Source organism: Paenibacillus sp. FSL R10-2199, from assembly GCF_038000235.1.
GTDB classification, from domain to species: domain Bacteria; phylum Bacillota; class Bacilli; order Paenibacillales; family Paenibacillaceae; genus Paenibacillus_AQ; species Paenibacillus_AQ phytohabitans.
In genome coordinates this window covers 1,441,070-1,671,755 of the sequence record NZ_JBBOBO010000001.1, presented here as the reverse complement: position 1 = coordinate 1,671,755, position 230,686 = coordinate 1,441,070, and the positions used below count along the sequence as shown (strand labels likewise).

Sequence of the window (230,686 nt, the reverse complement as noted above, 5' to 3'; positions counted from 1 at the left end):
CCGTCCGTACGTAGCTACTCAGCCATGCTCCTGGCGGAACAACTGATGCACCAGCGGTACGTCCATCCCGGTCCTCTCGTACTAAGGACAGCTCCTCTCAAATTTCCTGCGCCCACGACAGATAGGGACCGAACTGTCTCACGACGTTCTGAACCCAGCTCGCGTACCGCTTTAATGGGCGAACAGCCCAACCCTTGGGACCTACTTCAGCCCCAGGATGCGATGAGCCGACATCGAGGTGCCAAACCTCCCCGTCGATGTGGACTCTTGGGGGAGATAAGCCTGTTATCCCCAGGGTAGCTTTTATCCGTTGAGCGATGGCCCTTCCATGCGGTACCACCGGATCACTAAGTCCGACTTTCGTCCCTGCTCGACTTGTAGGTCTCGCAGTCAAGCTCCCTTATGCCTTTGCACTCTGCGAATGATTTCCAACCATTCTGAGGGAACCTTTGAACGCCTCCGTTACTCTTTAGGAGGCGACCGCCCCAGTCAAACTGCCCGCCTGACACGGTCCCCGTACCCGATTAGGGCACTAGGTTAGAACCTAGATACGATCAGGGTGGTATCCCAACGGCGCCTCCGCAGAAGCTTGCGCTCCTGCCTCAACGGCTCCCACCTATCCTGTACAGATCGTACCCAAATTCAATATCAAGCTGCAGTAAAGCTCCATGGGGTCTTTCCGTCTTGTCGCGGGTAACCTGCATCTTCACAGGTATTAAAATTTCACCGGATCTCTCGTTGAGACAGCGCCCAAGTCGTTACGCCATTCGTGCGGGTCAGAATTTACCTGACAAGGAATTTCGCTACCTTAGGACCGTTATAGTTACGGCCGCCGTTTACTGGGGCTTCGGTTCACAGCTTCGGGTTTAACCCCTAACCACTCCCCTTAACCTTCCAGCACCGGGCAGGCGTCAGCCCGTATACTTCGCCTTGCGGCTTCGCACAGACCTGTGTTTTTGCTAAACAGTCGCTTGGGCCTTTTCACTGCGGCCCCCTCGGGCTATTCACCCTACCGAGGCACCTCTTCTCCCGAAGTTACGAGGTCATTTTGCCGAGTTCCTTAACGAGAGTTCTTCCGCGCGCCTTAGAATTCTCTTCTCGCCTACCTGTGTCGGTTTGCGGTACGGGCACCTTCTCCTGGCTAGAGGCTTTTCTTGGCAGTGTGAGATCATGACCTTCGCTACTACAATTTTCGCTCCCCATCACAGCCCAGCCTTAGTGATGTGCGGATTTGCCTACACATCAGCCTCACTGCTTAGACGGACATATCCATCAGTCCGCGTCACTACCCTCCTGCGTCACCCCATCGCTCATAGCGGATTACGGTGGTACAGTAATTTCAAACTGTTGTCCTTCGACTACGCCTTTCGGCCTCGCCTTAGGTCCCGACTTACCCTGAGCGGACGAGCCTTCCTCAGGAAACCTTGGGCTTTCGGCGGATCAGATTCTCACTGATCTTTTCGTTACTCATACCGGCATTCTCACTTGTATGCTGTCCAGCGCTCCTTACGGTACACCTTCAACCTGCATACAACGCTCCCCTACCCCAGATGCAAAGCATCTAGCCATAGCTTCGGTGGTGTGTTTAGCCCCGTTACATTTTCGGCGCAGAGTCACTCGACCAGTGAGCTATTACGCACTCTTTCAATGGTGGCTGCTTCTAAGCCAACATCCTGGTTGTCTGTGCAACTCCACATCCTTTCCCACTTAACACACACTTGGGGACCTTAGCTGATGGTCTGGGCTGTTTCCCTTTTGACAATGGATCTTAGCACTCACTGTCTGACTCCCGGCAAGAAGTTAATGGCATTCGGAGTTTGACTGAGCTTGGTAACCCTTGCGGGCCCCGCACCCAATCAGTGCTCTACCTCCACCACTCCATTCACCGAGGCTAGCCCTAAAGCTATTTCGGGGAGAACCAGCTATCTCCGAGTTCGATTGGAATTTCTCCGCTACCCCCACCTCATCCCCGCATTTTTCAACATGCGTGGGTTCGGGCCTCCAGTGCGTGTTACCGCACCTTCACCCTGGACAGGGGTAGATCACACGGTTTCGGGTCTACGTCCACATACTTAGTCGCCCTATTCAGACTCGCTTTCGCTGCGGCTCCGGCTTCTCACCTTAACCTTGCATGTTAAACGTAACTCGCCGGTTCATTCTACAAAAGGCACGCCATCACCCATAGATCGGGCTCTGACTTTTTGTAAGCACACGGTTTCAGGTTCTATTTCACTCCCCTTCCGGGGTGCTTTTCACCTTTCCCTCACGGTACTGTTTCACTATCGGTCGCCAGGTAGTATTTAGCCTTAGCAGATGGTCCTGCTGGATTCATACGGGGTTTCACGTGCCCCGCACTACTCGGGATCCGTCTCGGAGAGAACACAGTTTAGGCTACAGGGCTTTTACCTCTATCGCGGGCCTTTCCAGACCTCTTCGCCTACCATATTCCTTTGTAACTCCATGTGAGACGTCCCACAACCCCAAGAGGCAAGCCCCTTGGTTTAGGCTGTTCCGCGTTCGCTCGCCGCTACTGACGGAATCACTATTGTTTTCTCTTCCTCAGGGTACTTAGATGTTTCAGTTCCCCTGGTCTGCCTCTGCGTATCCTATGTATTCAGATACGAGTAACTGCGAATTACCACAGCTGGGTTTCCCCATTCGGACACCCCCGGATCAAAGCTTGCTTACAGCTCCCCGAGGCAGTTTCGTTGTTCGCCACGTCCTTCGTCGGCTCCTGGCGCCTAGGCATCCTCCGTGTGCTCTTATTAGCTTAACCAATGCGTTTTCCGTTAGGAAAATCGCTGTAGCAACTAATAACTATTTCAACTTGCTTACACAAGTTTCAGCTAAAAGATGTTCTAAAACGCAAATTCGTTTCGGTATCCAGTTTTCAAGGATCAAGGTGCTGTAATCACGGGACAAACACGGTTGTGTTGTTCGAAATTACAGACGATATTAAAGTTTCTAGACATAACAAATTGATGAAGTTTGTTGGTGGAGCCAAGCGGGATCGAACCGCTGACCTCCTGCTTGCAAGGCAGGCGCTCTCCCAGCTGAGCTATGGCCCCGCAAATTCCATCAAAACCGAACAAATGGATACGCGTTAAGTATCTTTTGGAAGTAATACTTCCGATTTGAATGTTTCCGTTGCAGGAAACGATTCTCCATAGAAAGGAGGTGATCCAGCCGCACCTTCCGATACGGCTACCTTGTTACGACTTCACCCCAATCATCTACCCCACCTTCGGCGGCTGGCTCCCTTGCGGGTTACCCCACCGACTTCGGGTGTTGTAAACTCTCGTGGTGTGACGGGCGGTGTGTACAAGACCCGGGAACGTATTCACCGCGGCATGCTGATCCGCGATTACTAGCAATTCCGACTTCATGCAGGCGAGTTGCAGCCTGCAATCCGAACTGAGACCGGCTTTGCTGGGATTGGCTCCACCTCGCGGTTTCGCTTCCCGTTGTACCGGCCATTGTAGTACGTGTGTAGCCCAGGTCATAAGGGGCATGATGATTTGACGTCATCCCCACCTTCCTCCGGTTTGTCACCGGCAGTCACTCTAGAGTGCCCAGCTTCACCTGCTGGCAACTAAAGTCAAGGGTTGCGCTCGTTGCGGGACTTAACCCAACATCTCACGACACGAGCTGACGACAACCATGCACCACCTGTCTCCGATGCTCCGAAGAGGGGCACTATCTCTAATGCTTTCATCGGGATGTCAAGACCTGGTAAGGTTCTTCGCGTTGCTTCGAATTAAACCACATACTCCACTGCTTGTGCGGGTCCCCGTCAATTCCTTTGAGTTTCAGTCTTGCGACCGTACTCCCCAGGCGGAGTGCTTACTGTGTTAACTTCGGCACCAAGGGTATCGAAACCCCTAACACCTAGCACTCATCGTTTACGGCGTGGACTACCAGGGTATCTAATCCTGTTTGCTCCCCACGCTTTCGCGCCTCAGCGTCAGTTACAGCCCAGAAAGTCGCCTTCGCCACTGGTGTTCCTCCACATATCTACGCATTTCACCGCTACACGTGGAATTCCACTTTCCTCTTCTGTACTCAAGTCACCCAGTTTCCAGTGCGACCCCAGGTTGAGCCCAAGGTTTAAACACCAGACTTAAATGACCGCCTGCGCGCGCTTTACGCCCAATAATTCCGGACAACGCTTGCCCCCTACGTATTACCGCGGCTGCTGGCACGTAGTTAGCCGGGGCTTTCTTCTCAGGTACCGTCACTCCGGTAGCAGTTACTCTACCGGACGTTCTTCCCTGGCAACAGAGCTTTACGATCCGAAAACCTTCATCACTCACGCGGCATTGCTCCGTCAGGCTTTCGCCCATTGCGGAAGATTCCCTACTGCTGCCTCCCGTAGGAGTCTGGGCCGTGTCTCAGTCCCAGTGTGGCCGTTCACCCTCTCAGGTCGGCTACGCATCGTCGCCTTGGTGAGCCGTTACCCCACCAACTAGCTAATGCGCCGCAGGCCCATCCCCAAGTGGCAGATTGCTCCGCCTTTCATTCTCTCTTCAGGAGAGGAAAGAAATTATCCGGTATTAGCTACCGTTTCCGGTAGTTATCCCAGTCTTGAGGGCAGGTTGCCTACGTGTTACTCACCCGTCCGCCGCTAAGTTAATCCAGAGCAAGCTCCTTCATAACTCCGCTCGACTTGCATGTATTAGGCATGCCGCCAGCGTTCGTCCTGAGCCAGGATCAAACTCTCCAAATTGTATTTAGAAAGAGCGATTGCTCATTTTGAAACTGACGATTCATTAAATGAATCTTGTAAAAATTAACGCGTTCCATTTGTTCAGTTTTCAAAGAACTTGCTCCCGGCATTTCAACATTATGTATCTTGCACAGGAATTAGATCATATCATGTTTCTATATTTCATGTCAACTTATTTTCCCTTCGCCGCTTGTTTCAGCGTCGATGTCTCATAAGCACAAGAGATAATATATCATGCCGCCCAGATGTTTGCAAGCCTTTTTTATAAATAAAACCAGGAACGCATAATTACGCTCTATACCGCACAAATTGATTCCCATAATACATCGCTTATGGCTACAATAGGATTTATCTTCATCTTATAGATGCTCTTGCTAATTCCCGTCTCTGAAAGGAGTCCAAATGTCCAACAAGTCAATACCCGCTGCTCCTGCCACCGCTATTGAGGAATCCCGCAATTTGCAGCAGGCAACTATTTACCGGATTTTACTCGCAGTCAGTTTTGTTCATCTGTTCAATGATTCCATCCAGGCGCTTATTCCGGCGATGTTTCCTGTACTGAAGGATAACATGCTGCTCTCTTATGCCCAGATTGGCTGGATTGCATTCGCGCTTAACCTCACCTCCTCGGTGATTCAGCCCATTATCGGCTTTGCCGCTGACCGCAAACCCCGCCCAATTCTGCTTCCTCTGGGGATGTGCTGCACTTTTGCCGGCGTCTTCTTACTCGCTTTTGCCGGGAACTACGTACTTGTCATCGTATCCGTGATGCTCGTGGGCTTTGGTTCAGCCGCCTTTCATCCGGAAGGCATGCGTGTAGCCCATATGGCCGCCGGTCAACGGAAGGGGCTGTCGCAATCTATTTTCCAGGTGGGCGGCAACGCCGGTCAGTCCTTGGGTCCGCTTCTGATGAAATGGGTATTCATCCCCTTCGGGCAGATGGGGGCCCTCGGGTTCACCGTAATCGCCGCTGCCGGGATCGCCGTCCAGACTTATGTGGCCCGCTGGTACCGGGAAATGCTCGATGCCGGGTATACTTTTCGCAAAAAATCAGTGTCCCGCTCCATTGACCCCGCCCGCAGCAAACGTATTCTGATTACAACGGTCATTCTGGTCTTCATTGTGTTCGTGCGATCCTGGTACGGCGCCTCCATCGGCGGCTATTATGCCTTCTACTTAATGGACAAATACGGAATGACACTTGATGATGCCCAGATCTATATTTTCATGTACCTCGCGGCTGGTGCAGTCGGGACGTTCTTCGGGGGTCCGCTCGCCGACCGTTTCGGCCGCCGTAATCTCATCCTGGTCTCGATGATCGGGACGGTGCCGTTTGCGCTGGCTCTGCCTTTTGTGAATCAGTTCTGGGCGGCAGTGCTGCTGATCATCTCCGGGTTCATCCTATTATCCAGTTTCTCCGTAACTGTGATCTACGCGCAGATGCTGTATCCCGGCAATATCGGTACGGTCTCAGGTCTGATTACCGGACTTGCCTTCGGTCTTGGCGGTATAGGATCTGTCGTAATCGGACATTTAATTGATACGATCGGAATTGCGACGGTGTTCGTGGCATGCGGATTTCTCCCCCTGCTTGGTCTGCTTGCACTGCTTCTGCCCGGTGACAGGAAGCTTGAGGAATGGGCGTCAGAATAAGCAAATCTATTCAAAGCTTTTTGAGAGAACCCTTGAGAATAAAGCAGCCGCCAGCCCGCTTCCGGCAGTCATATAGTTGTCAGGGTCGGAGCGGTCAAAGCCCATCCATACCGCCGCTGTCCATCTAGGGGTATAACCGACGAACCATAAATCCCGGTTGGCCTTGCCGGGGACTCCCGGCAGATCCAGCTGTGTGGTTCCTGTCTTGCCGGCCACTGTAACGTTCATACGCGCCCGTCTGCCCGTTCCTTCACTCACCGCCTGACGGAGCATCCCGGTCATATCCGCTGCGGTGCGCGCCGAAATGACCTGCTGCGGCGCAGAGACATGCGCGTACACCTCCCGGCCCTGCGCATCCCTGATGCTGCGCACCAGATATGCCTTGTTAAGAATGCCTCCGTTCGCAAAGACGGTGTAAGCCTGGGCCATCGTAAGCGGAGAGACGCCGCTGCGCAGACCTCCAAGGGCAATAGCCAGATGATTGTCCTCTGCCGCGAGTTTCACCCCCAGCCTGGCGGCAAAGCTGCGGGCATAGCTGACCCCCACCTGCTGCAGCAACCATACCGCAGGGGCATTGATGGACTGCTGCAGGGCTACCCTCATGCTCACCTGCCCACGATATACTCCGTTCAGATTGGCGGGACTGTAGCTGCCATAGGCTGTTTTGACGTCAGGCAGGAGACTGTCCGGCGTATATTTGCCGCTCTCCAGCGCCGGCCCATAATCTATAATGGGCTTGAGCGCGGAGCCTGGCTGCCGGGAAGGGATTACAGCTCTGTTCAGATCGCCTGTACTCGGGTTTCGCCCGCCTAACAGCGCGGCCACTTCACCAGTCCGCTGGTCGATGATGACCATGGCTGCTTCGGCTCTCTGGTCTTTTCCATCCGGAGGGAACGCATCCTCCTGAGAGAATATGTGTTCCATGGCCCGCTGCGCCCCGATATTCATTCCCGTCACGAGAGTGTACCCGCCTGTGCGCAGCTCCTTTTGGGATAACCCGGTCTGCTGCATCGCTTCCTGAAGTGCCGCATCCATATAGGACGCCCCGACAACCTCAGTCTTAGCCCTAACTGGAGGCTGATAGGTGCTGTTCATTGCCGCCGTCATCTGATCCGTTGTTATCAGCTTGTGCTGCTGCATAATCCTCAGGACAAGATTCCGTCTGCTTGCTGACCGTTCAAGGTTGTCTGCCGGATTGTAAATGGACGGGCCTTTAGGAATAGCTGCCAGCGTCGCGATCTGCCCAATCCCCAGTTGCTTCAGGTCAGATATGCCAAAATAACGCTCCGCTGCAGACTTTACCCCATATTGCCCTTGCCCCATATAAATTTGGTTGAGATACAGCTGCAGAATCTCATCCTTCGATAACCGCCTCTCCAGCGCCAGCGCTATCGAAGCCTCATTCAGCTTGCGCAGCAGATTCTGCCCCCGGTTCAGATACAATCCCCGTGCCAACTGCTGGGTGATGCTGCTTCCGCCTTCGGATACCCCCATCCGTACCGTATTGTTCACCAATGCGCGGGCTATTCCCTGGTAGTCCAGACCCTCATGGCTGTAAAAACGGCGGTCCTCGACAGCAATAAAAGTATCTATGAGCAGCTGCGGCATCTCTCCAAGTCCGGCATTGGTCCGATAGCCTGTTTCAGGCAGCGGTATTCTCCGCAACACAGTTCCGTCTGAGGCCATAATGACGCTCGATTCCGGTAAAATCAGTTTCTCCGGATAACGGTCCAGCATCAGTCCCCCATACTGAAAAATATAGATAAGTCCCGCCAGCATTGGTATGGTTAGGATGAACGCCAGATCAAAACCGGCATAGCAAATACGCAGCAGTTGCTTCCGTCCTGTTCTCATACCTGCCGTATCCATCTCTCCATAGTCTTCTCCAGTCCCTGCGCCTCGAGCCTGGCAATCTCCAGCTGCTGCAGAACCGCACCCGGTATGCTACAGCCCGCCTCCCCTGACTCCGCTTCTGCCTGTCCCAGCATGCGGATCAGCGTCCGTGTCCGCAGAATAAGCGCCATGGACTCCTGCGGGTCCGGCGCCGGTATTTGCATAGCGGAGGCCGCCGCCGGCCGCAACCCGGCCTGATGAATCCGGCGCAGACTGGCGGCCAGCCGGCTGAATTCCCCGCCGGATTGCACCTCAAGGTCCGCAAGCTCACAGGAGCCGCGGGCCGCCAGCTGTTCTGCGGCTCGCAGCAGCGCCGTGGTATCGTTGGCTGCTTTTTGCGAACGGAGCAGGAACAGCCCTGCACATACAGCGGTGAACATCATGACAGCCGCCGGTCTTGCGCCGATATGATTCATTATCCAATGCGTGAAACGGACAAACAGCGCCGCCGAATCAGGCGTATACCGGGAGTAGAGCATAGCAAACAGCCCCCGCATAGCCAGTAGCAGCCCTGCACTAAGCAGGGCGCTACCGCAGAACATGTAGAGGTAAAGTGAGCGTATCGTGTGTATTTTTGACATCAGCCAATTCCTCCTGCCTTCCCGGGTTTCATCCCCATAGCACAAGGATATCGGCTAAATCTTAAGAATTACCGCTGCCACTTCTTAAGAAACGCTGAAGATTGTTAAGAAGTCACCGGAAACCGGGTAATAAAGTCCGTCCGGGAACTGCTGCTGCGGGCCGTGATCTCTCCATGATGCCGTTCCACAACCCCCTTGGCAATCGCCAGCCCCAACCCCGATCCCCCGGTGACCTGCGATCTGGAGCGCTCCGCCCGGTAGAACCGTTCAAAAATATGCGGGAGATCCCCTTCCGCGATCATCTCGCCGAAATTACTGATCCGCACGAGCGCATCGTCTCCTTCACGGCTCAGCCCGATCTCCAGCCGCTTCCCGTCCTTGCCGTACCGGATCGCATTGGCAATCAGATTCTCGTAAGCGCGCACCAGTTCATAAGGAGCCGCTTCAATCCACAGCGATTCGGTATCATCGTACAATTCATAAGTCATGCCTGCACGGGCCAGAGCCGGAACGGATTCTTCCGCAAGCTGGCGCATAAAGGCCTTGAGATCGAGCCGTTCCAGCACAAGCGGCAGTCTGCTGCTGTTAACCCGTGTGTATTCAAACAGGTCGTCAATCAGTTTGCGCAGCACTAATGCTTTCTGATAGGCAATCCCTACGTAGTAGCGTATCTCCGTCTCTTCCCGGCAGCGGTCCTGCTCAATATACTCCAAGAAGCCAAGCACCGATGTCAGCGGGGTGCGAAGATCATGCGATACGCCGGTAATCAGCTCGTTTTTGGACTCAACAGCCTTGCGCTCTTCCAGCAGCGAACGCTGCAGCCGCTCAGACATAATGTTGATGTTCTCCGCAAGCACCCCCAGCTCGTCCGCCGTACGAACCTCGATCCGGTGCGATTCATCAAGCTTCGTAATCTGCTGGATACCTCTGGTGATCTCTTCGAGGTAGGAGACGATTTTACGCGTGTAGATGAAGAAGAAGATCAGGAAGCTGGCGATCCCGACAGCAGTCATCAGCGGCGCCGAACCGATATGGTTGATAATCCATTTCAGAATACGAGAGTACGGTGCGGAGGGCTCCGCCGGATTCAGATAGATCATGGAATTGACCAGCCGATAGCCACCCAAAAGCAGCACTGCCCCCGACATAATACTCAGTACAAAGGCCCAGATGAACTTCCAGCGGATGGTACTGATATATTTGGTATTCACTACGTTTCACCTCAGCTTTCAGGACGGATGATCCAGCTTGTAGCCAATGCCCCACACGGTCTGCACATAACGGGGCTGCTTGGCGTCCAGCTCGATTTTGTCACGGATATTGCGGACATGCACCATCACGGTGTTGCCCCCATCCAGAAAAGGCTCATTCCACACCTTCAGGTAAATCTGCTCCATACTGAGCACCTGTCCCTGATGCCGCGCCAGCAGTTCCAGGATAGAAAACTCGCGGGGCGTCAGCTTTACCTTGCGGTTGTCCACGCTCACCTCATGCCGAAGCGTATCTATCAGCAAATCTTCAAAGACCAGTTCATGCTCATTCGTTCTGGCAGGAGCGTCCCGATTCAATTTATGGTAACGGCGCAGCTGCGATTTGACCCGCGCCACAAGCTCCAGCGGATTAAACGGCTTGCCTACATAATCGTCGGCACCGATGCTGAGTCCAAGAATTTTGTCCATATCCGCATTCTTGGCGGAGAGCATAATAATCGGCATGTTCCGTTCCTCACGGATCTTCATGCAGGCGGCAATCCCGTCCATGCGGGGCATCATCACATCGAGTATAATGAGATCCACCTCCTCTTTGCCAAGGCACTCCAGCGCCTCCATTCCGTCAAAAGCCTTAAGCAGCCGGTATCCCTCATTACTAAGATAGATATCCAGCAGCTCCACAATCTCCACTTCATCATCCACCAGCAGAATCGTTTCTTGGTTCACGGGTACTTGATCCTTTCCAGAGCTCTTTCCATTAGTCTATAAGATAAAGTTCAGGAAAGGCAACCACTCTGTCCAGCCTGGCTGGGGAACATTATTCAACAGGCTTTTTTTGCGGTACAATTAGTTTAAACTTGAATTATCTATTGTCAGGCTGGAAGCTCCGAAGGAGGTAGGCAATTGAAGAATATACTTACGAAAATCCGCAAAGGGTATGGTAAAAAGCTAGTATCCATTCACATGTGGAATGCCTGGCTGGTCTTGTTCCTCGCGCTCAGCGGCCTGATGCTGGTGGGCGGTTTCTGGAGGGAGATGCTGGGCGAAGGCAGAGTGTGGCTGAAATGGGGCCATATTGTGTTTGGACTGGCGCTGCTGATCCCTGTCGTCTATTATCTGCTGCTGGCTGCGAAGCATTGGAAGCGATTGAAGGGCAAAACGGGTCAAAAGGCTAATGTCATCTTCGTGCTCACTCTTCTGATCGGCTGGCTGGTCTCCGGAGTTGTCCTGTGGCAATTCAGACTTGCCGGGCCCAGAGCGGCTAACAGTGCGCTGTTCGTTCATGATCTGCTGACCTGGGTAGGACTCCCGGTGATCATCTACCATTCCGTTACCCGGGTTAAATGGCTGAAGGAGCCTAAGAAGCGCTCTATCATAGCGGAGACGTTACCTGTAGAGAGTAATACTGAACCTACTGTACGGCCACGACCCGCAGCTTCGTCAGAAGCTCAACCTATGTACACACGCCGAGGTTTCATCAAAGTAGCTGTAGGAGCAGGTCTCGCCGTAACGCTCGGCCCAACCTTTGTACGCTGGATCGGCAAATCCCTGCAGCTTCCGGGTACAGCCGATTATGCGGCCTCCAATGCCAATGCCCTGATTCCCGATCCGGTTCCGCTGGCGGAATCAGCCCCTCCCATCGGCGGGGGAGCCGAAGGCAGCTTTCGTGTATACACCGTCACTGACATTCCCGCCTTCGATAACTCCAACTGGTCTTTTACAATCGACGGTCTGGTGGACAAAAAGTTCACCTGGAGCTGGGAAGAATTCGTCAAGCTGCAGCGCGAGGTGCAGGTCAGTGATTTTCACTGTGTAACCGGCTGGTCGGTCTATAAAAACACATGGGAGGGTCTTCCACTCTATAAGCTGCTGGATATGGCCGGTGTGCAGGATGAAGCTGTCACGGTCAAGCTCTACTCGGGAGACGGTGTCTACACGGACTCTCTAACGCTGGCTCAAGCGCGGATGGAGGATATCATGGTGGCTGTAATGCATGACGGCAAACCTATCCCTAATCAGCTCGGAGGGCCTGTACGCCTGGTTACTCCGCAAATGTATGCCTACAAGTCAGTTAAATGGCTGAACCGCATCGAATTGATCGCAGGTGATCATGTCGGCTATTGGGAACAGCGCGGGTATGACATTGATGCCTGGCTGCCTAACGCCAAGCGGGTATAACTTCTCCATTCTACTCTATATATGCTGTAACTTAAGGCTACTCTTAATCTCTCGCTTCCCTTGTTCAGGGACGGGAGATTTTTATTTTATAGAAACAGCCTCATCTTTACATTAAATGTATATTTGAGTAACACTCTCTTAATGAATGCTCTCTAGTATAAGGGAGTAAACCAAAGATTATAGGAGGGTAAATATGAAATCAGCTAAAAAGTATGGAGTGAAGACCGCTTTTGCCGCAACTGCAGCCGCTGCGCTGCTCGTCTCAGGTGTAGTCACCACAGGATCTTCAAGCAATCAGGCCGACGCGGCAACCTCCAAAACCAAAAATGTAATTCTATTCGTCGGCGACGGCATGGGGACTGCTCAGCGTAATGCCATCCGGTTAGCCACTGTAGGTGAAAAAGGCAACCTTGCTATGGACTCGATGCCATACGTCGGCCTGATTCATACAAGCTCCACGGTTCCGGTAACGGACTCTGCGGCATCCGCAACAGCCTACGCAAGCGGTGTGAAGACTTATAACGGGGCCATCGGCATGGATGCCGACAAGAAATCGGTTGCGACTCTTATGGAATATGCCAAAAAAGCGGGTAAGTCCACCGGAGTGGTGACGACGAGCCAGGTTACTGACGCTACAGGAGCTGCTTTTGGCGCACATGTGGAAGACCGTTCCAAGCAGAGCGATATCGCACTCCAGCTGCTGACCAAGAGCAAGGTAGATGTGCTACTCGGCGGAGGGGAGGATTTCTGGTATCCGGCCGGACAGCCCGGCAAATTCCCGGACGAGCCTGCTGAAGATCCTTCCGAGAAGAGCAAGGGAACCCAGGGGAATCTGGTAGAAAAAGCGAAACAGCTGGGCTACAGCTATGTCTCCACTAAGACTGATCTGCAGAAGGCTAAGGGCAGCAAGCTGCTGGGGCTTTTCGCCAATGAAGAAATGTTCCAGCAGAATGAAGAAGGCAAAGGGGATATCTATAAGCCTGTAGTCTCCCTGGCTGAGATGACGAAGAAAGCGATCGATACGCTGGACGCCAACTCCAAAGGATTCTTCCTGATGGTTGAAGAAGAAGGCACGGACGAGTTCGCCCACAAAAACAACGCCAAAATGACGATCAAATCCGGCCAGGAGCTGGACAAATCCGTTCAGGTGGCTAAAGACTATGCGAAGAAAAACCCTGATACCCTGGTACTTGTACTGGCTGACCATGAAACGGGCGGATTCTCGATTGAAGCGGTGGATGCAGAGGATGAGAGCGGAGATGCTATTTCTCAGGAAGATGGCCCTTTCGCTATTGCCAACTCCAAGCTTAACTTTGTAGTCGACTGGACGACTTCGGGACATACTGCTGTTGATATTCCGGTTACGGCTATGGGCAAGAACGCTCAGCTATTCACTGGCGTCTATGAGAACACTCTTATATTTGATAAGCTTCTGCAGTCGATGGGGCTGAACGCGGCGAAATAATGCAGGCATAGTCTATATTTGAGATAAAAAAAGTCCCGGTGTCGTTCGCTAAGTGCGAGGACACCGGGATTTTGTGCATGCTTAGCTTTCCAGAAGCCGAATCAGTTCGTCTTCATCTTCAATGACCTGAATGCCGAGTTGCTGCGCTTTGGCCAGCTTACTGCCTGCCTTCTCACCGGCAATGACCAGATCGGTCTTCTTGGAGACACTGCCGGACACCTTAGCTCCGAGAGCCTCCAGACGCTCAGCCGCTTCCTCGCGGGTCATTTTCTGCAGGGAACCGGTCAGGACAACGGTTTTGCCGCTAAAGAAAGTATTGGTACTGACTACACGCGGAGCTTCGGGTGCCTTAGCCTCTACACCCAGTGCCAGCATGCGGTTAATGCTTACAACCACGAACGGGTCGGCAAAATAATTCACGATGCTCTCAGCCACAATCCCGCCGATATCCGGCAGACCGGCCAGCTCCTCCGCCGTAGCGGACATTACAGCGTCCAGACTGCGGTAGTGGTCAGCCAGCATTCGGGTGGTTGCTTTTCCGGTATTCGGGATACCGAGGGCATATAAGAAGGAGGCGAGGTCCCGCCCTTTGCTCTCTTCCAGTGCTTGGAGCAGATTATCCGCCTTCTTCTCCCCGAAACGGTCCAGCTTCACGAGCTGCTCGAAGGTCAATTCATAGAGATCGGCCGGCTCACGTACACTAAGCTCTTCATGCAGCTGAGCAGCCGTCTTCTCACTGAATGTCTCAATGTCCATGGCATCTCTAGAGGCAAAATGCGTAATCCGGCTGACAATCTGCGGCTTGCAGTCCAGCTTGTTATTACAGAACAGATGTGCACCGCGCATCTCCAGCGGGAAGCCGCAGGCCGGACAATTCTCAGGGAAAATAATCTCCCCGCCGTCACTCTCTTCGGTCACCTTTCCCAGAATCTCCGGGATTACATCATTGGAGCGGCGGATGAACACCCGTGTGCCCAGTGCAAACTTCAGATTCTTCCGTTCAATGTCGCCCACGTTGTTAAGTGTGCAATTCTGCACCGTAACACCGGCCAGCTCCACAGCCTCTACGCGCGCCAGCGGAGTTACTTTGCCTGTACGGCCTACGTTCCAGCTGACCGACTCCAGAATCGTCGTGGTTTCTTCCGCCTCGAATTTATAGGCAACCGCCCAGCGGGGAAACTTATCCGTATAGCCCAGCGCTTCGCGGATCCGGAAATCTGTCACCTTGATGACTGCCCCGTCAATCAGATAATCGAGGCCGGAACGGCTCTCTTCGATCTCAGCCAGCTGCTCGGTAACGTCATCGAAATTACTGAAGTAATTGAGATACGGGTTGACCTTGAACCGGTTGCTGCGCAGGAAATCCATCATTTCCTGATGATCGGCAAACTGTACGCCCTCCGAGTACCCCACATTATAAAAGAAGGCATTCAGTCTGCGGTCTGCAGTCATCTTAGGATTCAGGTTGCGCAGCGCACCGGCTGCACCGTTGCGCGCATTCTTGAGCGGCTCCGCCGCACGTGTATTATAGTCAGCCAGTACAGACAGGTTCATGATCCCCTCGCCCTGCACTTCGATCAGGCCTTCCTTGAACGGGATGTTCAAAGGAACGGATTTGATCGTCTTCACCTGGGCAAGGATACCTTCGCCTGTTACGCCGTTGCCCCGTGTTGCTGCCTGGACAAGTACGCCGTCACGGTAGGTCAGGTTCAGCGTTAAGCCGTCAAACTTCAGCTCCACCGCATAACACGGGTCAGGCAGAGGATTCTCCGGATTCTTGGTGTTGTAGTCATTCACCAGCTTCAGCACACGGGCGTTCCAGGTGCGCAGCTGTTCAATATTCTGCGCCTTGTCGAGACTCCACAGTGGTGCCAGATGGCGGTGTGGCGTGAAGCCCTTCAGCAGTTCCCCGCCCACCCGCTGGGTTGGAGAATGCGGCAGTACAATTCCGCTCTCCGCTTCCAGCGCCACCAGCTTGTCATAGAGCGCATCATATTCCTTGTCGCTGATCTGCGGCGCATCCATTGTATAGTAATGATAGTTATATTGATTCAGCTCGGCTACGAGCTCTTCCATCGTGAACATAATATCCATCCGGCACATCCCTCCGTCAAATAGGTTTCCTACGGTTAGCGTGATCCAAAAACACAATCGTTAATCGCAGCTTGCTTTATTCAACTTTGGTGATCGGTGCAAAGCCGGCCAGCAGCCGCTTCACGCCCACCGGCGCCGGGAAGGCAATCTGCAGCTCCGTATCGTTGCCGCTGCCCTTCACGGCCACAACGGTGCCTATGCCCCATTTGCCGTGGGAGACCTTGTCGCCCGCCTTGAAGCCGGCGGACGCTGCGGCCCCTGCTCCCGGAGCGCTCTGCGCGCCTCCGGTCGTCACCACAACGCGGCCCGCGCCAGGCACCGCGCTCGCCGAGCTGCCGCTGCCGAAGCTGGCGGCCCCGCCGCCTGCCGGCGCGTTCCCGGCAGCAGCGGTGCGGCTGCCAAAGTTCCCGCGGCTGCCTCCGCCTCCGCCGAAGCCGCGGCCGCCATATGCACCGCCAACCTCCGCGCCTCCGCGCCGGAAGCGGTCTGATTCCTTCACGGTGTCTTCCTTCAGCTCCTCCGGAATCTCCTCCAGGAAGCGGGACGGCGCATTCGCGGTCGTCCGCCCGAACAGCGTGCGCATCCGTGCACAGCTGAGGAACAGCTGCTTCTCCGCACGGGTAATGCCCACATACGCCAGCCGGCGTTCCTCTTCCAGTTCGTCATTGTCCTGGAAGGCACGGCTGTGCGGGAACACTCCCTCTTCCATCCCGATGATGAAGACGGTCGGGAACTCCAGCCCCTTCGCGCTGTGCATTGTCATCAGCACGACAGCATCGCTGCGCTCTTCTTCGTCATTCACGCTGTCAATGTCAGCGATCAGCGCCAGATCCGTCAGGAAGGAGACCAGCGACTTATCCTCGTTGTTCTTCTCGAATTCCATCGTTACGGACAGGAATTCATCGATATTTTCCAGCCGGGAACGGGATTCAAGAGTATTCTCATTCTGCAGCTCCAGTCGGTACTGGGACAGTTCAAGAATCTTCTCTGTCAGCTCGGTCACCGAGAGGAATTCCACCATGCGGTGCAGGGCTTCGATCATATCATAGAACTCCACCAGCGTATTACGCGTCCGGCCGGCAAAGCCCAAATCATCCACCGTCTGCAGCGCCCGGAAGATTGATACTCCCTGGGAAGCCGCGGCTGCAGCCAATTTACCGACAGTCGTATCCCCGAGGCCACGCTTGGGAACATTGATAATCCGCGTCAGGCTGATATCATCATCAGGATTGGAGAGCAGGCGCAGATACGCCAGCAGATCCTTGATTTCTTTGCGGTCATAGAACTTGATCCCGCCGACAATCTGGTAAGGAATATCCGACTTGATCAGAATTTCTTCTATTACACGGGACTGGGCGTTCGTACGGTACAGAATCGCATGGTTCTGGTACGCCTGGCCCTGCTTCACATTCTTGCTGATCTCTCCGGTGACGAAGTATCCCTCATCATGCTCGGAGTCACCGCGGAACACCTTGATCTTCGCGCCTTCGTCCGAATCGGTCCACAGCTTCTTCGGCTTGCGTCCGGTATTGAGTGCGATAACACCATTGGCTGCGTTCAGAATATTGGAGGTTGAACGGTAATTCTGCTCCAGCAGAATGGTTTTGGCTTCCGGATAGTCTTCTTCGAAATTAAGGATGTTCGAAATATCCGCCCCGCGCCAGCGGTAGATCGACTGGTCACTGTCCCCGACTACGCAGATCCGGTGATGACCCTCGGCCAGCATCTTGCAGAGCATATACTGCGCCCGGTTCGTATCCTGATACTCATCGACATGAATATATTTGAACTTCTTCTGGTAGAAATCCAATACCTCAGGAACTTCCTTGAACAATTGGATCGTCTTCATGATGAGGTCATCAAAATCCAGCGAGTTATTACTTCTCAGCCGTTGCTGGTACTTGGTATACACTTTGGCCACAAGGCCTTCGAAATAATCGCCGATCTTCTGCTCATACTGCGCCGGTGTAATCAGCTCATTCTTGTTCGTACTGATCACAGCCTGAATGGCCTTCGGCTCGAATTTCTTGGTATCAATGTCCAGATCCTTCATACAATTGCGGATAACGGATAACTGGTCCGTCGAATCCAGAATGGAGAAGTTCGAAGTGAAGCCGATTCGCTCAATATCCTTCCGCAGGATCCGCACACACATCGAGTGGAAGGTGGATACCCAAATATCCCGGCCCTCCGTCCCTACCAGCTTGGAGACACGATCCTGCATCTCGCGGGCGGCCTTGTTCGTAAAAGTAATCGCCAGAATCGCCCAAGGCGGTGCCTTGCGGTTCGCAATCAGCCAGGCGATCCGGTGGGTAAGCACGCGGGTCTTACCGCTGCCCGCTCCGGCCATGATCAATAAAGGCCCTTCGGTAGCTTCTACAGCCTGACGCTGCGGGGGGTTCAGCCGGCTTACGGCGTCTTGTATGTTAACAAGTTGCATGTGTGACATGCTCCTTTCTGAATATAAGCTTGAAATTTATAAGTTCTCCCGGTCCAGCTGCTGCGTATTTCTCACTGCCTGAACGGTCAGCAGCGCCTGCTCCACATCATAATAAATAATATTGCCGACCACTACTGTATCACATAGCGCAGCTGCCTGCATGGCTTCTTCCTCACCTGTAATACCGCCTCCATAAAAAAGCTGGCTGTGCTCGACCATTGCCCTGACCTCACGCACAGTCTCCATATCTCCGAACCTTCCGCTGTACTCCAGATAAACGACAGGCAGATTCATCAGCTTGTCCGCAATCTGCGCATAAGCCGCTGCCCCGTCTGCGCTAAGCGAGTGGTCTGCCCCTGTAAGCCGCGCTACGGATGAATCGCCATTGAGCACAATATAGCCCTCTGTCAGCAGCAATTCCCATGGAATCAGACTGCCGAACCGTTCAATTGCCCGGCGGTGATGGCCAAGAATCCATGAAGTATCGGCAGTGTTGAGCACCATGGGAATCATATACAGATCAAATCCGGGCACAGCGGCTTCGAGATCCGACACCTCCAGGGCACAAGGCAGATCATACTGCCGGATTCTCGAGAGAAGACTCACCGTATTCTCATAAGTCACTCCAGTGGAGCCGCCTACCAGTATCGCATCGGTTCCCGAGAGACAGACAGCCGCAAGTTCCCTATCAGCAAGCTCCCGGTCCGGGTCCAGCTTGAACACATGCCGCCACGGCTTGATCATTTGCCGCATTCCATTCATTATCGTCCATCCTCAATGTTCATCTAAGTAAATACTCTATTTCCCAGTATTTCAAAACAACAAATATACTCCTGCACATGCAAAAGCCGTATCTCTAGTCTAAGTCAGTACGAAGGCGGGTGTCAATTTAAAGCGAACAAAAATGCGAACATTTTTTCGCATTTTTAGAGTATAAGCTTTTTGATGTACAGAAGCCTGCACGTTCAACTACTAGCGGACACCCTTGACCCTGCTTAAGTCGTCCTCAGAGACAAAATCGGTATAGAATCCGTCCACTCCCATCCGGGACAGCTCCGAAATTTCCTTCTCGTCATTCACTGTATGCACATAGACTCTTGCCCCGGCATTCTTCAGCTTCCGCACGAAACTCTTGGTAGCTCTTACCGTCGGCATGGTGATATCCACTCCGGTTTGACTGGCGAAATCAATGACCACTTCATCACTATCCTGCGTCTGATATAGCGTAAAGATCACTTCAGGAAAAGCGTACACCCGGTTCACCACATCCAGCATATCCCGGCTGTAAATCTGCGGAACAATCCGCTGCAGCAGGGCAGGGTCCCTCTTCTCGGCCGCTTCCACAATCAGCTGAAATTGTTTCGTTACAAGTTCCGGTTCGAGCTCTTTCGTGTCCGTTACAATGTAGGCATCCGGGTAGATCACCATCAAGTCCATGATCTTATCAATATCCAGCGGGGAGTAGAGTTCAAGAATCGGGCTGCTCATGACATCCGCATAGTTGAGTACGATCCCTTGCTTCGCGGCAGGAAGAACACCCTGCTGGCCCAGAAGCTTGCTCATATTAGCGGTCCATTCATGGCGGGCAACCAGCTTGTCATCACTTGTCAGCAGCAGATCCGCCTCAAAAACCCGGGTTCCCTGCTCATAGTTAGCGATAAAAGCATCCAGTGTATTCGTATACGTATAGTTATGAATCCCTCCCATAGCGTGAGCTACAATTCTATGGGCTGCAAAGCCGGTAGCCGGCTGTTTCTCTTTTCCCCCAAGAGTGAGTACAAGCAGGAGTGCAATAGCTCCGATCATAATGACGGTGGCGATAATCTTTTTTCTATCCATGATGGCAGGTTCCTTTGCAAGTGTTAGAGTAGTTGGCCTGAAAACAAGAAGAAACGGCTGTGTCGTCCTCAGAGGGGCAGCAACCGTTTCTATGAAATAATATAGGATGAGGCCGGTCTATTAATAAGCGTTCTTGAAGCCGTTGCGGATGGTTTTGGCGATGATCCGGATGTCGAACAATAGCGACCAGTTCTCGATATAGAAAATGTCATGTTTGATCCGGTCCTCAATCGATGTGTCCCCGCGCAGACCGTTGCTCTGAGCCCAGCCTGTAATCCCCGGACGCACATGGTGCTTCACCATATACTTCGGAATCTCACCGCGGAACTGCTCTACAAAGTACGGGCGCTCCGGACGCGGACCGACCACACTCATCTGGCCAAACAGCACATTGAAAAATTGCGGCAGCTCATCCAGACTGGTCCGGCGGATAAATGTCCCAAAACGTGTGCGGCGCGGATCTTCACGCGTACTCCAGCCCGTATCCACTTCACCGTCTGTCTGCATCTTCATCGAACGGAACTTGTACATCATGAAGTTACGGCGGTTAAGTCCTACACGCTCCTGCTTGAAAATAATAGGTCCGGGCGAGGTTAGGCGCACACCCAGCGCTACAATCAGCATTACAGGAGACAGCATAATAATGGCGAACAGGGAAAACACCAGATCAAACGCCCGCTTCGCCATTTTGTTGCCGGCCATATCCAGCGGAATGTCGCGTACGTTAATCATCGGCATCCCGGCGAAGTTATCGAAGTAAGGACGGGCTGGCAGGTAGTCGAAGAAGTCAGGGATAATCAGTGTCCGTACACCCGCCTTCTCGCAGGTAGCGATAATGGTCGGATATTTCGAATGGGCATCCAGCGGAAGCGCCAGAATGACCTCATCGACCGGCAGCATCTCCAGCATGCCTTCCAGCTGATCCACGGTGCCGAGAATCGGCTTATACCGTTGTTCCTCAAGACCATCCCATTCATGAAAATCATCCAGGAAGCCGATGGCCTCGTACCCCAGCTCAGGATACTGCTCCAGATTATTGTAGAATCTCTTACCCAGCGTACCTGCGCCGAGAATCAGTACAAACTGGCGGTTGAAGCCTTTTTCACGCAGCGATTTCAGCATCTTCTTCAGCACATAACGGTACAGCATAATGGAAAGAATATTGAAGCCCATATATATAGCGAGATATTGACGGGAGACGTCAATCTCCTTCAGGAAGAACATCAGGCCGAGCAGAATGAAGATACCCATGGCGTGAACCTGAAAGATTTTGATGAATTCGTCAATGAACCGTTTCTTGCGCTTCGGCAAATACAATTGAAGCACAATTCCGATCAGAATAGCGATGGCTCCGTAGATAATACTCCAGTAAGCATAAGACTCTACAGGAAGAGTCCTGTAGGATTCCAGCAAACCGCTTTTGAACTTCAGCCACCAGGCAGCCAGAAAGGCCACTTGAATGACCAGGAAATCGGCAACCATATATAACTGTGTTAGAAACTTTTGATTACGGCGGATCATAATCTCACCTCAGCATTCGATTCATTGCGTAAACCGGCTTCCCCGGAGACTGTCAGACTCTGTGCTGGTGTTGGAACCTTGCGTGGAGCAATCAGCGCATTGCGCAGCAGCGAAAGCGTGAACTTGACGCCGACTCCCGCATATACCGCTCCGTTTATCATACTGTTGTACCGCCTGCTATAATGCTTCTTATGGAATAAAATCATCGCCCGGTGAAATTCGTACACGATCTTAAACGGTCTGCGGCGCGCACTGCCACCTTTGAGATGCACGATCGATGTCTGCGGATAGTAATAAATCCCCCAGTCGGCCGCTTTGATCCGGTAACACCAGTCCAGATCCTCTCCATACATAAAAAACGTCTCATCCAGTCCGCCCACCTGCTCGATGGTCTCCCGCCGCAGCAGCATGAACGCTCCCACCAGACAATCTACCGGGTAGGAGTCGTCGGGGTCCAGATAACCCAGCTGATAGCCGTTGAACCTTGGACGGTCCGGAAACAGCTTACTGAAGCCAAAAGCATAATAGAAGGAAGCGGATGGCGTCGGGAATCCTCTTTTGCAGGCCTTATCCAGCGAACCATCCGGCAAAATCACCTTACAGCCAGAAGCCCCCAGATCCGGACGGGTGTCCATAAAAGCAACCATTGTCTCCAGCGTATCCTTACGCACCACCGTATCGGAATTGAGCAGCAGCACATAGCGCCCGGAGGCCGCTTCCATCCCCTGATTATTACCCTTGGCAAACCCTACATTCTCCGAATTGGCAATCAGCAGCACATCCGGGAATTCCTTGCTTATCGTCTCTACCGAGTGATCATGGGAGTTATTATCTATTAAAATAATTTCATAGGAGTAGCGGGTCTCGGAATCATATACCGACCTCAGACAGTCCATCGTCAGGCGGCATGTGTTGTAATTTAGAATGATTATACTAACATCTACATTCACTGCTATACTCTCCTGACAAATATAGTAATCTATCGACAATTATTATAACACAAAAACCTCCTTGATAGGCGCAGCCTGTTCAGGGAGGTTTTTACAAGCGTGAGGATAATGTGGGAGGAACAGTGCTATAAGATTGAACTTGTATTTTATCTATTATCGGATTGCCGTGACTCCAAAGAATGTTTGGCCCTCCGGCCGCTGTTGTCTGCAGATTTCTTGATTTTTAACGCTGTTCGCGGTGGAAATCCGCAGACAAAGGCGGACGCTATCGCTCCTACAGTTCCAAAATTCTCCTCCGCCACTTTTCCCTGTCCATTTATTTTTAAGTTCAATCTAAATAGCTGACGAAAATCCGGGGAATAGAAGAATCTTTTTCACAATCGGTTGAGTTCTCTCTCGTTTCGCTTCATAATCCCTGACGCTTAGCCTTCTCCTGAATATAACGGCGCTTGCGTTTCAGAGCTGTCCACTGCGAGAAGAAAGATGACCAGGCTCCCATTAACTTAGGTTCCTTCAATAACGAGTAGCCATGTGCGGCGATCTCGTAAGGCAAGGAATATAACAGGGTAAGCAACATCCTGCGGGAGGACTCGTTCTTGTAGATCATTTTATAGCGGTTGATATAAGAAATCCGCTTGATGAACATCGCCTTGCCGCTCCGCCCGGATGTCTTCCAGCCCCGTTCGTGGTAACCTATCGCTTCCGCATCATAGTAGGCCTGCCACCCAAACAACCCGGCGCGCCAGGCTACATCCACATCTTCCTTATAGGCAAAAAAGTCCGCATCAAAAAACTCGCCTTCGATACAAATATCCTCAATCATCCGCCGGGAGTACATCGCTGCTGCACCGGATACGCCGAATACCACACCAGACTCGTTCCACAGATCAGCGGACTCTCCCGCTCCACGGTCAAACGCCCGGCGTGCTCTATTCATCCGCAGTCCCGTGCTGTCCACAAGCGAGTGATCCGCCTTCAGCAGCAGTTTACCTGTGGCACTGCCGATCCGGGGATTGGCTTCAAAGCAGGCGACTAGTCTGGATATATAATCCGGAGCCAATGTAAGATCGGGATTCAGCACCAGTACATAATCTGTATTAGTACCGGCAATAGCCTGGTTGTGTGCAGGGGCAAAGCCGGTGTTATGTTCATTTTCAAGAAGGACAAGTGCAGATGTCCGGGTACTGCTACCTGCAGAATCGGCTACTCCTTGGGCAGTTGTAGCTCCTTGGGCCGAGTTCGAGTTTAGCCCGTGGTAGAACGCTCTGACTTTATCCGCCGAACCATCCGTTGAAGCGTTGTCCACTATGACAATTTTTTTGACCGGATAATCCTGAGATAATACAGCCGACAAGCATTCAATGATGTCATCCGCGCTGTTATAGGTAACGATATGTACACTGACTGTTTTAGGGTTCATAGGTGACCTCGAATTCCTGGTTCTTTATTGGGAAATCTATACCTATTATAGCGAAAAGAAGGTTGACAGGCTATGTTAAGCACATTAGAAGGTAATGTTAGTTACATAGTTATTGTGGTTCAACCCTATTGCTATATTGTCACAGACAGCAAAAAACTCCTTACCGCATAAGCGATCAGGAGTTTCATTAGTTGCTATATAAGACTCACTTTTAATTTGAACTTGAAGCTTAGTCGTCACTGCGGTGAACATTTGGACTTCCGGCCGCTGTTGTCCCATATTTCTTGATCCGCTATTCGCGGTAGAAATCCGGTGACAAAGGCGGTCGCTACCGCTCCTACAGTTCCAAATTTGTCCTCCGCTTCTTTCGCTTTTTGTTTATTTTTTTAGTGCGTCTTATATAGTTAGTTATTTATGCAAATCCCGCGCCAATGGTTACTTCAGCTCCAGCAAAAAGTCTCTCAGACCTTCCCGCCATGGGCGGATGTCCTGGAACCCGTTGGTACGGATGGCCAGATGCTCCATCACCGAGTTGCGCGGACGCGGCGCTGGACGTGGAAACTGTTCGGTAGCACACGGCTCAAGCTTCGCTGTGAACTTCAGCCCCAGAATATCTTCTGCTTCCGCAAAGATGGCCTGGGTGAATTCATACCATGTACAAGACTCTGTGTTCGAGGCATGGTACACTCCATACTTTTCAGTCTGGATAAGCTCAAGCAAGAATCTTGCCAGGTCCACCGTATAGGTAGGCGAGCCCTTCTGGTCATCTACAACCTGCAGCAACGGCTTTTCCTGCCCTAGCTTCAGCATGGTTTTCACAAAGTTATTGCCGTATTTGCCATAAACCCAAGAGGTACGTACGATAAAGAATTTAGACGATAAAGACTGGACCAGGATCTCTCCAGCCCGTTTAGACTTACCGTAGATACTCTTAGGATCTGTATTATCATATTCATGGTAAGGCTGAACCCCCATGCCATCGAACACATAATCCGTGCTGATATAGACCAGCTTGGCGCCCGCCTTTTCTGCAGCAAGAGCCACATTCCGGCTTCCGGTAGCATTAATCAGGTACGCTGCGTCAACATCGGTCTCTGCCGCATCAACCGCGGTATGGGCCGCACAATGAATAACAGCATCAGGAGCAAAAGCACCGATAACCTCCTGGCACTGGTCCAGATCAGTAATATCCATCTCCTGACGGTCACAGCCCAGAACCTCATAATCCTGACCTTGAAGTAAGAGCATAAGATCTTGCCCCAGCTGTCCTCCCGAACCTGTAACGAACACTTTCATTTTCGCCATTACAGTGAATCCCCCAGACGGCTGCCGTACTGGAGTGCGGCATACTTCTGGTATTCTCCGGACTGAATGCGGGTCCACCATTCTTTGTTATTCAGATACCACTGAATGGTTTCCTTAATGCCCGTTTCGAACGTATGCTTTGGCTTCCACCCCAGCTCGTTCGTGATCTTGGTCGGATCTATACCGTAACGGCGGTCATGTCCAGGACGGTCCTGAACATAAGAAATCAGCGAATCCGGTTTGCCCAGCTCCTGTAACACGGTATTCACGATATGCACATTCGTCCGCTCATTATTGCCACCGATGTTGTACACTTCACCGTTAACACCCTCATGAATTACCAGATCGATTGCGCTGCAGTGATCCTCAACATACAGCCAGTCACGGATATTCATTCCGTCACCATATACAGGCAGCGCCTGATCAGCCAGCGCACGGGAGATCATCAGCGGAATCAGCTTCTCCGGGAATTGATAAGGCCCGTAGTTATTGGAGCAGCGGGTAATATTAACCGGCAATCCGAATGTTTCGTGATAAGCTCGAACCAGCAAATCCCCGCCCGCTTTGCTCGCGGAATAAGGACTGTTCGGTGTCAGCGGTGTTTCTTCAGTGAACAGACCCGTAGCGCCAAGCGATCCATAGACCTCATCCGTGGATACTTGCACGAATTTAGTTATACTGTATTTCTTAGCTGCATCCAGCAGCACTTGAGTACCCAGCACATTCGTCTTCACGAACACTTCCGGCTCCAGAATACTCCGGTCCACGTGAGACTCTGCGGCAAAGTTAACCACGACATCCACACCGTCGCCGATCAGCGCATCCATCGCCGCTACATCGGTAATGTCCGCTTTGACAAATGTATAGTTCGGATGATTCTCGATTGATTTTAAGTTCTCAAGATTCCCTGCGTAAGTCAACGCATCTACGTTGACGATCTTGTAATCAGGATGTTGCTGCAGCATGTATATTACGAAGTTGCTGCCGATGAAGCCGGCTCCGCCGGTAATGAGGAGTTTCATTTGTAGCCCACCTTTTACTTGAGAAATGATTTATGCTATCGACTCCAAGGAGGAAGCAATTCTGTACATTGAGTATTAATCAAAATTCAACTCTGCATCCTTTAATAACGGATGATGCTGATCTTTGTCAGACAACACTGGCTTCGCTGTCGGCCAGTCAATCCCAAGTGCCGGATCACTCCATAGTATGCCGCGGTCATTCTCAGGGGAATAATATTCGTCCACTTTATACAAGACTTGGGTGTTTGGCACGAGCGTGCAGAAGCCATGAGCAAACCCCTTAGGCACCAGCAGCTGCCGCTTATTATATTCACTGAGAATAACTCCGACCCAATGTCCGAATGTGGGGGAGTTGCGGCGGATATCTAGGATCACATCATAAATCGCCCCTGTGAGTACACGAATCAACTTGGTCTGCGCCTTGGGATTCAATTGGTAGTGAAGTCCCCGGAGTACGCCAACCTCTGCCGAGAGGGATTGATTGTCTTGGATGAAGTTAAAGTTCACCCCTGTCTTATGCATTATTTCTTCGTTATAGCTCTCCATAAAAAAACCCCGTTTGTCGCCATGGACCACGGGTTCGAGTAGGCTTGCGCCTTGAAGTTTTAAAGGAGTGACATTCATAATGGAGCTCCTCCTCATATCTATAGTTTCAGCTTACCGAACTCTTCCTCAAAAACAATATTCTGCGCCAATTCATTCGCTCTGGCCAGCGATGCGTGTGTACCCGCATCAGTCCACCAACCATTTAGAACATCGTAGGTGAGTTCATTCCTTAGAATATATGCATTGTTTACATCCGTTATTTCAAGCTCTCCACGTTTAGAAGGGGTGAGCGTCTTGATAATTTGAAAAACCTTACTGTCAAACATATATATGCCGGTTACCGCAAAGCTGCTCTTTGGAATTTGAGGTTTCTCCTCAATAGAAATAATTTTGTCATCTTGCAATTCTGGCACACCGAAGCGTTGGGGATCAGAAACCTTTTGGATTAATATTTTGGCCCCATTCCCTCGCGTCCGGAAGTTCTGGATATACGGAGTAATATCCTCCTCAAATACATTGTCCCCAAGAATGACAACACATTGATCCTGACCGACGAACTGATCAGCCAACCCAAGAGCTTGTGCTATGCCGCCAGCCTCGTCTTGGACCTTGTAGGTAAATGTGACGTGCATTGTGCTTCCGCTTCCTAATAAGTTGACTACATCTCCCATATGCTCTTTTCCTGTAACAATAAGGATATCCTTTATCCCGGCCTGCTTGAGCTTATATATGGCATGAAAGATCATTGGGTATTTTCCTACAGGGAGCAAATGCTTATTGGTTACTTTGGTCAGAGGATAAAGGCGAGAGCCTGTTCCTCCGGCTAGAATAATACCTTTCATATGATCCACTCCGTTTAATTTCACATAAATTTTTTGATTGCAACAACACAGACTGAAAACAAGAGCACAGTCACTAAAATATGTTTGTCATTCAATAAAACTTCTTCCGGCTTTCCACCAGCATTCTTCATATGAATTAAATAGTAGTAACGGAATATACCGTAGAGTACAAAAGGAATCGAGAACATCATTGCTGGTTCCTCTGAAGCAGCATACATGGAATAGAACATAATCAAGACAGCAGTTATTATATTCATAAGCTGATCTAAAAGTTCCACACTATAAAAATTTAAAACCTTCCGTTGATTAGCAGGATCATCCTTAAAGAGTAATAATTCATGTCTTCTTTTTCCTAAAGCTAAAAACAATGAAAGTCCTAAGGTACATAAGATAAACCAAGATGTAAGAACCCCATCTACCGCAAGTGCTCCTGTCACTGCTCTCAGAACAAAACCAGCAGCAATAATCATAACATCAATTAAAACTACGTGTTTTAAATAAAGACTATAGGAGAGGTTCATAACAAAATAAACTAGCACGGCTAAAAAGACATAGTTATTAACATAAATCGCCAGTCCAGCCGCAATGATAAACGTAAAAACCGCCAACACGATTGCTGAGGGGATATTAATAGCTCCTGAAGCAATAGGCCTGCGTCTTTTATCTGGATGACGACGGTCCTTTTCTACGTCTACAAGATCATTGATAATATAAATTGTACTTGCCATAAACGAGAATGAAAGAAACCCTATGAAAGCATCAATTAATGTAGTAGGATTTAGTATCGCTCCAGAGAAAATAGCAGATGCGAATACCAGTAGATTTTTGGTCCATTGTTTAATTCGCATCTCAAGTAATATATTCAAAATAAAAGTTGCAACATTCCGTTCCTTTTTCAAAACAATATGATTCAAAATACACACTCCCACTATAGAAGAAATATTAAATAACCCAATATAATTCCTAATAATAAACCACCTAATACTTCAGTTCTGGTATGTCCAATCCTCTCCCTATGCTTTTCCACGGGATTTTGAATTAAAACATTAATTGTTCTCGCATGATTTCCAACATACCTTCTTAGTCCTGTCGCATCAAATATAACTATCATAATCACAGCAATACCTAGTCCAAAAACCGGTGAGTCAAACCCTTCCTTTAAACCTATTAACCAGGTGATTGTAGTAACTACTGTAGTATGGTTACTAGGAAACCCACCATTTCCAATATAGCCATGAGCAGCTTTTCCAAACCTGAATCTATTTATTAAATATTTCAATGAACCTGCAACAAGCCAGGCGACAAAAGGAACAAAGCAATAATACATATTTCCGTTTCTCCCATTCCCTTATAAGTATAAGTTATATCTCTTTGAAACACTTGCTATACTTAAAAGCTGCGCTGGATACTCCAAACAAATTATCAATGCTAGCCTTGTCTTTTATATACGCATCTCGGTTCTGGAGCACCTTAATAATAGCATCAGCAAGCTTCTTCTCGTCTTTAGGTGTGGCCGTTTCTCCCATTTTTGTTTTTCTCGTTATCTCTCTTACTCCCGGAAGGTCTGAAGCCACAACAGGTACTCCAGCTAACATTGCTTCTACTTGTACCATTCCAAAGGCTTCAAGCGAATTAGTGCTGGGTAATACAAACAAATCAAGGGAGTAATAAAAATCAATAAGCTCTTCAGTCGTTAACTTACCTAAAAACTCAACATAAGTCTCATCCCAGCCTATTCCAGACTTTAATTCTTCATAAATGCTACCGCCAGCTATATTTTTATAATCACCTGCGATTAGGAACCGTACATTCGGTATCGCCTTCTTCACATGAGGAGCTGCCTTAAGCAAAACATCTATACCTTTTTCCTCGACAATCCTGCCACAAAAACCAATTATACTTTTATCCCCAGTCGCTCCAAGGCGAGTTGTATTAAACTCTTTATAAAACGATGAGGTGGGATGGATTTCTACCCACTTATCTTTAAAATCAGGCAATACTCTCGAACTATGTGCATAATCATATGAACTAACAACAATTCTTCTCGCTCGTTTAAAACTCGCTCGTGAAGATTTATCCATCAGATTAACAATGACAGAATTAAAAAGAGATTTGGGCAAATTCACATCACATTGATAAGTTAAAATTAACTTTTGTTTGCTTGTGAGGTAACTGAAAATCGAAGCTTCTGCCATAGGCAAATGTAAATTCACAATATCAGATTTTTTTTGAAGTTTATAGAACTTCCTGAAAAAATCGGGGCTAATATAACCTTTGCTTATTTTAAAAAGTAAGTCTGCCCGTTCAACTTTAACACCATTTATAACTTCAGAATTAGAAAGATGCTTCTCGTGCTTTGCTGTAAGTACAGTGACATCATGATCCTTAGCCAACTCCTCGGCTAGAGATTTAGCACATTCAGAAAGACCACTTATATAGGGGTAGTAGTAATTTAGTACGATCAAGATTTTTAATTTCATTGTTTACCTCTTCTTTGTATTAAACACAAAAAATTTATTAACACCATAAGTCGCTATAATAAGAAGAACACTCAGAGCAATTCTTGATATATTTACATTGTAATGTAATACGGACACTAATAGATAGAACAAAATATTGTCTATAAGTAATGCGATTAATCTCACCGCTAAGAATTTTAGGAGTTGGCTGCTCTCCTTATTATTTGAGGATTGGTTATTAAATACAAACTTCTTATTGAGAATATAATTCACAAAAACAGCAAATATATAGCTAAGTATATTAGCAATAATATAGTATAGCCCCAAATTGTTCAGTAAAAAGAACGCCAAAAGGTTAATACCAGTTGAAATAGCTCCCCAAAAACTATATTTCACAAACTCCAATACACTTTTCATTTTCTCCGTCTGCTTTTCATTCAACAATATAACACACCAACTAACCTTTAGTAATTGGATAAAATCAATCAGTATAATGATGATAATTCATGTGATGATAATTCATAGCAATATTCACTCAAACTAAATTGAGCCACTAATTAATTATTTCGACATTTTGCATTGCTATTCCCAGCGCTCTTGTATCTTGACCTACTTGTACTGCTCCTTCTTTAACTATAAATTTTATTTTGTTTACGACATTTAATTCTATATCAAATGCAGCTGTGGACATTTCCTTATGGTCTTCCACTCTTATCGTTTCAGTAAGCCTATCATTAACATAAATCAAAAGAGTTCGTTCTGTTATATTAGGAGGTAAGACCGGTGTAAACTGAATGGATAGTGAAGTTGAGTTTTGAGATTTCACAGTAATTTCAAATTCGGATTCAGTCCATCTTGAAGGAACTCCATTCCAATTTTCTAAACCGTGCCAACCTTCCGTCAATGAAACATTAAAATTCTTATATAGATTCATCTTCTCATTGTGCCAAATTAAAGAACTACTATAATTTAGAATATCTCCTCTTCCTTTTAGTGTGTAATTCGATCTTAATTCTTCCGGTATCGATGATGGAGCAAAATAAGAATTGGAGTTTTTAAATGATATTTTTGTATCTTTTAATAAAAAAGAAAGTATGTGTTCTTCGTCCTTAGTCACATTTTCTATGGAAAGTATCTCATTTTTAGGTATCAAATTATTAATTTCCTTAATCTCGTTATATTCATTTGTAACTAATAATCCTTTAGTGAGAATAACCTTCTCTAATTTACTTATCTGCAATAAGTTTATGATTAATAAAAACCCCACTAAAATAATCCTTGTATTTTTTAATATTGAATATTTAGTTATTAGGAAGTTAAGTCCTATCGAGAACAATATTATTGCAAAGGGTTGTGAAAACATTAATGTTTTATAATAGCCATAAGGGAACTTGTTTATAAAGTTTAAATATAAAAATAATGAAATTATAAAAATAGAATATACTAACAAATATAGTTTTACTTTATTCCCCATTTTCAGCAAGCCCAACGCCACAAAAACCAAGAAAATCATTGCAAGTACAACATGCATTCCTGATGGAAGGCTATAATCAAGGGACTTAAATCCAAAAACCATTAGTACTTGATTAATGAAAGGGATGTATTCAACAATCCCAGTAGAATTTTGAGTAGACGTATATGCGAAATAGTTATATTTCACAGCCAAAAATGTACTCACAGGATTTAATAGTGCTACTAGAGGTATGATCCAAGCCAAAATTTTGACATAGGACTTCATATTCCTAAAATCTCTAAAACCAGATATCCCTAGAAATATTATCGCAGGTATAAATAGATAAAGCGAGTATTCACTATACACTGCTATAAGACCTGAGATGCTTAAGCAAGTTGGTAGAATTAAAGTTTTACTTTTCTCATTAATGATTCGATAAATAAACCCTGCAGATAACACATAAAATGCATTCCCTCCAATTTGAGGCATATATTGAGTAGTAAACATCCAAAACAACAATGTATTAATAGTGACTAATATAACGGCAGTAAATACAATTTCGTTTGAAAAACGGAAGCTATACTTACAAGTGTAATAAACTGAAAGAGAAAATAGAAAAACAAAAAAACAGGATATCACATTAAATGTGTGTATAGCATCGGTATTAAAAAACGTCATTCCTAGGGTATTAAAATAGTCTGCCCCGACTCTTGAAAACCTTGAAAAGTGAATTTCTGCGATTGAAAAAAATGGATGGAAACTATCCGATACTGAAAAAGAAAAGTAACTTTTCTCTATCAACCATTCTGGTATTGACAAATAAAAAATCAAATCATTATTTATACTTGCAAAAGAAGTAGGTAACCCTGCATATAAACTCGGGAGGAAATACACCAAAAAAACTCCCCCTACAAATATGCTAAAACTTATTTGTTGAACTTTATTATATTTTTTCACAAAACCATGTTTTTGAACTAAAATTCTATAAATCCAGATAAAACAAATTATAATACCCCCAAAGATTAAAAATGGGTTAAAAAGTTTCGCCCCCACAAAAATTCCTGCAAATTGAGAAAGGGCTACTAAAATGGCAAAGCCAAAGAAAGGATACAATAAATGCATCCCTTCAATTTTAGCATTATAAGTTTTAGCATAAACACCATACAGCCCCCCATATGCAGAGGCGATAAGTACATAAAATAAAAAGAACATAATTATATATAACATTAATTTTCCCCTTTGATTTTAATTCCCAAAATCACTACAAATCTATAAATTCTTTGTATAGAGAAGCAGTAATATTAAAATCGCACTTTTCTTCTATATATTTTCTTGCATTAAGATTCATTTCCTTACGTACAGTTGGATTGTTACACAGCTCTATTAAATATGCTAATAATAATTCTTCTTCATATTCATCAACGTCAACCTTCCAAACACAGTCATCAGGATATTCAGCATATGAGCCAACATTGGACACTATACATGGAATTCCGTAGCCTAGTGCTCTCATTAAAGTACCTGAAGTCTCACCCATTGTTGGCCAACGTAAATTTATACATATATCACTTTCTTTGATATGATTTTTAAAAGTGTATATATCAGGAGAATCGATAAAGGTAACACTCTTTTTTAATTTCAAATTATCAATGAGTTTTGTCAGATCCTTCAGGTAATTCTCTTCTGCGTGGCCAATAATGTAAAGCTTCACTTTCGGATTTGTTTCTAGAAGTCTGGATATTACTCTAATTATAATGTCCACTCTCTTATTTGGAATAACATTTCCGAACACTCCAATAATTAATTCGCTTTTTCCATTCAATACTTCATGTTCTTTAGCAGGCTCAATAGTGAATCCATGAGGTATTACTTCAATCGGACCTGTAAAATTATTATTCAAAGTTATCGATTTTTTGATCCAATTGCTATGAGCTATAACGCCTAAACTCAAATCAACAATCCTATTACTTAATGGGAATTGTTGGCTTTCGGGTATGATACCAGCCTCAAGTAATAACTTTGCAGCCTCTTCACCTTGCTTCCCGCTATTATAGATCAATTCGAATGCAAGCTTCTCTTTACTACCCTTCAGATATGTCGTGTAAACGAAATATCCAAATAAGTTAAAATCATGTAAAACTATATAGCCAGGGTATTTCTCTAATGTATCTATAATCCACTCGTGGTATTCGTTATTTCCAATATGATACAATTTTTTCTCGAAATAATCCAAATACCCGTTGTGATTATTTATATCCACAATTTCAAATGTATCTATTATAAAATTGTTATTGGGTTGATACTGATTTACAAATATAGTAATTTCATAATGTTCTTTTAAATTCATAAGCAATTCTTCGCTGTAATCTGATATTCCGGATGTTTGAGGATTAAGGGGGCTAAAGTAAGCTAGCTTAGGTTTATTATGTGTATATAACTGAGAAGCTTCCTTCCCTTTCAAAATCAAGTCTAAGAATTTCTCCAAACTCTTCGAAACAACAATCTCCCATGAAAAGTTACAAGATTGTTTATACCCTTGATTAATTAATCTATCCCGAAGACCCTTGTCTGAGATCACACGAGTTATCGCTTGTTCAATTTCTTGTTCACTGTTAGGGTCCACAAGTTCGGCAGAAGTACCAACAATCTCAGGCAAGGATGAACAATTACTAGTAATTACTGGAGCGCCACATCTCATCGCTTCTAATACAGGTAGCCCAAAACCTTCATATAGTGAGGGAAACACAAAAACTTCACACTCTTGGTAGAGTGCTGTTAAGGCATCCTCAGACACGAAACCTAAAATGATCAAACGCCCTTCTTCTATGCCTTTGCTTTTAGCATAGTCTTCAAGCTCCTTTTTTTCTTGAGGCTGTTTTATCCCTCCTATGATAAGCGTTATATCTTCATTAGTATGAGATATTTTGGAAAAGGCACTTATCAGTCCTTTATTATTTTTGCGAGGATCATACCCGGTTAAAGAATATATAAATGCTCCTTCTATATGCAGTTCTTTGCTCAAGAGCTCTTTTTGATCAGAACTTGACTTAGGAATAAATAAACTTTCATTAGTAGATGCATATATTACATCTATTTTATTAGGTTCAATACTAAGAAATTTAGTAATGTCCTGTTTTGAAGCTTCAGATATTGTCAATATCATATCTGCTTCTTTTAATTTTTGCGATCTTTTCTTGTACAAGCTTTGTATGTGTTTCGGCCATTTAGCATAGTACTCCTGTTCCATTACAATAGGTATCAAATCATAAACTAAATAACTCTTTTTCACTTTATCATTTTTTAAATCAGGAATTTCCACATCAAACATGTAGGGACTAGTAAAATGCACAATATCTACTTGTTTCTCTTCTATAAACTCTTCCAAATCTTGTTCATACCAATATCTTTCTTCATTTATTCTCATGTCAAAATCGACAAATTTTGATATAAAACTAAACTGCCATTTATCCAAGTTTCTTTTCATTAAATATATTCGATGATTTCCACTAATATTAACAAAGCTTTTCAACCAGTGATAAGTGTATATCCCAATACCTCTTTTTTTTTCATCTGTAAATAGAGTTTGTATATCAATAAGTATTCTCAAGCTAGGAACTCCTCCTTACTAAATCCTTTTTGATTTAAAAACTCGATAATTCTTTTTGCTGTCATTTCCCATGTATATTCTTTCTCCACGTAGTCTTTCCCACTCTGTCCCATTTGCATAGCCTTCTCTTTTGAATTAACATAAACACTAAGCACCTTTTGGAAAGAGCCATAGTCTTTATAATAAAGACCACCGTTACTTCTATCGCAATGCCCTTTCGTCACAGCACAATTCTCATGAACAATGACAGGAGCTCCACAAAGCCAACTTTCCATAATGACAATTGAAAAGCTCTCCATTAATGAAGGCTGTATCAATGCTATACTCCCAGCAATAGCACTGAATTTTTCCTCATCATTAAGCTCCCCCATGTGTATAATACCTGGCGATCCTTTAATTGTTTCAATAATTTGTTCTTCACCCTTACCTACTATTAGAAGCTTTACATTTTTGTCACTTTCTTCATAATATTTATTAAACAATTCAATCATTTGAGGTACATTTTTCCCGCCCACAAGTCTACCTACATATATAAAGTACTCTTCATTAAGATTGTATTTCTTACGAAAGCCCATATTATCTGGAGTATAATTAACTTCAACTCCACCTCCAGATATAACTGAGTCATCAACATTAATATTATGTAGCTTCTGAGTGAGTAACTGTTCTTCAATAGTATTAAAAAGAATTCCCCTTACTCTGTTAAACATCTGTCCTATTGATTCTAAATATGCCATATCCTCATCATGAAGACATGGAATTAAGAAGCTTTGATCAGGGGCCATTTTACTGCCCCAGTATGAAGTTCCGAATATATAAGGAATGAACAGAAAAATGTAACCGTCCTTATTGTCCGCAATAAACTCATACATAGCATCACTGTTTACTGTTTCATGGAATAATTGCATTTCTTCGGTATATTTTATCTCCTCTTTATTAAGCAACTTGCCAAGTATCTCTTCGTATTTTTTTTTATTTCTTTTTCTTAATGGGAATCTGCGAACGGATATACCGTTGATTTTATAAATACCAGGTTCGTAAAAATCTTTATCCCAATCCCAAAATGAGTCTTTTCCACAAGTAGTCAGTATTTCAACATTGCATCCTTTTTCACGCAGACTATTTGCAATACCGCCTGCAAACCGTTCTGCGCCACCGGAGATGCTATCAGTAAACCATGGTGTTACTAACGCTATCTTCATTCTAAATCCCCTTGCAATATTATTTTTCCAAAATCAATGAATAATTATAGTATTGTTTTGTATCTTCATCATTTAATGCTATCTCTTCACTTAAATATGAATTAACTACTTTAAAACCAGCCATTTCAGATAAATGTTTGAGTGCCTCTGGAAATAGTGGCTTTTCATGAGTAGGATCAAGATAATATAGATTATTCATTACATAACTAGAAGTAGTATTAGGAGTCTCAATAATTAAGATCCCCCCCTCTTTCAATTTCCGATAACATAATTTTAGGAATGTAATCTTTTGAGGTACAGATAAATGTTCAATAACATGAGCAAAAAAAACAGCGTCAATATTTGAATCACTTTGCTCTAAAAGATATTCGCTACCCTCATAAACGTATGCCTCTAATCCTTTTGATCTACATTCTTCAATGAGTTGTGGATCAGTATCTATGCCAACACCCTTTAAATTTTCATCTTTCAATAATTTTAAGAAAAAACCTTTACCACAGCCAATATCTATTATTTTATCATTCGGCTTAAAATACCGAATATATTGGGAGAATATTCTCTTCACATCTTTTTCATCACCAGAGAACCTTTTAGCAAAATCAGAATATTTAAAATCTGTGATTGTGTATTTTTGGTTATATGAATTTAAAAATTGGTGGAATTCAAGTGCTAGATTATTTTGTTCCATATTTAGACTATTTTGATCCATCTTTAATTGATCATTATACTTTTCTAACGCGGATACATTTTGTACTAACTGAGCAATTAGCTTGTTTTGTTCTGTAATAATTTCAATTGAATTATTCAATCCAAACCATAAATCATTATTTAAGTACTTTTGTTGATTTGAAACTGTATCAATATACCATTTAGAAAAGAATCTATTACCAAACCTTCTAATCGGTGTTATAAATCTATCCAAAATTTTATATCGTGAAACCAGTCGAGGTTCCATAAAAGCAACAGGCATATTTGGGGTTATACGGTGAACTAATTTATTGATTTTAGTATTTAATTTCTGCAAATCTTCACGCAAATCACTATCTACAAGAAGGAGAACATGTTCTTCCTGAAAAGTATCACGGTTTTTCAATTCAATTTCTTGCTTTCTAACCCCAGAACGAATCTGATGCATTATGCTGCCGGGATTAATTTTATTATCATTCATTGCATACTCCTTCTCCCTCTACGTGTTTTGTTGCCACTCATGAGAAATTTTAGCGATACCCACATCCTTGGATAGACTAGTGATTTTGAACGAAAACTTTTTGTCGTGAAAATCATACTGATTTCCATGCTCGTCATGTACCGCTGCTGTAACAAGATAAGTTCCAGAACATAAGTTTATAGAAGGAATTCTAAACTGAATTAAACCTTCTTCATTAGGATAAATATCATTCACTTTAAAATAATCGATAAATGTATTTGTTCCATAGCAATGAGTATGGTCAACTGTGTGAATAGCCAATCCAAATATAGGATTCTCCACTTTCTTCTTACCTCTATATTTAATTTTTACAATCATTTGTTCATCTGACAAAAAGCTAAATTTATTTTGTTCATTATAGTCAGTAAAATACACGCTCGTAATTTCTACTGACCTATTTCCCCATCTTTCTGGATCTGAAGGCTCTTCTAATTCAACATTCTCCGTATCACTTGCGGATATATTAGCCTCTTTATTTAGTTCTGAACTAATTACAGATTCATCAATTAATCTTCTGTTCTCTTCCTCTGAAAGATATGCTAAATACTGGTCGATAACTTTTTTAGGTTTTCCATCACTCATAACAATTCCTTTATTAATCCAAACTACTCGGTCACATAATTTCTCCATAGCTCCTAAATCATGAGATACAAAAACAATTGTAGTTCCCTTTGATTTCATTCGTAAAAGTTGGTCCATACACTTCTGTTGAAACGATGCATCTCCTACAGCTAATACTTCATCTATTAACAGTACATCTGGTTCAACCATAATGGCTACTGAAAAGGCTAGTCTCATATACATACCCGAAGAATAGTTCCTAACCGGATTGTCAATATATTCCTTTAACTCTGAAAATGAAATTATTTCATCTAATTTCGCTTTAATTTCTTTTTTAGTAAGTCCTAGTATTGCGGCGTTCATAAAAATATTCTCTCTGCCCGTGAAATCAGGATGAAAACCTGCCCCAAGTTCAAGCAAACTTGACACTTTCCCTTTAACATCAATTTCACCAGCATCAGGATATAATATTCCTGTCAAAAGCTTTAGAAGAGTACTTTTTCCAGAACCATTCCTCCCCATGAAACCAACTGTTTGCCCCTGTTCAATTTCAAGTGAAACATTTTCTAAGGCAAAAAACTGTTGGAAATTATTTTTTCTGCGATTAACTATTCTATCCTTAAGAGTCGCTGATCTTTCAGTAAATATTTTAAAAGATTTTGTTACATTTTTAATGGAGATTGCATCCATTATTGCCCCCTCCTTAGATCTCTTCTGCAAAATTCCTACTCAACTTAGAAAAAATAGCGTAACATAGTATCAACAATAATACAGATATAACAGCAATATAGCCGAGCCCCACTAAATCTGGAGTTTTATTATAGAAAAAGACATCATGAAAACTCTCCATTATTGTCGTCATCGGATTAAGGTTAAATACAGATTGTAGACCTGCAGGAATCATATCAGCTGTAAAAACAATTGGTGTTAAATAAAACCAAGCCATGATAACAACCCCAATAATATGCTCCAAATCACGGAAATAAACATTCAAACAAGAGACTAGGGTAGTTAATGCAAGCGTAAAGATTGAGTATACTGTCAAGATTACCGGAACAAGTAATAAAGACCATCCCATTTCGATACGTGATATAATCAGAACCGGGAATAGAACTATTAGACTCAATAAGAAATTTATTATTCCACCTATAACTACAGCTAAAGGCAGTATTTCTTTAGGAAAGTAAATTTTTTTTACGAGACCAGCGTTTCTGATGACGGATGACGCTCCAGATGTCAGTGATTGACTTAATAGATTCCAAGTAATAATTCCTATGAATAAATATGATGTATAATTATCTAAAGAAATCCTAACTACGTATTTAAAAATCATTGAATAAACTGCCAGCATTAATAAGGGGTTAAGAAGCGTCCAAAAAAAGCCTAAAAATGATCCTTTGTATCGCGTTCTCAAATCCGTTAAAACCATGCTTTCAAGCATTTGTCTATATTTGAATATTTCTTTAATCTTTCTCAACATTTTCCAATCCCCTTAAATCAAATTCCTCCAGTAATCTAGAATATCCTGCAGTGATTTTTCAATTGAATATTCTTTTTCCCAGCCGATTGCTTCCTTTATTTTGGAGGAGTCACCAATATAAATAGGAAACTCTGATGGTCTCATTTTGTTATTATCTTGTTGTATTTCAATGTTCTTATGAGTACTTAATGATAACAAGTGATCTAATATAAATTTTATGGATAGAGGCTCTCCAGATGAAATATTATATATTTCTCCTACCTTGCCGTGTTGAGCTAACATAATATATGCTTTAACTATATCGCGCACATCAGTAAAGTCTCGTTGCGCCTCCAAGTTACCCACGAAAATCACAGGTTCTAATATGTTTTTCTCGATTCTAGAAATTTGTTGTGCAAAATCAGACGTAACAAAACCTAACTCCTGACCTGGACCAATATGATTAAATGGTCGAGCGTATATAAGCTTCAATCCATATACTCTTACGTATTGTTGAAATAACAGTGACGTCGAGGCTTTTGATACACCATATGGGCTTATTGGCCTTAAATTTTCCGTCTCTATAATAGCAATATCACTCTTATCGATAGTTCCGTACTCTTCAGAAGATCCAACCATAATCACTCTAGTTGTTTCCGCCATCTTACTTTTGCGCAACGCCTCTAATAAACGTAATGTTATGAGAATATTCACTTCAAACGTCTCCACTTTGTTATCCCAGGAGAATTTCACAGAACTTTGCCCTGCCAAATGGTATATTTCATCAGGCTTGATTTTATTTATTATTCCTATAATTTCTTCTTCATTATTATAATCGATTGGGATAACATTGCCTTCTAATGCTGAATGAATTGTAAGGGAACAACTTTTTCTAGTTGTCCCCCATACCTCATATCCCTGTTGTTTTAGCGTTCTCTCCAAATTACTTCCTACGAATCCAGTAATACCCGTAATCAAAGCTCGCATATCAAACACCTTTTTTCGTATTGCTATGATAGCATTTTGACACCTTCTCCAGATCACTATCCACCATCATCTTGACCAGTTGTTCAAATCCAACTTCAAGTTCCCAGCCAAGCTCTTCTTTTGCTTTGGTGCAGTCACCAAGCAGTAAATCCACTTCAGCAGGTCTAACGAACTTCTGATCGATAACTACATAATCTCTCCAGTTTAAACCAACGTGACTAAATGCAATCTCAACAAGTTCTTCGATCGTATGGGTTTCTCCAGTAGAAATAACGAAATCATCAGCTTTATCCTGTTGCAGCATCAACCACATAGCTTTTACATAATCACCTGCAAAACCCCAGTCTCTCTTAGCATCCAGGTTTCCCATACGAAGTTCAGTTTGGAGACCGAGCTTAATTCTGGCAACAGCATCCGTTACTTTGCGGGTTACGAATTCAATACCGCGGCGTGGAGATTCATGATTAAACAAGATACCTGAGCAAGCGTACATATTGTAGCTTTCTCTATAGTTAACAGTAATCCAGTGGCCATACACCTTAGCAACTCCATAAGGACTGCGTGGATAGAATGGAGTAGTTTCTTTCTGCGGAGTCTCTACTACCTTACCGAACATTTCACTACTCGATGCTTGGTAGAATCTCGCTTCCGGCTTAGTCAAACGAACAGCTTCAAGCATATTGGTGACACCAATCCCCGTGGCTTGTCCAGTTGCTACAGGTTGAATCCACGAAGTTGCTACGAATGATTGCGCAGCCAGGTTGTATACTTCATCTGGATCAGAAATGCGTACAGCATTGATCAATGAGCCTAGATCCAGCAGATCCCCATCAATAAATTCTATATCATTTTTCAAGTGTTCGATGTTATCCATAATTGGCATGCTCGTTCTACGGCGTAAACCAAATACCTTATATCCTTTGGACAGCAAAAGCTCCGCCAAATAAGATCCATCTTGCCCTGTTATACCCGTGATTAGTGCGCGTTTAGTCATTTTTCATTATTCCCCTTTTTGGTTATATAAAAATTAATTCTTAATCCTACAAATATTGTTCAAGCTTCTGCATCCGAAGTTCTTTAAGCAAAAGCTTCACTTCCTGAGCTTTGTCCTTCGTACAAATAAGAGTAACATCCTCAGTATCAACAATAATCAAATTCTCAATCCCTAAGGTAGCAATCAGTTTGCCATTACTTTCAATAATACAATGTTTAGTATCAAGGTTTAATATGTTACCCTTTATCACATTTCCATTTTCATCCAAATCGCTTATTCGTTCCAGCGCCGTCCAACTACCCACATCATCCCATCCAAAAACACAAGGGATAACATATATGTTGTTGACCTTTTCCATAATACCATAGTCAATTGATTGATCAGGCATCTTCAAAAATTCAGAGCGGATAATCGCATCACGATCTTTTGAACCAAGAACAGTTTTCATCGTTTCCAAGATATCATGCATCTCAGGCATGAGTTCTTGTATGTAACCTCTAATCGTTTCAATCTTCCAGACAAAGATTCCGCTGTTCCAGTAGAAATTACCTGATTCCAGGTAAGACTGGGCTGTAGCCAAATCAGGCTTCTCAACGAATTTATTTACTTTATGAACGAATAGTTCATTAATTTGCTGTGACTGATTGCTGCTCTCAATATAACCATACCCAGTCTCTGGATAAGTTGGCTGTATTCCAAGAGTTACCAGATTACTGTTATCCTGTGCTACCTCAACTGCGGTTTGCAATATTTTAACGAATCCTTCTTCGTTCTCAATGATGTGATCGGATGGGATAACAATCATTGTACTATCAGGAAAGCGATCTTCTATAATAATAGAAGCTAATCCAATACAAGGTGCTGTATTTCTACCCACCGGTTCAATGATGATATTCTCATGAGGTAAGTGTGGAATTTGAGCTTTGATCAATTCAGCATACAATTCATTGGTAACAATGAAAATTTGACTGATATCGATCAGCAACTCGAGCCGGGCTATGGATTGCTGAATCATTGATTTATTGCCCGATATGTTTAAAAATTGTTTGGGAAGATTTGTCCGGCTTTTAGGCCAAAAACGTTCCCCTTTACCGCCTGCCATAATCACACATGTAATTGTCATTTCATCCTCCAAATTTCCACAAAGAAATGTATTCCAATCTTCGTTTAATCATTTCACCTATTGCTGCTGGTGAGTAGTTTTGTTTTATATGTTCTTCAGCTTTAGACGAGATCTCTTTATAAAAGTTCTTATCGTCACAAAGTCTACGCATATAACGGCTTGCATGTTCAACACTAGGATCAGCCCAAGTCTGATACGCTTTATAAGGACCGTGATCATGGTTAAGTCGTATGAGTGAATAATCAACCAAACATGAGTTGTTATGATTCATAAAATCGGTATTAGATGACCAGTTTGTACCGATAACGGGCTTACCTAAAAACATCGCCTCTGCGAGGCCAAGTCCAAATCCTTCACTTCTATGCAGAGATACATAGCTATCCGTTACTGAGATCAGAGCATTTGTATCATTCCTGGATAGGGTTTTGTCTACTAAATAAATATTCTTGTAGACTCCAATCAATTGATGTAATTCTTCAAGCTCTTTTGAGCCTTGCTCCGCACTGTTCACTTTGATAACAAGACCAACAGACATATCATCAGACTCAAATGCAAGTTGAAAGGCTTTAATGGATGCTTGTGGATTCTTCCTCTCTTGATAGCTCTTTAAATCATACATTGAGAGAAATAGAAAAGCATGCTCTGGTAAACCAAAATAGCTTCTATCACGCTTATCAGCAATACTCACTTCGATGCTGTGAGGGATTTTCACAACTGGCACGGGACTTTTCATCGCGATAGAATCAACAACAAAGGTTGAAGGAGCCCATATCTCATCCACTAAATTAAAGCTTTCCTTCCACTCATCCGGAAAATCCGGAAGCTCCCAGTGCCAAAATCCTATATTGTATCGGTCCTTAAAAATAGAATTCCCGTAATGAGCGTATATTTCGATCATTTGTTCGGCATTAATATGAAATACATTGAGATTAAACTCGGGTTCTTCCGTTTCTTTGTGCATCCAAGTCGTATCACTCATCCTAGCCGAATTAGTGCCTGTAAAATTTATCATGCCGAAGGGTATTCCAGCAGCATTTATACTTTTAGCGGCAATTCTGCAAGATTCTCCAATACCCATTTCTGCCCTCGAATAACCCACTAGATTAACACCTGTTACATTCCCCTTAATGGAACTTGTATCACCATTTTTATCAATTGGAAAAGCAGTTTTAAGTAGTTTCCGTTTGATACTTTGTCTCTTTTCGAAGGGGAATATCTTAACTGCAATTGGTTTTAATTTAACAGCAAGCTGATAAAGCCTTTTATACAGTAATGATTTGATACTACTCATATCTAACATTCAACCCTATATTGAATTCCATTAACAAAGCCCCCATAATATGTCTAGGTGAAACATTCATATAACTATATCGCAAAAAACAACACAAAAATCCGAGCAAAGTAGCTCTGCTATAATTCTATATGCTAAAATATTGTCGTACCTACAGGAAAAGGAGATCATAACGTGTCGAAACCAGTATACGGTAAAAATGCTGTACAGTCGAGAAATGTTGAAAAGATATCCAGTTACATATGGGCTTTGGTTATTGGTTTCATTGTGTTTTTGGTTTGGACCCCGTTTCAAGTGGGATTGTTTAATGGGCAGCAGATCGACTTCGAGAAGCCGATTTATGTGTCATCGCTGCTGAGCAGCCTCTTGCTGCTGGTATGGGTAGGCTTGTACTTCACAAAGTTCAAGCTGGAAGGACAGCGTGACTTGTTGGCTGTAGCCTCGCTCCTGCTTCCCGCTACGTATGCGTTGTCGCTTATTGGCGCTGTTTCGCATTATATGGCGATGAACCTGCTGTTTATACAGAGCATGTATGTCGCAATATTCATTATAGCGTTATATCTGCTCCAGCAAAAGCAACTAAATGTTGTCATTCAGAATGCCATTCTGGCGATTGCCTATTTCATCGTGGGCTTTGGCCTGCTGAACTGGCTTGGAAGCTGGAAATTCGCTGGAGGCCTTATAGGCTGGTTCTCCAACACAGTACGCAGTGGTAAATACTTGGATGCCGTGATGACAGACTCGAACGGCCTGCGTCTGACTTCTATTTTCCAGTATGCCAACACTTACGCTGCTTTCCTGATGGCTTTCTTGTTTGTTGCAGTGTTTGCACTCGTCCGCTCTAAAAAGTGGTACGGTACATTGACTCACAGCTTCATGCTTGTACCGATTATTGTATCTCTGCTGCTGACCTTATCCCGTGGCGGGCTCGTAATGCTGCCTGTAGTGTTTATTCTTCTGCTGTTGTTCCTGAAGCCTGCTCAGCAGATTCTGTGGATTATTCATCTTGCGATTTCCGGTATCGCTGCTCTGCTGGTTACCAGTCCGTTAACTACACTTGGAACTGAGCTGAACACTACCTTCACTTCATCAGCTGCATTAAATGCCTGGGCGTACCTGCTTGTTGCCTCAGCGGCTGTTGCCGCTCTGGGCTGGGCAATTCAGCGTTTCGCCGCTCCGTGGCTGCAAGAGAAGCTGGGAAGCTGGGAAACACGTAAATTAACAGGGCTGTGGATTCCACTCGGTTCAATCGTTCTTGTAGCTATTGTTGCTTTCCTGCTTATCGGGACAAGCGTACGTAGTATATTACCTGATAATATTGAAACACGGCTGGAGAACATTAACTTTAAACAACATAGTGTACTGGAACGCATCACTTTTTATAAGGATGCTATGAAGGTTGTGAAGGATTATCCGATAATCGGATCCGGCGGCGGCGGCTGGGCTTCCTTATATGAGCATTATCAGAACAACCCTTATGTAAGCCGTCAGGTTCACAATTTCTTCCTTCAGTATTTGATTGAGGTCGGAATCGTCGGATTTATCGTGTTTATGGGCTTTATCGGATATATTTTCTATAAATACATCCGTGCTTACCTGAAACGGGACAAGGACGAGTTCAATAATGGATTCTTCTTCTACATTATTGCTCTGTCCATTCTTGTTCACAGTCTGCTGGACTTTAACATGAGTTACGCGTTCATGGGGATTCTGGTATTCATTGGTTTGGCAGGTATGGGAGCAGGTATGGACAACAAGCCTCTACGCCAGAGCTGGAACAAGGCTGGACTGCGCTTCGGGTACTTTGCTGTGCTGGCCATCGGTTCTGTGTTCCTGCTCTTCCTGTCCATCAGCTATATCGGGTCCAGCAATGCTGCACTCAAAGGTAAAAATCTAGTTAGCGTGAGTCAATCATACGAAGAGATTAAGACTCCGCTGGTTGAGGCGCTGAAGAGCCGTCCGTTCCAGCCGGAAGCAGCAATCTACCTTGCATCCCTTGACCTGACGGTCTTTAAACAAACACAAGATGAGCAGTATCTGGCTGAAGCTTATAATGTTCTGAGCCGCGCACTCAAGGATGAGCCTTACAATAAAGATCTACTGAAACAATTGATCAGTTACTACGATCTCAAAGGACAAAATGATCTGGGCTTCAATGTCTACCGCGACAACGCAGATAAATTCAATTGGGATATCGATTGGTATGAAGCATTGATTCGCCGTGCACAGGCTTTTGCAGCTGCTGCCGATGTGCAAAAAGACGAAGCTAAGAAACAGGAGTACCTGACTGCCGGTCTTGAAGCGTACCAGCATGTGGTTGACGGGGTAGAGCACCTGAAGACTTTGCCGCCTGAACAGCTGCAGGGCCGCCCGTTCTCAATCACGCCAACAATTGCATTGAATGCCGGAAAGCTGCAATTGCTATCAGGACAAGCTGAGCAAGCTGCTGCTACCTTGAAGCTTGGTTTTGCAGACAATTATGCAGATATCGTCAGTAGCACAACACTATGGGACACTAACTGGTATAGCTCTCTGATTGCCCGTGCCTTCGAACTGGCACAACAATCCTTCACTCAGCAGGATGAGGCTAACAAGATGATTCATCTCAATATTGGACTGGATGCCTACAATCAAGTGGCATCTGATCTGCAAGGCCAGCCTCTTCCTTCGTCAATCAACTTGAATGCAGGAAAACTTCAGTATATGGCAGGTCAGGTACAGGCAGCTGCGGCGACTTTAAAACTTGCCTTGAGCGATGACTACAGCGATGCAGCCAACCGCGATGCAGCCCGCTGGTATTTAGCGGCACTGAAAAAGGCTGGAGCGGCACAGGATCAACCTGTGTACGATAAGCTCATTGCAGCTGATCCTGCAGAGGCCGCAGAGATTGATACTATTGTAAATACACAATACTGAACCGAATAACTGAACACATATAGAAAAGCGGCCCCTGTCAGAGTACAGTGGGCCGCTTTTTACATTTTAATAATGAATAGGCAAGGGTACATAGTAGCTGATTGTTAGCCTCAAGATGAACTTTTATCTGCTAATGAGTCTTTCCTCATTCTCGATTACTTCTTTAAGATACTGCAACAGCCCTTCTTTAAGCTCCTCATGCTGAAGCGCATAATGGATGCTTGTCTGAATGAAGCCCATCTTCTCACCGACATCATGACGTTTGCCTTCAAAATCATAAGCAATGATCCGCTCCACTTCACTTAAACGGGAGATAGCATCGGTAAGCTGGATTTCTCCGCCTACGCCCACCTGCTGTTCACCAAGCATGTCGAAGATACGCGGAGTCAGGATATACCGTCCCAGGATCGCCAGGTTGGATGGTGCATCTTCACGCTTCGGCTTTTCGACTAGCCGGTTGGCCTTATAGACACGTTCTGCCAGTTCAGATCCATCGACCACCCCGTAGCGGGAAACCTCTTCCCAAGGCACGGGCTGAACGCCTACGATAGAGGACTTGTACTGCTCGTACACTTCAATCATCTGTTTAAGACAAGGTTTATTTGATTCTACGATGTCATCTCCCAAAAGCACCGCAAACGGCTCATTACCGATGAACTTCCGTGCGCACCAGATGGCATGTCCAAGGCCGCGCGGTTCTTTTTGACGAATGTAGTGGATATCGGCCATTTCCGAGGATTTACGCACCGATTCCAGCAGCTCCCACTTCTGCTTCTCAGCCAGGTTAAACTCCAGTTCGAATGAGTTATCAAAATGGTCCTCAATTGCACGCTTGCCCTTCCCGGTCACAATAATGATATCTTCTATTCCGGAAGCCACTGCTTCTTCAACAATGTATTGGATAGTTGGTTTGTCTACAATCGGCAGCATTTCTTTGGGCATTGCCTTAGTTGCGGGTAGGAAGCGGGTACCTAGACCAGCTGCGGGAATAATAGCTTTACGGATCTTCATCACATAGCTCCTTCTGGCTTCATGTTTTATCACTAATTCCTTATGGAAAAATGGCATATTTGATTCAATTATAGCAGTTATGGGCTATATTGGGCAGATCGATTATGATGCTTAGAATGTATATGTAATGCTGTTTATGATAGAAGAGGCACTTTCAAATGAAAGTCTAAAAAAAGAGGCCAGCCTGTTCCGAAGATTATCCATTAATACTTCGGTAAGACTGGCCTTGTATACAGTTTTCAATCCTTACTTCGCATTAACCAACTGCCCGCGTGTAACCCCAAGCTGGTTGGTGGCCTTCAGGCTTTTCCAAACCTGCGTTCCGGAGATTTCTCCGCGCAGTGCGCGGCTGTACAGGCTGATAACCTCAGCTACCTGCTCCGGTGTTTCCTCCAGGAACTCTACGCGGAAAGAAGATACGCCAAGCTCACGGAAGTGATTCAGGTATTCTGCACCTGACTGTTCAACGGCGTTATAGACGGTGTTGCGGCAGCCTTCGTCTACACGGACAGGATGGGACATGCCGATCCGGTCCTGCAGCGAAGCACGCTGCTCCTCGCAAGGACGGCCACAGTTAGTGTAGTCAGTACCTTCACTCATGAAGGTGCAGTATACGCAGTGCTCCGTGTGGAACATCGGCAGATGCTGGTGAATAACAACCTCCATCCGCGAGGTGTCACTGTGTCCCAGAAGATCAACCATCTGCTGGATGTTCAGGTCATACGACGGTGTCACCACGTCAAGGCCGGCATTCAGGAACAGATCAACCGCTCTGTGGTTGGCGATGTTCAGCGAGAAATCGCCGATCAGCCGCGGATGCACAGCATCCGGATGCTCCATCCGGTGGCGCAGGTAATAATACAGCGCGCCGGTATTGCGCACCAGCACAGCATCCGGCTGCAGCCGCAGGATGTTGGCATGATAGCCGTTCTCGTTCGGCATATGGATGCGCGGTGTGGCCAGCGTGATGCTGGCCCCTGCAGCCCGCACAGCGTCTACTGCCGCCGGGAACTGCTTGATGAACTCGAAATCGGCGTAAATGCTCGTCACGCCGGCTTCGAGCGCAGCCTGCACCTGCGGCAGGCTGCGGCACAGCGCGGTGAGCTCTGCTTCACCGCGCGCCTCTGCGGCGCCCCTGCGGGAAGCGCCGCCGTAGACCTCTACCTCCCGTTTCACATACACGGGAGGCTTCGGGCGCTCGCCTGCAAGCAGGTCCACCGCCTGGCGGCGGATGCTGTTCAGCTCGCGCATAGGCACAATCACGTCGCCTTGCAGATGCGACTCCAGCGCTTCAAGCTGGAATACGGTTCCGCCCAGGCGGCCAAATTGTTCTTCCAGCAGCGCGGTATCCATCGGACGCTTCTGCGCTGTCTCCAGCGCGAGCTCCGAATCCACACGGACGGTTACCTTCTTCTGAATGTCCGTCCACCAGGTCGTCAGCTTCTCCCCCGCGCAGCCTTGCACTCTCACGTGAACCGGGAAGACCCGGTAAGGCTTCTCAGTCTCATACGACTGGCGCAGCGCCTTGTCGAGCGCCGGATCATTCGTCTTCCAGATGCGGTCGCCAACATGCAGACGGCGCAGATCCACGTCATTACGGCCGGGTACGATGTCGATAATCCAGCCTTCACCGGCTTCGCCCTCCAGCTTGACGCCTTTGCGGCGCAGATCGTAGACGCGGCCGCCCTCCTCCTTCTTGGTCGGATCTCCGGCATCGAACACGATTCCGTCTCCGCGCTTAAGCGGAGCATGAATACGGCAGACTACACCGTCGCGCAGAATCTGTTCGACGGTTCCCATGAACACCCCCCGGCTTTTCGGGAAGGTGCCATCAACTAATTTCTTATTGTTAGTACCGTCCAGGAAACCATGAGTGAAGCCGCGCGAGAAGCTCTGCTGCAGCTCACGCATGTCCTCCTTCGAGGTCGGTGTCCAGTTACCGTCAAAATACTTATCAATCGCTTTGCGGTATTTACTAACCACATTCGCAACGTATTCGGGAGTCTTGAGCCGGCCTTCAATTTTGAAAGAGGTCACTCCAGCTTCAATCAGTTCGGGCATCAGATCAATAGCGGCAAGATCTTTCGGGGACAGCAGGTAGGTTACATCACCCATCGGCTTCACTTCTCCGTCTACCACCAGGTCATACGGCAGGCGGCAGGCCTGAGCACATTCTCCGCGGTTCGCAGAGCGTCCGCCCCACATTTCGGAAGTCAGACATTGTCCGGAATAGGATACACATAGTGCACCATGCACGAAGACTTCCATCGGCAGGCGGGCTTGTTCGCCAATCGTGCGGATCTGCTTCAGATTATTTTCACGGCCAAGGACTACACGTTCCAGCCCCCAAGGCTTCGTGAACTCCACCGCTTCCGGTGAAGTAATCGTCATTTGCGTAGAACCGTGAATCGGGAAATCCGGAGAGATCTCACGAATCATCTGGACCAGACCCAAGTCCTGTACTATAACCGCATCCACACCGGCATCCACGCAGGCATCGATCAGTTCCTTTGCATCCGGCAGCTCATTCTCAAACACCAGTATATTAAAGGTCAGAAACCCCTTCACTCCATAGCTGTGCAGAAAGGCCATAATCTCCGGCAGCTCGTCCATACGGAAGTTGTTGGCTCTGGCCCGTGCATTGAATTTCTCTACGCCAAAAAAGACAGCATCCGCCCCGTTCGCCACTGCTGCACGCATGCAGTCCCAGTCTCCCGCCGGAGCCAGCAGTTCTACGTCTTCTCTGCGTATTTGTTGCTCTTTCATTTATATCCTCCTAAAACGCCTGTTCGGCGGGTCATTTACAGCTTTTTAACTTATTAATTGTATCAAATATCACACCTCTGCGCCATCAAAATGGCAAGAATTATATGAATAATAGGAGGACAGAAGCATCATGCTGCATTTTTTTGTCTTTTACATCGCAAATCACCAGTGTACGGAATATCGTCCGGCTGTAGTAAATCATATCTCATCCAGTATTCATACACCTTCTCAAACTCTTTCCCTTACATAAAAAAGAACGCCCCACTGCCTACCGGCAACTGAGACGTTCTTAGTCATAGCTAATTTTACGCTAACATTAAACTATGAGGACTCCCCCCACCCAAACGACCCCAGCACCCTCTCCAGCACCGCCTGCTGGCTGGCTGTTGCATTGGCATCATTCAGCGTAACAGTGATCGTGAACACCACATCATTCTTGCTGAAGATAATATTCCGAGTGCTCACAGGTATGCGGCCCTTGGTCTGATGTACGGTGAGAATTGTGGCAGGCACTCCTGCAAAGGTGGTTTCCTCCACACTTTTCACCTGCGGCCCTTTCGGGTCTTTTTTGGTGTTCTGATAATAGCTCTGCAGCTGGCTGACGGCATATTCCATGGTAACATCCGGACTGGCATAAATCTGGAACCGTCCGCCGGTGAAGCGGTATTCCACGGTCTGGCTCTCAAAAAGATCCTGATATGGCGTCCACAGGCGCGGAATATCAATACTGTAACCGTAAGCTTTGGAGCTCTTAGGGATCGACTTTGTGCTGAGCAGCGCGTAATCATCGGTTTCCAGACGGCCAAAGTTCTCCTTGATCTGCGCAAAATCAATATCGATGGAGTTAAGCACATCTGTGAACCGCGCCTTGTCGCCATCCTGTCCTGGCGCTGTCTGGTATTCAAAATAATAGCGGTAGCCGTTCTTCAGCAGCAGAATCTGATATTCCGTACTCCAGCTGTTGTCTGGATTGAGTCCGATTTCATGGATCAATACCGGCTCACCGGAGACTTTGCCTGCGATGCCGTTCTTCAGCGTATAAGCTTCGGCCACGTAGGTGTCACGTAGCTGCGACTCCAGTTCCCGGCTCCAGCTCTCGAGCGTTGATCCCGCAGGGGCAGAGCTCACTTTTACACGCAGATAGCTTCCCTGTTTGCTCTCATAATATAAATGCTGGTCATCCACACTCCAGTCTGCCGGCACCAGCAGTGAGATTCCGTAGTCTTCGTTATATCCTTCGCGCAGGCCGTTTGTGACTGTGGAGAGATCACGGATGCTTTTGTCGGAAGAATTATAGGAAGGTTGGAAGGAGTCCAGCAGCACGGCATACTGATCCAGATCCTTATAGTTCACCGCGTTATCGTCCGTCAGATAAATTTCATACAGCCTGCCGCTGGCATAATATTGCCTGCCCTCCCACAGCGCTCCACTGGAATCCTTGCTGACTATCCGGGCGTAAGGAACCTTGGCTTCAGGCACGACCTCCCGGTCCAGTACAGTCTCTCCGCCCTCCTCCGATGACCGCACCAGATTCTCCAGCAGCCCTTCCGGATCAAGCGGTACCTCCTGCGGTGAAGCATGGACCTCCAGATAATAATTATTCTCTGCACTCATAAAAGTCGCTACATTCTCATTCCCCCCGCTGTCACCCACAACAAGTCCGGACGGATAATTCATACTCCATTCAAAATAACTGTTGCCGATCCGGGTTTTGCCGACATCACTGTCGATGCCGCTCTCCGGTTCTGCTGCCGCCTCCTTCTCCGAAGGAGTAAGTGTAACCAGCAATCCCCCGCCATCTGCCGCAGTAATCCGTGCACCGAGCACTCCTGTCACGAACCGCAGGGGCACCATCAGCACACCGGAAACCATACGCGGCGGCGCAGCAAGCTTAATTTTGACGCCATCCTTCCAGGCAGTGGTACTGCCTATCGTCATCGCTCCGGTATGCGGACCGTACATCACCTTCACTACATCGTTACCTTCAAGAGAGACTGTGCTGCCGAATGCTTTTTTGAAAATCCCCAGCGGCACCATGACCGCCCCGCTCTCCGTAAAGGGCTTCTGAATCACTATCGGTTCCCCGTTAACCTTTGCAGATGCGCTGCCTACTTTGAGGCTTAGCTTTAGAATCGGAGTTTCTGCCGCATAGGCATTCATGCCCGGAAATACAGCAAGCAACAATAGCACTACCAGCATGACAGACAGTCCGCGGGGTATAGATTTCCTCCCCAATCGCCGCGTTCCTGCTTCTGCAAGTCTTCTACTCTTCCGCCTGATCATCGCCATCCACCTCCGCCTCTTCCGTATTCACCAATGGATCACCTTGCCCCAGAACAAGGCTTCTGGCGACGATATCGCCGTCACTTTGCATGAGCAGCTTGACCACTGCTCCCGGCTTGTATTGCTTGAACCATTCGTTAATGTCCACAAGGGACGCGACCCGGTGGCCGTCTATCGCATACAGTGCATCTCCGTCGGCAATCCCCGCCTTCCGTGCTTCTGCAGTGACCACCTTCGTAACCGTTAAAGGCTCCTGGGTAGGCAGCCCGACAATGACGGGCCAGCTCTCCTCCAGCTCAACTCCGAGACTCGGACGGCGGACTTCACCGTATTTGAGCAGCTGATTCATAATATACTGCACCGTATCTGCCGGAATGGAGAAGCCCATATTTTCCACGCCTACTGCCGCAAATTTCAAGCTGTTGACCCCAAGCACCTCACCTTTCATGCTGACCAGCGGCCCTCCGCTGTTGCCAGGGTTAATCGCCGTGTCGCTCTGAATCAGCCGGTAAGCCGCATCCACCGAACGGTTGAGGCCGCTAATCACTCCTACGGTAGCCGAATTTCTGAGGGAGAACGAAATAGGTGTGCCAATCGCTATGACCTTCTCTCCAACTTGTATGCCTGCCGGGCTAGCGGCGAACTTTGCCGGCTTCAGGGATTTGGCTGCAATCTTGATCAGAGCGAGGTCACTCACCTCATCCAAATATGTATCCGTAATGTTATAGCTCTTGCCGTCTGAGGTAATCACTACTGCATTCTGCAGCCCCTCCATGACGTGGGCATTGGTAATAATCCACCCGTCTGCTTTGACGATAATTCCGGACCCGTGTGTCAGATTGTAGCGGTCATCCGGGCCTCCAGATTCACCACTGGCTTTGCCGATAATGCCCACGACCGATGGCGACACCGCGCGGATGATTTGCGGAACCGGATCCACTGCGGGTTTAGCCGCTTGCTCCTGGTTAACGGGTTTGACTCCGCCTATTTGTCCAGCCGTTATAGAGCCTGTCCCTCCGTACACTGCGCCAAATGCAGACAGCGGACTACCTGTGAATCCCGACAATATCAACCCGCACAACAGCACAATGCCACTCCGGGTAACTGCATTCTTTCCCGCGTTCATCGCCTTCCCCCTTTCTCCTGTACAGCTGATTCCTTTATCATTTTAAAAAAAGACGCCTTTAGGCTCGCCGGGTGGCGGATAAAGGTGTCTTTGAAAGACCTTGCTTCTGAAGTTAGTTGTGCCTGAACTTAGCTGAACCAATTCATAATCATTGCATAGTCAGAGACTGCAAAAACCAGCAGGCTCACCACTCCGAAGCCGATTGCAAATTTGTTCTTCTGCGGAGCTTTCAATAGCCGGACCACACCGATAAATATCAGGATCGTGAATAGAATCATAAATACATCGAAGGTATGAAATGTAGACGGTTCTTGCGCGGCAGCTTCTGCAAGCAGCATGGCAATCCCTCCCTGAAAGTGTTGTCAAGCAAGTTCAACTAATCCATATCACCTTCTATGTTATCGCTACCATTTCAGTGACGCAATAGAAATTGTCTAAAAATTATGTATTTGTCATAAAAAATATTTCCGAAGCCGGAAATCAGCTAAAATACAGAGATATTTATCATTGACCATTCGTTGTGGTATGTGATTTTCAAGGAGCTGATTCCTATTGCAACCGCAACAGCCTCTGCTAATCATTCAACGCAAAACCCTCTCTTTGAATCTTACTGCGGACATGCTGTAGTTATGCCAGTTCTGCTTCTCTGCCGCCCGCTTAATTTTTGTCTGCGCACATGAAATCGCCTGCCACAACCCTCACTGTAAAACTCCTGACGACGATGTTATGATCAGTCATGCAGAACTGGAGGTGCCCGCCGGCTTGAAATACATCGAATTCGGAATAGGAAACAGATGGCTGGTACGAACTGAGACCGAGAAGCCTGATGGTACAGAGACCGAAGCACGGGGAATTATCGGGCCTGTTAAATGCCGTTCCCTGTATATAAGAGTCTGGATCAGAAGAACGGTATGGATTCTGGATTCACAGGACGGCTTCAAGAAAGCCACCAAAGCGCGCAATCACTTCAAAGTGATCTTTGGTATCCGGAGTGAGTTGTAGTAAAAAAACAGCCCATGCCCACCTCGCAGTGGACCATGGGCTATTTAAGTTTGCAGCTTCCTCCGGTTACACCGTATCAGAGGTCTGAAGTTCAAGCGCCTGAGTACGTTCGGTGTCGCGGATGAGGACCGGCTTCAGATACCGGCCTGTGTAGGATTCCTCGACAGTAATCAGCTTCTCCGGTGTTCCGGTCGCAAGCACCGTTCCTCCGCCGCTGCCGCCTTCCGGCCCCATATCAATAATATAGTCAGCAGTCTTGATTACATCGAGGTTATGCTCAATGACCAGGACCGATTCACCGGAATCCACCAGACGGTGCAGCACCTCAAGCAGACGGCCAATGTCATCTACATGCAGGCCGGTCGTCGGCTCATCCAGAATGTACAGCGTCTTGCCGGTACTGCGGCGGTACAGCTCGGAAGCCAGCTTCACGCGCTGCGCTTCACCACCGGACAAGGTTGTCCCCGGCTGGCCGATGTTGATATAGCCCAGACCCACATCAAGCAGCGTCTGCATTTTGCGGTGGATACGCGGGATATTCTTGAAGAATTCCGTTGCATCCTCGACGGTCATCTCCAATACATCGGAGATACTCTTGCCTTTATATTTCACTTCCAGCGTTTCGCGGTTATACCGTTTGCCCTTGCAGACTTCACAAGGCACATACACATCCGGCAGGAAGTGCATCTCAATCTTGATAATCCCGTCTCCCCGGCAAGCCTCACAGCGGCCGCCCTTCACATTGAAGCTAAAGCGCCCCTTCTGGAAGCCGCGTACCTTAGCCTCATTGGTCTTGGAGAACAAATCGCGGATATCATCGAACACACCTGTATACGTGGCCGGATTGGAACGTGGTGTACGCCCGATCGGTGACTGGTCAATCTCAATTACTTTATCCAGATTCTCCAGACCGCGGATTTCTTTATGCACACCGGGACGGACCTTGACAGCCTTGTTAAGCTGGCGTGCCAGGCTCTTATAGAGAATTTCGTTAATAAGTGAAGATTTGCCGGAACCGGATACTCCGGTGACCGCTGTAAAGACACCAAGCGGAATCTTCACATTTACATTCTTCAGATTATTCTCTTTAGCCCCGCGAATCTCTATCCAGCGCTCATTATCGGTAGGCCGGCGCGTCGAGGTGACAGGGATGAATTTGCGTCCGCTTAAGTATTCACCTGTCAGGGAGTTCGGATCGTCCATAATCTCCTGAGGTGTACCTTGAGCAATTACCTGTCCGCCATGTATTCCGGCACCGGGGCCAATGTCGATAATATAGTCGGCAGCCATCATGGTATCCTCATCATGCTCAACGACGATCAGAGTATTGCCCAGGTCGCGCATATGAGCCAGCGTAGCAATCAGCCGGTCATTATCACGCTGATGAAGCCCGATGCTCGGCTCATCCAGAATATACAGGACGCCCATCAGACTGGAGCCAATCTGTGTAGCCAGCCTGATCCGCTGCGCTTCACCACCGGATAACGAGCCCGCTGCGCGGCTAAGCGTCAGATAGTTCAGCCCTACATTTACAAGGAATCCTAAGCGGCTGCTGATTTCCTTAAGAATCAGGTTAGCGATGGCCGTTTCTTTCTCACTGAGCTTGAGATTCTCGAAGAAATCCAGACAATCTCCAATCGAAAGATCCGTTACATCGGCAACATTCTGCTGATTAATCGTCACGGCCAGAATCTCTTTCTTCAGTCTTTTGCCTTTGCAGACATGGCATGGCTTGGCGCTCATGAAGCCTTCGATAAACTCACGGATGCCTTCGGAGGCAGTATCGCGGTAACGGCGCTCCAGATTCGGGATGATCCCTTCAAAAGCAACAAGTGCATCCTTGCGCTGGCCAAAGTCGTTCTCATAACGGAAGCGGATCTTCTCGCTGCCCGTTCCGTGCAGCAGCTTGGTCATATGCTCCGGCGACAGGCTACTGACAGGAACATTCTGCGGAATATTGAAATGCTCACATACCGACTTCAGGAACTGCGGATAGTAGTTCGACGTACTGCCTGTCCAGGCTAAGAATGCACCTTCTTCGATGGACTTCTCCGCATCCGGGATCAGCAGATCCGGATCGACTACCATCTTCACACCAAGCCCGTCACATTCCGTGCAGGCACCAAATGGGCTGTTGAACGAGAACATACGCGGAGCAAGCTCTTCTATACTGAACCCGCAGATTGGGCAGGCGAAGCTTGCGCTGAATAAAAGCTCTTCCTGGCCCATCACATCGACCAGAATCTGACCGCCCGACAGCTTCAGTGCAGTCTCCAATGAATCGGTAAGACGAGTCTCAATATCATCCTTAATGACAATCCGGTCGACAACGACTTCAATCGTATGCTTCTTATTCTTCTCCAGTACAATATCTTCCGTAACTTCGCGAAGCTCACCGTCAACACGCACACGAACGAAACCTTGCTTGGAGATATCCGTGAACAAGCCCTTATGTTCACCCTTACGGCCGGAAATCACAGGTGCCAGAATCTGCAGGCGGGTCTTCTCCGGGTATTGCATAATCCGGTCAACCATCTGTTCCACCGTCTGTGATGTAATCTCTATACCATGATCCGGACAATGGGGATGCCCAACCCGGGCAAACAGCAGCCGCAGATAGTCATAAATCTCTGTAACCGTACCTACGGTCGAACGCGGGTTACGGCTTGTAGTTTTCTGGTCAATCGATATGGCCGGGGATAGCCCGTCAATGGAATCCACATCCGGCTTCTCCATCTGACCCAGGAACTGGCGGGCATAGGCAGACAGCGATTCAACGTAACGGCGCTGGCCCTCGGCATAAATTGTGTCGAATGCCAAAGATGATTTACCCGAGCCGCTCAGTCCCGTCAGCACAACGAAGCGGTCACGCGGAATCGTTACGTCGATGTTCTTGAGATTATGGGCCCTTGCGCCCTTGATTATTATACTTTCGTTCGCCAACGGTACCTCTCCTTTATAAAAACCTATTAAAATGGAAAAACATTTAGCAAAATATTTTCGATCCCTCCCAAACCCTCCCTTCCAAGGGAGGGCCCCAAGGGTTGCACCCTCTGGACACCCGCAAGCTCGGCGGAAAGAGTTAGGACTGGGATGGAATTGGCTACTGGGGCAATGGGAGCGCTAGTCCCTACGGGACCGCTATACTATAGGCGCAGGATACGGCTCGCTGCATGCTACAGCGGGCCGACAACCGCTGTCCCTACGGGATGCGCGGACTGCGGCTGTTCCTACGGAATGCGCTAAGAGCTTAACTACAAGCTGTCCCTACGGGATACGCGAACTGCGGCTGTTCCTACGGAATGCGCTAAGGGCGTAACTGCAGCTGTCCCTACGGGATACGCGCGAACTGCGGCTGTTCCTACGGAATGCGCTAAGTGCTTAACTACAAGCTGTCCCTACGGGATGCGCGAACTGCGGCTGTTCCTACGGAATGCGCTAAGGGCTTAACTACAAGTTGGCCCTACGGGATGCGCAAACTACGGCTGTTCCTACGGAATGCGCTAAGGGCGTAACTGCAGCTGTCACTGCGGGATGCGCGAAGGGCAATCTATCTTCAAAAAGAACGGCCAGTGAAGCGCCGTTCCGTGATCATTAAGTGTAAGTGCTGGCGGGGCCAGCTTACTCGGCCCGCAGTTCAAGCAACGCATCGCGCAGCTCTGCGGCGCGTTCGAATTGCAGGTTCTTGGCCGCGTCCTTCATCTCGGCCTCCAGACGCTGCATCAGGCTCTGCTTCTCTTTCTTGTTCAGCTTGCCGCCGGCGCCGGTGAGATAATCGGCCTTGGACTCGGCCACCTTGGTGGCCTCGATGATGTCACGCACTTTCTTGTTGATTGTCGTTGGCGTGATGCCGTGCTTCTCATTATGGGCAATCTGAATTTCACGGCGGCGCTGGGTTTCGCTCATCGCCTTCTCCATGGAATCCGTAATGCGGTCGCCGTACAGAATGACACGTCCATCAGAGTTACGGGCCGCCCGGCCGATGGTCTGAATGAGTGAACGCTCGGAGCGGAGGAAGCCTTCCTTGTCAGCATCTAGGATGGCGACAAGGGAGACCTCCGGCAGGTCAAGACCTTCTCTTAGTAAGTTAATACCCACCAGTACATGGAACGTACCGAGCCGGAGATCACGCAGGATGGCCATTCGCTCCAACGTCTTGATATCGGAGTGCATATACCGCACCTTAATCCCGATTTCCTTGAAGTAATCGGTCAGATCCTCGGACATCTTCTTCGTAAGTGTTGTAACGAGTACACGCTCATCACGCTCTACACGGTCACGGATTTCGCTGATCAGATCATCGATCTGTCCCTCTGTAGGGCGTACTTGGATGATCGGGTCCAGCAGGCCGGTAGGACGGATAATCTGCTGCACCATAGTATCGCAGTGCTCCATTTCGTATGGTCCCGGTGTAGCAGACACATATACAATCTGGTTCACTTTCTCTTCGAATTCCTCGAACTGCAGCGGCCGGTTATCCAGCGCGGACGGGAGTCGGAAGCCATGCTCCACCAATACTGTCTTACGCGCACGGTCACCATTATACATAGCCCGGATCTGCGGCAGCGTTGCATGGGACTCATCAATAACAATCAGCATATCATCCGGGAAGTAATCCATTAAGGTATATGGAGTCGCTCCCGGCTCACGGAAGGTAAGCGGGCCGGAATAGTTCTCGATACCGGAGCAGAAGCCCACTTCCTTCATCATCTCAATATCGTACCGCGTCCGCTGCTCCAGCCGCTGGGCTTCCAGCAGCTTGCCCGCATCACGAAGCACGGCCAGCCGTTCCTCAAGCTCCCGCTCAATGTTGATAATAGCTACACGCATCGTTTCTTCCTGGGTGACAAAGTGCGAAGCCGGGAAGATCGCTATATGATCGCGCTCACCAATCAGCTCTCCTGTGAGAACATCAATCTCGGTAATGCGCTCTATCTCATCTCCGAACAGCTCCACACGGATCGCATGCTCCCCCTGTGAAGCCGGGAAGATCTCGACCACATCGCCGCGTACCCGGAACGTCCCGCGTACGAAGTTAATGTCATTGCGCTGGTACTGGATCTCCACGAGCCTGCTCAGAATCTGATTGCGCGGCTTATCCATCCCTACCCGCAGTGTCAAAAGCATACTTCCGTATTCCTGCGGCGAACCGAGGCCGTAAATACAGGACACACTCGCAACAATAATAACGTCACGCCGTTCGAACAGCGAACTGGTGGCGGAGTGCCGGAGCTTGTCAATTTCTTCATTTATGCTGGAATCTTTCTCTATGAAGGTATCGGAGGAAGGAATGTACGCCTCAGGCTGGTAGTAATCGTAGTAACTGACGAAGTAGTCAACGGAATTGTTCGGGAAAAATTCTTTGAACTCACTCGCCAGCTGCGCCGCAAGCGTCTTGTTGTGCGCAATGACCAGCGTCGGGCGGTTCAGTTTGGAAATCACTTGTGCGATGGTAAAGGTCTTGCCTGTACCTGTCGCTCCCAGCAGCGTCTGGTGCTTCTTGCCCTGCCGGATGCCGTCCAATAATTCTTCTATGGCATGAGGCTGATCGCCCTGGGGTGTATACTCGGACTCCAGTTCAAATGTCTTTGTACTGACGACAATATCACTCATTTGCCCGTCTCCCCTCTATCGTCTAAAATATATGAATATATTATAATTGTAGCCCTAATAGTTGCCTATCCATACCGTACTGAAAAATATGGAAGATAGGAATACACGTTCCCGTTTATTATACAGCGTTGCCCAGATTGATGCAAACCATAATATATAGAAATTTAAGGAGCTTGAACTTATGGATATCACTTCAATTATCGGCCTGCTGGCAGGCATTGCCGCAATGATCGGCGGCTTTCTCTGGGAAGGCGGAAGCTTATCCGGCCTGCTGCAGCTGAACGCCGCGCTGATCGTATTCGGCGGCACCCTTGCCGCTGTACTCATCAGTTTTCCGGCCTCCAGATTACGCAGCGTCCCGGCGGCTCTGCGCCTGGCATTCGGCAGACATCCCGACACCACCCAGGAGAAGGCCGAAGAGCTGATCTCCATGGCTGCAATCACTCGGCGCGGGGGTGTGCTTGCGCTGGAGAAGAGAGCGGAGGAGCATCCGGATACCTTTACCCGCGAAGGGCTGTTTCTTATTGTCGACGGCACCGATCCTGATCAGGTCCGGCAAATTCTTGAACTGGAGATGGACGCCAAGGAACTGAAGTATGAAGGCTATGCCAAAATCTTCGAAGCCGCCGGCGGCTATGCTCCGACTATGGGCATCATCGGCACCGTAATGGGATTAATACGGGTACTGAGCAATCTGACGGATCCCTCTAATCTGGGGGCCTCGATCGCTGTAGCTTTTACAGCAACGCTCTATGGCGTAGCCAGTGCTAATCTTATATTTTTACCCATCGCCTCCAAAATCAAATCCCGCAGCCAAAGCGAACTGGGCAGCATGGAGATGCTGCTTGTCGGTATCCTGTCCCTGCAGAATGGGGATCATCCGCATCTGGTCCGCAAAAAACTGACCGCCTTTATTCCCGATGCCTCACCTAGACGCAGCAGCAATAATAACCCGGGAGACCCGCTATGAGACAAAGAAACCGCCGCCAGGGACGTAGTAGAGGTAAGGAGAACCGGGACCGCTGGATGATTACCTATGCGGATCTGATTACGCTTCTGCTCATTTTTTTCATCATCCTGTACGCCATGAGCAGTCTGGATACGCAAAAATACACGATCGTTACCGGTTCATTATCTGATACCTTTAAGAGCGGCAGTCCTGTGCTTGAAGGCGGAAATGGAGTGCTGGATGGTAATCAGGGGAACACGGGAGCCGCAGTCTCGAATGAACAGGAAGCAGGCGGAAGCACTGGTGGCGGTCTTTCTTCCGGGGGCAATGTGAAGGAGAGTGGTTCGAACGGAACCGGGACGGGCACAGATACATCCGGGCAAAACGGGGAAACTGCAGAACACCAGCCTTCGGCGCGTGAGCTCGCTTTTCGTGAGCAGGAGGCCAAACTGGCCGCGCTTATGGGTGTAATCACCAAATACGTGGAAGATAACAACCTTGGGGAGCAGATCTTTGTAGCGGATAAACCGCAGGGCATTGCCATCACGCTTAGCGACCGGTTCCTGTTCGATGCCGGCAAAGCCGAGCTGAAATCACCTGCCTTCCCGGCACTGCGCCAGCTCTCCGGCCTGTTCCGCGGAATCGGTGCCACGATCAGCATCGAAGGCCATACCGACAATGTCCCGGTAACCGCCGCTTCAGATTACACGGATAACTGGGAGCTATCCGGCGCCCGCGCACTCTCTGTGCTGCGCTTCTTCCTGGATAACGAGGGGCTTAGCCCCGATACTTTCCAATATGCCGGTTACGCGGATACCAGACCTGCTTACGATAACACTACCGTTGAAGGACGGCAGAAGAACCGCCGGGTCGAACTTATTGTCCTGCGGCAGCTTCAAGAGGAAGAATAACACGTATCTGCAAGCGAATCAGCTCAGAGATCTGCAGATGAGAAGGCACGGCAACCATTTGCTAGTATAAGGAGATTGAACGCTATGCAGACTACAAACGGAACGACACCGGACGCCACCCGTTTTCTCTATTTTCTGCGGCAGCTGGTTTCGCTGATCATGATTGTTTTTGCCCAGGGAATAATTACCTTCTTCATTGGTTTATTATCTGTATTTATGATGTTCTTCTCCTCCGATTACTTCTGGGGGGACCTGGCCCATGTGTATCCTCCCGATAAACTGATGTATATAGGCATTGACTTCCTTATTGCCGGCGCAGCCTTTGCCCTGCCCTGGCTCGGGGTCTGGTGGATGCTGTACGGTTTGTCCGAGGATGGACGCATCCGCTGTTTCCCTCTTCTTTTACTCTTCGCTTATCTGACATTTGTGATCCTCTTTCTGCAGATCAATCCGGTCTATAACCCGGAAGCCATGATCCCTTCCTCCGCCGGGGAATCCACATTTCTGGTCTGTATGGGCATGTCTGCCGTGGTGCTTTTCCCGTTTTATTCGGCCGGTGTGTATTACTTCGTGCTCAAACCCAATACCCGTCCCAGAAAAAGATACCGGTTCCTATTGCTGTGCCTTATCTTTGCCGTTACGGGTCTGGCTCTGCTGCCCGCCCTTTGGCACTTGGCTCCCCGCATTTATCCGGGGCTGCTTAGCTTTCCGGAGTGATACAGAAACGCAAAAAGACAGACCTCTCACATTAGTGACATCTAATGTAATAAGAGAAGCCTGCCGTGTTCATCTTTTCGTAAATCCAGTTCAGTCATCTATTCTAATAATCCGGGTACATAAACGGTTGAAACTATTCCCCAACCAATTCCTTATAAGCAGCCGCATCCAGCAGGCCGGAAGCTGCCTCGGCAAACTCACCGTCAAGCTCCAGCTCAAAAATCCAACCGCCGCCGTATGGCTGATCATTGATCAGCTCCGGACTGGATTCGAGTGCGTCGTTGATCTTGGTTACCTTGCCGGATACCGGCGAGTACAGCTCCGACACCGTCTTAACAGACTCGATGCTGCCTACGCTGTCGCCCGCGGAAATGGCTGCGCCGACTTCCGGAAACTCAACAAACACGATGTCGCCCAATAAATGCTGCGCATGATCCGTAATTCCCACACGTACTACGCGTCCTTCACCCTGCTGTGCCCATTCATGCTCTTCGCTGTATAGCAGGTTGTCCAACACTTCACTCATTTCCAAGCCGCCTCTTTTCCACATTTGGAGTTCTAAATTTAGTTATAGCCTAAGTTATGACCTTGCCTAATGTCAATATAACTGACAGGAAAATTAAATTTGTCATCTTTTTGACGTTTTTTGATTGACAGCGTGCTTGTAAACCCGGTTTAATGGAGTCAGTAGAAAAACATATGGTTTGCGAATGATGGCATAGGGAGAGACTGACCCTCAGGGGCAGCGCCGAAGGAGTAAGCCCGGGATGGGTGAATCTCTCAGGCAAAAGGACCTTTGCCGGACGCATCTCTGGAGAGCATCCACAGCCTGGACAACAGGAAACGGATCACCAACGGGGAAACCTGCGGGCATGATAGCAGGGTAACTCTCAGGTACAAAGGACAGAGCGAACGTCTATTGATGCATGTTTGATGTGCATTGATGGACTTTCGCCTGTCCTTTTTTGCATGTAAACAGACTAAGGGGTGACACGATGGAGTCTTTGAGAAGAACGCCTTTTTATGATCTCTATGCCGCTTATGCGGAGTCCAGATGCATTGATTTCGGCGGCTGGGAGCTGCCGGTGCAGTTTACTGGCATCGTTAAGGAACATGAAGCGGTCCGCCAGCAGGCCGGACTGTTCGATGTATCGCATATGGGTGAATTCATGGTTGACGGCAGCGGCGCTGAAGCCTTCCTGCAGCAGTTGACCACAAATGACGTCAGCCGCCTTGCAGACGGCGCGGCGCAGTATACCCTGATGCTCTATCCGAGCGGCGGCGTAGTAGATGATCTGCTCGTCTACCGCCTGGGCCATGAGCGCTATATGCTCGTCGTGAACGCCTCCAATATCGACAAGGACTTCCAGTGGCTGCAGGAACATCTCACCGCTGAATTCAGCGGTGTCAGCCTGAAGAACGTCTCCGATGAGACGCTGCTGCTCGCTCTGCAGGGTCCGCTGGCTGAGACGATTCTGGCCGAAGTTACCTCTGCCCCGCTCGCAGAGCTGAAGCCCTTCCACTTCATCGAACACGCCGAGGTCTGCGGCGTATCTGTACTGCTCTCCCGCACCGGCTATACCGGGGAGGACGGCTTTGAGCTGTACGCCCCGGTCCACACAGCGGCTGCACTCTGGAATGGTCTGCTGGCCGCAGGCGCGCCGCATGGCCTGACCCCTGCCGGACTCGGCGCACGCGACACACTCCGCTTCGAAGCCAAGCTGCCGCTGTACGGCCAGGAGCTCTCGGCGGATATTACGCCGCTCGAAGCGGGTGTCCAGTTCTTCGTGAAGCTGGACAAAGCGGATTTCATCGGCCGTGATGCCTTGCTGAAGCAGAAGGAAGCCGGTCTCCCGCGCCGCCTTGTGGGACTTGAAATGATCGACCGCGGGATTCCCCGCTCCCATTATCCTGTATATGCCGACGGTGTGAAGATCGGTGAAGTCACAACCGGTACTCAATCCCCAACGCTGAAGCGGAATCTCGGACTTGCCCTGCTGGATGCTGCCTATACTGAGATCGGCACAGAGGTGTATGTGGAGATCCGCGGCAAGCAACTGAAGGCTGCCGTGATCAAAGCCCCGTTCTACAAAAAGAGCCAAGGAGTGAAGCCGTAATGAAGCACCGCTATCTGCCTATGACGGAGCAAGACCGCGCAGAAATGATGGAGACTGTCGGGATTCAGTCCATCGATGAGCTATTCGCTGATATCCCTCAATCTGTCCGCTACCAGGGAACGATGCCGATGTCCGGCCCGCTGGACGAATATGCGCTGCTGCGCCATATGAAGGGTCTGGCTGACAAGAATGCCGACTTTGATACCCATGCCAGCTTCCTTGGCGCCGGCCTCTATGACCACCACATTCCTGTTGTCATTAACCATATTATTTCCCGTTCGGAATTCTATACTGCCTATACCCCTTATCAGCCGGAAATCAGCCAGGGCGAGCTTCAGGCAATCTTCGAATTCCAGTCCTATATCTGTGAGCTGACCGGTATGAAGGTCGCCAATGCCAGTATGTATGACGGCGCAACGGCCTTCTCCGAAGCAGCCGTGCTGGCCACAGGCGCCACGAAACGCAAAAAGCTGATTGTCTCCCGTACGGTTCATCCGGAAGCCCGCCAGGTGCTGCGTACTTCGGCCAATGCCTGGGGCCTGCAAATCGTGGAAATCGATTATAAGGACGGGGTTACCGATCTTGCCAAGCTGGCTGAGGCCATTGATGCCGATACTGCCGCCGTTCTGGTCCAGTCGCCCAACTTCTTCGGCGGCATCGAGGATCTGCGCCAGATTGAGCCGTTGATCCACGCCGTCAAGGGATTGCTCGTGGTCAGCGCGAATCCCATTGCACTCGGCGTGCTGGAAACGCCCGGCAAGCTGGGCGCCGACATCGTAGTCGGCGATGCACAGCCGCTGGGTATCGCTGCATCGCTCGGAGGACCAACCTGCGGATTCTTCGCGGTTGCCGAACCGCTGATGCGCCGCATGCCGGGCCGGATCGTCGGCCAGACCGTTGACCGTAACGGCAAGCGCGGCTTCGTCTTGACCCTGCAGGCGCGTGAGCAGCATATCCGCCGCGAGAAAGCGACGTCGAATATCTGCTCTAACCAAGCGCTGCTGGCGTTATGCGCATCCGTCTACTTGTCCGTGATGGGCAAGGAGGGCATGCGCGAGGTTGGTGAGCTGAACATCCGCAAGAGCCATTACGCCGCCGGACGGCTGGCTGAAATCACCGGTGCAGAGCGCGTCTTCACCGCCCCGTTCTTCAATGAATTTGTCCTGAAGCTCCCGGAAGGCAGCAGTGTCAGTGAAGTGAACTCCAGGCTGCTGAAGGCAGGTTATCTGGGCGGCTATGATCTGGGCCGTGAGTATCCGGAGCTTGCCGGACATATGCTGGTTGCCGTGACTGAGAAAAGAAGCAAGACCGAAATTGACGAATTCGCCACTGCACTGGAGGGCTGTATATGAAACCGGAACAAACCCTGATCTTTGAATTAAGCCGCCCCGGCCGCTCGGCTTACTCTTTGCCTCTATGTGATGTGCCGCAGGAAGAGAGCATCAGCTCACTGATTCCTGAGGGCTTGCTCCGCAGCGAGCCGGTAGTGCTGCCGGAAGTCTCCGAAGTGGATGTTATCCGCCACTATACTGCCCTGTCCCGGCGTAACTTCGGGGTCGATAACGGCTTCTATCCGCTCGGCTCCTGTACGATGAAATATAATCCGAAGATCAATGAGGATGTGGCCCGCTTCCCCGGCCTTGCCAAGATCCATCCGTACCAGCCGGAAGAGAGTATCCAGGGTGCACTTGAGCTGATGTATACGCTGCAAAAGGATCTCGCCGGACTGACCGGCATGGATGCCGTCTCCCTGCAGCCTGCCGCCGGTGCCCATGGCGAATGGACCGGCCTGATGATGATCCGCGCCTACCATGAGAGCCGCGGCGAGGTCCGCTCCAAGGTCATCGTGCCGGATTCCTCGCACGGCACCAACCCGGCCAGCGCCGCAGCCGCCGGACTCGACACCGTCACCATTCCTTCCAATGATAAGGGAATGGTCGACCTCGAAGCGCTGAAGGCCGCGGTCGGCAGCGACACCGCCGCGCTGATGCTCACGAACCCGAGTACTCTCGGACTGTTCGAGACGCAGATCGTCGAGATCGCCGCGATTGTCCATGAAGCCGGCGGATTGCTCTATTATGACGGAGCGAACTCCAACGCCATCATGGGCATCACCCGCCCGGGCGATATGGGCTTCGATGTGGTCCATCTCAACCTGCACAAGACGATGAGTACGCCGCACGGCGGCGGCGGTCCGGGAGCCGGACCGGTCGGCGTGAAGGCGAAGCTGATTCCGTTCCTGCCCCAGCCGTCGGTGGTGCAGAACGAAGACGGCAGCTTCTCGCTTGACTCCGGCGGGCCGCAATCTATTGGCCGCGTCAAAGCCTTTTATGGCAACTTCGGTATTCTGGTCCGCGCTTACGCCTATATCCGCACCTACGGCCCGGACGGACTGCGCGAGGTGTCCGAGAACGCTGTGCTGAATGCCAATTACATGATGCACCGTCTGGCACCTTATTTCGAAATTCCATTCCCGGGTGTCTGCAAGCATGAATTCGTCATGTCCGGCAGAAACCTCAAGCAGTACGGCGTACGTACCCTGGATGTGGCCAAACGGCTGCTCGACTTCGGCTACCATCCGCCGACTGTCTACTTCCCGCTGACCGTAGAGGAATGTATGATGATCGAGCCGACTGAAACCGAAAGCAAGGAAACGCTTGACGGCTTCATTGAGACGATGATTCAGATCGTTAAGGAAGCGCAGGAGACACCGGAGATCGTAATTAATGCACCGCATACCACGGAGATCAGCCGTCTGGATGAGACCCAGGCCGCGCGGAAGCCGGTACTGAACTGCTCCTGCGGCTAAACGCGACTGGCGGCAACGCGCAGGCGAAATGACTTCACCGCAAATAAATAGCCGGGCAAGCGATACGCTAGTATCACTGCCCGGCTATTCTTATGTATATATAGCGTTGCGCGCCTTCTAGGGCGTTAGCCGTTTGACGAACTGGAAGCGGTCATTCACCCGCATTTTACTGTAAATACTCTTCAGCATATTCCGAACCGTGCCTTCACTGATGCCCAGATCACTCCCGATGTGCAGCGCGCTTTTCTCAAGTAACCATAGCCGTGCTACATCCTGCTCCCGCGCTGTCAGCTTATATTCCTGTAAAGTGGCTTCCAGGCGGTATTGCTGCATCTCCGGGTTCTTCTCCATCCACTTCTCCATAATATTCTCGGCAATCTGCTGAACGAACGGAATGGCGAATTCAATCGGTTCTCCTCTATTAAAAGAAATGTCCACATATCCGAAGACGGTATCCTCATTCTGCAGCGGAGCACACACACAGTTCCAGTTCTGGAAGGCCTGGTCGGAATGTTCCGTCCCCCTCACTACCCCGATGCATTTCATCTCCATGGCCAAGGATACGGCATTCATCCCCGAGCGCTGCCTGCATAAGCTAACCCCCGGACGCAGCTCCGCCTGTTCCATCTCATCCCGGGTGACCGGAGAAGAACAGACCAGCTCCAGAATGGTACCCGCCTTGTCCGTCAGGAATACAACATAAGGAATAGAGAGCAGCTGGCTTAATTTATTCATTTCACTGCGGATGGAAGATATCATGGCTCTATGATAGATATGCTCTTTCGATTCTTCTGGAAAAGAAACCCCGGACTGCCCGCTATGTAATTCGATTTGCTCTGCGTCAAGCGGCCGGAAGGCTTCAAGCTGCTGTGCTTCCAAATCTCCAGGCACGCTCCATGCTCTCGATTGTTCAAAGATTCTCACGACGATCCTCCTCCATTTTTACCATTTCCTATATAACCGATTTTAAAAGAAAGTATTATAACATACAATCACGGAATAAAAAACATTCAGCATTGGACCTGTAAATGAACCTGCAAGCGCTGTAAAATAGAAAAATCTGCAGTCAAAAATCACAAGTGAAAACGGCTATGTTGTCTTGAAATAAGGATAAGGACCGTACCGTTTGAGCAAGGAGGTTCTACATGCTTCGCATCGGCTATATCTCGGCAGTCCTGAATCTGGCAACCGCTATGGTATCATTCATGCGCTTCGGCAGTAATTATGCACTGGCGATCATGATAAGCCATACACTAATGATCTTCCTGGGTTACAGGCTGCTCCGCTCCAAAAGCAATCTGGCCCTAATCCCGCTGCTCACGGTCAGCTGCTCCTTCCTGATGTACAACGTGGTCTATGTTCTATTGAAGCAGATCAACCTTGTAGACCTGTACGCTGTAGACTGGAGACTGGAAGTTCAGCTGTTGCTGCCACTATTAATAGGGTTACTCCTCAAAGCCATTCTCGAACGAAGCGGCAAATCCCGGTTAGTCTAGTTAACCAGGGTAGCCGCTTTTTTGCAGCATCATTCGCCATAATAATCTAAATAAATATATTCATTCGATGGATTATGATAGTTTTCGACATTGCCGCAGTGATATATTTATTCATACGTCTTTTACATAGATTGGGATTCAGAAATTTATATGCTGCGAACAAGCGAACGCGCTTTCAAAGTAACTTTCAGGAGGGTTAGCCTTGAGTATTATTGAAGCCAGAGGGCTGAGCAAGTCATTTATGCAGGCAGTGAAGGAGCCGGGCCTGGGGGGAGCGGTTAAGCACCTCTTCCTCCCCCGGCATATTGAGAAGGTGGCGGTTAAGCCGCTGGATTTGAGTGTAGAAGCAGGCGAGACGGTGGCCTACGTGGGCCCGAACGGTGCAGGCAAATCCACCACCATCAAGATGCTGACCGGAATCCTCATGCCCTCAGCCGGCACTGTTTCTGTAAACGGTATCAATCCGTACAAAAAAAGAATGGACAATGCCGCCCAGATTGGTGCCGTGTTCGGCCAGCGTACCCAGCTGTGGTGGGATATCCCGATTGTGGAGTCTTTCTCGCTGCTGAAGGATATTTATCAGATTCCTGGCGCCGTCTACAAGACGAATATGGAGCTGTTCACTGAAATGCTGGGAATGAGCGAGTTCATCCATCTCTCTGCCCGGAAGCTCTCCCTGGGTCAGCGGATGCGCGCCGATCTGGCCGCAGCCCTGCTGCATAACCCGCCGATTCTGTATCTGGATGAGCCGACCATTGGCCTCGACGTATCCGTGAAGCAAAAAATCCGCGAGTTCATCAAACAGATCAACCAGGAGCAGAACACTACGGTGATGCTGACCACCCATGATCTGGGGGATATTGAGGATCTGTGCAAACGGCTGATTATCATCGACCATGGGGCGATTATTTATGACGGCAGCCTGAGCGAGGTCAAGGCCCGTTTTGCCAAAAACCGTGTCATCTTCTTTCAGGTCGGATCACCGATGCCGGAGTTATACGCGCAGCTCGCGCAGACACCGGGAATGAAGCTTGCGCAGCAGAGCGCGCAGGAATTTTCGGTCTCTTTTGACCGGTACGAATATACCGCCAGTGAAGTGGTGGGCCGGGTGATGAGATATGGCGAAGTTGTCGACTTCCGGATGGAAGATACTAATATTGAGCAGGTCATCAAGGCCGTCTATGACGGCAAGCTGGATCTGACCGGAACCGGGGAATAAGGAGGCTTACACACGATGATGACTGCTGCCCAGTTTAAAATGTACAGAAGTATCGCGAACCGCTCCCTGCAACGGGTTTTGGCTTACCGGATTTCTTACATCATTACCTTTCTGGCGAACTCTATCAATCTGCTGGCCATCTACTTTCTGTGGCAGGGCATTTACAGCGGGCGTGAGGTGGTAGGCGGCTACACCTGGGACCAGATGAAAACCTATCTGCTGGTTACCTTCCTGGCCAACTCTGTGTTGTCCTGGTATTCGGAATCGGCTATTTCCGGCAAAATCCTTGACGGCAGCGTCGCCGTAGACCTGCTTAAGCCGATTGATTTCCAGACCGCAAGATTCGCGGAAACCTTGGGCTCGAGCCTGCTTGAAGGCGGCATGAGTACGGTCCTGCTGATCCTGTTCGCCACCTTCCTGACCGGAGTCACCTTTCCGGGTTCGCTCTCTGTCTATATCTTGTTCGCAGTCAGTCTGCTCGGTGCAATCGTGGTGAAATTCGGCGTTGTCTATCTGGCGGCACTTTTATGCTTCTGGTCCACCGGATCGATGGGCATCGTCTGGACACGGATTGCTCTGACCAATCTCCTGTCCGGAGCTTTGGTGCCCCTGGCCTTCTTCCCGGACTGGCTGGAAAAGCTGGCGCTCCTGCTGCCCTTCCAGGCCATCATCCACACGCCGTCGATGATTTTTCTGCAGCAGGCAGATACCGGGGAGAGTCTGCGGCTGATCGGTATTCAACTTTTCTGGGGGGCAGCACTCTGGATTGCCGGCAGGGCAATGTGGAACTGGGCGGTACGCCAGGTGACCATCCATGGAGGCTAAGGCAGGAGGAGGCCGCAGAATGAAAATGTCCCAAATGCTCTACCTCTACAAACGGCTGTATGTGCAGCAGCTTAAAGCGATTTTGGAATATAATAAGGACTTCTATATTTTGATGTGCTCTGCCGCCTTGACACAGATTCTGGGGTTTGTCTTCCTCTGGGTGATCTATGACCGGATTCCGGAAATTAACGGCTGGAAGTTCTGGGAAGTTACGTTTATGTACGCCATGATCTTTCTGACGGAGGGCATCGGCTCTTTGTTCTTCGAAGGCACCTGGCGCCTCGGGCGGCTGGTCAACATGGGCGAGCTGGACCGTTATTTGCTGCGGCCGGTGCCCGTTGTCCTTCAAGTGTTCTGCACCGGGATCGGCATCAACGGACTCGGTAATCTGCTGATTGGCGGAGTGATCGTCTGGCAGTCGCTCGTGCATAGCCCGGTTCACTGGACGCTGGGCAAAGCCGCCATCCTGATCCTGCTGTTTCTGACTGCGGTTATCATCCGGGTATCGGTCAACCTCGCGGGGAATTCCGCCGCCTTCTGGATCCGCAATGCGGGCAATGCCTTTCCGCTGATGGTGCATAACCTGTCCGATCTGGCCAAATATCCGATTACCCTGTTTCCGCAGGCGATCCGCATCTTTATTTCTACTGTGCTGCCCTATGCGTTCATCAGCTTTTATCCGGCAACCTATATTTTCGGCAAAAGCGGATGGTCCGGCTGGTGGCTGCTCGCCCCTGTTGCGGCAATAGGAAGCGCGGCTGCGGCTTATGGTATCTTCCGGTATGGATTGTCTAAGTATGAGAGTACGGGGAATTGATGGCGAAATAACAGCAACAACCTTTAACAAGTTGGAGTAGGATATACGTGAGCACTCGGGTGGACGCTCAGCAATCGGAACGTTGCTCCAATCGCTGTTGTGTCCAGATTTTTTTGATTTTAACTATCGGTGAAAATCCGGACACAAAGGCGACCGCTAACGCTTTTACACAATCGTTCCGTCCGCTCCGCTGTTTAAGCGGGAATCGGTTTAACACCTTTAATCACATAAATGCCCGAAGACCGGAATACCTGAATACTGCAAAAAAGAAACCTACCTTTTAAAACTGAAAGTGTTAGCAACCAGTTCAATAGGGAGTTTTGATTATCCTCCCTATACACGATGGAGTAATCCGCCTGATAGGTCTGATCCCCTTCCACACCGTCAATGGTGGAGACATTCAGATGCCCCCGCTCTTCCGGACCGCTGGAGATCATCAGCAGTTCGCCCAGCTCCGTCGCTGCTCTCGCCCGGATGGTCCCTCATCATTAACGGAATCAATCAGCGCTGAACTGGCCTGTCCCTCCAGGGGGAACAGACTGATTACTTCTTCAAGTGCCGGAATTTCCACTACAGCCATTGAGAATATCCTCTCACAAATTTAAATCTTATCTTCTATGCATTAAAAAATAGTAACTACTATCTCTATACGCCTCATGCGCAATAATAGCCCCGGTTTAGTTGTTTAAATCACAGTTAGCGCTTAGATTGAGCTTAGATTGAACTTAGTTAGAACTTAAGTGGAGGTCTCGTAACGGAACCACCTGCAACTCAAGCATAATATCCGGCTGCAACTATCGTATTTCTCGAAAATCCTGCCCAAAATACAACAATTCCCTCATACAAACGGCCGTAATCCAAAATTGTTGTACAAAAGACAACAATCCCACTCATCCAGGCGCCTTAGCGGAACAATTCTTGCATTTCATACAACAATCTTCCTAAACACCCGTGTATCCTTAAGTCAAAGTTGTAATACGTACAACATTTTGCCTACGAGTGTGAACTTGAGATTCTCAACCCTGCCAGCAACAAATCCGGTATGCAAAATGAAGGCTTCTCTGGTCTGGTTCCACCAGCGCAGGATCAGTTACTTGCTTGCCTGCGGTCTCAAGTGCGGCCTAGTTTGGAAGAAGCTGACGAAGAAGGCTCCATGACCGCCGTCCCGCAGACGGCGAAGAGCAGTGCGGACATTTCCGCACTGCTCTCATTTATGCTCTCACTACCGCTGCCAACTGCCATTGCTGTCCCAATAACTACTATCCACTACTAATTTCATCAACTGCAACTTACTGCTATTTCATCCTGTGCTCTTCTTCCTGCAGCTACTTCCCCAATCAGCTAGGCAGATCCGTTGACGCCACAGTTCCGGCTGCGGCAGGCTGCTTGCGTTCTTTGGCCGATTTGCGGAAATAGAGCAGCTCATAGATTGCCGGAACTACGATCAGAGTTAACAGGGTTGCCGCAGTCAGGCCGCCGATAACTACAATGGCCAGACTCTGCGAGACGATGCTTCCCTGCTCGGACTGCCCGAACAGGAGCGGCAGCATGGCGCAGACGGTAGCAATGGCTGTCATCAGAATCGGACGCATCCGCGTGCCGGCTGCCTCCAGAATGGCTTCGCGGACCGTCATATGCTCCTCATTATGCTTAATGCGGTCGATCAGCACGATCGCATTGGTGACCACGATGCCGATGAGCATTAATGCGCCGAACAATGCGGTGAAGTCAGGGGTCACACCCGAGATCAGCAGGGCTACGATGGCCCCGATTGCTGCGAGCGGCAGGGAGAACATGATCGCCAGGGGCGCACGCAGCGTCTTGAAGGTCAATACCATGATCAGGTATACCAGACCAATTGAGATCAATGCGGTGATGCCCAGGTCACTGAAATCTCCGGCCTGATCGGCCGAGGCACCACCTGCGAACAGGGTTACTCCCTCTGGCAAGGTAATGCTGTCAGTCGCTGCTTTAATATCTGCACCGATCTCCGAGACCCGCTTCGGATCTGCCTCTGCGGTAATCCGTACATAAGGCTTGCCGTCTTTATGATACAGCATTGCCGGCTGGTCAGTGACCGTAAGCTCTGCCACCTGTGAAAGCGGCTGCGGGCCGGCGGATGTCATAAGCATAATCTTCTGCAGTTCCTCCTGCGATGCAGGCTGAACCACTGGCTCCAGCACTACTGAGGCAGGGGAACCATCCAGCTCGATCTGGCCCAGCGGAACCGGATTCAGCATCGCACTAAGCTGCATGGAGATTTCCTGGGCATTCGCCACAGCCGGATCTACTTTGAACGCAAACACCGGCTTGGTATCCTCCATGTTGCTGGCTACCTTCCCTACGCCTTCGATCGTTTTCACTTTGGCAGCGACTTCCTTGGCAACCGCATTAATGGCTTGAAGATCATCGCCCACAATATCAATGTATTCATTGGTTGAGCTGGAGCCCATCATACTGGCTGCTCCCACGTTCAATGCTGCTCCGTCATAGGAAGACTGCAAGCTGCGGATATGGTCCATGAATACCTGCGCATCTGCATCTTCCTTCATCATGACGGTATAATCCACTTGGGTCAGCGACACCACACTGCCCCATTGTGCCGAATCTGCGCTATTACCAGATTGCATAATGACGATCTCCGCCTGCGGCTGCTTCATCAGTTCAGCTTCCAGCTGCTTGCCGTTCTCCAGCACCTCTGATACCGGAACATTATTCGGATAGACCAGCTGAACGGTTACCGTGCTGGCATCTGTAGCATCGAGCGCCCCTTTGGGCATCGTGACATAGGCGCCAATGGACCCCACAAGCAGCAGCAGTCCGAGTGATAACGTAATCCACTTCCGCTGCAGATTCCACTCCAGGAAGCGGCTGAACTTGCGGGAAGGCTCATGCTCCTTCAAGGAGGAGCCCTTCAGCAGCAAGGAGCTGAGCAGCGGTACTACCGTTAAGGCAACTATAAGCGAGGTCAGCAGCGAGTAAGTGACGGTCAGGGCAAACGGCAGCAGGAAGGCTTGCAGCCCGCCGCGCAGCAGCCCCATCGGCAGAAATACTGCTACCGTGGCAATCGTAGAGGTAGTAATCGCCCGGGCGACCTCTCCAGTTGCGCTGACTACCATTTCGCGGGACAAGCGTTCTTTTTGCATCCGCCGGTAGATATTCTCGATCACCACGATACTGTCATCGACCAGCCGTCCAACCGCAACGGCGACGCCGCCCAGCGTAACTATATTCAGCGTGATCCCGGACACCTTCAGCAGGTACAAGGTAACCGCCAGTGATAACGGAATGGAGATAGCCGTAATCAGCGTTGCCCGTACATTGCGGAGGAAGATCAGGATCACAATCGTGGCGAATAAAGCACCGAGCAGCACCTCACGCAGCATGCTGTTTACCGAGGTCACGACCATATCCGAAGTGCTGAAGATCATGGATACCTCGGCATTTTTGACGCTGGCGCTAAGCTCCTCTGCTGTACTGCGCACCTTGTCGCCCACATCCACCGCGTTGGCACTTGCTTCTTTGGTGATAATGAGGAATAGTACATCCTTGCCGTTCGAGCGGCTCACACTCTCTTGGTCCAGCTTGGGCTCGACAGCAGCAATATCTCCTAGTGTTACTCCCGCTGCCACCGGCAGCTTTTGAAGCGTATCGACGCTCTCAATGGATGAAACCACGTTCACATTGCCCGTCTGGCCGCCAATCGTCTGCTCACCCACAGATGCCGATACGCTGCGGCCCTGAAGCAATCCCATGACCTGCGCCGTGTTTACTCCCTTCGCAGCCATTGCTGCCGGATCAAGCTTCACCCGGACCTGCGGAGAAGTTTTGCCGTAGAGGGCTACGCTCGCTACACCATCAATTTTTTGCATCTCGGGAAGGATCTTGTTCTCGGCAATCTCCAGATTCTCCTTGGTGAGCCCTTCATCGAACGCTACAGTGACCTGCGACACAGGAATCATCGAGGTATTCAGCTGAATGATGAACGGGTCCATCACGCCTTGCGGGAATTGCAGGGCATGAACTGCCTTCTCAACCTCCTGCGCCGCTTCCTTCATATTGGTTTTGCCGTCAAAATAAATATCCACCTTGGCATAGCCGTCAGCGGAAGTGGACATCTGCTCCGTCTTGCCTTTCACCAGTGAGGTCGCAGCCTCAATCGGCTTCGTCACTTGCGTCTCCATCGCATGCGCATCCTGGCCAGGACCCAGAACCGCAACGGTCACCTGAGGATTATCTGCCTCCGGCATGAATTCCATCGGCAGCGAGGTATAACTCATGATACCGACCACAAGCGCCATAACCACCAGAAGCCCGACTGCCCCCTTATTGCCAAACGACCATTTCGTAAGCCATGTCATTTCTTTTACCCCTTCCATTTCATCAAATGTATTGAACTCTTTATGTCTGTTCTCTTATGTATGAGCTGCAGATTCTTGCTTAAGTGTAGAAGCTTTGGGCTGATGCCAAAACGGTCCGGCGGAGGGTTTCGTTCTCGGTCTTAAGGCGGGTGGCGGCTCCTTCTAGAGGTACAACGCAAAAAAGCTGCCCTGTAGAGGACAGCCTGTTAAAGAATAACCTGGTATCGCCGCATAGCAATTAAAGCGAATTCCGTACCACTTCTTCCCGGAACATACTCTTTAGCAGCGGCGGTGTCACCAGTGTGGTAATACTTACAGCAATGATAACGCCGGTGAAATATTGCGGCAGCAGCAGCCCGCTCTCAAGCCCCGTGGCTGCAATGATCAGGACGACCTCGCCTCTGGAGATCATTCCCGTACCAATGACCAGTGATGAGCGGGTATTGAAGCCGGTAAGGCGTGCGCCGATTCCGCCGCCAAGCAGCTTAGCCAGAATAGCGACCAGTGACAGCACCACCATGAATCCAAGCTGGCTGCCGAGGCCCTCAAAGCTGACACTGAGACCGATGCTGACAAAAAAGACCGGCACATACAGCGAGTACGCAATCGGCTCTACTTTGGACTCCATCACATAACCCGGGGTACAGCCAGCCGGCGAGGACGGCAACGGCGAAGAACAGCAGTTTTTTGCCGATAAGCAGACTTAAGGAAATCTCATCGCCCGTACCGAAGGAGCACAATAAAAAAGCAAGGGAACTGTGGGCAGCGGCTTTAACTGATTCTACTAATATCCCTTTTGCTGAAAAAAGTTTTAAAAGTAACTCTTCTCTCATTTTACTAATGTCCCTAGCAACCAGGGAAGCAGTTGCCTTGTAATTTGCAATCGTCCAATCGGCTATTCCTGTCTGATCTAGTTGTTGAATAAAATCGTCGAACATTTGCTGCATTATTGAATCGCTCATTTTTTCATTTTATAGAAGATAACGAGTTTTTTGCCGTAAGGAACGGTAGAATGCGATCAAATCTTCTCTTCTTCTGTATAGAGAAGACGACGAAAGTACAGAAGTTTCAACACATAAATTATTTAATGTTTCTACCTTGGTTGTTAAGTGATATTCAAAATCTCCCTAATAGGTGAGGAGGAAAGTAAAGGGCACTTTTCTTACCTTAACTAAATGAAGTGTTTAGCCGAGAACGCCCTGCTAGGCTAAATACAAAACAGGAGGAATTTAAATGTCCGTTTATACAAATGAGTATACGCAGGTTGTTGTGATGACCAAATCTCAAGTGTCCCAAGCGCTTACTGAACAAAATGCTATTATTCAGCATGGTATCAAGGTACCAAATAGTTCTAATTTCATTTCTGCTGTGTCTGCAGTTACTTCAGTTTTGTCTCTTCTGATATTTAAGAAAACTATACCAAGTCTTGCATCTGGAATTGTCGCCGTATTTTCTTCATTGTTCCCAGATGAAAAAGCATCTGCCGAATTCATGGCAAATAAAGGACTCTCATTTCTTGCAACAGTAAACACTGCTATAAACAGTAGCGCACAATATGATCAAATTGAAGTTCAGCTTCCATTTTTAGAATACACTTATAACAATAGTGCCGATAACTGGAGATTTGTTTCGGGCTATGGGACAATTACTCGTCTTCATACACCTTCGGGTTGGATCAATGCTAACTAATAAAAGCCTTGTCTGGTATTATGAGACTGCCCCCTGTAAATGAGACTGGGATCGAAACACCTTACAAGTCTAAGCAGCCAGTCGTCGGAATTTAATCGGCGACTGGCTTTTAGCTTCGTTTGAATTCGAATTTAGTTGTAATAGATACTGTAGTCTCGAACGGTCTGTTTAACGATTGCAGGCGTTTTGCAGGTTAACCCTTCGAGATAGAATGTTTTTAGACTTTAGCGTTGGAATGAAACGATTCAATGGGAGCATTATCAGCAGGCGCTCCCTTGTGGGATATGCTCATGGTAATGCCTTTTCCTTTGACGGCCTCTTGTACCCAAAGGAGGTGTAGACACTGCCCTGGTTACTATGGAGTAACACCGTTTCCTGCTTTGGAAGTTGGTTTAACGTATCCAAAACCAAGGAAGTGTCTTGCTTATCTGCTATACTGTAAGCCACAATTTTTCCGTACTCTGAAGAGTGTTACGGACCTAACTATACTGCTTACCTACAGCTACAGGGGTGAATTTTACCTTTTCGATACCACTTCATCCATACCTTTAGTGAAGTCACATTTCGGATGCCTAACTGCTCCATGACCTCCCGCACTGTAACTCCGGTTAATTTCTTTCATCTCAATGGATTCCATCATAATTTCTACTGTAGCTAACTCATTTGCCAACGCAAAAACACCTTCAAGGTTATCTCCATATCTTACGACATGGTTTCATTCTCTTGAAGGTGTTTTGATTTGTCTCACGTTAGGGGGGTAATCCCGACCAGGCATGAAAATGACATGGGTTTTTTTAATTATCAATTTATTTTCTTTTCCATTATGGTGCTTACTAAATTATTAATATCCTCTTTGTTAATGATAGAATACCAACGGTTGATTTTTTTCTCATCGTTAAGATCAATTACAAGCAGTTCATTCCTATCTTCTGAGACATTCAGAATAATTTTTAGGGTTCCCTGAACATCTAACCATATCGAGTCAAACTGATCTGTTGAATTATGATCACTTTTTATCTTTTCCTTGACTTCCAAGTTTGAAAGTCGATTAATCATATCGCTAAGAATATCATCGTCTGTAAGTTTGATTTCGTTTTTTATGTCATTTTTAGCAAGAAAAGCAATTGTTGTTATATCCTTTTTAGGTAGAACGGTAACCACATTTCCTAAGGTTGTTTCGGAACTTAACAAAATTCGAAGAGTGTTACCATAACTTTGGAATAAGAGGAAAATAAGAATGGCAGCAAATATAATTCTTAATGTTAAATGAACCTTTCGACTACGCATAAAAATATTAGACCTCCCTTGTTTTCTGTCAATCCGGTGGAGGAAAAACCGAACCTTGAAATATTCCCTGTGATCGCACTTTGGATATCGACACCTGACGGATTGCCCTATATTGTCACGACAGTACAGTCCTGAGATTTCTCGTTCTGCCTCTTAAGAGGTTGACAACTGCTACATGCTCCTTGCAGGATCGTTGCTTTGTATGCCAAGACTTAGATGAATTTACAGCCTAAACCCACTCATTTCACAATGTTATCCTCCTCTGCAAATATATACTAAAACCATCATATCACTTTATTCCAAAAAATAAAAAATATACCGACATGAAAATCAATGGTGTTGATTTTGCATAATAAGGATTTTATATCCTTAATAAGAAAGCATTTAAGATAGGTTTCCACGCAGTGCCACCAATCTTATATACACCACCTTCACACTAAGGAAATTACCCATCACTATTTGCATACAGATAAATTCTCCACAACGATCGAACCTATTGTGGCAGTCTACAACCTTATTTTCTTTCGACTTCTTCTGAAATAAAGGACCGCTTCATTTGAAGTGGTCCTCTTAAGGTTAATACGTAGCTTATGAGTGGTTTACAATTAATTTCCACTGTGGCCGGAACTATGACTTTGAATCAAAATATGAATTATGAAAAATGCTTATTTATATAAAATTTCTAGTAACTCAACGATAATCATAGAGACTACATCTTCAGTCGGTAAATAAATATATCGACTTATTCTTTGTATATCTTCCTTATATAGATCTATCGGTTTTAAAGTGGCTTCCTTGTCTCTTTTCTTGGCAGCGTGCAATAAAATTCATCATCTCATCGTCTGAGATAATTTCTGTATCATCTTTCTTTTCCATTTGTTCACCGCCTGTTGACTGATATGATATTGTTTTGCAATTTCAGCCTCAGATAGGTTCTGAAAATATATTTTTATCAGTAGTGATCTTTCTTGCGGGGTTAAAGTGGCAAACAACTGCTGAACTATTAATTTTTCATCAGATACTACTGTAAAGTCAGGTGTGCTAGGATTATGGTCGTCAATAGAACATTCTCGGCTTCTGATCTTTTTGGCTCTGTACTGTAATCTCCAACCTATTCGGTAAATTTCGGTTTTGTAGCGCTCGTAAATTGATGTGTCTTTTCCCATTCGAGATATCACCTCACTGAATGTGTCTATATATAGGGAAATTTGGGATTAATTTAACAACTTAAATAAGAACATATGTTTCTATTAATTATATTTTACATCTAAGTTGTAGAACGTGGCAATTCTTTTCCCTATTGGTAAAGAGAAAAGAGAAAGGAGTAGCACTGATGCAAGTTGCAGATTTAATATCGCTAGTAACTAATGTCGGTTTTCCCGTGACGCTTTGCTTTATTCTGATTCGCTATGTATTACAAACTGTTGGCGAAAAATCAGATAATTTGGACGCCTCTTTAAAAGGGCTAACACAAGCTATAGAATCCATTAGAAATAAAGAAAAGGTTCCAGAGCCAGAAAAAAAGTAGGGTATTCAACCTCTGACTGTGGCCGAGTCTATTCTGATGCTGCGGTCAGTTACTTTACCTTGGCTACTCCGGATCCCTATACGGAGATCGAGGAGCATAGGGCTACTTTATTTTGCAGTATGAAATGGAGGATGGCTATCGGTTGGATTTTGGCACCAAGCGATCGATTGAGCTGCCCACGGTAGAAGCAGCCTGGGAACTGATGGATATCATCATCTAATAGAGCATAATGTTATGCTTTTAGTCCTGAAGCATTAAAATATCCCACCAGTTTAATTTCACTGGCGGGATTTGCTTAGTTGATCATTCAAAGGCCGTTCTGTTGAGGACAGCCTGGAAACGAGAGATCTATTTAAAAAGAATATGGACAAGTTGCTCTGCTGCTCTTAACCCGGATTCATACCCCCTGTATCTCTTCTTCCCGGAACACCACCTTAAGCAGCGGCGGTGTCACCAATGTGGTGATAATTACGGCAATGATAACACCGGTGAAATATTGCTTCCGCAGCAGCCCGCTCTCAAGTCCCGTGGCCGCAATGATCAGGGCGACCTCGCCTCTGGAGATCATTCCTGTACCAATCACCAGTGACGAGCGGGTATTGAAGCCGGTAAGGCGTGCGCCTATTCCGCCGCCAAGCAGCTTGGCCAGAATGGCGACCAGCGACAACACCACCATGAATCCGATTTGGCTGCCGAGGCCCTCAAAGCTGACACTGAGACCGAGCTGACAAAAAAGACCGGCACATACAGCGAGTACGCAATCGGCTCTACTTTGGACTCCACCACATGCTTGAAGGAGGTTTGTGCACTGGCAATCCCGGCGGCAAACGCGCCGATAATGCCTGCCATCCCCATCATTTCAGCGAAATAAGCATATCCGAACAGAATCACCAGCGCTGCCGTGATCGTCGCTTCGGTCACCCGCAGCGGAGCAAGCCAGCGCATCACCCGGGGTACAACCAGCCAGCCTGCAAGGACAGCGGCGGCGAAGAACACCAGGCTACCCCAGCTGCACGGACAGTTCCCCCGCCAGTTTGGTGAATAACAGAATCAGCAGCAAATATAAGATGAATTCCATGATGCATTCTACTCCCTTTACTCTGTATTGGATCCCTAAAAAAGACAAAGAGGAACCCTTGGTGACGGGCTCCTCCTAAAAACACATGGCTATAAACCACGACGCATGTTAAAGCTCAGCCACTGATTCCCGCTTCATTCGGACGCAGTATGGTGGAGCCAATCGTCAGCAGGACTGCCGCCATCAGGCCCAGAATGGCAAAAGGCAGCCACAGCTCGTTCCAGCCTCCGCCCGTTGCGGCGATATCTACCGCCTGGATGGCCCATTTCTGCGGTGTGAAATTAGCTAGCTTCTGCATATAATCCGGCATGATCGAGATCGGCCAGAAGCAGCCGCCCAGCATACAGGTGGGTATAAGGATCAACGAATTGAGCATGCCGGCATTGCGCGGATTACGGATCAGTCCCGCTACGGTGCTGGCGATGCCCATGGATACCAGCATGAATGCGGCCAGAACCAGGAAGTAGAGAAACATCGGCATCTCATAATCGTAGCGTAGCACCCATCTCCCAAGCGAGAGCACCACGATGATCTGAATAATCCCTACGAGAAAGCTGCCTAGGAAATTGCCGAGGGCAATTTCGTAAGAGCGGACCGGGGCGCTGAACATCCGCATCATCGTGCGCCCCCGGCGGTCATCGTTGATCAGGGACACGGAGCTTGTCACCAGTGTCATCAGGAACATGAGCGTCAGACCGGTAATCACACCCAGCGTCTCCCGGGGGTATAAATCATAATCCGTACGAATGCTTCCCACATGATGCTGCTCCGCCTGCTTCAGCACAGCAGCGAACTGCGCCTGCTGATCTGCTGCCGTGCCGCCGCTGAGTGCAGCAACGGCATGCGCAGCTTCAGCCATGTTTCCGGCAATCGCATTGACCTTCATCTTGACGATAATGGAACTCTCGCTCGCGCGAAGCTCATAGATGCTAATCTTCGGCTCCTGCCCGGCAATCAGGGCGGCTGAATACCCCTCTGGAATCCATATCCCTGCCGCCCCCTCCTGCCCGATCGCCGCTTCCTTCAATGCCGCCTCATCCCTGCGCTGCTCAAACTTGTAATCGCCGGTCTGCTCCAGTTCGGAGAGCAGATGCTTTCCGGCAGCACCCTTATCCATATTGGCGTACAATATGGTCGCCGGACCATCGCCAACGCCCCCAGTGAGCGAAATGATTCCTGCAACCACAACACTGGGCAGCAGAATAAATATCAGCACCCCTTTGACAGAGCCCAGGCTTCGGCGGATCATATTCCAGGCAATGGTTATTATTTTATTCATGGTAGCCCACCTTCCGGTATGAGACAGTCATTACACACAGCAGAACTGCACAAATCAGACACATCACCCATAAGTTCGGCAGAATCTGCTTCAGACCGGAATGGAGCATCATGCGGATAATCGCCTGCTGTGCCCAATGGTTGACTGTGAATGCACCGATGCTGTTCACCCAGGAATCAGGGAGCGGAGCCATCCCACCGCTGACGAAGGTCATCACTACGGCGAGAACATTAATAACATTCGTTGCGCTGGCCGAAGTTTTGCTGAACAGGCAGATGACAATGGAGAACGTCATGGACGCGATGATCATCAACAGGCAGAACAACAACAGAAGTCCCGGCCGGTTGCCCCAGTAGACACCGAACAGCCAGTCTGACAGCACAATGATCGCCAGACACTGAAGGATGCTGACAAGGCCTACCCCCAGCATTTTGCCGATAAACAGCTGGGAGCCCTTGACCGGCATCGAATTGATCCGAAAAAGCGTATGGTTCTCTTTATCACTGAAGAGAGAGCCCGTTACCGTCAGCCCGCTGTACAGAAGAAACATCATCAGCATGGAAGCCGCGTAGAACTGGGAGGCTGTATAGGTTTTACCCCCATTATTCAGATCACCCATCACCACTGCCCCTGTCTCTGCCGTTACCGGAGGAACTGCAAGTGCTTCCGGCCCAAGCGCTACCGCTGCCGATTGCTTGTAATTGATCGTACTAAGAAAATTGTCAAAAGCCGTTCCCGCCACCAGATTATCGGTATGATCCTTGCCGAGAATAAACTCCAGCCGGGCGTGTTCTCCGCGCTGTACCTCTTCATCGAAGCCGGAAGGGACAATGACCGCATAGGCGTATTTGCCTGTACGAAGCCCGCTTTCTGCCGCCTCCCGGCTCTCTGGCTTGTGGGCGATGATGAGATCCTTCACTTCCGGTGCCTCCAGAAAAGCAGTTATCATAGCAGAGGTCCCTGCTTCTCCGCCTGCGGCATTCACAACAGCTACCCGTACTGGGTCGATCTCATCGGCTTCTTTCACACCCACCACCCCGGAGAGCGAAGCCCCCAGCAGAAAGATCAGCACCAGCGGGAGCAGAAACATATTAAGCAGCATCGAACGTGAGCGGAACAATCTGCGCAGTTCATAGTTCATAATGGTCCAGGTATTCATCTCGCTGTCCCCCCTCTAATCCCGTAATGTCCGTCCGGTCAGACTGAGGAACAACGTCTCCAGATCCGGCTCTTCAATGTTAAGGGAGGCAATTACCCCTTCATGCTTGGCGAAAATAAACAGAATGTCCTGCAGCTCATTTTGTGAAGAAGGCAGATACATCTCCACAGCATCCTGCACAACCTCCACCCGGCTAATCCGTGGATGCTGACGAAGCTCGTTAATTAGAGCTTGAGTGATATTCGCCGCCTTAACTACGATTTTCTCCTCATGGGCTACCCGTTCCCGTAGCTCGCTTTCCGTGCCGCAGGCAATAATATGACCTTTATCCATAATTGCCACCCGGTCACAGACCGCCGCTACCTCCTCCATATAGTGGCTGGTATAGATAATCGTTGAGCCCAGCTTATTCAGTGTTTTGACCGATTCCAGAATGTGATTGCGGGACTGCGGATCAATGCCGACGGTCGGCTCATCCATAATGATCAGCCGCGGCCGGTGCATGATGGCACAGGCGATATTGAGGCGCCGTTTCATCCCTCCCGAGAAGGTGGACGGCTTATCCCTGGCCCGGTCGCTAAGACCTGTGAATTCGAGCGCTTCCTGGATCCGTTCCTTCAGCAGCTTCCCGCGCAGGCCATACAGCTTCCCGAAGAAGCTTACATTCTCTGCCGCCGACATATTCTCGTATAAAGCCAGCTCTTGAGGGACAAGCCCTATACGCTTCTTAACCTCCAGCGGCTTCTCCCTTACGGACAGGCCATCGATCATAATCTCGCCGCTGTCCGCCTTAAGCAGACCGCAGATCATGCTGATTGTTGTGCTTTTCCCGGCACCATTAGGGCCGAGCAGACCGAATATTTCACCTTCCTGCAGACTGAAATTCACATGGTCCACGATCAGTTTGCTGTCATACCTTTTCACCACATCGGTTAATACCGCAAGTGCCATTTGCCATCGCTCCTGTTCCCTTAGTTCTCGTATTCTCATTGTAGCGCAACGAAGGCGCCGCCGAAGGTACAGAAGGTCATCCTCCAGAGGTGACCAAAGTCATCTCCTGAACGATGGCGCTCTTATGCTAAGATGGAGATACCTGAGAAGGGATAGAAGGATAAGTTATCGCGTAAGACATATAAATTCATATATTCCAAAAAAGGATGACCCTAATTGACCAGAGAACTGAATATGCTGCGTTACGGTCTCATTATCATTCCTGCAGTACTGTCTATCTATGTCTATGAGTACGCCGACTATGAACAGTTCACTCTTCATTTCCTCCTGCTGCTCCTGATCGCGACGCTTGGCACAAAACTGCCGCAGCCCTTCCCTCTGCTCACCGGGGGCATTGAGCTGATCTTCACAGCCTGGCTGTGTTACCAGTACAGCACATTGATGATTTTTCCGGCCCTGTCGGCGGTACTGTCCTACTCCTGGCTGCAGCGTAAGAATACGGCAATAGCCTTCTTCTGTATTCACCTGTTGCTGCTCAATGTTGCCTTCCGCGATGCTGCCCCGGCTGTGCAGGCGTTCACGAACCTTACCTTCCTGCTGGCCGCCGCACTGAATATACAGCTGATCCGGACTGGGCGCGGCCGCACAGATACCTTGTTTCTTTACGATGAGCTGCGCAAGAAGCATTTCGAGCTTGAGGAAGCACGCTCGCGCCTGCTCCAGTTCACCTCGCAGGTAGAGGTTGCCGCGCAAGCGGAGGAAAGAGTGCGGATCGCACGCCAGCTGCATGATGATATCGGACACCGGCTAATCCGGGTCAAAATGATGACCGAAGCCGCCATCCATACGCTGCCGGCTGCTCCCGAAACTGGCCTTGGCATGATGCATCAGGTCCGGGACCAGCTCTCGGCCAGTATGGAAGATATGCGGGCTGCGCTGAAGCGGATCAACTATACGCCGCAGCTTGAAGGTGCGTATGCGCTCGACCGGCTGCTGGAGGAGGTAGGCCGTGATACCGGTATTGCAACCTCCTATACTGTGCAAGGGATTCCCTATCCGCTCTACCCGAGCATTCAGGTCGTGCTCTACAAAAACGCCCGGGAAGCCATCACCAATGCGCTGCGGCACGGCAAGGCGGACTCTGTCTGGATTACCTTATCGTATAGGGATCACGAGATCATGATGGAGGCAGGAAATAACGGCCGGCTGCCCGAAGAAGACGCCCTGCATAAACTGCAAAGCGGCGGAGGTATGGGGCTAACCGGTATGACGGAACGCACCGTCCTGATCGGCGGGACCCTGGAGCTGCGGCCTGTGGCGCAGTTCACAGTCATTACCCGGTTGCCTGTGTACAGGCAAGGAGAGGATTTTCAGTAATAGTTACTGGCGGAGTCCCAATTACAGTGAGAAGGAGCTAAGCATAGGATGATTAAAGTATTGATCGTGGACGACGACTCTTTTATCCGTGAGAGCTTGAAGGTGCTGGTTGGGCTGGACCCCGAGATTGAGGTAGCCGGAACGGCAGGAGATGGCTTTGAAGCGCTCGCTTTGCTGGGGGCGCCAGGCGGCGGGGCTGATGTCGCACTCATGGATATCCGGATGCCGGGCTGCGGGGGCGTCGAAGGCACACGCCTGATCAAAGAAGCTTATCCGCACGTAGCCGTTCTGATGCTGACTACCTTCGACGATGATGAATATATCATTGAAGCACTGCGTAACGGAGCCAGCGGTTATCTGCTCAAGAACATTCCGCCGGACCGGATCATTCAGGGCATCAAGACTGTACATGAGGGCAACATGCTCATTCATCCGGATATCGCCCGCAAACTGGCCGGCTTCCTCCAGCCGCCTGTCCGTCAGGAAGCCGCCCATAGGCAGGCTCTGGAATCCTACGGGCTGACTAAAGCAGAGCTGACCATAGTGTCCTCGATTGCAGAGGGACTTACCAATAAAGAGATTGCCGGGAAGCTGTTCTTAAGCGAAGGCACAGTCAAAAACTATATTACCGATATCCTCAGCAAGCTTGGGCTGCGGGACCGGACACAGATCGCCATTCTCTATTTGAAGAGTCAGGGGATCGGGTAGGGGCTTGGGTAGGGGATCGTGGCGGCTCGGGTAGTACATGGGGAGCGGCACGGGGAGCAGCACGGTAGTACATGCGGGGCAGCGATTCCTCCTCAGGAGGGTAGTCTCGATTTCTGGAGACTTTAGGTTTTTCAGGTGGAGATAGAACGGGGACTTCTGTGGGACATTAAATTTGGCGTATACGAGATTGGAATGAACCATAGGTTGGCGGTTGGCCGGGTTTGGGTAACCGGGACATATTGTTGTACGTAATGCAGGAATTCTGCCGGATTGGCGGGTAAAATGTTGCATTGTTGTACTTTTTGCAGGATTTTCGCCGGATTGGCGGGTGCTGAGCGCATATTGTTGTATTTTTTGCAGGATTTCCACCAGATGAGCGGGTGGTGGGCGTATATTGTTGTATTTCATACAGGATTTCCATCGGATTGGCGGCTACTGAGCGTACATTGTTGTACTTTCTACAAGATTCTCGCTGGATTGGCGGGTTTGCGGGATGATGGTGTCTTCAAGTTGCATAATTAAGCAGGTATTCTCTCAACTTTCTCTAAAAAAGGCCAGTTCTCCCTGGATGATAATCAGGGAGAACTGGCCTTCACGGTTTCATTCAGTTATGCTGCCCCGTCAGACTCCGGCAGATTTCTGCTTAGCATCCGCAGAGGCGGACGGCTTCTTCCGGCCCCGCCGCCCGGGCGTATGCCCCCGCTGGCGGGTTCCCGTCTGCATCCCGATGATGCTGAAGATGCTGGACGGCTTGGCCTCTGCGGTCACGCTTCCGTCCGGCTCCGGCACCAGAATGATGCCGAGCTGATGGTGATCGCCATCGTAGATCGCGCGCTGGAGGTATTTGCTCTCGCCTTCGCGGTTCAGCACCTCCAGCTTGCAGAACGCCGAATTCATGCGCAGCGCCTCATGCAGCTGCGCCGCGCCGGTCAACAGGACCCCGTTGACCTTCAGCAGGACCTCGCCGGGCAGGATGCCCAGCTCCTGCCCGGGGCTGCCCGGCAGCACGGCCAGCACCTTGCGGCCGGCCGGGGGATGCACGAAGACGGGACTGATACTGCGCTCCTCCAGAGCGCTGTACCAGCTTAACCCTTCGTGCAGGAGCACTGCACTTAGCGCCGCGACCAGGGTCAGCGGGCTCCACCAGTCCGCAAGCAGGCTTAAGCCGAGCAGGACGATGCTGTATACCAGCAGCCGTCCTGAAGTGCGGGCCGCCTTGCGTCCGGGCAGCATGCCCTGGGTCATCTCGCTGAAGCCGATGATGACCGGCAGGGAGACCAGGCCCAGGCCCCCGCCCAGCAGCGGATGCCAGGGCAGTTCACCGATTCCCGCACCCGGGGGAATCAGCAGAAACAGCGGCAGCGGCCAGAAGGCCTGCAGCTGGTAGCCGCCGACCACCTTGCCGCGCTTGCCGGCCAGGAAGAGCGGGGTCGCCAGCCTGGCGCCCTGCCATCGCGCCAGCAGCGCTTCAGCCAGATGGAGCAGCGCGGCCAGCACCAGCAGCGCCGGGATATCCATCTCCCGCAGCGCCCCGGCAATCGTTCCCGCGGCTCCGCTCTGCAGCGTATCCGGAAAGAACGAAAGAACAAACTGTACAATTCCCAGCACACCTATAGAATACGCAAAGCATAAATAGCGCACACGAAAAAGCATTAATACCAGACTGACCACCCAGATGCAGGCTACAGCCGTATAGGACAAAGAGATACCCAAGGCTACAGCTGCTAAGGAAACAATAAGTCCCGCAACCCCGCCGGTCCACACCGTCCGCCATGTTTCCCGGCCCCAGCTGTGCAGCTTCACATGGATGAGCTTCCGCTCCAGCGCAACCTGCCTGCGGTAATAGAGTGCAATAAATATAAGAGCGATATAGTAATAAGGCTGAATCAGCAGATGAATGACCGCTGTACCCCAGCTAGCAAGCAGTTCCAACATCACATTCAAACCGTTCGTCACACTCCTTTTCGTCCGGGACTAGTGGAAATGTATTAGGTGTCCTCTAAAATGAGTCTATGTTATCGAAGCAGCAATACTCTGTATCGCCTTCAGCTTTTAGCGTACAACATAAACTTTCTTCTATTTGTAGAAAAAAAGAAGGCTGGAATCAGCCTTCTTACTTGTTCGACGCCGTAGCCTTGATTTCCTTCCGGATCTCTTCGATTCCCTTATTCCGCTGATTGTCTTTGGCCGGGTCCTGAATGACCTTGATCAGCGCCAGCTCCAGCGCTTCTGCGGTCTTGGCATCAATCACGCCTGTTGACTTCAGCTTAGCGGCGCTCTGGAATTTCTTGACCGCTTCCTTGGTTCCAGCATCGAAATATCCATCCTTGCGGCCCGGCTTATAGCCCAGACCATCCAGCATCGTCTGTGCGCTTTTGACATCCGTGCTGTTCATATTATATTGCAGCGTTACACTCTTATTAATCGGCGCCACCGAGAAGTAATCCGGCTGGGCGACCGCAATATCCGGCTTGATGCCCTTGCCGTGAATCCAGGTGCCGTCTGGTGTCAGCCACTTGGCAATCGTAATCTTCAGCAGACTGCCGTCACCCAGCTGCTCTTCGAAGCTGGTCTGGACAGTGCCTTTCCCGAACGAGTCCTCACCGATCAGCTTTGCACCCGCAGATTGCTGCAGTGCTCCTGCCATGATCTCCGAAGCGCTCGCGCTGCCTTTGTTCATCAGCACAACTACAGGATACTTTTTACTGGATCCCTTTGAGGTGCTGACCTCGCGCTGTTTGTTTTTGTCTTCGACCTGCACGATGGCTTTGCCGGCCGGTACAAACTGCTCTGCCATTTCGATAACGACCGGCAACACACCGCCGGGGTCATTGCGGACATCAATGACAAGTCCCTTCATGCCTTGCGTTTCCAGCTTGGTCAGCTCTTCCTCGAACCGCTTCCCAGTATTCTGTGAGAATTGCGTAACCTCGATCACTCCGATATTGTCCTTCTCCATCGTAGCGTAGACCGTTTCCAGTCTCACATCATCGCGGGTAATGACGAATTCGAGCGGCTCTGCTGTACCGGTACGCTGAATCTTCAGGGTTGCATCGCTTCCCTTGGGGCCGCGGATTTTGGCTACAGCATCATTAAGCTCCAGCCCCTCCAGCGATTCGCCATTCACGGAGAGGATTACATCCTTGGCCTGAATGCCGGCCTTCTCAGCCGGTGAACCTTTGATCGGCGAGACTACAACGACCTTGCCGTTATCCGAGGAGACTTCAGCACCGATGCCCGAGAACGAGCCTTCGATACTCTCCTCGAATCTCGCTGCCGTTTCCTTGCCCATATAGTTGGAATAAGGGTCGCCCAGTGCTTCCATCATACCGTTGACAGCGCCGTCGATCAGCTTCTCGCGGTCCACGGTCTCATAATAATTGCTCTCGATCAGGCTGAGGGCGGTACCTAGCTTCTTGGATTCCTTGTCTTGCAGTCCGGCTGTCTGCAGGACCGTCGCAATTCCCTCGCCTGCCGCTTGTCCGAATACATGCGCATAGCCGGTCACGCCCAGGGTCAGCAGGCTGCCGCACAGCAGCGCGGCGACGATCATAAAGGCCGCGGTACTCTTCTTTAACATGATGTTCCCACCGTCCCTTCTTGTCCATCTTATCACCCGCAAGGGTCCGTTCCATGAGAAACGGCATCTCTTCCAGTATATGCCGCTGAATCAAATTATATTTATTAGAGCTTAAATTTACAGATAAGGCATAGGATTAACCGTCTTGCCGTCGACCCGCACTTCGAAATGCAGATGCGGTCCGGTCACACGTCCGGTGGCACCGGATTCGGCAATCGTCTGTCCGCGCTCTACCCGTTCTCCCGGTTTCACTTTGATTCCGCCTTCGCGGATATGGCCGTACAGCGTCCATACCCCGCCGCCATGGTCAATGATTACACAATAGCCGTAGCCGCTCCACCATTCCGCCACCAGGACAGTACCGGAATCCGCGGCATGAATATTCGTGCCCTGCGGAACTGCAAAGTCTACGCCTGTATGCATTTTGCCGACTTCACCCGTAACCGGATGCGTCCGGACACCATAAGGCGAAGAGACACGCGCCGAGCCTACCGGCAGCAGGAACGGCCCGTCACCGCCGGCATATTCCTCTACGCTGGCAATGGAGCTTCCGCTGCTCGCAGACTTGGCGGCCTTGGCCGCTTTGGCAGCAGCTGCTGCCGCCCGGCGTGCCGCTTCAGCTTTGGCGGCCGCTGCCCGGCGGGCAGCTTCCTCAGCCTTAAGCTTGTCCTTCTGCTCCTCCAGGGCAGAGCGGTTGCTGGCCAGCTGCACCAGCTTGGCATTCTGCTCTTCGGAGATCACCTCAGCCTCTTGAATCTCTTCATCGTAGTAAGCGATTAGCTCCTGCTTCTCCGCTTCCTTCTCCTTCAGCACACTGCGCTGGGACTCCAGATCGGTGTACAGCTGCTTAGCCTGGGCGTATTGGCCCTCCAGCTCCTGCTTCTTCGCGATGACCGTCTGCTTGTCCAGCTTATGCTGCACCAGCAGATCCTGATCCTGATCCACGATCATCTTCAGGGAATCGGCCCGGTCGAGGAAATCCGAGAAGCTGGTGGAAGACAGCAGCACATCCAGATAAGAGACTGCACCATCCGTGTACATTAGGCGGACACGCGATTCCAGCAGTTTTTCGCGGGAAGCCACACGTGCCTCTGCATCGTCCAGTTCAGTTGCCGTCACATTAAGCGACTCCTCCGTACTGGCGATTTTACCGGAAATGGTCGTCATCTCGCCCTTCACCTGGTCAATCTGGTCCAGCACATACTGGAGATTCAGCGTCGTCTTATTCTTATAGTGCTGCGCTTCCTGATTGCGGGATGCCGCCTTCTCCTGCGCCGCTTTGGCCGCCTGGACCTCCTGCTGCAGCTGCTTCAGCTGCTTGTCAATCTCGGCAACACTTGTTTTCTTGGCATATCCGTCAGAGGGCCCGAACATTGTGACAGCCAGCAACATTACGGCTATTCCGGCGACAATCTTCTTCAACTCGCACTCCCCGTCCTTTGTTCAAATGTGAATTTTATTTATGCTATACCTTCAAGAACTTGCGGATCGATACGGTACTTCCCCACACACCAATCAATACTCCGAGGCCAACCAGCAGTCCGCACAGCAGCAGCCAGATATCTTGAAATGGGATCAGCTGCAGCCCCAGCATCGGATCTCCCTGCACCGAAGAGACCAGACTGCTATAGCCCACATACAGCGCACCCGAAGTAACCAGCGAGCCGATCAGCCCGATGAGTGCTCCTTCAATAAAGAACGGCCAGCGGATAAAATAATTCGTTGCCCCTACGAGCTTCATGATGCCGATTTCCTTGCGGCGGGCGAGAATCGTTACGCGGATGGTGTTCGAGATCAGGAACATGGACATCAGCGCCAGACCTGCCACAAAAATAAACCCGATGTTGCGCACAGCCTTAGTTACTTTAAACAAGGTCTCCACCGAGCCTTTGCCATAATTCACTTTGTAGATCGGCTGCTCTTCATGGGTCTTGTTCAGCGCTTCTATCTTCTCAGCTACAAACGGAACAGTTGTCGGCTCGATCACCTCTACGAGCAGCTTGTCCGGCAGCGGATTATTATCTTCATCGAAGCCTTCCAGGAGCTCGGCGGCATCCGGCCCCATATCTTCACGGAATTCCTTCAGACCCTGTTCTTTGGAGACGAACTCCACCTTGCTGACTTCCGGCATACTGCCGATTTCGTTTTCCAGCTTCTCCCGCATTTTCTGGTCCGTATTCAGCGTCAGATGCACGTTGATCTGCACCTGGCTGTCTGCCTTGTCCGCTACTTCATTGACATTGAGCACCAGCAATATAAACACTCCGAGCACGAAGAGAGAGACAACGATGGACGTGATGGAGGCCACTGACATCCAGCCGTTGCGGAATACGTTTTTGAAGCCTTCCCGCACATGCCGCAAGAAGGTTTTAAAACTCATAACCGTAATCCCCTCTCAATTGGTCTCTGACAATCGTCCCGTTCTCAATAGCCAGCACCCGTTTGCGCATTTTGTTGACAATATCCCTGTTGTGGGTAGCCATTACGATCGTTGTTCCGCGAAAATTAATCTCATCCAGCAGCTGCATAATGCCCCAGGAGGTCTCCGGGTCCAGGTTGCCTGTAGGCTCGTCCGCAATAATGACGGAAGGATTGTTGACAATGGCTCTGGCAATGGCGATCCGCTGCTGCTCTCCCCCTGAGAGCTGTGAGGGCTCACGTCCCGCTTTGCTGCGCAGTCCCACCAGATCGAGCACTTCATTCACACGTTTCTTGATAACCTTCTTCGGCGCCTCGATAACCTCCATGGCAAAAGCAACATTCTCATAAGCCGTCATCTTCGGCAGCAGGCGGAAATCCTGAAACACCACGCCGATGTTGCGGCGGACATAAGGAATCTTGCGGGGCTTAAGCTTGCCGATATTGAACCCGCCTACTGAGATCTGTCCTTTGGTCGGTGTTTCTTCTCTATAAATTAATTTCATGAACGTTGATTTACCTGCGCCGGACGGTCCGACGACATACACGAACTCATTACGGTCGATCTTGACAGATATCCCCTGGAGCGCATGGGTTCCGTTAGGATAGGTCTTCCATACATCCTGCATCTCGATCATCTTTTCACTTCCCGATTCTGACATATTCCGCCGGGCCTTGTCCACCGGGCACCAAACTGCGGAAGCTTCCATAAACTGCATTATTATCGCAGGCGTATCTATTGTAACAAATCCCTAACCCCTTGAGTACCCGAAAGTTTTACCGAATCCTTACATATACATAAAAATATCAGGTTTACTCCAGCTCCAGCTCTTATATATATCGGCATTCCCAGGCGTTCCTTAACACTTGTGTCCATGGCCCGCGCCGCTTCCGGCGCAAATCCGCCCCTACAGAAGGAGATTGCTTATGAAAAAAGTACACGCTGCCCTCATCGCGGGTTTCGGCCTGATTCTGGCCGGCTCGCTGGTTGCCGGAGGGTTTCATTTATATGGCACCCAGACCACCCTGCCCAAGGGAACTGCCATTGCCGGCTGGGATATCAGCGGCCGGGACATCACCGAGGTGACGGCCGCGCTGGAGGCAAGACTTCAGGCGCTGGAAGCTACGCCGCTCACCCTGAAGGCCAAGGGGGATACCGGGCTGAGTGTCTCACTGCAGCAGGCAGGGGTAACCTATGAAGCCCAGGAATTCCGGCGCGCCCTGAAGACACTGACGGACGGTCCGCTAATGGACCGGGTACAGGCCCGGTACAATTGGAACGGGAACTGGAATATCGGAACTCATCTGGAGATTTCGCAGCTCATGAACAGCCTAAGTCCGGCCTGGGAAAAAGAATCCTTCGGCGTTCCTGTCGACGCGGTGCGGCAGATTACCAGTGATGACCGTGTCGTCTATACTCCCGGGACCACCTCCTTCGAGGTAGACTGGCATGCGCTGGAGCTTGCCCTGCAGGCGGCCGTACCAACCCGGCTTGCCGGCAACGGGGCACTGGAGGGTAAACGTATTTTGCTGGAGGTGCCCTTAACGGTCAAGCAGCCGAATGTCACACTGCAGGCGCTCAAGGATCAAGGCATCGAGCGCAAAATCACCCAGTTCAGCACCTCACTCGGGGCCAGCGGACCCGGGCGCAGCTTCAATGTGGAGGCTGCCGCCAAAGCAGTCAACGGGACCATACTGCCGCCTGGCGCTATTTTCGATTACGGAAAAGCGATCCAGAAGGCCCAGGCGGAATATGGCTTCCGCGAGGCCCCGGTGATTGTAAACGGCAAGCTGCAGCCCGGCACGGGCGGGGGAATCTGCCAGGTCTCCAGCACCCTGTATAATGCCGCGCTGCGCTCCGGGCTTGAGATCGTTGAACGGCGCAACCATTCTCTTCCGGTCAGCTACCTGCCCAAGGGCCAGGATGCCACTTTTGCCGAGGGCTATATTAACTTCCGCTTCCGCAACAATACCGGCAAATATCTGATTATCAAATCCATAGTCCAGGGGCGCACGCTGACTGTCAAGCTGTTCGGTACTTTTCCGAGAAACGTTACTTATTCCGTAGAATCCCGCACTGTTGAGGTACTTCCTCCCACCGACAAGTATGTGAGCGATGCCTCGCTCCCCCGGGGCGGAACAAGGGTACTGCAGGCCGGCAAAACCGGCTATGTAGTAGAGACTTACATTACCCGCTATGTGGACGGCAAAGCCATGGAGAAAAACAAGCTCTCCCGTGATGTCTACTACGCCCAGAAACGCGTCATTGCCATCAACCGCGGCGGCATGAGCAAATCTGCCCAGCCGGAATCCCCGGGCAGACAGCTGGTGGAGGACGGAGTAAAGGGCCAATAAGCTGCTGCAAGTAAAAACGGCTGTGCCCTCCTTGTAAAAGGGAGGCACAGCCGTTCGTGCGTAACATTAGGCGGAAACTCAAACTGTAGTCCAAGCATGCTTTTTAATAAATAATGGCATCCTTTACATAGGGCTTACCCGGGAAGCCATTATAATTTACGATTGCGCGCTACAGTTGAAGTAGACCTCTTCAGAAAGGATGAATTCTTATGACTACAGCATCAATAACCAATCTGTCTGCGATCCTCCGCCAGGCTCCGGCTGTGCTGCCATCCCTTACCTGCCGCGAAGCCCTGAGGGTATTGTTCCAGCATCCGGAGTCCAAATGCATCGTCGTCCGCAGCAGCAGCAATGAACCCGTGGGACTGATTATGTGCGAACGCTTCTTCCTCAAGGCTACAGGCCGGATGGGTATGGACAGATTCTACCATGAACCTGTATCCCAGCTGATGAACCGCAAACCTCTGGTGGCTGACATCTCCACCCCGGCTGAAACACTCTGGGCCGAAGCCATGCAGCGTCCCGAACCGATGAGAAACGACTGTATTATCGTGACCGATCAAGGCCGGATTGCCGGTATTCTTCATCCTGCGGAGCTGCTGCACTGAGTGCAGTTCTCCATCCCCTCTAGAAAAGAGTATCCGGCGACATGTCGATTCTCCAGTAGCCGCTTACCTTCTTCAGCTTCACCGTTACGGTTTCGGTAACTCCATCTGAACCCTCACCTGGCACAGTCAGCTCAAACACTGCAGCTTGTGCCGTTTTTGAGATCATCCGGGCTGTTGCCTTCGTATAATCCAGTGTATTGCCTAAGTCCGCATGGACCTGGGCCATTCTTCCGTTATATTCCAGAAACTGTGTCTGTACATAGAAAGCTGCAGCATTATGCGTGTACGCTTTCTTAATATAGTTCATCAGCTGCTGCTTCGTGCCAAGGTCACTGGACAGATAACGGTATTCAAGCGTTTTGTAGGTGAATAGCTCCGGCTTGTATTCATTGCCTCCCCGGCTTGCGTACGTATACAGTGCTTTGGCATGGACAACCAACGGAATCACACTCCGTACCGTAAGGTTATTAATTGTAGCGGGGCCTTCTTTGCCTGGTGCAGATACCGCTACTGTTCTTACTCCCTCTATTCCCACCGCTGGCGAAGCCGCGAGTGCTCCGCTTCCCGCAGAAACCAGACCCAGTGATAGTGCTAATGAACCGATCAACATTTTTTTGTTCATCCTGAATGCCTCCTTGTAATCCTGTTTTATAAATTGAAGAACTATTTCTCTTCAACTGCTGCGATAAGTACTATATAACTTACGATAGCCCGTAAGCTAAAATACCCAATACTACCCCATGTGTAAACGGTTAAACCCCAAAACAGCATAAAAAAGCTCCGCCCTCCTGTTTATAGGGGCCAGAGCTGGAATAAATGGAACTATATAGGGCAAAAAGCACTACCTATGCTTGCCTAAGCTCAGGGCTGCTGCTCTTGATCCAGAGCCGCAACTTGTGCCGAAGTTTCTAGGGGTTCTGACGACTTCTCATAGTAGGCCGTAAAAGTAATATTGGCTGAAATAATGTTGCCGGAATCGCTGGAGTGCTGGAAACTGAATGCGTCCACATTAATAATGCGGGGCAGAAGCTGTAGTGCAGTCATCCAGCTTCGCACATTAGTATAAGTTCCTTCCACCAAGGCCGTCATCTTCAGGGCCTTCACGGTAGGGAACACTGCTTCGGAGGAACCGGTCATAACCTGAATGGGATTTGTATCATCCAGCGTGAACCCGATATCTTTCAGTCTGGCATTGGTCATTGTTCCAATGGCTCGCAGATCGAGAATAAGCTGCTCGCTGTCGTCACCGCGCGGAAGCTGGGCCAGAAGTGCATCCTGAGTATCGTCATTCACCGATGAACGGTTCAGCTCTTCTATTTTATTCTCCATGAGGCTGTTTTGCTGCTCCAGCTGCGACATCTCTGATTCCTGCTCCGCAATCCTGCTGTTTGTAGGCTGGAACCCCAGAAGGAAGAACGCGAACAACAGCAGGAACAGGACAAGAACCCCCAGCACAATAGGCGAGCGGTATTTATTGATTTGTTCCATTTTCATCCGCCTCCCCCGGGTTAGCTGCATCAGCATCCTGCTGCGTGCTTTTCGCCAAATTCACATGATATATTGCCGTGTAGAATCTCGTTAGAGTCGCTGGAGATTGCGTACTTCCGGACGGATCTCCTTCAGACAGCTTCTGAATACTCACGTCAACCGTGAAGGACATTTTGCGCAGTTCAGCGAGATATTCGGAAGCATCCTCCATTCTGAGCATCTTGACGGTCAGATCAATGGAGCTGAGGTATGTGTAACCAATATTGCTAAGCGAAGCCCCGTGCGGCAGCCCGGAAGCCAGCTCATTTAATACAGAAACAATATTCAGCTTGTACTTCAGGATCTCTTCAACGGCCGCTTTACGGTCCAGCTTGCCTGAACCGCCGTTATTAGCTTTGGCCAGCTCCAATTGAAGCAATGCGCTCCGGTCCTGCAGACCCTGGATCTGCTCCGACTGATCGTTAATCTGCCCCTTATTCGCTGCATAAAAGATCCCGGTGCCCACTATGCCCAGCAGCCAGATTCCGACCAGTGCAATGGCCAAATAGGGAAATAACATGGCCTCACGATCTTCTCGGGGCAAGAGATTAATATGCTGTGCACCCGAACCCAGTGCAGCTCCGGTTGCAATCCGGTAGCTATTCAATTGCAGGTTCTGGCTTCTAGCCGCACTGGTCTCCAACTGATCCAGACTTACCGGGATAATCTCCTGTTCGGATAAAGACTGGCTAAGCTCCTCATGCAACTGGCTGCGGATGCCTGAAGTCCCAGTAATCAGTACATTGCTGATACGGGTACTGCCATCGTGCAAGCTGTATTGGTAGAAGTTCAGCATCCGCGAGATTTCAGCTGTAATCTCCAGCATCTGTTCAGGTGACAGATGTTCTTCCACACTCTCATGCGTAGCGGCGGCCTCCGACCTGTATTTGATCTCTTCCTGCATAGGTGGAGCTACCGGCTCTGCTCTGCCCGCTTGCAGATCGGCAACATTAATCGTACGGATAAAGACTGGATTGCCTTCACGGAACATATAGATATCCAGCAGTGACTGCTCCAGATGGATCAGCATCGTTTCTGCAAAGGCTTCGCCCTGATTCAGCATGATGCTTCTTGCTAACGCCGTAGCGGAAATCTCGACACTGCCCACCCGTAAACCTGCCGCTTCCAGGACATCGATATAATCCTGAATCGGCTTGCGTGGCGCGGCAAATACCAGCAGATGGCTCTGATTTTCATCCACGCTTGTTGTAACGTAATCATACACCGGATTTTCAAAAGGCAGATGCAGACCCGTTTCTACCTCCAGCTTCACAAGCTGCTCCAGCTGTTTTTCATTAGTGCTGGGAATACTCATTTTACGGATAATGATTTGAGCAGGTGGAATAGCCAGGGACACCTTCGAACCGCGAAGGCCTTGTTTTTTAACCCAGGGCTTAAGGATATCCAGCAGCGACTCACCGTCAGCAATCTGATTCTCGACAATCATGCCCGGATGCAGCGGAAGGACTTTCTTCTTGCGGAATTCCCATGTTTTATTCTTCTTCAAGCTGACGCAGCGTATGGCGGATTCCTCAATGGAAATCCCGACCGCTTGTTGACCTAATCTCAGCATCCGATGATGTTCCTCCTAACCGATAAACGAAAGATATGCGCCGATGATGTCCGGGCCGAACAGATATGAGAGCAGTGAACCCAGAGCCAGGAAAGGTCCAAACGGGATTGGCTGTTTGCGCTGGACAATGCCTAGCAGCTGCATAATTCCTCCGATGGCGGCGCCCAGCGCACAAGCCAACAGAAACGCCACAATGACATTTGGCCAGCCGATGATCCAGCCCAGCAGTGCAAACAGCTTGACGTCGCCCATTCCCATTCCCCCAAACAGGGCCAGCAGAAGGAGAACGCCTCCACCACTTAAAGCGCCAAGCAAATGATACCATAGCGGGACTTCCGCCATGAAAGGAACCAGTACCAGAAATACCGGCGCAAAGAATAACAGCACTTTGTCAGGAATCAGCATATATCTCAGATCAGAGACTGTAATAATGACCGCCAGGCTGACCAGCAGCATCCCTGTAATTCCCTCAAGCGTGAGGCCGAATTTCAGATACATCACCAGAAATAATAGTCCAGTTGCGGCTTCTCCAAATAGATACATTGGTGACACCCTAGTTCCGCAATGCCGGCACTTCCCCCGCGATAACAGATAGCTGAGAACCGGGATCAGATCCAGTGGCGTAAGCCGCGTCCCGCACTTGGGACATTGCGATGGCGGATTCAGTAAAGACTCTCCTGCCGGTATCCGTAGTCCTACTACGTTATAGAAAGAACCGAGCGTGAGGCCTAGTAGAGTTATATAGATTGCGATAAAAATAGTCATGATGGGTTAGTGTCCCTTTCGGGGATTTTAAAAAAGGAATCGGAATGGTTCCGATTCCTTTGAGAAGTCATATTTAAATTAATCTTTTTCAGCCTTAAGAACCTCTTCGGCAGAAAAATTCACGGCAGTCCCACTTGTTGGTGTCAAAGTAACTGCCACGCCACTTACATCAACTAATTTACCATCTGTATCAAATTGAACCGTCACACCAGAAAGTTCTATTTTTGTGCTTGGAAGATACACCGGATCATCCAAGAAACCTTCCCCCTGAAGATTATCTAATGTAAGATCAGCCAAAGTAGTACTATTATATGCTCCACCTTTTTCGCTGACCATGTATAAACGAGCAGCATTATATACTTGAGAAGCCGTAGTAAGATTGGAGTCATCCTTTGCATTATTTATTACATTCCCAATCAACGGAATCGCAATAACCGCAATTATCCCCAAAATAACGATAACCGCCAGTAACTCAATCAGCGTAAACCCTTTCTGATTCTCTTCCTTGCTGAGTCTTCTCTTAATTGCCTGTGCCAACATTTCGTTTCCCCCTTGATAATAGTAGTGTGTGATGTTCCGACAGAAACCTTATCCTATGTTGCTACCTTCCTGCTGTATTGCTCTTGGTATAGAAGCAGTTCTCTCCATCGTCCAGCACCTGCGGAAGCAGCTTCAGCTTCCGCTCCGCCTTTCCGGCGTCACCCCTCTCAATAATTGCAAGGAACCGTAAGGTTCACATATTACTGTACAGACTGAACATCGGCAGCATGATAGCTGCTACGATCACCCCGACTACTCCCGCCAGGAAGGCAATCAATAGTGGTTCTAATAGAGATTTTAGACGGTCAACTGTATTCTCTACATCCATCTCGTAGAAGTCAGCGACCTTGGATAACATCGTATCCAGCGCTCCGGTCTCTTCACCAATGGCAATCATCTGTGTAACCAGCGGTGGGAATACCCATGCCTTCTTCAGCGGCTCAGAGAGCGGATTTCCCTGTCTAAGGGAATCACTTGCACTGCGGATATAACGCCCGATTACCTTATTGCCTGCCACTTCCTCTACAATAGCCAGGGATTGGAGGATGGGCACCGAGCTGGCGTAGAGGGAAGAGAATGTCCGGGTAAACTGCGCAATCGAGCCCTTCTGATTCAACTTGCCAAAGACCGGAATCTTCAGCTTGGCGTAATCAAGTGCATAGGCACCTTTTTCGGTACGTTTAGTTATTTGATAGGCAACTACTAAGAGAAGTACCCCCAGAATCCAGAAATACCATTGCCCCTGAATACTTTTGCTGAGTGCCAGTACCATCTTGGTAATCGCCGGAAGCTCGGCATCAAAAGACTCAAACATGGTGACAAACTGCGGCACAATTGCCCATAACAGGTAAATCACTGCTCCTATTGCCATCACCCCAACAGTAATCGGGTAAGTCAGCGCAGATTTTATCTTCTCGGTTGTTGTATGCTGCTTCTCAAAAAATATTGCCAGCCGCTCCAGCGTTCCTTCCATATTCCCGGATTCCTCACCGGCGCGAATCATGCTGACAAACAGCGGTGGAAAGATCCGCTTGTGATCCTGAACTGCCTGCGAGAATGAAACCCCTCGCAGCAAGCTGGAACCAACATCTTGAAGCGCCTTACGCAGCGGTTTGCTGTCCGTCTGCTCTGCCAGGATACGCGTAGCATCTACAATGGACACTCCGGCACGCATAAGTGTCGCGAACTGGCGGCAGTAAATAATAAAGTGAATAGTTTTAACCGGATTGCCTATATAAATATCCATTTGCAGAATGGAAGTTTTACGTTCCACCAGCGAGAACACCGTCAGACCGCGTTTGCGGAGCTCATCCATGGCTGCCGGCTTATCCGTAGCGGTAAGCTTGCCTTTGATCGGCCTGCCCGCCGCTGTTTTGACCTGATATTCGAATAATGCCATCAGCCATTCACCTCACTCATATACGCTTTGGCCGCCGCAGGATGTACAAGCCCTCCCGCAAGATATTCACGGATGTTCATCTCCAGTGTGTGCATACCCAGCGCCTTGCTTGTCTGCATGACATTCTTCAGTTGATGCGTCTTCTCCGTCCGGATCAGGTTGGCAACAGCCGGCGTATTCACCAGAATCTCTGTTGCACATAATCGCCCGCGGCCCGAAGCTCTCGGGAATAAGCGCTGGCTGACTACAGCCAGCATAACCGAAGCCAGCTGGGAACGAATCTGATTCTGCTGATGGCCTGGAAAGGCGTCGATAATCCGGTCAATCGTCTGCGGCGCATCGGTCGTATGTAGAGTTGCTAATACTAAGTGTCCAGTCTCAGCAGCAGTAACGGCTGCCGAGATCGTCTCCAAATCACGCATTTCCCCCACCAGAATGACATCCGGATCCTGCCGCAATGCTGCCCGGAGACCGCTGGCGAAGCTGTTTGTGTCACTCCCCACTTCTCTTTGATCCACCAGACATTTGCCATGGCTGTGCAAGAATTCTATAGGATCCTCAAGGGTCACGATATGCTTGCTCTCGGACTGGTTGATGGAATGAATCATCGCCGCCAGCGTTGATGATTTACCGCTGCCCGTAGGACCTGTCACCAGGATAAGACCTTGCGGTTTCTTTGCCAGAGATGCCAGAATCGGAGGCATGGATAGCTGCTCCAGCGACGGAATCTCAGCGGGAATAGACCGGGCTGCGATGCTTACTCCGCTCCGCTGACGGTACACATTTACTCTGTAACGCACTCCATTATCAAGCGGGTAGGAGAAATCAATCTCACCGGTCTCATTAAAAATACTGTTATGCCGCTCCTCCATAAGCACCTCTGCCATTGCCAGCGATTCCCCGGCTGTGACCTGTTCCCCTTCAACCGGATACAGGGTTCCATCAATGCGTATTACCGGCGCTGAACCTACAGAGATATGCAAGTCGGAAGCCTTGGAGGTATAGGCCATATGAAGCAGTTGTATAATGTCTCTCGTGAATGTCGGCACTGGCTATCCTCCTCAACGTTTTGTCAGCTTAATTAAGACTTGTTTACTGCGATACCGTTTCCCGCAGAACCTCTTGGAGCGTCGTGGTTCCCTGTGTAACCTTGAGGAAGCCATCCTCCATTAGCTGCACAAGCCCGCGTTCGCGCGCGGCAGCTTTCAGTTCATCGACGGATGCCAGATCCGTAATCAATTGCCGCATATGGTCATCGATAGTTAACACCTCGTGAATGGCAATACGTCCACGGTAACCTGTAGTGCTACAACTGCCGCAGCCCCGTCCGCGATGGAGACTGTCTGTTGGCAGACTATATTTTCGCAGCATGATCGCTTCCTGCTCAGACGGCTTGTACTTTTCTTTGCAGTCCGGGCAGATTTTACGCACCAGCCGCTGGGCTACTACCCCAATCAGGGAAGATGCAATCAGATAAGGCTCAACGCCCATATCTCTAAGGCGCGATATAGTACTGATAGCATCATTGGTATGGAGCGTCGACAGGACAAGATGACCGGTTAACGATGCTCTGACTGCAATTTCTGCCGTCTCGGTATCTCGAATCTCCCCTACCATTACGATATTAGGGTCCTGCCGGAGAATCGAACGCAACCCTGCTGCGAAGGTAAGGCCAACAGCAGCATTCACATGCACTTGATTGACTCCTTCGAGCTGATACTCTACCGGATCTTCAACCGTTATAATATTTGTGCTCTCCACATTTAATTGGTTCAACGCAGAGTACAAGGTTGTCGTTTTGCCGCTCCCTGTTGGGCCAGTAATCAACAAAATCCCGTATGGTCTGGCAATCATTTCTCTAAAAACAGCAGCATTCGACTCACTGAAGCCAAGACTGTCCACTGATTTCACGCCTGTGCTGAGATCCAGCAGCCGGAGTACAATTTTCTCCCCGTGCATGGTCGGCAGTGAAGATACGCGGATATCAACCATTTTGTAATCGAATTGCATCTTGATACGCCCGTCCTGCGGAAGCCTGCGCTCCGCAATGTTCAGCTTCGCCATGATCTTCAGTCTGGCTGTAATAAAGCCCTGCATCTGTTTGGGAATTACACGTTCCGTACGCAGCGTGCCGTCAATCCGGTAACGGATAGAAAGGTTATTCTCACCCGGGTCTACATGGATATCGGATGCCCGCAAGGCCACTGCCTGCTGAATCATCTGATTGACCAGCCGGACTATAGGCGAATCTTCATCGGTAATCTCCGTCTCTTCAATTTCTTCCTGGGTGGGCAGTTCAACCATCATCTGGCTCATAGAATCACGCATGCCGTAATGCCGGGCAATCGCCCGCTGCAGCTCATCCCGGGTGGAAATCGCAGGTTCGATTCTGAACCCTGTACTCATCCGCAAATCCTCAATGGCGAAATAGTCCAACGGATCAGCCATAGCCACCATCAGCTTGCCGCCTTCCTTCATGAACGGGAGCACCTGATATCGTTTGGCCATACTCTCCGGAATAATCTGCGTAATGGCCGGGTCAATCTGATATTTGAACAAGCTTACATGAGGTATGCCAAGCTGGAATTCCAATACTTCAATTAGCTGCTGCTCGGTAATATAACCCTGCGAGATCAGCAGATCACCAAGCTTGCGTTTGGTTTTGCGCTGTTCGGCTAGAGCCTCGGTCAACTGCTCCTGCGAGATAATGCCGTTATCTACCAGCAAGTCTCCCAGTCTTTTTTTTATGATTGGCAAAGTTACTCATCTCCAGCTCTCACCCGTTTAATTTTTCTTACTGGTTAGAAACTTACATAATTTAGCAATAAAAGGATCCAAAGCTGCTAACCTTCTGGAAACTCATACCGATTTCGTATATGTAGTCCTTTGCGTGTTACAGAAATCATTTTCCCGGAATTTCAATGGTTTTCTAGTTCTAATTACTTAAATTTGAGGTAAATTTTTCATATATTATGATTGCCTATAGAGGTAAATTGTCCTAGAATGATATATAGCATATAACCGTTATTTTTACAATTAGGATTTCCAATACTTGGTCAATTTTAGCGAAAGTTTCGATAAATCTACCAATCGATTATTAATATCTTTACGGGGGAGATGCTAGATGAAATCATTCCGGCGGAGAACATGGTTTCTAGTTTCAGGGGGTACATTTGCGGCTATATTAATTGCTTTGTTTGTCCATTCTTTTGTTCTTTCAGTCAATGCAGTAGTAGACAGTTCGTATACCATCCGTATTCTTGAGATCACTGATCCAACCAGCACTGCAAGCTTGGCACTGGATGCCAATGATAAATACCCCAAGAGTGAACTCGATGGTCTTCAGGGATTAGCCAACGTCAAGATTGATACAATGACTATGAAGCGCTTCGTATCCCTGCGTGATGACTGGGATGGTAAATACGATGCTGTCTATATCGGTAAAGGGGCATTCAACAAAAAGAAAGTTAACAGCACGGGGTCCTCTACCCCTGATGAGCGTATTGCAGCTCATAAGACCACTTCTGTCGAAAACGACATTACCAAACTCAAAGCTAAAGAGATCACCGATTACTACATTAGTAAAGGCTTGAATGTTATTCTTCGTGAAGAAACCTTTACCCAGCAAAATACCAAAGACACACAAGGTGTCCTGTATGAAACATTTAATCCTTACCGCACTGCAACTCGCACCAATATTACTTTTCTGAAGGACAAGGCTGCACTCGACACTTTTACAACTGAGGTAAAGGCTGGTAACTGGTCTAAAATGGGGACTCTTAAACAGAGGCCCAGATTGACCCTTACCAGCAAGCCCGCTAATTACAGCGAGAATCCTACTGAGGTGTTTGAATCCGGAGATAAACTGGACTTCTCCATCAGGCTTGATAATATCCCAGACTTAACTCAAGTTCGGATCAAATTATATATTAATGTGGATTCTTCTTTGCCTGTCACAGAAGACAATGTAGTTGTCAGTAAAGAAATCACCTCACCCTCAGATACTTTAAGCTATACTCTTCCCTCTACCTTCTCAGGGCCGCTGTATTGGAGGATTGAAATCAGCACACTGAGTGGACTTAAAGACTTTGACACAGGAAATATCCTCTATAAGGGCGTTAAGCCGGAGATTAAGGTTCTACAGATTATGCCTGCCGGCAAGACAGAAAGTGATTTGCTAAGCACCACTAACAAAAACATGAAAGCAGCTTACTTAAATAATCCCGACTACTATAAACTGATAATCACACCGCACGATATGACCTGGTTTAATAATTACATCGCCGAAAATGCTAGTACCACTGATAAAACCTCAGGACTGAACGGGAACTTTGATATGGTCGTGTTCGGTTTCCTAGACATGTATGACAGGGCTACCACACCGATGTTGTCCAAAGCATCAGCCGATGCAGTCAAAGCCTTCGCTGAAGAAACAAAGCAAAGCCTGATGCTGACGCATGATACCATTTTCCGGGAGGTTGATTATATCACGAGTACTACGGAGCTTGATCCTTATCCGGAAAGTACAACAAACGGAGTCAAGAACTATAACTACTGGAGTTCTTATTTCCACGATATGGTAGGACAGACGCTGCCCCGGACATATCTGGGCGGCAATGCTGTAAATACTTCTACTAAAGTTGTTCCGGTCAACCAAGGACTTTTGACCCAGTACCCATTCAATCTAACCAAAGCAGGTAATGATTCGGGCAGATACACTGTTGCCACTACTCATGACCAGTTCTTTCCGCTGAATCTCGAGCGTGCAGATGTAATTCCCTGGTACAACATATCAGGTTCAGAGCGGGATACAGATGATAGCTACAATCATTTCTATACTTATTCTGTCGGTAATATTACCTTCTCCGGTACGGGACATACAAGTAAAGGCTTCCCGGATTGGGAACAGATGTTGTTCGTCAATACCATGTACCGTGCGTTCACCGGCGCCAATCACGCTCCGAAGATTAATATTTATACACCGCAGGACAAGAGTACCAAGCCTTCATATCAGGATAAGCTCACTGTAAGTTATGCGGCTACTGACCTTGATCTCAAGGACAAGGATCTCTTAACGTCCATTAACATAAGTAAGCTAATTGACAAAGAAAAGGGCACCTACGTATCGGTAGATACCATGAAGGAGACGACGGTCAAATCAGGTGCAACATTTTCTCATACCTTCAATAACCCGTTACATGAGGATGGCACGCTGAAGATTGAGATTACTGCCAAAGACAAACAAGGAGCTCTTGCAACCGAGACTATCACCATTGATGTACAGAAGGTAGAATCTAATTTGACTATCAGCCGTTCCTTATCTCCCAAAACAGTGGAGAAAGGTGAGCCATCAATTATTACGTATAATGTGAAACCTAACAGCATCCCAGCCAGCGCTGTGGAGCAAGGAGATCAAGGTGTTCAGAATCTGGAGATCTCAGATATCCAGTATTCCGAGGTATTCCCATCAAAGTTAGAATTCAGCAATTTATCGTCTCTAGGCCTTACTCAGAGCGGCACCCCCGCATCAGGCTACACACTTACCAAGAATCTTGGTAAACTCACGTATCATTTGTCAGCAGATGGTCTGACTTATGTACCTGATTTAGCTGAAGGTATCACCTTCACCGTCAAGGCAGTACCTACTGAGAAAGTTGCTCATTACCAGTTGGATAACTCTATTTTGAGCTTTGAGGATTTGCATTCAATGCAGACTGCTGCAACTACTCCGGTTCTAACAGATTCTACTAAAATTTATAACACGATAAATAGTATTAGCAATGAATTTGTTGCCTTTATTCTGGGTGATACCAGTATTAATAGTGCCCAAACAAATGGTCGGATGGCTGTCGGCGGCAATGCACAATTCTCTAGCTATAGACTAAACAGACCAAATGGCGTAGGAAGTAATGCGTTGATTGTTGGTGGAAATTTCATATTTGATTCATCAAACGGTGCTTCAATCACAGGCGATGTAGTTTACGGCGGAACTTCCCAAGTAAGCCAGAACAATACTGCTACCAAAGTAACTCCTGGAAAAATAATAAATTTCAATGAAACTGGGGAATATCTACAACTCCAATCAAAAACTCTGGCCTCACTAGCTTCCAATGGCAGTGTTGATAATCTTAGTTTTGTTGGTTCGCATTCAGACTTAAATATATTCGATGTAAAACCTGGCAGTTCCAACGATGTGCTCTTAAATAATGTAAAAATTAATGCACCGCAAAACTCGACGGTAATTATTAACGTCTATGGCGAAAACATCTCAATTCGCGGCGGTTTTGACTTAACCAATATCCAAAATAATCATATTGTTTTAAATTTCCCGGAAGCAAAAATACTAAGCATTAGAGATGTAGCAGTGAAAGCTACTATTCTTGCCCCATTAGCCAATGTACAATTTGATAGCGGGAATATATATGGCACTCTTATCGCGAAGGAGCTCCACACTAACAATGGAGGTACTCTCAATTCCGGATTATTCGATGGTACATTGCCACCAGTCGTAGTAGCCACACCTACACCAATACCAGCACCGGTGCTGCCAAGAGTAACAATGAAATTTGACACTCTAAGCTTTGATTCCATTGTCAAAGTAATGTGCGTCACTTTGGTTCCAGCGAGAATCAGTATTAACACCAGCCTGAACATGGACCCTCTCGCTACTTATCTTCCGGTCGATATCAATAAAGAAACTACAACCTTCAAATGGGAATCTCTTAATCCGGGGATTGCAACAATCTCCGACACTGGTATAGTCAGGGGGATTGCTGAAGGAACAGCCGAGATTAAGCTTACAGTAACAGATATCAGCGGCAAAACAGTGACGGATAGTGCTGATGTTGAAGTAATGACACCAGAACTCAATATCAGTGGCCCCAAAACGGTGCTGATAAACACTTCCGCCGAATACGTAGCCAGTTATAATACTGCAAATGATAACGTTAAAGAATATAAGTGGAGTATTAAAGAAGGAGACGATAATGCAGCAGGAGCTAAGCTCAGCGAGGATGCAAGCGGCACGCTTAAGGATCATGCTACATTAGCAGCTGATAAATCCGGCGAGGTTACCCTAATGGTAGTCGCCATAACTGATGCTTATCCAGACGGAACAGCTCCGAAGGAGTATAAGGTAACCTTCACTAATACCGTTCGTGAGATTGCCATTTGGGGACCAAACTCAGTACATGTTGATGAGAAGATTGAATTAACCATTAAGGTAGAACTGCCAGAGGATGCGGACCCTGCCGATTACAAATGGGAACTGTTAGACAAAGGCGGTGAATATGTAGAAAAGATTGACAAACCAAACACTAGCATTATTGAACTTAAAGGTCTAAAGATCACGGCTACTGACCATCCGGTGGTTATCAAAGCTTCCTTAATCGGAGCGCCGGCTGACCATCCGGTCGAAGCTATATGGAACGTCACTGTGGGCAGCGGATTAACTGATCTTTCCCTGCCAGATACATTGAGTATCAAATTAGGTACTGAACATGACCTGTTCAGAAATGATCTTGGTGTGTTCCCTACAACTATGACCATTAAGGATGTAGAAGGGAAGCTGTTATGGAGCACTAGTGATCCAGCTGTGGTAAAGCTCACCGGGGAAGGAGTCATAACAGGTAAAACTAAAGGCACTGCCCAAATCACCGTTACTTCTAAAGAGAATTCCAGTATTACGGATACCATTCAGGTCACTGTAACCAATGAAGACCGCTATTAGATAAACGCAAACAAAGAGAAACGGATGCACTCCCTCCGGGAACGGCATCCGTTTCTCTTTGTTTACAAAACTGTTTGTGTATAACCCTGATGAATCAATTGTTTTGACTATATAGCTTATGCCTATTCCAGCTTCAGTTCCTCTACCCGGATATTTATCGCTTTGACACGGGGAAGTCCCGCTTTCTGGTCAGTAAATATTTGATCATTGTAGATAGCCTTAAACCGGATCAAATTATTGCTTTGTATATTAATACCTAAATTATTACCAGTGGCTATGCCGCGAACTGCATTAATCGTTAAATCTCCCTTAGCGAAGAATCCGCCGCTGAGTGAGAATATGGAGCCTACCCCATAAAGCTTTGCATCAGAATCAGTATAAAAGAATGCTGCCAGTGGCTTCGGTTCATTATTATCAAAGGCTGCCAACCGATTGATTAGGATCTGCCCCTGGGAGATCAGGACCAATTCCTTGTTATTCAATCCTTTAATAGACGCATCCTCTACTATTGTAGTGAAATCTTCTATGTCCTTTGTGGAATCCTTCAAAACATAAATAGTGGAATCAAACTCTACTTCCCCTCTAATCTCCACTTTGCCTGTCACCAAAATATTGGCGCGCACTTTAACGGAATTCGGACCACCCTCATTATCAATGGTTAAATTACCGTCAACAATATACCAGTAATGTGGATCCGTTGAACTACCGTCCCCCCCTTTATTCGTATAGTTAATCCCAGTAAGTTCCGTTCCATCCAGGGTTAAATCTCCTTTATATACCACTGATCGGGTGGGAGCAGTCAGACGGTTCTTGATATCATCATATTTAGCAATAAGCTCCTTCCCAGCATCTGAAGTATCCGCAGGATCTGGTTTAGGCGGCAGCACTCCCGGATTATCAAAAATTGCCTTATAACTACTTGTAAGGTATCCAGCCAATGTCCCGTTATCAATATTCTCCTGAATACGTTGTCTACTCGCCCCGCTACCTATAGCTTCCTCAACTTTATCAATAAAAGAGGACTTCACATTCACTTCAACAAAGCTCCGGTGGTTTTTGATTTTCACATTCGCTGCAGGGATGACTTTTTCTGAAACAGCATTGCCCGTGAACTTCTGGTTGCCTTTCATATAGACCAGCTTGTCCAACGCCTGCACATGCGCTTCACCAACTAATTCAAAAGGCTCTGAAATATATGCACGGTCGTTATTGTAGATGTAGCGAGCAGTATCACTGATCGTCAGCGTATTCCCCGCGTAGATATTCCCCTTAATATAAGGTGAACCATTGATAGTCAGATTACCTTCGGAACCCAGAGTATACTTCAAAAAATCAGGATAGGTATCGATCACTACATTCTGTGTTAATTTGCGTATAACTCCATTGACTTCCGCTTGGGCGGTAAGGGTCAGTGTATAGCTTACGGAATCTCCTTGCTTTGTGGTGTGGGGGACTACATCAATAATTGTACCTACTGCTCTCTCCCCGCCGGCCTGCTGAAGGTCGGTACTGGCAAACAATGCACTGGACTTATCCGATTGATCCGGGTCATCTATGCTGCCCTTTAGGCTTTTCAAAAACATATCTATTTCAGCATCCACTTCTGCCTGACTCATGTCTACGCTATCTTTAACCTTGCTATTCAAACTTGCCGTAATATATGCCACAGCCTCATCCAGCGTCTTCTCCGCCAAATGCAGACTTTGCACATCGTTCTTCCGTGTCTCCGTACGCTGCGCACCTCCAACGGCTGCCGTAAGCACGCTTAATCCCAGAATCGTAAGCAACAGTACAATAAACATAACCAGCACCAAGGCTGAACCTCGCTCTTCCCGGAAACGCCCGCTGAGTCCCTTCCATTTCCAAGATCTCAAATGACGCAATATCGGTCTAACTCCCGGCATCCGCTACATCCTCCTAAAATCCAAATTTGCTCTTCATCTCCATGGTGTAATCCCTGCCGTCATACTTCTGCGTCAATTTGAGGGTTATTTCGATTAGTCCGCTATCGCATGGCGCATCTTTGGTACAAGACCTACCGTCAGATGTTGCCGAGGAGATTGATGAACCGGTCAGATCCGATTTCACTGCTGTTCGGGAATCATTCGTAGGTCCGTCTACTTCAGCACCAATGACAAGCTGTCCTTGTGTAAAAGCTATCTTGACTATATTTTTATAGTCGATATCTGTCTCAACCAATTTCTTCTTCAGGAGAATCCCGTCATTATTGTCCGTACTCTCCAGCCGCTCCGGGGCAAATGTATATAATTCATTTATAATTGATGACATAATAATATCCGCTTCATCTCTGAGAGAATTTTCGATTGTTATTTTATGATAGCTGCGAAATCCAAACATAGTGACCATAGAAATGATGCCCACAATCATTGAAAATAAGGTTATGGCGGCAATAAGCTCAATTAGCGTGAAGCCCTGCTGTGACTTTAGCCGGTCAACGTATTTTTTCATCGGTAATATAACCCTCCACTACGGTACTCGCTGAATGGCCATTAGGACCACCATCTCCGGTAACCTTTACCTGAATAGGAATTAGGTAATCGGCCATCTCCTTTTTACGGGCATCTATGCTTTCTGCACCATCAACAATAGTTTTCCCTGCCAGCATATCCTGATGCAGTTGCACTTGATAGGTTATTTTCACATGATAAGGGATATTATTGATTACCGGATTCAGCACGTCAGGCATTACCCCTGGATTAATAATAAACGAACTGTAACTACAGGTTGTTGCATTAACACACTGATCTGCTTCAATACTTGGGTGTTCAGGTCCTGTGTCTTTTACAGCAAAATAGTTGCCCATAGCCTCAAAATCCTGCTTCTCCATATAAAAGAGCGCATTACGCGCCAGATTGACCATGATCGTCTTATTCTGGTTCGATTTTGAATAGGACAGCGCGTTGGTGAAGTAGGAGGTTAGCACCAGAGAAACTATCGACAAAATCACGATGGCTGCCAGCACCTCAATCAGCGTAAATCCCTCTTCCTTGCCCCGCTCACGGTTTCGGTTCCACTTGTCTCTCCAAGACATCCTGTTCGCTCCCTATGCTCTATTGGATTCAATCATCGGTCTTGAGTCCTGCACCCTTCTCCGTCTCTCTGAATCTTTCTACCTACTTCCATTATATTCTTTCAACTCCGGCACCAGCAATGCTTGCAAGGAATAAATCTAGAGATTTCTACAATTTATATCGTTTAGCGGCTGTGCTATTATTTGGGCTGAAAGGGGATATGCAAATGGCTTTAATCGAATGCAAGTTTTATTCGGAAGTGCTGGGGCTGAACACCTCGATGACCGTGATTCTGCCGCAGCAGACTACTACACAGATCGGAATGAGTAATGTGTCACGGGGGAACCTTCACCCTACGCTTTACTTGCTGCACGGCTTGTCCGATGATGATTCGATCTGGCTGCGCCGGACCTCGATAGAGCGTTATGTAGCGCAGATGGGCATTGCCGTTGTTATGCCTCAGGTCCACCGCAGCTTCTACACCGACATGGCGGCGGGCGGACAGTATTGGACATTTATCAGTGAGGAGCTGCCGGCGCTGGCCCGTTCGTTCTTCCCGTTGTCAGCGAAACGCGAGGATAACTTCGTGGCCGGACTGTCGATGGGCGGTTATGGAGCGATGAAGCTGGGACTGCGCAAGCCGGAGACCTTTGCCGCTGCCGCGAGTCTGTCCGGTGCCCTGGATATGGCCCATCATTTCATGAACTGGGAAGATAAATCGCAGAAGACGAAGGAGTATATGCAGATTTTTGGAGACAAGGACATTGCAGGCACGCCTGAAGACCTGCTGTGGCTGCTGAAGGAAGTGGACCGCTCCAAAGGGCCGAAGCCCCTTCTCTATCAGTGCTGCGGCACCGGGGATTTCCTCTATGAGGACAATCAGACTTTCCGTAAGGCCTGCTCCAAGACCAAGCTGTCACTGACTTACGAGGAAGGGCCGGGCGAGCATGAATGGGGATATTGGGATACCAAGATCCGTGATGTACTGAACTGGCTGCCACTCGGCAAAGCAAAGTCCGCTGACTTGTAAGCGGGTACCCGCCACGCATGTGAATTATAACTTCATTTTCTGCAAAAAAAGACTGTCCTCCCGCATCCTATCGATGCGGTAGAGGACAGTCTTTTTGAAAAGATAAGAATTTATATGCTTTGCACAATAATGCTCCTTATCTTTCTCGCTGAAGCAATACCGTCCTTATTAAAGGACAGCACAGCCGTTTCCACTTGTTGATTCAGTTATATCCGCTGCCAGCTTAGCTGCTTCTTATTGTGCAGCATCCCCATGCTGCACAACCCATTCGTTAGCCGCCAGCAGAGCTGCCTCGGCCCGTTCAATCGCTGCCTGCACCTGAACAGTGGCTGTGCCGCCGTATACGTTACGGGCGTTCACAACAGCCTCCGGCTGCAGTACAGCGTAGATCTGGTCATCGAACAGCGGCGAGAACTGCTTGAATTCCTCCAGCGTCAGATCCAGCAGGAACTTGCCTTCGTTAATGCAGTACAATACGGTCTTGCCTATAACCTCATGCGCCTGGCGGAAAGGCAAACCCTTGCCCACCAGGAAGTCAGCGATATCGGTCGCGTTGGAGAAATCGGTATTTACGGCTTCGCGCATCCGCGCCTTGTTCACCTTCATCGTGGAGATCATCGGCGCGAACAGCTGCAATGCTCCTGTCAAGGTGGCTACAGTATCGAACATGCCTTCCTTGTCTTCCTGCATATCCTTGTTATAGGCCAGCGGCAGCGATTTGAGGACGGTCAGCAGCCCGATCAGGTTGCCGTAGACACGGCCTGTCTTGCCGCGTACAAGCTCCGGCACATCCGGGTTCTTCTTCTGCGGCATGATGCTGCTGCCGGTGCAGAAGGCATCGTCCAGCTCCACGAAGCTGAATTCCGTGCTGCTCCACAGCACCAGCTCTTCGCTGAGCCGGGACAGGTGAGTCATCACCAGCGCTGCATTGGCCAGGAACTCAACGATGAAGTCGCGGTCGCTGACGGCGTCCAGGCTGTTCTCATAGACGCTGTCGAAGCCAAGCTGCTCTGCCACGAAGTGGCGGTCAATCGGGAACGTCGTTCCCGCCAGCGCCCCAGCGCCCAGCGGCAGCACGTTGATCCGCTTGTAGCTGTCGGTCAGGCGCTCCGCATCGCGGCGGAACATGGATACATAAGCCAGCAGATGATGCGCGAACAGAATTGGCTGAGCGCGCTGCAGATGCGTGTAACCCGGAACAATGGTCTCCACATTGTCCTTGGCTTGCGCGATCAGCGCTTCCTGCAGCTCATGCAGGAGAGCCACCAGCTCTACTACACGGTTACGCAAGTAGAGATGCATATCCGTCGCCACCTGATCGTTACGGCTGCGGCCGGTGTGCAGCTTGCCGCCGACCGGACCGATCTCTTCGATCAGATTTTTTTCAATATTCATATGAATATCTTCATCGGCTACGGAGAACACAATCTCTCCCGCACGCACCTTATCCAGTACCTTATTCAGTCCGTTCTTAATCGTCTCCACATCATCCTGCGGCAGAATCCCGCATTTGCCCAGCATCGTGACATGCGCCAGACTGCCCTGCACATCCTCTTCTGCAAGTGCCTTGTCGAATCCGATGGAAGCTGTATACTCCTCCACCAGCTTGTTCGTTCCCTTGGTAAACCGTCCGCCCCACAGCTTGCTCACCTGTTGTTTCCTCCTCGATTGACGTTAGAAGGGCCGCCCCTGTCCGGATGGGAGGAACGGCCTTCTTCTGTCCGCTTATATTGTGCGATGCTGTATAAATTCTTATATTTTGAAAAACCGCTAAGCGGCTAGATGCTGCTACTTGTTGGACTCTGCTACGCCGGCCGATACCTTCAGGCGCAGAGCATTCAGACGGATGAAGCCAGTTGCATCTCCCTGATCATATGCCTGTGTAGGATCTGCTTCCATAGTAGCGATATCCGGGTTGTACAGGCTGACCGGACTCTTCACACCGGCTCCGATGATGTTGCCTTTGTACAGCTTGACGCGTACAGTACCGGTTACGTTCTTCTGGCTTTCCTTCACCAGAGCCTGCAAGGCAAGCCGTTCAGGAGCGAACCAGAAGCCATTGTACACAAGCGTGCTGTAACGGGTGATCAGGCTGTCGCGCAGGTTCATCACTTCACGGTCCATGGTGATCGACTCCATTTTGCGGTGAGCGGTGAACAGGATCGTGCCGCCCGGTGTTTCGTACACGCCGCGGCTCTTCATACCGACAAAACGGTTCTCCACCATATCGACGCGTCCAATGCCATGCTTGCCGCCGAGCTCATTCAGCTTCTCCATCACTTGCAGCGGGGATAACGGTTCGCCGTTCAGCGCTACGCAGTCGCCCTTGAGGAAGTCCAGTTCCAGATATTCCGCTTCATCCGGAGCATCTTCCGGCGCATTCGACAGCAGGAACATTTCTTTGTTCTCCGGTGCGCTTGGATCAAACCAAGGATCTTCCAGCACGCCGCTTTCATAGCTGATATGTAGCAGGTTACGGTCCATCGAGTACGGCTTGGCTGCTGATGCTTGTACCGGAATACCGTTGGCTTCAGCGTAAGCGATCATTTCCGCACGTCCCGGGAACTGGTTGCGGAACTCTTCCAGACGCCAAGGTGCAATCACTTTGATGCTTGGGGACAAGGCTGCGGCGTTCAGTTCGAATCGCACCTGGTCATTCCCTTTGCCGGTTGCCCCGTGAGCAATAGCAGTTGCGCCTTCGGCGATGGCGATGTCCACCATACGCTTAGCGATCAGCGGACGGGCGATGCTTGTGCCCAGCAGGTATTGGCCTTCGTAGAGTGCGCCCGACTGGAACATCGGGTAGATGAAATCATTCGCGAATTCGTCGCGCAGATCATCGATGTAGACTTTGGAGGCACCGGTCGCCAGTGCTTTTTCCTCCAGGCCGTCCAGCTCTTCCTTTTGGCCGATATCGGCTGTAAAAGCAATAATCTCCGCGTCATAGGTTTCTTTCAGCCATTTCAGAATGACTGAGGTATCCAGCCCGCCTGAATAGGCGAGTACAATTTTTTCTTTTGCCATGGGGGTGCAACTTCCTTTCGTTGTGGGGAGGTTATAAGATCAACTGCAATCTCATAATCGGGTTCTGGACGTCACTGCAGAGAATATTTGGACTTTCGGCCGCTGTTGTCTCCAGATATCTTTGAATATACCGCTGTAGCGGCGGACAATATCCGGAGACAAAGGCGGATGCTACCGCTCCTACAGTTCCAAAATTCCCTTTCGATCCTTCTATCCCTCTTATTTCAATCCAGTTCATCTTATATAGGTTTGTATATAAGATAAGATCCAAACAGGCTTACCCCTGTTTTACTCTAAGATTCAAACAACTAACAGAACTTACATAGGCCTAGTACAATGTTAGATTTAAACTAGTGAAAAACTACTTTGGTAAATCGCTTGCTGAGGGTTTGCAGTAAACCAGTTACGGTATATATGCAAGCTTAATTGTACTTTATACAACTAAATCGTCTGATTTTCAACCGATTATCCATTTAGTTGTATTTCGTACAATTAAACTGCCAGTTGTACGCGGTTTTCACCTATTCGGGCAGATTTAGTTGTACAGACTACAGTTATAAGAGGCAAGCCTCCCTTTTCGCTGTTTTTAATTGCACAGTATACAACTATCACTGAATTTCACTTGGAACTGAATACATCAATTGCTTCTTTGTTGTATTAAATTACTTCTTCAGTTCTGGTTGTACTAGGTTAGCCCATCAAAGCAGCCATAAGCGCCTTCTGCGCATGCAGGCGGTTCTCCGCTTGATCGAAAATAACGGAGTTCGGGCCGTCAATGACACCGGTGCTGACCTCTTCCTCACGGTGGGCCGGCAGGCAGTGCAGGAACAGATAGTCGCTTTTGGCTCCCTTCACGAGTTCCTCATTGACCTGATAGTCCTTGAATGCCGCCTCACGCGCCAGCTGTTCAGCCTCGAAGCCCATGCTCGCCCATACATCCGTATAGATCACGTCAGCGTTCTGTACCGCCTCCTGCGGGCTGCGGGTAACGGTGATGACCGAACCTGTCCCTTTAGCGATCTCGCGCGCCTCGGCCACTACAGCCTCATCTGGCTCATAACCTTCCGGTCCGGCAATCGAGACATGTACGCCCAGCTTGGCACCGCCGATCAGCAGGGAATGCGCCATGTTGTTGCCGTCGCCGATATACGCGAGCTTCAAGCCCTTCAGCTTGCCCTTGTGCTCGTATACAGTCTGGTAATCCGCCAGCACCTGGCACGGATGCGCTAGATCGCTCAGGCCGTTGATAACCGGAACGGATGCATAACGGGCCAATTCTTCCACTTTATCATGGCCGAAGGTACGGATCATAATACCGTCCAGATAACGCGACATCACCTGCGCTGTATCACCAACCGTCTCACCGCGGCCGAGCTGGATGTCATTCTTGCTGAGGAACAGCGCATGACCGCCCAGCTGATACATCCCCACTTCAAACGACACACGTGTACGGGTAGAGGATTTCTCAAAAATAAGCCCGATCGTCTTGCCCAGCAGCGGCTGGTAGACTTCGCCGTTCTTGGCTTTGCGCTTCAGCTCTATCGCCAAATCAATCAAATACGTGATTTCCTCCGGGCTGTAATCATTCAGCTCCAGAAGATCACGTCCCTTGAGCTGTGCGGCGATAGTCTCTGTAACGCCCGTTGTTCCCTGACTCATGAATCTGCCTCCCCGTTTCCTTTGTTAGCATAAGTATGAATTAGTTCCGAAAGGATGTCCACCGCCTGGTTGATCTCCTCGCGGGTTACGTATAAATTAGGCAGCAGGCGAACGACATTCGGTCCGGCCTGGACGAACAGCAATCCGCGTTTCTGTCCGGCCAGCACAATCTCGGCCACTGGCTCTGCACATTCGATTCCGATCAGCAGGCCTTTGCCGCGGATATCCTTCACGAATGTTGTGTCCGCCAGCTTCTCTCTAAGCAAGCCGGTCAGATAATCGCCCATCTCAGCAGCCCGCTGCGCCAGCCCGTCTTCCAGCATTGTCTCAATCGTTGCTTCCATAACCGCTGCCGCCAGCGGTGTGCCGCCGAAGGTAGTCGCATGGCTGCCCGGGCTGAAGGCCTCACGCAGGTAGCCCTTGCCCAGCATGACGCCGGCAGGGAACCCGCTGGCTATGCCTTTGGCCAAGGTGAAGATATCCGGCTCAATGCCGTAATGCTGATGGGCGAACAGCTTGCCGGTACGGCCCATGCCGGTCTGCACCTCGTCTACAATCAGCAGCAGCCCGTGTTCCTTGCATAGCGCGACTACAGCGTCCAAGAAATCCTGCTGCACCTCAATTACACCGCCCTCGGCCAGCACCATCTCCAGCATGATCGCTGCCGTATGCTCCGTGATTGCAGCTTTCAGTGCCTCCAGATCATGCAGAGGCACAGTCTTGAAGCCTGCCGGAAGCGGCAGGAAGCCTTCTTTTACCTTCGCCTGCCCTGTTGCTGTCAGTGTAGCCAGCGTACGTCCGTGGAACGATTGCTCGAACGTGATCACTTCATAGCGGTCCGCACCCTTCACCTTCTGGTGATACCGGCGCGCCAGCTTAATCGCAGCTTCATTCGCTTCCGCTCCGCTGTTGCAGAAGAATACCTGATCCGCACAGCTGTTGTCTGTAAGCAGCGCAGCAACCCGGTCCTGGCCCGGAATGTGGAACAGGTTCGAGACATGCCACAGCGTATCAATCTGCGCCTTCAGCTTCGCGCCTACCTTCTCTGGAGCATGGCCCAAGCTGGTTACAGCGAGTCCGCACATGAAATCCAGGTATTTGTTCCCCTGATCATCCCACACCCAGCTGCCCTTACCCTTGACCAGACTAATATCATATCTGGCGTACGACGGGAATACCGCACTCAGCTTGGCAGGAGCAGCAGCGGCCCCCTGTTCCTTCGTTTCCACAGAACGTTCCCTCGGCGCCCCCGTCAAAGAATCCTTATCTGCCTGTGTAAGCTCACTCATTCTCAGTCACTCTCCCACCATGCTGCTGCCGGATTACCGTCAGCGCCTCTAATTTACTTTCCACTATGACCGGGTATCCAACTGCCAGATACCCATCAGATCAACTTTGCACTCCCTATACCACTCCGGCAGCTAAGCTGCTAACTGCATAATTATCGGACAATCCGCGTCCCCAGCTCTTCGCCCTGCAGCACCCGGCTGAGCACATTCGGCTCTTTGCCGTCGACAATGACAACCTCGGACACCTTGCCCTGAATGCAGTCCATCGCAGCACGCACTTTAGGAATCATTCCGCCGTAGATTTCACCGCCTTCGATCAGCGCCTCAATCTGCGCCACCGTGACGGACGGGAGCACAACCTTCTCTCCATCCAGCACACGCATAATTCCCGGCACATCCGTAACCACGATCATCGTAGGCGATTCCACAAAAGATGCCACCGCTCCGGCAGCTGTATCCGCATTAATGTTGTAACGCTGACCCCCGCCGTCCACACCGATAGGTGCGATTACAGGAATGTAGCCCATCGCGAGGATACCCGTCACAATCTCCGCTCTGACCTCGGTTACTTCTCCCACCATGCCCAATACATCGCTGTTCGCAACCGGACGCGCCATAATCAGGTTGCCGTCAACTCCGGATAATCCGAGCGCCTGCCCGCCGGTGGCTTGAATCCGGCGGACAATCGCCTTATTAATGCTTCCAGCCAGCGTCATCTCTACCACATCGAGCACTTCTTCCGTCGTCACCCGCAGGCCGTTCACGAAGCTGCTCTCAATCCCAAGCTTCTCCAGATTCCCCGAGATCGCCGGCCCGCCGCCATGAACAATTACAGGCTGAACCCCGCTTCGCTGCAGCTCCCGCAAATCCTCAAAGAACGAATCCGGCAGCGCAGCCAGCGTACTCCCGCCGCATTTCATCACGAACAGGCCACTGCCCGGCTGCTTCTTTATAGGTTCAAACGTCATCTCTCAGTTACCTCCCTATATAAGCTGAACTTAAGATACTAACTTAAAGCTCAGTCGTCACTACGGTGAATATTTGGACTTCCGGCCGCTGCCCGCCGCCAACCAGCGCAGATCAGGTGCGGTATGCGGCATTAATGCGCACATAATCGTAAGTGAGGTCGCAGCCCCAGGCTGTGGCACTTCCGCTTCCGTCTGATAACGTTACTGTAATCAGCACCGTGTCACTTTTTTGCAAATAATGCAGCGCCTTCTCTTCGTCAAAAGCCACCGGACGCGACGCCCGCAGCACCTCTATATCTCCCAGCTTAATATCTACCCGTTCCGGCGATACCGGCACTCCCGCGCGGCCTACAGCAGCGATAATCCTTCCCCAGTTGGCATCCGCTCCGAAGATCGCTGACTTCACCAGGCTTGATCCGACTACAGTCTTGGCAATCGCAGCAGCACCTTCATCATGCACTGCACCATTCACCTGCACTTCGATCAGCTTCGTGGCACCTTCCCCGTCACGGGCAATCGCCATCGCCAGACTCCGGCACACATGTGTGAACGCCGCGGCAAAAGCCTCCCAATCCGGATGCAGACGCGTCAGCTTCTCATTTCCCGCCAGGCCGCTCGCCATAGTGACCAGCATATCATTTGTGCTAGTATCTCCATCTACTGTAATCATATTAAAAGTAGAGTTGGTTGCACTGCGCAGCAAGCTAAGCAGATCCTCAGCATCAATGACAGCATCTGTAGTCATAAAGCCAAGCATCGTCGCCATATTAGGATGAATCATACCTGAACCCTTGGCCGCACCCGCAATCGATACCTCTGTACCGCCAACCGTTAGCTTGACGCAGCTTTCTTTTTTGACCAGATCCGTTGTAAGAATCGCCTGGCTGAACTCCTCTGCACCCGCAGCGCCGCCATCCAGCTTCTCCGGCAGTCCGGCAATGCCGCTGCGCACACAGTTCATCTTTAGCAGCTCCCCGATTACCCCGGTCGAGGCTACCGCAACATCCAGCTCGTTCACGCCCAAATAACGGGCAGCCGCAGCGCGCATCTCATACGCATCCGCTTCACCCTGATCACCTGTGCAGGCATTGGCATTCCCGCTGTTCACAATTACCGCCTGCAGCGTGCCATTCGCCAGACTCTCCCGTGTCACCTTCAGCGGAGCCGCCTGAAACACATTCGTGGTAAAAACCGCAGCAGCCGTCGCCGGAACCTCGCAGAGGATAGCTCCGAGGTCGTTACGTTCGGTTTTTTTGAGACCGCAATGCAGCCCTCCTGAAGTGAAGCCCTTAGGTGTAGTAATACTTCCGCCTTCCACGACGGTATATAGTTTGTTCTCGCTCATGTTATAGTTTGACCGCTGCACTTTATGGATACACTGGTGTGTAGCCAAGACCGCGGGTTTCCTCCCATCCCATCATCAAATTCAGGTTCTGAATCGCCTGTCCTGCAGCGCCTTTAACGATATTGTCGATGACCGACACAATGGTGACCCGTCCGGTACGTGCGTCTGTGGCGAAGCCGATGTCGCAATAGTTCGATCCGCTGACTTCCTTCGTCGCCGGAACCACTCCGGGCTCGCGCACCCGCACATACGGTCTGCCTGCATAATACTTACGGTATAATTCCACGAGCTCCTGCTCGCTGTGTTCTCCGGTCAGCCCGGCATACATCGTGCTCATAATTCCCCGGGTCATCGGCACAAGATGCGTAGTGAACGTTACCGTTACTTTTTCCCCCGCGATATCCGTAAGCACCTGCTCAATTTCCGGGATGTGCTGATGTTTGTTGATCTTGTAGGCTTTGAAGTTCTCATTGATCTCGGCAAAATGAACCATCAGGCTTGTTCCCCGTCCTGCCCCGGACACCCCGGATTTCGCATCAATAATGATGCTGTCCGGTTTGATCCAGCCTGCCTCAAGTGCCGGAACCAGTCCCAGCAGCGTAGCTGTGGGATAACAGCCGGGATTAGAGATGAAATCCACACCGGCCGCACGCTCGCCGTATACCTCGCATAACCCGTATACCGCCTGCTGCAGATAAGCTTCCGGAGGAGCGGGATGCTTATACCACTGCTCATACTCCGCGCCATCCTTCAGCCGGAAATCCCCGGACAGGTCGACGACCTTGAGTCCGGCTTCGAGCAGCTGAGGCACCAGCTTCGCGCTCACACCCGAAGGAGTAGCTGTGAATACGACATCCGCCCTGCCGGCAATCTCTGCCGCATCCACACCATCCAGATTACGCTGCACAATCCCTGTTAAATGAGGGAAGCCTTCCTCAATCGGCGCACCGGCGCTCGAAGAAGATATTACTGAAGTAATCTCTATATCAGGGTGGCTCTGCAGCAGCCTGATCAGCTCCACGCCCCCATATCCCGTTGATCCGACAATCGCCGCTCTCAGCTTACCTGTCACTGTCATCCCCGCTTCCCGTTTCTGCTTTATATCATTATTACCTGTGAATAACCGTTCTGCAAATATGTATTATTATACGACCGAATTAATATAAATACAACATGTAACGTTAACTTTATTCCGATGTTCCCACTGGAAACAGCCATGCCTTTTATCAAAAGAAAAGCGCAGAGCTCCCCTAAAGGGAGTCTACGCTTCTCTTTTGAAACCTTCGCCCAGCACTTCATGGGCCTCCGTAATAATTACAAATGCACTCGGATCTACAGAGCGGACGATCGCCTTGAGTCTCGTAATTTCATTCTGGCCTACCACGGCCATCAGGACAGTACGATTGTCTCCAGTGTAACCGCCTTGCGCATTCAGCTTGGTCAGCCCGCGGTCCAGATCATTCAGAATCGCCTGCGAGATATCCTCCGTCTGATCGGAGATGATATACGCCACCTTCGTGGTGCTGAAGCCTACCTCCAGCGCATTGATTACCTTGCCCGTCACGAACAGCCCGATCAGTGCATACATTGCCTGCTCCATACCCAGCACAAAAGCAGCCAGCGTAATCACCGTACCATCCAGCAGCACGACGGACAGCGAGAAGCTGAAGCCGGTAAGCTTTTGAATAATCTGCGCGAGTATGGTCAGTCCGCCCGTTGATCCGCGTCCGCGGAAGACCAGGCCAAGCCCCAGACCCACACCAATTCCTCCATATATAGAGGCAAGCAGCGGATTCGTAGTCGGCACCGGTCCGTCTTTCGTCAGGAAGATAAACAGCGGCAGCACAAAGCTCCCCAGCAGCGAGCGGATGCCGTACTGTTTACCAAGGAATATGACCCCGAGAATAAAGAGCGGAATATTAAGCGCCCACTGGGTAAAAGCCGGCTCCGCCCCAAACCAGGCCTCGGCAAGCACGGATAACCCCGATACCCCGCCGGAAGCAATCTGGTTCGGGAGGAAGAACAGGTTGAACGCCAGCCCCGTAATCAGCGAGCCGATCAGAATGAGCGCAATATCCACTGTATGACGCAGCGGCCCGTTTAGCGGGATGAGCGGAGGTTTGTTGCGTGAATTGATTTTTTGCATGGATGCCCTGCTCCTTAGATGTGATCTTACTGTCCTTGTTATTCTTTTCAGAAAAAAATCCCTACACCTCCGAAGACGCGTAGGAATATCCATGCCCTTATTCAGTTTCCGTCTTAATCTGACTGCGCAGGTAGCCGTCAATGAAGCCATCCAGGTCGCCGTCCATCACCGCTCCGACGTTGCCCGTTTCTACAGAAGTACGGTGATCCTTCACCATGCTGTAGGGGTGGAACACATAGGAACGAATCTGGCTGCCCCAGGCAATCTCCGATTGTTCGCCGCGGATCTCATCGAGATGTGCCTGCTGCTCCTGGATTTTGCGCTCATAGAGCTTGGAACGCAGCATCTTCATCGCCTGTTCCCGGTTCTTGATCTGTGAACGTTCATTCTGGCACGTTACCACGACTCCGGTTGGCAAGTGGGTAATCCGCACCGCCGAGTCCGTAGTATTGATATGCTGACCACCCGCGCCGCTGGCCCGGTACGTATCGATCTTCAGATCCTCTGTACGGATATCTACTTCCACATCGTCCGCAATCTCCGGTACCACATCGCAGGATACGAAGGAGGTATGCCGTCTGCCCGAGGAGTCAAAAGGCGAAATGCGCACCAGACGGTGAACACCCTTCTCCGCCTTCAGGTATCCATATACATTGTAGCCTTTAATCAGCAGCGTTACACTCTTGATGCCTGCTTCATCACCCGGCAAATAATCGAGCACATCTACCTTGAAGCCCCGCTTCTCCGCCCATCGTGTATACATGCGCAGCAGCATCTGGCCCCAGTCCTGGGACTCTGTTCCGCCTGCACCGGGATGCAGCTCCAGGATCGCGTTCAGCTTATCGTACGGCTGATTGAGCAGCAGCTGCAGCTCGAACTCATCTACCCTGCTGCTTACACTGCGGATCGTTCCGGCAATCTCAGACGCAAGCGCGTCATCGCCTTCTTCATCCGCCAGCTCCGCCATCATCGCCGCATCGTCATAATCCTGCTGCAGCTTATCGTATTGATCGACCACCGACTTCACGGCGTTCATCTCGCCAATAACGCTTTGCGCCTTCTCCGGCTCATCCCAGAACCCGGGCGCTGCCATCTTCTCTTCAAAGTTCGCTATAATCTCCAGCTTAAGGTCTAAGTCAAAGTGACCCCCTAAGATTGGTTAGTTTCTTGCCTATTTCACGCAGGTCCTGCTTCACATTAGGATCGATCACTTGGATCACATCACCTTTCAAAATAAAATATTGCGCCGGCCGCTGGGTTTGGAGGTTTTGCGGACAGGGGGAGATGCAGCTTCTGCCGCTGCATCATTGCTCTTAAGAAATGCCTATCGGTGTACGCCGTAACTGCGGGGAATGTTTGGACTTCCGGCCACTGTTAGGATTGAATTTCCTCATTCAAACTGCTCATCGCAGTAGAAATTCAATCCTAAAGGCGGACGCTACCGCTCCTACAGTTCCAAACTTCCCCTCCGCCACTTCCACCTCAATTACAGTTCTACAGAGCCATTCCGTTCGCTTCGCTTGAAGCAATCGCCCCATTCCTTCAAACATCCAAAAAAGCGGCCGGGCCGCAAACGGGGAGTCCCCCGGGCCCAGCCGCTTTTATTGTCATTATAACCTAAGTGACAGTGAACAAAACTAGAAGTGCATTACGGTGAAACGTGCTCGCAGATTTAATGCCTGCTCGCTATTCCACCAGAATCAGAAAATTGAATTTGTTCTCTCTTACGCCTGACCGTGACAGTTCTTATATTTCTTGCCGCTGCCGCAAGGGCAAGGATCGTTACGGCCGACAGTAGACTCCACATGCACCGGACGTTTCTCAGCAGGCTCAGCGTTCGTGGAGATCTTATCTTCTTCCACTACCGACTGACGCTCCTGATTCGTCTCAATATGTGCCTTCATAATGTAGGTCGCCACTTCTTCCTGAATGTTCGCCGTCATGGCATTGAACATTTCGAAGCCCTCGAATTGATATTCGCGAAGCGGATCGGTACCGCCGTAAGCACGGAGGTGAATCCCTTGACGAAGCTGATCCATGGCATCGATATGATCCATCCATTTGCTGTCTACGGAACGAAGTACAATAACCTTCTCAAATTCACGCACCAGCTCAGCGCCGAGACGTTCTTCACGTGCTGCATATTTCTCCAGTACACGGCCAAAGATGAATTCGATGATTTCTTCTACTTCTTTGCCCCATAGATCATCACGGGTCAGGGAATCTTCCTCCAGCAATTTGCTGTTCACATAATCCGCGACTTCCTGCAGCTCCCAGTTTTCCGGGATATCGTCACTGCAGTGGGCATTCACAATACGGTCAACAACCGGTTTGATCATTTCCACTACAATGTCTTTGATATTGTCAGACTCGAGAATTTCGCGGCGCTGTTTGTAGATAATCTCACGCTGCTGATTCATCACGTCATCATATTGCAATACGACTTTACGGATATCGAAGTTGTTGCCTTCCACCCGTTTCTGGGCAGATTCAACCGCTTTGGTAATCATACGGCTCTCAATCGGCTGATCTTCTTCGAATCCAAGACGGTCCATCATGTTCAGCACGTTGTCCGCGCCGAAACGTTTCATCAGTTCATCCCCAAGAGACAGGTAGAACTGCGTGGAACCCGGGTCACCCTGACGTCCGGCACGTCCGCGCAGCTGATTATCGATACGGCGTGATTCATGACGTTCTGTACCAATAATATGCAGGCCGCCAAGATCGGTCACGCCTTCGCCCAGTACGATATCCGTACCGCGTCCAGCCATATTCGTAGCAATCGTTACGGTTCCCGGCTGACCGGCAAAAGAGATGATTTCAGCTTCTGCAGCATGATGCTTCGCGTTCAGCACCTGGTGTCTGACACCTTTGCGCTTCAGCATTTCAGATACGCGTTCGGAGTTCTCAATCGATACCGTACCTACAAGCACCGGCTGATTCTTTTTGTGGCGCTCCACAATTTCAGCGACTACAGCGTTGAACTTGCCATTCTCGCTTTTGTAGACCACGTCAGGCATATCAACACGCTGATTAGGTTTGTTGGTAGGTACCTGGAGGACTTCCAGACCGTAGATCTTCTTGAATTCCTCTTCTTCTGTCTTCGCAGTACCGGTCATTCCACCGAGCTTGCGGTACATACGGAAGTAGTTCTGGAAGGTGATTGTAGCCAGCGTCATGCTCTCATTCTGGACTTCAATCTCTTCCTTAGCTTCGATAGCCTGGTGCAGCCCGTCGCTGTAACGGCGGCCCTGCATCAGACGTCCCGTGAACTCATCGACGATCATAACCTCGTCTTCGTTAACCACATAGTCTACATCGCGGCGCATAATTGCATTCGCCTTCAGCGCTTGTACGATATGATGGTTCAGCGTAACGTGACTGTGATCATACAGATTCTCTATGCCAAAAGCACGCTCAGCTACAGCAACGCCCTTCTCGGTTAAGGCAACAGACTTCACCTTAATATCAACAGTGTAGTCTTCTTCAGCAGTCAGCTTCTTCACGAAACGGTCTGCTGCATAATACAGCTCTGTCGATTTCTCAGCTTGTCCGGAAATGATCAGAGGTGTACGGGCTTCATCGATGAGGATGGAATCGACTTCGTCAATAATACAGAAATACAGCGGACGCTGTACCATCTGTTCCTTATAGAGCACCATGTTGTCACGCAGATAGTCAAAACCAAACTCATTATTCGTGCCATACGTAATATCGCAGGCATATGCTGCTTGTTTATCATTATGGTCCATGCCGTTGAGGTTGACCCCAACCGTCATGCCCAGAAAGTTATAGATTTGCCCCATTTGTGCGCTGTCGCGCTGAGCCAGATAATCATTTACGGTTACGACATGCACGCCTTTGCCCAAGAGTGCATTCAGATATACCGGCAGTGTACCTACCAGCGTCTTGCCTTCCCCGGTCTTCATTTCGGAGATCCGGCCTTCATGCAGCGCCATACCCCCAACTAACTGAACGTCAAAATGCCGCATGCCCAGCGTCCGTTTGGAAGCTTCGCGTACGGTTGCAAATGCCTCGGGAAGAATCTCTTCCAAGGTTTCACCCTTCTCAAGACGGGCACGGAACTCTACTGTCTTAGCCTGCAGCTCTTCATCCGTAAGCGATACGAAATCCGGCTCCAAACCATTAATTACTTCGACCGTCTTCATGAGACGTTTGACATCACGTTCATTAACGTCGCCAAATATTTTTTTAACAAGTCCTAGCATGGTTAACCCCTTTCATGCAACACAGATGGTGGAACCGAGCCCATCCTCAACAAATTGAAAGGGCCATATATGATTTCGATTCCGCTGCTTCATAAATTGTAACAGTTTGTAAGAGAAGCCGCAATACAAGCTGCCGCAACCTTATTCTGCATAATGCCTTTTCATAGGAACAGATGCAGGTATTCTTGACTCTACCTTCTGTATATACGCACAAGAGCCCTATTCGCTTCAAGCGAATAGGGGCTCGTCTAATTGTCTACGTCAGGCTGAAACGGAAGCCCTTCCTTATACCAGCAATTTCCGGTTAGCAGGTTAGTTCTGTTCGATCAAACCATACTTGCCGTCATCGCGTTTGTAAACAACGCTAACTTCAGAAGTGTCGATGTTGGAGAACACGAAGAAAGTATGTCCAATCATGTTCATTTGCAGAATCGCTTCTTCCACATCCATAGGCTTCAAGGTGAAGCGTTTGTTCCGCACAACCTCAAGATCATCATAATCCTGTTCCTGATCCTCAACAGCTACGGCACTGGCCGAACCTTCTACGAACAAGGTCTTCAAGCTGCCTTCCTGGCGGAACTTGCGGTTAAGTTTGGTCTTGTGCTTGCGGATCTGACGTTCCAGCTTGTCCACTACGGCATCGATGGATGCATACATATCATCGCTGCGGTCTTCCGCACGAAGCGTCACACCTGCCAGAGGGATTGTAACTTCCACCGTATGAAGGCCGCGAACGACGCCAAGCGTCACATATCCTTCTGAGGTAGGGGGTGCATCGAAATACTTCTCAAGTCTGCTGAGCTTCTTATCAACATAGTCTCTCAAAGCGTCGGTCACTTCAATTTGTTGACCTCGAATGCTGAATTGCATGGGCACTCCTCCTTTGTTTACCTTTTCATTATAGCAAATTGTCAGGGCTAAGTAAAAAACAAATCATGACAGCCTTTACATTTAGCTAACAAAAGATGTCATAGCCTTGCCCTAAACAATAAACAGGCCCGGCTAGCGCATGAACTCGCCCTGGCCGGACCATTACAGCTACAGTATTATCTCACTTTGAAGTCTAGATTATGAATGATTGCTGACATATTGCATATTGCATATTGCAGACAGTAGCGTCTGATTTATTTGTCTTACTTATTTGGTCTGGATGCGCAAAATCTCTACTGGGGAGAAGTTACCATTAGAACCAGTGATGAAAAAGACTTTATAGGCTGTGTTGGAAGTCAGTCCGCTCAGCGTAAAGGTATGCTTGACACCTGGAGATACTGTAGAATTCGGACCCGCAAAAGTTCCCGTTAAGACAACGCCAGCACTATCCTTTCCTTCAGAAATCTGTTGTGCTGTAGGATCAGCTTCCGTTGCCTTAACCACAACATACTTCAGTGGTGCAGGGAGACCCTCTGTCTGCCCATATTTGGCATACACAGCGGCAGTTACAGTTCCTATGCTGTCCACTCCCACCTGGGTAAGTGAGGTGGTGCTGCTTGGTGCTGTTTTTAATCTAAGAGTGGTCACGCCAGACCAATTGCCTGAATTATCAGCCAGAGCGACATATACGGTATATTCAGTACCTGCACTCAGACCATATACAGAGAACGCAACGGTTGTATTAGCAGTTGTTGCGATTGTGCCGGAATGAACGCCTGCTGTTCCTGCACTAGTCAATTCGTTTTTCACTTGCGCTGCAGTTGGTGCTGTTACATTCATGCTGTAAGGAGCAACTACATAGTATACTGCCCCTGTTACCGAAGGCGTAACATATACATCTGCAGTAACCGAACCCACATGACCGTAGGTCACGTTGCTTACAGAAGGTAAGGTAACGCTGCCGCCACCACCGCCAGTGCCACCACCACTACCACCGGTAACCGGGGTTGCTGTTGGGCTGGTGCTTGGCACAGGTGTTGCTGTAGGAGCAGTCGTTGCCGTAGGGGCCGGTGTTGGTGTCACTCCACCAGTGCCTGCCGGTTTATAGACAACAGAGTTACTGATGATTCCTACCGCTTCGGCCCGTGTAAGTGATTTCTTCGGTCCAAAGGTTCCGTCCGGATAACCATTAATAATCTTCTTGTCTGCTGCTGCTACAACCGCACCTTTGGCCCAGGCTGCCACTTGGGCACTGTCCTTGAACTTAAGTGTAGTAGAGCTTGTACTCAGCTTCAGGACTTTGGCTGCAATGACAGCCGCTTCCTGCCGGGTAAGCGGATTGTTGGCACGGAAGGTATTATTCTCATACCCGCCGATGTAACCGGCCTTTACGGCTTTGGCTACTTCGCTGTAAACCCAATTTGTGCTTTTGACATCCGTGAAGCTAATGGAAGCCGTTTCGGTGAACCCGAACAGGCGATTGATCAGTGCCACATACTCGCCGCGGGTAATAGCCTTGTTCGGCTTCACCGTTCCGTCAGGATAACCGCCCAGGTATCCTTTATCCAGCCAGCTCTGCAATTGCTTCTGCGCCCAGTGACCTTGAATGTCTTTGGGGGTAGCCGCAGCTGACACACTGCCTAATGATCCGAGCAACATCGAAATACCAAGTAATCCGGCCATAAGGCCACGCCATGTTTTCTTCATTCTTTTGTTCATCCTCCTGAGTGTTTGATGGGCATAGGCTTCACTGCATGTCTTCTTATCTAGGTTCTTTTCGGAAGCATACGCCTAAGCTAATAATGAGGTGCTATCTAGGCAACAAAAAGCCCAACGTCTCTCATTACCCATATTTTGGAGGGAATTAACGGATTCTTGAAATAAAACTTTACAAAGTGTCTAATGATGTGTCTTTTCCGCCTTATGTTGCGTGTTATTTGTTAGGTGAACGCAAGCAGAAACAACAGTACCATCCTTAATAAGGACGGTACTGTTTCAGCGTGAAATAGAAGGATACTTTATTACGCAACGCAGATGAAGTCTTATATTATAAAAAAGACCCCAGGGAAGTATCCCCAAGGTCTAACGCTAGCGTTGTCTCAATTGCTAACCATCTACCATATATGTAGGTCGGCTTCGCCGGATGATTATAATTTGATGACGTTAGCTGCTTGTGGTCCGCGTGCGCCTTCAACGATATCGAACTCTACGGATTGGCCTTCGTCCAATGTCTTGAAACCGTCAGTTTGAATCGCGGAGAAGTGTACGAATACGTCGCCACCATCGGCAGTTTCGATGAAACCATAACCTTTTTCTGCGTTAAACCATTTTACTTTACCTTCCATTGACTAAACATTCCCTTCGTCATCAGATGAACGTGAGTCTTGCTCACAATTCGACTATACCACCGCTGCTTCTCTATTGTCAATTGGAATAGTAAATGTTTACTTGCAATATTTTACCATCCTTAAATCTCTCATAAAAAAGGCAGATTCTGTGATACAAGATACAAAAAAAGGAGCAGACGCTATTAAAATACCCGCCCGCTCCCCAGCTGAAACATCTGGAATCTATTATTTTTTTCGGTCCATTAGAATGCTGTCTGGGGTATAGCCTGCCTCGTATGCATTGCGTTGGGCTTTAGCTTGGTTGCGCTTCTGCAGCCAGTCTTTGGCTTCCAGCCGGTGGGCATTCATCCGGGTCATGATGCCCGGGTCATGTTCCATGATTCGACGAATTGTGTCCTTTTGTGCAGGCGTCGGCTGACATTTCTCGACCTCTTGCCCGATGGCATCGACAAGGATCTGACGTTGCTCTACGAAGGCTTCGAACTCTTCTGGAGTAGCACCCATTAGCTGAGCATTTATAGCTAGGGTCAGCTGTTCAAGCTCCTGCAGCAGGTTATCCATGCTGCTGATCTTGTGCAGTATTCATTTTAGAAGCCTGGGCGAAAGTCTGTCGAAGCTCCAGAAGGTAACCAAGCGCCTCCTCTGCTTGTTCCTTGGACTTTTTAATGTTGGATTCTATAAAGAGATAATTGATATATTCATACATTGAGGCAAGTCCCTTGGAAACCTCGTACGAGTCATCCAATGTAGTAATAAGCTCATTTACAATAGTTTGTGCCTTACCCAGGTTAGTGCTTACTTTATTAAAATCGGCTGAATCGATTCCTTCCAACGCCGCCTTACCAAAACGAATTGCTCCGTCAAACATCATGAGCAGCAGCTGTGCCGGACTGGAAGTCTGCACTGAGGATTGCCGGTATTTATCGTAAGGAGATGTTATCATTCATATCCACCCTTTGTAAAATATTTATGAGAGATAGCTTGAGAGGCTACTCGATTGGCTGTTATACTTATTCATTGCTGTTTCCATGGCAGTGAACTTCTTATAATAGTTGGTTTCCATATCAGCTAGACGATCCTGCAGGGCACTAATTCGAGTATTATAATCACTCAATTTTTTTCCCATGGTACTGTCTGATTTAAAAGCAGTGGTTAGATCAACACTATACTTAGAGGTACCTGCTTTAGTAGATAATTTTTCAATAGCAGTACTAATACTTGAAGTTAATTTATCATAAAGCCCATCAGTTCCACTGTTAGATCCTTGGAATAGAGAAGTTACCTTTTGAGGCTCATTTTGAAGTGCCTCCTTCAATTTTTCCTGATCAATATACAATTTCCCATTTTCATAATACTCTCCGCTAGTGATACCAATCGCACTCAAATCACCAAGTTTCTTTGTTATCTCAGAACGCATGGAAAGCAAAGTGGATTTCAGAATCTCATCATTCTTTAGCATCCCACTTTTCGCTTTGGTTTCCCAAGCTTCAATTTCGCTTTCCTTCATTTCTTTCTTCTGCTCATCACTAAGCGGTGTGAAGTCAGGATAACGTTCTTCATTGACTCTAGCGTTAAAATTAGCTATTAATTCATTGTAGCTATCTACAAAGCTCGTGATGGTCGAAAGTGTTGTCGTATAATCTGTTTCTGTAGTCACCGTCGCCGATGTGGTAGACTCAGCTAAAAGAGTGAACTGCACTCCATTTAATTTAAAAACATTACTTGAGAACTCCAAATCTGTACCAGTTGCACTTCCATTTGCTTTTACATTTATTTTTGCAACTTGATACGGTGTAGACGTAACTGCTCCTGAGCCAAAAAGCTGAAGAAAGTTATCTCCGCTACCAAGGTCCACTTTACCCGCTGAACTAAAGACTGTGGAAGTGATACTGAACTTACCTGTTACTTCATCAAACTTAGCTTTAACATTTGCTCCATCAATTTTATTAATAGAAGTAATAGCATCAGCTATTGAAGTAGTACTATCCAATTTAATCGTTGTCTTGCCATTCACGGTTATTGAATATTTCCCATCAGATGATGCTGTGACATTATTAAATGCCCTGAGATCTTCTAACGTTGAGTTTGAGGTGATACGTTTACCATCCTTAGAAACTGCCATCCCCGCAGTTTCTTTAGCTGCTGCTTTTGCTAATTGAGTTACTGTAATCTCCATACTCGTACCATTCGCATCTGCGGTTGCCTCAGCTTTAAGCGCTGCAGTATTACCGGATACTGTAGCCTTTTGTGAATTCATCTGAGCGGAATTATCAAATTTTGCTAGTTTATTATTCTTGTAATCAACCAACTTGCTATTGACCTCACGATAATTATCTCTTTGCCACTGAAGAATTTGCTTCTGTTGATTCAATTTATCCAAAGGAACTCGCTTGGCTGTCATCATCTGGCTTACAATACTATCGACATCAATCCCGGAAGCAAGTCCACTAATCCTCAAAGTCATAGCTGTTCCTCCTTTTCAATCAAACTCTCTCGTCAACAATTATACCTGCAATCTGCATCATATTAGCTACTAAGTCCAGTGTTTTCTCTGGAGGAATCTCCCGGATAAGTTCACCAGTTTCTTTATTTAAGATCTTGACCATAATCGTTTTTGTTTCCTTGTGCATACTTACTTCCAGGGTAGTAGAAGGTCCCTCCAGAGCTTTCAGTGCCCGGTCAAGTGCTTTAACTACCTGTTCTTCGCCTAATGAAATAGGAATACCTTGGCTCTCCATCCTTTTTAAATCTTCATTACTGCTAGCTTGATTGACTACAGAAAGGCTGGTATTTACGTTGTTTTTTTTCTCAATCCTATTTCCTGTTTCCGTAGGCCTAGCACCATAATTCCCTGCTCCTGCTAATCGAACATCCATCGCGGAACCCTCCGTCACTGGTCAATGTATATACTATGTATCGGAATTTGTTGTCAACCATATTATAGGTAATGCAAAAAATAAAGCTCAAAACAGAAAAAAAGAACCCTGGAATAATCCAGGATTCTCGATTACTAAAAAGAATTTTAAAGCTGTGAAAATTAACGAAGCAATTGAAGAACACCTTGTGGCTGTTGGTTAGCTTGAGCCAGCATAGCTTGGGAAGCCTGTGCCAGAATGGAGTTTTTAGTCTGCTCCATCATTTCTTTCGCCATATCAACATCACGGATACGGGATTCAGCGGCAGTCAAGTTCTCGGATGAAGTATTCAGGTTGTTGATTGTGTGTTCCAAACGATTTTGGTATGCACCCAGTTTAGAGCGTTCCGAAGATACTGTTGTAATAGCTTTATCAATATTGGTAATCGCACTATTAGCAGCACCTTGCGAAGATACATCGATGCCCTTCTGAACTGTAGCCTGAGTTGATACATTTCCGTTAGCATCAACTGTTGCAGATGTAGAAGCCTGTTTAGCTTGCGCAATTGCAGGAGTGCCTGCAGCTAGTGCACTAAAAGTAAAATCAACATTTGCTGTACGTCCAGTAGCATTATCACCAATGGTTACACCTGTTTGATTACTACGCACAGTTACTGATGAACCAATAGCACCAGCAGTATTACCTAAAGTAAGAACTGCAGTCGCTGCTTTAACAGCAACAGAACCTTGGTTCCCCACAGCATTTGCAGCGTTGTTAGCAATTTGAAGCTTCACGCCGTCTCCAAGATCAAAGTCAGTACCTGATACTGAAGCAGTTGCCCATGTAGTACCTCCATCCTTGGAGTAGCTGACCGAAGAAACGTCTCCCGTAGCTGGAGTGCCAATGCTCGCAATTTTATATTGAATTGAAAAATCTGTAGAACCGGTATAAGCAGAGCCAGTAGTAGTACTCGCTCCTGTGATATTACCACCAGAGGCAGTAGCAGTAGCGGCAGTTACGCCAGAAACAGTAACATTAGCACCTGCTCCTAGATCAGAAGTCACACCTGAAATACCTGTTACTCCAGAGCCCGCAGTCAAAGTAGTGCTAATTACATCACCGGAAACTCCAAGTGACTTGGCATCCATAGCACTAACGCTCAAAGAAAGATTCTGGTTTGCATTTGCACCGATTTGATAGGTGTTCTTCAAACCGCCAGCAAGCAAGTTCTGAGTATTAAACTCAGTTGTATTAGAGATACGAGTGATTTCTTTAGCCAACTCGTCAACTTCTTGTTGAATCTTTTTGCGGTCATCAGCAGTATTTGTATCAGTACCAGATTGAACAGCCAGTTCACGAACACGTTGAAGAATTGAATGTGTTTCGTTCAAGGCGCCTTCTGCAGTCTGAATCAATGAAATAGCGTCTTGTCCGTTACGGCTTGCTTGATCCAAACCGCGGATTTGTCCGCGCATTTTTTCGGAAATTGCCAAACCTGCTGCATCATCGCCTGCACGGTTGATACGAAGACCGGAAGACAGTTTCTCGATGTTCTTGCTCTGGTTAGCTGTGTTAGTGCTCAATTGACGGTGAGTATTTAATGCTGTTACGTTGTGATTGATAATCATTGTGTATTTCCTCCCTGAAATTAAGTTAGTTCCACATCCATGTGGTAAACGCTGCCGTTAAGGTCGGCCGCCCCTCCGGATTCAGCGTCTAATATATATATCGACCCGGTATCTGATTTGTTTATAGCTATTTTCATGAATTCACAAATTTATTTTTGAGTACGCAGCCGCTCCATAAGAGCATTAAGATTTGTGGGTGCAGGTGCAGCAGATTCCTTATTTACTTCTTTTATGGAAAGATATACTTCCTCCCTGAAGATATCGACATGTTTCGGAGCGTTTATGCCTACTTTCACAATATCTCCTTCCACACTCAGAATGGTGATCTCGATATTATCCTGTATGATAATCGATTCGCCCTTTTTTCGGGTAAGAACAAGCATATTACTCACCACCCTTTTCAAAATGATCTTGGGAAACATTCCATAAACCATGTCTTGTTTGATAGTTCGAATTGTGTAGTACAACCTGCTTCCCTGAACGTTTAACCGGATTTAGTACAATCGGTGCTAGTAAATTAACAGTCGAGCTCTCCAACTCTTCTTTAATCGTAACCATGCAACGTACATTTACCAGGTCGGCAATCTCCAGTTCCTCTTTGTCAGATTCTGGAAGCTGGAATTCATAAGTCGGGTAGAAAACGAAGGGGTCACTCAATAAAAAGGAAACACTCTGATTTTGAAGCGATTGCAAATAACTGAACGGCCCGTCTTCTACCGTTATCAATGCAAAATCAATATCATCTTCAAAACCCGGAATACCTTTAGGAAAGTGATAAATCTGTTCATCTTTAATATCTAGCGTTCCCCAAGTCAATGTTTCTATATTCATTCTGTGAACACTCCTTATTCATAGTCTAATAAAAAAGCTATAGACATTTGGTCATGATCAACCGTATCTATAGCCTGTATTAATATTTACATTTGAATATCAATCTCCGGTGGAATAAAGCTTATGGAGGGCTTTTGCCTTAGATAAAGATCCACGCTTGACGGTGTATAGTTAATTTCCGGATAGTGGGCCTCCACTTGAATGTTGACTTCTGCCCTACGATACTCTATTTGAGGAGGAATTACCTTTACATCTATTCGCACGTTATCTACGGATGCCGGACCACGGATTTCCGGGTAAGACACCGGTTTCCAATCCTCACCGTAAACCTCTGCTATACTATTTCCCGGTTTGTGAAAATTGGCCATCCGTTCGCCTTGCTCCATACGTTTAGCAATACCTTGAAGCCATAGCTGCTCAACACCCGAATAGATCCTTTGGCTCATCTCATTATAAGTTCCACCTGTATATGCGGCCCTAGCTTGAGACTGATCAATTGTCATCTCAGGGGGAGACTGATGAATCTCCAGTTGCCCGGGAGTAGTAGTAATTTGCATATCTGCCTTGGGCTGAACAATTGACAGGCTCCCAGCAGTAGTCTCGATCCCGATTAAGGCAGTTGTTTGCCGTATTTGAACTATCGGTATCATCTAAGCCCCCCCTATCTTATGAAATCTACAAGGGTGGACTGGATGATCTTAGAACCTACAGAAAGAGAGGCATTATAAATATTCTCTTGAATTTTGGACTGCATTAACATCTCCGCATAATCGCCATCTTCAGTCTTCGACTGCAAGTCTGTCAAATTCACTTCCATATCGCTTAATCTATTCTTCATTAGCTCAATGCGGTTGGTTTTTGCTCCGACATCTGCTTGGACAGTTAACATTTTGTTGATACGACTGTCGATATTTCCTAACTGACTTGAAATTTCAGCCGTATCTCCGACAGCAAGGGCAGCCGAAATCTTATCGATAACAGCAAAGATATTATCCGCTTCATCTCCACCAAATACATCATTACCTGTAATATTGATCGGAAGCTGAACACTGTCACCTACGGTGTAATTCAATACGCCTTTATCCGTAATTATGGAAGCAGCCCCCGAAGTATCTGGTGTTCCATCAGCTCCAGTAGCAAATTTATAAGGTTGTATATCGTATTGCTGTCCATTAAAAATATACTTTCCCTTGAACTGGCTGTTGGATATATCAATAAGCTGTTCCTTAAGTTGCTTCACTTCAGCATTAATGCTATCCATCGCCTCTTGTGGATTAGCACCATTAGCTCCTTTTACAGACAGCTCGCGAAGCCGTTGAATTACATCTCCTGATTGGGTCAGTACTGTATCATTAAACTCCAGCCAAGAGGTAGCATCATCTACATTCTCCTGGTATTGCTCATTCGCGGACAAGTCCGCACGGTAACGCAGTGAGTAAGTAATCCCGACAGGATCATCCGAGGGTTTATTGATCTTCCGCCCAGTTGCAAGCTGTAGTTGTGTATCATTCATCGTGCGTGCGTTGCGGTTCAAGTTAAGCAGCAACTGTGAATTCATCATATTGGAGGTTACCCGTAACATCGCTTAAATCCCCCTTTCTTATCTGCCTACGGTGCCGGTAGAGTTAATTAATTTGTCGAGTAGTTCATCATAAGTAGTCATAAAACGCGCAGCCGCACTATAAGCGTGCTGGAATACTAGCATGTTAGACATTTCTTCGTCCAAAGATACTCCGCTAACAGATTGCCGACGAGCGTTTACTTGTTCTACAAGGTAATTAGAGTTCTCCGTCTGTCTGGTAGCTTCTTGTGATTGAATCCCAAGTTGCCCAACCATCGATTTGTAAAAGGAACCTGCTGTCGCCTTGATACCTGTAGTTGGTGATATAAAAGAACCAGATTGCTGATTGGCTAATAAAAGTGCCAAAGTATTATTCCCTTTAACTACTGATTCAGAGGAGCCTGTTCCCGTAGTTCGAAGTGAAGTAGCCAATAGATTGGTGTCTGCGGCAATTACAGCATTGAATGTGACATTGCCAGCCGTGATAGCACTCCCGTCACCTGTAATTGTAAATAACGGTTTGCCGGGATTGAGTGTACCATCCATCGTATAACCCAGTTGATGAAGACCATTTAACCCTTTTACAGTTGTTTGCACATCAGCATTTAAAGTTGCACCTTTGGGAAGGGCTGTACCTGCTGCGATAGTAGCTATTGAACCATCTGTTTTAGTTATAGTTGCAGCATTGGTCAAAACTGTTCCTTCAGGAAGTATAGAACCTTTGGGAAGAGTAATATCCATGTCTCCGACTGCAATTGTATTAGCAATGTTGTCAAGCTGTTTCTTATAATCCGCAACGTACTTCTGACTGGAGGAGATCATTCCGTGAACTTCTCCGGTCTTCAGATCCCCTGATGCAAAAGCAGTATTGAGGAATGCACTATCCACAGTCGCAGCCACAGTGGCTCCTTGGACGAGCTGTTGGCTACCAAGTGAAATGTTATAGCCATATTCAGTATCAATTATATTAATATTTGCGATCTTAGAGAGCTTGTCCGTCAGCAGGTCACGTTGATCACGCAAATCATTAGCTTTGTCGCCCATGCTCTCAATCTTGAAAATAGATGAGTTTAAATCTGCGATGGAAGCTAGATATCCTTGTACTTCAGTACCTTTGACTGCCACATTTGAGGCCAAATCTGTATCTAGGTTAGTAAGCTGCTTACTCATATAATTAAGCGCATCAGTAAGAGATTGGGCGGTTTGAACTACAATTTTGCGAGAAGTACTATCCTCCGGATTCTTGCTAAGATCTGACCATGATTTCCAAAAATTATCTAGAACTGTACTAAGGCCTGTGTCCGATGGTTCTTGAAAGATTGCCTCTAGCTTGTCTAGTGTATCCGATTGGATCGCCCAGCTTCCTAAAGCTGAATTCTCGCCGCGGTATTGGGTATCCAGAAAAGTCTCTCGAATCCGATCAATTGAACCAAATTCCACCCCCGTCCCTAACTGGCCCGGAACCGTCGAGTTGCTAAGGCCATAAGCCTCAATAGGAATGGATGCAGTCATGTTCACACGCTGGCGGGTATAACCCTCCGTATTAGCGTTGGCAATGTTGTGGCCGGTTGTATTGAGCGCAGCAGTCTGGGTAAACAGGCTTCGTCTTGCTGTTTCGATCGAGTGAAATGTGGATGTCATGCTACTTGTTCCTCCCTTGTGATTGCTGCGGTGAATGAGGCCATGAGGATAAACGGGTTATCCGCGGGCATCAAAAAGGCCCGGCCGAGTCACACTGCTGCCCTTGTCGGACGGATGATGGTATGTCATTTCCTGATTTGGTCTTCCGACAAGCAAATCCAGGGAATAATCTATAAAGGTAAGCGACTGCTCAATCAGCTTCTGATTCAGCTCATTGGCAAGTTTCAATTGCTGCAATGTGCCGGAAAGCTTCTGCTGGATATGCAGCAGGCGCGATTTGTCCTCAGGATCAAATACAAGGCGGGACAGCTCGGTAAGATTCAGATTCAGATTGGAACGGATTCCAACCCCCTGCAGAAAAACGAATGCCGCTTCCGCACGCTTCTCTTCCAGCTGTCCGATCACCTTCATAAGCTTGGACTCACGGTTCAGGATGTCGATGAGACCCTCCACCTTGTTGTCCATGATGGTCTGTTTCTTGACAGCGGCCAAATCCAGCATCTGTACATGCGCTTCGTCCAGCCGCTCTAGCAATTCTAATAATGTCGTAAGTGCCATGGGTGTGTTCACCTAATTCTCGGAGGATTGCTTAAAGTAGGGGGCGAGTGTCTCTGCGAGCTTAGCTGCGTCAACCTGGTAGGTACCTGCGGATACTTGCTGTTTCAGGCTCTCGATCTTGTTCGCACGTTCAGCGTCAACCTTGCCGCTTTTCTGTGCCTGGAGCAGCTTAATGGCTTCATCCGAAATCGATACCTCGTCCTTGCGTGTGCTCTTCTTCATTTGTTCCTGCCTTTGCGATTCCGCACTCCGTTGATACGGGTTCATCGCGTTAATTCGTCCGGTCTCGTTAATTTTCATAACTTCCACCTTCCTTCTGATATAAAAAAGCCGATAATCTTTACTAAGTTTATCGGCCTCTGTTGAAACATTCTTTATAGCTGCAAACGTTTTTTTGCAGATTTTATTAGTTCCGGAACTTGTCGACGGCGCGGTATGCGGCATCAGAAGTCTTTTTGGTACTGCTTTTGTCCACAGTTTCCTTGGCAGCATTTGCCAGATCCTTAGTCAAACGGCTGCGGCAGCTGTCGCACATATGCCCGTCCCGGATCAAGGTTCCGCATACTTCGCAAGGGTACATCATATTAGGTGCGTTCGCTATGGAAATCCGGCCCTCACGAATAAAACGGGTGATTTCCTTAATGGAGATCTCCGTGGCATCGGATAGTTCCTGAATATTAGTGCCTCTATTTTTGCGCAGGTAGTCTACACAAATTTCATATTCATGCTCTAAATCTTTGATACAAGGCTGGCACAGGTTCATTAAATTCTTAACATATAGCCGGCCGCATCTTGGACAATTATCTACATTCATTTCTACCGCGGCTCCCTTCCTTACATTCTGCACAGCTTATAAATATCTTATGCTAATAAGATTACATGATAGCTGAACTTCCGTCTATGATTAGTATCGGTTGTAGAGCAGGTTTAATTTAATTTTCGAACGGCCGAAACCGCTAAGAACGTGCCCATGTCAGACTGTATATCTCCGCCGCATAGCCCAAATCACCAATGAGCCGGTGAAGTGCTTCAGCGCAGGCCCGTATTGTGCTTCCAGTGGTGTAGATATCATCGATAATAATGATCTGCAGGGGGTGCTGCTGAAACGGGGGAGCGATTGAATCCATTTGTTCTTTCAGACTTTGCAGAATCTTAGGATCTGTATTTCCGGCAAAAACCTGCTTCATGCCCGCCAGCCGTTCACTTCTGCTTTTGAAGCTCTGTTTGCCGGTATGCCGGGTACGAATCAGCAGCGGAAGCTGAGGAATTCCTCTACGCAGAGATAATACTTCTGCCAGTTGCTCCGCCTGATTAAACCCTCTTTCAGCCAGGCGGGCTGAGCTTACAGGTACAGGGACCAGCAAATCGGCTTGCCATAGGGCCGAGTGAATAAGAAGATAGTTTGACTTTGCTGCTGAAAAAGGCCTGCGGGAAGAATTACTTTGTAGAGTAGCATTTTGTTGTTGTTCACTCTGCTCTTGTTGGAGTATGGCATATGCCTTGTCCAGCATCAGGCCCAGTATGGGGGCCAAGCGTTCATTCCCTCTGTATTTGTACTGACCCAGCAGCTCGCGCATCTCACTTGTATAGGCCACCGCGCTGCGGTTGCAGCGGATCGGTACAGGCTCGCGGCTGCGGCTGCAGTCCGGACAGCCGACATGGCGACCACAGGTCTGGCACCGGGGACAACGGATCCACGGGATCGCTGTGTGGCAGCTTATACATATTCCGGGCAGCCCGGATGAAGGACGGCCTCTTTTACCACAGAACAGACATTGAGGCAGGGTAGGAGCGATTAACAATTGGGCTTTTTTAATCCATGACATTATGGAATTCATCTATAAGCTCCTCCAGGCGATGTGCACATTATTATGACTAAAAGAGTAGGTGGCTTCTTATCTCAAAGGTATCCCTGCCTATGGGCAATCGCGTTCATGCTGCGAATCTGTGAAATGGCTCTGCGCTGTGACTTGCTCCACTCTGCGGAAGCGAATACGACGTGGCCGTCCGTGTCATCTTTGGAGCGTCCTGCCCGGCCCGCCATCTGCACCAGAGCAGCTTCGTCAAACAGACTGCTGTCCGCATCCAGAATAAATACATCACTTCGCGGAACCGTAACTCCCCTCTCCAGAATTGTCGTCGTTACCAGGAGTGAAATCGTACAATTGCGGAATTCCAGCACCTTCTCTGCTCTATCCGGATCTTTGGAGGAGGTTCCTTCCATAGCTATTCCGGGGAAAAGCCGCCGGAGAAGCTTCAGCAGTCCTGCAATGTGGGCAATCCGCGAGACAAAGAGAAAAATCTGTGCTTTGCGGTCAAGAGATCTACGCAAGGCACGGATCAGACTTATTGGGAGTCTCCCCTGCTTCAAACAACGGTGGAGCAGCGGCATATGTAAATGCAATGGAACCGGCAAGGGATGGCCGTGGAAGCGGACCGGTACTCTCGCATGCGGCAGTTTTCCTGAACGGGCGAGGCGCTGTAATTCTGCCGGTGGTGTGGCTGAGAGAAAAATGAAGGATCCAGAGGGCTTACAAACCTGCCCGGCAGCGTAGGCCAGCATTGGATCATTGTGATAGGGAAAAGCATCGAGTTCATCGATGATGACCAGGTCAAAAGCTTGATTGAACCGCAGCAGCTGATGGGTTGTAGCCAGCGTTATGTTGCTCGCGCTCCAGCGGTCGTCGCTGCCCCCATATAACACGGCGGGGGTATCCGCCGGGAAGGCCTTGGCCAGACGCGGTGCCAGCTCCAGCACGACGTCGCGCCGCGGCGACGCGATTAGCGCACGGCCTCCGGCTGCGAGCGCCGCCTCCAGGAGCGGGAACGTAATCTCCGTCTTTCCCGCTCCCGTCACTGCCCAGAGCAAGAAACGCTCTGGGCCTCTTGGGGCGGAGCGCTCCCGCGGCTCCGCCAGGAACCCCAGCGCAGCGGTGGCCGCAGCCGCCTGCGCTGCGCTAAGCCCCCACCGGCGTGCCGCTACGGTGGGGGAGACGCCTGCCGTGCAGCGCACGGCAGGCAGCGGCGCGCTGCGCAGCAGCAGCGCGCAAGCCCGGCTGCGCCCGAGTGCGAGGCAGGCCTCGCAATAGGCGCAGCCGGCAAGGCCGCACGCGGCGCAGGCCGTGCGGCCCGTGGGTACGCTGCCGCAACGCAGGCAGCGTGGTGCCCCGCGGCGGGTGGCAGCGCCGCGCCCCCCGGCAAGCATCTTGCTCACCCGCCCCAACGCATGCACACTCTGCTTCACCTTGCTTCTCCACCCCAGCACTCCTCCACCTTGCTCCCGGCTACCTATCCGCTCCGTCTCTTTCCTGCTTTGCTTCATCTTGCTCCTCCACCCCGGCACTCCCCCGCCTTGCTCCCGGCTACCTATCCGCTCCGTCTCTTTCCCGCTCCGCTTCATCTTGCTCCTCCACCCCGGCACTCCCCCGCCTTGCTCCCGGTTGTATATCCGCTCCGTCTCTTTCCCACTCTGCTTCGCCTTGCTTCTCCTCCACCCCAGCACTCTCCCGCCTTGCTCCCGGCTGCCTATCCGCCCTGTCTCTTTCCCGCTCTGCTTCGCCTTGCTCACCCCCAACACTCCCCCGCCTTGCTCCCGGTTATTATAAGCAACTGCAGCCTCAATTCTTATCCGCCCCTGCAGATGCGCCAGCTGCACTGCAGCAGACCAATTTCCTGCCAGGTCAGGCAGCCGCTCTGCCACCAGTGCTTCTGCTTCGCCCTGCAGCAGAGAACGGCCGGCAAGCGCTCCTGCCAACTGATTAGCCGCCGCCGCTAATGCAGCGAGGTCATCCCAGCCGTACAAGCTATCCTTAGGCATTACAGGCTGAGCATAGTTCCCGACACGTGCAGTCTCCTTCAGACCTCCTTCCGTCCAGCCCAGTATGGATTCTGAAGCGATACCCCCTTCTGTCAGCCACTCCTCTTCCCGCAGACCTCCCTCCTCCTGTTCTTTCCTGATCTCAGCCTTCAAGCAATTGGCGACATACCTTTTCCAGTCCTCCTTCTTCCATAGCGTCATGGCCGGTGAAGCTCTGAAGCCCTTCCTCAGCTTCACCCCCCAGCCTAACGGGAGCGATGGTGACAGCAGCACCAGACTGTCCGCTTGCCCGCCGCCCCAGCCTTCGCCTCCCATTCCCTCACCATTCCACCATAACCTGTCCACAGCCATGTTTAGCGATATTCTGATCTCCCAAGCGGCATTGCGCTCTACCGCATATACTGCTACTCTCATCAATTCCTTCCCTCTCTCCTTCAAAGTGGCACATCACCGAGACCATAGATTACGATCCCCCCCGAATCCACACTAAATTAATTGAACTTTTTATTTTTCTACTCCGCGATAGCCGTGACTACAGCAAATGTTTAGACTCCGGCCACTGTCAGGTTTGGATTTAGCTGTACTTGAACAGCAGACAGCCTAACTGCAGTTACTGCAACTATTTATTGCTGTAACAGCCTATCTATCCACTGAAGTGTATTTCGTACAACTATAATCCGGGAAAACCGCAGTTTGGCCTCATGTCCGCAATAATAAATGTACGAAGTGCAGCTATCTCCAGATATCCTGTCTAAATCTGAATAATAGCTGCACGAAATACAACTAAAGCAGCTGGCCTTAAGTTTGGTGTCCGGCTGAACCACTAAGCAATCCGTGTTTGCTCATCAAACACAAAAAAGCACACTCCCCCATTACTGGAGAGTGTGCTTCACCCGTTGCCGACATATTTAATTATCATTCGCCATGCTTCGATCCGTATCCCCTGCTTCCCGGCAGCCGCATCATCTTCAGCGGAAAAGGCTGCTCCTGCGTCCGCAGATCCAGTACGTTTTCCTTCAGGTGTTCCGCTTCGCCAAGAGTCTTGTAGTGCGGCATTATCGGGGCGAACCTGATAGACGAGCCGCTGCAGTCTAACCGTGAGGCAACCGCCAGCGTTCCATCCAGGGAACCATCATCCATCAAAGTGACATACAGCGGTCTGCCCATCCAAAAAGCATAAACTGCGAGCATTCGGATATACCATTCCACAACAGCTTCATGATTGCGGGTGATCAGAATATAATGAAGCCGCTTTCCAGGCCGCATTGCCTCCCGGCTCTCTTCTCTGCGATGCAGAATATGAACAAGGGCTGCTGCGGATGCATAGATAGACACAATCGAGATTAACTGGGCGATCATGGAGATGCACCTCCCTCTTATACCGACACTATATGCCGGTGATAAAGGGACGGTGACAGCCCAGCCTCCCGGGACAGATGACCCGGTTATTCTGACTCTTTATATATCGCAAAGCACAGAATTTCCGCCTTCCTGCAGGAAGACAGATTAAAGCTTCCGGTTTCGGGTACATATTTAAATCAGCATTTTGCAAAATTCGAATATCATGCGGACTGAAACAATACTTTGACTGCAGCTGGACCGCTGCAATCAAGTTATGTACCGTTTTATAAGGATCATTAGGATTCTCCAAAACGCTCAGTTAAAAGTTTACGTGTGAATTATAATGTTACCCAGCCATATTTGATCGAATTGATGACAGCCTGCGTGCGGTCGTCGACTTCCATCTTTTGCAGAATGCTGCTGACATGGTTTTTGACTGTTTTTTCGCTGATAAAAAGGTATTCCCCAATCATCTTGTTGCTCTTGCCTTCAGCCATAAGGCGCAGCACTTCTGCTTCGCGGCGGGTCAGCGGATTGTTGTCGCCTGCAACAAATTTCACGCCTGCTTCCTTAACCGGAGTCTCGGCCATGGCACCTGTCTCGTTAAGATACGTCATGCGGCGCAGCTGATTGATCAGCTTGCCGGTTACCTTGGGATGAATGAAGGCATGGCCTTCACATACAGAGCGGATCGCATTAATAAGCGACTCTGCCTCCATATCCTTCAGCAAATATCCATTCGCACCCTTGCGCAGGGTTTCGAAGACGTAACTTTCGTCATCATGGATCGAGAGGATAATCACTTTAACATCCGGGAACATTTCCCGCAGCTTCTGTGTAGCCTCCACACCGTTCTCAATAGGCATATTAATATCCATCAGCACGATATCCGGCTTGTTGATATTGCAGAATTCAAGCACCTGGATGCCGTCACCGCACTCACCTATGACTTCAATGTCGTCCTCCATATTCAAAATACGTTTAAGCCCTTCACGAAACAACTGATGATCATCCGCCAAAAGAACCTTTATGGGCGATTTTCCAGAATTCTGGTTTTCCATCACATTACTCCTTTCCTTTGTCCACATTCGTCGGAATGTGAATTATGATTGTTGTGCCCTGGTTCTCTGCTGACTGTATTTCCACTCTACCTTCCAGCAATTCCACACGTTCACGCATTCCCACCAGCCCAAAGCTTTCACGGTTGGCTTGCTCACTGATCTTTTTCACATTGAAGCCTAAACCATTGTCTTTCACTACGATCTTAATTAACTGTGCCTGATACGTAATTTCCACCAGAACATAACTTGGATAGGCATGCTTCGCCGCGTTGGACAAAGCTTCCTGAACAAGACGGTAGACTGCAGCCTCCATCGCTGAAGACAGCCGGTGCTCTTTCCCCCTTGTTTCAAAAGAAGTGCGGATCTTCGTCTTCTCCTCATAATCATGCACGTATTTCCGGAGTGTCGGAATCAGTCCTAGATCATCGAGGGCCATCGGACGGAGATTAAAAATCACTTTACGCATTTCTTCCAGGCTGTACCTTACCTGTCCCTTTAAGTCTATTACTTCGGCTTGTACCAGCCCAAATTCCTGCTTTACCAGCATTCTTTCTACAATTTCCGTCCTTAGGACTAGATTTGCCAGCATTTGAGCAGGACCATCGTGAATTTCCCGGGCAATTCTCTTCCGTTCTTCTTCCTGGGCCTGGATTATCTTGAGTCCAACCATTTGCGTGTTTTTCGCAGATTCGACAATTCTCGTCACTTGGCCTAGTTCTCCAGACAGATATTCCAGGACAACGCTCATTTGCGAACCAATCGATTCGGCCCGCTCCACAGAATTTTCGACACTGCGAGCCCGCATTTGCAGCTCATCCCGTCTGCTCCGCAGGTAGGCTTCCCTCTCCCTCGTCATCATCAGCTCTAACTGAAGCTCCGTCGCTTTCTCGTAAGCAACCCGGATATCCTTCTCCGTGTAGCGGACAAAGTCCCGGCTGACCTCGGTCAGCCGGATCCGGGAGCGGTGGTACTGCAGCTCCAGCTTGTCTACCTTTTGCAATGTTTCATCCGTTTCTTCCATAACCCGCTGCAGTTCTTTGGTGAGTGCAGCAAGCTCATCACGTGCAACCTGCAATATTTCAAAAATCTGATACTTGCTGCTCTCCATCACGTCGATGGTATTCTTAATGACGCGATCAATCGCATCGGCTTGAAATTCCACGGATGCTTGCCCCATTTCTATCGGATCGTATTAAAGGCTTTCCTTTATACTAACATATCACGATTCGATAGTTACGGTCTTCGTTATCTGTTCCCATTTTACAGTGAGTCCTAGCTGTTCTGTCACGAGTCTAAGCGGTACTAAAGTCCTGCCATTCAGGATTAAAGGTGCTACATCAGCACTCTGGCGTTTCCCGTTAAGCAGGAATTCCTTCTTGTTTACCGTCAGATCCAGCGCTTTCGCTCCGCGAAGCACCATGATCTTCTTGGTATTCTGATCCCATATGGCATTCCCGCCAAAGGCATCAAGCACATATTTAATCGGCACATACGTGCTGCCATCCTTTACAATCGGCGCTACATCAATCGCCTGCTTTGTGCCGTTTACAAGCATCGACTTGGCTCCGATACTCATGGACGCCGTTCCCTTAGGCAATCCGGCTTCACTGGACAGCGAAGGCATAACGAAGGAAATATTATCAAAGGCTACCGTACCGGTCTTAGCCCGCTCGTCCTGGCCTTCCTCTACATTTACCACGTAAAGTCTCTTTAGGGAAGCTGGGAATTTAATCCCTGAACCGGAAAGATCAATATTGAGGTTCTTCCAGCCATTCCAGTCGATCACTTTGGCCAGATCAATATACGCTGTTGCCCCACTGGCATCCGTTACCTCTGCACGCAGCCAGTTAAGACTCATATCCCCCATCACGTCTACGGACATAGACGTTGCCGTTGCCGGAATACTCTTGCCTGTTGTCCCGTTGAACTGGGCATAAGCATACATTTTACCGGTGCCAGCCGTCATGTCATAGCTAAGCGACAATACCTTCGAGCCAGCCCGTTCCGCACTGCCCGGGACAACTACCGCCGTACCCGTTACCCCTGCCGCGTTGGTTGTGAAGGCAAATGGATACGTGGCATTTTCGAAATTCTCCCAAGCCGTTGACGCCGCTGCAGAGAACACAACAGCTGTGCTGAAGCCGTCATAACGGGCAATGGCATATCCGGTTGTTACCCCCGGATCCACGGATTCGACAGTAAGCTTACCGTCACCTACATTCCCTTTAAAGCCGATAAACTCCCATTTCAGCGATGCAGCCGGAACGGCAATCGTTGCCCCGCTCTTCGACACCGCATTAACTGGAACAGATACGGAAGCTCCAGCTATAAGCGGCGCAGTAGTTGTGCTTGAAGTCAGACTTGTCAGGTCATCTCCGCCCAGAACGGTTACCTTGGTCTCTGCACTGGCCGAACCGCTGGTAGCCTTCAGGTTAACGGTTCCCGCCTTGACTGCGGTTGCTTCCCCTGCATTCACCGTAACACTGCCGCCGCTAGAGCTCCAGGCAGGATTAGCTGCAGCTACATCAATTGGATTGTAGTAAGTATCATAGCCTTTTAGAGAATACGTAGCTTTTTGACCGATTAACAATACAGAACTGCCGCTGATCTTAATTCCTTTCACTTCACCTTGTGGAGCAGAAGTATATACACCAACGCCGTTAACGATGCTGCGCTGCTCTGTGCCGTACTCTGTATTAAAGGTAAGGGTAGTGGAGGTTTCCGCAAGCGGACGGTCTACCATCGTTGTAGAGCCCCCTCCGTCCAGGTTGATCCCTTTCCAGACACCGATATTGGTCATGAACGATTGCAGCTCCGTCAGAGACAGTCCTGCACTATTGTTATTTTTCTCAGCTGCAATGACATATACATATCGTCCATCCTCTGAATAACCCAGAGCTGTGCGGGCACGATATCCGCCGATGCTGCTGGTGGAGCGGGAGAAGGGCGCTGCTTTCCCGTTATTAACGAGAATGGTATGCCCCCCGATCATCATCTGCAGTGTGGAAGGGTCAAGCTCCTGCTGAGTAGTTTTGGAACGAAGCGTGTAGACACTGCTTAGCTTCTGGCCTACCACCAGATGAGCTTTTACAAATTGGGCTGCAAGCCCGTGAGTGCGCAGAATGTACGCCCCTTTAGGCACGGTTATCGGCAAGGCGGCATCAGGGGAAATCTGGGTAACGATATCATTCTCCACCAGTACCTCTGTAGGCGTCGTAGAGCTGTTCTTAGGCCGCTCCAGCGCTGTCCAGGCATCTGTGTAGATATAGGCGGCATTGGCATGACTGTAGGTAGAACTGCCGCCCTCAGGGTTATAGGCCCCTTTATTGATACCGGATAACGGAAACTGTGAACCATCCTCAGCAGTCAGCATGCCTTCGAATGTATATTCATCGATAACCGGCTTACGGTCTTTGGTCACAGCAAAAGCATACATTCCATCAAGCTGGGAAGGTGTAGATACTACAACCCCGCCTGATACTTGACCGCCGATCGGTGCACCTTCCCCGCCGGTATTGAAGTAATCCCCATTAACTGCAGCCACTGCTCCAGTTTCTGCCGCCATTCCTCCGGTACTTTGCCGCGTAGTCAGATTACCGCCTTTGCCCGTCATTACATCTACAGACACATAAGGGTTATTCAGATCGACCCGGACCACGTCAGCCAGACCTGTTACACTTTTGCCGGACCGCACGGTCGTAAATTTATATTTCATCATCATCGCGCCTGAAGTAATGACTTCTTCGCTCAGCTTTGTCACTGAGAAGGAGGCTGTAGCAGCTTGCGCTACTGAAGCGGAATTTGAGCTTAACCATCCGATGCCTTCATTTCCGATAACCGGCATGATCCATATTACACCTGCTATTGATGCCGCGATCCACTTTTTAGCAGGAGACCATTGACTTTTGTTTACTTGCTCTTTACTCTTTTTCCCCATGAAAAGCTCATTCATTTCAGCGTTACTCTCCCATCTATTTTGTACTCTTCAATCTCACTATCAATATCTGGATATCAGTTCCTATTTTAGGCTACATCTTTAATAGACTGATTTCCGGCTGAAAAGTTGCGAATTAAAGAGATTACCAGAAGGGATTTCAGACTATACCGAGTCATACCAGACCTCAAGCAGCCGCGCAAAAAAGCACCCGGCACATTGTGCCGGATGCTCCATTATTGTATAAAGTTCACTTACATATAAACTGCCATCTTCAGCATCCGATGCAGCATTACAGCAGCCTGTCCTCTGGTAGCGTTGCCTTGCGGCTGAAATTGCGTGGTGCTTATCCCCTGGATAATTCCTGCTTTGACCGCTTTGGCTACGAATTCCGTACTCTGGCTTAGAATTTTCGCCCTATCCTTAAACGGACTGAGGGTATCCATAACCGATGCGCTAAGCGTTATAGGCTGTCCTGTATACTCCATTGCCCTCACCATCATAATTGCCATTTGCTCACGGGTGATCTTATCCCCCGCACGGAAGGTCCCGTCTGTGTTGCCCGTTATAATACCGGCCTTCGCTGCTGCACCGATGTAATCGCCCGTTTGGCTGGACGACTGCACGTCCGTGAAACGCTGCGCTGTCCCGCTATCCCCTAACAGCCCCAGCCCTCTACTCAGCATAACAGCAAATTCACTACGGGTTATAGCTTGCTCCGGTTTAAACTGGCTTCCATAGCTATTATCGATAATATTCTTGGCTGCCAGTTCCGCTACAGCTGTATTACTCCAGTGTGTACCCATATCTGTAAAAGAGCGCGTAGACGTGAATGCTCCCACAATCTGATTCCCGCTGGTCAAAGCACGCATGACCGTATAAGTCCCTTTAGTAATACTTGTTGTAGGAAGATAAGCGGCATCGTAATAGGAAAGATCCAATCTGGCTACAGAAGTCTGCTCACTATTATTAGGTGTTGTCGTTCTCACCGAATATTTCCCGGGTAAACTAAGAGCATTCTCGTTGCTATAATTACCCGTCACCGATGCTGCCAAACGAAGATCAGCAAGAGGGGTTATACTTGTAAGACCCTGAGTTTGCAGTCTTTGGGCAAATGGGGCAAAAGCCTCTGATGGCATTTTCTCTATACGATAGATAAGCGAGATATTACTGCCAGTTGTATTGAGACTGGCCACAATTCCGTTCAAATCTACCTTTCCGAGATCAACACTAAAGATCTGATCCCCGTAGCGTATACCAAATTTCGAAGCCTTGTTGCGATTGAGCGCATCCATTAACGGCTGCAGAGGTACCGTAACATAAGCAGCTAATTCTGTCGAAGGCACCTCAAATAGCAGAGCGGCTGTCCCTTGTGTATTTAAAAAAGTATAACTGGCAGCTAATCTCTCCGCATTAAGACTGTATCTTTTGACATTTTGGCTGTAGATGGAATGATCTGCCGCTATCACCGAAGAATCGCTTTTGAGCAGAGGAACCGCTTCTCCAAATTCACTTGCCTCCAGCGTACCCAGATAGGACGGCCGGTTACCGTCCGTTGTTACGGTCGTAACTCCAGTAAGGTTCTTCACCGGCAGCAGCGAGAAGGAAGCCAGCGCATTTCCATTGAGATCTCTAATAAAAGATGTACCTGAGGTATAAGAAAGATCGACCGTCTGTCCGCTCGTCACAGAACCGGAAAGCACCAGCTTGAGCACTGTCCCTGTTAGAGTATAGCTTTGCACTAACATACTTGTCCCATTCACTCGAACTGCAAACTGGGAGGTGCTAAGCACTGAAGAAGTCAGCATGCTTTGGGCAAAAGTTAGTGTAAGCTCATTCCCTGACACCGTTGCACTGCTGATTTCCGATACTACGATATCGCTAAGTTCGACTGGTTTAAGATCAACATAGGCTGCACGGTTGCCGTTAAGATCGGTTATGCCTTTAAGGCCAGGTACATAGGAGACTGTCACCGTCTGCCCAATAACCAGGCTGCTCTGAAGCGTTAATTTCACACTACTTCCGCTCACTGCCACGTTGGTGACATAGTTAGGAGTACCTCCTACCAGCACTGAAAACTGGCTGTTCATCGGCAGATTGCTCTCTGCCAGGCCTTCGTTATAAGTCAGCACAAGCTTAGTTCCGCTTCCCGTCGCATGCTGAAATACTGGAGCAACACTATCATTGCTGTTTCGGATATTAAACTCAGAGAAGTCTGCAATATTCTGTCCCAGCGAGTTGAGCAGTGGATACGAGCCTGCATAGTAAGATACCCTTACGACGTCGCCATTTCCAGCTTCCGATCCGGTCGTTATATATACAGTGTTACCACTAGATCTGATTGAATCCACTCCGAGCGAATATCCTTCAGATGTTACTATAAACTGTTCCCGGGCATAAGAAGATACTGTTTTGAGCGTATCATTGAAGGTCAGTGTCACCGTTTTGCCTGTAATTCTGCCTTCCTTAGGTGTAGGAAGTGACGATTCTATACTGTTGGTTATTTGCAGTGCAGAAAAGGTTACTGCTGCATTGCCGCTGGTATCCTGGATGGTCCGCACTCCGCCAGTATAGCTTATTTTGACATTCTGCCCTACGGCTATCCCTGTACTAAGAGTAAGATAGACACTGTCGCCCTGAACATAAGCGCTATCTACAGTACGATTCTCATCATTCACACTGACCGTGAAACTGGATGCCAGCAAAGCTATGGATGAATTGAGCGTCTCATTATATTTCAAGCGGATCGTCCGGTTATTATCCAGCGTTGCACCCGTAAGCAGCGGAGCCGTTTTATCCACAGACACAGTGCGGAAACTCCATGATTTTGTACCGCTCAATCCCTCATATTGTGAGCTGGGGTCTCCCGCATCCGTAAATGCCCCCTTAGCGATATCTATATAATAAATAGTATCTGATTCGAGAGTAGCGGTTGGTTTAATAATGAAGTCCTTGGCTGTAGCTCCTTGCTGGACAGCTGCCGCCACTTTTGTTCCATTGCTTTTGTATAGAACAACTCCATTAGTGACGGCGCTATTATAGACCGCCTCCTTGTTAAAGCTAATTGTGATCGACTTAGATAATTCTACCGACTCACTCCGGTCTGCTGGCGATATAGCAGTTGCCGACAAACTTGTAAGTGAAGCCGTTGTAAACGTCCATGAATACGAACTCGCAGCCGGAAATATATGCCCATCCTGATCATAAAAAGCCCCTTGCGGAATTGTAACTGTATACAACGTACCATTCAACAGTGGCGAGGTCGCCGAGGCTGGCAGCAGTGTAATCGTCGAACTTCCCCCGCCAGTGACGCTCGTCGAGTTGACATTAATCCATCTCGTTCTGGAGTCATCCTGAGTACCTGGTGAGACAGAAATCGTTCCGGCTGCCGGACTCATCGGACGGTCAAAGTACAGTTTGATTGCCCCGCTTGCCGATGCACCAAATGAAGCATTTGCCGGGGCAGTGGATGCTGAAATTGTTCCGCTGCCGGTCGTGGAGAAGCTCCAGCCGTTACCGCTCGATATTCCCGGAAAATTAGTATTATTGGCATCTTTGAACGCGTAAGAATCGATAAGCACATAATAATTTCCGCCTGCTGGAAGCTTATTGGCCAGAGTCAATGTAACAGTAGTGGAAGTGGCATCGCTCAACAGCCCTACTTTGGGCTCTCCGTCCCTGATGAGAAATTCCTGTATTACAGAGTTATCCGCAGAAGAGATCAGCCTGACCGAACCACCTCCTCCTGTAAGGACTCCAGCTAAGCGCAGACTCAACTGAGTTAATGCTCCGGATTCCACCCTAGAATTGTTCGCAGGGAACAAACTGCTTGCTACAATAGCCGGATTACTCTCTCCAGCCGTTGTGAAAGTCCAGCTGGTTAGCGCCGATTCATTACCTGAGCTATCTTTGAACAGCCCCTTAGGTACACTCACGCTGTATGTCTTATAAGGCGCAAACTTCAAGCTGGAGCCTAATTTGATTTCGTAATTAGTAGAATTGCCGATCAATCCTGAACTGCCAATAGCAATTTCCGTAAACATTGTTCCGGAGTCCTGCTCTGTAATTGTGATTTTCCCCGTTTGCGGAATAACCTGACGGTCAAATTTAAGTCCCAAAGAAGCCCCTACATTCACAAAAGCAGCACCATTAACTGGAGATGTTGTTATTCCGAACTCCGAAGCGGCATATACCGCAGATGTATGTACACCGATAGCCGGACTGCCCAGACCAAACAGCAGATTGCCTGCAATGATAATAGCCGTCCCTATTGATAATTTCTTGTTCATTCTTAATAAAGCTCCTTTCAGCCACTCGAGCATTTCTTCTATACTGTTATATTTCGGTTAAAGGGCTTCCAAAGTTTAGAAGATAGCCTCAAGCAGCACGGGCATCATCCCCTCGCTTATAAGAAGGCACAAAAAGCCCGTACAGACCTCCTCACTTCAAAGAAGGGGCTTGTACGGGCATAGTTAAATTATATTCTTAGATCCCTGCCTGGGCTTTCAACATATCTGCTTTGTCGACACGTTCCCAAGGAAGGTCAATATCTGTACGGCCAAAATGTCCATACGCTGCGGTCTGTCTATAAATAGGCTTACGCAAATCCAGCATGGAGATGATGCCTGCCGGACGAAGATCGAAGTTGCTGCTGATAAGATTCGCCAGCTTCTCTTCACTGATTTTGCCTGTTCCGTATGTATCTACATTGATCGAGACAGGATTAGCTACACCAATCGCATAAGCCAGTTGAATTTCACATTTGTCAGCAAGGCCTGCAGCAACCAGATTCTTCGCTACATAACGTGCAGCATAAGCTGCAGAACGGTCTACTTTGGTTGGATCCTTACCGGAGAATGCACCGCCGCCATGACGCGCATACCCGCCATATGTATCAACGATGATTTTGCGCCCGGTCAGACCGGCGTCACCCTGAGGACCACCAATCACAAAGCGGCCTGTCGGATTAATGAAATATTTAGTAGCTTCATCGAGTAGCTCAGCCGGGACAACAGGCAGAATAACATGTTCTTTAATGTCCGCCTGAATTTGCTCAAGAGAAATTTCTTCCGCATGCTGCGTGGAAACAACGATTGTATCTACACGAACCGGTCTCTCATCCTGATATTCAATTGTTACCTGAGTCTTGCCATCCGGGCGCAGATACTCAAGAGTTCCATTCTTACGAACCTCCGCCAAACGACGGGCAATCCGGTGCGACAAAGCAATCGGAAGCGGCATAAGTTCAGGAGTTTCATTAGTAGCAAAACCAAACATTAACCCTTGGTCACCAGCACCAATGTTAGCCGTTTCTTCAGCTACAAGGTCAGGATCCCGATTCTCCAGAGCTGCATTTACCCCTTGGGCGATGTCAGCAGACTGCTCATTTAATGAACTAAGCACTGCACAAGTGTTAAAATCAAAACCATATTTTGCACGGGTATAGCCGATTTCCTTAATCGTATTACGTACAATTGCCGGGATATCCACATATTCGGACTTGGTGCTGATCTCCCCAATAACAAGCACGAGGCCTGTTGCTACGGCTACCTCGCAGGCTACCCGGGCATTGGGATCGTTAGCAAGAAATGCATCGAGTACCGCATCGGATATCTGGTCACAGATTTTATCCGGATGTCCCTCTGTTACAGACTCAGAAGTAAACAAATGACGCCCTTTAATAGACATGTACAACTACCTCCCATATTGTTAGTCTGACACTGTATAAGGGGGCACCTTAGTAATTAACAGGCCAAATATATTAAGTAGAATAATAAAGACTGATAAGCCGGTTTATTCAAAAAATGAACCTTTTCCACATGGAAAAGGTCTAAGGCTTTCCTCAAAAGTCATATTATCTTATTTACCGGTTGCTGTCAATTGAAGGCAGCTTATGCGAAAAGAGACTGCTCCGCCTGTTTGATCAACCTCTTTGTAATTTCCCCGCCTACAGATCCATTATCTCTGGAAGTAAGGTGTCCCAGATACGGAGTACCACCGGTTGCACCGGCCCCGCCCGTCATTCCCAGCTCAGAAGCAAATTCCGTATCCATGCCACCGCCATATGATGCTCCATATAATCCAAATTCAGAAGCGATCTCATATTGCATTTGTTTCAGCATTGCCCGGCTCTCTGGTACAACTGTACGATTAGTGCGTGCCATGTTACAGCACCTCCTGTGAATTTTTTAAGATTACAGGTAGTATTGTGTGCGAATTCCAGAGGCCTCAGTCCGATCAATGTTTGTCAGCTGTGGGAATGAGTTCCGGGTGTATGTTCATGCATATTACAGGGCATTCTTAATATAGGAAGGAAAACATCATTTTACTGCTTACCAATGCGATGTGCAAATGCTTATTTCAAAGTGTATGAACCGCGGACCATAACAACAAGACCTAGTGTCTGACCGTTCTGGACCGTGATTCCACGTCCATCCCTTGGGAAAGATAACAGGTGATTCGTTGGAGCAGCCGCGCCGTTTGCCAGATCTACACCATCTGTCAGATCAGCGACACCGTTAGCATCCTGGGAATAAATAATCGCCTTACCTGCGCGGACAATAAATTCTGCACCTGCACCGGCAATTAGAGTCTGTCCGGGTTTTACATCAACGATTTCGCTCGCATTCCCAGCAGTTCCGGTATTTCCGGTACTTTGAGTTGGTGCAGGTGTCGGAGCTGTAGTTGCGGCAGGCTCATTAGTTGCAGTTGCACTTGGAGCTTGCGTTGGTGTAGTAATGGTCCCACCTTGCAAAGCTTTTTGAATCTGTTGATCTACATAACTCTTGGTGACAACAGGATCATCTGCTGTACCTGGCTGTGAACCTACACCGGCACCTTCAGCTGTAATATTAAGCATCGAACCTGCCCATAGGCCACCAGCTAACAGTAACGCAGACATCGAGACTTTCCAAAACGTTTTCAACTAAATTCCTCCTCCACTCGTGATAAATGGCTAATCGAGTAGGAGGGGGCGGCAAGCCCCCGTCCTCTCACACCACCGTACATGCGGGTCCGCATACGGCGGTTCCAAAAGGTTAACAAAGTTCCAGATAGCGTGAAAGTAAACTCTTCAGCCCTTTTGCTTCCCAATAGGAAGTCGAAAGGGCGTTATTCGTGTTCCGGGACATTTCCCACGCGCCTCGCCGCGAGTTGGCCATCTTAAAACAAGCCCACTTTGGAACCCCGAGTGCTCGAAGCTCGCGGATTCGTGTACGTACTCGTTTCCACTGTTTCCACAGACACATTCGAAGTCTCCTCCGAATCCACTGGTCCAGTGTTTGGAAGTGTGTCTTCGCCGAGGCTAGACGGAAATAACCGAGCCAACCCATCAGATAGCGGTTCAGTCGGTAAATCCTTTCTTCCATGGAAATGGACCAGGTACGTTTCGTTAGCTCTCGAATTCTCCCTTTAAAAGCTGCGAGACTCTTCGGAGCAATCCGAATCGTTGCCTGTTTCTGGCTCAGGAAACTGAATCCTAAGAACTTTCGGTGCCAAGGTCTCGCTACCGCACTTTTCTCCCCGTTTACTTTCAGTTTTAGCTTTCCTTCTACAAACCGACTTACCGATTCCATGACACGCTCGCCTGCTCGTTTACTCGCCACAAAGATATTACAGTCGTCCGCGTAGCGTACGAATCGCAAACCTCGCCCGGTCAGTTCCTTGTCCAGATCATCCAATAGAATGTTTGCTAGAAGCGGACTAAGCGGACCGCCTTGTGGCGTTCCCTCCCGGCTACGCTCCCATTTTCCATCCACCATAACTCCGGCGTTTAAGTAAGCACGGATTAGCGTCAGCACTCTTTTGTCCTCCACTTTCCGCGCCACTCTTGCCATTAGCATGTCGTGGTTTACCTTGTCAAAGAATTTCTCCAGATCCAAATCCACGACCCATCTGAGGCCGCCTTGGATATATCTTTGGGCTTGTTTAACGGCGTCATGCGCGCTCTTCCCCGGCCGAAAGCCGTAGCTGTACCACGAGAATTGTGCGTCAAAGATCGGGTTCATGACTTGTAAAAGTGCTTGCTGGAGGAAACGGTCCATCACAGTCGGGATGCCTAGCTGCCGTACACCGCCTCCAGGTTTGGGGATTTCCACCCGTTTGACTGGCGCAGGTCTGTAAGTTCCCGTCAGAAGTTCAGTTTTCACCGATGCCCAGTGCGTATTCAGGTAAACTTGTAGATTCGCTACCGTTACACCGTCCACACCGGGCGCTCCTCCATTTTGCACCACTCGTTTGTAAGCGAGTCGAAGGTTATCTCCTTTGAGCATTTGCTCCAGCAAGTTGTTCTGGTCTTCGCGAGAGGAAGGGACGACTTGTGCCGACGAAGAACTCGGCGCTCCGGCATACCCTGACGGCTTCACCGCTTCTCTTTGCCGCAAGCTCCCTTGCGAGATATTCTGCTGTCGTTGCTCTTCATGCGAACGCATCGCTTTCCTCTCTCCTTTCGGTTCAGCCCTTCCGTAAATTGTTGCAACAGCTTACGTACTATGGCTTCTGCTGACTCCTGCCAGTTCAGCGCAGCCTCTCAGCTACGGTTACAAGTTTTTTTTCTTGCTTATCTGACAGGTCTCCCCAGATAAGAACGTCATCTGTCTGCCCGCGACCACTGGAGTATACCGCGCCAGCCCTTGGCGGCTTTGGATTTCGTCATGTTTAGGTGACTCATCCGACTGACACAGCCTCAAATCCAGTTCGTGTACCTTGGCCCGTGCTTTTGCCTCCGGCTTCCTTCAGATTCCACCTCACGGTGGACACCCTTGCCCTTGGCTAACGGTAGGCGCTCGCCAGCCCCCGTTCGGGACTTTCACCCTAAAGATGACGCCCATGCTGGGCGTACTAAAAAAAGAATAGCCTCCGAAGAGGCTATTCTTTGCTTCGGTAATCGGAGATTACTTAGCGGAAATTTCAGTACCGTCAGTGATGATGTTGCCATCACCATCGTGAGCAGTTGCTGTTCCAGCAATTTTAACGATGATTCTGTTAACATCATTGGAATTCAGATCCAAAGTATCCGTAGCTGCTGCGTTAGGATCGATAGCTTTCTTCAAGAAAGTAACCGACCATTTGCCTTTATCCGATCCGTTAACAATCTTAGTTACTGTGTAGTTAGCTTGATTGATAACATTGGAAGCCGCAACATCATTGTTGATGTAGAATTGCAGATCCTGATCATTCAGCACTGTAATTTCTTTAGAGAATCCAAGGATCAGCTCATAAGAGTTGCCGCTGGAAACTACTGCCGAAGTAAGAAGCGGGCTAGTTCTGCTAGTCAATTTACCAGTTTTGCTAACTGCTTCGATAGGGTTACCGGATGTATCAGTAACACCATTAACTACGAACTTGTAATCAGCCTTAGTTTCTGTGACAGAAGAGCTAGGGATATGAATTGTTGCACGAGCAAACTTCGGACTGGATGAAGGAGTAGTTACAACACCAGCATCTGTAAGAGTCTGGATTGTTACATAAGAACCAGCAGGCAATGCCTTATCATCCAAAGTATAGCTGTTAATATCCAATACAGATGCAGTGTTCAGACCGCTTGCATCTTTAAGGTCAACAGTAACAGTAGCATCACCGTAAACTGTATCAGTTACAGCAGCTTTTGCACTGTCATTGATTACAATGCCATTGTTAAACAACACTGGAGCATCGCCATCAGTAGTTGCCGATCCAATAGTCACCGCCAATACAGTTGCAGCAAGTTTGTTAGCAGAGAAGGATTTATCTTTGAAGAGTCCTTCTGGCAGACGCACAGTGTATTCACCTGCTTCTACATTGACAGCAGTCAAGATGAACGATTTGCCGCTACCGCTTGTAGTGTTAGCAATCGAAGTAGATTGACCAGTTTTGTTGTTGATCAGAACTACAGAACCAACTCCACTATTTACAACATCTTCGGAGAATGTCAATTTAATGCCTTTAACAGTACCAGAAGTTGTGTAAGTAACACCAGTAACTGTAGGAGCTACAGTATCCTTAGTGAAAGTGATCGCTTGACTCGAAGCAGTTCCCAGTGTGTTACCGAGTGTATCCTTAACAGTTGCTCCGAATACAACGGATCCAGTGAAAGTACCAGTGGATGGGAAGCTAGTCAAAGGACTCTGCAGAGTGAACTTTTTGCCGTTAGCAGTAGTAATCACGCTGAATGTACCTTGGCTTTCACCAACAGCATTCAGGAGACGAACATTACCCACCAAAGATGCGCGGTCAACATTCTTGTCAAACTCAACTTCAATGAACTTGTCGCTCACAGCTGTTACGCTCTTGATTACAGGAGCAGCAACATCGGATACAACAGTTACAGTTGTTTTGATTGGGTTTGGTGTAGCTACGTTACCTGCAAAGTCAGTTACATTAAGCAGGGATACGTCATAAGTTTTTCCGCTATCCAATGTTACTCCACTCAATTTGAATTCCGTGTAAGTATCATTCTGGACAGTTGTGGAAGCAGCAGAACCATTTACGTAAGCCACGATACCAGTAGTTTTAACTGGTTCGCTGAAAGTTACATAAACATCTTTAGTAGTTGCTTTAGCAGAAGAAGTAACAGAAGCAACAGTTGGGGCAACAGTATCAGCCACAGTCAGCAAAGTGGTGAATGCTGGGATAGCTTCGCCAGCTGTAGTTTTAACAGCATCGCTTACTACAACTGTGTAGTTGCCTTTAAGTGCCTTAACACCTGGAAGAGTAATAGTAGCTTCTGTATTATCAGCACTGAAAGTTACATAAGCGTTGGAAACTTCATCATCCTTGCTTCCTACCTTAGTTACTTTCACAACGCCGTCGATAACTTTGCTGGATTCAGCCAGTGTATCAACATCAACAGCGCGGTTGAATTTAACTACCACTTGCTTAGCGTTTGGAGCTGTTGCAGAAACAACCTTAGGCGCTTGCAGCGTTACTTTTGCAGTGTAGTCTTTTTCAAGATGCTTGAAGTTAATTGTAGTTTCAACGCCTGCTACCAGAGCAGTTGTCAATTCAACGTCTGCAGTTGTTTTGTCAGAGAAAGTTACAACTACTTTGGTTGGGCTTACTGCTTCAGCAGAAGCTACAGTCAATGTAGGTTTTACGGACATTTGATCAACTGCATAAGCTGTTTCTACTACCAAAGAGCGAGTAGCGTTAGCTTTGAAGTTAGTTGTTTGAGCAACCAGACCAGCGTTGATAACTGCTTGAGCATAGCCCTTAGCCCATACAGAAGCGGAGTTATCAGTTGTTGTAGGTTGTTCCAGTTTCAAAGCGCGGAACAATACAGCCGCTACTTCTTCAACCGTTACTTTACCGTTGTAGTCGAAAAGACCTTTAACAGTATCTTTACCTTGCATCAAGTTAGCTGCAGTAACAGCTTCGATGTAAGGAACAGCCCAGTTAGTAGCTGTGTAACCTTTATCTTTGTAAGACAACTTGCCAGTTACTTCAGTAAGACCGAACAATTTAGTAACGATCTTAGCGAATTCTGCGCGAGTCAAGTCTTTTTCAAGATGAGCTTGACCGTCTGGGTACCCATTGAGAATACCTTTAGCTGCCAAAGCATCAAATGCCTGTTGTGGAGTTGCTTTTGCTGTTTCACCAAATGCTACAGAGGCAAACATCGAGAATGCCATTGCTGTAGATAATGCTACGGATAAAATTTTCTTCATAACCTTTTTTTCTCCTCCTTGGACGTTCATGAACTGAGATTTTTCTTTAGTTGGGTAGCTCATGTCACTCATTAGCCGATGCACCCCCTTTCCCGAGTTGAGCATATTAAGTATAAATAATGTCTGTGACGGGTATCACAGAAACTTGTAAACAGCTTCAAGGCATAGTAATACTAGATTCCTAATTCTACCTAAGTATTATACAATGTGCCTCTAGTCACGTAAAGCTAATTTTTCCATTCGGCAATACGTTGTACCTCTAAGGGTCAATCCGCATTTGCCTTGTGCAAGTGACTCTACACCTTAAACGCAATAGTTTCGAGAAAGTTGCGCTTTGTTCAAAAAAAACTTTTTTCTTTTGTATCCCGGCCCCGTTCCGATAGAAGATACAATATGTATGTTCTACTAACTATTGTTAATGTTGGGTGGCTACGGGAATCAGTATAGCATAGACACTTTCCAAACGTCATTAAGCAATATTTGTTAAGATAATAAACAAACATTTCCTAATACAGAAGCTCAATGAGTTAATAATAGTTACCCATATTTATATAGTACAAACGCATTTATCTAATGCATTTATCTAATAATGAACATAAAAACAGGCTACCGAGCGTATGCCGGCAGCCTGTTTCACGGTTTCTATACAAAAGGGTCTATCGGATCTTCATGGAAAGCTGTATCAATTCCTGACGCTTCTCAGGACTAGCGTTCACATTCTCATACATAGCATCGATCGCTGCGCGGTTCTCGCGGTAGCTCTTCTCATGTTTGATTGTGGTATGGGACCATTCGATCAAGGCATTCTCGGAAATGACCAGCTCATTATAGGCGTCATGGAATCCTGTAGATTGAACAAGTTCTTCCATTACTTCCTGAGTGATCTCCTGCAGCGCCCGTTTAGCTGCAATTTCCTTTTCCATAACCTTAGCTCTATTCTCAAACATATTCTTTGCTTTCATGTAATCCAATTGTGCTTTTGATAAAATCGGTTTCATCGATGGCTTTCTCCTTCTTGCTTTAAATGTTGTACTTACAGCTTCTTAGGCCATTGTAACGCAAAGTAACCCACAATTCAAAGATTTGTATATGGAAAATGCAAAAGAGAAGCCTCTTTCCCGCAAACAGGGAGTCAGAGGCTTTCTTCGCTTCATATATAGAGGTGTTATACTACAATCTCTTCATTTTAGCCATGATGCGTTGTGCCATGACAGCCGCATCCGCTCTTGTAAAGTTAGCCTGAGGATCAAACCGGTAAGTCGCCTTCTTTTGTCCCGCTACCAGCTTATTCTCAATTCCTGATATCACACCAGCCTTATAGGCCGCAAGGATGGAAGGTGCAGAGTAAACTGATCCAATTGAACCCGTGTCTGTAAAGAGCTTCTGTAGGGCTGCCAGGTCAGTAGCATTGCTGCCCAGCTTAAGGCTCATCGCTCTGGCGATCATCACCGCTGCATCCTCTCTGGACAACGTACGGTTAGGCGAGAAGATTCTCGGTGCTGTCCCACGTATAATCCCTTTGCGTACGGCTGTCTCGATATACCGGTAATCCCAGTGATAGTCACTATACTTAACTACATCCGAGAAGGTTAGATTGTTTGGCTCGTAATCAAGCTGTATACCCATTATTTTGACAAGCATGGTAGCAAACTCACCACGGGTAACATTCTCATACACACCAAACTCATTGGCATCCTTTGCGTTCATAATCCCTCTGGAGAGAATAGTCTCCAATTCGCTGCGTGCATACGTATGAGATACGATGTCATCGTAGCTGTAGCGCAGACTCATTACGGTGTAATACCCGAAACCGTCAAAAGTAGCAGTGATCGTCTTGCTGCCTGTATTAACTACCCCGCCCATGTTGTACCACGTGCCGTCAACATTCTTCCATACAGAGATATTAGACGTTGCAGCATTAACAATGCTCGAGTCGTATTTCAGTGTGATCTTCCCTTGCTGGGTAGGCTCCATCCATCTGCCCATATGCCCGAGGAAAGATTCATTACCTTTCTTATATGGATGAGAGGCAACTACAGTTGAGTAATCATTAATCGAAGTTGCTGAAACAAAGTATCCCGGGTCGATCCAATACAGATTTGAAGCATACCCATAATGAAGCTTTGGTGTCATATAAGCAGCAGCCAAGCTGCTGGCAGGAACTTCAACCAACTTGCCGTCCTGGTATCCCGTTCCATCAAATTCACCAACCGGATTGTATTGTTTCACTGTACGTCCATCTTGCTTATCAGCAATACCAACCAGGATGTATTGTTCGTTGAACAGATTAATCTGTCGTGTATTAGTTGTCCCTGGTGTTGGTGTAGAATCCCGCAGCATTGTTCCTTTTGGGAAAACAAGGCTAACGGCATTCTGGAATGCTGTGAGCTTCCCTGAAGAGTTAAGGGTTGTTTTCAACTGCGCTCCTTGCAACACTTCATCTGAGTAAGTTACATCAAAAGTTCCGTTCGTTTTGGTTGTGCCTGTTGTTACTGTGAATTTGATTGTGTTTTTCCCTTTTTTCAGACCCTTCAGCTCCAGGCGGAAGATATCTTTAGCCCCTTTGATCATCGCTTCCTTACCAATAACAATGCTCGTAGCTCCTTCTGCCTGAATACTTACATCAACGAAGTTTTGCTTAATGATGCTTTCATTAGGAAGCTTAGGCGAAAGAATGCTGTAAGGAGGAACCTCACGGGTAATCAGCAACGTCTGCGTAATAGCAGCTGTTCCCAGTCTTGCCGAAATCACAAAGGTCTGCAAACCAGTTGTGGGCAGTTCCTGATTTTTAATTATGAATTCGCCATTTTCACTGGTTGGTGGGATAACATAACTGGATTCAGTTTTCCAGCCTACTGTTTTGCCTCCAGAGGTATCAGTATTATAGTCGACTACAGCGTATTGTTTCCCGTCTTTCATAATTACAACCTGAGTAGCATTGCTTGCAACAAAGTGAATATCTGCAACAGACTCGTTAGTTGTGTAATTTAGATTTGAATTTTTGATAAATACCCCATCCGGATCGGACGTCTTACCTGCTGGATACGGGACGACTCCATCAATGTTCGGGGCATTATCCGGGAACAGATAGACAGTAAGGTTAGTCGAGACCGGAACACCGTTCGCTATACCTGCGATAGTGATTTTATTTGGCCCGGATACCAGAGAGATACCAGTGGTACTGAACGTAAACTCATGATTAGTAATTGACGGTGCAGCTGTAGTTCCGTTGACAGTGATTTTAACGGAAGACTCGTCAGCAGCGGGGAAATTGACTAACCGTCCATTAATGGTAGTAAATTCCCCACTGTGTTTGAACACCTGGTTATTATAAATATTGCTTACATCTATAAATGGAGCCGATACATAATTGACCGAAAGCACCTTCGTATCAATAATGTCAGCAGAACCGTTCTTTTTTAAATCAATCTGTAAGGTTTGCTCGCCTGTGGGCAGGCCGGTGATCTTAAACACTCTATAGCCGTCCGTAGTCTTCAGTGAGGTTCCCTCGGTAACAAATAGACCCGAAGAAACCGGAACTCCATTTTGAATAGAACTGATTACCAGATTGCCTGGAGCAGTTGTTGTCTCACTGGTTTTTATCATTAACCACAGCGGAAGCTCGAACAAATTGGAATTACCAGTGAATACACCGGATGAAGAATAGCTAACTGAGTTACCATTCGCTACAGGACTATACAGTTGCTCTACACCTGTAATGGAAGGGTCATTTGCATTCCGGTAGGTAAACTCCAAAGGATTTATGCTCTTGCCGTCATAGGTGCCATTACCGGTAGTAAAAGTAACTGTATACTTGCCATTGGTAGAAATTATAACATCAGCAGTGCTAGTATATTTAAAAGTTATGAATTCCCCCGACTTAACCGGAGTAGCGTCAATAGTAGTAGTTCCAACGACCGGCACATCATTGCCTGTAGTTGTATTGCGAATCTTAAAAGTCATGCCGGAAAGAGGTGCCTCTGCAGTGTCTTCCGATACTCTAAATGTAATCGAGCCCGTAAGTTTACCGCTGATCTGAGTAGCCCCGCCTGTCGCAGACACAATATTCCCATCATCTAAATTGTAAGTTCCGATCTTCGTTTTATTCGGAGTCCCCTTATCAATAGGCGAATACACTACTTCTCGTGTAACCGCATAAGTACGCGTACCCGAATCTGTAGTCGCAACAAATGTAAGCTTATTAAGGCCCGCTGTCAGCGGAATATCTGCTATAACGAAGGTACTGCTGCCGCCATTAAACATCTTGGTGTTGTTGACCATAACCTCAGTGGCATTTGGCGCTTCAAGAGTCAAGGTCAGTCCGGCTGTATTGACCATTGTAGGTGTATCAGCACTCAACAACGTACCATCCGGCAGAGCTATATTATATATGGCAGGTACGTTTGAAAAGTTAACATAGGCTTCACCGCTGGCCAGGCTTCCCGTAGCCGTTGTACCGTAAACTGTAATCCGGTTAAGGCCCTGGCTTAGCTTAACGCCTGGAAAACGGAAGTTTTTCTCGTTCTCAATGATTGGCTTAACGTCGGCACCGCTTGCTCCCGGAACTATGCTCCCGTTAACAATTCCATCTACCTGATAGTAAATGCTATCCGCAGAAACCCCATTGAATGTCCCCTCTACGTCAACTGTGCTTGTATTCACCGTGGTTGGAGATGCTTGGGTCGTACTGAATTTGGTGAACTGAAAATATTGGCCCGTTGCGGCATCCGCTGCGTAAACAGCACCTGCTGATGAAAGAGTGGATAGCAGGATCACCATCGATAAAAACATGCCGCCTATCGTCTTTAATCTTTTTTTCACGTAAGAAACCTCCTACTGCTTTTTGGTTTATTGTCGGCCTGTGCAGCATTCCGCGTCTTAACCAACTCTATAATTTTTATCGGACAGCAATTGACTAATAATTAGCAAAAAAATAAAAAACCTTACTCCAGAGGAATAAGGTTCGATGATCACTACAATTAAAATGGTATGGATGACAAATGAAGAATTACGATTTAGAACTGCGCTCAGGATCCAGCTTCATGCGCATTCTTAGGATTAAGTCTATGACCGGGCGTTTGGTTTTGCTGATCACACCAGTGATCTCCGCACCAATCTGCAGGAAGAAGAGCATGACGCAGATAACCACAAACGTAACCCAGTTGGCTTCATATAGCGAAGCGGAGGTCTGGATAACAGCCAGAATTCCGAAGAAGGCTGCGATGCCATAAATAATCAATACGGTCTGGCGGTGGCTGAAGCCAAGTTCACGCAGGCAGTGATGAAGATGGCCTTTGTCCGGTGCAAAGATTGGTTTCTTCTGCAGCTTACGCCGTACGATGGCAAAGAATGTATCCGATAAAGGAACCCCGATAATCAGGAGTGGTGTGATAAACGATACCACTGCAATCTGTTTGAATCCGAGCAGCGCGAGCAGCGCCAGGCAGAAGCCCAGGAACAGCGAGCCTGTATCACCCATGAAGATTTTGGCGGGATGAAAGTTAAAGAACAGAAAACCGAGTATACTGCCCAGAAGCAGTAAGCACAGCAGAGCAACCATGGTATTGCCCATCAGGAAGGCCATTACAGCAATGGTGGCAATCGCGATACCGGATACACCGGCTGCAAGCCCGTCCAGTCCATCGATCAGATTCACGGCGTTCGTGACGCCGACAATCCAGAAGATCGTCAGAGGGATGGCAATCCAGCTCTCCAGTGAGGAATAGCTATTATGAAAGGGAATGTTTACGAAATCAACAGTAATTCCAAACCCGAAAACTACGATGCAGGCTGCGGCAATTTGGCCCAGCAGCTTCACCTTGGCTGATAGCTCAAACCGGTCATCGAGACCGCCGATCAGCACAATCAGACCGCCGCCACAGAGCAGCGCTTTGATGAAGTTAGCCTCCCGCGGAGTGAAGTCATACGGAATAATCGGTAATACGGCAAGCAGGCCTAACACAAACGCCAGAAATATGCCGAGTCCGCCAAGGCGGGGCATGATCTTCGTATGCACTTTACGGGCATTAGGCACATCTGTCGCACCGATCTTAATAGCAAATTTCTTAACGAGCGGCGTCAAAAGCAGTGCAAGTCCCATGCACACAATAAATCCGGCGATGTATATGATTAACATTTGTTCAGTCGACCCCCATTTCTCTACCGCATTGAATTATACGCTGAACCAAAAACAAATTCCAATACCGTTTTTAGGCTGTTACACGGATTTTTTCAGTAAATATCCTCAAATTACTGGTCTTTTGTCACTTTATCTTTCTCTCGTACCACTTTTACTGCAAATTTCGGCAGCGCAAGCATTCTTTTGTAACGTGTAGGTTCCTTAATCAGCCGGTATAACCATTCTGCCCTCAATTTCTGGAAGGCTTTGGGGGCACGGCGGCTCTTGCCGGAGATTACATCGAAGCTCCCGCCGACGCCCATCATGACCGGAATCTGGAGCCGGGACTTATATTTAGCAATCCATGGCTCCTGGCTGTCAGCCCCTCTGGCAACGAAGAGCAGGTCAGGCTTAGCTTCGAGAATTCCGGCGAGGATCTGCTCATCCTCATCCGGACCAAAGTACCCGTCATGATAGCCTGCGATGACAATGCCGGGATATCCAGTTTGTAACCTAGAAGTCGTCTCGCGAATCACCTCGGGGGTTGAGCCCAGCAAATATACTCTCCAGTTGTAGCTTTCACCCTGGCGCAATAATTCATGTAAAAGATCAAAACCCGCTACACGCTCAGCGACTGGCTCTTTGCAGTAATCCGCTGCCCACACTACACCAGTCCCGTCGGGAACTACAAGCTCTGCTGATTTCATAATCTCCATATACGACGGATTCTCAAGGGCCGCCATGACCATGATCGGGTTTGCGGTAATGACCTGGTGGGGAACACGATTATGAACCGCCTCCGTCAAATAAGAAACCGTTGTCTTCATATCAACTTTGGATACTCGAATGCCGAAAATCGGCACTGTTGGTATCGCGCTATCTGCTTTCACTTGTCACTCATCCTTTACGGCGGAAATATTGGGCAACTTGCCGGGCCGGAGCCTCAGCTTCTTCAACCAGCGAAGCAATCAGCGGTTCACGCTCACGCTTCCATGACTCCCCCGATTTTAGCAGCTCCAGAAGTCCCGCTGCAACCATATCACCTTCCAGCGCAGCTGTCGAACCTACCGGCCGGCAACCGATCCGTTCAAGGAAATGGTCGATCTTCGGATCATAGGAGACCCCCATTAGCGGTACCCGTCTTCCGGCAGCATAGATCAGGCTGTGGAGCCGCATGCCAATCAGCGCCTGACACTGTCCTACTTCACGCAGCATCTGCTGCGGATGGAGCGCATCCTCGCAAATACTGACGGTTCCCCCATGCTCCTCTACAACTTGTCCCAGCTTCTGCATGACATAACGTGAAGCCTCATTGTCCGCAGAATGATGAAAGGGCAGAAAACGTAAGTGAAGCGGCAGCTCTGCTGATACCTTCACCAGGCCTTCAGCCAATGCATCCAGCTCTTTGCGCGACTGCTCCCAGAAACGTACGGAGATGCCCACGGTATAAGGTGATGTCTGCAGATTAGAGATATCTGAATCATGGATATGCGCATTGCCGCTACTCGGCTCATGCGTTTCTGTGCGTACATCTTCCGGTAGCGTAAGGCCCATAACCGGGTCAGGGACGACATCTATCTTGTCCTTGTCCAGACCCATAGACTGCAGCAGCAGGCGGGACTGCTCGTCCCGTACGGATAGATAAGCACATTTACGGAAAGCCGATTTGATCAGCGGATGAAACAGCTTGCGGTTCACCGGGCCTATCCCTTGGGCATAGATAAAGGTTGGCTTGCCCATCCACTGGGCCAGCTTAATGATGGCCAGATAGTACGGAATAGTCTTGCTGCTTGTTACATCCTGAAGCAGACTGCCCCCGCCGCTTATCAGCCCGGCACTCCCTGATATGGCCTTCCGGACTTCCCCCAGCTTCATCCGGTGCACGGATTCGACACCGTAAGCAGCGGTTGTCCATTCCGGATCAATGGAGAGCACCACGGGCGTCAGCGTTATTCCAGCAGCCTCGGACTGCTTACGGAGTGCGTTCAGAATGGACTGCAGAACCGCCTCGTCTCCGCTGTTGCGGAATCCGTAATAACCCGAAATTATAATTTTTTGAGCAGCGGCGACCATCGTTTCCAACACCCTTCCGCAATCTGCCATACCCCTATAGCGATAATGCCGATGATAAGACCGAGTCCAAGACCCAGAAGTCCGCGGACCAGCGAGATCAGAACCGGCGAATGAATATGGGCAAAGGTATCTACCATGGACAACTGGCCGATAACCGCAATAATCATAATAAAAGCAGCATTCCGGTATTTATAGGCCATGAATGCGCCAAGGATAAAGAGCGGATGTGCCAGCAGGAACTCTTTGTTACGCGGTCTTACTCCGACTGTATTCTCCAGGAAGGTGCGGAACGACATCTCGAGCGAGCTTACACTGCCGCTGTTGCCTGTACGGCTTAAATAGTACATCCCCAGAATACCCAGCACGCCGGCAGCAATTACCATTGCGAGCGTGATCGGCGTCCGCAGCAGCTTGCCGGTCTTGTTGAAGGCAAATTCCCCACGGTACAAAAGCACATACAGCGCAGTCAGTCCAATCGGTGCTAAATGAAGCAGACTTACGCCGCGGAACTGATTGAGCACCAGGGCATAGGTGACATTATTCAAGAGCGCAATTACAAAGGGTACTGCACTAAACGAGATGAGCGCTGTTTTGACGTAAAGAACCAGACTATGTGTCAGCCTGCGGCGCGGGCCCATCACAGCAAAGGTCAAGGCATTGGGACGCAACGGCGGTCCCATTTCATTAATCTTGCGGATAGCCAGCACCATAGCCACGGTAGGCGCACTTATAGCCACTGCAAGAGCGAGTGCCTGTTCAAATAACGCCGGCTTCAGAACCATAAGTCCTGCACTTCCCAGCAGCCCCAGCACCCATGCAGGCAGTGTAAGCCAAGGAACAAAGTAGGAAACCAGGAGCGCAACCATGGCTACAGCCCCGATTACAGCAATTAATTTGAAATAACGCTGGAAAGAGGAATCCACCACATCAAACGCAGTAGCTTGTCCCATTTCAAAACCGTTAGCTTCAATTTTTGCAACTGCACCATCAGGCCCGCTAAGGCTGGTAACCAGATTGTCGAGCGTATCGGTAACCTGTGCCTTGGATGTATCCCGTGACGGAATCGTATTAAGATAGATCATCCGGATGTTACGGTCTTTCGTAGCAAGTGCAAAGCGGTCGGCAATCACTTCTGTGGACAGGCCGGAATCAGCCTCACTGAGCGAGTACAGCCGGGTCACGTTATAGTCCAGCAGATAGGCCAGTTTGGAGAAGCCTTTTTGCTGTACCTTAATATTCTCAATGGCTGCAATCCCCATCCCGCGCTCCTTCAGCAGATCGGCGAATGCTGTGATACTGGCCAGATCAGCATCATCGGAGTAGCCTTTAACAGACTCGCCTTCGAAAAGCAGACGTTTGACGCCAAGCTCCGCGTAACGGTCCAGCAGACTCTTAACGGCTTCCTGATTATACGCCAGCGAATCTACAAGGCGCGGCACAATATTGAAGCCTTTGTCATGCAGCATCTCCAGTGTAGACGGATCCGGCTGCAGCGGCTTGAGCGTTGCATCCTCCAGGGGAGTTTTGATAATCAGGCCTTGTTGTCCGCGGTAGGTCCAATCTTCTGTTGCAATATCCAAGCCGGCAAATGCCTCCCGGATGATCGGTGAGAGCGTTCCACTGTTCTTCGCACTGGTAAAGAGGACATATGTATAGTTCTCATTCTCAGGAATTACAGTATCGGTCAGATTAGCGATATCAGCCGCTCCCCACAGCATCAGGCGGCGGGCCTTGCGGAAATCCTCCAATGTGCTTTCGTATATTGCCATACTCTGAACACCGGCAGACTTCAGCCGGTCGAGCTGCTCGGAGATATAATCCTGCGGATTCCCCCGGTAGCTGGCTACTTCGACCAGATCGCGGTAATCAAAGACAAATTCAACCGTTTTGGAAGACTTCTCCGTCTGAAGACGATCATACACAACCGGGAGAGCAGCAAGCAGGCCAATCACCACGATAATCCACAACCATTTGCGCGAAGCTATATTCCAGCGTTGCCATTTCTGATGCACCAAAAGTACCTCCTCTTTCACTTTAAAGCTAATTGCCAATCCGTCATAATAAGCTCAAACACTCTTGCAGTGGTCAAATTTAAGCGGAAACGGATGTCCCTCTACCAGGAGCAGCTCCGTTTCCGCAGGCATGTTCTATATTTAGTATTATTTCCCGTCTACACGGGCCATAACCTGATTAGTCAATTCAGCCACTTTGTCTTTGGCATTCTGAAGCGATTCGCCAACGACGGCGAAATAAACCTTGATCTTCGGCTCGGTGCCGGAAGGACGCAGGCAGAACCATGAGCCGTCAGAGAGCAGATATTTCAGCACGTTCTCCTTAGGCAGACCGTTCAGTCCGAGTGAATAGTCGAGCACCTCTGTAACTGAGGCTCCGGCAATTTCATGCGGCGGGCTGGTGCGCCAGTCATTCATGATTCCCTGAATTTGTGCTACACCGTCTTTACCTTTAAGGGTGCGCGATTCGAGGCTTTCAAGGAAGTAGCCGAATTGTGCATACAGTTCCTGAAGCACATCGTACAGCGTCTTACCCTGGGCTTTGTAATAAGCCCCCGCTTCAGCGATCAGCATCGCAGCCAGTACAGCATCCTTGTCACGGGCGTAGTTGCCGGCCAGGTAACCATAGCTCTCTTCATATCCGAAAAGATAAGTGTATTCGCCGGACTGCTCGAATTGGTTCATCTTCTCGCCGATATACTTGAATCCTGTCAGCGTGTTGAACACGGTAGCGCCGTAATGGCTGGCTACAGCCGCTCCCATCTCACTGGTCACAATAGTTTTAACTACTGCACCATTGCTTGGCAGCTTGCCCTGCTCCTGCAGGCGGCTCAAATAATAATGAATCATGAGGGCCCCCGACTGATTACCGGACAAGACCACAAACTTGCCTTCATTGTCCCGCACAACCGCACCCATACGGTCTGCATCGGGGTCTGTACCAATTAACAGATCGGCATTCAGTTCCTCACCCAGCTTCATAGCCAAGGTGAAGGCTTCACGCTCTTCCGGGTTCGGCGATTTCACTGTGGAGAATTCTGAATCCGGCTGTTCCTGCTCGGGCACCACATGTACCTGGGTGAAACCGATCTTCTCAAGTACACGGCGGACCGGAAGGTTGCCTGTCCCATGCAGCGGTGTGTAGACAATCGAGAAATCACGGCCAAGCGTAGAAGCAATCTCTTCACGGCCGACACTGACTGCGGCTACTGTATCCGTAAACGCTTCATCCTCAGCTTCACCCAGCCAGTGCAGCAAGCCTGCACTCTCTGCGGCTTCACGGGAAATACGCTTTACGCCGTTAAAGGAGTCCACTTCCAAAATATTAGCAATTACCTTCTCCGCTTCGTCAGGCACCAGTTGCCCGCCTTCTGCGTTATACACTTTGTACCCGTTGTACTCAGGCGGATTATGACTTGCAGTAATTACAATGCCTCCTGAGGCCTTCAGATGGCGAACTGCAAAGGACAGCTGCGGTGTGGACCGCAAGGATGGGAACAGATGCGTCTCAATTCCGTTGCCGGCCAGCACAAGTGCAGCTTCCAGCGTGAATTCCGGCGAAAAGCGGCGGGAATCGTGGGCAATGACCACGGAAGGAAGTCCTTCTCCTGTATGCTGTCCCAGAATATAATTAGCGAAGCCCTGTGTCGCTCTGCCTACGGTATATCGGTTAATCCGGTTGCTGCCGGCGCCGATCACTCCGCGCAAACCGCCTGTCCCGAATTCGAGGTCTCTATAGAAACGTTCTTCCAGTTCCTTCGGCTCATCCGCAAGAGCCTTCAGCTCTGCCTTGGTGCTCTCGTCAACGGAAGGGTCCTGCAGCCAGCGTGTTAGGGTTTCTGCGGCCTTTGGGCTTAATCCAGTCATGTGAATCTCTCCTTCTCCATCTATAATTTATAATAATTTTATAACAGGATCTAGCTGAGTGCGAACATAATTTCCCCGGAAGCTACAATCTTGCCTTCCACTTTAGCGGTAGCCTGGCCTTTGCCGATGCTGCCTTTAAGCCGGGTAATCTCCACCTCAAGCACAAGAGTATCGCCAGGTACGACCTGGCCGCGGAAACGGAAGCCGTCGAGGCCGGCCAGGAAGCCTATTTTACCGCGGTTTGCTTCCAGCCCCAGAATAGCTACTGCGCCCACCTGAGCCAGCGCTTCCGTGATTAGCACACCCGGCATTACCGGATATCCCGGAAAATGTCCGGTGAAAAAAGGTTCATTCACCGTCACATTTTTGATGCCGACAGCCCGTTTGCCCATTTCTATTTCAGTGATTTTGTCCACCAGCAGAAATGGGGGCCGGTGGGGGATGATTTCTTGAATTTGATTGATATCCAGCATGATCAGCAAAGCTCCCTTCGGATGTAACCGCGTCTATAAAACCTCCGCCTACAGCAGCGCTTTTGTTTTATTCTTCACCGCCCTGCATAAATATGGGCAGCTTCGGCAAAAACTATAACTATCCTTCACCACCTGCAGCAGTGGAGGTTGAGATAAGGGGCTTTCTCCACCGCACGCGGCAGCATGGCGGAGAGGGCCCTTTTTGGCGCTCTTAGGGCACGCCATCATTATACATTTTTCAGTATAAAAAAGAAAACTCCCCTGTACAACAAGGGAGCTTCCGAAATCCTGTATTCAGGAATTATTTAGGGTGCAAACACCAAATCATATACATGCTTCCAGGTGCTCCACAGGAGCACATCGCTAAATTCCTTTTTGCCGAGAATCACGTAACCGACGACCAGGCCGCCTCCAAGCGCGGCAACAAGCAGCAGGGGAATCAGGAACCACTGGATAATGGTCCATGCCGAAATCCCGCGCCGCCTTACCGGCTGCTGCTGTTGTTCTTCTTCCGGTTTGTTGACCTTCTCACGACTCATTCCGTCACCTCACGCGCGCATGTTATTAGCCAGGCCCAGCATCTGGTCACTGGAGGACAACGCCCGGGCAGCAAGCTGATAGGTGCGCTGAATCTGCATCATCTCGGTCATTTCCTTACTTAGATCCACGTTGGATGACTCCAGATATCCGGTACGTACGCCCACATCCTTCGCTTCACCTGCGGCTCTTTGCACAAACGCCTGCTGTGCAGTCACACCATCGGCAAGCGTATAGAAGTTGCCGTCCACAGCTTGCAGAGCATTCTTGCTCAGCGGCTCTACAATCATAAGTGTGCCCGCTATAATAGCAGGATCATTCTCACCGGTCTTGGTAAGTACCCGGCCGCTCTCGTCAATAGCAGCACTCACATTGGCTGGCACTGTGAGCGGATTCCCGTCTGTGTTCAGCACAGGGTTACCGGTATTATCTACAAGCATCATATTGTCAGGATTCGCGGTATCCGGGATGAAATGGAAATCACCTTGACGGGTATACGCAGTAGCTCCGTTGACCTGAACACCGAACAATCCATTACCCTGAAGCGCCAAATCCGTTGGATTCCCCGTTTCCTGAAGAGTGCCCTCTTCCCAGTTGCTTGTAACCGAAGGCACACGGACACCAAAGCCGATATTGAAGCCCAGAGGCATACTGCGGCCAGGCTGGTCATAGTCTTTGGATTGCTGCTGCACACGTGTGAGCACGTCCTCGAAAGAGCCTTCTTTGCTCTTATAGCCGTTTGTGTTCATATTGGCAATGTTATCCGCTATGATATCCAGCCGCTGCTGTAGGCTGGACATGGACACAGCGGCACCGATTGTCGAGTTGTTCACAGATCTAACCTCCCAAAAGCTTAATAACTAAGAAGAAACCGGTTCACTTCATCAGTGCACCTGCAGTCTATATTCTGCCGACATCATTAACAGCCTTCTGCAGGCTGCTGTCATAAAACTGGATTACCTTCTGATTCGCTTCATAAGCCCGGTAGGCGGCGTTCATATCCACCGTTACCTGAGTGGCATCCACATTAGAGTTCTCCAGATACCCCTGACGCACCTGCAAATTATCGGTGGCATTGGAGTAACGGATTTCAGCGGCCTCCGCATCATCGGCATGGAAAACGCCGTTCCCGTCACGTACCAGCTCCTGCGGTCTTGTAATTACACTGATCCCGATGCGGGTTCCTGAAGGCAGTCCGGTCGCATTGTTAATCAAGTTACCCTGCCCGTCCACTTTAAGGCTATCCTCAGGGCCTGTCAATCTCAGCGGATTACCGTTACTGTCCAATACGCTGAATCCCCCGGAGCTAAGCACCTCTCCAGTAGGTCCTACCGTAAATCTTCCGTTACGTGTATATAAATTGTTACCTTCATTATCCTGTACTGTAAAGAACGCCTGCGGACGGTAAGTTACCTCGCCGTCAGGACTAATATATTTACCTGAGCCGTCAAAAGCAAGATAAGCGCCCGCATTATCCGGGTCCTCTACCTGCAAATCGGTTGACAGCGCGAAATCTGCGTTTTTGCCGCTTTCGATAAGGTCACCCTGCAAATACTGGGAAACAGACTGTTCGGCAAAAACCCCTGTGTTAAGCCGGCCGACAGGCTTCGTAACGCCACCGCTCATCGCCGAGATCAGCACCTCGGGAAATGCATGACTGACGCTGTCGACCTGCTTGTACCCCGTTGTATTCAAATTGGCAATGTTCTGTGTCGCTGTATCATGTCTGCGCTGCTGCGTTACCATTCCTGCAGCCGCCGTATATAATCCTCTTAGCATGAGGTCAGTCCCTTCCTGAATCTGCTGTTAACTTATTATCGGCAGACTAGAACTTTTTCTTAACAACCTTATCTAAATGGTCAAGCATAATTCCCGTCCCCTTAACTACACAGTGCATCGGATCTTCGGCAACCCAGACCGGAACATGCAGCTGTTCAGAGAGCAGCTCGTCCAATCCGTTAAGGAGTGCACCGCCGCCGGTCAATACGACTCCGCGGTCAATAATATCTGCCGACAGCTCCGGCGGTGTACGCTCCAGCACTGACTTCGCCGCAGCCACAATAGCAGAAACCGGATCCCACAGCGCTTCCTTCACCTCACCGGATGTGATGGTCAGTGTCTGGGGAAGTCCGCTCACCATGTCACGTCCGCGTATATCCAGCTCAGCCTTCATGCCGCCCGGGCGTACGGACCCGATAGTAACCTTGATATCCTCAGCTGTACGTTCACCGATCAGGAGTTTATATTTCTGTTTGATATATCTTAAAATGGCTTCGTCGAACTTGTCCCCTGCGACCTTAATCGAAGAGGCGGTAACAACGTCGCCCATGGACAATACGGCTACATCCGTTGTTCCCCCGCCAATATCGACGACCATATTTCCGCTTGGCTGATAAATATCCATCCCTGCTCCGATTGCCGCAGCTTTGGGTTCTTCTTCCATGAAAACTTCCTTGGCTCCGCTGCGTTCCGCGGCTTCACGGATTGACTTCTGTTCAACGGACGTAATATTCGTAGGCGCGCAAATCAAAATACGGGGCCTTGAATACCAGGTCCGGCCCCCGACGCGGTCGATAAAATATTTCAGCATCATTTCTGTAATCGCAAAATCGGCAATGACTCCATCACGGAGCGGACGAATTGTAGTTATGTTTCCAGGTGTGCGCCCAACCATCCGGCGTGCCTGTTCACCAACCGCAAGGACTCTCTTCGTATCACTTTCAAGTGTGACCACGGAAGGTTCATCCAGAACGACTCCCCTTCCCTTGACATGAATGAGCACATTGGCCGTGCCGAGATCGATTCCGATATCCTTGCTAAGCATAATGAAAGAGCCCCCAAAGTGTTATTTTAAATGAGAATAGTTAGATAGTACCAAATTTAAAAATACCATACTTTAGGGGGTGTACACAATGTAGTAAAGCTGAATTATTACTTAAAATTCCGAAAATCTTATGGCTTTGATGCTACGGCTACCTCACGCTTTTTGCCTGTCGTTTTCTTATATTTGATTTTTGTGGCTTCTCCCCCCCGAAGATGACGGATTGATTTGTGATATTCGAGAATGTGCTTCACCTGATCTGCCAGATCCGGATTGATTTCCGGCAGCCGTTCGGTTAAATCTTTATGCACCGTGCTCTTTGAAACGCCAAATTCCTTGGCTATGGTCCGGACCGTGTGCCTGGTTTCCACGATGCAGCGTCCGATTTTGATCGTACGTTCCTTGATGTAATCGTGCACGCTCCCGCCTCCCAACTGTGGATAGTTTGGTACATTATATGAGGGGCGGGCCTATATATTCGCGCTTTCAAGACATGACAAGCTCCGGAAGGCCCATTTTATTTCTCGGACAACCTATTTATGAGCCGTTTGCAGTTCCATTCTCCAGATAGAACCGGTCCCGCCGTCCATTTCGGGTAGAAAAATAAAAAAACAGGAGGCTTTCGCCCCCTGCGGAAATTTCGGCTCAGCGCTGTGGAAGCAGATCCGAAGGATTCACAATCTTGCCGTCCTCGTGCACTTCAAAGTGCACATGGTTGCCGAGACCTTTCTCCAATTCGTTCTGTCCCGCTGTTGCCAGCGTATCGCCCTGCTTCACTTCATCACCCTGCTTGACTTTGGTATCGCTAAGACTCTGGTAAACTGTCTTCAGATCACCCGGAGATGCAACCTCGATCACTTTACCGAGTACTGCCACATCTTCGACTCTGGTGACTTCACCGCTGAGGGCTGCCTTTACGTCAAACGTCTTGTTGTCTTCGCGGGCAATATCGATCCCGGTGTTGGTAATAAAGGTGTTATTGTACTGCACCATCGCCGCCACATGATTTTCTTCTGTGCCGTTTTCATCATAGTACGGTTTGACCACTTCGACTTCACTTGGGCTCGCTACCGGCCAAGCCAGGCTTTCTGCTGAAGCTACGACTTCCAGGGCTTCCGGATCACCGGTCAGGGCTCCGGTTTCATTCCCGGCAACACCTTCCTGTGAAACGACCGCGGCGGTGTCCGGATTCAGCGGCTTCTGGCCGGCATCCTGATAGACCCACACCAAGGTTAGTATAATTGCCGCTGCTGCCGTGTAGACTGCCGGGAATACCCACCGTTTGGATAACAGTCTGGTCCATGAAGAAGGCTTAGCGCCTGAATCTCCCTGCTTGTTTTTGAGAGATTCATCATGGTTTGGTTTGTTTTTGTCTTGTTCATTCATATGGTTATCACCTCAGTAACCAGTGTTACCGGGCGCTTCGCTTTTATACGTATCTTGCAAGTTATTTTTTCAGAAGAGTTGAGATTCCCGTAAAAGAGACCCCGCTGTAATAGTGTTTGAGAATCTGCGTGGCTGTACTTCCCTGCTTCGCCATACCGTTCGCCCCCCATTGGCTCATGCCGACGCCATGGCCGTTTCCATAGGTTGTGATCAGCACCTTCCCGTCCTTCCGCTTCCAGGTGAACTGGCTCGAACGAAGTCCCAGCTTCTCTCTTACCTCCCGGCCTGTGAACACAGTACCTCCGATAGAGATCTTCTTGATCCGGTGTCCTGCTGTCAGCGAGATCACTTCTGCGGGCAGTCCGGCCGAAGATGAAGAGACTTGCAAGGCCTTGCCTGAGGCAGCCAGATTCGCCGCAGCGGGAAGCTCCCTGGCAGTAAGCCCGAGCTTGCTGCGGAGCTCCGAATTGCTGAAGGTGTAGGTGACCGCGAGGTTCGGGGTAATCTCCCGCTCCCAGGGGCTGGCTACACTGCGCAAATAGGGAACCTCAGCATTCCAGTAATCCTCGGAGTTCTCCGTATACCCTCCGCTGGAGGCAAAAAAGGAGGCCGTAATCGGCTGCCCTTTATAAATCATGATGATCCCGCGCGTCTCCAGGACCGCGCGGCGGAGCTTCGCCAGTCCGGCGCGCTTGCTGCCGGACGCAAAGTCCCGTTCCAGCACGGCTTGCGAGATGTAAGCCTGATGGCTTACCGTATCGCTCACATCCGCCTCAGGAACGGGTACCCCGCTGTGGTCGCCGGCCAGCAGGCGGCGGGCAATGAATGTGCGGGCGGCAACGGCCTGGGCCTTGAGCGCTTCGAGCTCAAAGTCCGCCGGCATCTCCGCCGCCAGCACGCCGCTGACGTATTCCTCCAGCGGCAGGGTCTCGATTTGTCCGCTCTGCGACAAATAGACGGAGACCTCCGGCTGTGGCGCTTCCGCAGCAGCCGCTCCCGGCGGTGCCGGCGCGGCCTGCGGCACGGCCGGAGGTGCTGGCTGTTGTCCGCCTCCGCGCAGCGGGACAACAGCCAGCGGCAGCAGCAGCGCCGCCAGCAGCGGCGCTGCGAGCCAGGCGGCGGGGGCCAGCCGCCTGATCCGGGGCGCCCCGCGCCGCGCACGCGCTACGCTGCGCGGGCGCTTCAGGATGCGCCGCAGCAATCTTAACTCTTTCATCTCTATGGCTCCTTCCATAAGCACCGGTGATTCTTATAGATATGAATTTCCGGCACCTGCTAGAACGTGATTCTGAGAGAAAGAGAGTTGCCCGGAGGCGCAGCAAAATAACCCCACAAAGTGGGGCTTTAGCATCGATGATGGTAAAGGTACTTTGCGGGGACCCCAAACATATAAATTCCAGTCTATCAAAAAAGGGACCAGCCGCTTATTCGCGGGCTGGTCCCTTCAGGTTAAAAATTGCTATTATACCCAGGACGGCTGAATCTGAAAGCGCGGTTTGACCTCATCGCTCTTGAAGGATTCACTTCTTGCCGGTTCCGGCTTAAGTACTTCTTCCTTCACAGCTGCAGTTGCAGCCGCTGATTCTTCCATGGAAATACGCCATATGTCCGCACCAAGACCCGACAGCTTCTCGGCCAGATGCACATAACCACGGTCAATATGATGCGTTCCGCTAACCTCTGTAGTGCCTTCAGCCACCAGGCCCGCCAAAATAAGCGCAGCGCCTGCACGCAGATCCGTAGCACACACCTTGGCACCGACAAGACGGGCATTACCGGTAACGATGGCGGAACGGCCTTCAATCTTAATCTCAGCATTCATGTTATGGAATTCATCCACATGCATGAACCGGTTCTCAAAAACAGTCTCTGTAACTACAGAGGTACCTTCGGAACGCAGCAATAACGCCATCATCTGCGACTGCATATCGGTAGGGAACCCAGGGTAAGGCAAGGTCTTGAGATCCACAGCCTTCAGCGGCTTGTCGCTGATAACGCGGACACCGTTCTCGTCTGGAATAACCGTAACGCCCATCTCTTCCATCTTGGCAATAACCGGGCCCAGATGATCAGCAATGGCGCCTTCCACATATACATCGCCGCCCGTAATTGCTGCAGCTGCCATATAGGTTCCAGCCTCAATACGGTCCGGAATGACATGATGTCTTACCCCATGCATACGTTCAACACCTTCGATCCGGATCACTCCGGTGCCTGCACCGCGCACAATACCGCCCATGCCGTTCAGGTAATTCGCAAGATCAACAATCTCCGGCTCTTTCGCGGCATTCTCGATTACAGTAATGCCTTCGGCAAGTGCCGCAGCCATCATTATATTTTCGGTTGCACCTACGCTGGCCACATCCAGATAAATCTTGGCTCCGCGCAGCCTTCCGTTACTTTTCGCATCAATGTAGCCCTGGCCCAGACTGATCTCTGCACCCAGTGCTTCAAACCCCTTCAAATGCTGGTCAATCGGCCGAGTCCCGATGGCACAACCGCCAGGCAAGGAAATACGTGTATGCCCCATACGGGACAAGAGTGGACCCATTACCAGGAAAGAAGCCCGCATTTTGCGCACCCATTCATAAGGCGCTTCGCAGGAAGTAATATTTCTGGCATCAACCTCAATGATATCGTTCTGGTATGTAATACCTGCACCCAGAGATTCCAGCACTTTGCTAATCGTGATTACATCGTCTAGCGGAGGTGCGTCCACAATGACGCTAACTCCTTCTTCTGCCAATAGAGAGGCGGCTATGATCGGTAGTACGGAATTTTTTGCGCCGCTAACTTTCACGCTCCCGGTCAATCTGTTGCCACCGCGGACGATAAATTTGCTCATTTCGGTTTCCCTCCGCGTCCATTATTTCTGAAATTAATTTGAGTTTGAAATTCGTCAGTTAAAATATTGAATATTCCGTCACTGCGCCTAATGTGCAGACGCATTCCTTAAACTTCAGTGTTGACATAATAAAACCTTATTATTCGACACTTTTTTCACTGCATTGGCCTATGACAGATATAACCAAACCAACCGTCATTAAAACATCCGGGCGATAAGTCCGCTCCAGCCCAGATAATCCAGCAGAAATCCGGCCACGAAATGGCCGAGGACAATGGCCAGCAGCAAATGCAGCAACCTGCCCTGAGGACTCTTGGGATATCTTATGACCAGATCGAGCTTTAGGTTCTGAAGTGCCCACCAGGATAACGCGACACAGACTAGAGAAACTACCATCGAAATTAAACTGCTGCTGCCGATCGCACTTGACAATTCAGCGGATAAGCTTGTGTTCATCATTAGCCCCCCGTGTAAGGTTACTCGGAAATCGACTCTTATATCATACTTGCGCAGGGGAAAAGAATCCAGTACTTTTACGAATTTTTAAACAATTGGCGTATTATCTGCCTAAGTGTTTACGATATGTTCATACTCTGCTAGATTCGGGTAAGCAAAAAAGCAGTCAAGCCCTAGGCTTGACCGCTTCTCTGCTACTGTTGTCCTTTTCCGGTCGAAACTTTGATCCGCGTTACAGCGCGCTGCAAGGCCAGCTCAGCACGGCGGTGATCAATTTCATCTTGCTTGCTTTGCAGCTTAAGACGGCGCTCAGCCCGTTCCTTAGCCGCTTCAGCGCGCTCCACATCAATATCTTTGGGCAGCTCAGCACTTTCAGCCAGCACCGTTACCTTATCTTTGTGCACTTCAACGAAACCGCCATGAACGGCGATAGACACCGTTACGCCGTCTGCTTTGACGCTAAGCGGAGCAACCTGAAGCGGAGTTACCAGCGGAATATGTCCCGGCAAAATGCCTAGTGCACCATTCACGCCACGTACCGTCAAGCTATTCACTTGCTTGGAGTAGACCAGATGCTCCGGAGTGACAATTTCGAGCAAAAAGGTATTCACTTCCATTCCTCCTCAAAGCTTTACAGAATAAAGCTCACTACCCGGCTCATGCCGAGATTACAACGTTTTGGCTTTTTCCACTGCTTCTTCAATCGTACCTACGAACAGGAACGCTACTTCCGGAAGATCATCGTGCTTGCCTTCCAGGATTTCTTTGAAGCTGCGTACTGTTTCTTTGATCGGCACGTATTTGCCTTTGAAGCCTGTGAACTGTTCTGCTACATGGAAAGGCTGGGACAGGAAGCGCTCAACCTTACGGGCGCGGGACACAATGACCTTATCCTCTTCACTCAGCTCATCCATACCCAGGATTGCAATGATATCCTGAAGCTCAGTATAACGCTGCAACAGCTGCTTAACGCCTTGTGCCACATTATAATGCTCTTCTCCGACGATTTCAGGTGCCAGCATACGCGAGCTTGAAGCCAGAGGGTCAACCGCAGGGAAAATCCCTTTTTCGGAGATTTTACGCTCCAGGTTGGTAGTCGCATCCAAGTGGGCAAACGCAGTAGCCGGTGCAGGGTCTGTATAGTCATCCGCAGGCACGTAGATCGCCTGGATTGAAGTAACAGAACCTTTCTTAGTGGACGTAATACGTTCCTGCAGCTGACCCATTTCTGTAGCCAGTGTAGGCTGGTAACCTACCGCAGAAGGCATACGGCCGAGAAGGGCCGATACTTCGGAACCCGCTTGGGTGAAGCGGAATATGTTATCGATAAAGAGCAGCGTATCGCGGCCTTCAACATCACGGAAATATTCCGCCATGGTCAGACCGGTCAGAGCTACGCGCAGACGCGCGCCCGGCGGCTCATTCATTTGTCCGAATACCATCGCCGTTTTCTTGATAACGCCGGAATCCGTCATTTCATGATACAGGTCATTACCTTCACGGGTACGCTCGCCAACACCTGCGAATACGGAGATACCGCCGTGTTCCTGTGCAATGTTGTTGATCAGTTCCTGGATAGTTACAGTTTTACCTACGCCGGCACCGCCGAACAGGCCGATCTTACCGCCCTTGGCGTAAGGGGCAAGCAAGTCGATAACCTTAATGCCGGTTTCCAGAACTTCTGCCTGAGTGGACAATTCATCGAATGTAGGAGCCAGACGGTGAATCGGGTTTCTTGCAGCCACCACTTCAGCGCCGTTATCGATTGGATTACCAAGCACGTTAAATACGCGGCCGAGTGTTGCTTCACCAACAGGAACCGAGATCGGTCCTCCCTGGTCAATGGCATCAATACCGCGTACCAGTCCATCTGTCGAAGACATGGCGATACAACGCACCAGGTTATCTCCAAGATGATTGGAAACTTCAAGAGTCAGATCCATGTTACGGCCATCGCTCAGAGTCCCAACAATTTTGATAGCGTTGAATATCTCGGGCAGCTGGCCGCGTTCAAATTCAATATCGACAACCGGACCCATAATGCTCACAACGCGTCCTTTGTTCATCTTCATTTCCCTCCTCGAAAGCTGTTACATATGTAGAAACGGTCCATTACCCTTTACAGGCATCATCCGTTTCTGCGGATAAATACAAGGCAGGGCCAAGCCCGGAGGCATGGACCCACTCATATTAAGACTGCGCGTTCGCACCAGCCACGATCTCGGTAATTTCCTGCGTAATTGCCGCCTGACGGGCGCGGTTGTACGTAAGTCTTAGTTCTCCGATCATTTTTGACGCGTTCTTCGTTGCACTGCCCATAGCTGTCATCTTAGCTCCCAGCTCACTGGCCTTGCCGTTCAGAAGAGCACCGTAGATTAAAGTTTCGGCGTATTTAGGAAGCAGAACTTCCAGCACGCCTTCAGGAGAAGGTTCGTATTCATAGGCAGCTGTCGCTCCGTGATGCTCGCCTTTTCCTACACCATCCATAGGCAGAAGTCTGTCTACAGTCGGAACCTGGCTGATCGCATTGATAAACTGGTTGTAGCAAATGTACAGCTCATCGTAGACGCCTGTCTCAAACTGGTTTACCGCCGAATAAGCAATGGACTTGATGTCAGCAAACTTCGGGGTATCGGACAGCTCGGTGATTTCCTCTACAATGGGGTACTCACGGCGGCGCAAAAAGTCACGGCCCTTGCGGCCGATAACAAACAGTGCATACTCATCCTTGGACTTATGCCGCTCTGCGATCAGCATCGTTACTTTACGCAGAATGTTGGCATTGTAGCCACCTGCAAGACCTCTATCCGAGGTGATGATCAAATACCCTGTTTTTTTGACAGGCCGGCTGACCAGCATCGGATGCTGAACATCCTGCGTACCGGCAGCAATACTCGAGACCACCTCTTTAAGCTTCTCTGAGTAAGGACGCGCAGCTTCCGCTTTCTCCTGCGCTTTGCGCAGCTTGGAGGCGGCGACCATTTCCATCGCTTTGGTGATCTGTCTGGTGTTCTGAACGCTCTTAATTTGACGTTTAATATCGCGCATGCTTCTTGCCATGATTTCACCACCTCTGAGCTTTGGCGTAGCCAAAGCTAACATCGTAAGCATAAGCTGAGCTTTGGCACAGCCAAAGCTCACTTCGTAAGCGTAACTGAGCAAACTCTATATATTAGCTTGTAGCAAAGCCTCTTTTGAATTTCTCGATCGTTTCTTTGAGTGCTGCCTCGTTGTCTGCTGTCAGATCCTTGGTATCCGTAATGGATTGAAGGATTTCAGTTGCACTGCTGTCGATATACGCCAGGAATTCCTTCTCGAAACGCTTCACGTCTTTGACAGGAATATCATCCAGATGTCCTTTGACAGCGGTGTACAGACTGAGCACTTGGTGCTCAACATTAAGCGGCTGGTTTACGCCTTGTTTCAGAATCTCCATCATACGCGCACCGCGGTTCAAACGGGCTTGCGTAGATTTATCCAGATCGGAACCGAACTGGGAGAAGGCCTGAAGCTCACGGTATTGAGCCAAATCCAGACGCAGGGAACCGGCAACCTTCTTCATTGCTTTGATCTGCGCGGAACCCCCTACACGGGATACGGAGATACCGACGTTGATCGCCGGACGCTGACCGGAGTTGAACAGATCGGATTCAAGGAAGATTTGACCATCGGTAATCGAGATTACGTTCGTAGGAATGTAAGCCGATACGTCAGAAGCCTGTGTTTCGATGAAAGGAAGGGCGGTTAATGAACCTCCACCAAGCGCATCGCTGAGCTTAGCCGCACGTTCCAGCAGACGGGAGTGCAAGTAAAATACGTCACCCGGGAATGCTTCACGGCCCGGTGGACGGCGGAGCAGCAAGGACAATTCGCGGTAAGCCGAAGCCTGCTTCGAAAGGTCATCATAAATAACAAGAACATGCTCGCCTTTATACATGAAGTATTCGCCCATTGCGCAGCCTGCGTATGGAGCAATATAGAGCAGCGGAGAAGGCTCGGAAGCCGACGCGGTTACAACGATAGTATATTCCAGCGCGCCGTGACGGCGGAGGGTTTCTACTACCTGTGCTACTGTAGATTGTTTTTGACCAATCGCAACATAGATACACTTCATGCCGTTGCCTTTTTGGTTGATGATCGCATCAATGGCGATCGCAGTCTTACCGGTTTGACGGTCACCAATGATCAGTTCGCGTTGTCCGCGGCCGATTGGTACCATGGCATCGATCGCTTTCAGACCTGTCTGCATCGGTTCATGAACCGATTTACGGTCGATAACGCCCGGTGCATTATGTTCTACAGGACGGAATTCAGTCGTTGCAATTGGACCTTTGCCGTCAAGCGGCTGCCCCAGTGCATTCACTACACGGCCCAGCATGGCTTCCCCAACCGGAACCTGCATAATTTGTCCTGTACGTTTGACTTGATCGCCTTCACGAATGGCTGTGTATTCACCCAGGATAACAACACCGACGTTGCTTTCTTCCAGGTTAAGCGCCATGCCTACTACACCGTTGGAGAACTCCAGCAGTTCCCCTGCCATTGCGTTTTCCAGACCGTAGACACGGGCGATACCGTCTCCGACTTGAATGACGGTGCCAATTTCGGCCACTTCGATATCGGCTTTATATTGCTCAATTTGATTTTTGATCAAAGTGCTGATCTCTTCAGGTCTGATGCCCAATATCCTCACCCCTATCTTCTTTGCTTATCATTAAAGGATTTCTCAAGACGCTCCAGCTTGCCGGATAGACTGCCGTCATACAGCGTATCGCCGATGATGACCTTCAGTCCGCCTAGCAGGCTCTTATCCACCACATTGGTAACACGAATCTTGCGGTTTGTAAGCTGGCTGAACTCTGCCGCTACACTATCCTGTTCCTCTTGATTCAGAGAATAGGCGGAGTAGACAGTAGCATCGCCGATGCCAAGGGCGTCCCCTTCTATCTTGACGTACGTGGCCAGCAGTTCTGCGAAAATATCGGTTCTGCCCCGCTCTACCAGCAGTTCTACCATGTTCATTACCGCTTCCGAGACTTTACCTTTAAGCGCTCCGCGCAGCACATTCAGCTTGTCGGATTGCGAGATGCGCGGTGCCAGAATGAACTGTTTCACCTCTGCATCATAATGAAGCACTTCGACTACTAACCTAAGCTGGGCTTCCACTTCAAGTGTAATGCCTTCATCCACTGCTGCACTGTACAAGGCTTTGGCATAGCGTTTGGCAACTACCGTATCGCGGCTCATGGTCGGCCTCCTACCTCTTTGAGGTATTGATCAACGAGTTGTTCCTGTTCGCCGTCAGCCTTAACTTCTTTTTCAAGCAGCTTGGATGCAATGCGGACCGATGCTGTACCCAGCTCGCTGCGCAAAGCTTCCACAGCCTTGTTCTTCTCGCTCTCAATATCACGGACTGCTTCGTCCTTAAGGCGGGTAGCTTCAGCTTTAGCCTGATCCAGAAGCTTGTCAACCTGATTGTTGCTTGTAACCTGGGACTGCTGAATGATAGCCTGCGCCTCTTGGCGTGCCTGCTGCAGAGCCTGCTTCTGTTCTTCTACGTAAGCGACCGCCTGTTCTCTGGTCTTGGCTGCTTCATCCATTTGCTGCAGCACCATTTCGCGGCGCTTCTCCATAATTCCGAACAGCTTGCTGAATGCAAATTTGCTGAGCAGGAAATACAGGATCCCAAAGGCGATAATGGAAAACAATATATTTGTCCAAACGATAGTCACTGAGGTCACTCCTTTCCGTTACCGCGGCATGCGGACATATACAAAAGTAAGGCGCGGATGGCACTTGCCCTCCCCGCCAAACCGTAAAAACGGTTTATTAAGTAAACATGATCAGGAATGCGATAACTGTAGCGGCCAAAGGAATAACTTCCACGATACCTACACCGATAAACATTGTTGTCTGCAGTGCGTTACGTGCTTCCGGTTGACGAGCGATGGACTCAACTGTTTTGCTGACGATCATACCGTTACCAAGACCTGCACCGAGTGCGCCTAAACCAACCGCGATTGCTGCTGCCAAAAATTCCATTTGTAAATATCCTCCTTTAATTTCGGTTCTTTTTGTAATGACTTAATGATATAAAAATCTCCCGCGAAGAGTATTCCGGCGGCTGCCGCTATCCTCACGGCAGTTCATTAATGTGCTTCTTCCTCGTGGATCGTCATCTGCGCGATGTACACCATCGTCAGAATCGTAAAGATAAACGCCTGAAGCGCACCAACAAAGATACTGAAGCCCTGCCAGACAGCCAGGAACGGGATACTGAATATCCCCAGCTTCAGAATTACGGTGATCAGAACCTCGCCGGCAAAAATATTAGCAAATAGACGAATGGCAAGCGCCACCGGCTTCGCCAGGTTCTCAATGATGTTAAGCGGCAAGAAGATCGGGAACGGCTCAATATAGTGTTTGAAATAATGTTTGCCATTCAGCTTGATTCCCAAATAGTTCATTAGTACAAACACGACAATCGCCAGCCCGGCGGTTACATTGATATCTGCAGTCGGCGATTTATACCACAGAATCTCTACATGCTCGCCATGTGTCAGATTTTTGGTTGCTTCGATAACATGTCCAAAAATGTGAACCGGACCTTCGGCTTCTGTAATGAAGGAAAACGGCAGACCAAGGAGATTGGAGACGAAGATAAACAGTATCAGCGTCAATCCCAGTGATATGTAAGGCTTCCCTTTCTTCAAATCCATGGCGCTGCTGATCAGTCCCTGTACAAATTCAACGACCCACTCCATGAAATTCTGGAGTCGTGACGGATTATCAACAGACAGGTTGCGGACGGACAGCATGACCAGAGCGAACACGATCACCGAACTGATCACCAGCATCAGTACCGCTGACAAGTCAATCGGTATTCCGCCAACATAGATTAAAGGCATTTCGTGCATAGTATCATCCCCCTTTCTCTTTAATATGGCTACAGCTTATTCTTGATTCCTAAATATATCCCCACGGGAATAGATAGAAGCTGGGGGATGAACAGGCCGGCAATCGTTGCCTCCAGCGAGAAATGCTCGATTTTGACCGAAAACATGGTGACCAGAATAGCGAAACTGATTCTTGTAGCGAAACCAAGGCTGAAAGAACTTTTCTGTTTATCCGCAACCGCCTGTGTCACCCTTCTTACTTTGAGGGCAAGATAACGAAAGTTAACGAGTCCTGCCAGCAAGCCCAGCGACATGCCCAGAGTAACTGCACGGGTCTCATGATGAAGAGCCCATCCCATTAACAAGCCTGCCATAATGATTACTGTCACCCTGGTAACGGTATTGATTACGGGAGTCATATTATCCATTTTGCTCCCCCAGAAATTTTTTGATTAGCAAAGCAACATTCACAACCCCGAGAACCATCCCGGCAATTGTTCCGATGGCCAGCCAAAGCTTAGGTCCGTCCATCAGGTTCTGCAGCCACCTTGCCACAAAAAAACCTATAACAATGTAAGCGGCAAGCAAGCTGCCTGCACCCCCGAGAACCAAAGCAATACGTCCCAGGCCGGCCTCGTTCTTTTGTTCCTTCATAGGCTACAATCCCAACTAATTTTACTGAATATCCAGACTCTTTGTCAATTCACCGAAAATTGCTCAAAAGTGCTTGAAAACATGAAAATAATCACAGCAAAACATACCAAAACCATATAAACCGTACAGTTTCACTGTATGCTGCTTTTATTTACTTTAGTATATTAGTTGTCGTGCCATCATTTATTATTTGTGAACATTCTGTGAAACTCTTCCGGACGTTCTTTAACAGCTCCGAAATGGTGCAAAATCGCATTGACAATTCTCTCGGAGGCTTTGCCGTCTCCATACGGGTTGGCGGCCCGGCTCATGGACTGATACAGATTCTGATCGGTCAATAGAGCATGTGTCCGTTGATACACCTTCTCCTCGTCCGTCCCCACAAGCTCCAATGTTCCGGCCTCGATCCCTTCCGGGCGCTCGGTTGTATCACGCAGCACAAGCACGGGAACTCCAAAGGAGGGAGCTTCCTCCTGCAGGCCGCCGGAATCGGTCAATATCAGGTGGGTATGCGGATAAAAATTATGCAGGTCAACGACATCCAGCGGATCAATCAGCTTAATTCTAGGGTGTCCGCCGAGGATCTCATGCGCCGGTTCCTTCACTGCAGGACTCGGGTGCACAGGATACACAATGGCTACATCTTCAAATTCATCAGCGATTCTTTTGACAGCACGGAAAATATGACGGTGCGGTTCGCCTTGGGATTCTCTGCGGTGCGCCGTCATCAAAATAAGTCTTTTTCCTGAAGCAAAATCCAGTACAGGATGCCGGTAGTCCGGCTGTACGGTATATTGAAACACATCAGTTACAGTGTTGCCTGTGATATAAATACTTGATTCTTTTTTGTTCTCGTGTCTCAGGTTGCCGGCTGACCAATCGGTCGGGGCAAAGTGCAGATCGGCAAGCACGCCGGTCAGCTGACGGTTCATTTCCTCCGGATAAGGCGAAAGCTTGTTCCATGTCCGAAGACCTGCTTCCACATGCCCAACCTGAATTTGCTGCAGGAAAGACGCATAGCTGGCCAGGAAAGTGGTAAGCGTATCCCCGTGTACAAGCACCAGGTCAGGTTTGACCTCGCGAAGCACTGGCTCTAGTCCTTCAAGCACCCGGATAGTAATCTCATTAAGGGTCTGCCGGTCCTTCATTACGTCCAAATCATAATCCGGCGTAATTTTGAATACCTCCAGCACCTGATCAAGCAGTTCACGGTGCTGGGCAGTTACACAGACAATGGATTCAATCTGCTCAGGGTGTCTGTTCAGTTCCAGAACCAGAGGCGCCATCTTGATCGCCTCGGGGCGCACTCCGAAAATCGTCATTACTTTAATTTTGGACATAACCCCTACCCTCTCTTCTGAAGACTACAGAAATTGTATTTGTTCTATTAATACCTCAAGGGTATTATTACTTGGTTCCATACAGTCTGTCGCCGGCATCTCCGAGGCCTGGGACAATATAACCATGCTCATTCAGATGATCATCAAGTGCGGCTACATAGATGTCCACATCCGGATGTGCAGCCTGCACCGCAGCGACGCCTTCAGGAGCAGCAATCAGGTTCATCATCTTGATCTGGGTGCATCCGCGGTTCTTAAGCGAGGTAATGGCCGCAATGGCTGAGCCGCCTGTAGCCAGCATCGGATCGATTACGATCAGCTCGCGTTCCTGTACATCTGTAGGAAGCTTAATGTAGTATTCAACCGGCTGCAGTGTTTCCGGATCACGGAATAGCCCGACATGTCCTACCTTCGCCGCTGGAAGCAGCTTCAGGACACCTTCCAGCATACCAAGACCGGCGCGCAGAATCGGAATCAGTCCCAGCATTCTTCCCGAGATCACTTTGCTCTGCGTTTCAGCCACCGGTGTCTGCACCGTAATGGTCTCAAGCGGGATATCACGGGTAATCTCATAAGCCATAAGTGTTGCTACTTCATCGACATGCTCTCTGAATTCTTTCGTGTTGGTCCGCACATCGCGAATAAATGTTAATTTGTGCTGAATCAATGGATGATCGCAAATCACCAATTTTCCCATTTTGTCCCTCCGGTAATTGTAAGTCTTATTTATAGCCAGAGTAAGCGCTTTGCTTCCCGCGTGGCTAAATCTTGTCTATTATATCATCACCAAGGCCGCTTTTCACCTACAGAAGGGGAAAACCGCCTGCAAAGGCAGTCTCCGCAAATTTCATAGCTGCACGGAAAGTTTAGGAAATTCCCCCAAGCCTCTGGATATAAAACAAAACTTAGTTTGTGCCATTAGGCACTTTTAATACTATTCACATTTCTTTCACTACTTTTATTGAAAATTCCATGAACTTTCATGATTATTACATGATAATTCATACCATTTTCTTACTATAATTTGTGAACATTATGCAACAGAAACCGGCCACAAAACATTTGAAATCTCACCTATCAAAAAAACCTTTGCGGAATCCGGTGGAACCGGACCCGCAAAGGCAGAATAAGCAGCTTAATATTAATACTGCAATTCGGGATAGATCGGATACTTTTCAGTAAGCTCGGCCACCTCACGTGCAGCCTGGGTCAAATTAGCATCATCCTTCGGATTCTTCAGCACATTCGCAATAATCCGGCCGATCGTTACCATAGCCGGCTCGTCCATACCGCGTGATGTAACAGCAGGTGTACCGATCCGGATACCGCTTGTTACAAACGGGCTGGTAGGATCGAACGGAATCGCATTCTTGTTGACTGTAATTCCGATGGAATCAAGCACCTTCTCCGCATCCTTGCCGGTAATGCTCAGATTACGGGTATCCAGCAGCATCAGGTGGTTATCCGTACCGCCGGAAACAATATTAACGCCTTCGCCGATCAGCGTATCTGCCAGAACCTTGGCATTCTTCACTACATTCTCGGCATAGGTCTTGAACGATGGCTGCAGCGCCTCACCGAAGGAAACAGCTTTGGACGCAATGACATGCATGAGCGGTCCGCCTTGGGAACCCGGGAAGACCGCTTTATCAATAGCAGCAGCCCATGGCTGTCTGCACAGAATCATCCCTCCGCGTGGACCGCGCAAGGTTTTGTGCGTAGTTGTTGTAACGAAATGGGCATGAGGAACCGGACTCGGATGAACACCGGCTGCAACCAATCCGGCAATGTGGGCCATATCGACCATAAACAAGGCACCCACATCATTCGCAATGGAACCGAGTGCGGCAAAATCAATGGTCCGCGGATACGCGCTTGCTCCGGCTACGATCATTTTGGGGCGGTGTTTGAAGGCTGCTTTACGCACTTCGTCATAATCAATCAGGAAAGTATCCTCCTGTACGCCATAAGCCACAAAGTTATACAGGATACCGGAAGCATTAACCGGGCTGCCGTGGGTCAAATGGCCGCCATGCGCCAGATTCATACCCAGTACGGTATCGCCAGGATTAAGCGCGGCAAGGTAAACGGCCATATTGGCCTGTGCACCGGAATGCGGCTGCACATTGACATGCTCGGCACCAAACAGCTGCTTGGCACGGTCACGGGCCAGGTTCTCCACGATATCCACATCTTCACAGCCGCCATAATAACGTTTGCCGGGATAACCTTCGGCGTATTTGTTCGTAAGCACGGAGCCCATGGCTTCCATTACGGCTTCGCTTACAATATTCTCTGAAGCAATGAGTTCAATGTTTGCACGCTGACGGCTCAGTTCCAAGCCCATCGCTTCCAGTACTGCCGGGTCACTCTTACGTAGTTGTTCCATGTTTCTTATTTCCTCCCTGTTACTCTAATTTATGTGGTGTTAAGACGAAACCAGTTATATACGCTGCTCTCAGTCACAATTCGCGGAGCCGCTTGTCTCCGGCGTGCGGTACACTGCCCGTTCGCCGCCGATCAGCGGCGGTCTGCTCCATGCTGCGTTCACCCGGGCTGCCCCGATATAGCGCAGGCTAGGCCGGAAAGGTACGGCTACGCGGCGGAGGTGCATGCCAATTAGCGTCTCCCCGATATCAATACCGGCGTGGGCCTCTATAGTCTCGGCCAGCACCGGATCTGTCATAGAGCGGTAAGCGGCCGCAGCCATGGAACCTCCGGCTCCCGGAACCGGCACAGCCGAAACCTCCCTAAGCCCCAGTGATTCCAGCAAAGAACGTTCCATCACCAGCGAACGGTTCAGATGCTCGCAGCATTGGTACACGGGATGAAAGCCAAATTCAGCAGCGGCCTGCGTAATCCCCTGCAGCAGCAGCTGTGCAACCTCAAGCGCACCTCCGGTGCCGATCCGCACACCCGCCACTTCACTGGTGCTGGCCCCGACGACGAGAATTTTACCCGGACCGAGCTTACCCGCTTCCGCCAGTTCGCGGACTACCGCCGCAGCTGCGGCGTCCAGGGTCAGCTCTGCACTGTCCGCTTGTTGCCCGGCTGCTGAAGGCGCACCGGACGCGCGCTCTCCCCATAGATCCTGCTTACGGACTTCGTCCATCTTACCGCCCCCTTCAAGCGTTGATAATGCCACAATTCCCACTACAGATACGACATTTAAACAAAAAAGAGCAGTCCGCAGATTTAGCTGCGGATGTGCTCTTTTGCCCAGGCGACCGGCCGTTTATTCCAGGTGCTCCATCGTGGTTTGATCCACACTTGTCGCCAGTTACACCGGAACCGGATAATATTTATTTCATCTTAAGGGATAGACGGCGAAAAATCAACCACCTTCACAACCGCCGTAAGGATTCCAGCTTATCCAGTAAACTGTACAACGCAGTCCGGATCTCAGCAGCCGTCAGCTCATAATCTTCACGGGAGCCGCCGAACGGATCACTGATATCGAAGCTCGGAATCCGTTGCCGGATCTCAATAATCCGTTGCATATCAGCGGCGCTCGGCTCTCCGCCCAGCGAAATGCTGAGTTCGGCATCTGCATACAGGCTATCCAGTTCACGGATATCGGCGTTCACAGACTCTTGCGTATGCACATATTCCTTAAGAGTATAAGTCTTGTTAACTGCGTCAGGGAAATATTGCAGCAAATGCCGCTTATGTCCTCCGGTCAGGGTAAGCACCAGATCAGCCCAAGAGACAGCCTCTCCGGTCAGTTGCGAGGATACTATACGATCTTCAATGCCTTCATCCTGCAGGATTCCGGCAGCATGCCTGGATATGGAAGTACCTGAAATGGCGGAAACTCCGGCAGACCGCACCTCCACATCGATCCCCCGCTCTCCCGCCAGCTTCCGCAGAAGACCTTCAGCCATAGGGCTGCGGCAGGTATTTCCTGTGCAGACGAATAAAATATGCAGCATACTTTCCACCTCCGGTAAAAATATAATTTCGGATAATCCACAACTTCCGAATGAACTGAACAATGAAATGTTCTATTTATTTGTATTTCCGTTATTGTATCAGAAGATGAACAGCAAGCCAAACGCCAGAAGTATAGCTCCGCCCAGTGCTTCACCGTAATCCCCGAGCCCGCGGCTTACTCTCCTGCCCAGCAGCAGTCCGGTAATAGACATCATGCCGCCGCAGACACCGAAGGCCAGCACTGTAATAACTATGCTATTCACAAACATTCCCAGTGAAACCCCGACCGAAAAGGAATCTACACTTACACTGAGCGAGATCAGCAGCATGCCCCATACCGTCCGGTGATCCACCGCCCGGCTCCCGCCGTCACCCTTGCGGAATGAATTCAGAATCATATGTCCGCCCAGCAGTACAAGCAGCCCCCCGGCGGCATAGGTGGTCACCTGACCCAGCAGATGGCCGACATAGCTGCCTGTGAACAAGCCGAGCAGCGGCATCAGCACATGAAAAAAAGCAATGAGCAGACTGAGCTGCAGCACATGCAGCAGACGGATACCCTTCATCCCGATCCCTACACCGAGCGAGAACGCATCCATTCCAAGCGCAACTGCCATAATGGCAACTGTTACGAGCTGGCCCCAGCCCTCATATATTCCGCCTATGCCCATGAATATACCCCCAAAGTCCGTAAGTTCTTGTACAACAACGATATGCGGACAAGATGGTATTCATGACTATGAGGCGGATAGCAGAGCCGGGAAGAGGCTGTTAACCGGCGTCGATCACCGCTTCACCGGCGGCTTTCATCAGCCGGTTCATTATGGCAGCGCCGAGGCCCGTGACCGGGCAGGCCTCGGCCAGAATGTAGGTCGCTCCCGCTTCATCGAAGCGCCGCAAGGCGGCATACAGGGAGCGGGCCGCTTCCTCCGGCGAGGCTAACGAGCCGAGAGAAACAACGCAGGCGGCCGGGTCGGCGGGATACAGGGCCCTATGCTCCTCGAAGAGGAGCAGGCCTGTGATCCCGCCCTCCCGCTGCGCCGCCTGCAGCAGGCTTGCGGCGGTCTCCGCCACGCGCTGCGGGGAGGAGCCGCGTACGATGCCAAGCGCGCCGCGCGGGGCATAGTGCGTGTACTTCATGCCCGGCGCGCGCGGCGCCAGGCTGCTGCCCTCGGCGGCTTGCGCAGCAGCGCCGCCCGTCCCGCCGCCGCTCACCTGCGGCGGCAAAGCCGGGGACTGGCCGCCGGAATATCCGGCGGCAGCGTCCGCCAGAGCCAGGGCCGGGGCTGGGGCCACAGCCCCGGTACCCGCTACCGCCGCGAGCTGCTCGGCGGTGATGCCCCCGGGACGGAGCACCGCTACCGTCCCGTCCGGCTGCACCTGCACCACGGTCGACTCCAGGCCGACCCCGGCCGCGCCGCCGTCCAGAACCCCGCCGATATATCCGGCGAGGTCTTCCATCACATGGGCGGCCAGCGTAGGACTCGGCCGCCCGGAGCGGTTGGCGCTGGGCGCGGCAACCGGGCATTCCGCGGCGCGCAGCAGGGCCAGCGCCACCGGATGGTCGGGCATGCGCACGCCGACCGTATCCAGCCCCGCTGTAACCAGCGGCGAGAGGACGCCGGGGCGGACCGGCAGCACCAGCGTCAAGGGGCCGGGCCAGAAGGCATCCATCAGCGCCGAGGCGACCGGAGCCACTTCTAGGACCAGGCCCTCCAGCTCTTCCCGCCGGGCTATATGCACGATCAGCGGGTTGTCGGAGGGGCGGCCTTTGGCCGCGAATACCGCTTCTACTGCCGGGGTATTCCGGGCATCCGCCCCCAATCCGTAGACCGTTTCGGTCGGAAAAGCAACGGTGCCCCCGCTCCGCAGCATAGCTGCCGCAGCAGCGATTGCCTCCCTGTCACTCTCTGCTGATGGAACAGAAAGCATGTCCTGCCCCGCAGCAGGTCCGGGTCCGGTAATCCCGGACGTCAAACTCCAATAAAGAGTTGCATCTATATTGCCGCTCCGGCGCTGAACCGCAAACGAAGAATCCTTAGGCTCTGTCATTTCATCACAAGCTTTCCTCTGTAATCACTCCACACTTCAATACTGCATCGTCCGGAAAAAGCCAAAAACGGCTCCACCAGGTGGAGCCGCAGCCACTTCCGCTCAAGTTCTGCATTTATCGTACCATATCCGGCAGGAAAACTGTAGATTTCGTAAACCGCCATTCCGCAAATTCCCGGAAGGCTTAGGCGAACAATCCGCAGATCCAGCTCCACAAATTCTGCAGCAGCTCCCATACGAAGAACTTCACCTTCGGCGCTTCTGCATCAGCGTCCGCACCGCCGTCCCCGCCGGCCGAAGCCGCTACACCGGAAGCAGCCTTATCAACCCCGCCATCCGCCGTTTTCACCTTGGCTCCGTCTCCGGAAGCCTTAGCAGAGATTGCCGAAGCCTTCTTGGCTGCAGCGGGTTCCGCAGCTGCCGCATCACCGGAGCCGGCATCAATGAAGCAGAGCGGCGGAAACAGCACACACCACCAGTTCTGACCTTTGCCTGCGCCAAGCGTGACCCGCAGCGCTTCATATTCCCCGGCAGGATAGACCCGGCCGCCATACATTTTCGTCGGGAAAGGTACGGTGCCCAGTTCGACTTTATAGCTATAATCAATTCCCCGCCGCGCAAGCTCTCCGCCCACCAGATCATTCAGCTCCGGGAGATGACTCTGAATCAGCGCCCGCGCCTGCTCCAGACTCTGGGGATCCTCCAGTCCGGCCACCCACTGGTTAATCTGCTCCACCACCTGGTCGCGGATCTGGCGTTTGACCAGCTGATCTCCCGCACCATCCGAATTCGCCAGAATACGCAGACGGATCGACTCCTGCGGAATAGATACCTCCGCTACGGCAGCATCGCTTTTTTGCCCTTCCCAGGCCATCATCAATATCATAAAAAAACAAATTAAAATGGCAGTATACTTGAATGTAATCCGCAGAGAATCCCTTTTATCCAGCTGATCGTTATTCATCTTGCACAGCCCCTCTCCCTCTGAAACTCTTATGTTCCCAGTATGTCCGGGAATGAGAGACTGCAAACCTAGTAATCTATGATTTTGAGAATAAAGTAGTCTCATCCTTCAGCTTGGGCAGCGGAAGCGGCAGATCATCCTCCACATCCTGCCCGTAGAGCCGCACACTCATGGCAATCCCCATACAGGCCATGTTAATCAGAATTGAGGTCCCCCCATAGCTGATAAACGGAAGCGTAATCCCCGTCAACGGCATCAGCCCGGTCATTGCCCCGATATTCTCCAGAATCTGATACAGCAGCATAGCTACGATCCCGACAATCAGGAGCGGGCCGCCGCGGTCCCTGCATTCCAGGGCAATCACAATTAATCTGTGGATCAGGATAAAAAAGAGCATCAGCAGCGCCGCTGCACCCAGAAAGCCGAATTCTTCGCCGATCTGCACAAAAATCGATTCAGAATACAGATAAGGCACCCGGTCACTTTGCACCGTGCCGCCCTGCAGATAACCTTCGCCGCTGAGTCCGCCCGAGGCAATCGCCGTCTTGGCATTCTTGGTCTGATAGCTCGCATCGCTGCTTGCCAGATCCGGTACCAGCCAGGGGTCAAAGCGCCTGACGAAGTGATCCCGGCCCAGCGTCTGCTCTATGAAGCTTACCGTCTGCTCATGATAGTGGACATAGCACAGAATGAAGCCCAGCACCGATCCCGCCAGAATAACCATCCCGATCAGCGCATGTGAGAATTTAATGTTTCCGATCCACAAAAGCCCAAGCAGAATCACGATATAGCTGAGCGCATTGCCCAGATCATTCTGGATGATGACCAGCGCGAACGGCGCCAGGGCGATTAGGCTAAGCGGCACCACGTCACGCCAGAAGCGCAGCGGATTTCTTTGTTTGCGGACAAGTACAGTGGTCAGAAAAAGAATCAGGATCAGCTTAAACAGCTCCGCCGGCTGGAGGCTTAATTCACCGATGCCGATCCAGCCCTGGGCGCCATTTTTTACCTTGCCGAAAAAGCTGACCAGCAGCAGAATACCGATCCCAAGGATGTAAATATAGAGTCCATACCGGACCAGAAGGCGGTAATCAAACAGGGTAAGCAGAAAAAAAGCAACAAAACCCAGCACATAATACTGAATCATCCGTATGTGTGTGCCATCCAGGTCAGCTCTCCCGTGAGTCACGCTGTATATCGAGAAAATACTGACACACATCAGCAAGAGCAAAATCAATACGATGGAGCCGTCAATCCGTCTGATTCTCTGTAACATCGGAATACTCCTTAACCTACGCGGATTATGGACCGGCCTCCTGCAGTATACCCAGGGAACCGAATCCACTAATTTCCATTGTAAGACAAGTGGGGGCGTAAATACAATTTATGTGATCGTTGCCAGCCGGGAATAGCACCAGCCTTAAACTAATGAGGTGACAACCATTCTGCTAAATCGCTTGCCAAGGGCTTGGAGTGATCCAATTTCCGCAATTACAGGATATGCGGTAGCTTAATTGCACTTTGTACAGCTAAAACATTTGACTTTCAACCAATTATCCGTTTAGTTGTATTTCGTACACCTAATTCCTTTATATAGCTGGGTTCTCAGCGATTCGGGCAGATTTAGTTGTACAGATTACAGTTATACGGTGCGACCATACCCTTTTCGCTGTTTTTAATTGTACAGTATACAACTATCACTGAATTTCCCCTTGGACCTGAACATGTCCATCGCTGCATGCTTGAGAATCAACTCACTTCTTAAGTTCTGATGTTGTACTGGCGTACAGACAAACAAAATGCCGGAACCCTTCCTTTTCGAAGAGCCCCGGCATGCGGATTACCTCTGATTGAATCAGAGATATTATAGTATACAGTTAGCCTTGCTTGACCGGAGAAGAATAGATTGTAGGACTCGGCAAATCCTCCTCTACCTCTTGACCATGCAGGCGTACGCTCATTACCAGACCGATACTGGCCATGTTGATCAGGAGTGAGGTTCCCCCGAAGCTGATGAACGGCAGCGTAATCCCGGTCAGCGGCATCAGGCCGATGAAGGCACCGATATTCTCAAAAATCTGATACAGCATCATCGCGACAATGCCGACAATCAGGAACGGCCCTCCCCTGTCCTTGCACTCCAATGCAATCAGAATCATCCGGTGAATCAGGATAAAGTAGAGCAGCAGCACCAGCGCCGATCCGACAAAACCAAACTCCTCGGCAATCTGTACAAAAATCGAATCAGAATACGTATACGGCACGCGATCCGTCTGTACCGAGCTGCCCTCCATATAGCCTTCGCCGCTCATACCGCCGGAGGCTATGGCCATTTTGGCGTTTTTGGTATGATAGCTTGCCTTGGCCGTCGCTTCTTCCGGCACCAGCCACGGATCAAAGCGCTCTACCCAGTGGGAACGGCCGATATCTGTCAGGAAATCCTTGATTTCATCGTGGTAATGAATGTAGCTCATGATTCCGGCAGCCGCGCTTCCGCCAATAATTAACAGCCCGATCAGCGCGTGCGTGAACTTGATATTGCCGATCCAGAGGAGGCCAACAAGAATCACAATATAGGAGAGCGCATTCCCAAGGTCATTCTGGCTTAGTACGATCAAAAACGGCAATAGGCTCATTAGACCCAGCGGCACGACATCGCGCCAGAACAGCAGCTTATTCTTATTTTTGCGGACCAGCACCGCAGCCAGAAACAGGATCAGTATCAGCTTAAACAGCTCGGCGGGCTGGAGACTGAAGCTCCCGAATTTAATCCAGCCCTGCGCGCCATTCTGTTCTGTACCGATAAAGCTGACCAGCACCAGAATCCCAATGCCTGTAACGTAAACATATAGCGCATATTTAACAAGCAGACGATAATCCACGAAGGTGAGCCCAATGAAGGCGATGAAGCCCAGGATATAGAATTTGATCATTTTGATATGCGATCCGTCCAGCTTGTCGCGCCCGTGGGTAACGCTGTATATGGAGAAAATGCTGACTACCATCAGCAGCACAAGAATGACCAGGATGACGCCGTCTATCTTCTTAATCTTCTGAAGCATATTCTGTCTCCTTACTCAGTACTGGTTCCTCTTGTCACCTGGCCGCAGCCGCATACAGAGGTCCCGTCATTTCTATTGTAAAGGAAGGGGCAGCATAAATACAATTTCACCGTTTGGCGGTTTCTGCCTACTGGCAGCCGCATCCAGGACGGGGACGCTAGCGGGCGATCCCCAGCACATGCCGGGGAATTCCGGCGAGATCCTCGATCGTGATGATCTCGTTCCAGTGGCCGGCCGCCCCCAGCAGCTCAGCTACCTGCCCGGCCTGTCCCTGGCCGAGCTCGAAGCCGACCAGGCGCGGCGGAGCCGGGAGCAGCGGCAGCTGCTCCATCATGCGGCGGTAGGGATCAAGCCCGTCCCCGCCGCCGTCCAGAGCCGTGCGCGGCTCATGGTCGCGCACCTCGCGCTGCAGCCCGGCGATGTCGCCGCCGGGAATGTACGGCGGGTTGGAGACGAGAATATCCGTCTCCATCCCCGCGAACGGCTCGAGCAGATCGCCGAGCCGCAGGTCAACGGACGTGCCGAGCCGCTGCGCATTGCGCCCGGCCACGGCCAGCGCGCCGGGCGAGATGTCGCCAGCGCAGACCCGCCACGCCGGCGCTTCCGCCGCCAGCGTGACGGAGATCGCTCCGCTGCCGGCGCCGATGTCGACGGCGGTCAGCGGACGCACGACGCGCGGGCGCGCCGCCTCACTGCCCGCGGCTCTCTCCCCCGCGGGCCCATCGGCTTCTTGCGCGGCTTCGCTCCGCGCAGGCCCCGGCGCCTGACCGCCCGCGGCTCTTCCCCCCGCGGGCCCATCGGCTTCTTGCGCGGCTTCGCTCCGCACCGCAACCGTCCCGTCCGGCCACAGCTCCGCGCCGTAGCGCAGAATCGCCTCGACGAGCAGCTCCGTTTCCGGACGCGGAATCAGCACATCGGGCGTAACCTCGAAGGCTCGGCCGTAGAATTCCTGCTCGCCTATGATGTACTGCACCGGTTCACCCGCCGCCCGGCGGGTGACCAGTGTTTCCCATTGCGCCTTGAGCGCTGGCGGGAATGGATCAGCCAGCGCCATATAATATGCCGCTCCGGACAAGCCCAGCACATGCTCCAGCAGCAGCTGGCTGCTGCGCTGCGGCTCATTGCATCCGTGCCCGGCCAAAAAAGAAGAAGCCTCCGCAAAGGCTTCCCGGATGCTTTGCAATTCCGACATGACGTAAGAGTCGTGTTTCAAAGCATTATTCTCCTTTTTCCATCAATTCCGCTTGTTCCGCAATAGACAGTGCCGAGATGATCTCGGTGATATCTCCGTTCATGACCTGCTCCAGACGGTGCAGGGTAAGGCCGATCCGGTGATCCGTTACACGGCTCTGCGGGAAGTTGTAGGTACGGATACGCTCACTGCGGTCCCCGGTTCCTACTTTGCTCTTCCGTTCTCCGGAGTACTTGGCTTCTTCTTCCTGACGCTTCAGATCCGAGATACGGGCACGCAGCACCTGCAGCGCCTTCTCCTTATTGGAGTTCTGGGACTTGCCGTCCTGACAGGTAGCTACGATACCGGTAGGTACATGGGTTACACGCACCGCAGACTTGGTCGTATTAACGGATTGTCCGCCCGCGCCGCTGGAACAGAAGGTGTCGACACGGATGTCCTTATCATGAATTTCAATTTCGAATTCTTCCGCTTCCGGCATAACCGCAACGGTAGAAGTTGAAGTATGAATTCGTCCGCCGGATTCGGTTGTAGGAATACGCTGCACACGATGCGCACCGCTTTCGAACTTCATTTTGCTGTAAGCGCCGCGGCCGTTGATCAGGAAGATAACTTCCTTGAATCCGCCGAGATCGTTTGTGTTCACATCCATCAGCTCTACGCGCCAGCCCTGGGTATCGGCATAACGGGTATACATCCGGTACAGGTCAGAGGCAAACAATGCTGCTTCGTCCCCGCCGGCTGCGCCGCGGATTTCCACGATTACATTCTTATCATCATTAGGGTCTTTGGGGAGCAGGAGCAGACGGATCTTCTCCTCCAGAACCACCTGTCGCGAGGACAGGTCGTCGATCTCCATCTTGACCATTTCCTTCATTTCATCATCAAGCTTCTCAGCCTGCATCATCTTGGCGGCTTCGAGCTCTTCCATTACATTTTTATATTCGCTATACGCCTCAAAGGCGGGCTGCAAGTCGGATTGTTCTTTGGAATAGTCCCTCAGTTTCTTACTGTCGTTTGCAACATCCGGGTCACAAAGCAGTTCACTGAGTTTCTCATAGCGGTCCGCCAGGGATTGCAATCGGTCCAACAAGGGAATTCACCTCTCCTGATTCAAATTCTTCGGTTATACATACTTAACATTGTCGATACAACAAAAATAGATATACGACTTTATATTATACCACCACTCCAGCCAATTGGCTACAGTACAAAGCGCGGAATCAGGAAATCTTTTGAATCCTGAGCTGCGCCACCTTATGATGTAAAAGCTGCAGCCAAGTTATGCATCAGGCGCTTGTCCTGATTACAAAATAACCCGGTACTGAATAAATATCTGATGCCGCTCCCGGCCTCATTCCCATGGATATTAATAGTTGGAAAAACGTATCTTAATTTCGGTGTTTTGCAGCGTTAAAGGGAATTAATTGGATAAACGTCATTAAATTTCAGGCGTTTCCTCGAAAGTGATCTATTTGCTGAATATTAAGTGCCGTTTTTCCATCTACTGCCTGGCAAGGATCACTCTGTTCATAAGCAAGTGGAGATTATCCAACTGCTTTTCCGCCACAGGCGGCAGGCGGTAGCGACAGACCAGACGGTAGACCAGACCGCAGACGCTCGCCGTCCGCCACTGACCCAGCCGAACCCTTGTTCATCGTACCCCCGGCTTCTGAAGCCGCCTTTTCGGGTTTTCCACAAATAGGAGCTGACCCTTATCCTTATCCAAAATTCAAAAAGAAACCATCCAGCAAGTAATAAACTCTACTCTGGATGGCCTCTCTGCCCTACACTATAAATGGTCTATACGTTGAAGCGGAAATGCATAACGTCGCCGTCCTGCACCAGATATTCCTTGCCTTCCAGACGCAGCTGGCCGCGCTCTTTGGCACCGTTCATCGAGCCTGCTGCTACCAGATCCGTATAAGCTACAACTTCAGCCCGGATAAATCCGCGTTCGAAGTCCGTATGAATAACTCCGGCCGCTCCAGGTGCTTTGGTGCCTTTGCGGATAGTCCACGCACGGACTTCCTGCACGCCCGCTGTGAAATAGGTGTAGAGTCCGAGCAGTCTGTATGCTGCTTTGATCAGGCGGTTAAGCCCGGATTCCTGCAGACCCAGCTCTTCCAGGAACATCGCCTTGTCTTCGCCTTCCAGCTCGGCAATCTCAGCCTCCACCTTGGCACTGATCGGCACTACTTCAGCATTCTCAGCCGCTGCGAATTCGCGTACCTGCTTAACATACGGGTTCTCTTCAGCAGTCGCCACTTCATCCTCGCCCACGTTCGCCGCATACAGCACCGGCTTCAGGGTCAGCAGGTGAAGATCCCGCACGATCAGACGCTCGTCATCGGATAATTCCAGGCTGCGCGCAGGCTGATCCAGATAAAGAGCTTCCTTAACGCGCTCCAGTACTTCTACTTCCTGAGCGAATTTCTTGTCGCCGCCCTTGATGTTTTTGCGGGAACGCTCGATCTTCTTCTCGACGCTTTCGAGGTCAGCCAGAATCAGCTCCAGGTTGATCGTCTGGATGTCGCTGATCGGATTTACCTTGCCGTCAACATGGGTTACGTTCTCATCGACGAAGCAGCGGACCACATGAACAATAGCATCCACTTCCCGGATATGAGCCAGGAACTTGTTGCCCAGACCTTCGCCCTTGCTCGCACCGCGCACGAGTCCGGCAATATCTACGAATTCAAAAGCGGTCGGAACCGTCTTGTGCGGCTGCACCAGCTCGACCAGCTTATCCAAACGTTCGTCCGGTACTTCCACGACACCCACGTTAGGGTCAATGGTGCAGAAAGGATAGTTGGCGGATTCCGCCCCCGCTTGTGTTATAGCATTAAATAATGTCGATTTCCCAACATTGGGAAGTCCAACGATTCCAGCTTTCAAAGCCATTTATATGACAACTCCTATTTTCGGTTGAATTGATCACCGCATGAATTACCGTACTGATCTAAACCATTATATATTAGAACAAAACCTCCAGCAACAGCGGATGTCAAGGGAACGCCACCCCATAATGCGGAGCTTTAGCCTCGATGATTAATCAAATACTTTTGGGGGACCCAAAAACATGTAAATAATGTAAAAAACTCACAACACCATTCACCGCTATTTCCCGGCCCTGCACCTACAAAGTCTTCGACATCGTAATATCCGTAACCAGGAAGCCCATTTTTTTGTACAGCTCAAAAGCACGGTCATTCTGGCCAAAGACATGCAGTCCGATCCGGGTCACATTCATCTTCCGGGCTTCTTCATCTAATGCAGCCAGTGCCTGCTTGCCGTACCCCTTACTCTGGAAAGGTTCGAAAATATAAAAGTCATAGATGAACGCCTCCCGGATTCCCCGGTTCTCGTTCACATTAAACCAGATGTACCCGGCCTCAGCTTCACTCTCAGCCTCTACTATAGAATAGAGATAAGCTCCCTCTGTGTAGAGTCCTTTGGGCAGGAAACGTGTCATTTCTTCCTGGGACAATTTCATGGCGGTCTCAGCATCCCAGGCTCCGGCCTTTATTTTGTCCTCTGCGTAGTCACGGGTGGATTGTCTTAAGAAAAATTGAAAAGTCGATTCGTCCATTTGGACCAGTTTAATCATTGTTTTTTAGCCCTTCCTTTAATTCCATATTCATCGGGTTGCTTCTAGCGCCGGATAAGACGCGGGGTACCGCGCAGGGAAGCAAGATCCGGCGCGCCGATGCCGAACATGACCGTGCGCAGCTCCAGTTCAACCTGTGCCAGCGCCTGGTCCAGTGCCTCCTCGGAGCTGACGGCCGGACCCAGCAGATTCCGCCCGAAGCCGGCCAGATCGGCCCCAAGCGCCAGCGCCTTGGCGGCATCCACACCATGCTTCAGCCCGCCGCTGCCGATCAGCGCGCCGCGGGGCGAGATGGCCCGCACCTCTCCGATGCATTCCGCCGTGGGAATCCCCCAGTCCGCGAAGGCCTCCGCAGCCGCGCGCCGTACCGGGTCCGTACTGCGGAACTTCTCCACCTGGCTCCAGGATGTGCCGCCCGCACCTGCAACGTCGATAAAGGCAGCACCGGCATTATACAGCAGGGCTGCGGTTTCTCCGTCAATGCCCCAGCCTACCTCTTTGACACCTACCGGTATCTCAAGGTTACGGCATAACGCCTCTATCCGCTTCAGCAGGGAAGCGAACCCGGTATCTCCCTCCGGCTGGAATACCTCCTGCAGCCCGTTCAGATGCAGAACCAGCCAGTCTGCCCCGGCAATCTCTACCGCGCGGCGGCACTCTTCTACACCGAAGCCGTAGGAGAGCTGTACCGCCCCGACATTGGCTATAACCGGAATTGTGGGAGCCTTATCGCGCACATGAAAAGAAGCCGCCAGCTCTGCACGCTCTACAGCGGCGCGGACAGAACCCACGCCGAGGGCCCAGCCCCTGCGCTCGGCTGCTTCGGCGAGCCGGGCGTTAATGTGCCCGGTCGCCTCGCTTCCCCCGGTCATGGAGCTGATCAGCAGCGGTGTCCGCAGCTCCCGGCCGAGAAATTCCGTACCGAGCCTGATCTCCTCAAAGTCCAGCTCCGGCAGTGCGTTATGGCGGAACCTGTACTGCTCGAAGCCGGTTGTAATTCCGCTGCCGGCAACGTCTTCATTCAGGCAGAGCCGCACATGCTCAATCTTGCGCTCCCCGGTTCTGGAGTCAGGCAGCAGAGATTTATGTCCCTCAGTGCCTGCTGCCCGCGATGCTGACCCGTACTCTGTGCCCGGCTGCTGCTCCGGACTTCGCGGCACACCGTCCTGCGGCATATGATTCATGCTGTCTTCCTCCGTTCTACCCTGTATTCATATATGTCCGGTAGCGTGAGACGCTACTTATAGGCTTCTTAAGCACAAGTACATTTCATTATAGCACAACACCGCCCGGCAGTTGACACGGGCGGATTTCTTCTGTCTTTTATTGACTCCCGGCAATATACTCCCCCACCAGCCTTCCGGACAAGGATACAACTGGCGTCCCTCCTCCGGGATGTGTAGTTCCGCCGACGTACCAGAGCCCCTTAACGTCCCTGGAGCGGTTCCCCGGGCGGGAGAAGGTCTGCCGCGCTGAATTGGAGGATATCCCATAAATGGCCCCCCGGTGGGCGAGAGTATCGTCAGCGATATCCCGGGGGGTATAACGCTGCAGGACATCCGCTTGGGATAACCCTGTAATTCCATGGCCCTCCAGCACGGACAGCACACGTTCCCCGTAAGCAGCGGTTTCTTCGTTCCAGTCACAGGCAGGGCTCAGATACGGCGCATTGGCCAGTATAAAAAGATTGCTGCCGCCCGGCGGCGCCAGCTCAGGCTCGGAATAACCCGAGTGGCATACATAGACCGCAGGCTGCTGCGGAGGACGTTTATGCTCAAAGATATCCTTGAATTCCTGTTCATAATTCTCAGGGAAAAAAACCGTATGATGCAGCAGGGTATCATATCTGCGCGGCACTCCCGCCAGTGTCACCAGCCCGGACAAGGACGGCTCGTAGGCTTCAATCTTGCGGTCTGTCATGCCCGGACGGTTCTCTTCGGGCAGCAGCATACGGTTGATGCTCAGCACATCACCGCCGGCTATAACAGTCTTGGCCGGATAGAACCCTTGAGCCGTATCCACCCCTTCCACAGCGCCGGAAACTACCGAAATCCCCGTAACCTCGGTGCCTGTAACCAGCTGTACGCCCAGCTCCCGGGCAAGTGTAGTTAAGCCTTTGATCAGCTCATAGGTCCCGCCCCTGACACCGTAGACCCCTTCCCTGATCTCCAGATGTCCAAGCATCGCAAATATCGAAGGCGCACGGTACGGCGAGGAACCGACATATGTGGCATAACGTCCCAGCATAGCCAGGGTGTTCGGATGACTGAAATAACGGAGCAGCAGGGCATGAAGATTAAGAAAAGGCCTGACGCGCAGCAGGTCCCGTACAAGAGACGGCGATAATTTGTCCCGCCAGGACAGCAGCAGCCTGTTCAGGAACTGCTGCCCGCTGAGCTCGTATAGACGCGAGGCCTCGGCCAGAAAGTCTGGATAGCGCACAGCATCTTCAGGACTATAAGACGCAATTTGCTCCTGCATAGCCCCGATATTGCGGGAGAAATCAACAATTGAGCCGTCAGTAAATACATTGCGGGTTCGCGGCTCCAGTTCATACAGCCGGACATACTCCTCCATGCGGGTCCCGGCAAGCTCATACAACGAACGGAAGACATGCGGCATCGTAATGGTGCTCGGGCCACGGTCGAACATGTATCCTCCCGCTTCGACACGCTGCAGCTTGCCGCCCGGCTGCTGCTGCCGTTCCAGCACGGTTACTTCCCAGCCTTTGACGGCCAGTGTTACCGCACAGGACAGCCCTCCGAATCCGGCACCTATAATCACAGCCTTCGGTTTCATAAATAACGCCTACCTTTCCATTCGTAGCCCCCGCGGGACCGGCTTCCGCGCCAGGATGCCACGGCAATTAAGGACAAGCAGAGTATACCGGCCGGCAAAAGCAAACAGAACCAGACCGGCTGCCTGCCGCCCGCATCACTGGTCCGCTTGATGGCGATACCAGTCAGCACTGCAACAGCCGGCATAACTGCTGATGAAGGCTGTCCGGTCATGCAATAGTATAAGACTGCTGCAACCGGCAGCATATAGAGTGATAAATACATTGTAAGCACAGCCAGCAGAAGCACGGGGCTGCGGCCGGTACCGGCATAGATATTCTTGCGGTAGCCGTTCCACACTTCCCTGGCATTGTGATACATCCGCATTGAAGCATGACCGGTGATATCTGCGAGGATCACCGGTTCTCCTGCCCGCTTCACCGCACGGGCCAGCGCCATATCATCGACCAGTTCACCACGGATCGATTCATGCCCGCCGCAGCGTGCATAAGTATCCCGGTGGATCAGGATGAAGCCCCCATGTGCCGCAACAAAACGCGGGTCTCTTGAACCGCGGACGAGCGGAACCGGCAGGTGGCAGATGATCGTGAAGACCATCAGGGGAACTACCAGCCGCTCCAGCCATGTGCCGGTAACCTGGCGGGGAAATCCTGTGACCATGCCGCCGCCTTGAGCTTCGGCCGCAGTGAAGGCCGCCTCCAGAGCCAGCGGCTGCAACCGGACATCCGCATCCAGAAACAGCAGCCAGTCACCCTCTGCAGCCTCCGCCAGCTGGGCACAGGCATGGGATTTGCCCAGCCAGCCTTCCGGCAGCTCCCGTCCCCGCAGAACGGCTGCCCTGTCTCCAAGGATTGCAGCGGCAATCGCTCCTGTGCCGTCTGCCGAGGAATCATCCAGCACTCTTACTTCCACTTTCCTTCCACTGGAGCTGCAAGCCAGCACAGAGGTTAGGCAGTCCGCAATATTATCCGCTTCATTCCGTGCGGGGATCAGCACGGACAGGCGCCGTACTGCTGATGCTGCCGATACCGGATGTACTTCTGAAGCCTCTCGGCTAATCCCCGCGCCCAGCTTGGGAAGCTGCGCTGCATTCCACACCGCAAACAGCAGCTGGAGCAGCAGCACAACCGATATGATCTGTAAGACCGTGATCATCGGCTCCCCCTGCCCGGCCTCAGCATGTCAAGCCATTCATTGGTGGATCTTCCCCTCTTCAGAAGCGGCCTGAATTCTTCCGGCATGTAACCTTTATGATTAAGAATCCGATTGCGGTGTGCCTCCAGTTGTTCACCAAGCGCAGCCTCCAGGCTGCGGGCAATGTCTGAGCGGTCCATGTCGGCCCAAGGCAGCAGCTGCGGGGTTCCGGCGAGCAGTGTCGCTTCCGGTTTGGTATGGCGGAACAGGCCATGATATAGCGTTACCGGCACTACCGTAGTCAGCGGACTGAGACGCAGCACCAGTGCCGCCCCCTCTTTCAGGCTCAATGGACGATGCTCCAGCGGCAGGATCTCACCTTCCGGATACATCCAGACGCTCTCTCCCGCCTGCAGCAGTCCCGCTGTATAACGCAATGAAGCCCGCAAGTCTCCCGTACTGGCGGAGTTAATGGAGTAGGCGCCAAGCTTCCGGAAGAAGGCATATTTGCGCAGCTGCTCCTCTTCCATCATGAAGTAGTGCCTGCTTCCCGCCAATTTCCCTGCCGCGTGATAGGCGAGCAGGCCATCCCACCAGGAACTGTGATTCATGAGATAGAGAATGCCTCTGCCTTCGGCCGCTGCAGGCTGCAAATCCCCGCATATTCCGATGGAATGGAAATGCCTGCGCAGCAGATAAAATGAATTATAGCGGTAGAACAAGCGGTCAAAGCTTCCCGACTTGACGGCTTCCAGCATAACGCAAGCTCCCTTCCGCCAGAGCAGTGCCTAATCCGGCAATCACTGCACAAGCCGGCAGACCCTCTGTAAGACTGATAAGACCGAACAGAATCAGAATCGCCTGGTACAGACGGGTACCGCGGCGGGCCGCCAGGCAGGTAACCGGCACAGCCGGCAGCAGCATGGACAAGGCAGCGCCGGCAATCAGCCAGCCCCCGAAATTGCTCCAGGGCACCTGATAGAAGCCGCCGCCGCCCTCCCAGTGCCAGAAGTTTCTGGCATGGGCAACAGGATCAAGCACCAGATCCAGAAGCACCGTCCAGAAGCCAACCTGAACAGCCCGCAGCAGCCGCAAGAGCAAGCCGCGCTGCCCGAAATCATAGCTGATAAGTACGGCATTGCAGACGACAGCGATCCAGGCGAAGCCCAGCGTAACAGGCACGCCAAACAACAAAGGTTCGAGCACCGTAGAGTAGTGATACTCACCGAACAACCGGCCTGAATGAACGCCGACCCATTCGACTGCCATTCCTCCCATCCAGATCAGGCCTGCAGCACGCCACATGGAAAGTTTACGGCGGCGTTCAATAGATATGACTGACCAGTCAGACATGAAGGGCCAAGCCTGCCCGGAGGATAATAAATGCGCGGCATATGCACCATAAAAGACTAGAAACAAACCATTGGAAAAGCTCAGACTTTCCGGAATCCCAAACCAGATCAGCAGCAGAGCGCCGACTCCATACCAGATCCAAAATAGGGCTCTGATCATGATTACACCACCACGGTTGTGATACCGGTATAGCGCACCACCGTACGCCGGAACAGCTTGAGCTTGGCTTCATCGCTGACATAAGACCGCTTGTGGAATACGTCATAGCCGTCTGCCTCTACGGCATCAAGAATGGCGGCATAGAAGGCGGCAGCGAGTTCAATTGACATGCCGCTCTCCCAAGGATACGTATGCACATTCTCCAGGCCCTTTTCAAACCAGTGCAGCGCCTCCGCCCTAAGCTCCTGAAGCACAGCAATAAACGGCTCATTAACCTCTCCGGCTTCCAGCTCCTGCTGGCTGTAACCCTGTCGCTCCATAACCTCAAGCGGCACATATCTCCGCCCTCTCCGCAGGTCCTCGCCTACATCACGGATAATATTCACCAGCTGCATGCCTATACCCAGAGATATCCCTGCTGCCCGTGCCGCTTCATTCTGATCATCCCGCAGAACGGGCAGCAGCATTTCCCCTACAGTCCCTGCTACAAGATAGCAATAGCTCTTCAGCTGCTCCATCGTTTCGTACCGGGTGAAAGAGAGATCTCTGATCTGGCCTTCCATCTGCAGGTGAAAAGGCTCACGCTGAAGCTGCGGGAAGCTGCTGAACAGCCAGCGCAGCGCCGGCCAGATGAAATGTCCGTCCGCCTCCTCCAGATCCCTGAAATGCGCCTTCAGTTCATGAATACTGTACGGCGAGCTGTCAGGCTCATCCACACTGTCATCAATAATCCGGCAGAAGGCATAAATAACATGCACTGCCTCACGCCTGGGACTTGGCAGAAAATTAAAAGCCTTATAAAAGGAAGTAGACCCTTTCTTCATCAGTTCTTCACATTGCTGCAATATCCTTTCATTCATGACCGCTCATCTCCTTTATCAGTTCTTGAACTGCCAGCCTGGCTCCCTGCATCACAATCGGCACACCGCCGCCGGGATGGACAGATGCTCCTGCGGCATACAGGCCTTGGAGCGGATACGGCTTCGGTTGAGGCCGGAATACACCGGATTGGCTCAACATCGGGGCTATTCCGAAGCTCCCGCCCCCGTACATCCCTTCCTTACGGGCATCCCCCGGCGTTCTAAGCCTGCGCCAGACTATACTGGCTGTAAGCCCCGGGAATCCGCGCTTCTCAGCATCCCTTAGCACCTTGACGGCCAGTGCTTCGGCGATATCATCCCAATCCTTATCCGGTGCTGCCGGAACAGGGACAAGGAAATACAGTATACTTTCTCCGGGAGGAGCGGCACTGTCGTCCAGCACTACCGGGTTGAACACATAATATGAAGAATCAGCAGGGATCTGCCCGCGGTCAAACACCTCATGGAGACTGCTATCCAGACTATCCGGCAAGAAGAACTGGTGAACCTGAGACTGCGGCCAGCGCTTGGATACAGCTGCATAGATGAGCAGGCAGCCTGAGGAAGGTGTGAAGCTGCCGCGCCGGATCGGTTTATCAGTAGCGCTGCTTGTCTTATTTGTAGTTCCGGCCAGATTCTTGTCCCGCTTGAACACCCCGGATGGAAGCAGCTTCTCAATATGCGGGAAATCACCGTTGTACAGCACGGCATCATAGGTTATCTGCCGGCCTTGAACAACAACCCCGCGGCATCTTCCCCCTTCTACCATCAGGGAATCAACTTCTGTACTGGTATGAATCTGTACTCCGCGGCCCTCCAGCTCCCGGGCAATGATCTGCGGCAGGGTGCCGTATCCCCCCTTCAGCATCCAGATGCCGAAGGCATGCTCCGCGTAGGGAAGCATCGTATAGATTCCCGGTGTGCGGAAGGGGGCTCCGCCGATATACAGGCTCTGCAGGGAGAAGGCATCCCTTAGCTCCTCATTCCTGAAATATTGCCCGACAGCAGAGCGCAGACTTCGGTAAGCCCGCAGACGGACCATCAGCGACACATTGGCCGGGCTGAAAAATTCGCGCCCGTTCTTATAGCCTCTCTCCAGAAACGAAGCCCTGCCCTTTGGATACAAGTGTGACATATCTTCCATAAACCGCAGGAAGCCCTTACCTTCTCCGGGATACAGCCGGTCAATCTCCTCTGCCTGCTCTGCGGCCCCCGCGAATTTGGTCAGCACGCGCCCGCTCCTGAAGTGAACCCGGTAAAGCGGATCACAGCGCAGCAGCTCCAGACTTCCGCGCGGCAGCCCGCCTTCCTCCAGAATATCCAGAAGCATCTCCGGCAGCAGCACAATGGTAGGCCCGCGGTCTATCCGGTAGCCGCCTTCTTCTTCAAAGGCAACGCGCCCACCCACCTGCTCTGCGCGCTCGTACATTACAACCTCATGCCCCTGCCGGGTAAGCAGCAGCGCTGCGGTCAGCCCGCCGATTCCGCTGCCCACAACGGCTACGCGGCTCATAGCGGAACCCCCGCGCCCGCGCCGGGAGCGCCGGCCGGCACGGGGAAGCTGCCCCGCAGGGCCTGGTCATGCTCCCGCAGCAGCCGCGCACTGATCTTCGCCGACTCGAAGATCGTCGGCAAACCGCTGCCCGGATGGGTTCCGCCTCCGACCAGCCAGATGCCGCGCACCTCCTCGAAGGTGTTATGCGGCCGCAAATGCATCATCTGCCCCAGATTATGGGCCAGATTAAAGGTTGCGCCGTTATATACATTCAGCTTGTTCTGCCAGTCCAGCGGAGAGAAGAATAAGCTCTCTTCCACCCGCCCGGTTATTCCCGCAAGCTGGGGAATCTGCTCCAGGCGCTCCATCATCCGCGCTTCAACTTCCGCACTCGTCTGCTGCCAGTTGACCTCTGCACTCAGATTAGGCACCGGCATCAGCACATAGAGTGAAGACTTGCCCGGCGGCGCCAGCGTCTTATCGATAACCGACGGATTATGGACGTATATGGAAGGATCTTCGGATAATACCCCAAGCTTAGTAATTTCTTCGACATTACGCCGGTAATCGGCGGAGAAATGAACCGAATGATGACCAAGGTCCACCTCCCCATCGATACCCAGATACAGCATGGCTGTTGAACAGGAGTATCTTTTCCGGGCAACCTTGCGGGGGGTGTATTTCTTCAGAATGCCGGGCTCGAACAGCTGCGTCATCGCAGAGCCGAAGTCGGCCCCGATCACAACGTAATCCGCTTCCACCCGCTCCCCGTTCTCCAGCAGCAATCCTGCCGCATGCCCGTTCTTGACCACTATGCGCTTCACTCCGCTGGAGGTGTGCACATGCCCGCCATATTCCTGAATCACCTCAGACATCGCCTGAAGGACACGGTTAATTCCGCCTATCGGATGGTACAAGCCGTAACGGTGCTCCATATAGGACAGGATCGTGAACGTACCGGGACATTCCCAGGGCGACATTCCCAGATATTTGGCCTGAAAGGTAAACGAGAACCGCAGCCGTTCATCATCAAAATACCGGGACAGCCGGTTGTATACATTATCTGCGGCGTTCAGCTTAGGCAACGCGTGCAGTACATCTCTTTTCATATAGTCACCCAGGGATTGAAACGGACGCTGCAGCAGCGGAATGACTCGCTCCAGCTTGTCGGCTTCATCGGCCATAAACCGGCGGTAGCCGCTCCCGTTGCCGGGAAACAGCCGCTCAATCTCTCCGGCAGTCTGCTCCTGGTCCGTAGAAGGCGTAAATACGGTATCTCCGAAATGCAGTGAATACAGCGGGTCAAGCGGCTTCAAGGACACATAATCATGCACGGAACGTCCTGCCAGGGCGAACAGCTCCTCCAGCAGATGCGGCATCATCAAAAAGGTAGCACCCCGGTCAAAACGGTAGCTGCCCAGCTTGAGCTCTCCCGATCTTCCGCCAACTGTATCCTGCTTCTCATAGAGATCCACTGCGTAGCCTTCGGCGGCCAGCAGCATAGCTGCGGCCAGTCCGCCTGGTCCAGCGCCTATAATTGCAACTTTCGCGGTACGTTTGGGTCCAGTCAAGCGCCTTCCTCCTTATAGCTGTCTGTCTTGAGGCAGATAACTCTTTTCAAACATTATACAAAAACTATACAATTATGATACAAATATCATACATACTTTACCGCGCCATGTAAATATCAGCAATCCGACTTCCAATAATTAGAGTTCCCAGCCTGTAAAAGCAAAAAAGAACCGGCCGGCCCTCAAGGGGTACCGATCGGTTCTAAAAGCTACATTCTATGCTTCATTCGGGCAAACTCCCGGTCAAACCAGGCTTGCCACTGCTCCGGAGGCTCATCCAGCTTATAAGTCGCCCTGGTGGCCTCAGGACCGGCCGTTTCATATCCTTTGCCGCCGACAATAAATTGCAGGTCCGGATGCATGCTGCCGAGCCGTCCAAGCAAATCTTCACAGTACGGTACAAGCTCTTCATCCGTAACGGACAGACAGACTGCCCCGATCCGGCCTTGCTTCTCCAGCATATCCATAACACCTTCCTCCGGCGTATTGGCCCCCAGGTAAATGACCTCAACCCCGTTCTTACGCAGGAAAAGCGAGAACAGCAGCAGCCCTATCTGATGATGCTCTCCCGCCGGACAAAAGGCGAGCACCTTCGGCAAATGCGCATAGACGGGAAACACATGAAAAAACTGGGACAGCCGGTTAGAGATCATATGCGTCATATAATGCTCCTGGGCTACCGTTGCCGTCCCTTCTTCCCAGGCATCGCCAACCTTGACCAGCACCGGCACAAGCACCTGATATACCATAGCCTCATAGCCGTATAATGAGAACCCGAAATCAATTAATGCATCCGCCCGCTCGCCCTGGATTTCGTGCAGGGCTGTATAGATCTGCTGCTTCATTTTGTCAATGGCATCTCTGGGGTCGCCGCCCGCCGCGTTCAGACGTTCATCCAGATGTTTCTGCTTACGCATCTTCAGCATCCGCACGGCATGGGAAATACTGATGCCCTGCTTGTCCGTCTGTTCCTTCAACCAGCGAAGGTCCTCGATATTCTCCTGGCTGTACAGCCTGTAGCCCGATTCGGTACGTTCCGGAACAACAGCCTGGTACCTGTTCTCCCATGCCCGCAGAGTGACCGAAGGAATATCGAGCATTTCGACGACCTGTTTGATGGAATACACGATGTATCTCACACTCTTTTCCTATTTACACTGAATACTTCTGAAGATTCAAACCTTATACAAATTATTTACACTCATTATACATTTGCTTCTGCTGTATGTCATTAGAACTGTATAACCCTGCTTTACAGGAATGATACGGTATAAATCCGGCGATTTTAGCAAAAATAGATCTTTCAGATGATTTTGCAGTCAACTGCTTCACTTCTCCTCAGCGGGCGTTAATAGGTAGTTACAATGCCGGCGCCAAGACCTACGGACTCTGGCTCCGCAGCACCCAGGAGGATCATCCCATGAATCAAGGCAGCCGCTCCATTACACCCGAACAGTCGCAGCTAATTATAGCTTCCGGTGCGGTTACGTCACCCCGCAAGCGGAAACCGCAGTTTATTCTGCGCCGCCGCTCCAAGATACTGATTGCCGTCATCCTTCTCCTAATATGGTTAGCCGGGGTAATGATCTTCCAGACCCATAAACCGCTGCCTCCCGGGCTTTCCGTGGAGAGTCCTGCGTATAAGGTGGAGAATGTAGCCTTCTGGCACGACTTGACCTATCAGGACAGCAGCGGGGCCGAAGCAAGAGAAGAACAGATTCTCCCGAGAATTCTGCAGATTATTGGAGAAGCCAGAGAATTCCTCGTAATCGACCTGTTCCTGTTCAATGACTATACCCACACTGACCAGCAGTTCCCAGCAGTCAGCCAGGAGCTTACCGATAAGCTTATCGCCCAGAAAGCCGCCTATCCCGGGATGGAGATCGTCTTCATTACTGATGAGGTGAATACGAATTACAGCTCTGCGCCCAATCATCTGCTGGAAGAGATGAAAGCCGCCGGAATCAAGGTTATTATGACGGATGTGGATACACTGCGTGACTCGACCCCGGCCTACTCCGCTGTATGGCGGACCTTCATTCAGTGGTTCGGACAATCCGGCAAGGGCTGGATTCCCAATCTTATGGCCAGCGGAGGGCCTGATATCACTGCGCGTTCGTATCTCAAGCTGCTCAATGTCAAAGCCAATCACCGCAAAGTGGTGCTCAGTGAGAACACCGCGCTGATCTCTTCGGGGAATGTGCATGACGCCAGCGCCTATCACTCTAACATTGCCCTGGAGGTGCAGGGTCCGATTCTGGCTGACATTCTGCAGAGTGAGCAGGCTGCCGCGAACCTCTCGGAAGCGGGCCCTTTGCTGAGCAGGACACCGGACTTCAAGCAGCAAGCCCTCCCCGCCGGGGAGCCGCAGCTCGAGGTCCGCTATTTAACCGAAGGCAAGGTGTACAAGTACGCTCTGGATGATATCAAGGCAACAGGGCAGGGGGATGTCATCTGGATGGGTATGTTCTATCTGGCGGACGACGGAATTATTGATGCCCTGCTGGCGGCTGACGCTCGCGGCGCTGAAGTAAGGCTCCTGCTGGATCCCAATCAGAATGCCTTCGGACGGGACAAAATCGGTATCCCGAACCGCCCGGTTGCGATGGAATTGAACCGGAAGTCTAAGGGGAATATCGCAATCCGCTGGTACAATACGGGTAAGGAGCAGTATCACAGCAAGCTGTTGTTCATCGCCAAGGCAGCCGGCAACTCCATCGTTCTGGGCGGATCAACGAATTTCACGGCCCGTAATCTGGACGACTACAATCTGGAGAATAACCTTTGGGTATCCGTGCCGCAGGGGCAGCCGCTATATGCTGAAATGGAGAGCTACTTCAACCGTTTGTGGAATAACGAGGGAGCCGAGTACAGCCTGCCGCTGAAGGAATATCAGAGTGAAATTACATGGATTAAGTATCTCCTCTACCGGATGCAGACCCGCCTCGGGCTCACTACCTTCTGAATATGCCCAAGCAGAAACCTGTAAATTCTTCTATTGGGACAAATAAATATCACCCTAATGGTGAATCAGCTGGAGCTTATGCGGTGTGCGCGGCCTGTGCAGCTAATGTAGATTTAAGGCCAACTCGTATTGCTCCATTCGGGCGACTTCTGGGGTAGCCCCTGTAAATTCAGGTGCACTAATGCTCATCATTTGCTCCTTTGGGCCGCATCTGCGGGAATTAGAGGGATTTTTCCCTTTGATTTTCCTAAATCGCCCTCTTTTGGTGGAATTAGAAGGATTTTTCCCTTTAATTTACCCATATCGCCCACTTTCGGCAGAATTAGAGGGATTTTTCCCTTTAATTTACCCATATCGCCCACTTTCGGCGGATTCAGAGTGATTACTGGAATATCATAAGTCCCTAAATAAGAACAAAAGACCGCCGGAGAGCAGCAGCTCCATCCGGTGGTCTTTTTTAGATTCCCTTACTACAGCAGCGGAGACATCAGGCGGGCTGCCGATTCCAGCAGCCGCTCCAGCAGCCTTTTATCCATGAAGGTCTCATGGACAATCTGCCGCGTGGACAGCAGGTCACGCTCGAAGTCTGCGACAATACGCGAGACACTCTCGGTCTGCAGCAGCAGCGCATTCACCTCGAAGTTCAGGTGGAAGCTGCGCATATCCATGTTGGCTGTGCCGATGGTAGCAATCTCCCCATCCGCAATCAGCAGCTTCGAGTGGATGAAGCCCTTCTCATATTCATAGATCTTCACCCCGGATTCCAGCAGTGCCGGGAAGTAGGAATGCGAAGCCAGGAACGGAATCCACTTATCCGGCTTGGCCGGGAACAGCAGACGGACATCCAGACCCGACATCGCCGCCACACGCAGCGCGGTCAGGATATCCTCATCGGGGATGAAGTAGGGGCTGGCGATCCAGACTGACTTTTCCGCCGAGGCAATCATGGAGAAAAAGATATTCTTGAGTGCACGCCGCTCGTTATCCGGTCCGCTGGCAATAATCTGGACCGCTCCGTCGCCGGTCGTGAAGCGCAGCTGCGGGGAGAGGTAATCCTGCTCTAATATTTTCTCACCGGTGGTGTGCATCCAGTCCTGCAGGAAGATAATCTGCATCGTCCGCACCGCTTCACCTCTCAGCAGCATATGCGTATCCCGCCAGAAGCCGTAAGTCTTACTCCGGCTCAAATATTCATCGCCAACATTAAGTCCGCCCATGAATCCCACATCGCCGTCGATGACAACAATTTTGCGGTGATTCCGGTAATTCACCCGGCTGGAGAAAAAGGAGGTTGAGTTGCCATAGGCAGCCACCTGAACGCCGGCATCACTGAGCTCCTTAAGGAAGGCCTTGGACAGCTGAATACTTCCGACCGCATCATACATAAACCGGACAGCTACGCCCGCCCGGGCTTTCTCGATCAGAATCTGCTGTATGCGTGTCCCAATATGATCCGCCCGGAAAATATAGTATTCCATATGGATATGATGCTGGGCCTGACGCAGCTCGAGCAGCAGGGTCCCGAAGGTTTCTTCACCGTTGGTCAGGATACGCGTCTCTGAATTGAAGGAAATCGGCGTACGTCCCAGTCTCTGCGACAATCCCAGCAGCTTTTGGCGCCCGGGACTGAACACTGACCAATCCTGGTGCATGCGCAGCGCGTCATTCTCAATCCGTTCATAGGCCATCAGGTCGCGCTGGGCCTTCTTATCGTATTTGCGCCGTTTGAACACATTCTGTCCGAACAGAAAATAGAAAACGAGTCCCAGCACCGGAATCAAGGCCAGCAGCAGAATCCAGGACATTGTGGTAGAAGGGTTACGGTTCTCCATGAAGATACCCAGCCCGATAGAGATAACCGTCAATGTGGAGAAAATACTGATGATCGTTCCGGCCGTACTGCCAAAAATACCAAATCCAAAGTAATAAAAAGCCAGCATAGCCCCTATGATGACTAAAGCCTGCAGTCCTCTTCTCATATGCAACCTACCTTCTCGTTCTACCGTTCATCACTAAACTGACACATTTATATATTACATGAAGACACCGTTTCTTCCTACTGGAATCCTATACGAAACTTAAATTGCAACAATACTGTAACCTCTTCGCAGGAAGCTGAACCTGCCGCAGCAACAAATAAGGCGCCCTTCCACTTCGGAAGGACGCCTTGATTATTCAGCTGTTTAGACCATTGCCGCCGCACTGCTCTCCAGCGAAGCCTTCCAGGCACGCAGCATATGCAGATCCTGCGGCAGGAATTCCTCCAGCATGTGGCTGAGTCCAAGATATAGCGGGCTGTCAGTCGCTGCGTTCAGCCGTTCACAGAACTGCGGTGTCCATTTCAGCAGATGCTCTTCGAGGAAGTTCTCCTGGATCTCCAGAAGCTCCATTGCACTGCGGATGGAGAAGCTGTTGTACAGCATCCGTTCATGCAGGACTGCCATGAATTCCAGTTCAATGGCGATATGGTCGTCAGCTTCCCCGCTGCATTTCTTGAACACAATGCCTGCCGAAGCATACACATCGGAAAGTACGTTACAGAATTCTTCTTCACGGCCGAGCTGGGCTGCTTCCCGGGCCACAAAAGTACTGGCAGCACGCTCATTCATCAGCCGCTTATATTCGAGCTTCTCTTTCTCACAGATGGCCGGCAGCATTGCTGGCTCCTGGCTGCACAGGTAACGCTTCAGTTCACGTCCGCCTTCGGTCATTTCTGCAGCAATACTCATCTCACGGTTGCGGCTCCACTGGGCGACCAGTGAGAGCGATGGTTTTCTTCCGTAGAAATCAACCAGAAGCTGATATATTAATCCCCGACTCTCCAGCCAGCGGCTACAAACCTCCGGCACGACAAGTGATGGAACTGTAGGTATAGTCATTTTGCAAATCCTCCCTATTGGTTTGCCGGACGCCGGGGCTTCCTTAAGGTCGCCGCCTGAACTTTCCGGTATCATAGCTGTGTTCTTCGCAAAAGTGAAAGGTTATAAAGTTTGAATCTTCCGCACCTAAATTATATCGAAATTGTTAAGCGCTTTCGGTGAGCATTCTATGACCATTCCCTGAAATTGTCGTACTTTTGTCAAAATTAGGCTGCGTCTTTCATCTTTCGTCACATATTATTTAGGTTGTCCGTTTCTTATGCTGTATGCATTCCCTCCTCTTCCATAATTGCGGATTGGGCCAGCTGAAGCCGTACACATTGACGCAGAGGAATGAAGTCTTTAAAATTTAAAATAAAACTCAACAGGTGAAGGAGTAGTGCCATGGAGCCGCTGACCGATCCTTTTGGACGGATACATGATTACATCCGCATTTCGGTTACAGACCGCTGCAACCTGCGCTGTATTTATTGTATGCCTGCGGAAGGAATGCAATTCCAGCCGCAGGACGAGATTATGAGTTATGAGGAAATTACCGCTGTAGTGGAAGCACTTGCGCCGCTGGGTCTGCGGAAGGTCCGGCTGACCGGCGGAGAACCGCTGGTCCGTAAGGATCTGGAGAAGCTGGTATCCATGATCTCCGCTATACCCGGTATTGAAGATATATCGTTAACTACGAATGGTCTGATGCTTCCGGCCAAAGCCGCAGCCCTGAAGCAGGCGGGCTTGTCACGGGTGAACATCAGCCTGGACTCCCTTCGGCAGGAACGGTTCTCCATGATCACCCGCGGCGGCGATGTCGCCAAAGTGCTGAAGGGGATTGAAGCCGCCGAAGCGGCCGGCCTGTCGCCGATCAAGCTGAATGTCGTGCTGATGAAGGGTATTAATGATGATGAGATCAAGGACTTCATCGCCCTGACGCTGAACAGCCCGCTGAATGTACGTTTCATCGAATATATGCCCATCGGCAGCGCAAGCGATGCCTGGCGGCAGACCTATCTCCCGCTAGAAACGGTAGTGGAAGCCTGCAATGAAGCAGGCTGGACTACCGAGGAAGCCGATATGCCTTCCGGGAATGGCCCCTCCCAGAACCGGCGTGTCACCGGGGCAAAAGGAACCTTCGGACTGATCCATCCGGTAAGCGAGCACTTCTGCGATAACTGCAACCGGCTGCGCCTCACCGCCGACGGCAACATCAAAGCCTGCCTTTACTGGGAGGATGAATATAATGTGCGGCCACTGATAAGTGATCCTGCTGCGGTGCAGGCTCTTTTCCGCCAGGCGCTCGGCAACAAGCCGCATAATCATGAAATGGCGCTGGCCCTGGAGCGTAAAGCGCAGAGCCATACGCCTACCGCCCGCCGCATGTCACAGATCGGCGGCTAACCGCAGGGCGGCATTACCGGTTGAACAAATAAACGGCTGAGATTCCCCGGAGGGGTTCTCAGCCGTTTTGCATGAATATTCAAAGGGAATGCTTTTCCTCAATCCTCAGCCGAGTTTAGTGATATCCGAAATCGATATCTCAAAATCCACGGATAAGGTTCCCCGGATCACATTACGCTCACAGTCTATTTTGGCGGATAGGTCCACACCCTGCATGGTCACGTCATCGCCTTTATAACGTCTGCGGGCCAGATAATAGGTTGCCAGCTCGCGGCGGAACTGAGCATGGCTATCTTTCAGCATCAATATATTTCGTTCACCAAAGACGCTGGAATATTTGCGGTAAGGGATATAATTGGCGAATCTCAGCAGAATATGATCGACATCCCACTTATAACGATTGGCCGATTCAATAATTTTGAATAGTGCCGTAAAGATCTCATTTTCCCGGGTAGAAATGTACTCTACGTACTCATCCAGCACTTCGATTTGTCCGTCCAACAAGCGATAGAGATAAGTATTGGCCGTTCCCCATTCCTTAAATTGAGCCGAGATCCGTCTCGCTTCTTCAGTATCTTCCCGAATCCAGCTATGATCCATATACAGGGGTACCATATCCAATGCAGTTTTATAGTTCCCACACTCCTCTTGAGCACAGGATTGAAGAAGTTGAGCGTATAAAATATAAGTGTATAAAGGTCTCTTGTATGCCTGTTCATAAGTACGTCCTGATTCTCTATGAAGCTCATATAGATTAGTAGCAATCCTCACCATTTCATCCGCTAATTCCATTACCTTTTGCCATTCATGTAATGAGAAATACGTATTAGCCAACTGATGTAAAGCATCTAATTGATTGACCTCGTCCAGTCTGCCCACATAACCTTCACATAAAGTAGCTGCAATTAAATTTTTGTGTTGATCATCGCTGAGACCTATTAAGAACAACCGATATTGGCAGAGCGCCAGACGCTCGGAATGCTGGTATTTCTCGCTGGCTCCCACATTTTCATAGATTAATGCTGCCGCCTGCCAGCTCTTTTGCTCAAATAATTCCTCGGCGACCTCAAACAGCAGCGGTACATAGAGAAGATTATCCAGCAAATTCTGTACAATCCGCTCAATACAGTCCAGACGTGACAGCGCCGCACATTGCAGCAGGAACGGCCTCAGCCGCCGCCAGGTTGGTGCCGAATCATACAGACATTCATCCACATACTTACTGTAAAAGTAGTCCTCGGGAAGTCCCATCCCGCGTGTAACACGGATCAGATGATTCATCGCCAAGGCCTGCTGACCCTTCATCACCCGGCTGAGTGTACCGGAATGTATGCCGCTGATGATAGCAAATTGATTAATGGACAGGTTATGCCTGAAGAGATACGCTGCTATTTCGTCCCGGATTTTGACTGTATGCTCCACAGTATTTATCACCCTTTTCACACGCTTATCCATAGAATATTAGATCTAACTACTCTGTTGTTTCACTTCATCTGTTCAGTTACTGCTAAGCAGGCGGCCTTTTCTTCATCCGGTAGGTATTATCATAAGAATTAAGCAGTTCATCCAGCACTACGGATTGCCGTATTACCTTAGGATGACCAAAACCGCCATATTGGACTTGCAACTTATGTAGCTTGCTTCTAGCTCTCTCAATACGAATTCTGACACTTGCCGGACTATACATGGAAATCCCGCCTCCTTATGCAATATTATAGATATTTATGTAAAATAATAAAATGTTAGTCTGAACGCATTACCTGTTAACGTGGTTATATGGGTGATTATATTTAATCCTTCCACAGTTATCCAAAAAAAGACGATCCTATATGGCAGGACCGTCTTTGGGGAATATTCAATTATCGGTGGAATGCATTCTTTATTCCGGAAATACAACTTTCGTTATTCAACCTCCACCGCCACCATGTCCCATGGGCTGAACCATTTGTTGTATCGGTTTGTCTACAATGCTTTCTACAGGCACGATAATCAATAAGGCCAAACTACACGAGGCTAGCAATATTAAAATTTTTCTTTTCATTCGCATCCTGCACCTCTCTAATTATAAGTTTGTATTGTTTCTGTTCTTCTTCTTCCGCTATATGACGGTATTGCTCAAATAGATCAACGCATTTGAAGACAATACTTTCACTATTTATTTTAGAAGATGATTCCAAGCTTTTTAATATATACCCAATTCCTTCGTTTCGCTTATTCTGCAAGTAGTATACTCCAAGCTCTGCAAGAAATCTGGCGTGTTGATCCGCTATAACCTGCTGATTGTACTCTCCAAACTCTGTCGGATGTATTCTATAAGGCGTATAATCAGAAAATTGTTCTAATATATGGTCTACATTCCAATTATACTTATTTGCAGATTTAATGATATTATATAACGCTGTAAAAATCTCACCTTCCCGAGCAGAAACATATTCCACATAGTCATCCAACACTTCTGCTTGTCCACCCAATAAGCGATATAGATAAGTATTGGCCTTACCCCACTCCTGAAATTGGGCTACGGTTCGTTTCGAATCTTCACTCTCATCCTGAATCCATTCTATGTCTGTGTATAACGGTACAAGATCAAGAGCAGCTTTGTAGTCTCCGCGTTCCTCACATACAATTGAGCGCATTAAATGAGCATATAATATATAAAAGCACAGCGGCCTTTCTCCAGTCTTCACCATATGTTTATGTTTCGAACGGCAATAAAGATCATAACGAATCGTCGCAAGCCGAAGCAGTTCTAGCGCAAGTTCATTCACTTTATTCCATTGTTGCAATGAATAATAGACATTCATCAATTCTTTGAGCGCATCCAGCTGGTCCGCCTCATCCAAACGCGGGATGTAGTTCTCAAACAGAGTAGCAGCGCGCAGGTTCGTGCTCTGATCATCACCAAGTGCGATCTGGAACAGGCGGTATTGGCACATAGCCAGCCGTTCGGAGTACTGGTATTTCTCGCTGGCGCTTACATTCTCGTAGAGCAGTGCTGCCCCCGGCCAATACCCCTGCTGAAACAATCCTTCGGCTACTTCGAATAACATGGGAACATAGGTCAGATTATCAAGCAGATTATGTACCAGAAGCTCGATACAGTCCATGCGCCCAAGCTCTGCACACTTTACAATAAAAGGCCGAAGCCGCCGCCAGGTCGGTGCCGAATGATAGAAGCATTCATCTACATATAAACTGTAAAAATAGTCCTCGCGTACCCCCATCCCTGCAGTAATTAACTCCAGATGGCTCATGGCAATCGGCTGATGACCATTAATAATCCGGCTTAATGTCCCGGAATTAATGCCGGATCTTATGGCAAACTGATTGATAGACAGCTCATGCTTTGATAAATAGTCCACTAGCTGATCTCGAATCGTGGCTGCAGGCTCCAAGGAAACACCACCCTTCCGAATTCCATAATTTAGAATTTTGTGTTTATATCTGTATAGTAGGCGATTATATTCCAATGGTCAATAGACTAGATTCAGATAAAGTATGAATGTGTGAAGTTTTCGAAACAGTTTGGCAACGCGGTTGCCGAATCCGGTTCTGCATGGCTAAATTCACGCTAAAAGCTCCGCCACAGCCGTATTCCCATGTAGACGGCAACCGCCCAGATCAATAGTGCTGAAGCGGTATTCAGCCTCTTAATCACCTTACCGGAGGCATCCATCCTGCCGAGCAGGCGGCCCGCAGCGGCAAGACCCAGGAACCAGATCCAGGAGACGGCCACCGCAGCCGCCGCGAAAGCCCAGCGAACCATACCGTCATATTGCAGCGAGCTCGTACCGATGACGCCCACCGTATCCAGCAGCGCATGCGGATTCAGGAGGGAAACGGACAGTGCATACAGCATCTGTCCCTTCGGAGAGAGGCGCCCCGCCTCTTCCTGCGCCGGAGAAGAGCGCCAGATTCTCCAGCCCATGAAGCAGAGAAACAGGATTCCCGCACTGTATATAAGGGGCGTGACCCAGTCCAGCGATAGAATGACCAGAGAAATACCGCCTACTGCTGCAGTTATAAGCAGCGTATCGCATACCGCTGCCGTCAGAACTACAGGCAGCACACTGCGGAATCTCGCGTGCTGTGCCCCTTGATTGAATACGAATATATTCTGCACGCCCAGCGGCAGAATAAGCCCGAAGGCCAGAATGATCCCATGTACAATGGCTTCCGTCATAACTTCTTCCTCCTTCATATAAGCTGTGATGCTGCCGGATAGACAAGCTTCCACAGCGTTTTCCCGGTTAATGCATTCTGATCGTACTCTGGTGCAGAGGCTGCCGTAACCATCCAAGTTGTCCGTCTCATACCCAGCCAAGCTTAATAGACGACTATGAATCATGGTACACTCAAGGAAAGAAACCACAAAAGAGGAGCCGGTCCCTTGACACATCAGCATCCGCCAGATCATCCAGACTTAAGCCCTGCCGGTCCTTCCGGTCATCCTGAAGCTCCCGCACCTGCCGCTCTTGAAAAGGAGCCGGACGGCTCACTCCCTGTCCTGCAAGGCACATGGAAGCCGGACCCGGCTTCCCCGTTGCCGCTTCATAGTCAGATATCCTCCTACTTCCTCGCCAAGATCAGCAGCGGGGCCTGGCCTCCCGGGATGCGGCTGGCTCCGCAGCGTGAGCTCTGCCGCATGCTCGGTGTTAACCGCAGCACGGTGGTCACGGCGCTGGACCAGCTTACAGCGCTGGGCCTGATTGAGGGCAGACGCGGCGGCGGGACCGTAGTTGTAGCGGATACACGTTCCGCCATCCGGCCCGCCGGCGGTTCAGATACGGTCACGGCTCCGGCAGCAATGGAGCGGACGGGCAACTGGAATGATTATGTGGAGGAAGGGATTCACTATCCCAACCTGCCTACCGTACAGGATATCAACCGGCTCGAATATGAGCCGGGTCTGATCCGACTCGGCACCGGTGAGCCTGCGCCGGAGCTGCTGCCCGGGGCGGCGATGAACCAGGTGCTGGCCGGGCTCGCGCAGCGCATTCTTCCACCGCTCTCTTATGAGGAACCGCTCGGCAATCCGGCGCTGCGGGCTGCGGTAAGCCGGATGCTGGCCCGAAGCGGCATTGCAGCCGACCCCGCCTCCATTCTTATCACCTCCGGGGCACTTCAGGGACTCCAGCTTATTGCTCTGGGCCTTCTGCCGCGCGGCTCATCGATCCTGCTGGAGAAGCCGTCCTATCTGTATTCGATTCATGCCTTTCAGTCTGCGGGGGTGAAATTCAGCGGGCTGCCCATGGACGGACGCGGGCTGATCCCGGAGCATCTTACAGCTGAGGCTGTCCGCAGCAAGGCGGCGATGCTCTACAGTATCCCTTCCTTTCACAATCCCACCGGAATTCTGATGGATGCCGGGCGGCGCCGGGAGCTCATGCAGGTCACAGGCAGCCTGGGGCTGCCTATTCTGGAGGATGGTGCCTATCAGGAGCTGTGGCTGGATGCACCGCCTCCGCTGCCGCTGAAGGCGCTGGACCGCGAGGGCAGAGTGCTGCATCTGGGCACCCTGTCCAAGGCAGCCAGCCCCGGCCTGCGCATAGGCTGGATTGTCGGCCCGGAGCCGGTGGTCCGGCGGCTGGCCGATATCAAAATGCAGAGTGATTACGGCGCAAGCTCCCTGTCACAGCTGGCTGCCGCCAGTTGGCTTGAGGACGGCTATCATGAGGAGCATCTGCAGGTGCTGCGCGGCAGACTCCGGGAGCGCCGTGATCTTGTGCTGGAGCTGCTGCAGCTTCATTGTGCCGGACTGGCAACCTGGAATGTACCGGCAGGCGGATTCTACATCTGGCTGTCCCTCCTGCATCCTGTGCCTCCGCGCAAGCTGTTCACTGCAGCCCTGCGCGCCGGATTGCTGCTGAATACAGGCGATCTGTACGACCGCAGTGACCGCGGGCACCTCAGACTGTCCTACGCTTATGCTTCTCCGGCAGAACTGGAGCGCGGAATTGCCCTGCTGGCAAATGTAATCAGGGAAGCTCCATGATTAACACGAATAGCCGGATAACAAATAGCACATAACAAATGACAAAAATAATTATTTGTCATTTGTTATGTGCTATGTTATGCTCATGCACAGGAAGGGGAAATACCCGTTGAATAAAACAGGCTCTTTTTTGAGCAAGACAGAAATCCTTAATGCCGCTGAACAAACCCTGCGCAAATACGGGCCGGACAAGGCTTCAGTCACTGATGTAGCGAAGCTGCTGGGCGTAAGTCATGGAACCCTGTACCGGCATTTCCCCAGCAAAGCTGCGTTGCGGGAGGCGGTGACGGAACGGTGGCTGGAGGAGATGATTGTAGCTCCGCTAACTGAAATTGCCGCGATACCCACAACCAATGCCTTGGGGCAGCTTAGAGATTATATCGCTAAGCTCGTAGAGCTTAAGCAGCATCATGCTTCACAGGACAGCGAGATGTTCAAAATGTATGCAGCCGTCACTGAAGAATCGGCAGCGCTT

At 49.7% G+C, this 230,686-nt stretch carries 184 protein-coding genes, 1 tRNA gene, 2 rRNA genes, 3 pseudogenes and 3 riboswitches (2 of these 193 cut by a window edge); of the genes and pseudogenes, 27 read left to right on the top strand and 163 right to left on the bottom strand.

Annotation, left to right across the window (positions count from 1 at the left end):
* From NYE33_RS07280 to NYE33_RS07270, 3 genes are all read right to left on the bottom strand, one after another.
* Positions 1-2,776, bottom strand: a 23S ribosomal RNA gene (locus NYE33_RS07280) (it extends 155 nt beyond the left edge of the window).
* A 216-nt stretch (positions 2,777-2,992) separates the two neighbouring features.
* A tRNA-Ala gene (locus tag NYE33_RS07275) sits at positions 2,993-3,068 on the bottom strand.
* A gap of 102 nt (positions 3,069-3,170) precedes the next feature.
* A 16S ribosomal RNA gene (locus tag NYE33_RS07270) occupies positions 3,171-4,726 on the bottom strand.
* The 16S and 23S rRNA genes sit together here with 1 tRNA gene alongside, the layout of an rRNA operon.
* A gap of 402 nt (positions 4,727-5,128) precedes the next feature.
* Between NYE33_RS07270 and NYE33_RS07265 the strand changes: the two genes are divergently transcribed.
* Entirely contained in the window at positions 5,129-6,379 is a 1,251-nt protein-coding gene (locus tag NYE33_RS07265) for an MFS transporter (protein ID WP_341065304.1), read from the top strand.
* Positions 6,380-6,385: 6 nt separating this feature from the next.
* Here the strand turns inward: NYE33_RS07265 and NYE33_RS07260 are convergent, their stop codons facing one another.
* From NYE33_RS07260 to NYE33_RS07245, 4 genes are all read right to left on the bottom strand, one after another.
* The gene (locus NYE33_RS07260; protein WP_341065302.1) at positions 6,386-8,233 is read right to left on the bottom strand and encodes a transglycosylase domain-containing protein; all 1,848 of its coding nucleotides are present in this window, start codon (positions 8,231-8,233) and stop codon (positions 6,386-6,388) included.
* Positions 8,230-8,853 carry a hypothetical protein gene (locus NYE33_RS07255; protein WP_341065300.1) on the bottom strand — a complete coding sequence of 208 codons (624 nt, stop codon included), beginning with the start codon at positions 8,851-8,853 and terminating at the stop codon, positions 8,230-8,232. Before NYE33_RS07255 ends, NYE33_RS07260 begins: the two co-directional genes overlap by 4 nt.
* Positions 8,854-8,957: 104 nt before the next feature.
* Complete coding sequence (locus NYE33_RS07250; RefSeq protein ID WP_052422126.1) at positions 8,958-10,064, bottom strand: sensor histidine kinase; 1,107 nt, start codon at positions 10,062-10,064, stop codon at positions 8,958-8,960.
* 18 nt (positions 10,065-10,082) lie between these two features.
* Positions 10,083-10,790, bottom strand: a complete 708-nt coding sequence (locus tag NYE33_RS07245; RefSeq protein WP_076246555.1) for a response regulator transcription factor — start codon at positions 10,788-10,790, stop codon at positions 10,083-10,085.
* Between the two features lie 177 nt (positions 10,791-10,967).
* On the opposite strand from NYE33_RS07245, the gene NYE33_RS07240 reads away from it, so the two are divergent.
* Positions 10,968-12,242, top strand: a complete 1,275-nt coding sequence (locus NYE33_RS07240; RefSeq protein ID WP_042140152.1) for a molybdopterin-dependent oxidoreductase — start codon at positions 10,968-10,970, stop codon at positions 12,240-12,242.
* 193 nt (positions 12,243-12,435) lie between these two features.
* Positions 12,436-13,707, top strand: coding sequence for an alkaline phosphatase (locus NYE33_RS07235; protein ID WP_341065296.1), 1,272 nt, complete (start codon positions 12,436-12,438; stop codon positions 13,705-13,707).
* 81 nt (positions 13,708-13,788) lie between these two features.
* On the opposite strand, the gene ligA is transcribed toward NYE33_RS07235, so the two are convergent.
* From ligA to NYE33_RS07115, 25 genes are all read right to left on the bottom strand, one after another.
* Complete coding sequence (ligA, locus tag NYE33_RS07230) at positions 13,789-15,801, bottom strand: NAD-dependent DNA ligase LigA (protein ID WP_042140154.1); 2,013 nt, start codon at positions 15,799-15,801, stop codon at positions 13,789-13,791.
* 76 nt (positions 15,802-15,877) lie between these two features.
* Positions 15,878-18,241: a DNA helicase PcrA gene (gene pcrA / locus NYE33_RS07225; RefSeq protein ID WP_042140155.1), complete on the bottom strand. Its 2,364-nt coding sequence runs from the start codon at positions 18,239-18,241 to the stop codon at positions 15,878-15,880.
* 36 nt (positions 18,242-18,277) lie between these two features.
* The gene (locus tag NYE33_RS07220) at positions 18,278-18,994 is read right to left on the bottom strand and encodes a heptaprenylglyceryl phosphate synthase (protein ID WP_042141728.1); all 717 of its coding nucleotides are present in this window, start codon (positions 18,992-18,994) and stop codon (positions 18,278-18,280) included.
* A 219-nt stretch (positions 18,995-19,213) separates the two neighbouring features.
* A complete protein-coding gene (locus NYE33_RS07215) occupies positions 19,214-20,080 on the bottom strand; it encodes a phosphatidylinositol-specific phospholipase C/glycerophosphodiester phosphodiesterase family protein (RefSeq protein ID WP_341065294.1) in 867 nt (288 codons plus the stop codon).
* Positions 20,081-20,200: 120 nt separating this feature from the next.
* Positions 20,201-21,601 (bottom strand): undecaprenyl-phosphate glucose phosphotransferase, encoded by a 1,401-nt coding sequence (locus NYE33_RS07210; protein WP_039307143.1) that lies wholly within the window; start codon positions 21,599-21,601, stop codon positions 20,201-20,203.
* Positions 21,598-22,497 carry a glycosyltransferase family 2 protein gene (locus NYE33_RS07205; RefSeq protein ID WP_445669805.1) on the bottom strand — a complete coding sequence of 300 codons (900 nt, stop codon included), beginning with the start codon at positions 22,495-22,497 and terminating at the stop codon, positions 21,598-21,600. The genes NYE33_RS07210 and NYE33_RS07205 overlap by 4 nt, the downstream gene beginning before the upstream one ends.
* Positions 22,498-22,957: 460 nt before the next feature.
* On the bottom strand, positions 22,958-23,971 hold the full coding sequence (locus tag NYE33_RS07200) for a glycosyltransferase family 2 protein (RefSeq protein ID WP_341065290.1): 1,014 nt from the start codon (positions 23,969-23,971) through the stop codon (positions 22,958-22,960).
* 435 nt (positions 23,972-24,406) lie between these two features.
* Positions 24,407-25,267: a dTDP-4-dehydrorhamnose reductase gene (gene rfbD / locus NYE33_RS07195; protein WP_042141731.1), complete on the bottom strand. Its 861-nt coding sequence runs from the start codon at positions 25,265-25,267 to the stop codon at positions 24,407-24,409.
* An 8-nt stretch (positions 25,268-25,275) separates the two neighbouring features.
* A complete protein-coding gene (rfbB, locus tag NYE33_RS07190) occupies positions 25,276-26,298 on the bottom strand; it encodes a dTDP-glucose 4,6-dehydratase (protein ID WP_341065289.1) in 1,023 nt (340 codons plus the stop codon).
* 75 nt (positions 26,299-26,373) lie between these two features.
* Positions 26,374-26,922: a dTDP-4-dehydrorhamnose 3,5-epimerase gene (gene rfbC, locus NYE33_RS07185; protein WP_341065287.1), complete on the bottom strand. Its 549-nt coding sequence runs from the start codon at positions 26,920-26,922 to the stop codon at positions 26,374-26,376.
* A gap of 20 nt (positions 26,923-26,942) precedes the next feature.
* Positions 26,943-27,686, bottom strand: coding sequence for a sugar phosphate nucleotidyltransferase (locus NYE33_RS07180; RefSeq protein ID WP_076246539.1), 744 nt, complete (start codon positions 27,684-27,686; stop codon positions 26,943-26,945).
* 20 nt (positions 27,687-27,706) lie between these two features.
* Complete coding sequence (locus tag NYE33_RS07175; protein WP_256703970.1) at positions 27,707-28,600, bottom strand: decaprenyl-phosphate phosphoribosyltransferase; 894 nt, start codon at positions 28,598-28,600, stop codon at positions 27,707-27,709.
* A gap of 14 nt (positions 28,601-28,614) precedes the next feature.
* Entirely contained in the window at positions 28,615-29,013 is a 399-nt protein-coding gene (locus tag NYE33_RS07170; protein ID WP_076246537.1) for a divergent PAP2 family protein, read from the bottom strand.
* A gap of 34 nt (positions 29,014-29,047) precedes the next feature.
* Positions 29,048-30,166: a glycosyltransferase family 4 protein gene (locus tag NYE33_RS07165; protein ID WP_076246535.1), complete on the bottom strand. Its 1,119-nt coding sequence runs from the start codon at positions 30,164-30,166 to the stop codon at positions 29,048-29,050.
* 3 nt (positions 30,167-30,169) lie between these two features.
* Complete coding sequence (locus tag NYE33_RS36445) at positions 30,170-30,562, bottom strand: GtrA family protein (RefSeq protein WP_076246533.1); 393 nt, start codon at positions 30,560-30,562, stop codon at positions 30,170-30,172.
* A 136-nt stretch (positions 30,563-30,698) separates the two neighbouring features.
* Positions 30,699-32,825, bottom strand: a complete 2,127-nt coding sequence (locus NYE33_RS07160) for a hypothetical protein (protein ID WP_076246531.1) — start codon at positions 32,823-32,825, stop codon at positions 30,699-30,701.
* Between the two features lie 34 nt (positions 32,826-32,859).
* Positions 32,860-35,205: a glycosyltransferase gene (locus tag NYE33_RS07155; protein ID WP_076246529.1), complete on the bottom strand. Its 2,346-nt coding sequence runs from the start codon at positions 35,203-35,205 to the stop codon at positions 32,860-32,862.
* Positions 35,202-36,407, bottom strand: a complete 1,206-nt coding sequence (locus tag NYE33_RS07150; RefSeq protein ID WP_076246528.1) for a glycosyltransferase family 4 protein — start codon at positions 36,405-36,407, stop codon at positions 35,202-35,204. Before NYE33_RS07150 ends, NYE33_RS07155 begins: the two co-directional genes overlap by 4 nt.
* A gap of 19 nt (positions 36,408-36,426) precedes the next feature.
* On the bottom strand, positions 36,427-37,575 hold the full coding sequence (locus NYE33_RS07145) for a class I SAM-dependent methyltransferase (protein ID WP_076246526.1): 1,149 nt from the start codon (positions 37,573-37,575) through the stop codon (positions 36,427-36,429).
* Positions 37,576-37,593: 18 nt separating this feature from the next.
* Complete coding sequence (locus NYE33_RS07140) at positions 37,594-38,865, bottom strand: ABC transporter ATP-binding protein (RefSeq protein ID WP_076246524.1); 1,272 nt, start codon at positions 38,863-38,865, stop codon at positions 37,594-37,596.
* A 13-nt stretch (positions 38,866-38,878) separates the two neighbouring features.
* The gene (locus tag NYE33_RS07135; RefSeq protein WP_076246522.1) at positions 38,879-39,655 is read right to left on the bottom strand and encodes an ABC transporter permease; all 777 of its coding nucleotides are present in this window, start codon (positions 39,653-39,655) and stop codon (positions 38,879-38,881) included.
* Positions 39,656-39,667: 12 nt separating this feature from the next.
* On the bottom strand, positions 39,668-40,621 hold the full coding sequence (locus NYE33_RS07130) for a GDP-mannose 4,6-dehydratase (protein WP_076246520.1): 954 nt from the start codon (positions 40,619-40,621) through the stop codon (positions 39,668-39,670).
* 1 nt (position 40,622) lies between these two features.
* Complete coding sequence (gene gmd / locus NYE33_RS07125) at positions 40,623-41,615, bottom strand: GDP-mannose 4,6-dehydratase (RefSeq protein WP_076246518.1); 993 nt, start codon at positions 41,613-41,615, stop codon at positions 40,623-40,625.
* 46 nt (positions 41,616-41,661) lie between these two features.
* Complete coding sequence (locus NYE33_RS07120) at positions 41,662-42,738, bottom strand: mannose-1-phosphate guanylyltransferase (RefSeq protein ID WP_341065279.1); 1,077 nt, start codon at positions 42,736-42,738, stop codon at positions 41,662-41,664.
* Position 42,739: 1 nt separating this feature from the next.
* Positions 42,740-44,029 carry a glycosyltransferase family 4 protein gene (locus NYE33_RS07115; RefSeq protein ID WP_076246580.1) on the bottom strand — a complete coding sequence of 430 codons (1,290 nt, stop codon included), beginning with the start codon at positions 44,027-44,029 and terminating at the stop codon, positions 42,740-42,742.
* 174 nt (positions 44,030-44,203) lie between these two features.
* On the opposite strand from NYE33_RS07115, the gene NYE33_RS07110 reads away from it, so the two are divergent.
* A complete protein-coding gene (locus tag NYE33_RS07110; protein WP_336101522.1) occupies positions 44,204-46,945 on the top strand; it encodes an O-antigen ligase family protein in 2,742 nt (913 codons plus the stop codon).
* 123 nt (positions 46,946-47,068) lie between these two features.
* Here NYE33_RS07110 and galU read toward each other — a convergent pair whose 3' ends face one another.
* The 5 genes from galU to NYE33_RS07085 all read right to left on the bottom strand — a co-directional run bounded on the left by galU (position 47,069) and on the right by NYE33_RS07085 (position 54,469).
* Entirely contained in the window at positions 47,069-47,956 is an 888-nt protein-coding gene (galU, locus tag NYE33_RS07105; protein ID WP_042140171.1) for a UTP--glucose-1-phosphate uridylyltransferase GalU, read from the bottom strand.
* Positions 47,957-48,202: 246 nt separating this feature from the next.
* Positions 48,203-50,722, bottom strand: a complete 2,520-nt coding sequence (locus tag NYE33_RS07100) for a DUF3656 domain-containing U32 family peptidase (RefSeq protein WP_042140172.1) — start codon at positions 50,720-50,722, stop codon at positions 48,203-48,205.
* Positions 50,723-51,043: 321 nt separating this feature from the next.
* On the bottom strand, positions 51,044-52,921 hold the full coding sequence (locus NYE33_RS07095) for a stalk domain-containing protein (RefSeq protein ID WP_341065275.1): 1,878 nt from the start codon (positions 52,919-52,921) through the stop codon (positions 51,044-51,046).
* A gap of 64 nt (positions 52,922-52,985) precedes the next feature.
* Entirely contained in the window at positions 52,986-54,131 is a 1,146-nt protein-coding gene (locus NYE33_RS07090) for a S1C family serine protease (protein WP_341065274.1), read from the bottom strand.
* A 128-nt stretch (positions 54,132-54,259) separates the two neighbouring features.
* Positions 54,260-54,469, bottom strand: a complete 210-nt coding sequence (locus tag NYE33_RS07085; protein ID WP_042140174.1) for a DUF2759 family protein — start codon at positions 54,467-54,469, stop codon at positions 54,260-54,262.
* A gap of 424 nt (positions 54,470-54,893) precedes the next feature.
* On the opposite strand from NYE33_RS07085, the gene NYE33_RS07080 reads away from it, so the two are divergent.
* Positions 54,894-55,133 (top strand): DUF3977 family protein, encoded by a 240-nt coding sequence (locus NYE33_RS07080; protein WP_042140175.1) that lies wholly within the window; start codon positions 54,894-54,896, stop codon positions 55,131-55,133.
* Between the two features lie 66 nt (positions 55,134-55,199).
* Here NYE33_RS07080 and uvrA read toward each other — a convergent pair whose 3' ends face one another.
* The gene (gene uvrA, locus NYE33_RS07075) at positions 55,200-58,076 is read right to left on the bottom strand and encodes an excinuclease ABC subunit UvrA (protein WP_076246510.1); all 2,877 of its coding nucleotides are present in this window, start codon (positions 58,074-58,076) and stop codon (positions 55,200-55,202) included.
* Positions 58,077-58,754: 678 nt separating this feature from the next.
* On the bottom strand, positions 58,755-60,746 hold the full coding sequence (uvrB, locus tag NYE33_RS07070) for an excinuclease ABC subunit UvrB (protein WP_341065271.1): 1,992 nt from the start codon (positions 60,744-60,746) through the stop codon (positions 58,755-58,757).
* Between the two features lie 181 nt (positions 60,747-60,927).
* On the opposite strand from uvrB, the gene NYE33_RS07065 reads away from it, so the two are divergent.
* From NYE33_RS07065 to NYE33_RS07055, 3 genes are all read left to right on the top strand, one after another.
* On the top strand, positions 60,928-61,716 hold the full coding sequence (locus NYE33_RS07065) for a flagellar motor protein (protein ID WP_042140177.1): 789 nt from the start codon (positions 60,928-60,930) through the stop codon (positions 61,714-61,716).
* Positions 61,713-62,606 (top strand): flagellar motor protein MotB, encoded by an 894-nt coding sequence (locus NYE33_RS07060; protein ID WP_336101237.1) that lies wholly within the window; start codon positions 61,713-61,715, stop codon positions 62,604-62,606. Before NYE33_RS07065 ends, NYE33_RS07060 begins: the two co-directional genes overlap by 4 nt.
* 84 nt (positions 62,607-62,690) lie before the next feature.
* A complete protein-coding gene (locus NYE33_RS07055; RefSeq protein WP_336101238.1) occupies positions 62,691-63,323 on the top strand; it encodes a hypothetical protein in 633 nt (210 codons plus the stop codon).
* Between the two features lie 133 nt (positions 63,324-63,456).
* On the opposite strand, the gene gcvH is transcribed toward NYE33_RS07055, so the two are convergent.
* Entirely contained in the window at positions 63,457-63,849 is a 393-nt protein-coding gene (gene gcvH / locus NYE33_RS07050) for a glycine cleavage system protein GcvH (protein ID WP_039302830.1), read from the bottom strand.
* Positions 63,850-64,033: 184 nt separating this feature from the next.
* A riboswitch (glycine riboswitch) is annotated at positions 64,034-64,129 on the top strand.
* Between the two features lie 3 nt (positions 64,130-64,132).
* Positions 64,133-64,232, top strand: a riboswitch (glycine riboswitch).
* An 86-nt stretch (positions 64,233-64,318) separates the two neighbouring features.
* Between gcvH and gcvT the strand changes: the two genes are divergently transcribed.
* Genes gcvT through gcvPB form a run of 3 tightly spaced genes read left to right on the top strand, consistent with a single transcriptional unit; the run spans position 64,319 to position 68,249 of the window.
* On the top strand, positions 64,319-65,440 hold the full coding sequence (gene gcvT, locus NYE33_RS07045; protein WP_042140181.1) for a glycine cleavage system aminomethyltransferase GcvT: 1,122 nt from the start codon (positions 64,319-64,321) through the stop codon (positions 65,438-65,440).
* The gene (gene gcvPA, locus NYE33_RS07040) at positions 65,440-66,792 is read left to right on the top strand and encodes an aminomethyl-transferring glycine dehydrogenase subunit GcvPA (protein WP_341065267.1); all 1,353 of its coding nucleotides are present in this window, start codon (positions 65,440-65,442) and stop codon (positions 66,790-66,792) included. The genes gcvT and gcvPA overlap by 1 nt, the downstream gene beginning before the upstream one ends.
* Positions 66,789-68,249: an aminomethyl-transferring glycine dehydrogenase subunit GcvPB gene (gene gcvPB / locus NYE33_RS07035; RefSeq protein ID WP_341065266.1), complete on the top strand. Its 1,461-nt coding sequence runs from the start codon at positions 66,789-66,791 to the stop codon at positions 68,247-68,249. The genes gcvPA and gcvPB overlap by 4 nt, the downstream gene beginning before the upstream one ends.
* A gap of 117 nt (positions 68,250-68,366) precedes the next feature.
* Here gcvPB and NYE33_RS07030 read toward each other — a convergent pair whose 3' ends face one another.
* Positions 68,367-69,173 (bottom strand): LuxR C-terminal-related transcriptional regulator, encoded by an 807-nt coding sequence (locus NYE33_RS07030; RefSeq protein WP_336101241.1) that lies wholly within the window; start codon positions 69,171-69,173, stop codon positions 68,367-68,369.
* Positions 69,174-69,394: 221 nt separating this feature from the next.
* Here NYE33_RS07030 and NYE33_RS07025 point away from each other — a divergent pair, with 221 nt between their 5' ends.
* The 4 genes from NYE33_RS07025 to NYE33_RS07010 all read left to right on the top strand — a co-directional run bounded on the left by NYE33_RS07025 (position 69,395) and on the right by NYE33_RS07010 (position 72,606).
* Entirely contained in the window at positions 69,395-69,745 is a 351-nt protein-coding gene (locus tag NYE33_RS07025; protein ID WP_336101242.1) for a hypothetical protein, read from the top strand.
* A gap of 202 nt (positions 69,746-69,947) precedes the next feature.
* Positions 69,948-70,964 carry an ABC transporter ATP-binding protein gene (locus tag NYE33_RS07020; protein WP_042140186.1) on the top strand — a complete coding sequence of 339 codons (1,017 nt, stop codon included), beginning with the start codon at positions 69,948-69,950 and terminating at the stop codon, positions 70,962-70,964.
* Positions 70,965-70,979: 15 nt separating this feature from the next.
* Positions 70,980-71,789, top strand: a complete 810-nt coding sequence (locus NYE33_RS07015) for an ABC transporter permease (RefSeq protein ID WP_341065263.1) — start codon at positions 70,980-70,982, stop codon at positions 71,787-71,789.
* Positions 71,790-71,808: 19 nt separating this feature from the next.
* On the top strand, positions 71,809-72,606 hold the full coding sequence (locus tag NYE33_RS07010) for an ABC transporter permease (protein ID WP_341065261.1): 798 nt from the start codon (positions 71,809-71,811) through the stop codon (positions 72,604-72,606).
* Between the two features lie 436 nt (positions 72,607-73,042).
* Here the strand turns inward: NYE33_RS07010 and NYE33_RS07005 are convergent, their stop codons facing one another.
* From NYE33_RS07005 to NYE33_RS06990, 4 genes and pseudogenes are all read right to left on the bottom strand, one after another.
* Positions 73,043-73,186 (bottom strand): hypothetical protein, encoded by a 144-nt coding sequence (locus NYE33_RS07005; protein WP_341065259.1) that lies wholly within the window; start codon positions 73,184-73,186, stop codon positions 73,043-73,045.
* Positions 73,187-73,716: 530 nt separating this feature from the next.
* Positions 73,717-73,848, bottom strand: coding sequence for a hypothetical protein (locus NYE33_RS07000; protein WP_341065257.1), 132 nt, complete (start codon positions 73,846-73,848; stop codon positions 73,717-73,719).
* 95 nt (positions 73,849-73,943) lie between these two features.
* Positions 73,944-76,967, bottom strand: coding sequence for an efflux RND transporter permease subunit (locus NYE33_RS06995; protein ID WP_341065256.1), 3,024 nt, complete (start codon positions 76,965-76,967; stop codon positions 73,944-73,946).
* Between the two features lie 238 nt (positions 76,968-77,205).
* Positions 77,206-77,719 (bottom strand): annotated as a pseudogene (locus NYE33_RS06990) (cation:proton antiporter); the annotation flags it as partial.
* 481 nt (positions 77,720-78,200) lie between these two features.
* On the opposite strand from NYE33_RS06990, the gene NYE33_RS06985 reads away from it, so the two are divergent.
* Entirely contained in the window at positions 78,201-78,656 is a 456-nt protein-coding gene (locus tag NYE33_RS06985; protein WP_042140192.1) for a hypothetical protein, read from the top strand.
* 134 nt (positions 78,657-78,790) lie between these two features.
* On the opposite strand, the pseudogene NYE33_RS06980 reads toward NYE33_RS06985, so the two are convergent.
* The 3 genes and pseudogenes from NYE33_RS06980 to NYE33_RS06970 all read right to left on the bottom strand — a co-directional run.
* Positions 78,791-79,091, bottom strand: a pseudogene (locus NYE33_RS06980) (IS3 family transposase); the annotation flags it as partial.
* Positions 79,092-79,457: 366 nt separating this feature from the next.
* The gene (locus NYE33_RS06975; RefSeq protein ID WP_042140193.1) at positions 79,458-79,943 is read right to left on the bottom strand and encodes a hypothetical protein; all 486 of its coding nucleotides are present in this window, start codon (positions 79,941-79,943) and stop codon (positions 79,458-79,460) included.
* Between the two features lie 830 nt (positions 79,944-80,773).
* Entirely contained in the window at positions 80,774-81,109 is a 336-nt protein-coding gene (locus NYE33_RS06970; RefSeq protein ID WP_042140194.1) for an RNA polymerase sigma factor, read from the bottom strand.
* 167 nt (positions 81,110-81,276) lie between these two features.
* Between NYE33_RS06970 and NYE33_RS06965 the strand changes: the two genes are divergently transcribed.
* Positions 81,277-81,471, top strand: a complete 195-nt coding sequence (locus NYE33_RS06965; protein WP_042140195.1) for a hypothetical protein — start codon at positions 81,277-81,279, stop codon at positions 81,469-81,471.
* A 397-nt stretch (positions 81,472-81,868) separates the two neighbouring features.
* Here NYE33_RS06965 and NYE33_RS06960 read toward each other — a convergent pair.
* The 4 genes and pseudogenes from NYE33_RS06960 to NYE33_RS06945 all read right to left on the bottom strand — a co-directional run.
* Positions 81,869-82,470: pseudogene (locus NYE33_RS06960) on the bottom strand (cation:proton antiporter); the annotation flags it as partial.
* 194 nt (positions 82,471-82,664) lie between these two features.
* Positions 82,665-83,828: an ABC transporter permease gene (locus tag NYE33_RS06955; protein ID WP_042140196.1), complete on the bottom strand. Its 1,164-nt coding sequence runs from the start codon at positions 83,826-83,828 to the stop codon at positions 82,665-82,667.
* Positions 83,821-84,987, bottom strand: a complete 1,167-nt coding sequence (locus tag NYE33_RS06950) for an ABC transporter permease (protein ID WP_042140197.1) — start codon at positions 84,985-84,987, stop codon at positions 83,821-83,823. Before NYE33_RS06950 ends, NYE33_RS06955 begins: the two co-directional genes overlap by 8 nt.
* Before the next feature lie 15 nt (positions 84,988-85,002).
* On the bottom strand, positions 85,003-85,938 hold the full coding sequence (locus NYE33_RS06945) for an ABC transporter ATP-binding protein (protein WP_042140198.1): 936 nt from the start codon (positions 85,936-85,938) through the stop codon (positions 85,003-85,005).
* A gap of 216 nt (positions 85,939-86,154) precedes the next feature.
* Here NYE33_RS06945 and NYE33_RS06940 point away from each other — a divergent pair, with 216 nt between their 5' ends.
* Entirely contained in the window at positions 86,155-87,315 is a 1,161-nt protein-coding gene (locus NYE33_RS06940; RefSeq protein ID WP_341065249.1) for a sensor histidine kinase, read from the top strand.
* Between the two features lie 48 nt (positions 87,316-87,363).
* Positions 87,364-88,023, top strand: a complete 660-nt coding sequence (locus NYE33_RS06935) for a response regulator transcription factor (protein WP_042140200.1) — start codon at positions 87,364-87,366, stop codon at positions 88,021-88,023.
* A gap of 621 nt (positions 88,024-88,644) precedes the next feature.
* Here the strand turns inward: NYE33_RS06935 and NYE33_RS06930 are convergent.
* The 5 genes from NYE33_RS06930 to ftsE form a co-directional block, all read right to left on the bottom strand.
* Entirely contained in the window at positions 88,645-89,967 is a 1,323-nt protein-coding gene (locus NYE33_RS06930; RefSeq protein WP_442950219.1) for a PDZ domain-containing protein, read from the bottom strand.
* Positions 89,968-90,136: 169 nt separating this feature from the next.
* Entirely contained in the window at positions 90,137-91,603 is a 1,467-nt protein-coding gene (locus NYE33_RS06925; protein WP_076246471.1) for a S41 family peptidase, read from the bottom strand.
* A 117-nt stretch (positions 91,604-91,720) separates the two neighbouring features.
* Complete coding sequence (locus NYE33_RS06920) at positions 91,721-93,025, bottom strand: murein hydrolase activator EnvC family protein (protein ID WP_340948809.1); 1,305 nt, start codon at positions 93,023-93,025, stop codon at positions 91,721-91,723.
* 43 nt (positions 93,026-93,068) lie between these two features.
* Positions 93,069-93,983 carry a permease-like cell division protein FtsX gene (gene ftsX, locus NYE33_RS06915; protein WP_042140203.1) on the bottom strand — a complete coding sequence of 305 codons (915 nt, stop codon included), beginning with the start codon at positions 93,981-93,983 and terminating at the stop codon, positions 93,069-93,071.
* Positions 93,973-94,659, bottom strand: a complete 687-nt coding sequence (gene ftsE / locus NYE33_RS06910; protein ID WP_042140204.1) for a cell division ATP-binding protein FtsE — start codon at positions 94,657-94,659, stop codon at positions 93,973-93,975. Before ftsE ends, ftsX begins: the two co-directional genes overlap by 11 nt.
* 289 nt (positions 94,660-94,948) lie before the next feature.
* Between ftsE and NYE33_RS06905 the strand changes: the two genes are divergently transcribed.
* Both NYE33_RS06905 and NYE33_RS06900 read left to right on the top strand, forming a co-directional pair.
* Complete coding sequence (locus NYE33_RS06905) at positions 94,949-96,376, top strand: VanW family protein (protein WP_341065247.1); 1,428 nt, start codon at positions 94,949-94,951, stop codon at positions 96,374-96,376.
* Positions 96,377-96,585: 209 nt separating this feature from the next.
* Positions 96,586-96,984 (top strand): CBS domain-containing protein, encoded by a 399-nt coding sequence (locus tag NYE33_RS06900; RefSeq protein WP_341065244.1) that lies wholly within the window; start codon positions 96,586-96,588, stop codon positions 96,982-96,984.
* A gap of 19 nt (positions 96,985-97,003) precedes the next feature.
* Here the strand turns inward: NYE33_RS06900 and NYE33_RS06895 are convergent, their stop codons facing one another.
* From NYE33_RS06895 to NYE33_RS06860, 8 genes are all read right to left on the bottom strand, one after another.
* The gene (locus tag NYE33_RS06895; RefSeq protein WP_341065241.1) at positions 97,004-97,606 is read right to left on the bottom strand and encodes a DL-endopeptidase inhibitor IseA family protein; all 603 of its coding nucleotides are present in this window, start codon (positions 97,604-97,606) and stop codon (positions 97,004-97,006) included.
* Positions 97,607-97,845: 239 nt separating this feature from the next.
* Positions 97,846-98,472: a type II secretion system protein GspM gene (gene gspM / locus NYE33_RS06890; protein WP_340985098.1), complete on the bottom strand. Its 627-nt coding sequence runs from the start codon at positions 98,470-98,472 to the stop codon at positions 97,846-97,848.
* A complete protein-coding gene (pilM, locus tag NYE33_RS06885) occupies positions 98,456-100,084 on the bottom strand; it encodes a pilus assembly protein PilM (RefSeq protein ID WP_341065239.1) in 1,629 nt (542 codons plus the stop codon). The genes gspM and pilM overlap by 17 nt, the downstream gene beginning before the upstream one ends.
* 15 nt (positions 100,085-100,099) lie before the next feature.
* Positions 100,100-100,849 carry a prepilin peptidase gene (locus NYE33_RS06880; RefSeq protein ID WP_341065237.1) on the bottom strand — a complete coding sequence of 250 codons (750 nt, stop codon included), beginning with the start codon at positions 100,847-100,849 and terminating at the stop codon, positions 100,100-100,102.
* A gap of 78 nt (positions 100,850-100,927) precedes the next feature.
* Positions 100,928-101,389 (bottom strand): type II secretion system protein, encoded by a 462-nt coding sequence (locus NYE33_RS06875; protein WP_341065235.1) that lies wholly within the window; start codon positions 101,387-101,389, stop codon positions 100,928-100,930.
* A 193-nt stretch (positions 101,390-101,582) separates the two neighbouring features.
* On the bottom strand, positions 101,583-102,788 hold the full coding sequence (locus tag NYE33_RS06870) for a type II secretion system F family protein (RefSeq protein ID WP_042140209.1): 1,206 nt from the start codon (positions 102,786-102,788) through the stop codon (positions 101,583-101,585).
* The gene (locus NYE33_RS06865; RefSeq protein WP_081970306.1) at positions 102,788-103,837 is read right to left on the bottom strand and encodes a type IV pilus twitching motility protein PilT; all 1,050 of its coding nucleotides are present in this window, start codon (positions 103,835-103,837) and stop codon (positions 102,788-102,790) included. Before NYE33_RS06865 ends, NYE33_RS06870 begins: the two co-directional genes overlap by 1 nt.
* 43 nt (positions 103,838-103,880) lie before the next feature.
* Positions 103,881-105,545 (bottom strand): GspE/PulE family protein, encoded by a 1,665-nt coding sequence (locus tag NYE33_RS06860; RefSeq protein ID WP_042140210.1) that lies wholly within the window; start codon positions 105,543-105,545, stop codon positions 103,881-103,883.
* Positions 105,546-105,912: 367 nt separating this feature from the next.
* Between NYE33_RS06860 and NYE33_RS06855 the strand changes: the two genes are divergently transcribed.
* A complete protein-coding gene (locus tag NYE33_RS06855; protein WP_341065231.1) occupies positions 105,913-110,517 on the top strand; it encodes a DUF5057 domain-containing protein in 4,605 nt (1,534 codons plus the stop codon).
* 122 nt (positions 110,518-110,639) lie between these two features.
* On the opposite strand, the gene NYE33_RS06850 is transcribed toward NYE33_RS06855, so the two are convergent.
* Genes NYE33_RS06850 through NYE33_RS06840 form a run of 3 tightly spaced genes read right to left on the bottom strand, consistent with a single transcriptional unit; the run spans position 110,640 to position 113,569 of the window.
* Positions 110,640-112,421, bottom strand: coding sequence for a hypothetical protein (locus NYE33_RS06850; RefSeq protein ID WP_341065229.1), 1,782 nt, complete (start codon positions 112,419-112,421; stop codon positions 110,640-110,642).
* Positions 112,422-112,434: 13 nt separating this feature from the next.
* Positions 112,435-112,986, bottom strand: coding sequence for a type II secretion system protein (locus NYE33_RS06845; protein WP_076246433.1), 552 nt, complete (start codon positions 112,984-112,986; stop codon positions 112,435-112,437).
* The gene (locus NYE33_RS06840; protein ID WP_076246430.1) at positions 112,970-113,569 is read right to left on the bottom strand and encodes a type IV pilus modification PilV family protein; all 600 of its coding nucleotides are present in this window, start codon (positions 113,567-113,569) and stop codon (positions 112,970-112,972) included. The genes NYE33_RS06845 and NYE33_RS06840 overlap by 17 nt, the downstream gene beginning before the upstream one ends.
* Positions 113,570-113,775: 206 nt before the next feature.
* On the opposite strand from NYE33_RS06840, the gene NYE33_RS06835 reads away from it, so the two are divergent.
* Positions 113,776-114,579 (top strand): alpha/beta hydrolase, encoded by an 804-nt coding sequence (locus tag NYE33_RS06835; protein WP_042240201.1) that lies wholly within the window; start codon positions 113,776-113,778, stop codon positions 114,577-114,579.
* A 234-nt stretch (positions 114,580-114,813) separates the two neighbouring features.
* Here NYE33_RS06835 and argH read toward each other — a convergent pair whose 3' ends face one another.
* The 88 genes from argH to NYE33_RS06395 form a co-directional block, all read right to left on the bottom strand.
* Positions 114,814-116,229 carry an argininosuccinate lyase gene (gene argH / locus NYE33_RS06830; protein WP_042140215.1) on the bottom strand — a complete coding sequence of 472 codons (1,416 nt, stop codon included), beginning with the start codon at positions 116,227-116,229 and terminating at the stop codon, positions 114,814-114,816.
* Positions 116,230-116,367: 138 nt separating this feature from the next.
* The gene (locus tag NYE33_RS06825) at positions 116,368-117,603 is read right to left on the bottom strand and encodes an argininosuccinate synthase (RefSeq protein WP_039302739.1); all 1,236 of its coding nucleotides are present in this window, start codon (positions 117,601-117,603) and stop codon (positions 116,368-116,370) included.
* A gap of 690 nt (positions 117,604-118,293) precedes the next feature.
* Positions 118,294-119,262, bottom strand: coding sequence for an ornithine carbamoyltransferase (gene argF, locus NYE33_RS06820; protein ID WP_341065225.1), 969 nt, complete (start codon positions 119,260-119,262; stop codon positions 118,294-118,296).
* Entirely contained in the window at positions 119,259-120,551 is a 1,293-nt protein-coding gene (locus NYE33_RS06815; protein WP_341065223.1) for an aspartate aminotransferase family protein, read from the bottom strand. Before NYE33_RS06815 ends, argF begins: the two co-directional genes overlap by 4 nt.
* 152 nt (positions 120,552-120,703) lie before the next feature.
* Positions 120,704-121,519, bottom strand: coding sequence for an acetylglutamate kinase (argB, locus tag NYE33_RS06810; protein ID WP_340948789.1), 816 nt, complete (start codon positions 121,517-121,519; stop codon positions 120,704-120,706).
* A 112-nt stretch (positions 121,520-121,631) separates the two neighbouring features.
* Positions 121,632-122,864: a bifunctional ornithine acetyltransferase/N-acetylglutamate synthase gene (argJ, locus tag NYE33_RS06805; protein WP_042141746.1), complete on the bottom strand. Its 1,233-nt coding sequence runs from the start codon at positions 122,862-122,864 to the stop codon at positions 121,632-121,634.
* Between the two features lie 22 nt (positions 122,865-122,886).
* Positions 122,887-123,942, bottom strand: a complete 1,056-nt coding sequence (gene argC, locus NYE33_RS06800; RefSeq protein ID WP_042140218.1) for an N-acetyl-gamma-glutamyl-phosphate reductase — start codon at positions 123,940-123,942, stop codon at positions 122,887-122,889.
* A 183-nt stretch (positions 123,943-124,125) separates the two neighbouring features.
* Positions 124,126-125,010, bottom strand: a complete 885-nt coding sequence (locus tag NYE33_RS06795; RefSeq protein WP_042140219.1) for a YitT family protein — start codon at positions 125,008-125,010, stop codon at positions 124,126-124,128.
* Positions 125,011-125,107: 97 nt separating this feature from the next.
* Positions 125,108-126,221 (bottom strand): peptide chain release factor 2 gene (gene prfB, locus NYE33_RS06790; RefSeq protein ID WP_152679813.1). Its coding sequence is split into 2 segments (ribosomal slippage): positions 125,108-126,148 and positions 126,150-126,221, totalling 1,113 coding nucleotides; the frame shifts between segments, so codons are not numbered across the junction.
* Positions 126,222-126,734: 513 nt separating this feature from the next.
* A complete protein-coding gene (gene secA, locus NYE33_RS06785) occupies positions 126,735-129,239 on the bottom strand; it encodes a preprotein translocase subunit SecA (RefSeq protein WP_042140220.1) in 2,505 nt (834 codons plus the stop codon).
* A 312-nt stretch (positions 129,240-129,551) separates the two neighbouring features.
* The gene (hpf, locus tag NYE33_RS06780; protein WP_042140221.1) at positions 129,552-130,109 is read right to left on the bottom strand and encodes a ribosome hibernation-promoting factor, HPF/YfiA family; all 558 of its coding nucleotides are present in this window, start codon (positions 130,107-130,109) and stop codon (positions 129,552-129,554) included.
* Between the two features lie 267 nt (positions 130,110-130,376).
* A complete protein-coding gene (locus NYE33_RS06775; protein ID WP_341065221.1) occupies positions 130,377-131,816 on the bottom strand; it encodes an S-layer homology domain-containing protein in 1,440 nt (479 codons plus the stop codon).
* Between the two features lie 440 nt (positions 131,817-132,256).
* Complete coding sequence (locus NYE33_RS06770; protein WP_019915069.1) at positions 132,257-132,454, bottom strand: cold shock domain-containing protein; 198 nt, start codon at positions 132,452-132,454, stop codon at positions 132,257-132,259.
* Between the two features lie 228 nt (positions 132,455-132,682).
* A complete protein-coding gene (locus NYE33_RS06765; protein ID WP_341065219.1) occupies positions 132,683-133,018 on the bottom strand; it encodes a hypothetical protein in 336 nt (111 codons plus the stop codon).
* The gene (gene fliS, locus NYE33_RS06760) at positions 133,011-133,400 is read right to left on the bottom strand and encodes a flagellar export chaperone FliS (protein ID WP_341065217.1); all 390 of its coding nucleotides are present in this window, start codon (positions 133,398-133,400) and stop codon (positions 133,011-133,013) included. Before fliS ends, NYE33_RS06765 begins: the two co-directional genes overlap by 8 nt.
* A 24-nt stretch (positions 133,401-133,424) precedes the next feature.
* Positions 133,425-134,921 carry a flagellar filament capping protein FliD gene (gene fliD, locus NYE33_RS06755; RefSeq protein ID WP_341065215.1) on the bottom strand — a complete coding sequence of 499 codons (1,497 nt, stop codon included), beginning with the start codon at positions 134,919-134,921 and terminating at the stop codon, positions 133,425-133,427.
* 19 nt (positions 134,922-134,940) lie between these two features.
* The gene (locus NYE33_RS06750) at positions 134,941-135,333 is read right to left on the bottom strand and encodes a flagellar protein FlaG (protein WP_341065213.1); all 393 of its coding nucleotides are present in this window, start codon (positions 135,331-135,333) and stop codon (positions 134,941-134,943) included.
* 161 nt (positions 135,334-135,494) lie between these two features.
* Positions 135,495-136,940, bottom strand: a complete 1,446-nt coding sequence (locus tag NYE33_RS06745; protein WP_341065211.1) for a flagellin N-terminal helical domain-containing protein — start codon at positions 136,938-136,940, stop codon at positions 135,495-135,497.
* A gap of 149 nt (positions 136,941-137,089) precedes the next feature.
* The gene (gene csrA / locus NYE33_RS06740; protein ID WP_341065208.1) at positions 137,090-137,323 is read right to left on the bottom strand and encodes a carbon storage regulator CsrA; all 234 of its coding nucleotides are present in this window, start codon (positions 137,321-137,323) and stop codon (positions 137,090-137,092) included.
* Between the two features lies 1 nt (position 137,324).
* On the bottom strand, positions 137,325-137,771 hold the full coding sequence (gene fliW, locus NYE33_RS06735) for a flagellar assembly protein FliW (RefSeq protein ID WP_341065206.1): 447 nt from the start codon (positions 137,769-137,771) through the stop codon (positions 137,325-137,327).
* Between the two features lie 86 nt (positions 137,772-137,857).
* Positions 137,858-138,421, bottom strand: coding sequence for a DUF6470 family protein (locus tag NYE33_RS06730; protein WP_341065205.1), 564 nt, complete (start codon positions 138,419-138,421; stop codon positions 137,858-137,860).
* An 11-nt stretch (positions 138,422-138,432) separates the two neighbouring features.
* A complete protein-coding gene (gene flgL, locus NYE33_RS06725; protein ID WP_341065203.1) occupies positions 138,433-139,353 on the bottom strand; it encodes a flagellar hook-associated protein FlgL in 921 nt (306 codons plus the stop codon).
* Between the two features lie 18 nt (positions 139,354-139,371).
* On the bottom strand, positions 139,372-140,973 hold the full coding sequence (gene flgK / locus NYE33_RS06720; RefSeq protein ID WP_341065201.1) for a flagellar hook-associated protein FlgK: 1,602 nt from the start codon (positions 140,971-140,973) through the stop codon (positions 139,372-139,374).
* A gap of 57 nt (positions 140,974-141,030) precedes the next feature.
* Entirely contained in the window at positions 141,031-141,531 is a 501-nt protein-coding gene (locus NYE33_RS06715; RefSeq protein WP_039302665.1) for a flagellar protein FlgN, read from the bottom strand.
* A 12-nt stretch (positions 141,532-141,543) separates the two neighbouring features.
* A complete protein-coding gene (gene flgM / locus NYE33_RS06710; RefSeq protein WP_341065199.1) occupies positions 141,544-141,831 on the bottom strand; it encodes a flagellar biosynthesis anti-sigma factor FlgM in 288 nt (95 codons plus the stop codon).
* Between the two features lie 106 nt (positions 141,832-141,937).
* Positions 141,938-142,345, bottom strand: a complete 408-nt coding sequence (locus NYE33_RS06705) for a TIGR03826 family flagellar region protein (protein WP_042218081.1) — start codon at positions 142,343-142,345, stop codon at positions 141,938-141,940.
* 142 nt (positions 142,346-142,487) lie between these two features.
* Positions 142,488-143,369, bottom strand: a complete 882-nt coding sequence (locus NYE33_RS06700) for a ComF family protein (RefSeq protein WP_341065196.1) — start codon at positions 143,367-143,369, stop codon at positions 142,488-142,490.
* A gap of 62 nt (positions 143,370-143,431) precedes the next feature.
* Positions 143,432-145,762, bottom strand: coding sequence for a helicase-related protein (locus NYE33_RS06695; RefSeq protein ID WP_445669804.1), 2,331 nt, complete (start codon positions 145,760-145,762; stop codon positions 143,432-143,434).
* Positions 145,763-146,263: 501 nt separating this feature from the next.
* Positions 146,264-146,707 (bottom strand): hypothetical protein, encoded by a 444-nt coding sequence (locus NYE33_RS06690; RefSeq protein WP_052422137.1) that lies wholly within the window; start codon positions 146,705-146,707, stop codon positions 146,264-146,266.
* A 320-nt stretch (positions 146,708-147,027) separates the two neighbouring features.
* Positions 147,028-147,750: a response regulator gene (locus NYE33_RS06685; RefSeq protein ID WP_039303779.1), complete on the bottom strand. Its 723-nt coding sequence runs from the start codon at positions 147,748-147,750 to the stop codon at positions 147,028-147,030.
* Positions 147,751-147,754: 4 nt separating this feature from the next.
* Complete coding sequence (locus NYE33_RS06680; protein WP_042141753.1) at positions 147,755-148,912, bottom strand: sensor histidine kinase; 1,158 nt, start codon at positions 148,910-148,912, stop codon at positions 147,755-147,757.
* A 57-nt stretch (positions 148,913-148,969) separates the two neighbouring features.
* Positions 148,970-151,687: a stalk domain-containing protein gene (locus NYE33_RS06675; RefSeq protein WP_341068612.1), complete on the bottom strand. Its 2,718-nt coding sequence runs from the start codon at positions 151,685-151,687 to the stop codon at positions 148,970-148,972.
* A gap of 251 nt (positions 151,688-151,938) precedes the next feature.
* A complete protein-coding gene (locus tag NYE33_RS06670; protein ID WP_341065192.1) occupies positions 151,939-155,973 on the bottom strand; it encodes an Ig-like domain-containing protein in 4,035 nt (1,344 codons plus the stop codon).
* 196 nt (positions 155,974-156,169) lie between these two features.
* Positions 156,170-157,372 carry a methionine adenosyltransferase gene (metK, locus tag NYE33_RS06665; protein WP_076246382.1) on the bottom strand — a complete coding sequence of 401 codons (1,203 nt, stop codon included), beginning with the start codon at positions 157,370-157,372 and terminating at the stop codon, positions 156,170-156,172.
* A 203-nt stretch (positions 157,373-157,575) separates the two neighbouring features.
* Positions 157,576-157,848, bottom strand: a complete 273-nt coding sequence (locus NYE33_RS06660) for an alpha/beta-type small acid-soluble spore protein (RefSeq protein ID WP_039303766.1) — start codon at positions 157,846-157,848, stop codon at positions 157,576-157,578.
* Between the two features lie 191 nt (positions 157,849-158,039).
* On the bottom strand, positions 158,040-158,609 hold the full coding sequence (locus tag NYE33_RS06655; protein ID WP_341065191.1) for a hypothetical protein: 570 nt from the start codon (positions 158,607-158,609) through the stop codon (positions 158,040-158,042).
* A 112-nt stretch (positions 158,610-158,721) separates the two neighbouring features.
* Positions 158,722-160,113, bottom strand: a complete 1,392-nt coding sequence (ltrA, locus tag NYE33_RS06650; protein ID WP_081969899.1) for a group II intron reverse transcriptase/maturase — start codon at positions 160,111-160,113, stop codon at positions 158,722-158,724.
* Between the two features lie 462 nt (positions 160,114-160,575).
* Complete coding sequence (locus NYE33_RS06645) at positions 160,576-163,398, bottom strand: hypothetical protein (protein WP_341065190.1); 2,823 nt, start codon at positions 163,396-163,398, stop codon at positions 160,576-160,578.
* Positions 163,399-163,982: 584 nt separating this feature from the next.
* Entirely contained in the window at positions 163,983-164,324 is a 342-nt protein-coding gene (locus tag NYE33_RS06640; RefSeq protein ID WP_042140234.1) for a hypothetical protein, read from the bottom strand.
* 172 nt (positions 164,325-164,496) lie between these two features.
* Positions 164,497-168,147, bottom strand: a complete 3,651-nt coding sequence (locus NYE33_RS06635) for an S-layer homology domain-containing protein (RefSeq protein ID WP_341065188.1) — start codon at positions 168,145-168,147, stop codon at positions 164,497-164,499.
* A gap of 187 nt (positions 168,148-168,334) precedes the next feature.
* The gene (locus NYE33_RS06630; protein ID WP_042140236.1) at positions 168,335-169,462 is read right to left on the bottom strand and encodes a glycosyltransferase family 4 protein; all 1,128 of its coding nucleotides are present in this window, start codon (positions 169,460-169,462) and stop codon (positions 168,335-168,337) included.
* Between the two features lie 113 nt (positions 169,463-169,575).
* The gene (locus NYE33_RS06625; protein ID WP_042140237.1) at positions 169,576-170,334 is read right to left on the bottom strand and encodes a WecB/TagA/CpsF family glycosyltransferase; all 759 of its coding nucleotides are present in this window, start codon (positions 170,332-170,334) and stop codon (positions 169,576-169,578) included.
* Between the two features lie 7 nt (positions 170,335-170,341).
* Positions 170,342-171,517: a polysaccharide pyruvyl transferase CsaB gene (gene csaB / locus NYE33_RS06620; RefSeq protein ID WP_341068610.1), complete on the bottom strand. Its 1,176-nt coding sequence runs from the start codon at positions 171,515-171,517 to the stop codon at positions 170,342-170,344.
* A complete protein-coding gene (locus tag NYE33_RS06615) occupies positions 171,490-173,529 on the bottom strand; it encodes a DUF5693 family protein (protein ID WP_042140239.1) in 2,040 nt (679 codons plus the stop codon). The genes csaB and NYE33_RS06615 overlap by 28 nt, the downstream gene beginning before the upstream one ends.
* Positions 173,530-173,676: 147 nt before the next feature.
* A complete protein-coding gene (locus tag NYE33_RS06610; protein ID WP_042140240.1) occupies positions 173,677-175,395 on the bottom strand; it encodes a phospho-sugar mutase in 1,719 nt (572 codons plus the stop codon).
* A gap of 50 nt (positions 175,396-175,445) precedes the next feature.
* Positions 175,446-175,868, bottom strand: coding sequence for a 3-hydroxyacyl-ACP dehydratase FabZ (gene fabZ, locus NYE33_RS06605; RefSeq protein ID WP_039303787.1), 423 nt, complete (start codon positions 175,866-175,868; stop codon positions 175,446-175,448).
* A gap of 305 nt (positions 175,869-176,173) precedes the next feature.
* Positions 176,174-176,407, bottom strand: coding sequence for a DNA-directed RNA polymerase subunit beta (locus NYE33_RS06600; protein WP_042140241.1), 234 nt, complete (start codon positions 176,405-176,407; stop codon positions 176,174-176,176).
* Positions 176,408-176,416: 9 nt separating this feature from the next.
* On the bottom strand, positions 176,417-177,238 hold the full coding sequence (locus NYE33_RS06595; RefSeq protein WP_042140242.1) for a flagellar hook-basal body protein: 822 nt from the start codon (positions 177,236-177,238) through the stop codon (positions 176,417-176,419).
* A 67-nt stretch (positions 177,239-177,305) separates the two neighbouring features.
* Positions 177,306-178,184 (bottom strand): flagellar hook-basal body protein, encoded by an 879-nt coding sequence (locus NYE33_RS06590; RefSeq protein ID WP_341065185.1) that lies wholly within the window; start codon positions 178,182-178,184, stop codon positions 177,306-177,308.
* 46 nt (positions 178,185-178,230) lie between these two features.
* On the bottom strand, positions 178,231-179,229 hold the full coding sequence (locus NYE33_RS06585; protein WP_042140244.1) for a rod shape-determining protein: 999 nt from the start codon (positions 179,227-179,229) through the stop codon (positions 178,231-178,233).
* Between the two features lie 128 nt (positions 179,230-179,357).
* Complete coding sequence (gene spoIIID, locus NYE33_RS06580) at positions 179,358-179,645, bottom strand: sporulation transcriptional regulator SpoIIID (protein WP_019915029.1); 288 nt, start codon at positions 179,643-179,645, stop codon at positions 179,358-179,360.
* Between the two features lie 226 nt (positions 179,646-179,871).
* The gene (locus NYE33_RS06575; RefSeq protein ID WP_341065183.1) at positions 179,872-180,612 is read right to left on the bottom strand and encodes a M23 family metallopeptidase; all 741 of its coding nucleotides are present in this window, start codon (positions 180,610-180,612) and stop codon (positions 179,872-179,874) included.
* 61 nt (positions 180,613-180,673) lie between these two features.
* The gene (gene spoIID / locus NYE33_RS06570; protein WP_341065181.1) at positions 180,674-181,828 is read right to left on the bottom strand and encodes a stage II sporulation protein D; all 1,155 of its coding nucleotides are present in this window, start codon (positions 181,826-181,828) and stop codon (positions 180,674-180,676) included.
* 246 nt (positions 181,829-182,074) lie between these two features.
* Positions 182,075-183,457 (bottom strand): UDP-N-acetylglucosamine 1-carboxyvinyltransferase, encoded by a 1,383-nt coding sequence (gene murA / locus NYE33_RS06565; RefSeq protein ID WP_042140247.1) that lies wholly within the window; start codon positions 183,455-183,457, stop codon positions 182,075-182,077.
* Positions 183,458-183,655: 198 nt separating this feature from the next.
* On the bottom strand, positions 183,656-183,913 hold the full coding sequence (locus NYE33_RS06560) for a DUF1146 family protein (protein ID WP_039309319.1): 258 nt from the start codon (positions 183,911-183,913) through the stop codon (positions 183,656-183,658).
* Positions 183,914-184,107: 194 nt separating this feature from the next.
* Positions 184,108-184,524, bottom strand: coding sequence for a F0F1 ATP synthase subunit epsilon (locus NYE33_RS06555; protein WP_039309326.1), 417 nt, complete (start codon positions 184,522-184,524; stop codon positions 184,108-184,110).
* A gap of 57 nt (positions 184,525-184,581) precedes the next feature.
* Positions 184,582-185,979: a F0F1 ATP synthase subunit beta gene (atpD, locus tag NYE33_RS06550; RefSeq protein WP_039309318.1), complete on the bottom strand. Its 1,398-nt coding sequence runs from the start codon at positions 185,977-185,979 to the stop codon at positions 184,582-184,584.
* Positions 185,980-186,103: 124 nt separating this feature from the next.
* Entirely contained in the window at positions 186,104-186,973 is an 870-nt protein-coding gene (gene atpG / locus NYE33_RS06545; protein WP_039309316.1) for an ATP synthase F1 subunit gamma, read from the bottom strand.
* Positions 186,974-187,085: 112 nt separating this feature from the next.
* A complete protein-coding gene (atpA, locus tag NYE33_RS06540; RefSeq protein WP_042140249.1) occupies positions 187,086-188,597 on the bottom strand; it encodes a F0F1 ATP synthase subunit alpha in 1,512 nt (503 codons plus the stop codon).
* An 11-nt stretch (positions 188,598-188,608) separates the two neighbouring features.
* On the bottom strand, positions 188,609-189,160 hold the full coding sequence (locus NYE33_RS06535) for a F0F1 ATP synthase subunit delta (protein ID WP_042140251.1): 552 nt from the start codon (positions 189,158-189,160) through the stop codon (positions 188,609-188,611).
* Positions 189,157-189,645, bottom strand: coding sequence for a F0F1 ATP synthase subunit B (atpF, locus tag NYE33_RS06530; RefSeq protein ID WP_039309309.1), 489 nt, complete (start codon positions 189,643-189,645; stop codon positions 189,157-189,159). The genes NYE33_RS06535 and atpF overlap by 4 nt, the downstream gene beginning before the upstream one ends.
* Positions 189,646-189,742: 97 nt before the next feature.
* Positions 189,743-189,955 carry a F0F1 ATP synthase subunit C gene (gene atpE, locus NYE33_RS06525; protein ID WP_036699216.1) on the bottom strand — a complete coding sequence of 71 codons (213 nt, stop codon included), beginning with the start codon at positions 189,953-189,955 and terminating at the stop codon, positions 189,743-189,745.
* 107 nt (positions 189,956-190,062) lie between these two features.
* The gene (atpB, locus tag NYE33_RS06520; RefSeq protein ID WP_042140252.1) at positions 190,063-190,830 is read right to left on the bottom strand and encodes a F0F1 ATP synthase subunit A; all 768 of its coding nucleotides are present in this window, start codon (positions 190,828-190,830) and stop codon (positions 190,063-190,065) included.
* A 29-nt stretch (positions 190,831-190,859) separates the two neighbouring features.
* Positions 190,860-191,237 carry an ATP synthase subunit I gene (locus NYE33_RS06515; protein ID WP_042140253.1) on the bottom strand — a complete coding sequence of 126 codons (378 nt, stop codon included), beginning with the start codon at positions 191,235-191,237 and terminating at the stop codon, positions 190,860-190,862.
* Positions 191,230-191,463 (bottom strand): AtpZ/AtpI family protein, encoded by a 234-nt coding sequence (locus tag NYE33_RS06510; RefSeq protein ID WP_042140254.1) that lies wholly within the window; start codon positions 191,461-191,463, stop codon positions 191,230-191,232. Before NYE33_RS06510 ends, NYE33_RS06515 begins: the two co-directional genes overlap by 8 nt.
* Before the next feature lie 179 nt (positions 191,464-191,642).
* Positions 191,643-192,803: a non-hydrolyzing UDP-N-acetylglucosamine 2-epimerase gene (gene wecB / locus NYE33_RS06505; protein WP_039309304.1), complete on the bottom strand. Its 1,161-nt coding sequence runs from the start codon at positions 192,801-192,803 to the stop codon at positions 191,643-191,645.
* A 67-nt stretch (positions 192,804-192,870) separates the two neighbouring features.
* Entirely contained in the window at positions 192,871-193,500 is a 630-nt protein-coding gene (upp, locus tag NYE33_RS06500; protein ID WP_020426095.1) for a uracil phosphoribosyltransferase, read from the bottom strand.
* Positions 193,501-193,944: 444 nt separating this feature from the next.
* On the bottom strand, positions 193,945-195,192 hold the full coding sequence (gene glyA / locus NYE33_RS06495; RefSeq protein WP_076246363.1) for a serine hydroxymethyltransferase: 1,248 nt from the start codon (positions 195,190-195,192) through the stop codon (positions 193,945-193,947).
* 69 nt (positions 195,193-195,261) lie between these two features.
* Complete coding sequence (locus NYE33_RS06490; protein WP_081970317.1) at positions 195,262-195,915, bottom strand: TIGR01440 family protein; 654 nt, start codon at positions 195,913-195,915, stop codon at positions 195,262-195,264.
* Between the two features lie 98 nt (positions 195,916-196,013).
* Positions 196,014-196,097, bottom strand: a riboswitch (ZMP/ZTP riboswitch).
* 50 nt (positions 196,098-196,147) lie between these two features.
* On the bottom strand, positions 196,148-196,735 hold the full coding sequence (locus tag NYE33_RS06485; RefSeq protein ID WP_042140255.1) for a low molecular weight protein arginine phosphatase: 588 nt from the start codon (positions 196,733-196,735) through the stop codon (positions 196,148-196,150).
* A gap of 99 nt (positions 196,736-196,834) precedes the next feature.
* Positions 196,835-197,407, bottom strand: a complete 573-nt coding sequence (locus NYE33_RS06480) for a manganese efflux pump MntP (protein ID WP_042140256.1) — start codon at positions 197,405-197,407, stop codon at positions 196,835-196,837.
* 100 nt (positions 197,408-197,507) lie between these two features.
* Complete coding sequence (locus NYE33_RS06475) at positions 197,508-198,788, bottom strand: L-threonylcarbamoyladenylate synthase (protein ID WP_445669776.1); 1,281 nt, start codon at positions 198,786-198,788, stop codon at positions 197,508-197,510.
* Positions 198,789-198,972: 184 nt separating this feature from the next.
* Positions 198,973-199,752 (bottom strand): stage II sporulation protein R, encoded by a 780-nt coding sequence (gene spoIIR / locus NYE33_RS06470; protein ID WP_341065177.1) that lies wholly within the window; start codon positions 199,750-199,752, stop codon positions 198,973-198,975.
* Between the two features lie 76 nt (positions 199,753-199,828).
* Positions 199,829-201,028, bottom strand: coding sequence for an FtsW/RodA/SpoVE family cell cycle protein (locus NYE33_RS06465; protein WP_341065174.1), 1,200 nt, complete (start codon positions 201,026-201,028; stop codon positions 199,829-199,831).
* Between the two features lie 601 nt (positions 201,029-201,629).
* Positions 201,630-202,814 carry an FtsW/RodA/SpoVE family cell cycle protein gene (locus NYE33_RS06460; RefSeq protein WP_042140260.1) on the bottom strand — a complete coding sequence of 395 codons (1,185 nt, stop codon included), beginning with the start codon at positions 202,812-202,814 and terminating at the stop codon, positions 201,630-201,632.
* Positions 202,815-202,971: 157 nt separating this feature from the next.
* Entirely contained in the window at positions 202,972-204,027 is a 1,056-nt protein-coding gene (locus tag NYE33_RS06455; RefSeq protein ID WP_341065172.1) for a N5-glutamine methyltransferase family protein, read from the bottom strand.
* A 4-nt stretch (positions 204,028-204,031) separates the two neighbouring features.
* Positions 204,032-205,099: a peptide chain release factor 1 gene (gene prfA, locus NYE33_RS06450; protein ID WP_039309100.1), complete on the bottom strand. Its 1,068-nt coding sequence runs from the start codon at positions 205,097-205,099 to the stop codon at positions 204,032-204,034.
* A gap of 710 nt (positions 205,100-205,809) precedes the next feature.
* The gene (gene ychF / locus NYE33_RS06445) at positions 205,810-206,910 is read right to left on the bottom strand and encodes a redox-regulated ATPase YchF (RefSeq protein ID WP_341065170.1); all 1,101 of its coding nucleotides are present in this window, start codon (positions 206,908-206,910) and stop codon (positions 205,810-205,812) included.
* Between the two features lie 235 nt (positions 206,911-207,145).
* Positions 207,146-207,616 carry a GNAT family N-acetyltransferase gene (locus tag NYE33_RS06440; RefSeq protein ID WP_336103465.1) on the bottom strand — a complete coding sequence of 157 codons (471 nt, stop codon included), beginning with the start codon at positions 207,614-207,616 and terminating at the stop codon, positions 207,146-207,148.
* Between the two features lie 44 nt (positions 207,617-207,660).
* Positions 207,661-208,800 (bottom strand): type 2 isopentenyl-diphosphate Delta-isomerase, encoded by a 1,140-nt coding sequence (gene fni, locus NYE33_RS06435; RefSeq protein WP_341065168.1) that lies wholly within the window; start codon positions 208,798-208,800, stop codon positions 207,661-207,663.
* A gap of 139 nt (positions 208,801-208,939) precedes the next feature.
* The gene (locus NYE33_RS06430; protein ID WP_341065166.1) at positions 208,940-210,415 is read right to left on the bottom strand and encodes a phytoene desaturase family protein; all 1,476 of its coding nucleotides are present in this window, start codon (positions 210,413-210,415) and stop codon (positions 208,940-208,942) included.
* Entirely contained in the window at positions 210,412-211,569 is a 1,158-nt protein-coding gene (locus NYE33_RS06425) for a glycosyltransferase (protein ID WP_341065164.1), read from the bottom strand. Before NYE33_RS06425 ends, NYE33_RS06430 begins: the two co-directional genes overlap by 4 nt.
* Positions 211,566-212,306: a lysophospholipid acyltransferase family protein gene (locus NYE33_RS06420; protein WP_042140265.1), complete on the bottom strand. Its 741-nt coding sequence runs from the start codon at positions 212,304-212,306 to the stop codon at positions 211,566-211,568. Before NYE33_RS06420 ends, NYE33_RS06425 begins: the two co-directional genes overlap by 4 nt.
* Positions 212,275-213,060, bottom strand: coding sequence for a carotenoid biosynthesis protein (locus NYE33_RS06415; RefSeq protein ID WP_341065162.1), 786 nt, complete (start codon positions 213,058-213,060; stop codon positions 212,275-212,277). The genes NYE33_RS06420 and NYE33_RS06415 overlap by 32 nt, the downstream gene beginning before the upstream one ends.
* Before the next feature lie 2 nt (positions 213,061-213,062).
* A complete protein-coding gene (locus tag NYE33_RS06410; RefSeq protein WP_042140267.1) occupies positions 213,063-213,920 on the bottom strand; it encodes a phytoene/squalene synthase family protein in 858 nt (285 codons plus the stop codon).
* Positions 213,913-215,433, bottom strand: coding sequence for a phytoene desaturase family protein (locus tag NYE33_RS06405; protein ID WP_341065160.1), 1,521 nt, complete (start codon positions 215,431-215,433; stop codon positions 213,913-213,915). Before NYE33_RS06405 ends, NYE33_RS06410 begins: the two co-directional genes overlap by 8 nt.
* Positions 215,430-216,986: a phytoene desaturase family protein gene (locus tag NYE33_RS06400; protein ID WP_076246029.1), complete on the bottom strand. Its 1,557-nt coding sequence runs from the start codon at positions 216,984-216,986 to the stop codon at positions 215,430-215,432. Before NYE33_RS06400 ends, NYE33_RS06405 begins: the two co-directional genes overlap by 4 nt.
* Before the next feature lie 209 nt (positions 216,987-217,195).
* Complete coding sequence (locus tag NYE33_RS06395; RefSeq protein WP_340948753.1) at positions 217,196-218,125, bottom strand: MerR family transcriptional regulator; 930 nt, start codon at positions 218,123-218,125, stop codon at positions 217,196-217,198.
* A 281-nt stretch (positions 218,126-218,406) separates the two neighbouring features.
* On the opposite strand from NYE33_RS06395, the gene NYE33_RS06390 reads away from it, so the two are divergent.
* Complete coding sequence (locus NYE33_RS06390) at positions 218,407-219,951, top strand: phospholipase D family protein (RefSeq protein ID WP_341065158.1); 1,545 nt, start codon at positions 218,407-218,409, stop codon at positions 219,949-219,951.
* A 188-nt stretch (positions 219,952-220,139) separates the two neighbouring features.
* Here NYE33_RS06390 and NYE33_RS06385 read toward each other — a convergent pair whose 3' ends face one another.
* The 3 genes from NYE33_RS06385 to NYE33_RS06375 all read right to left on the bottom strand — a co-directional run bounded on the left by NYE33_RS06385 (position 220,140) and on the right by NYE33_RS06375 (position 222,830).
* Positions 220,140-220,304, bottom strand: a complete 165-nt coding sequence (locus NYE33_RS06385) for a hypothetical protein (RefSeq protein ID WP_341065156.1) — start codon at positions 220,302-220,304, stop codon at positions 220,140-220,142.
* 117 nt (positions 220,305-220,421) lie between these two features.
* Positions 220,422-221,930 (bottom strand): cardiolipin synthase, encoded by a 1,509-nt coding sequence (gene cls, locus NYE33_RS06380; protein WP_042140271.1) that lies wholly within the window; start codon positions 221,928-221,930, stop codon positions 220,422-220,424.
* 204 nt (positions 221,931-222,134) lie between these two features.
* Positions 222,135-222,830: a TorD/DmsD family molecular chaperone gene (locus tag NYE33_RS06375; RefSeq protein ID WP_039309109.1), complete on the bottom strand. Its 696-nt coding sequence runs from the start codon at positions 222,828-222,830 to the stop codon at positions 222,135-222,137.
* Positions 222,831-223,214: 384 nt separating this feature from the next.
* Here NYE33_RS06375 and moaA point away from each other — a divergent pair, with 384 nt between their 5' ends.
* Entirely contained in the window at positions 223,215-224,216 is a 1,002-nt protein-coding gene (gene moaA, locus NYE33_RS06370) for a GTP 3',8-cyclase MoaA (RefSeq protein ID WP_039309112.1), read from the top strand.
* Between the two features lie 105 nt (positions 224,217-224,321).
* On the opposite strand, the gene NYE33_RS06365 is transcribed toward moaA, so the two are convergent.
* The 4 genes from NYE33_RS06365 to NYE33_RS06350 form a co-directional block, all read right to left on the bottom strand.
* Positions 224,322-225,638 carry a helix-turn-helix domain-containing protein gene (locus NYE33_RS06365; RefSeq protein WP_052422139.1) on the bottom strand — a complete coding sequence of 439 codons (1,317 nt, stop codon included), beginning with the start codon at positions 225,636-225,638 and terminating at the stop codon, positions 224,322-224,324.
* Positions 225,639-225,723: 85 nt separating this feature from the next.
* On the bottom strand, positions 225,724-225,903 hold the full coding sequence (locus NYE33_RS06360; RefSeq protein WP_042140272.1) for an aspartyl-phosphate phosphatase Spo0E family protein: 180 nt from the start codon (positions 225,901-225,903) through the stop codon (positions 225,724-225,726).
* Positions 225,904-226,219: 316 nt separating this feature from the next.
* Entirely contained in the window at positions 226,220-227,611 is a 1,392-nt protein-coding gene (locus NYE33_RS06355; protein ID WP_341065154.1) for a helix-turn-helix domain-containing protein, read from the bottom strand.
* 176 nt (positions 227,612-227,787) lie between these two features.
* On the bottom strand, positions 227,788-228,399 hold the full coding sequence (locus NYE33_RS06350; protein WP_042140273.1) for a LysE/ArgO family amino acid transporter: 612 nt from the start codon (positions 228,397-228,399) through the stop codon (positions 227,788-227,790).
* Positions 228,400-228,723: 324 nt separating this feature from the next.
* Here NYE33_RS06350 and NYE33_RS06345 point away from each other — a divergent pair, with 324 nt between their 5' ends.
* Both NYE33_RS06345 and NYE33_RS06340 read left to right on the top strand, forming a co-directional pair.
* Positions 228,724-230,211 (top strand): aminotransferase-like domain-containing protein, encoded by a 1,488-nt coding sequence (locus NYE33_RS06345; protein WP_042141765.1) that lies wholly within the window; start codon positions 228,724-228,726, stop codon positions 230,209-230,211.
* Positions 230,212-230,320: 109 nt separating this feature from the next.
* On the top strand, positions 230,321-230,686 hold the 5' portion of the coding sequence (locus NYE33_RS06340; protein WP_042140274.1) for a TetR/AcrR family transcriptional regulator. 234 nt of this gene lie beyond the right edge of the window; only the first 366 of its 600 coding nucleotides appear in the window; it begins with the start codon at positions 230,321-230,323; its stop codon lies off the right edge, out of view.

Excerpts from the sequence above, each read along its gene's own strand:
- NYE33_RS07265 (WP_341065304.1), top strand. The coding sequence starts at position 5,129 with ATGTCCAACAAGTCAATACCCGCTGCTCCTGCCACCGCTATTGAGGAA.
- NYE33_RS07260 (WP_341065302.1), bottom strand. The coding sequence starts at position 8,233 with ATGAGAACAGGACGGAAGCAACTGCTGCGTATTTGCTATGCCGGTTTT.
- NYE33_RS07255 (WP_341065300.1), bottom strand. The coding sequence starts at position 8,853 with ATGTCAAAAATACACACGATACGCTCACTTTACCTCTACATGTTCTGC.
- NYE33_RS07235 (WP_341065296.1), top strand. The coding sequence starts at position 12,436 with ATGAAATCAGCTAAAAAGTATGGAGTGAAGACCGCTTTTGCCGCAACT.
- ligA (WP_042140154.1), bottom strand. The coding sequence starts at position 15,801 with ATGGATATTATGTTCACGATGGAAGAGCTCGTAGCCGAGCTGAATCAA.
- pcrA (WP_042140155.1), bottom strand. The coding sequence starts at position 18,241 with ATGCAACTTGTTAACATACAAGACGCCGTAAGCCGGCTGAACCCCCCG.
- NYE33_RS07220 (WP_042141728.1), bottom strand. The coding sequence starts at position 18,994 with ATGCGGCAAATGATCAAGCCGTGGCGGCATGTGTTCAAGCTGGACCCG.
- NYE33_RS07215 (WP_341065294.1), bottom strand. The coding sequence starts at position 20,080 with ATGGATAGAAAAAAGATTATCGCCACCGTCATTATGATCGGAGCTATT.
- NYE33_RS07210 (WP_039307143.1), bottom strand. The coding sequence starts at position 21,601 with ATGATCCGCCGTAATCAAAAGTTTCTAACACAGTTATATATGGTTGCC.
- NYE33_RS07205 (WP_445669805.1), bottom strand. The coding sequence starts at position 22,497 with ATGGACTGTCTGAGGTCGGTATATGATTCCGAGACCCGCTACTCCTAT.
- NYE33_RS07200 (WP_341065290.1), bottom strand. The coding sequence starts at position 23,971 with ATGAACCCTAAAACAGTCAGTGTACATATCGTTACCTATAACAGCGCG.
- rfbD (WP_042141731.1), bottom strand. The coding sequence starts at position 25,267 with ATGAAAGTGTTCGTTACAGGTTCGGGAGGACAGCTGGGGCAAGATCTT.
- rfbB (WP_341065289.1), bottom strand. The coding sequence starts at position 26,298 with ATGAAACTCCTCATTACCGGCGGAGCCGGCTTCATCGGCAGCAACTTC.
- rfbC (WP_341065287.1), bottom strand. The coding sequence starts at position 26,922 with ATGAATGTCACTCCTTTAAAACTTCAAGGCGCAAGCCTACTCGAACCC.
- NYE33_RS07180 (WP_076246539.1), bottom strand. The coding sequence starts at position 27,686 with ATGAAAGGTATTATTCTAGCCGGAGGAACAGGCTCTCGCCTTTATCCT.
- NYE33_RS07170 (WP_076246537.1), bottom strand. The coding sequence starts at position 29,013 with ATGTATTATTGCTTTGTTCCTTTTGTCGCCTGGCTTGTTGCAGGTTCA.
- NYE33_RS07165 (WP_076246535.1), bottom strand. The coding sequence starts at position 30,166 with ATGAAATTAAAAATCTTGATCGTACTAAATTACTACTACCCCTATATA.
- NYE33_RS36445 (WP_076246533.1), bottom strand. The coding sequence starts at position 30,562 with ATGAAAAGTGTATTGGAGTTTGTGAAATATAGTTTTTGGGGAGCTATT.
- NYE33_RS07160 (WP_076246531.1), bottom strand. The coding sequence starts at position 32,825 with ATGTTATATATAATTATGTTCTTTTTATTTTATGTACTTATCGCCTCT.
- NYE33_RS07150 (WP_076246528.1), bottom strand. The coding sequence starts at position 36,407 with ATGAAGATAGCGTTAGTAACACCATGGTTTACTGATAGCATCTCCGGT.
- NYE33_RS07145 (WP_076246526.1), bottom strand. The coding sequence starts at position 37,575 with ATGAATGATAATAAAATTAATCCCGGCAGCATAATGCATCAGATTCGT.
- NYE33_RS07140 (WP_076246524.1), bottom strand. The coding sequence starts at position 38,865 with ATGGATGCAATCTCCATTAAAAATGTAACAAAATCTTTTAAAATATTT.
- NYE33_RS07135 (WP_076246522.1), bottom strand. The coding sequence starts at position 39,655 with ATGTTGAGAAAGATTAAAGAAATATTCAAATATAGACAAATGCTTGAA.
- NYE33_RS07130 (WP_076246520.1), bottom strand. The coding sequence starts at position 40,621 with ATGCGAGCTTTGATTACGGGTATTACTGGATTCGTAGGAAGTAATTTG.
- gmd (WP_076246518.1), bottom strand. The coding sequence starts at position 41,615 with ATGACTAAACGCGCACTAATCACGGGTATAACAGGGCAAGATGGATCT.
- NYE33_RS07120 (WP_341065279.1), bottom strand. The coding sequence starts at position 42,738 with ATGACAATTACATGTGTGATTATGGCAGGCGGTAAAGGGGAACGTTTT.
- NYE33_RS07115 (WP_076246580.1), bottom strand. The coding sequence starts at position 44,029 with ATGAGTAGTATCAAATCATTACTGTATAAAAGGCTTTATCAGCTTGCT.
- galU (WP_042140171.1), bottom strand. The coding sequence starts at position 47,956 with ATGAAGATCCGTAAAGCTATTATTCCCGCAGCTGGTCTAGGTACCCGC.
- NYE33_RS07100 (WP_042140172.1), bottom strand. The coding sequence starts at position 50,722 with ATGAAAGAGCAACAAATACGCAGAGAAGACGTAGAACTGCTGGCTCCG.
- NYE33_RS07095 (WP_341065275.1), bottom strand. The coding sequence starts at position 52,921 with ATGCTGGTAGTGCTATTGTTGCTTGCTGTATTTCCGGGCATGAATGCC.
- NYE33_RS07090 (WP_341065274.1), bottom strand. The coding sequence starts at position 54,131 with ATGAACGCGGGAAAGAATGCAGTTACCCGGAGTGGCATTGTGCTGTTG.
- NYE33_RS07085 (WP_042140174.1), bottom strand. The coding sequence starts at position 54,469 with ATGCTGCTTGCAGAAGCTGCCGCGCAAGAACCGTCTACATTTCATACC.
- uvrB (WP_341065271.1), bottom strand. The coding sequence starts at position 60,746 with ATGAGTGATATTGTCGTCAGTACAAAGACATTTGAACTGGAGTCCGAG.
- NYE33_RS07065 (WP_042140177.1), top strand. The coding sequence starts at position 60,928 with ATGGATATCACTTCAATTATCGGCCTGCTGGCAGGCATTGCCGCAATG.
- NYE33_RS07060 (WP_336101237.1), top strand. The coding sequence starts at position 61,713 with ATGAGACAAAGAAACCGCCGCCAGGGACGTAGTAGAGGTAAGGAGAAC.
- NYE33_RS07055 (WP_336101238.1), top strand. The coding sequence starts at position 62,691 with ATGCAGACTACAAACGGAACGACACCGGACGCCACCCGTTTTCTCTAT.
- gcvH (WP_039302830.1), bottom strand. The coding sequence starts at position 63,849 with ATGAGTGAAGTGTTGGACAACCTGCTATACAGCGAAGAGCATGAATGG.
- gcvT (WP_042140181.1), top strand. The coding sequence starts at position 64,319 with ATGGAGTCTTTGAGAAGAACGCCTTTTTATGATCTCTATGCCGCTTAT.
- gcvPA (WP_341065267.1), top strand. The coding sequence starts at position 65,440 with ATGAAGCACCGCTATCTGCCTATGACGGAGCAAGACCGCGCAGAAATG.
- gcvPB (WP_341065266.1), top strand. The coding sequence starts at position 66,789 with ATGAAACCGGAACAAACCCTGATCTTTGAATTAAGCCGCCCCGGCCGC.
- NYE33_RS07025 (WP_336101242.1), top strand. The coding sequence starts at position 69,395 with ATGCTTCGCATCGGCTATATCTCGGCAGTCCTGAATCTGGCAACCGCT.
- NYE33_RS07015 (WP_341065263.1), top strand. The coding sequence starts at position 70,980 with ATGATGACTGCTGCCCAGTTTAAAATGTACAGAAGTATCGCGAACCGC.
- NYE33_RS07010 (WP_341065261.1), top strand. The coding sequence starts at position 71,809 with ATGAAAATGTCCCAAATGCTCTACCTCTACAAACGGCTGTATGTGCAG.
- NYE33_RS07005 (WP_341065259.1), bottom strand. The coding sequence starts at position 73,186 with ATGGCTGTAGTGGAAATTCCGGCACTTGAAGAAGTAATCAGTCTGTTC.
- NYE33_RS07000 (WP_341065257.1), bottom strand. The coding sequence starts at position 73,848 with ATGGCAGTTGGCAGCGGTAGTGAGAGCATAAATGAGAGCAGTGCGGAA.
- NYE33_RS06995 (WP_341065256.1), bottom strand. The coding sequence starts at position 76,967 with ATGACATGGCTTACGAAATGGTCGTTTGGCAATAAGGGGGCAGTCGGG.
- NYE33_RS06985 (WP_042140192.1), top strand. The coding sequence starts at position 78,201 with ATGTCCGTTTATACAAATGAGTATACGCAGGTTGTTGTGATGACCAAA.
- NYE33_RS06975 (WP_042140193.1), bottom strand. The coding sequence starts at position 79,943 with ATGCGTAGTCGAAAGGTTCATTTAACATTAAGAATTATATTTGCTGCC.
- NYE33_RS06970 (WP_042140194.1), bottom strand. The coding sequence starts at position 81,109 with ATGGGAAAAGACACATCAATTTACGAGCGCTACAAAACCGAAATTTAC.
- NYE33_RS06965 (WP_042140195.1), top strand. The coding sequence starts at position 81,277 with ATGCAAGTTGCAGATTTAATATCGCTAGTAACTAATGTCGGTTTTCCC.
- NYE33_RS06955 (WP_042140196.1), bottom strand. The coding sequence starts at position 83,828 with ATGAATAAAATAATAACCATTGCCTGGAATATGATCCGCCGAAGCCTG.
- NYE33_RS06950 (WP_042140197.1), bottom strand. The coding sequence starts at position 84,987 with ATGAATACCTGGACCATTATGAACTATGAACTGCGCAGATTGTTCCGC.
- NYE33_RS06945 (WP_042140198.1), bottom strand. The coding sequence starts at position 85,938 with ATGGCACTTGCGGTATTAACCGATGTGGTGAAAAGGTATGACAGCAAA.
- NYE33_RS06935 (WP_042140200.1), top strand. The coding sequence starts at position 87,364 with ATGATTAAAGTATTGATCGTGGACGACGACTCTTTTATCCGTGAGAGC.
- NYE33_RS06925 (WP_076246471.1), bottom strand. The coding sequence starts at position 91,603 with ATGTTAAAGAAGAGTACCGCGGCCTTTATGATCGTCGCCGCGCTGCTG.
- ftsX (WP_042140203.1), bottom strand. The coding sequence starts at position 93,983 with ATGAGTTTTAAAACCTTCTTGCGGCATGTGCGGGAAGGCTTCAAAAAC.
- ftsE (WP_042140204.1), bottom strand. The coding sequence starts at position 94,659 with ATGATCGAGATGCAGGATGTATGGAAGACCTATCCTAACGGAACCCAT.
- NYE33_RS06905 (WP_341065247.1), top strand. The coding sequence starts at position 94,949 with ATGAAAAAAGTACACGCTGCCCTCATCGCGGGTTTCGGCCTGATTCTG.
- NYE33_RS06900 (WP_341065244.1), top strand. The coding sequence starts at position 96,586 with ATGACTACAGCATCAATAACCAATCTGTCTGCGATCCTCCGCCAGGCT.
- NYE33_RS06895 (WP_341065241.1), bottom strand. The coding sequence starts at position 97,606 with ATGAACAAAAAAATGTTGATCGGTTCATTAGCACTATCACTGGGTCTG.
- gspM (WP_340985098.1), bottom strand. The coding sequence starts at position 98,472 with ATGGAACAAATCAATAAATACCGCTCGCCTATTGTGCTGGGGGTTCTT.
- pilM (WP_341065239.1), bottom strand. The coding sequence starts at position 100,084 with ATGCTGAGATTAGGTCAACAAGCGGTCGGGATTTCCATTGAGGAATCC.
- NYE33_RS06880 (WP_341065237.1), bottom strand. The coding sequence starts at position 100,849 with ATGACTATTTTTATCGCAATCTATATAACTCTACTAGGCCTCACGCTC.
- NYE33_RS06875 (WP_341065235.1), bottom strand. The coding sequence starts at position 101,389 with ATGTTGGCACAGGCAATTAAGAGAAGACTCAGCAAGGAAGAGAATCAG.
- NYE33_RS06870 (WP_042140209.1), bottom strand. The coding sequence starts at position 102,788 with ATGGCATTATTCGAATATCAGGTCAAAACAGCGGCGGGCAGGCCGATC.
- NYE33_RS06855 (WP_341065231.1), top strand. The coding sequence starts at position 105,913 with ATGAAATCATTCCGGCGGAGAACATGGTTTCTAGTTTCAGGGGGTACA.
- NYE33_RS06850 (WP_341065229.1), bottom strand. The coding sequence starts at position 112,421 with ATGCCGGGAGTTAGACCGATATTGCGTCATTTGAGATCTTGGAAATGG.
- NYE33_RS06845 (WP_076246433.1), bottom strand. The coding sequence starts at position 112,986 with ATGAAAAAATACGTTGACCGGCTAAAGTCACAGCAGGGCTTCACGCTA.
- NYE33_RS06840 (WP_076246430.1), bottom strand. The coding sequence starts at position 113,569 with ATGTCTTGGAGAGACAAGTGGAACCGAAACCGTGAGCGGGGCAAGGAA.
- NYE33_RS06835 (WP_042240201.1), top strand. The coding sequence starts at position 113,776 with ATGGCTTTAATCGAATGCAAGTTTTATTCGGAAGTGCTGGGGCTGAAC.
- NYE33_RS06825 (WP_039302739.1), bottom strand. The coding sequence starts at position 117,603 with ATGGCAAAAGAAAAAATTGTACTCGCCTATTCAGGCGGGCTGGATACC.
- argF (WP_341065225.1), bottom strand. The coding sequence starts at position 119,262 with ATGAGTCAGGGAACAACGGGCGTTACAGAGACTATCGCCGCACAGCTC.
- NYE33_RS06815 (WP_341065223.1), bottom strand. The coding sequence starts at position 120,551 with ATGAGTGAGCTTACACAGGCAGATAAGGATTCTTTGACGGGGGCGCCG.
- argB (WP_340948789.1), bottom strand. The coding sequence starts at position 121,519 with ATGACGTTTGAACCTATAAAGAAGCAGCCGGGCAGTGGCCTGTTCGTG.
- argJ (WP_042141746.1), bottom strand. The coding sequence starts at position 122,864 with ATGAGCGAGAACAAACTATATACCGTCGTGGAAGGCGGAAGTATTACT.
- argC (WP_042140218.1), bottom strand. The coding sequence starts at position 123,942 with ATGACAGTGACAGGTAAGCTGAGAGCGGCGATTGTCGGATCAACGGGA.
- NYE33_RS06795 (WP_042140219.1), bottom strand. The coding sequence starts at position 125,010 with ATGCAAAAAATCAATTCACGCAACAAACCTCCGCTCATCCCGCTAAAC.
- secA (WP_042140220.1), bottom strand. The coding sequence starts at position 129,239 with ATGCTAGGACTTGTTAAAAAAATATTTGGCGACGTTAATGAACGTGAT.
- hpf (WP_042140221.1), bottom strand. The coding sequence starts at position 130,109 with ATGCAATTCAGCATTCGAGGTCAACAAATTGAAGTGACCGACGCTTTG.
- NYE33_RS06775 (WP_341065221.1), bottom strand. The coding sequence starts at position 131,816 with ATGAAGAAAACATGGCGTGGCCTTATGGCCGGATTACTTGGTATTTCG.
- NYE33_RS06770 (WP_019915069.1), bottom strand. The coding sequence starts at position 132,454 with ATGGAAGGTAAAGTAAAATGGTTTAACGCAGAAAAAGGTTATGGTTTC.
- NYE33_RS06765 (WP_341065219.1), bottom strand. The coding sequence starts at position 133,018 with ATGGATAACCTGCTGCAGGAGCTTGAACAGCTGACCCTAGCTATAAAT.
- fliS (WP_341065217.1), bottom strand. The coding sequence starts at position 133,400 with ATGATAACATCTCCTTACGATAAATACCGGCAATCCTCAGTGCAGACT.
- fliD (WP_341065215.1), bottom strand. The coding sequence starts at position 134,921 with ATGACTTTGAGGATTAGTGGACTTGCTTCCGGGATTGATGTCGATAGT.
- NYE33_RS06750 (WP_341065213.1), bottom strand. The coding sequence starts at position 135,333 with ATGGATGTTCGATTAGCAGGAGCAGGGAATTATGGTGCTAGGCCTACG.
- NYE33_RS06745 (WP_341065211.1), bottom strand. The coding sequence starts at position 136,940 with ATGATTATCAATCACAACGTAACAGCATTAAATACTCACCGTCAATTG.
- csrA (WP_341065208.1), bottom strand. The coding sequence starts at position 137,323 with ATGCTTGTTCTTACCCGAAAAAAGGGCGAATCGATTATCATACAGGAT.
- fliW (WP_341065206.1), bottom strand. The coding sequence starts at position 137,771 with ATGAATATAGAAACATTGACTTGGGGAACGCTAGATATTAAAGATGAA.
- NYE33_RS06730 (WP_341065205.1), bottom strand. The coding sequence starts at position 138,421 with ATGATACCGATAGTTCAAATACGGCAAACAACTGCCTTAATCGGGATC.
- flgL (WP_341065203.1), bottom strand. The coding sequence starts at position 139,353 with ATGTTACGGGTAACCTCCAATATGATGAATTCACAGTTGCTGCTTAAC.
- flgK (WP_341065201.1), bottom strand. The coding sequence starts at position 140,973 with ATGACATCCACATTTCACTCGATCGAAACAGCAAGACGAAGCCTGTTT.
- NYE33_RS06715 (WP_039302665.1), bottom strand. The coding sequence starts at position 141,531 with ATGGCACTTACGACATTATTAGAATTGCTAGAGCGGCTGGACGAAGCG.
- flgM (WP_341065199.1), bottom strand. The coding sequence starts at position 141,831 with ATGAAAATTAACGAGACCGGACGAATTAACGCGATGAACCCGTATCAA.
- NYE33_RS06705 (WP_042218081.1), bottom strand. The coding sequence starts at position 142,345 with ATGAATGTAGATAATTGTCCAAGATGCGGCCGGCTATATGTTAAGAAT.
- NYE33_RS06700 (WP_341065196.1), bottom strand. The coding sequence starts at position 143,369 with ATGAATTCCATAATGTCATGGATTAAAAAAGCCCAATTGTTAATCGCT.
- NYE33_RS06695 (WP_445669804.1), bottom strand. The coding sequence starts at position 145,762 with ATGAGAGTAGCAGTATATGCGGTAGAGCGCAATGCCGCTTGGGAGATC.
- NYE33_RS06690 (WP_052422137.1), bottom strand. The coding sequence starts at position 146,707 with ATGATCGCCCAGTTAATCTCGATTGTGTCTATCTATGCATCCGCAGCA.
- NYE33_RS06685 (WP_039303779.1), bottom strand. The coding sequence starts at position 147,750 with ATGGAAAACCAGAATTCTGGAAAATCGCCCATAAAGGTTCTTTTGGCG.
- NYE33_RS06675 (WP_341068612.1), bottom strand. The coding sequence starts at position 151,687 with ATGGGGAAAAAGAGTAAAGAGCAAGTAAACAAAAGTCAATGGTCTCCT.
- NYE33_RS06670 (WP_341065192.1), bottom strand. The coding sequence starts at position 155,973 with ATGAACAAGAAATTATCAATAGGGACGGCTATTATCATTGCAGGCAAT.
- metK (WP_076246382.1), bottom strand. The coding sequence starts at position 157,372 with ATGTCTATTAAAGGGCGTCATTTGTTTACTTCTGAGTCTGTAACAGAG.
- NYE33_RS06660 (WP_039303766.1), bottom strand. The coding sequence starts at position 157,848 with ATGGCACGCACTAATCGTACAGTTGTACCAGAGAGCCGGGCAATGCTG.
- ltrA (WP_081969899.1), bottom strand. The coding sequence starts at position 160,113 with ATGCGTTCGCATGAAGAGCAACGACAGCAGAATATCTCGCAAGGGAGC.
- NYE33_RS06645 (WP_341065190.1), bottom strand. The coding sequence starts at position 163,398 with ATGAGTGACATGAGCTACCCAACTAAAGAAAAATCTCAGTTCATGAAC.
- NYE33_RS06640 (WP_042140234.1), bottom strand. The coding sequence starts at position 164,324 with ATGAAACCGATTTTATCAAAAGCACAATTGGATTACATGAAAGCAAAG.
- NYE33_RS06630 (WP_042140236.1), bottom strand. The coding sequence starts at position 169,462 with ATGTTAATCATATACATCGCCGGATTTATTGTGTGCATGGGACTTGCA.
- csaB (WP_341068610.1), bottom strand. The coding sequence starts at position 171,517 with ATGGTCGCCGCTGCTCAAAAAATTATAATTTCGGGTTATTACGGATTC.
- NYE33_RS06610 (WP_042140240.1), bottom strand. The coding sequence starts at position 175,395 with ATGACTGGATTAAGCCCAAAGGCCGCAGAAACCCTAACACGCTGGCTG.
- fabZ (WP_039303787.1), bottom strand. The coding sequence starts at position 175,868 with ATGCTGGATATCAATCAAATTCAAGAAATCATCCCCCACCGGCCCCCA.
- NYE33_RS06600 (WP_042140241.1), bottom strand. The coding sequence starts at position 176,407 with ATGAGTCGTGAGAAGGTCAACAAACCGGAAGAAGAACAACAGCAGCAG.
- NYE33_RS06590 (WP_341065185.1), bottom strand. The coding sequence starts at position 178,184 with ATGCTAAGAGGATTATATACGGCGGCTGCAGGAATGGTAACGCAGCAG.
- NYE33_RS06585 (WP_042140244.1), bottom strand. The coding sequence starts at position 179,229 with ATGCTTAGCAAGGATATCGGAATCGATCTCGGCACGGCCAATGTGCTC.
- NYE33_RS06575 (WP_341065183.1), bottom strand. The coding sequence starts at position 180,612 with ATGAATGAACAAGACAAAAACAAACCAAACCATGATGAATCTCTCAAA.
- spoIID (WP_341065181.1), bottom strand. The coding sequence starts at position 181,828 with ATGAAAGAGTTAAGATTGCTGCGGCGCATCCTGAAGCGCCCGCGCAGC.
- murA (WP_042140247.1), bottom strand. The coding sequence starts at position 183,457 with ATGAGCAAATTTATCGTCCGCGGTGGCAACAGATTGACCGGGAGCGTG.
- NYE33_RS06560 (WP_039309319.1), bottom strand. The coding sequence starts at position 183,913 with ATGAACACAAGCTTATCCGCTGAATTGTCAAGTGCGATCGGCAGCAGC.
- atpD (WP_039309318.1), bottom strand. The coding sequence starts at position 185,979 with ATGAACAAAGGACGCGTTGTGAGCATTATGGGTCCGGTTGTCGATATT.
- atpG (WP_039309316.1), bottom strand. The coding sequence starts at position 186,973 with ATGGCAAGAAGCATGCGCGATATTAAACGTCAAATTAAGAGCGTTCAG.
- NYE33_RS06535 (WP_042140251.1), bottom strand. The coding sequence starts at position 189,160 with ATGAGCCGCGATACGGTAGTTGCCAAACGCTATGCCAAAGCCTTGTAC.
- atpE (WP_036699216.1), bottom strand. The coding sequence starts at position 189,955 with ATGGAATTTTTGGCAGCAGCAATCGCGGTTGGTTTAGGCGCACTCGGT.
- atpB (WP_042140252.1), bottom strand. The coding sequence starts at position 190,830 with ATGCACGAAATGCCTTTAATCTATGTTGGCGGAATACCGATTGACTTG.
- NYE33_RS06515 (WP_042140253.1), bottom strand. The coding sequence starts at position 191,237 with ATGGATAATATGACTCCCGTAATCAATACCGTTACCAGGGTGACAGTA.
- NYE33_RS06510 (WP_042140254.1), bottom strand. The coding sequence starts at position 191,463 with ATGAAGGAACAAAAGAACGAGGCCGGCCTGGGACGTATTGCTTTGGTT.
- wecB (WP_039309304.1), bottom strand. The coding sequence starts at position 192,803 with ATGTCCAAAATTAAAGTAATGACGATTTTCGGAGTGCGCCCCGAGGCG.
- upp (WP_020426095.1), bottom strand. The coding sequence starts at position 193,500 with ATGGGAAAATTGGTGATTTGCGATCATCCATTGATTCAGCACAAATTA.
- glyA (WP_076246363.1), bottom strand. The coding sequence starts at position 195,192 with ATGGAACAACTACGTAAGAGTGACCCGGCAGTACTGGAAGCGATGGGC.
- NYE33_RS06490 (WP_081970317.1), bottom strand. The coding sequence starts at position 195,915 with ATGGACGAAGTCCGTAAGCAGGATCTATGGGGAGAGCGCGCGTCCGGT.
- NYE33_RS06485 (WP_042140255.1), bottom strand. The coding sequence starts at position 196,735 with ATGCTGCATATTTTATTCGTCTGCACAGGAAATACCTGCCGCAGCCCT.
- NYE33_RS06480 (WP_042140256.1), bottom strand. The coding sequence starts at position 197,407 with ATGGGCATAGGCGGAATATATGAGGGCTGGGGCCAGCTCGTAACAGTT.
- NYE33_RS06475 (WP_445669776.1), bottom strand. The coding sequence starts at position 198,788 with ATGACAGAGCCTAAGGATTCTTCGTTTGCGGTTCAGCGCCGGAGCGGC.
- spoIIR (WP_341065177.1), bottom strand. The coding sequence starts at position 199,752 with ATGAATAACGATCAGCTGGATAAAAGGGATTCTCTGCGGATTACATTC.
- NYE33_RS06465 (WP_341065174.1), bottom strand. The coding sequence starts at position 201,028 with ATGTTACAGAGAATCAGACGGATTGACGGCTCCATCGTATTGATTTTG.
- NYE33_RS06460 (WP_042140260.1), bottom strand. The coding sequence starts at position 202,814 with ATGCTTCAGAAGATTAAGAAGATAGACGGCGTCATCCTGGTCATTCTT.
- ychF (WP_341065170.1), bottom strand. The coding sequence starts at position 206,910 with ATGGCTTTGAAAGCTGGAATCGTTGGACTTCCCAATGTTGGGAAATCG.
- NYE33_RS06440 (WP_336103465.1), bottom strand. The coding sequence starts at position 207,616 with ATGATTAAACTGGTCCAAATGGACGAATCGACTTTTCAATTTTTCTTA.
- fni (WP_341065168.1), bottom strand. The coding sequence starts at position 208,800 with ATGAATCATATGCCGCAGGACGGTGTGCCGCGAAGTCCGGAGCAGCAG.
- NYE33_RS06430 (WP_341065166.1), bottom strand. The coding sequence starts at position 210,415 with ATGAAACCGAAGGCTGTGATTATAGGTGCCGGATTCGGAGGGCTGTCC.
- NYE33_RS06425 (WP_341065164.1), bottom strand. The coding sequence starts at position 211,569 with ATGATCACGGTCTTACAGATCATATCGGTTGTGCTGCTGCTCCAGCTG.
- NYE33_RS06420 (WP_042140265.1), bottom strand. The coding sequence starts at position 212,306 with ATGCTGGAAGCCGTCAAGTCGGGAAGCTTTGACCGCTTGTTCTACCGC.
- NYE33_RS06415 (WP_341065162.1), bottom strand. The coding sequence starts at position 213,060 with ATGATCAGAGCCCTATTTTGGATCTGGTATGGAGTCGGCGCTCTGCTG.
- NYE33_RS06410 (WP_042140267.1), bottom strand. The coding sequence starts at position 213,920 with ATGAATGAAAGGATATTGCAGCAATGTGAAGAACTGATGAAGAAAGGG.
- NYE33_RS06405 (WP_341065160.1), bottom strand. The coding sequence starts at position 215,433 with ATGAGCCGCGTAGCCGTTGTGGGCAGCGGAATCGGCGGGCTGACCGCA.
- NYE33_RS06390 (WP_341065158.1), top strand. The coding sequence starts at position 218,407 with ATGAATCAAGGCAGCCGCTCCATTACACCCGAACAGTCGCAGCTAATT.
- NYE33_RS06385 (WP_341065156.1), bottom strand. The coding sequence starts at position 220,304 with ATGGGTAAATTAAAGGGAAAAATCCCTCTAATTCTGCCGAAAGTGGGC.
- cls (WP_042140271.1), bottom strand. The coding sequence starts at position 221,930 with ATGAGAAGAGGACTGCAGGCTTTAGTCATCATAGGGGCTATGCTGGCT.
- NYE33_RS06375 (WP_039309109.1), bottom strand. The coding sequence starts at position 222,830 with ATGACTATACCTACAGTTCCATCACTTGTCGTGCCGGAGGTTTGTAGC.
- moaA (WP_039309112.1), top strand. The coding sequence starts at position 223,215 with ATGGAGCCGCTGACCGATCCTTTTGGACGGATACATGATTACATCCGC.
- NYE33_RS06360 (WP_042140272.1), bottom strand. The coding sequence starts at position 225,903 with ATGTATAGTCCGGCAAGTGTCAGAATTCGTATTGAGAGAGCTAGAAGC.
- NYE33_RS06350 (WP_042140273.1), bottom strand. The coding sequence starts at position 228,399 with ATGACGGAAGCCATTGTACATGGGATCATTCTGGCCTTCGGGCTTATT.